The 225,545-nt window shown below is 65.8% G+C and carries 209 protein-coding genes and 4 pseudogenes (1 of these 213 running past the window's edge); 111 read left to right on the top strand and 102 right to left on the bottom strand.

What is annotated here, in order from left to right; genetic code table 11:
- From ACFXNW_RS07130 to ACFXNW_RS07110, 5 genes are all read right to left on the bottom strand, one after another.
- On the bottom strand, window positions 1-507 hold the 5' end (the start) of the coding sequence (locus ACFXNW_RS07130; protein ID WP_379416635.1) for an aldehyde dehydrogenase family protein. 1,005 nt of this gene lie to the left of the window's left edge; 507 of the gene's 1,512 nt are visible here — the first part of the coding sequence; the start codon lies at window positions 505-507; its stop codon lies beyond the left edge, outside the window.
- Window positions 504-2,684: a choline BCCT transporter BetT gene (gene betT, locus ACFXNW_RS07125; RefSeq protein ID WP_379416634.1), complete on the bottom strand. Its 2,181-nt coding sequence runs from the start codon at window positions 2,682-2,684 to the stop codon at window positions 504-506. The genes ACFXNW_RS07130 and betT overlap by 4 nt, the downstream gene beginning before the upstream one ends.
- Window positions 2,685-2,927: 243 nt before the next feature.
- Window positions 2,928-3,407 (bottom strand): hypothetical protein, encoded by a 480-nt coding sequence (locus ACFXNW_RS07120; protein ID WP_379416632.1) that lies wholly within the window; start codon window positions 3,405-3,407, stop codon window positions 2,928-2,930.
- Between the two features lie 162 nt (window positions 3,408-3,569).
- Window positions 3,570-3,998, bottom strand: a complete 429-nt coding sequence (locus ACFXNW_RS07115) for an SRPBCC family protein (protein ID WP_379416631.1) — start codon at window positions 3,996-3,998, stop codon at window positions 3,570-3,572.
- Window positions 3,999-4,040: 42 nt separating this feature from the next.
- Window positions 4,041-4,958: an NAD-dependent epimerase/dehydratase family protein gene (locus tag ACFXNW_RS07110; protein ID WP_379416630.1), complete on the bottom strand. Its 918-nt coding sequence runs from the start codon at window positions 4,956-4,958 to the stop codon at window positions 4,041-4,043.
- 171 nt (window positions 4,959-5,129) lie between these two features.
- On the opposite strand from ACFXNW_RS07110, the gene ACFXNW_RS07105 reads away from it, so the two are divergent.
- Both ACFXNW_RS07105 and rox read left to right on the top strand, forming a co-directional pair.
- Entirely contained in the window at window positions 5,130-5,582 is a 453-nt protein-coding gene (locus ACFXNW_RS07105) for a hypothetical protein (RefSeq protein WP_379416628.1), read from the top strand.
- A 203-nt stretch (window positions 5,583-5,785) separates the two neighbouring features.
- Window positions 5,786-7,225, top strand: coding sequence for a rifampin monooxygenase (gene rox, locus ACFXNW_RS07100; protein ID WP_379417335.1), 1,440 nt, complete (start codon window positions 5,786-5,788; stop codon window positions 7,223-7,225).
- Between the two features lie 747 nt (window positions 7,226-7,972).
- On the opposite strand, the gene ACFXNW_RS07095 is transcribed toward rox, so the two are convergent.
- From ACFXNW_RS07095 to ACFXNW_RS07085, 3 genes are all read right to left on the bottom strand, one after another.
- Window positions 7,973-8,713, bottom strand: coding sequence for a cation transporter (locus ACFXNW_RS07095; RefSeq protein ID WP_379416626.1), 741 nt, complete (start codon window positions 8,711-8,713; stop codon window positions 7,973-7,975).
- Window positions 8,713-9,042, bottom strand: a complete 330-nt coding sequence (locus tag ACFXNW_RS07090; protein WP_379416624.1) for an ArsR/SmtB family transcription factor — start codon at window positions 9,040-9,042, stop codon at window positions 8,713-8,715. Before ACFXNW_RS07090 ends, ACFXNW_RS07095 begins: the two co-directional genes overlap by 1 nt.
- An 88-nt stretch (window positions 9,043-9,130) precedes the next feature.
- Window positions 9,131-9,742 (bottom strand): methyltransferase family protein, encoded by a 612-nt coding sequence (locus ACFXNW_RS07085; RefSeq protein WP_379416623.1) that lies wholly within the window; start codon window positions 9,740-9,742, stop codon window positions 9,131-9,133.
- 244 nt (window positions 9,743-9,986) lie between these two features.
- Here ACFXNW_RS07085 and ACFXNW_RS07080 point away from each other — a divergent pair, with 244 nt between their 5' ends.
- From ACFXNW_RS07080 to ACFXNW_RS07070, 3 genes are read left to right on the top strand one after another with little or no spacing between them, the layout of a single operon-like run.
- The gene (locus ACFXNW_RS07080) at window positions 9,987-11,015 is read left to right on the top strand and encodes a multicopper oxidase domain-containing protein (protein ID WP_379416621.1); all 1,029 of its coding nucleotides are present in this window, start codon (window positions 9,987-9,989) and stop codon (window positions 11,013-11,015) included.
- On the top strand, window positions 11,015-12,202 hold the full coding sequence (locus ACFXNW_RS07075; RefSeq protein WP_379416619.1) for a ZIP family metal transporter: 1,188 nt from the start codon (window positions 11,015-11,017) through the stop codon (window positions 12,200-12,202). The genes ACFXNW_RS07080 and ACFXNW_RS07075 overlap by 1 nt, the downstream gene beginning before the upstream one ends.
- Window positions 12,199-12,609 (top strand): Rieske (2Fe-2S) protein, encoded by a 411-nt coding sequence (locus ACFXNW_RS07070; protein ID WP_379416617.1) that lies wholly within the window; start codon window positions 12,199-12,201, stop codon window positions 12,607-12,609. Before ACFXNW_RS07075 ends, ACFXNW_RS07070 begins: the two co-directional genes overlap by 4 nt.
- A gap of 167 nt (window positions 12,610-12,776) precedes the next feature.
- Here ACFXNW_RS07070 and ACFXNW_RS07065 read toward each other — a convergent pair whose 3' ends face one another.
- Complete coding sequence (locus ACFXNW_RS07065; RefSeq protein WP_379417334.1) at window positions 12,777-13,760, bottom strand: alpha/beta hydrolase; 984 nt, start codon at window positions 13,758-13,760, stop codon at window positions 12,777-12,779.
- A 325-nt stretch (window positions 13,761-14,085) separates the two neighbouring features.
- On the opposite strand from ACFXNW_RS07065, the gene ACFXNW_RS07060 reads away from it, so the two are divergent.
- From ACFXNW_RS07060 to ACFXNW_RS07040, 5 genes are read left to right on the top strand one after another with little or no spacing between them, the layout of a single operon-like run.
- Entirely contained in the window at window positions 14,086-15,504 is a 1,419-nt protein-coding gene (locus tag ACFXNW_RS07060) for a condensation domain-containing protein (protein ID WP_379416615.1), read from the top strand.
- Between the two features lie 2 nt (window positions 15,505-15,506).
- Entirely contained in the window at window positions 15,507-16,934 is a 1,428-nt protein-coding gene (locus tag ACFXNW_RS07055) for an MFS transporter (protein ID WP_379416614.1), read from the top strand.
- Complete coding sequence (locus ACFXNW_RS07050) at window positions 16,931-18,466, top strand: glycosyltransferase family 39 protein (protein ID WP_379416612.1); 1,536 nt, start codon at window positions 16,931-16,933, stop codon at window positions 18,464-18,466. Before ACFXNW_RS07055 ends, ACFXNW_RS07050 begins: the two co-directional genes overlap by 4 nt.
- Window positions 18,466-19,380 (top strand): glucosyl-3-phosphoglycerate synthase, encoded by a 915-nt coding sequence (locus tag ACFXNW_RS07045; protein WP_379416611.1) that lies wholly within the window; start codon window positions 18,466-18,468, stop codon window positions 19,378-19,380. The genes ACFXNW_RS07050 and ACFXNW_RS07045 overlap by 1 nt, the downstream gene beginning before the upstream one ends.
- Window positions 19,381-19,393: 13 nt before the next feature.
- Window positions 19,394-20,395, top strand: a complete 1,002-nt coding sequence (locus ACFXNW_RS07040; protein WP_379416609.1) for an alpha/beta hydrolase — start codon at window positions 19,394-19,396, stop codon at window positions 20,393-20,395.
- Window positions 20,396-20,598: 203 nt separating this feature from the next.
- Here the strand turns inward: ACFXNW_RS07040 and ACFXNW_RS07035 are convergent, their stop codons facing one another.
- The 4 genes from ACFXNW_RS07035 to ACFXNW_RS07020 are packed head-to-tail and all read right to left on the bottom strand — an operon-like array spanning window position 20,599 to window position 24,947.
- The gene (locus ACFXNW_RS07035; RefSeq protein WP_379416608.1) at window positions 20,599-22,119 is read right to left on the bottom strand and encodes a flavin-containing monooxygenase; all 1,521 of its coding nucleotides are present in this window, start codon (window positions 22,117-22,119) and stop codon (window positions 20,599-20,601) included.
- Complete coding sequence (locus ACFXNW_RS07030) at window positions 22,116-23,036, bottom strand: ferritin-like domain-containing protein (protein ID WP_379416606.1); 921 nt, start codon at window positions 23,034-23,036, stop codon at window positions 22,116-22,118. Before ACFXNW_RS07030 ends, ACFXNW_RS07035 begins: the two co-directional genes overlap by 4 nt.
- Before the next feature lies 1 nt (window position 23,037).
- The gene (locus ACFXNW_RS07025) at window positions 23,038-23,940 is read right to left on the bottom strand and encodes an SDR family NAD(P)-dependent oxidoreductase (protein WP_379416604.1); all 903 of its coding nucleotides are present in this window, start codon (window positions 23,938-23,940) and stop codon (window positions 23,038-23,040) included.
- A gap of 2 nt (window positions 23,941-23,942) precedes the next feature.
- Entirely contained in the window at window positions 23,943-24,947 is a 1,005-nt protein-coding gene (locus ACFXNW_RS07020; RefSeq protein ID WP_379416602.1) for an alpha/beta hydrolase, read from the bottom strand.
- Between the two features lie 960 nt (window positions 24,948-25,907).
- Here ACFXNW_RS07020 and ACFXNW_RS07015 point away from each other — a divergent pair.
- The 5 genes from ACFXNW_RS07015 (at window position 25,908) to ACFXNW_RS06995 (ending at window position 30,876) form a co-directional block, all read left to right on the top strand.
- Window positions 25,908-26,135, top strand: coding sequence for a hypothetical protein (locus ACFXNW_RS07015; protein ID WP_379416600.1), 228 nt, complete (start codon window positions 25,908-25,910; stop codon window positions 26,133-26,135).
- A complete protein-coding gene (locus ACFXNW_RS07010) occupies window positions 26,128-27,408 on the top strand; it encodes a hypothetical protein (protein WP_379416598.1) in 1,281 nt (426 codons plus the stop codon). Before ACFXNW_RS07015 ends, ACFXNW_RS07010 begins: the two co-directional genes overlap by 8 nt.
- A 65-nt stretch (window positions 27,409-27,473) precedes the next feature.
- Complete coding sequence (locus ACFXNW_RS07005) at window positions 27,474-27,986, top strand: hypothetical protein (protein WP_379416597.1); 513 nt, start codon at window positions 27,474-27,476, stop codon at window positions 27,984-27,986.
- Window positions 27,987-28,213: 227 nt separating this feature from the next.
- A complete protein-coding gene (locus tag ACFXNW_RS07000) occupies window positions 28,214-29,527 on the top strand; it encodes a lipase family protein (protein ID WP_379416595.1) in 1,314 nt (437 codons plus the stop codon).
- 131 nt (window positions 29,528-29,658) lie between these two features.
- Entirely contained in the window at window positions 29,659-30,876 is a 1,218-nt protein-coding gene (locus tag ACFXNW_RS06995; RefSeq protein WP_379416593.1) for an alkane 1-monooxygenase, read from the top strand.
- 66 nt (window positions 30,877-30,942) lie between these two features.
- Here the strand turns inward: ACFXNW_RS06995 and ACFXNW_RS06990 are convergent, their stop codons facing one another.
- Together ACFXNW_RS06990 and ACFXNW_RS06985 are read right to left on the bottom strand one after the other, a co-directional pair.
- Window positions 30,943-32,103 carry an NAD(P)/FAD-dependent oxidoreductase gene (locus tag ACFXNW_RS06990; RefSeq protein WP_379416591.1) on the bottom strand — a complete coding sequence of 387 codons (1,161 nt, stop codon included), beginning with the start codon at window positions 32,101-32,103 and terminating at the stop codon, window positions 30,943-30,945.
- Between the two features lie 89 nt (window positions 32,104-32,192).
- Window positions 32,193-33,512 carry a lipase family protein gene (locus ACFXNW_RS06985; protein ID WP_379416590.1) on the bottom strand — a complete coding sequence of 440 codons (1,320 nt, stop codon included), beginning with the start codon at window positions 33,510-33,512 and terminating at the stop codon, window positions 32,193-32,195.
- A 217-nt stretch (window positions 33,513-33,729) separates the two neighbouring features.
- Between ACFXNW_RS06985 and ACFXNW_RS06980 the strand changes: the two genes are divergently transcribed.
- Window positions 33,730-34,893 carry a zinc-binding dehydrogenase gene (locus tag ACFXNW_RS06980; protein ID WP_379416589.1) on the top strand — a complete coding sequence of 388 codons (1,164 nt, stop codon included), beginning with the start codon at window positions 33,730-33,732 and terminating at the stop codon, window positions 34,891-34,893.
- Between the two features lie 48 nt (window positions 34,894-34,941).
- Here the strand turns inward: ACFXNW_RS06980 and ACFXNW_RS06975 are convergent, their stop codons facing one another.
- The 10 genes from ACFXNW_RS06975 to ACFXNW_RS06930 all read right to left on the bottom strand — a co-directional run bounded on the left by ACFXNW_RS06975 (window position 34,942) and on the right by ACFXNW_RS06930 (window position 47,493).
- Window positions 34,942-36,171 carry a glycosyltransferase gene (locus ACFXNW_RS06975; protein ID WP_379416587.1) on the bottom strand — a complete coding sequence of 410 codons (1,230 nt, stop codon included), beginning with the start codon at window positions 36,169-36,171 and terminating at the stop codon, window positions 34,942-34,944.
- Between the two features lie 64 nt (window positions 36,172-36,235).
- Complete coding sequence (locus tag ACFXNW_RS06970) at window positions 36,236-37,600, bottom strand: glutamate-1-semialdehyde 2,1-aminomutase (protein WP_379416586.1); 1,365 nt, start codon at window positions 37,598-37,600, stop codon at window positions 36,236-36,238.
- Complete coding sequence (locus ACFXNW_RS06965) at window positions 37,578-38,903, bottom strand: GNAT family N-acetyltransferase (protein ID WP_379416584.1); 1,326 nt, start codon at window positions 38,901-38,903, stop codon at window positions 37,578-37,580. Before ACFXNW_RS06965 ends, ACFXNW_RS06970 begins: the two co-directional genes overlap by 23 nt.
- Window positions 38,900-40,243, bottom strand: a complete 1,344-nt coding sequence (locus ACFXNW_RS06960; protein ID WP_379416582.1) for a glycosyl hydrolase family 28-related protein — start codon at window positions 40,241-40,243, stop codon at window positions 38,900-38,902. The genes ACFXNW_RS06965 and ACFXNW_RS06960 overlap by 4 nt, the downstream gene beginning before the upstream one ends.
- Window positions 40,233-41,531: a Wzz/FepE/Etk N-terminal domain-containing protein gene (locus ACFXNW_RS06955; protein WP_379416581.1), complete on the bottom strand. Its 1,299-nt coding sequence runs from the start codon at window positions 41,529-41,531 to the stop codon at window positions 40,233-40,235. The genes ACFXNW_RS06960 and ACFXNW_RS06955 overlap by 11 nt, the downstream gene beginning before the upstream one ends.
- On the bottom strand, window positions 41,522-42,901 hold the full coding sequence (locus ACFXNW_RS06950; RefSeq protein WP_379416579.1) for a hypothetical protein: 1,380 nt from the start codon (window positions 42,899-42,901) through the stop codon (window positions 41,522-41,524). Before ACFXNW_RS06950 ends, ACFXNW_RS06955 begins: the two co-directional genes overlap by 10 nt.
- Window positions 42,902-42,931: 30 nt before the next feature.
- On the bottom strand, window positions 42,932-43,936 hold the full coding sequence (locus ACFXNW_RS06945) for a glycosyltransferase (protein WP_379416577.1): 1,005 nt from the start codon (window positions 43,934-43,936) through the stop codon (window positions 42,932-42,934).
- On the bottom strand, window positions 43,933-45,234 hold the full coding sequence (locus ACFXNW_RS06940; protein ID WP_379417333.1) for an oligosaccharide flippase family protein: 1,302 nt from the start codon (window positions 45,232-45,234) through the stop codon (window positions 43,933-43,935). Before ACFXNW_RS06940 ends, ACFXNW_RS06945 begins: the two co-directional genes overlap by 4 nt.
- A 43-nt stretch (window positions 45,235-45,277) precedes the next feature.
- Window positions 45,278-46,423, bottom strand: coding sequence for a glycosyltransferase family 4 protein (locus ACFXNW_RS06935; RefSeq protein ID WP_379416575.1), 1,146 nt, complete (start codon window positions 46,421-46,423; stop codon window positions 45,278-45,280).
- Complete coding sequence (locus ACFXNW_RS06930; protein WP_379416573.1) at window positions 46,420-47,493, bottom strand: glycosyltransferase family 4 protein; 1,074 nt, start codon at window positions 47,491-47,493, stop codon at window positions 46,420-46,422. The genes ACFXNW_RS06935 and ACFXNW_RS06930 overlap by 4 nt, the downstream gene beginning before the upstream one ends.
- 265 nt (window positions 47,494-47,758) lie before the next feature.
- Here ACFXNW_RS06930 and ACFXNW_RS06925 point away from each other — a divergent pair, with 265 nt between their 5' ends.
- Together ACFXNW_RS06925 and ACFXNW_RS06920 are read left to right on the top strand one after the other, a co-directional pair.
- Window positions 47,759-49,096, top strand: coding sequence for a polysaccharide pyruvyl transferase family protein (locus tag ACFXNW_RS06925; RefSeq protein ID WP_379416571.1), 1,338 nt, complete (start codon window positions 47,759-47,761; stop codon window positions 49,094-49,096).
- On the top strand, window positions 49,093-49,923 hold the full coding sequence (locus tag ACFXNW_RS06920; RefSeq protein ID WP_379416569.1) for a glycosyltransferase family 2 protein: 831 nt from the start codon (window positions 49,093-49,095) through the stop codon (window positions 49,921-49,923). The genes ACFXNW_RS06925 and ACFXNW_RS06920 overlap by 4 nt, the downstream gene beginning before the upstream one ends.
- A gap of 11 nt (window positions 49,924-49,934) precedes the next feature.
- Here ACFXNW_RS06920 and ACFXNW_RS06915 read toward each other — a convergent pair whose 3' ends face one another.
- Window positions 49,935-50,543 (bottom strand): MspA family porin, encoded by a 609-nt coding sequence (locus ACFXNW_RS06915; RefSeq protein WP_379417332.1) that lies wholly within the window; start codon window positions 50,541-50,543, stop codon window positions 49,935-49,937.
- Window positions 50,544-50,686: 143 nt separating this feature from the next.
- A complete protein-coding gene (locus tag ACFXNW_RS06910) occupies window positions 50,687-51,823 on the bottom strand; it encodes a transferase (protein ID WP_379416567.1) in 1,137 nt (378 codons plus the stop codon).
- 14 nt (window positions 51,824-51,837) lie between these two features.
- Between ACFXNW_RS06910 and rfbC the strand changes: the two genes are divergently transcribed.
- Window positions 51,838-52,401 carry a dTDP-4-dehydrorhamnose 3,5-epimerase gene (gene rfbC / locus ACFXNW_RS06905; RefSeq protein ID WP_379416565.1) on the top strand — a complete coding sequence of 188 codons (564 nt, stop codon included), beginning with the start codon at window positions 51,838-51,840 and terminating at the stop codon, window positions 52,399-52,401.
- Here rfbC and ACFXNW_RS06900 read toward each other — a convergent pair.
- The 4 genes from ACFXNW_RS06900 to ACFXNW_RS06885 are packed head-to-tail and all read right to left on the bottom strand — an operon-like array spanning window position 52,385 to window position 56,065.
- A complete protein-coding gene (locus ACFXNW_RS06900) occupies window positions 52,385-53,413 on the bottom strand; it encodes an NAD-dependent epimerase/dehydratase family protein (RefSeq protein ID WP_379417331.1) in 1,029 nt (342 codons plus the stop codon). The genes rfbC and ACFXNW_RS06900 overlap by 17 nt on opposite strands.
- Before the next feature lie 2 nt (window positions 53,414-53,415).
- Complete coding sequence (locus ACFXNW_RS06895; protein ID WP_379416563.1) at window positions 53,416-54,066, bottom strand: PIG-L deacetylase family protein; 651 nt, start codon at window positions 54,064-54,066, stop codon at window positions 53,416-53,418.
- Window positions 54,063-54,845, bottom strand: coding sequence for a sugar phosphate nucleotidyltransferase (locus tag ACFXNW_RS06890; RefSeq protein WP_379417330.1), 783 nt, complete (start codon window positions 54,843-54,845; stop codon window positions 54,063-54,065). Before ACFXNW_RS06890 ends, ACFXNW_RS06895 begins: the two co-directional genes overlap by 4 nt.
- A 2-nt stretch (window positions 54,846-54,847) precedes the next feature.
- Window positions 54,848-56,065 (bottom strand): methyltransferase domain-containing protein, encoded by a 1,218-nt coding sequence (locus ACFXNW_RS06885; RefSeq protein WP_379416561.1) that lies wholly within the window; start codon window positions 56,063-56,065, stop codon window positions 54,848-54,850.
- Between the two features lie 485 nt (window positions 56,066-56,550).
- On the opposite strand from ACFXNW_RS06885, the gene ACFXNW_RS06880 reads away from it, so the two are divergent.
- The 9 genes from ACFXNW_RS06880 (at window position 56,551) to ACFXNW_RS06840 (ending at window position 68,867) form a co-directional block, all read left to right on the top strand.
- Window positions 56,551-58,062 carry a sugar transferase gene (locus ACFXNW_RS06880; protein WP_379416559.1) on the top strand — a complete coding sequence of 504 codons (1,512 nt, stop codon included), beginning with the start codon at window positions 56,551-56,553 and terminating at the stop codon, window positions 58,060-58,062.
- Between the two features lie 402 nt (window positions 58,063-58,464).
- Complete coding sequence (locus tag ACFXNW_RS06875; protein WP_379416557.1) at window positions 58,465-58,689, top strand: hypothetical protein; 225 nt, start codon at window positions 58,465-58,467, stop codon at window positions 58,687-58,689.
- Window positions 58,679-61,336 (top strand): LuxR C-terminal-related transcriptional regulator, encoded by a 2,658-nt coding sequence (locus ACFXNW_RS06870; RefSeq protein ID WP_379416555.1) that lies wholly within the window; start codon window positions 58,679-58,681, stop codon window positions 61,334-61,336. The genes ACFXNW_RS06875 and ACFXNW_RS06870 overlap by 11 nt, the downstream gene beginning before the upstream one ends.
- A gap of 87 nt (window positions 61,337-61,423) precedes the next feature.
- Entirely contained in the window at window positions 61,424-62,410 is a 987-nt protein-coding gene (locus ACFXNW_RS06865; protein WP_379416553.1) for an NAD(P)H-quinone oxidoreductase, read from the top strand.
- 246 nt (window positions 62,411-62,656) lie between these two features.
- Window positions 62,657-63,370, top strand: a complete 714-nt coding sequence (locus tag ACFXNW_RS06860) for a type 1 glutamine amidotransferase domain-containing protein (protein WP_379416551.1) — start codon at window positions 62,657-62,659, stop codon at window positions 63,368-63,370.
- Window positions 63,371-63,502: 132 nt separating this feature from the next.
- Complete coding sequence (locus ACFXNW_RS06855; protein WP_379416549.1) at window positions 63,503-64,420, top strand: acetoacetate decarboxylase family protein; 918 nt, start codon at window positions 63,503-63,505, stop codon at window positions 64,418-64,420.
- Between the two features lie 59 nt (window positions 64,421-64,479).
- A complete protein-coding gene (locus ACFXNW_RS06850; protein ID WP_379416547.1) occupies window positions 64,480-65,433 on the top strand; it encodes an alpha/beta hydrolase in 954 nt (317 codons plus the stop codon).
- Window positions 65,434-65,576: 143 nt separating this feature from the next.
- The gene (locus ACFXNW_RS06845) at window positions 65,577-67,175 is read left to right on the top strand and encodes a succinic semialdehyde dehydrogenase (protein ID WP_379416545.1); all 1,599 of its coding nucleotides are present in this window, start codon (window positions 65,577-65,579) and stop codon (window positions 67,173-67,175) included.
- Between the two features lie 81 nt (window positions 67,176-67,256).
- Window positions 67,257-68,867 (top strand): GMC family oxidoreductase, encoded by a 1,611-nt coding sequence (locus ACFXNW_RS06840; RefSeq protein WP_379416544.1) that lies wholly within the window; start codon window positions 67,257-67,259, stop codon window positions 68,865-68,867.
- A 37-nt stretch (window positions 68,868-68,904) separates the two neighbouring features.
- Here the strand turns inward: ACFXNW_RS06840 and ACFXNW_RS06835 are convergent, their stop codons facing one another.
- Window positions 68,905-70,191 carry an NADH:flavin oxidoreductase/NADH oxidase family protein gene (locus ACFXNW_RS06835; RefSeq protein ID WP_379416543.1) on the bottom strand — a complete coding sequence of 429 codons (1,287 nt, stop codon included), beginning with the start codon at window positions 70,189-70,191 and terminating at the stop codon, window positions 68,905-68,907.
- A 105-nt stretch (window positions 70,192-70,296) separates the two neighbouring features.
- Here ACFXNW_RS06835 and ACFXNW_RS06830 point away from each other — a divergent pair, with 105 nt between their 5' ends.
- From ACFXNW_RS06830 to ACFXNW_RS06820, 3 genes are read left to right on the top strand one after another with little or no spacing between them, the layout of a single operon-like run.
- Window positions 70,297-70,899 (top strand): TetR/AcrR family transcriptional regulator, encoded by a 603-nt coding sequence (locus tag ACFXNW_RS06830; RefSeq protein ID WP_379416541.1) that lies wholly within the window; start codon window positions 70,297-70,299, stop codon window positions 70,897-70,899.
- Window positions 70,900-70,936: 37 nt separating this feature from the next.
- Entirely contained in the window at window positions 70,937-72,199 is a 1,263-nt protein-coding gene (locus ACFXNW_RS06825; protein ID WP_379416539.1) for an acyl-CoA dehydrogenase family protein, read from the top strand.
- Between the two features lie 53 nt (window positions 72,200-72,252).
- Entirely contained in the window at window positions 72,253-74,208 is a 1,956-nt protein-coding gene (locus tag ACFXNW_RS06820) for a GMC family oxidoreductase N-terminal domain-containing protein (protein WP_379416538.1), read from the top strand.
- Between the two features lie 3 nt (window positions 74,209-74,211).
- On the opposite strand, the gene ACFXNW_RS06815 is transcribed toward ACFXNW_RS06820, so the two are convergent.
- The gene (locus ACFXNW_RS06815; protein WP_379416536.1) at window positions 74,212-74,484 is read right to left on the bottom strand and encodes a MoaD/ThiS family protein; all 273 of its coding nucleotides are present in this window, start codon (window positions 74,482-74,484) and stop codon (window positions 74,212-74,214) included.
- Between the two features lie 4 nt (window positions 74,485-74,488).
- Window positions 74,489-75,586: a WD40/YVTN/BNR-like repeat-containing protein gene (locus ACFXNW_RS06810; protein ID WP_379416534.1), complete on the bottom strand. Its 1,098-nt coding sequence runs from the start codon at window positions 75,584-75,586 to the stop codon at window positions 74,489-74,491.
- Between the two features lie 184 nt (window positions 75,587-75,770).
- On the opposite strand from ACFXNW_RS06810, the gene ACFXNW_RS06805 reads away from it, so the two are divergent.
- A complete protein-coding gene (locus tag ACFXNW_RS06805; RefSeq protein ID WP_379416532.1) occupies window positions 75,771-76,406 on the top strand; it encodes a hypothetical protein in 636 nt (211 codons plus the stop codon).
- A gap of 74 nt (window positions 76,407-76,480) precedes the next feature.
- On the opposite strand, the gene ACFXNW_RS06800 is transcribed toward ACFXNW_RS06805, so the two are convergent.
- Window positions 76,481-77,914: a hypothetical protein gene (locus ACFXNW_RS06800; protein WP_379416531.1), complete on the bottom strand. Its 1,434-nt coding sequence runs from the start codon at window positions 77,912-77,914 to the stop codon at window positions 76,481-76,483.
- 132 nt (window positions 77,915-78,046) lie between these two features.
- Window positions 78,047-78,955: a helix-turn-helix domain-containing protein gene (locus tag ACFXNW_RS06795; RefSeq protein ID WP_379416529.1), complete on the bottom strand. Its 909-nt coding sequence runs from the start codon at window positions 78,953-78,955 to the stop codon at window positions 78,047-78,049.
- A 363-nt stretch (window positions 78,956-79,318) separates the two neighbouring features.
- Between ACFXNW_RS06795 and ACFXNW_RS06790 the strand changes: the two genes are divergently transcribed.
- The gene (locus ACFXNW_RS06790) at window positions 79,319-80,365 is read left to right on the top strand and encodes an FAD-dependent oxidoreductase (protein ID WP_379416528.1); all 1,047 of its coding nucleotides are present in this window, start codon (window positions 79,319-79,321) and stop codon (window positions 80,363-80,365) included.
- A 74-nt stretch (window positions 80,366-80,439) separates the two neighbouring features.
- Here ACFXNW_RS06790 and ACFXNW_RS06785 read toward each other — a convergent pair whose 3' ends face one another.
- The 12 genes from ACFXNW_RS06785 to ACFXNW_RS06730 form a co-directional block, all read right to left on the bottom strand.
- The gene (locus ACFXNW_RS06785) at window positions 80,440-81,477 is read right to left on the bottom strand and encodes a DUF3068 domain-containing protein (protein WP_379416526.1); all 1,038 of its coding nucleotides are present in this window, start codon (window positions 81,475-81,477) and stop codon (window positions 80,440-80,442) included.
- Entirely contained in the window at window positions 81,474-81,644 is a 171-nt protein-coding gene (locus tag ACFXNW_RS06780) for a DUF2613 domain-containing protein (protein ID WP_379416525.1), read from the bottom strand. Before ACFXNW_RS06780 ends, ACFXNW_RS06785 begins: the two co-directional genes overlap by 4 nt.
- A 31-nt stretch (window positions 81,645-81,675) precedes the next feature.
- A complete protein-coding gene (locus tag ACFXNW_RS06775; RefSeq protein WP_379416523.1) occupies window positions 81,676-82,455 on the bottom strand; it encodes a hypothetical protein in 780 nt (259 codons plus the stop codon).
- Window positions 82,456-82,718: 263 nt separating this feature from the next.
- Window positions 82,719-83,705 carry a glycine betaine ABC transporter substrate-binding protein gene (locus ACFXNW_RS06770; protein ID WP_379416521.1) on the bottom strand — a complete coding sequence of 329 codons (987 nt, stop codon included), beginning with the start codon at window positions 83,703-83,705 and terminating at the stop codon, window positions 82,719-82,721.
- Window positions 83,702-84,439: an ABC transporter permease gene (locus ACFXNW_RS06765; RefSeq protein WP_379416520.1), complete on the bottom strand. Its 738-nt coding sequence runs from the start codon at window positions 84,437-84,439 to the stop codon at window positions 83,702-83,704. Before ACFXNW_RS06765 ends, ACFXNW_RS06770 begins: the two co-directional genes overlap by 4 nt.
- 77 nt (window positions 84,440-84,516) lie before the next feature.
- A complete protein-coding gene (locus tag ACFXNW_RS06760) occupies window positions 84,517-85,794 on the bottom strand; it encodes an ATP-binding cassette domain-containing protein (protein ID WP_379416519.1) in 1,278 nt (425 codons plus the stop codon).
- Window positions 85,791-86,435 carry an ABC transporter permease gene (locus tag ACFXNW_RS06755; protein ID WP_379416517.1) on the bottom strand — a complete coding sequence of 215 codons (645 nt, stop codon included), beginning with the start codon at window positions 86,433-86,435 and terminating at the stop codon, window positions 85,791-85,793. The genes ACFXNW_RS06760 and ACFXNW_RS06755 overlap by 4 nt, the downstream gene beginning before the upstream one ends.
- Window positions 86,436-86,573: 138 nt before the next feature.
- Entirely contained in the window at window positions 86,574-87,503 is a 930-nt protein-coding gene (locus ACFXNW_RS06750; protein ID WP_379416515.1) for a TauD/TfdA dioxygenase family protein, read from the bottom strand.
- A 140-nt stretch (window positions 87,504-87,643) separates the two neighbouring features.
- Entirely contained in the window at window positions 87,644-88,699 is a 1,056-nt protein-coding gene (locus tag ACFXNW_RS06745; protein ID WP_379416514.1) for a 2,3-butanediol dehydrogenase, read from the bottom strand.
- Window positions 88,700-88,824: 125 nt separating this feature from the next.
- Complete coding sequence (locus tag ACFXNW_RS06740; protein WP_379416513.1) at window positions 88,825-89,352, bottom strand: VOC family protein; 528 nt, start codon at window positions 89,350-89,352, stop codon at window positions 88,825-88,827.
- A gap of 354 nt (window positions 89,353-89,706) precedes the next feature.
- Entirely contained in the window at window positions 89,707-90,807 is a 1,101-nt protein-coding gene (locus ACFXNW_RS06735; RefSeq protein WP_379416511.1) for a saccharopine dehydrogenase family protein, read from the bottom strand.
- A complete protein-coding gene (locus ACFXNW_RS06730; protein WP_379416509.1) occupies window positions 90,804-91,955 on the bottom strand; it encodes an SDR family NAD(P)-dependent oxidoreductase in 1,152 nt (383 codons plus the stop codon). The genes ACFXNW_RS06735 and ACFXNW_RS06730 overlap by 4 nt, the downstream gene beginning before the upstream one ends.
- A gap of 46 nt (window positions 91,956-92,001) precedes the next feature.
- Here ACFXNW_RS06730 and ACFXNW_RS06725 point away from each other — a divergent pair, with 46 nt between their 5' ends.
- Both ACFXNW_RS06725 and ACFXNW_RS06720 read left to right on the top strand, forming a co-directional pair.
- Window positions 92,002-92,442 carry a WHG domain-containing protein gene (locus ACFXNW_RS06725; RefSeq protein WP_379416507.1) on the top strand — a complete coding sequence of 147 codons (441 nt, stop codon included), beginning with the start codon at window positions 92,002-92,004 and terminating at the stop codon, window positions 92,440-92,442.
- A gap of 89 nt (window positions 92,443-92,531) precedes the next feature.
- Window positions 92,532-93,371: an alpha/beta fold hydrolase gene (locus ACFXNW_RS06720; protein WP_379416505.1), complete on the top strand. Its 840-nt coding sequence runs from the start codon at window positions 92,532-92,534 to the stop codon at window positions 93,369-93,371.
- Between the two features lie 134 nt (window positions 93,372-93,505).
- Here ACFXNW_RS06720 and ACFXNW_RS06715 read toward each other — a convergent pair whose 3' ends face one another.
- Window positions 93,506-94,507 (bottom strand): saccharopine dehydrogenase, encoded by a 1,002-nt coding sequence (locus tag ACFXNW_RS06715; protein ID WP_379416504.1) that lies wholly within the window; start codon window positions 94,505-94,507, stop codon window positions 93,506-93,508.
- Window positions 94,508-94,592: 85 nt separating this feature from the next.
- Between ACFXNW_RS06715 and ACFXNW_RS06710 the strand changes: the two genes are divergently transcribed.
- A complete protein-coding gene (locus ACFXNW_RS06710) occupies window positions 94,593-95,279 on the top strand; it encodes a TetR/AcrR family transcriptional regulator (protein ID WP_379416502.1) in 687 nt (228 codons plus the stop codon).
- Here ACFXNW_RS06710 and ACFXNW_RS06705 read toward each other — a convergent pair.
- The 4 genes from ACFXNW_RS06705 to ACFXNW_RS06690 all read right to left on the bottom strand — a co-directional run bounded on the left by ACFXNW_RS06705 (window position 95,160) and on the right by ACFXNW_RS06690 (window position 98,909).
- Window positions 95,160-95,933, bottom strand: coding sequence for a sulfite exporter TauE/SafE family protein (locus ACFXNW_RS06705; RefSeq protein ID WP_379416500.1), 774 nt, complete (start codon window positions 95,931-95,933; stop codon window positions 95,160-95,162). The two genes, ACFXNW_RS06710 and ACFXNW_RS06705, sit on opposite strands and share 120 nt — an antisense overlap.
- A gap of 91 nt (window positions 95,934-96,024) precedes the next feature.
- Complete coding sequence (locus ACFXNW_RS06700) at window positions 96,025-96,294, bottom strand: metal-sensitive transcriptional regulator (RefSeq protein WP_379416499.1); 270 nt, start codon at window positions 96,292-96,294, stop codon at window positions 96,025-96,027.
- A 255-nt stretch (window positions 96,295-96,549) separates the two neighbouring features.
- On the bottom strand, window positions 96,550-97,926 hold the full coding sequence (locus tag ACFXNW_RS06695; protein ID WP_379416497.1) for a rhodanese-like domain-containing protein: 1,377 nt from the start codon (window positions 97,924-97,926) through the stop codon (window positions 96,550-96,552).
- Window positions 97,927-98,045: 119 nt separating this feature from the next.
- Window positions 98,046-98,909, bottom strand: coding sequence for a GTP-binding protein (locus tag ACFXNW_RS06690; RefSeq protein WP_379416495.1), 864 nt, complete (start codon window positions 98,907-98,909; stop codon window positions 98,046-98,048).
- A 78-nt stretch (window positions 98,910-98,987) separates the two neighbouring features.
- Between ACFXNW_RS06690 and ACFXNW_RS06685 the strand changes: the two genes are divergently transcribed.
- From ACFXNW_RS06685 to ACFXNW_RS06670, 4 genes are all read left to right on the top strand, one after another.
- The gene (locus tag ACFXNW_RS06685) at window positions 98,988-99,410 is read left to right on the top strand and encodes a Zn-ribbon domain-containing OB-fold protein (RefSeq protein ID WP_379417329.1); all 423 of its coding nucleotides are present in this window, start codon (window positions 98,988-98,990) and stop codon (window positions 99,408-99,410) included.
- Window positions 99,403-100,602, top strand: a complete 1,200-nt coding sequence (locus ACFXNW_RS06680; RefSeq protein ID WP_379416493.1) for a lipid-transfer protein — start codon at window positions 99,403-99,405, stop codon at window positions 100,600-100,602. Before ACFXNW_RS06685 ends, ACFXNW_RS06680 begins: the two co-directional genes overlap by 8 nt.
- A 202-nt stretch (window positions 100,603-100,804) precedes the next feature.
- Window positions 100,805-101,341 carry a VOC family protein gene (locus tag ACFXNW_RS06675; RefSeq protein ID WP_379416491.1) on the top strand — a complete coding sequence of 179 codons (537 nt, stop codon included), beginning with the start codon at window positions 100,805-100,807 and terminating at the stop codon, window positions 101,339-101,341.
- A gap of 64 nt (window positions 101,342-101,405) precedes the next feature.
- Window positions 101,406-102,221, top strand: a complete 816-nt coding sequence (locus tag ACFXNW_RS06670) for a mycofactocin-coupled SDR family oxidoreductase (protein ID WP_379416490.1) — start codon at window positions 101,406-101,408, stop codon at window positions 102,219-102,221.
- A 96-nt stretch (window positions 102,222-102,317) separates the two neighbouring features.
- On the opposite strand, the gene ACFXNW_RS06665 is transcribed toward ACFXNW_RS06670, so the two are convergent.
- Window positions 102,318-102,596 (bottom strand): hypothetical protein, encoded by a 279-nt coding sequence (locus tag ACFXNW_RS06665; protein WP_379416488.1) that lies wholly within the window; start codon window positions 102,594-102,596, stop codon window positions 102,318-102,320.
- A gap of 434 nt (window positions 102,597-103,030) precedes the next feature.
- Here ACFXNW_RS06665 and ACFXNW_RS06660 point away from each other — a divergent pair, with 434 nt between their 5' ends.
- Both ACFXNW_RS06660 and ACFXNW_RS06655 read left to right on the top strand, forming a co-directional pair.
- Window positions 103,031-103,912, top strand: coding sequence for a helix-turn-helix domain-containing protein (locus ACFXNW_RS06660; protein WP_379416486.1), 882 nt, complete (start codon window positions 103,031-103,033; stop codon window positions 103,910-103,912).
- Complete coding sequence (locus ACFXNW_RS06655) at window positions 103,909-104,118, top strand: DUF397 domain-containing protein (RefSeq protein WP_379416485.1); 210 nt, start codon at window positions 103,909-103,911, stop codon at window positions 104,116-104,118. Before ACFXNW_RS06660 ends, ACFXNW_RS06655 begins: the two co-directional genes overlap by 4 nt.
- Before the next feature lie 66 nt (window positions 104,119-104,184).
- Here the strand turns inward: ACFXNW_RS06655 and ACFXNW_RS06650 are convergent, their stop codons facing one another.
- Window positions 104,185-104,874, bottom strand: coding sequence for a methyltransferase domain-containing protein (locus ACFXNW_RS06650; protein ID WP_379416483.1), 690 nt, complete (start codon window positions 104,872-104,874; stop codon window positions 104,185-104,187).
- A gap of 28 nt (window positions 104,875-104,902) precedes the next feature.
- Between ACFXNW_RS06650 and ACFXNW_RS06645 the strand changes: the two genes are divergently transcribed.
- A complete protein-coding gene (locus tag ACFXNW_RS06645) occupies window positions 104,903-105,283 on the top strand; it encodes a MerR family transcriptional regulator (protein WP_379416481.1) in 381 nt (126 codons plus the stop codon).
- Between the two features lie 151 nt (window positions 105,284-105,434).
- Here ACFXNW_RS06645 and ACFXNW_RS06640 read toward each other — a convergent pair whose 3' ends face one another.
- Window positions 105,435-106,337, bottom strand: a complete 903-nt coding sequence (locus ACFXNW_RS06640) for an aminoglycoside phosphotransferase family protein (protein WP_379416479.1) — start codon at window positions 106,335-106,337, stop codon at window positions 105,435-105,437.
- Window positions 106,338-106,808: 471 nt separating this feature from the next.
- Window positions 106,809-107,384 (bottom strand): hypothetical protein, encoded by a 576-nt coding sequence (locus ACFXNW_RS06635; protein WP_379416478.1) that lies wholly within the window; start codon window positions 107,382-107,384, stop codon window positions 106,809-106,811.
- A 124-nt stretch (window positions 107,385-107,508) separates the two neighbouring features.
- On the opposite strand from ACFXNW_RS06635, the gene ACFXNW_RS06630 reads away from it, so the two are divergent.
- On the top strand, window positions 107,509-109,137 hold the full coding sequence (locus ACFXNW_RS06630; RefSeq protein WP_379416476.1) for a LuxR C-terminal-related transcriptional regulator: 1,629 nt from the start codon (window positions 107,509-107,511) through the stop codon (window positions 109,135-109,137).
- On the opposite strand, the gene ACFXNW_RS06625 is transcribed toward ACFXNW_RS06630, so the two are convergent.
- Window positions 109,134-110,099, bottom strand: coding sequence for a GNAT family N-acetyltransferase (locus tag ACFXNW_RS06625; protein ID WP_379416474.1), 966 nt, complete (start codon window positions 110,097-110,099; stop codon window positions 109,134-109,136). The genes ACFXNW_RS06630 and ACFXNW_RS06625 overlap by 4 nt on opposite strands.
- Window positions 110,100-110,541: 442 nt before the next feature.
- Between ACFXNW_RS06625 and ACFXNW_RS06620 the strand changes: the two genes are divergently transcribed.
- The 3 genes from ACFXNW_RS06620 to ACFXNW_RS06610 all read left to right on the top strand — a co-directional run bounded on the left by ACFXNW_RS06620 (window position 110,542) and on the right by ACFXNW_RS06610 (window position 112,176).
- A complete protein-coding gene (locus ACFXNW_RS06620) occupies window positions 110,542-111,030 on the top strand; it encodes a nuclear transport factor 2 family protein (protein ID WP_379416472.1) in 489 nt (162 codons plus the stop codon).
- 24 nt (window positions 111,031-111,054) lie between these two features.
- Entirely contained in the window at window positions 111,055-111,543 is a 489-nt protein-coding gene (locus tag ACFXNW_RS06615) for a hypothetical protein (protein WP_379416470.1), read from the top strand.
- A 69-nt stretch (window positions 111,544-111,612) separates the two neighbouring features.
- Window positions 111,613-112,176 (top strand): YceI family protein, encoded by a 564-nt coding sequence (locus ACFXNW_RS06610; RefSeq protein WP_379416469.1) that lies wholly within the window; start codon window positions 111,613-111,615, stop codon window positions 112,174-112,176.
- A gap of 74 nt (window positions 112,177-112,250) precedes the next feature.
- Here ACFXNW_RS06610 and ACFXNW_RS06605 read toward each other — a convergent pair whose 3' ends face one another.
- Window positions 112,251-112,544 (bottom strand): RNHCP domain-containing protein, encoded by a 294-nt coding sequence (locus ACFXNW_RS06605; RefSeq protein WP_379417328.1) that lies wholly within the window; start codon window positions 112,542-112,544, stop codon window positions 112,251-112,253.
- Between ACFXNW_RS06605 and ACFXNW_RS06600 the strand changes: the two genes are divergently transcribed.
- Window positions 112,512-112,775 carry a hypothetical protein gene (locus ACFXNW_RS06600; protein WP_379417379.1) on the top strand — a complete coding sequence of 88 codons (264 nt, stop codon included), beginning with the start codon at window positions 112,512-112,514 and terminating at the stop codon, window positions 112,773-112,775. The two genes, ACFXNW_RS06605 and ACFXNW_RS06600, sit on opposite strands and share 33 nt — an antisense overlap.
- On the opposite strand, the gene ACFXNW_RS06595 is transcribed toward ACFXNW_RS06600, so the two are convergent.
- Complete coding sequence (locus ACFXNW_RS06595) at window positions 112,671-113,051, bottom strand: RNHCP domain-containing protein (protein ID WP_379416468.1); 381 nt, start codon at window positions 113,049-113,051, stop codon at window positions 112,671-112,673. The two genes, ACFXNW_RS06600 and ACFXNW_RS06595, sit on opposite strands and share 105 nt — an antisense overlap.
- 447 nt (window positions 113,052-113,498) lie before the next feature.
- On the opposite strand from ACFXNW_RS06595, the gene gntA reads away from it, so the two are divergent.
- The gene (gene gntA, locus ACFXNW_RS06590; RefSeq protein WP_379416467.1) at window positions 113,499-114,191 is read left to right on the top strand and encodes a guanitoxin biosynthesis heme-dependent pre-guanitoxin N-hydroxylase GntA; all 693 of its coding nucleotides are present in this window, start codon (window positions 113,499-113,501) and stop codon (window positions 114,189-114,191) included.
- Between the two features lie 130 nt (window positions 114,192-114,321).
- On the opposite strand, the gene ACFXNW_RS06585 is transcribed toward gntA, so the two are convergent.
- Both ACFXNW_RS06585 and ACFXNW_RS06580 read right to left on the bottom strand, forming a co-directional pair.
- The gene (locus ACFXNW_RS06585; RefSeq protein WP_379416466.1) at window positions 114,322-115,077 is read right to left on the bottom strand and encodes an SDR family NAD(P)-dependent oxidoreductase; all 756 of its coding nucleotides are present in this window, start codon (window positions 115,075-115,077) and stop codon (window positions 114,322-114,324) included.
- Window positions 115,078-115,237: 160 nt separating this feature from the next.
- Complete coding sequence (locus tag ACFXNW_RS06580) at window positions 115,238-116,092, bottom strand: helix-turn-helix transcriptional regulator (protein WP_379416465.1); 855 nt, start codon at window positions 116,090-116,092, stop codon at window positions 115,238-115,240.
- A gap of 206 nt (window positions 116,093-116,298) precedes the next feature.
- On the opposite strand from ACFXNW_RS06580, the gene ACFXNW_RS06575 reads away from it, so the two are divergent.
- Window positions 116,299-116,592, top strand: a complete 294-nt coding sequence (locus tag ACFXNW_RS06575; protein WP_379416464.1) for a hypothetical protein — start codon at window positions 116,299-116,301, stop codon at window positions 116,590-116,592.
- A gap of 106 nt (window positions 116,593-116,698) precedes the next feature.
- On the opposite strand, the gene ACFXNW_RS06570 is transcribed toward ACFXNW_RS06575, so the two are convergent.
- Window positions 116,699-117,628: a LysR family transcriptional regulator gene (locus ACFXNW_RS06570; RefSeq protein ID WP_379416462.1), complete on the bottom strand. Its 930-nt coding sequence runs from the start codon at window positions 117,626-117,628 to the stop codon at window positions 116,699-116,701.
- 15 nt (window positions 117,629-117,643) lie between these two features.
- Between ACFXNW_RS06570 and ACFXNW_RS06565 the strand changes: the two genes are divergently transcribed.
- Together ACFXNW_RS06565 and ACFXNW_RS06560 are read left to right on the top strand one after the other, a co-directional pair.
- Window positions 117,644-118,369, top strand: a complete 726-nt coding sequence (locus tag ACFXNW_RS06565; protein ID WP_379416460.1) for an SDR family oxidoreductase — start codon at window positions 117,644-117,646, stop codon at window positions 118,367-118,369.
- Between the two features lie 244 nt (window positions 118,370-118,613).
- Window positions 118,614-119,096 carry a DUF4265 domain-containing protein gene (locus ACFXNW_RS06560; RefSeq protein ID WP_379416458.1) on the top strand — a complete coding sequence of 161 codons (483 nt, stop codon included), beginning with the start codon at window positions 118,614-118,616 and terminating at the stop codon, window positions 119,094-119,096.
- 88 nt (window positions 119,097-119,184) lie between these two features.
- On the opposite strand, the gene ACFXNW_RS06555 is transcribed toward ACFXNW_RS06560, so the two are convergent.
- On the bottom strand, window positions 119,185-119,700 hold the full coding sequence (locus ACFXNW_RS06555; protein WP_379416457.1) for a GNAT family N-acetyltransferase: 516 nt from the start codon (window positions 119,698-119,700) through the stop codon (window positions 119,185-119,187).
- A 68-nt stretch (window positions 119,701-119,768) separates the two neighbouring features.
- Between ACFXNW_RS06555 and ACFXNW_RS06550 the strand changes: the two genes are divergently transcribed.
- Window positions 119,769-120,203: a hypothetical protein gene (locus ACFXNW_RS06550; protein WP_379416455.1), complete on the top strand. Its 435-nt coding sequence runs from the start codon at window positions 119,769-119,771 to the stop codon at window positions 120,201-120,203.
- A 131-nt stretch (window positions 120,204-120,334) separates the two neighbouring features.
- On the opposite strand, the gene ACFXNW_RS06545 is transcribed toward ACFXNW_RS06550, so the two are convergent.
- The gene (locus ACFXNW_RS06545) at window positions 120,335-121,672 is read right to left on the bottom strand and encodes a M20/M25/M40 family metallo-hydrolase (RefSeq protein ID WP_379416453.1); all 1,338 of its coding nucleotides are present in this window, start codon (window positions 121,670-121,672) and stop codon (window positions 120,335-120,337) included.
- Window positions 121,673-121,746: 74 nt separating this feature from the next.
- Window positions 121,747-122,115: a VOC family protein gene (locus tag ACFXNW_RS06540; RefSeq protein WP_379416452.1), complete on the bottom strand. Its 369-nt coding sequence runs from the start codon at window positions 122,113-122,115 to the stop codon at window positions 121,747-121,749.
- Between the two features lie 199 nt (window positions 122,116-122,314).
- On the opposite strand from ACFXNW_RS06540, the gene ACFXNW_RS06535 reads away from it, so the two are divergent.
- Window positions 122,315-122,725, top strand: a complete 411-nt coding sequence (locus tag ACFXNW_RS06535; protein WP_379416450.1) for a hypothetical protein — start codon at window positions 122,315-122,317, stop codon at window positions 122,723-122,725.
- A 52-nt stretch (window positions 122,726-122,777) separates the two neighbouring features.
- Here the strand turns inward: ACFXNW_RS06535 and ACFXNW_RS06530 are convergent, their stop codons facing one another.
- The 3 genes from ACFXNW_RS06530 to ACFXNW_RS06520 form a co-directional block, all read right to left on the bottom strand.
- Window positions 122,778-124,106, bottom strand: a complete 1,329-nt coding sequence (locus tag ACFXNW_RS06530; protein WP_379416448.1) for a hypothetical protein — start codon at window positions 124,104-124,106, stop codon at window positions 122,778-122,780.
- A 200-nt stretch (window positions 124,107-124,306) separates the two neighbouring features.
- Window positions 124,307-128,176 carry a hypothetical protein gene (locus ACFXNW_RS06525; RefSeq protein WP_379416447.1) on the bottom strand — a complete coding sequence of 1,290 codons (3,870 nt, stop codon included), beginning with the start codon at window positions 128,174-128,176 and terminating at the stop codon, window positions 124,307-124,309.
- Between the two features lie 209 nt (window positions 128,177-128,385).
- Window positions 128,386-129,225 (bottom strand): helix-turn-helix transcriptional regulator, encoded by an 840-nt coding sequence (locus tag ACFXNW_RS06520; protein WP_379416445.1) that lies wholly within the window; start codon window positions 129,223-129,225, stop codon window positions 128,386-128,388.
- A gap of 145 nt (window positions 129,226-129,370) precedes the next feature.
- On the opposite strand from ACFXNW_RS06520, the gene ACFXNW_RS06515 reads away from it, so the two are divergent.
- Entirely contained in the window at window positions 129,371-130,312 is a 942-nt protein-coding gene (locus tag ACFXNW_RS06515) for an SDR family oxidoreductase (RefSeq protein WP_379416444.1), read from the top strand.
- A gap of 122 nt (window positions 130,313-130,434) precedes the next feature.
- On the opposite strand, the gene ACFXNW_RS06510 is transcribed toward ACFXNW_RS06515, so the two are convergent.
- From ACFXNW_RS06510 to ACFXNW_RS06500, 3 genes are read right to left on the bottom strand one after another with little or no spacing between them, the layout of a single operon-like run.
- Window positions 130,435-131,352 carry an NAD-dependent epimerase/dehydratase family protein gene (locus ACFXNW_RS06510; RefSeq protein WP_379416442.1) on the bottom strand — a complete coding sequence of 306 codons (918 nt, stop codon included), beginning with the start codon at window positions 131,350-131,352 and terminating at the stop codon, window positions 130,435-130,437.
- Between the two features lie 10 nt (window positions 131,353-131,362).
- Complete coding sequence (locus tag ACFXNW_RS06505) at window positions 131,363-131,827, bottom strand: nuclear transport factor 2 family protein (RefSeq protein WP_379416440.1); 465 nt, start codon at window positions 131,825-131,827, stop codon at window positions 131,363-131,365.
- 14 nt (window positions 131,828-131,841) lie between these two features.
- On the bottom strand, window positions 131,842-132,657 hold the full coding sequence (locus ACFXNW_RS06500; protein ID WP_379416439.1) for an SDR family NAD(P)-dependent oxidoreductase: 816 nt from the start codon (window positions 132,655-132,657) through the stop codon (window positions 131,842-131,844).
- 210 nt (window positions 132,658-132,867) lie between these two features.
- Between ACFXNW_RS06500 and ACFXNW_RS06495 the strand changes: the two genes are divergently transcribed.
- A complete protein-coding gene (locus ACFXNW_RS06495; RefSeq protein ID WP_379416437.1) occupies window positions 132,868-134,289 on the top strand; it encodes an MFS transporter in 1,422 nt (473 codons plus the stop codon).
- An 82-nt stretch (window positions 134,290-134,371) separates the two neighbouring features.
- Here ACFXNW_RS06495 and ACFXNW_RS06490 read toward each other — a convergent pair whose 3' ends face one another.
- Window positions 134,372-134,854 carry a MarR family winged helix-turn-helix transcriptional regulator gene (locus ACFXNW_RS06490; RefSeq protein WP_379416435.1) on the bottom strand — a complete coding sequence of 161 codons (483 nt, stop codon included), beginning with the start codon at window positions 134,852-134,854 and terminating at the stop codon, window positions 134,372-134,374.
- 22 nt (window positions 134,855-134,876) lie between these two features.
- On the opposite strand from ACFXNW_RS06490, the gene ACFXNW_RS06485 reads away from it, so the two are divergent.
- A complete protein-coding gene (locus ACFXNW_RS06485; RefSeq protein WP_379416433.1) occupies window positions 134,877-135,743 on the top strand; it encodes an alpha/beta fold hydrolase in 867 nt (288 codons plus the stop codon).
- A gap of 143 nt (window positions 135,744-135,886) precedes the next feature.
- Complete coding sequence (locus ACFXNW_RS06480; RefSeq protein ID WP_379416431.1) at window positions 135,887-136,711, top strand: class I SAM-dependent methyltransferase; 825 nt, start codon at window positions 135,887-135,889, stop codon at window positions 136,709-136,711.
- 38 nt (window positions 136,712-136,749) lie between these two features.
- Here ACFXNW_RS06480 and ACFXNW_RS06475 read toward each other — a convergent pair whose 3' ends face one another.
- The 3 genes from ACFXNW_RS06475 to ACFXNW_RS06465 form a co-directional block, all read right to left on the bottom strand.
- Window positions 136,750-137,586, bottom strand: coding sequence for an alpha/beta fold hydrolase (locus ACFXNW_RS06475; protein WP_379416430.1), 837 nt, complete (start codon window positions 137,584-137,586; stop codon window positions 136,750-136,752).
- 477 nt (window positions 137,587-138,063) lie between these two features.
- Window positions 138,064-139,422 carry a flavin monoamine oxidase family protein gene (locus ACFXNW_RS06470; RefSeq protein ID WP_379416429.1) on the bottom strand — a complete coding sequence of 453 codons (1,359 nt, stop codon included), beginning with the start codon at window positions 139,420-139,422 and terminating at the stop codon, window positions 138,064-138,066.
- A gap of 161 nt (window positions 139,423-139,583) precedes the next feature.
- The gene (locus tag ACFXNW_RS06465) at window positions 139,584-140,567 is read right to left on the bottom strand and encodes a nitrilase-related carbon-nitrogen hydrolase (RefSeq protein ID WP_379416428.1); all 984 of its coding nucleotides are present in this window, start codon (window positions 140,565-140,567) and stop codon (window positions 139,584-139,586) included.
- Between the two features lie 122 nt (window positions 140,568-140,689).
- Here ACFXNW_RS06465 and ACFXNW_RS06460 point away from each other — a divergent pair, with 122 nt between their 5' ends.
- Window positions 140,690-141,307, top strand: coding sequence for a TetR/AcrR family transcriptional regulator (locus ACFXNW_RS06460; protein ID WP_379416426.1), 618 nt, complete (start codon window positions 140,690-140,692; stop codon window positions 141,305-141,307).
- A 3-nt stretch (window positions 141,308-141,310) separates the two neighbouring features.
- Here ACFXNW_RS06460 and ACFXNW_RS06455 read toward each other — a convergent pair whose 3' ends face one another.
- The 3 genes from ACFXNW_RS06455 to ACFXNW_RS06445 form a co-directional block, all read right to left on the bottom strand.
- A complete protein-coding gene (locus ACFXNW_RS06455; RefSeq protein ID WP_379416425.1) occupies window positions 141,311-142,768 on the bottom strand; it encodes an NAD-dependent succinate-semialdehyde dehydrogenase in 1,458 nt (485 codons plus the stop codon).
- 76 nt (window positions 142,769-142,844) lie between these two features.
- The gene (gabT, locus tag ACFXNW_RS06450; protein WP_379416423.1) at window positions 142,845-144,185 is read right to left on the bottom strand and encodes a 4-aminobutyrate--2-oxoglutarate transaminase; all 1,341 of its coding nucleotides are present in this window, start codon (window positions 144,183-144,185) and stop codon (window positions 142,845-142,847) included.
- Window positions 144,186-144,238: 53 nt separating this feature from the next.
- Complete coding sequence (locus ACFXNW_RS06445) at window positions 144,239-145,672, bottom strand: gamma-aminobutyraldehyde dehydrogenase (protein ID WP_379416421.1); 1,434 nt, start codon at window positions 145,670-145,672, stop codon at window positions 144,239-144,241.
- A gap of 213 nt (window positions 145,673-145,885) precedes the next feature.
- Between ACFXNW_RS06445 and ACFXNW_RS06440 the strand changes: the two genes are divergently transcribed.
- Window positions 145,886-147,412 (top strand): PucR family transcriptional regulator, encoded by a 1,527-nt coding sequence (locus tag ACFXNW_RS06440; protein ID WP_379416420.1) that lies wholly within the window; start codon window positions 145,886-145,888, stop codon window positions 147,410-147,412.
- Between the two features lie 3 nt (window positions 147,413-147,415).
- Here the strand turns inward: ACFXNW_RS06440 and ACFXNW_RS06435 are convergent, their stop codons facing one another.
- The 3 genes from ACFXNW_RS06435 to ACFXNW_RS06425 all read right to left on the bottom strand — a co-directional run bounded on the left by ACFXNW_RS06435 (window position 147,416) and on the right by ACFXNW_RS06425 (window position 152,530).
- Entirely contained in the window at window positions 147,416-150,583 is a 3,168-nt protein-coding gene (locus tag ACFXNW_RS06435; protein ID WP_379416418.1) for an NAD-glutamate dehydrogenase domain-containing protein, read from the bottom strand.
- 138 nt (window positions 150,584-150,721) lie between these two features.
- Window positions 150,722-151,306 (bottom strand): TetR/AcrR family transcriptional regulator, encoded by a 585-nt coding sequence (locus ACFXNW_RS06430; RefSeq protein ID WP_379416416.1) that lies wholly within the window; start codon window positions 151,304-151,306, stop codon window positions 150,722-150,724.
- A 99-nt stretch (window positions 151,307-151,405) separates the two neighbouring features.
- A complete protein-coding gene (locus ACFXNW_RS06425) occupies window positions 151,406-152,530 on the bottom strand; it encodes an agmatine/peptidylarginine deiminase (RefSeq protein ID WP_379416414.1) in 1,125 nt (374 codons plus the stop codon).
- Window positions 152,531-152,731: 201 nt separating this feature from the next.
- On the opposite strand from ACFXNW_RS06425, the gene ACFXNW_RS06420 reads away from it, so the two are divergent.
- The 9 genes from ACFXNW_RS06420 (at window position 152,732) to ACFXNW_RS06380 (ending at window position 162,223) form a co-directional block, all read left to right on the top strand.
- Window positions 152,732-153,805 (top strand): agmatine/peptidylarginine deiminase, encoded by a 1,074-nt coding sequence (locus ACFXNW_RS06420; protein WP_379416412.1) that lies wholly within the window; start codon window positions 152,732-152,734, stop codon window positions 153,803-153,805.
- A gap of 32 nt (window positions 153,806-153,837) precedes the next feature.
- Window positions 153,838-154,797, top strand: coding sequence for a nitrilase-related carbon-nitrogen hydrolase (locus tag ACFXNW_RS06415; RefSeq protein ID WP_379417327.1), 960 nt, complete (start codon window positions 153,838-153,840; stop codon window positions 154,795-154,797).
- Window positions 154,798-154,870: 73 nt separating this feature from the next.
- Window positions 154,871-156,511, top strand: a complete 1,641-nt coding sequence (locus tag ACFXNW_RS06410; protein WP_379416411.1) for an ABC transporter substrate-binding protein — start codon at window positions 154,871-154,873, stop codon at window positions 156,509-156,511.
- A gap of 1 nt (window position 156,512) precedes the next feature.
- Window positions 156,513-157,460, top strand: coding sequence for an ABC transporter permease (locus ACFXNW_RS06405; protein ID WP_379416409.1), 948 nt, complete (start codon window positions 156,513-156,515; stop codon window positions 157,458-157,460).
- Window positions 157,460-158,347, top strand: a complete 888-nt coding sequence (locus ACFXNW_RS06400) for an ABC transporter permease (protein ID WP_379417326.1) — start codon at window positions 157,460-157,462, stop codon at window positions 158,345-158,347. Before ACFXNW_RS06405 ends, ACFXNW_RS06400 begins: the two co-directional genes overlap by 1 nt.
- On the top strand, window positions 158,344-159,393 hold the full coding sequence (locus tag ACFXNW_RS06395; protein WP_379416407.1) for an ABC transporter ATP-binding protein: 1,050 nt from the start codon (window positions 158,344-158,346) through the stop codon (window positions 159,391-159,393). Before ACFXNW_RS06400 ends, ACFXNW_RS06395 begins: the two co-directional genes overlap by 4 nt.
- Complete coding sequence (locus ACFXNW_RS06390; protein WP_379416405.1) at window positions 159,390-160,205, top strand: ABC transporter ATP-binding protein; 816 nt, start codon at window positions 159,390-159,392, stop codon at window positions 160,203-160,205. Before ACFXNW_RS06395 ends, ACFXNW_RS06390 begins: the two co-directional genes overlap by 4 nt.
- 174 nt (window positions 160,206-160,379) lie before the next feature.
- Window positions 160,380-160,649, top strand: coding sequence for a Zn-ribbon domain-containing OB-fold protein (locus tag ACFXNW_RS06385; protein WP_379416404.1), 270 nt, complete (start codon window positions 160,380-160,382; stop codon window positions 160,647-160,649).
- A 257-nt stretch (window positions 160,650-160,906) separates the two neighbouring features.
- Window positions 160,907-162,223 (top strand): serine/threonine-protein kinase, encoded by a 1,317-nt coding sequence (locus ACFXNW_RS06380; RefSeq protein ID WP_379416402.1) that lies wholly within the window; start codon window positions 160,907-160,909, stop codon window positions 162,221-162,223.
- 100 nt (window positions 162,224-162,323) lie between these two features.
- Here ACFXNW_RS06380 and ACFXNW_RS06375 read toward each other — a convergent pair whose 3' ends face one another.
- Window positions 162,324-163,208: a DUF4436 family protein gene (locus tag ACFXNW_RS06375; RefSeq protein ID WP_379416400.1), complete on the bottom strand. Its 885-nt coding sequence runs from the start codon at window positions 163,206-163,208 to the stop codon at window positions 162,324-162,326.
- Window positions 163,209-163,522: 314 nt separating this feature from the next.
- Between ACFXNW_RS06375 and ACFXNW_RS06370 the strand changes: the two genes are divergently transcribed.
- On the top strand, window positions 163,523-164,575 hold the full coding sequence (locus ACFXNW_RS06370; RefSeq protein WP_379417325.1) for an agmatine/peptidylarginine deiminase: 1,053 nt from the start codon (window positions 163,523-163,525) through the stop codon (window positions 164,573-164,575).
- Between the two features lie 58 nt (window positions 164,576-164,633).
- Here the strand turns inward: ACFXNW_RS06370 and ACFXNW_RS06365 are convergent, their stop codons facing one another.
- The 3 genes from ACFXNW_RS06365 to ACFXNW_RS06355 all read right to left on the bottom strand — a co-directional run bounded on the left by ACFXNW_RS06365 (window position 164,634) and on the right by ACFXNW_RS06355 (window position 166,487).
- Window positions 164,634-165,098: a nitroreductase family deazaflavin-dependent oxidoreductase gene (locus tag ACFXNW_RS06365; protein WP_379416399.1), complete on the bottom strand. Its 465-nt coding sequence runs from the start codon at window positions 165,096-165,098 to the stop codon at window positions 164,634-164,636.
- Between the two features lie 80 nt (window positions 165,099-165,178).
- Window positions 165,179-165,793, bottom strand: a complete 615-nt coding sequence (locus ACFXNW_RS06360; RefSeq protein WP_379416398.1) for a TetR/AcrR family transcriptional regulator — start codon at window positions 165,791-165,793, stop codon at window positions 165,179-165,181.
- A 331-nt stretch (window positions 165,794-166,124) separates the two neighbouring features.
- Window positions 166,125-166,487: a nuclear transport factor 2 family protein gene (locus ACFXNW_RS06355; protein ID WP_379416397.1), complete on the bottom strand. Its 363-nt coding sequence runs from the start codon at window positions 166,485-166,487 to the stop codon at window positions 166,125-166,127.
- Between the two features lie 236 nt (window positions 166,488-166,723).
- On the opposite strand from ACFXNW_RS06355, the gene ACFXNW_RS06350 reads away from it, so the two are divergent.
- Together ACFXNW_RS06350 and ACFXNW_RS06345 are read left to right on the top strand one after the other, a co-directional pair.
- Complete coding sequence (locus tag ACFXNW_RS06350; protein WP_379416396.1) at window positions 166,724-167,875, top strand: Rieske 2Fe-2S domain-containing protein; 1,152 nt, start codon at window positions 166,724-166,726, stop codon at window positions 167,873-167,875.
- A 422-nt stretch (window positions 167,876-168,297) separates the two neighbouring features.
- Window positions 168,298-168,831, top strand: a complete 534-nt coding sequence (locus ACFXNW_RS06345; RefSeq protein WP_379416395.1) for a hypothetical protein — start codon at window positions 168,298-168,300, stop codon at window positions 168,829-168,831.
- Here the strand turns inward: ACFXNW_RS06345 and ACFXNW_RS06340 are convergent.
- Window positions 168,807-169,679: a helix-turn-helix domain-containing protein gene (locus ACFXNW_RS06340; protein ID WP_379416394.1), complete on the bottom strand. Its 873-nt coding sequence runs from the start codon at window positions 169,677-169,679 to the stop codon at window positions 168,807-168,809. The genes ACFXNW_RS06345 and ACFXNW_RS06340 overlap by 25 nt on opposite strands.
- 165 nt (window positions 169,680-169,844) lie before the next feature.
- Between ACFXNW_RS06340 and ACFXNW_RS06335 the strand changes: the two genes are divergently transcribed.
- A complete protein-coding gene (locus tag ACFXNW_RS06335; protein WP_379416393.1) occupies window positions 169,845-170,144 on the top strand; it encodes a putative quinol monooxygenase in 300 nt (99 codons plus the stop codon).
- A gap of 474 nt (window positions 170,145-170,618) precedes the next feature.
- Window positions 170,619-170,972: an Lsr2 family protein gene (locus ACFXNW_RS06330; protein ID WP_379416392.1), complete on the top strand. Its 354-nt coding sequence runs from the start codon at window positions 170,619-170,621 to the stop codon at window positions 170,970-170,972.
- A 152-nt stretch (window positions 170,973-171,124) separates the two neighbouring features.
- Here the strand turns inward: ACFXNW_RS06330 and ACFXNW_RS06325 are convergent, their stop codons facing one another.
- A complete protein-coding gene (locus ACFXNW_RS06325) occupies window positions 171,125-171,565 on the bottom strand; it encodes a DUF4189 domain-containing protein (protein ID WP_379416391.1) in 441 nt (146 codons plus the stop codon).
- Between the two features lie 515 nt (window positions 171,566-172,080).
- On the opposite strand from ACFXNW_RS06325, the gene ACFXNW_RS06320 reads away from it, so the two are divergent.
- The 3 genes from ACFXNW_RS06320 to ACFXNW_RS06310 all read left to right on the top strand — a co-directional run bounded on the left by ACFXNW_RS06320 (window position 172,081) and on the right by ACFXNW_RS06310 (window position 176,652).
- Window positions 172,081-174,177 carry an AAA family ATPase gene (locus ACFXNW_RS06320; protein ID WP_379416389.1) on the top strand — a complete coding sequence of 699 codons (2,097 nt, stop codon included), beginning with the start codon at window positions 172,081-172,083 and terminating at the stop codon, window positions 174,175-174,177.
- A 66-nt stretch (window positions 174,178-174,243) separates the two neighbouring features.
- Window positions 174,244-175,599 carry an FAD-dependent oxidoreductase gene (locus ACFXNW_RS06315; RefSeq protein WP_379416387.1) on the top strand — a complete coding sequence of 452 codons (1,356 nt, stop codon included), beginning with the start codon at window positions 174,244-174,246 and terminating at the stop codon, window positions 175,597-175,599.
- Between the two features lie 150 nt (window positions 175,600-175,749).
- Complete coding sequence (locus ACFXNW_RS06310) at window positions 175,750-176,652, top strand: alpha/beta hydrolase (RefSeq protein WP_379416385.1); 903 nt, start codon at window positions 175,750-175,752, stop codon at window positions 176,650-176,652.
- 245 nt (window positions 176,653-176,897) lie between these two features.
- Here ACFXNW_RS06310 and ACFXNW_RS06305 read toward each other — a convergent pair.
- Window positions 176,898-177,032: pseudogene (locus tag ACFXNW_RS06305) on the bottom strand (DNA-binding response regulator); the annotation flags it as partial.
- Between the two features lie 721 nt (window positions 177,033-177,753).
- On the opposite strand from ACFXNW_RS06305, the gene ACFXNW_RS06300 reads away from it, so the two are divergent.
- The 4 genes from ACFXNW_RS06300 (at window position 177,754) to ACFXNW_RS06285 (ending at window position 181,998) form a co-directional block, all read left to right on the top strand.
- Window positions 177,754-179,019: a hypothetical protein gene (locus ACFXNW_RS06300; RefSeq protein ID WP_379416384.1), complete on the top strand. Its 1,266-nt coding sequence runs from the start codon at window positions 177,754-177,756 to the stop codon at window positions 179,017-179,019.
- A 138-nt stretch (window positions 179,020-179,157) separates the two neighbouring features.
- A complete protein-coding gene (locus ACFXNW_RS06295; protein WP_379416382.1) occupies window positions 179,158-179,397 on the top strand; it encodes a hypothetical protein in 240 nt (79 codons plus the stop codon).
- 93 nt (window positions 179,398-179,490) lie between these two features.
- Window positions 179,491-181,296 carry an alkyl/aryl-sulfatase gene (locus ACFXNW_RS06290; protein ID WP_379416381.1) on the top strand — a complete coding sequence of 602 codons (1,806 nt, stop codon included), beginning with the start codon at window positions 179,491-179,493 and terminating at the stop codon, window positions 181,294-181,296.
- Window positions 181,297-181,620: 324 nt separating this feature from the next.
- Complete coding sequence (locus ACFXNW_RS06285) at window positions 181,621-181,998, top strand: hypothetical protein (protein ID WP_379416379.1); 378 nt, start codon at window positions 181,621-181,623, stop codon at window positions 181,996-181,998.
- A gap of 419 nt (window positions 181,999-182,417) precedes the next feature.
- Here the strand turns inward: ACFXNW_RS06285 and ACFXNW_RS06280 are convergent, their stop codons facing one another.
- Complete coding sequence (locus ACFXNW_RS06280; RefSeq protein ID WP_379416378.1) at window positions 182,418-185,096, bottom strand: AAA family ATPase; 2,679 nt, start codon at window positions 185,094-185,096, stop codon at window positions 182,418-182,420.
- A 127-nt stretch (window positions 185,097-185,223) separates the two neighbouring features.
- On the opposite strand from ACFXNW_RS06280, the gene ACFXNW_RS06275 reads away from it, so the two are divergent.
- From ACFXNW_RS06275 to ACFXNW_RS06240, 8 genes and pseudogenes are all read left to right on the top strand, one after another.
- Entirely contained in the window at window positions 185,224-186,660 is a 1,437-nt protein-coding gene (locus tag ACFXNW_RS06275) for an MFS transporter (protein WP_379416377.1), read from the top strand.
- 27 nt (window positions 186,661-186,687) lie between these two features.
- Window positions 186,688-187,569, top strand: a complete 882-nt coding sequence (locus tag ACFXNW_RS06270; protein ID WP_379416376.1) for an SDR family oxidoreductase — start codon at window positions 186,688-186,690, stop codon at window positions 187,567-187,569.
- Window positions 187,566-188,015 carry a Dabb family protein gene (locus ACFXNW_RS06265; protein WP_379416375.1) on the top strand — a complete coding sequence of 150 codons (450 nt, stop codon included), beginning with the start codon at window positions 187,566-187,568 and terminating at the stop codon, window positions 188,013-188,015. The genes ACFXNW_RS06270 and ACFXNW_RS06265 overlap by 4 nt, the downstream gene beginning before the upstream one ends.
- 171 nt (window positions 188,016-188,186) lie before the next feature.
- The gene (locus ACFXNW_RS06260; protein ID WP_379416373.1) at window positions 188,187-189,152 is read left to right on the top strand and encodes an alpha/beta hydrolase; all 966 of its coding nucleotides are present in this window, start codon (window positions 188,187-188,189) and stop codon (window positions 189,150-189,152) included.
- 148 nt (window positions 189,153-189,300) lie between these two features.
- Window positions 189,301-190,176, top strand: coding sequence for an enoyl-CoA hydratase/isomerase family protein (locus ACFXNW_RS06255; RefSeq protein WP_379416371.1), 876 nt, complete (start codon window positions 189,301-189,303; stop codon window positions 190,174-190,176).
- Window positions 190,177-190,280: 104 nt separating this feature from the next.
- Window positions 190,281-190,979 carry a type 1 glutamine amidotransferase domain-containing protein gene (locus tag ACFXNW_RS06250; protein ID WP_379416370.1) on the top strand — a complete coding sequence of 233 codons (699 nt, stop codon included), beginning with the start codon at window positions 190,281-190,283 and terminating at the stop codon, window positions 190,977-190,979.
- 96 nt (window positions 190,980-191,075) lie between these two features.
- Window positions 191,076-191,543, top strand: a pseudogene (locus ACFXNW_RS06245) (HIT domain-containing protein); the annotation flags it as partial.
- Window positions 191,544-191,592: 49 nt separating this feature from the next.
- Window positions 191,593-191,949, top strand: a complete 357-nt coding sequence (locus tag ACFXNW_RS06240; protein ID WP_379416369.1) for a M20/M25/M40 family metallo-hydrolase — start codon at window positions 191,593-191,595, stop codon at window positions 191,947-191,949.
- Window positions 191,950-192,340: 391 nt separating this feature from the next.
- Here the strand turns inward: ACFXNW_RS06240 and ACFXNW_RS06235 are convergent, their stop codons facing one another.
- Window positions 192,341-193,312 (bottom strand): zinc-binding dehydrogenase, encoded by a 972-nt coding sequence (locus ACFXNW_RS06235; RefSeq protein ID WP_379416368.1) that lies wholly within the window; start codon window positions 193,310-193,312, stop codon window positions 192,341-192,343.
- An 81-nt stretch (window positions 193,313-193,393) separates the two neighbouring features.
- Here ACFXNW_RS06235 and ACFXNW_RS06230 point away from each other — a divergent pair, with 81 nt between their 5' ends.
- Window positions 193,394-194,068, top strand: coding sequence for a TetR/AcrR family transcriptional regulator (locus tag ACFXNW_RS06230; protein ID WP_379416367.1), 675 nt, complete (start codon window positions 193,394-193,396; stop codon window positions 194,066-194,068).
- Between the two features lie 423 nt (window positions 194,069-194,491).
- Here ACFXNW_RS06230 and ACFXNW_RS06225 read toward each other — a convergent pair whose 3' ends face one another.
- Complete coding sequence (locus ACFXNW_RS06225) at window positions 194,492-195,427, bottom strand: fumarylacetoacetate hydrolase family protein (RefSeq protein WP_379416365.1); 936 nt, start codon at window positions 195,425-195,427, stop codon at window positions 194,492-194,494.
- 146 nt (window positions 195,428-195,573) lie between these two features.
- Between ACFXNW_RS06225 and ACFXNW_RS06220 the strand changes: the two genes are divergently transcribed.
- On the top strand, window positions 195,574-196,212 hold the full coding sequence (locus ACFXNW_RS06220) for a TetR/AcrR family transcriptional regulator (protein WP_379416364.1): 639 nt from the start codon (window positions 195,574-195,576) through the stop codon (window positions 196,210-196,212).
- On the opposite strand, the gene ACFXNW_RS06215 is transcribed toward ACFXNW_RS06220, so the two are convergent.
- Together ACFXNW_RS06215 and ACFXNW_RS06210 are read right to left on the bottom strand one after the other, a co-directional pair.
- Complete coding sequence (locus ACFXNW_RS06215) at window positions 196,176-196,412, bottom strand: hypothetical protein (RefSeq protein ID WP_379416363.1); 237 nt, start codon at window positions 196,410-196,412, stop codon at window positions 196,176-196,178. The genes ACFXNW_RS06220 and ACFXNW_RS06215 overlap by 37 nt on opposite strands.
- 83 nt (window positions 196,413-196,495) lie before the next feature.
- Window positions 196,496-197,656: an amidohydrolase family protein gene (locus tag ACFXNW_RS06210; protein WP_379416361.1), complete on the bottom strand. Its 1,161-nt coding sequence runs from the start codon at window positions 197,654-197,656 to the stop codon at window positions 196,496-196,498.
- 324 nt (window positions 197,657-197,980) lie between these two features.
- On the opposite strand from ACFXNW_RS06210, the gene ACFXNW_RS06205 reads away from it, so the two are divergent.
- Both ACFXNW_RS06205 and ACFXNW_RS06200 read left to right on the top strand, forming a co-directional pair.
- A complete protein-coding gene (locus tag ACFXNW_RS06205; protein ID WP_379416360.1) occupies window positions 197,981-198,715 on the top strand; it encodes a DUF2993 domain-containing protein in 735 nt (244 codons plus the stop codon).
- Between the two features lie 102 nt (window positions 198,716-198,817).
- Window positions 198,818-200,107, top strand: coding sequence for a YhgE/Pip domain-containing protein (locus ACFXNW_RS06200; RefSeq protein ID WP_379416358.1), 1,290 nt, complete (start codon window positions 198,818-198,820; stop codon window positions 200,105-200,107).
- A gap of 102 nt (window positions 200,108-200,209) precedes the next feature.
- Here the strand turns inward: ACFXNW_RS06200 and ACFXNW_RS06195 are convergent, their stop codons facing one another.
- Window positions 200,210-200,380, bottom strand: a complete 171-nt coding sequence (locus ACFXNW_RS06195) for an acyl-CoA dehydrogenase C-terminal domain-containing protein (RefSeq protein WP_379417324.1) — start codon at window positions 200,378-200,380, stop codon at window positions 200,210-200,212.
- A gap of 142 nt (window positions 200,381-200,522) precedes the next feature.
- Between ACFXNW_RS06195 and ACFXNW_RS06190 the strand changes: the two are divergent.
- Window positions 200,523-201,206 (top strand): annotated as a pseudogene (locus ACFXNW_RS06190) (RNA-guided endonuclease InsQ/TnpB family protein); the annotation flags it as partial.
- Here the strand turns inward: ACFXNW_RS06190 and ACFXNW_RS06185 are convergent.
- Complete coding sequence (locus ACFXNW_RS06185; RefSeq protein ID WP_379417323.1) at window positions 201,202-201,447, bottom strand: TetR/AcrR family transcriptional regulator; 246 nt, start codon at window positions 201,445-201,447, stop codon at window positions 201,202-201,204. The pseudogene ACFXNW_RS06190 and the gene ACFXNW_RS06185 sit on opposite strands and share 5 nt — an antisense overlap.
- A gap of 226 nt (window positions 201,448-201,673) precedes the next feature.
- Here ACFXNW_RS06185 and ACFXNW_RS06180 point away from each other — a divergent pair, with 226 nt between their 5' ends.
- The 8 genes from ACFXNW_RS06180 to dmpG all read left to right on the top strand — a co-directional run bounded on the left by ACFXNW_RS06180 (window position 201,674) and on the right by dmpG (window position 209,141).
- Complete coding sequence (locus ACFXNW_RS06180; RefSeq protein ID WP_379416356.1) at window positions 201,674-201,802, top strand: hypothetical protein; 129 nt, start codon at window positions 201,674-201,676, stop codon at window positions 201,800-201,802.
- A 156-nt stretch (window positions 201,803-201,958) separates the two neighbouring features.
- Window positions 201,959-202,639: a lysophospholipid acyltransferase family protein gene (locus tag ACFXNW_RS06175; protein WP_379416354.1), complete on the top strand. Its 681-nt coding sequence runs from the start codon at window positions 201,959-201,961 to the stop codon at window positions 202,637-202,639.
- A gap of 108 nt (window positions 202,640-202,747) precedes the next feature.
- On the top strand, window positions 202,748-203,608 hold the full coding sequence (locus ACFXNW_RS06170; RefSeq protein WP_379417322.1) for an alpha/beta fold hydrolase: 861 nt from the start codon (window positions 202,748-202,750) through the stop codon (window positions 203,606-203,608).
- Entirely contained in the window at window positions 203,605-204,627 is a 1,023-nt protein-coding gene (locus ACFXNW_RS06165) for a VOC family protein (RefSeq protein ID WP_379416352.1), read from the top strand. The genes ACFXNW_RS06170 and ACFXNW_RS06165 overlap by 4 nt, the downstream gene beginning before the upstream one ends.
- Window positions 204,624-206,378 (top strand): bifunctional 3-(3-hydroxy-phenyl)propionate/3-hydroxycinnamic acid hydroxylase, encoded by a 1,755-nt coding sequence (locus tag ACFXNW_RS06160; protein WP_379416351.1) that lies wholly within the window; start codon window positions 204,624-204,626, stop codon window positions 206,376-206,378. The genes ACFXNW_RS06165 and ACFXNW_RS06160 overlap by 4 nt, the downstream gene beginning before the upstream one ends.
- A complete protein-coding gene (locus tag ACFXNW_RS06155; RefSeq protein ID WP_379416350.1) occupies window positions 206,375-207,193 on the top strand; it encodes a 2-keto-4-pentenoate hydratase in 819 nt (272 codons plus the stop codon). Before ACFXNW_RS06160 ends, ACFXNW_RS06155 begins: the two co-directional genes overlap by 4 nt.
- Window positions 207,190-208,134 (top strand): acetaldehyde dehydrogenase (acetylating), encoded by a 945-nt coding sequence (locus tag ACFXNW_RS06150; RefSeq protein ID WP_379416349.1) that lies wholly within the window; start codon window positions 207,190-207,192, stop codon window positions 208,132-208,134. The genes ACFXNW_RS06155 and ACFXNW_RS06150 overlap by 4 nt, the downstream gene beginning before the upstream one ends.
- On the top strand, window positions 208,131-209,141 hold the full coding sequence (dmpG, locus tag ACFXNW_RS06145) for a 4-hydroxy-2-oxovalerate aldolase (protein ID WP_379416348.1): 1,011 nt from the start codon (window positions 208,131-208,133) through the stop codon (window positions 209,139-209,141). The genes ACFXNW_RS06150 and dmpG overlap by 4 nt, the downstream gene beginning before the upstream one ends.
- Before the next feature lie 393 nt (window positions 209,142-209,534).
- Here the strand turns inward: dmpG and ACFXNW_RS06140 are convergent, their stop codons facing one another.
- The 3 genes and pseudogenes from ACFXNW_RS06140 to ACFXNW_RS06130 all read right to left on the bottom strand — a co-directional run.
- A complete protein-coding gene (locus tag ACFXNW_RS06140; protein WP_379416346.1) occupies window positions 209,535-210,182 on the bottom strand; it encodes a TetR/AcrR family transcriptional regulator in 648 nt (215 codons plus the stop codon).
- 17 nt (window positions 210,183-210,199) lie between these two features.
- Window positions 210,200-211,243: an amidohydrolase family protein gene (locus tag ACFXNW_RS06135; protein ID WP_379416344.1), complete on the bottom strand. Its 1,044-nt coding sequence runs from the start codon at window positions 211,241-211,243 to the stop codon at window positions 210,200-210,202.
- Between the two features lie 164 nt (window positions 211,244-211,407).
- Window positions 211,408-211,542 (bottom strand): annotated as a pseudogene (locus tag ACFXNW_RS06130) (mammalian cell entry protein); the annotation flags it as partial.
- Between the two features lie 253 nt (window positions 211,543-211,795).
- Here ACFXNW_RS06130 and ACFXNW_RS06125 point away from each other — a divergent pair.
- Window positions 211,796-212,440, top strand: a complete 645-nt coding sequence (locus ACFXNW_RS06125) for a hypothetical protein (protein WP_379416343.1) — start codon at window positions 211,796-211,798, stop codon at window positions 212,438-212,440.
- Between the two features lie 63 nt (window positions 212,441-212,503).
- Window positions 212,504-212,761 carry a hypothetical protein gene (locus ACFXNW_RS06120; RefSeq protein WP_379416341.1) on the top strand — a complete coding sequence of 86 codons (258 nt, stop codon included), beginning with the start codon at window positions 212,504-212,506 and terminating at the stop codon, window positions 212,759-212,761.
- Between the two features lie 39 nt (window positions 212,762-212,800).
- Here the strand turns inward: ACFXNW_RS06120 and ACFXNW_RS06115 are convergent, their stop codons facing one another.
- Window positions 212,801-213,466, bottom strand: a complete 666-nt coding sequence (locus ACFXNW_RS06115; protein WP_379416339.1) for a TetR/AcrR family transcriptional regulator — start codon at window positions 213,464-213,466, stop codon at window positions 212,801-212,803.
- Between the two features lie 809 nt (window positions 213,467-214,275).
- Here ACFXNW_RS06115 and ACFXNW_RS06110 point away from each other — a divergent pair.
- The 6 genes from ACFXNW_RS06110 (at window position 214,276) to ACFXNW_RS06085 (ending at window position 222,737) form a co-directional block, all read left to right on the top strand.
- A complete protein-coding gene (locus tag ACFXNW_RS06110; RefSeq protein ID WP_379416338.1) occupies window positions 214,276-216,240 on the top strand; it encodes a nitrate- and nitrite sensing domain-containing protein in 1,965 nt (654 codons plus the stop codon).
- Between the two features lie 270 nt (window positions 216,241-216,510).
- Window positions 216,511-217,710: a PucR family transcriptional regulator gene (locus ACFXNW_RS06105; protein WP_379416336.1), complete on the top strand. Its 1,200-nt coding sequence runs from the start codon at window positions 216,511-216,513 to the stop codon at window positions 217,708-217,710.
- Between the two features lie 162 nt (window positions 217,711-217,872).
- A complete protein-coding gene (gene lpdA, locus ACFXNW_RS06100) occupies window positions 217,873-219,330 on the top strand; it encodes a dihydrolipoyl dehydrogenase (protein ID WP_379416334.1) in 1,458 nt (485 codons plus the stop codon).
- Between the two features lie 11 nt (window positions 219,331-219,341).
- Window positions 219,342-220,448 carry a pyruvate dehydrogenase (acetyl-transferring) E1 component subunit alpha gene (gene pdhA, locus ACFXNW_RS06095; RefSeq protein WP_379416332.1) on the top strand — a complete coding sequence of 369 codons (1,107 nt, stop codon included), beginning with the start codon at window positions 219,342-219,344 and terminating at the stop codon, window positions 220,446-220,448.
- A 20-nt stretch (window positions 220,449-220,468) separates the two neighbouring features.
- The gene (locus ACFXNW_RS06090) at window positions 220,469-221,461 is read left to right on the top strand and encodes an alpha-ketoacid dehydrogenase subunit beta (protein ID WP_379416330.1); all 993 of its coding nucleotides are present in this window, start codon (window positions 220,469-220,471) and stop codon (window positions 221,459-221,461) included.
- The gene (locus ACFXNW_RS06085) at window positions 221,454-222,737 is read left to right on the top strand and encodes a dihydrolipoamide acetyltransferase family protein (RefSeq protein WP_379416329.1); all 1,284 of its coding nucleotides are present in this window, start codon (window positions 221,454-221,456) and stop codon (window positions 222,735-222,737) included. Before ACFXNW_RS06090 ends, ACFXNW_RS06085 begins: the two co-directional genes overlap by 8 nt.
- Before the next feature lie 743 nt (window positions 222,738-223,480).
- On the opposite strand, the gene ACFXNW_RS06080 is transcribed toward ACFXNW_RS06085, so the two are convergent.
- Window positions 223,481-223,891 carry a DUF4189 domain-containing protein gene (locus tag ACFXNW_RS06080; RefSeq protein ID WP_379416327.1) on the bottom strand — a complete coding sequence of 137 codons (411 nt, stop codon included), beginning with the start codon at window positions 223,889-223,891 and terminating at the stop codon, window positions 223,481-223,483.
- 27 nt (window positions 223,892-223,918) lie between these two features.
- The gene (locus ACFXNW_RS06075) at window positions 223,919-224,194 is read right to left on the bottom strand and encodes a hypothetical protein (protein ID WP_379416326.1); all 276 of its coding nucleotides are present in this window, start codon (window positions 224,192-224,194) and stop codon (window positions 223,919-223,921) included.
- Window positions 224,195-224,528: 334 nt separating this feature from the next.
- On the opposite strand from ACFXNW_RS06075, the gene ACFXNW_RS06070 reads away from it, so the two are divergent.
- A complete protein-coding gene (locus ACFXNW_RS06070) occupies window positions 224,529-225,197 on the top strand; it encodes a hypothetical protein (protein WP_379416324.1) in 669 nt (222 codons plus the stop codon).
- The last annotated feature ends 348 nt before the right edge of the window (window positions 225,198-225,545 follow it).

The raw sequence follows: 225,545 nt of genomic DNA, 5'->3' as shown, positions 1-225,545 counted from the left end.
GTTGCCCGCGGCCAGCGCAGGCGCCACCTTCCACGCCACCTGGAGCAGTGGGTAATTCCACGGGGTGATCAGACCGCACACCCCGACCGGTTCGTAGACGATCCGGGAATCGACGTCGGGGGAGCCCGCATCGACGACGCGCCCGGCATCGTCGGCGGCCAGTTTCCCGAAGTACCGGAAGCAGTTCGCGATATCGGACATATCGATATCGGATTCGTAAGGCCGTTTACCGGTATCGAGGGTTTCGGCGCGGACGAATTCGTCGCGCCGAGCGTCGATCGCATCGGCGACCTTCAGCAAAAGGTCCCCGCGCTCGGCGGCCGAGGTCTGCCGCCACGGTCCGTCGTCGAAGGCGCGACGCGCGGCGGCGATGGCCGCCTCGGTATCGGCGGCTCCGGCTTCGGCGACCACGCCGACGAGGGAATTGTCTGCTGGACACCGTATTTCGCGTGTCTCACCGGATGCGGCGGCGGTCCAGGCGCCGTCGATATAGAGGGTGGCACTCATGCGGTGGTTCTCCCTTCCGGATCACTGTCGGTGTCGGCGCCGGGATTGGGCTCATGATGTTCGGTCGCCGAGCGCCGCAGATGCAGATAGCCGAGGTGGCGTTCGTACTGGTCGAGAATGTCGCCGATGATCTGTTCGCGGGTGTAGCCGTTGAGCGAATAGCCCTGCGAACCCTCCGCAAGGTAGACCTCGCAGCGGAAATATCGGTCCTGCGAACGTTGCGTGCGCACCGCGTAATTCGGTGTCGGCGACGACACCGGCCATACGCAATATTCGAAGCGGGGCTCGTTGGCTTGATCGACGACCAGCCGCGAGGTGGGCATGCCCTCGGTGCGCTCCGATTCGTCGAGAGTCGCGTGCACGCCCGCGCGGGTGAATTCGTCGCAGACCTCATGCATCGCGGGACTCACCGAATTGGTCATGAACCTGCGCGTTGCCGCTGGCCCTGGGTAGCTGATGGTGGCGAGCAGCCGACGGCGCCAGCTGCCGAGATCGGACGGCCCGCGCCCGGCGGCAATGGCGTTCGGCAGCGAGGTGCGGTAGCTGTCGAGCTTGTAGGACTCGTTGCGCACCGCGCGCAGCAACGCGATGCCGATGAGTGCCAGGATGAACGAGAACGGCAGTCCCATGATGATGGTGGCGTTCTGCAGCGTCGTAATGGATCCACCCGCGCCCGCGAACAGCATCGACAACGTGAGCAGGCCGATGGCCACCGCCCAGAAGATGCGGGTGCCGGTTGCGCAGTCGGCCATCGGGTTGGGCAGTTTCGAGGTGAAGTTGCCCATCACCAGCGCACCCGAATCGGCGCTGGTCGTATAGAACAGCAGGCCGGTGATGGTCGCGATCCCGAGCAGCAGAGGCGCGCCGGGGTATTGCTCGAGCAGCGAATAGAAACCGACCTCGGCTTTCTCGGCGGTCGTCGCCGCGAATTCGGGATCGTCGCGGGCGGCGTCGAGTGCGCTGTTGCCGAAGATCGAGATCCACAACAGGATGAAGCTGAACGGCACCACCAGGACACCGAAAGCGAACTGGCGCAGCGTGCGGCCGCGCGAAATGCGCGCGAGGAACAACCCGACGAACGGCGCCCACGCCACCCACCAGGCCCAGAAGAACAACGTCCAGGCATCCAGCCAGGCCGTCGGCTGGTTGTCGGTCTCCGGATTGCGTTCCCAGGCGAAGGTGTCCAGGGTCCGGTCCAGGAAGGTCGCGGCGTAATCACCGGTGTTCTGCGCGAGCCCGTTGAGCAGGAAGTCCGTGCGGCCTGCCACCAGGATGTAGATCAGCAGCGCGATCGCCATGATGACGTTGAGTTCCGACAGCCGCCGGATGCCGCGGTCCACGCCCGAGGTCGCCGAAATCGTCGCGACGATCACCGACAGCGCGATCAGCCCGATCTGCGCGGCCTTGCCCTGCGAAATGCCGAACATTTCGTTCAGGCCGTAATTGAGCTGCACGATGCCGATGCCGAGGGAAGTCGCGATGCCGAAGATGGTGCCGAGCACCGCGGCGACGTCGATGGCGTCGCCCCACCGGCCGTGCACCCGGTGGCCGAAAATGGGGTAGAGGGCGGCGCGGATGGTGAGCGGCAGATTGTGCCGGAACGCGAAGTAGGCGAGGGCGGCACCCATGAGCGCGTACATCGCCCAGCCGCTGACCCCGTAATGGAAGATCGTCCAGGTCGTCGCCGCGCGGGCCGCCTCGTTGGTCTCGGCGGGACCGAGCGGCGGGTAGAGGTAGTTGTAGACCGGTTCGGCGACCGAGAAGAACATCAGGTCGATACCGATGCCTGCGGCGAAGAGCATCGACGTCCAGGTGAACAGGCTGTACTCCGGCCGAGACTCTTCCGGCCCCAGCCGGTAGCGGCCGTATTTGCTGATGCCGAGGAAGGCGACGAGGCCGACGATGCCGGTCGCGAGGACGAAATACCACCAGCCGAACCAGGTGGAGATGAAGGTTTTGACCTCACCGACGACGGTCTCGGCACTACCGGGTGCGGCGAGCGCCCAGATCGCGAAGGCGAGCACCAAGCCGGCCGCGACGAGGAAAACCGGCTTGTTGACCGACCCGCGTCCCGCCTGCGGATGTTCGGGGTGAGCGGAGTGGTCGCCTGCGCCGGCGTCAACGGTCGGCTCGTATGGGGTGTTGTCGCTGCCTGGTGGATCGCTGACGCCACTCATGTGAAGGACGCTAGTCCGATATGCGCGAGGTAGAGGGCAACATCGGCGCCGTGTCCGATAACGGTGAATGTCGTGGTCGGGCGATCGCCTCGCCATCGAGGCGCGCAGCGTGGTGGTCGTAGATCCGGGATAACTGTCGGTTCGCTACCCACTCGGGTAGTGCGAATCGACGCGCAGGGCCTTCACCGGGCCGTTTCGGCCGGTGCTGCGGTAGATCCAGGGTTCCTGGACGCCGGTGTCAGCTCAGCGGATGTCGATGGTCCCGTCGAAGATCAACGGCGTCTGGCCCGGTTCGCAGCCGCGGAAGGAGTTCGTCGGCATCGGTACCCCGTAACCGATCCGGTTCGGCTCACCGGCCTGGCCCTTGGTGACGGTGATCTGGATGGCCATCGAATCCGGCGCGAACAGCATGACCGGTTCGGTGGTGGTGATGGGGTAGATCAGCGAGACGGTGTTGTCCTTGACCGTCATACAGCTGACCGGTCCGGTGACTCGGATCGGCAACGTCATATTCCCCAACTTGGCAGTCGCGACATACGTGCCGGTTGTGGGGTTGCCCGGTGCGCCCTGCGCGTCGACATGGAGCACATTCATGCCGAGGACCTGCATATTGCCGTTGATCGTCACACTGGTCGGTTGGGCGGCGGCCTGCCCTGCACTCGCGATGACCGCCGCGGACGCGATCGCCGCCGCCGCGCCGAGCCGGATGAGCTGACTAGCCATGAGTTGCCTCCTCGGGTCGTTGTTTCACGCTGCGCGAATACCCGGCTTTGTCATGTTCAAGCTGATCACTGCCGATTAGTTGATCGTGGATGGTGGTACACGGCGCACGTGGCCGCCGGGCGGGCGCCGATCTCACCCGCCCGTCGACCTTGTGAAAACGTCTCAGCTGCCGAACCGGACCCGAAGGACATCGATGCCCGCGGTGTAGACCTCACGGACCGCGGCGGCGGCGATCTCTTCAGCCACGCCCGCTGGTTCGAATCGGCCCGACCAGGTCAATGCGCAGCGGTTCCCACCCAGCGGTGCCAGGGTGATGGTGGCGAGGTAGCCGGCGATCGGAAAGGGGCCCGTGACCGGCATGGAATAGCTGGTGCGCCGGGCGCTGTCGTCGAGCTCTTCGAGTCGCTCCACGACCGTGTCCGCACCGAGGGTGACGGTGCGAAGCATGCCGATGCCTTCGCCACTCGGTTCGACGCGCGCACCATCTCGTGATTCGACGAGCATCTCGACGAAACCGGGGAAGTCCCGGATCTGTTTCCATACTGTGTCGGCGTCCGAACCCAGTTCACACTGCTCACGTACTTCGATCATTGCGTTTCTCCTCAAAGGATCGGACCTGTCGTTTCGGTTGGGTCAGCGATGGGTGATCGTCATGTCGCGCAGGATTTCGGTGAGCGAAGTCGGCCGTAGCCCGAACGTCTGCTCGGTGAGGGTGGAATCGAGGACGAACGGACGCTGGAGTTGGTACTGCACCTCGGGCAGTTCCCGGACGATCGGTGAGGCCAGGCCCGCTGCCCGCAGCATCCATCCCGGCATGCGGCGCAGCTTCGCCGCGGGAGCACCGGCGATCAGGGCCAGCCGCGTCGCGAGCTGACGCGGGGACACAGGCGGATTGGTGGGGACATGCCACGCTCGTCCCCATGCGCGCTCGTCCTCGCTGACCGCGATGAGGGCACGGGCCGCGTCACTGGTCCCGGTCCAACTGTGTTCGGCATCCAGGTCCGCTGGAAACAACGCTGCCTTTCCGGCAATGACCTTGGGCACCACCATGATCCCGAAGTTGGATTGCGCTCCTCGGCCGAGGAAATCACTGGCCCGGACTTCGGTGACACGCGCTCGGCCGGCCTCGTGTGCGGCCAGCGCTTCTTGCCAGGCTTGTGCCCGCAGACGGCCCTTGACCGAATTTGGTGCCATCGGCAGATCCTCGGTCATGGGCTTGCCGGGTGCGCCGTACCCGTACAAGTTGCCGAGCATGACGTAACCGGCGCCGGTCGCTTCGGCGGTCCGCAACAGTGCCCGGAACAGCGGCGGTAGTTCGGTCCGCCAACGGTGGTAGGGCGGGGCGGCGCAGTTGAACAGCGTCTGGGCGCCGGTCGTCAATTCGATCAGCCGCCCGGTATCGGTGGCGTCGGCGGCGATGCAGGCGATCTGTGTGTCCTGCGGACCGCTCCCGCTGCGGGTGATCAGGCGGACTTCATGCCCGGCGTCGGCGAGCAGCTGCGCGGTGATCGTGCCGACGCCTCCCGCGCCGACCACAACAGACAGTGTCATATCCCTCCTTCGATATCGCTGAGATGCTCGGGTCGGGCATGAGACGCCGCGCGAGTGCCTTTTGTGACAGCTCATGCGGGTGATCACCACTTCGGATCAGGCTCCGCCTCCGCCACGACCTCTGACCAGATTCTTCACTGAATCCCCATATCGCCGTGCTGTAGTCACCACATGAAATCGACAGAGGTATGGGCGAGGGCTCTTGCTGGGCTCGGCGGCGTAGTCGGCGCAGGGCTCGTCCTGGCCTACGGCTTTGCTTCGCAGGTCGGTGGGATGCCCGACGCGGAGGTTACGCCCGGTGTGGACGGGCTTCTGTTCGTCAAAGCGGTCGTCATCGGGATCGCGACCATCGCGCTTGTGGGTGGTGCGGTGGCCGCGCGGCCGACGATGATCATCCGTGGTTGCCAGCTGTACGTCGTGGATTTCGTCCTACTGCTCGTCTTGTATGGCGTGACCGGCGATCAACCACGCACCGACTCCATCGACCGTGGGTCGTCGTCTGTTCCGTCCGAAATAGCTTTGATCGTCCTGGTGGCCTGGATTGCGTTTCCTGCTCTGACCATATGGCTCGCGACCAGGGAGACAGCCGACGAAGCCGGATGGGTCGATCAGCGGTGGGGTTGAATCGCCGGTAACGCCGTCGCGACGCGCACAAAGGGGCGGACACCCTGCAGACATATTTCGCTTGCGGCAAGCCCTGAGTGCGCCGCACAATGGGCGGCCAATGCCAGGACCTGCGGAAATCTGGAGCCGGCGCGTGTGCACACGTGGCTGACGACGGGGCGTACGGCGACTGGGTGGTCGAGAATTTCGCGAATGGGTGGTTCATGTTCGATGTGATCATTGCCGGGTCCGGGCCGACCGGTGCGATGCTGGCCGCCGAACTGCGGCTGCACGATGTGCGGGTACTCGTGGTGGAGAAGGAACCCGCGCCCGCGTCGTCGATGGTCCGGGTGGTCAGTTTGCACATGCGCAGCCTCGAGCTGATGGCGATGCGCGGACTGCTGGATCGCCTGCTCGAACGCGGGCGACGGCGTCCGGTCGGCGGGATCTTCGCCGCCATCCCCGCGCCCGCGCCCGAAGGATTGGATTCCGCTTACGCGTATCTGCTGGGCATCCCGCAACCGATCATCGACCAGGTGCTCGAAGATCATGCGATCGCATTGGGTGCGCAGGTTCGGCGCGGTTGTGCGGTGACCGGTGTCGAGCAGGACGACGACGGTGTGACCGTCGATCTGGCTGGAGGGGAGCGGCTGCGTTCGCGCTACCTCGTCGGCTGTGACGGCGCCCGTAGTTCGGTGCGAAAACTACTCGGCGTCGGGTTCCCCGGCGAGCCGTCACGAAACGACACGCTGATGGGTGCGATGGAAGTGAGTGTGCCGCAGGAGGAGATCGCCGCCACCGTGGCCGAAATCGGCGCGACCGATAGGAGATTCAGTGTCCGGCGGTTCGGCGAAGGGGTCTACAGCGTCGTGGTCCCCGCCGTGGGAGTCGACGAGGACCGCACCGAACCTCCCACCATCGAAGATTTCCGGCAAGCGTTGCGCGCCATCGCCGGAACCGATTTCGGCATGCATTCCCCGCGTTGGTTGTCCCGCTTCGGTGATGCCACCCGGCTGGCCGAGCGTTATCGGGTCGGCCGAGTCCTGCTGGCCGGCGATGCGGCCCACATTCATCCACCCATCGGCGGCCAGGGCCTCAACCTTGGTGTTCAGGACGCTGTCAATCTCGGCTGGAAACTGGCCGGACAGATCCACGGCTGGGCGCCGGAGACATTGCTGGACACCTACCAGGCCGAACGCCACCCTGTCGCCGAAGCCGTCCTCGACAACACCCGCGCCCAGACACAACTGCTGTCCACGGAACCCGGCGCGCAGGCCGTGCGCAGGCTGCTCACCGAACTGATGGATTTCGAGGAGGTGAACCGCTATCTGATCGAGAAGATCACCGCAATCGGCGTCCGCTACGACCTAGGCGAAGGCCCCGATCTGCTCGGTCGCCGGCTGCACGATGTCGACCTGAAGCAGGGGCGCCTCTTCGACCGACTGCGTCAGGGTCGCGGACTGGTACTCGACCGCACCGAACGTTTGACCGTCGAGGGCTGGTCGGACCGCGTCGACCTCATCGCGGATCCTATTGCGGAACTGGATGTTTCGGCGATTCTGCTGCGGCCCGACGGTCACGTCGCCTGGATCGGCGAGAATCAGCAGGACCTGAACGACCACCTCGCCCGTTGGTTTGGCAAGCCCGCTGCTCGGGTTAGGTAGTCGTCATCCTCCTGGGGCCGGGCGCACCCTAACCCTGGACCCTGTTGATCCGTCCGGACCTGCCGGACGACACTCCGGTTTTCGCAGAAATGTTCCGCCACAACGTCTCCGTGGTCCGCCTCGGCGGCACCATCGCTCTGCCCAGTCCGACCGACCAGGGCGCCCGATTCCGTCGCTGGATCGAACCGCCCCGCTGCTCCTCTCGGCCCTCCGGCATGACGGTGGTCGACTCGATCCGCTCCTGCTGCGGAGGAACCCGTGTCTGAACCGAACGCCGAACCCTGGATCAAGTTGTCGCACTGCGGAACCGGGCGATTCGACTACGCCACCGACACCTTGTTCGCAGTGGCCTGCCCCTCGCGATTCTGCCTCAACTGGGTGCCACTGATCGACGGCAGACTGGGGCCTCACGAAGGCCTGCGGCCGGGCCCCTGCTCGTGGACGGGCATTCGGACCATCGACGACCACGCAGCCACTCCGGGCCGAATCCGCGACCGATCCGACACCTGCGTGACGTGGGAAGCCCGGCCGTAGTGCGACCGAACCCTGATCTGCTTCCGGGCCGGTCCGATCTCGCGGCAGCTTCCGGACGATCGAGCTCGGTGAGACGACCGGCCCCCGACCATGGCAACCGGGCCGCGCGTCACTGGTGGGCTGCTGCTGGATGGAGCAGGGCATCGAGGGCGGACTTCGCGGCCCGCCTTTCTTGGTGGTAGCGGGTACGGGCGGGTGCGGGGATACGCGACATCAGCGGTCCTTTCCGGTGTCGCAGCATCCGTCACCGCAGTCGTCTGCGGCGGGAACTGTGCTGAGGCTGATCGGCGGTGCCGGGCAGCAGGTGTCGCCCTTCCAGGCGTTGAGGCCCTCCTTGACCGCGATCACCGCGATCACCATGGCCGCGATCGGATCAGCCCATGACCAGCCGAACAGGCTGTTGAGCAGCAATCCGACCAGTAGCACGGCCGAAAGGTAGGTACACAGCAGGGTCTGCTTGGAATCGGCCACTGCTGACACGGATCCGAGCTCGCGCCCGGCCCGGCGTTGAGCGGCCGACAGGACCGGCATGATGACCAGGCTGACGGCGGCCAGGGCGATGCCGACCGTGGAGTGCTCGGCTTCGCCGACGCCGAGCAGCGCCCGGATCGAATCGACGGTGACATAGGTGGCCAGGGCGAAGAAGGAGAAAGCAATGATCCGCAGCGCGATCTTTTCGCGCTTTTCCCGTTTCTCCGGATCGCGTCCGGCGAATTGCCAGGCGACCGCGGCGGCGGAGGACACCTCGATCACCGAATCCAGACCGAATCCGATCAACGCGGTCGACGAAACCCGCGCGCCCTCGGTGAGGGCGATGATCGCCTCGATCACGTTGTAGGTGATGGTGGCGGCGACAAACCATTGAATCCTGCGCGCCAGCAACGCCTTACGGGTCGCGTCCGGCTCTGTCCGGATTGCGGAGGGAGGCGCCGACGGCATGCCGAGCGAGGCCATCAGCAGCACCCCTCGGTGTCGGAGTCCGGGCAGCAGGCGGGGTCGACCGCAAGTACCAGCCCGAGCAGATCACCCAGGGCGGCGGTGATCCGTGTGTCGGCGAGCTCGTAGCGGGAACGCCGACCCTCCGGGACCGCGACGACCAACCCGCATCCACGCAGACAGGCCAGGTGGTTGGACAGGATCTGGCGTGTTACTCCGATCTTGTCGGCCAGCTCCGCCGGGTACGCCGGGCCGTCGCGCAGTTCGAGCAGCACTCGGGTGCGGGTGGTGTCGGACAATGCGTGCCCGAAGCGGGCAAGCGCGTCGGTGTGCAGGACGGCCTCCATGGTTCGACAGTACAGCAAAATCTGTATTCAGGGAAAATTGGATTGTTGTGGAATTCGGCAAGGGCCCGGGCAGTGCCGCGGTGCGGGCTCAGGTCGTGATCCGGCCGATCCCCGGCGCGAAACGTCCGGTGGTGGCGAGGTAGGACCGGTAGTCGGTGCCGTGGACGCGGGTCAGGTAAGGCTCTTCGACGATGCGGACTTGTAGTTCGATCGTGGTGACCAGCAAGACGAATCCGGCGATGGCGACGGGGTTCGGGATGAGCAGGGTGATCCCGGCGGCGAAGACGAGCATGGCGGTGAAGATCGGGTTGCGGACCAGACCGAATGCCCCGGTGCGTACCAGAGCTGTGGTTTCGGTGTCGTCGACGCCGATGCGCCAGGAATCACCCATCTGGTTCTGTGCGTACAGGGTCGCCGCGATCCCGGCGACCGCCAATGCGGCGCCGAACACCTGAACTGGCGCGGCGGTCAAGGCTGCGACGGGTGCCAGTAGGCCGCTCACTTGCAGCACTGCCGCGGCCACGCCCACGACGATGGCGACGATGAAGCCGACTCCTGCGATCCACTCCAGTGAACCCGGTCGGCCGTTGATGCCACGGAAACCGGTGGAACCGGTGTCGCGGTACTGGCGCCGGCTGCGCCACCCGAAGCCCAGCGCTCCGAAGATCAGGTACAGGGCCAGTGCCCACCAAGCAGTCATGACATTCTTCCTCGATTCAGGCGGGGTCGTAGCGATCGTTGGTGCGTGTGCGGCGCCCACTGTCCGACCTCTCCGGCCGCCGTGAGTTCACCGTCGAGTCGTCTGTGCTCGAGACCATGAATCGTAACATGCGCATAGACGCATGTATTGCCGCTGTTTGTGCGAAGCCGGTTGCTTCCGCCCCGGTAGGGGGTGAGTTCGGCCCATTGAATCCTATTTTTCGGTGTGCCAAACTATCGGAACTATGAATGATCCGAGCCGCCGTTTCCTGTTGGGCGGTGCATTGGCGAGCACCGCCGGATTAGCGTTGGCGGGCCGCAATCTGCTCGACGCGTCCCCGGCCCAAGCCCCTTCCGGGCACGGTGGCGCCCACGGCGGCGGCGCCGACGGGCCGACCTTCCGTATCGGGCAGACCGTCGATCACGACGCCAATGGGTTCAACCCGACCCAGGTTCTGCGCGACTTCGACTACGGCACCACCACGCGGCTGCCCGACGGCCGGACATTGCGTGAGTGGGAGGTCTACGCCAGCGATGAGGACATCGAAGTCGCCCCCGGCGTCACCTTCCCCGCATGGACACTCAACGCCCGCATCCCCGGCCCGACCTTGCGCTGCCGCGAAGGAGACCTGCTGCGGGTACATTTCCACAACGGGTCCGAGCATCCGCACACTCTGCACTTCCACGGCATCCACCCCGCCGAGATGGACGGCATCGCGGGCCTCGGCGCCGGGATCATCCAACCCGGACAGTCCACGACCTACGAGTTCGACGCGACCCCGTTCGGGCTGCACTTGTTCCACTGCCACGTCGGGCCGTTGGCAGAGCACATCGCCCGCGGCATGTACGGCACATTCATCGTCGACCCACCAAGCCCGCGCCCACCCGCGGACGAGATGGTGATGGTGATGCACGGCTACAACACCACCTTCGACGGTGAAGGCAATCAGCTGTATGCGGTCAACGGAATCCCGTTCCACTACATGCACGAACCGGTGCGGGTGAAACGCAACGAACTCGTCCGCATCTATCTGGTCAACGTGCTCGAGTACGACCCGATCAACAGCTTCCACATCCACGGCAACTTCTTCGACTACTACCCGACCGGGACCCGGTTGCAGTCCTCGGAGTTCACCGACACCATCGTGCAGGGCCAAGGTCAGCGCGGGATCTGCGAGCTGCGGTTCCCACACCCCGGCAAGTTCATGTTCCACGCCCACAAGACCGAGTTCGCCGAACTCGGATGGATGGGGTTCTTCGAGGTGAGCGACTGATGAGCACCACCACGTCTGCCACCCGCCGGCCCTGGCTGTTGGGCTTGGCCACCCTGATCCTGTTGGTGCTTGCGTTGATCGGGATCGCGTTGTTCGGCGGGGCGAGCCTGCCCGATCGCGCCGGGCCACCGGTCGAGGAAGTCGGGGTCGAGCGAGTTGTCCTCGAGCCGGGCACGATCGAGTTGAACCTGCGCAACACCGGCCCCGACCCAGTCGCGGTCGCCCAGATCTTCGTCAACGACGCCTACGTCGACTTCACCGGTCCCACAGAACCGATCGGGCGGCTCGACTCGGCGCACCTGGTGTTGGATTATCCGTGGCAGAACGGGCAGCCCTACAAGATCTCGATGCTCACCTCCACCGGCCTGGTCATCGAACACGACATCGCCGCCGCGGTCGAAACCCCGAAGACCGGGGCGGCGTTCTTCGGGTTGATGGCGTTGCTCGGCACTTACGTCGGCATCATCCCAGTCGTCCTGGGAATGCTGTTCCTGCCGGTCCTGCGCTCGGTCGGCACCACTACCGTCCGCTTCCTGCTCGGCTTCACCATCGGGCTGCTGGCGTTCCTGGCGTGGGAAGGCACCCGTGAAGGTTTCGAGCTCGCCGACACTTCCGGCGGTCCCTTCGGCGGCGCCTCCTTGGTCGTCCTCGGTGCGGCCCTGGCGTTTCTGACGTTGACCGCGGTCGACCAGTGGCTGCGTGGGCGTCGCCACGCCGCCGCCGCGGAAGGCACTACCGGCGGTACTCGGCTGGCGTTGATGATCGCCATCGGGATCGGCCTACACAACCTCGGCGAAGGCCTGGCCATCGGATCCGCCTACGCCATCGGCGAACTCGCCCTCGGAACCTTCCTCGTCATCGGGTTCACCATCCAGAACACCACCGAAGGCCTCGCAATCGTTGCACCCCTGACCCGGCACCGCCCATCTTTGGTGGCCCTGCTCGGTCTGGGTTTGATCGCCGGAGCACCGGCGATCTTGGGTGCGGTCATCGGAGCGAGTGCCAACAATCCCGAGTTCTCGGCGTTGCTGCTCGGTATCGGTGTCGGCGCGATCATCCAGGTGATCGTGCAGATCATCCCCAGCATCCGCGAACCAGGCACCACCACGATCAGCGCCCGCACCTTCGCAGGTATCGCCGTCGGACTGGTCACCATGTGGGCGACCGGATTGCTGGTGGCCGCATGAGCGCCGACCCGATCACCACCACGTCCGTGACCCGTCGCACTGCCCTGACCGGCGCGTGCACGCTGTGCGCGGTCGCGGTCACCGGCTGCGCGGTTGGGCAGGCCTTCCGATCCGACAGCCGGCCGGTGCGTATTCCCCGCGCCGGCATCGACATCGGCGGCGCCGCAGTATTTCCCGAGCACCGGATCCTGGTCACCCAACCCAGCGACGGGGTCTACAAGGCGTTCTCCGCGGTCTGCACACACCAGGGGTGCGCGGTCACCGAGATCGCCGGTGACGTCGTCAAATGCCCGTGCCACGGCAGCCGATTCCGGCTGGCCGATGGATCTGTCGCGGATGGACCCGCCCAGGAGCCGCTGCCTGCACGCACAGTCGTTGTCGACAGTGACACGCTCACTGTCACCTGACCTGCTGCGTGCACCGACCGGTGTTCGGCGCTCCGCTCGAGATGCTCATGTGGCTTCGGTTCAGCTCCGGCAAGCCTGGGCGTGAGGTAAAACTGTTGCGGCCGCCGAGGCGGTCGTCCGATCGTCAAAACCATTGTATGAGAGGACTTTCAGAACATGGACTTCATTCAACGATTCAAGGCGGCGGAGATCATCGGCCACGAAGTGTGCAGATCCTGCTGCCAATAGCCCCAGGAATGAGTGCCCAGTGGACGTAGGTCGAACACTGCGGGGACGTTCACTGCGGCTAGTCGGTCGCGTAGGGCGATTGCGCAGGAGTGGGTGACGGCTTCGAGGATTCCGCCGTTGAACAGCTGGCCGAGCAGAGTGCCTGCGTTGCCGTCGATATGTGGACCGTTCAGCGTGTCGTGGGGGCCGGGGATGCCGGTTCCGGTGCTGACGTAGATGGCGGTGCCGTCGAGGCGGGCGGCGTGCAAAGCGGGGTCTTTCGCGGTCCAGGCGGGTCCGCCGGGTGGGCCCCACATGTTGGCGGGGTTGCCCGACCAGCGGGCCACCACAGCCGAGACGAATGCTTGGCCGAGTGGATCGCTGGTGCTGACGCATCCGCTGTAGGAGGCGATGGCGCGGTAGAGGCCGGGTGCCGATTCGGCGAGCTGGAATACCGAGGTTCCGGCCATCGAAATGCCGGCGATGGCATTGGCGCCGGTGCCTGAAAACGCCGAATCGATGACGGGTGGAAGTTCTTTCGTGAGGAATGTCGTCCACAATGGCCTGCCGAGGACCGGATCCGGGTTTTGCCAATCGGTGAAATAGCTGCCCGCTCCGCCCATGGGGACTACGACGGTGACTTGCTTGTCGGCAAAGAATTCTTCGATATCGGTCTTGTCGTTCCAGCTGCTTTCGTCGCGACCGCCATGCGCGCCGTTGAGCAAATACAGCACCGGGGCCGGTCGAGCAGGATCAGCAGCGCGCAGAACACGCACCGTCACGGTGGTGTTCATCGCGGCCGAATGGACCTGAAGGTCCAGCCGCCGTCCCGGTCCCTCGCGGAGGCCGGTCAGCCGTGACCCGTTCTCGGCGGGACGCGCCGCGGCCAAAATCTGCGTGACCACCGGCTCGACCACCGGGTCGGCCGCAGCCGGACCAGACATCGAGACGATCGCCGCGGCCAGTACGAGCGCGGTCGCACGCCCCGGCCCGAGCCGCCGAACGCGGGGTCGGGCCGGTGGCCGCGGATATCGGAGGGCGGCAAAGCGTGCTCGCATGCGGCGACGGTAGTGCTCCGGAGGAAGAATTCTCAATGCTCGCGGTATTCCCTTGGTGCACGACCCCACCAGGATGAGACGCCTTTGGTATCGGCCACATAGTTCTCGATTCGACATTGGAGACCCGGTGTCATTGTCGTTAACTCTCATTCGTGGTTGCGGACAAAGTTGTCCGTTCCAACAGCCACCTCGCAGGGAAATGAGGTCTGTCGTGGTCGATTTCGGTTTCTTCGACGATTGGCATCCACAACCGGGTGTGCTGACCGCCTGGACCCCGACGGAGGCGACCCGCGCCGCTGTGGCCGTCGCCCCATTGCACCCGAGCCCGCCGTCCTACACTCAGCGCGAGTACTTGCGCACCGCCCACCGCAGTTCCGGCGCACGTGCGCGCGCCTCGCGGTTGTGCATGGTTTCCTTCGATGTCCACGCGGCACCCGATATCGCTGCGCTGACTCGTGCGTTCACTGCGTTCGTGCGCCGCCACGACACCTTCTGGAGCCGGTTCGCTGTCGATGACGACCAGGTGGTGGCACGTCACGTCGTCGCACCCGAGGGCATCGAACTGACCGCGACCGACCACGGCCGATTCGACACAGCAGACTCGATCCGTGATTTCGTTCAGGAGCACATTCCGGACGCTCGCTCGTGGGACTGCTTCGGCTTCGGCGTCATCGACCGCGGAGACGCGTTCACCGTCTACGCCGCGGTCGATCATCTGCACACCGATGGCGTCGGCCAGGCCTTGACCTGCACAGACCTACTCACTCTGTATGGCTGCGAACTCTCAGAACAGGCGATCGGACCCGCCCAGGTGGGTGGGCACCTCGCCTACTGCACGCGCGAGGACGAACTCAACAGCGCGTTGACGGCGCAATCACCACAGATCCGGCGCTGGCTGGAGGTATTGCACCGCAACGGCGGTGATATGCCGAGTTTCCCGCTGCCGCTGGGTGCGAGTGCCGAACCAGGCTTCTCCCGCGGCGCCCAGATCACCCTTCCGCTGATGAACGGCGCCGAGGCGGAACGTTTCGAGCTGACCTGCGCACGCAACAACGGACGTTTTCTGGGTGGGCTGCTGGCCGCACTGGCCTTGACCGAGCACGAATTGACCGGAAGTGACCGATATTTCGTGCTATCACCGGCCAATACCCGCACCGCCGCGGAGGAGGTCGCATCTATCGGCTGGTACACCAACCTCGTGCCGCTCGCGACCGATCTGCCGGCGAACCCCCGCTTCTCGACACTGGTCGCACGCACCCAGCACGCTGTCGACGATGCCAAAGACCTCACCCATGTCTCACCGCACCGGGTCCTCGAACTGGCAGGTCCCGCCGACGGCATCCACACCGCACCGGGTTGGGCGGCGATGATGATGTCGTATATCGACGTCCGCAAGATCGCGGGTGTGGAGATGTTCGACCTGATCAACGGCGGCATGTTCGCCAATCGCGCCGCGCCCGGCCAGGTCTATGTGTGGTTCAACAGGTTTCCCGACGTCACCACCTTCAGCCTGCTGTTCCCCGACACTGTCGTGGCTCACGATTCAGTGGAGCGCTATATCAAGACCCTGTGCTCGATCATCGACGCGGTCGTCACCGAAGGCGATTTCGCCGGCGGTATCGAGGACTGAGGATGGCTACGCGGCACCGCAGCGGCACACCCGCGGAGGTTCGGCCCTCGGCCGTGCTCGCGGTGTGCTTGATGGCAGTGTTCATGCAGATGCTGGACCTGACGATCATGGCAACCGCATTGCCTGCACTGGCCCAGGATCTGTCGATCACCGGTTCGACGCAAGTACTGGTCTTCTCCGCCTACGGACTCGCCTTCGGATCAACGCTGCTTTCGGCTGCGCGGCTGCGGGACCGATACGGTTGCCGTCCCATGGTGCTCGCGGGACTGTCGGTGTTCACCCTCGCGTCGGCGTGGTGTGCGATGGCGCAAGGGGCTGTGGACCTCGCCTCGGCCCGTGCGCTACAGGGGCTCGGGGCCGCAGCGGTCGCCGCGCAGACGATCGTCGTCATTACCGCGACGTTCGAATCACGGGAGAGAATCAGGGCTTTCGGTCTGTACGGGGCGGTATCCGGGCTCGCGGGTCTGGCCGGGCCGCTGGTAGGCGGACTACTGCTCGGCCTCGGTTCGGACGGTGTCGGCTGGCGAATGATCTTTCTGCTCAACCTGCCGCTCGGCGCCGTGGCGTTGTTGCTCGCCTACCGCCACATCCGCATCGATGGCGGCCGGGCATCTGTGTCACTCGAGCTGCCGAGTGCGGTGCTGTCGGTGCTCGGCGCGGCGATCGTGCTGGGGTCACTCGCGGGTGTCACCGAGCAGGGGTGGTCTCCGGCGGTCGCTGTGTCGCTGACTGTCGGTGCCGCGGTCCTCGGGGCTTTCGGGTGGCGGCAGCGCGCCATAGCCCTATCTGGTGGCCGCCCGCTGATCGGCCCCGAAGTGTTCGCCGACTGCGCGTTCCGTGTCGGCTCGCTGCTGATGTTCGTGTTCTATGGCCTGTTCGCCGCGCTGTTGTTCTCGGTGTCGGTGACGACGCAAACCGGCCTCGGCTGGAGCGCCATGCGTACCGCGTTGACCTTGCTTCCGTTCGCGCTCGGGGCCGTGCTCGCGGCAGTGACGACGCCTCTGCTGATCGCCCGGTTTGGTGGGCGCTGCCTCACTGTCGGCTTGATGTTGTTCGCGGCGGCCGTGCTGGCTCTGGCGTTCGCACTCCATCCGCAGGAAGCGCTCGTCTACATCGATGCCCTGCCGATTCCGCTGTTCCTCGCGGGCGTCGGCATGGGCTGGGCCGTGGTGCCGTTGCCCGCGTTGATGGTCGCCGCGCTGGGGGAGCGGGCGACCGGTGACGCCTCGGGGATGGCGCCGACGGTGCAGCAGCTCGGCAGTGCGTTCGGTGCGGCGGTACTCGGTTCGCTGTTTCTGGCCCGCGCGGACGGCGGGGCTCAGACGTACCTGGCCGCCTGTCAGTCCCTGCTGTGGTCGGTAGCCGCTGTCGGTGGTGTGGCCACGCTCGTGAGTATTCGGATGCCGCGCACACTTGGTGGGGCATCGTGAGCAGTACGTCGCTCAGTGCCGCACCTGCGGCCGCCCGGTCGGCTCTCCCCGGGGTAACAGCGATCGCTGGTGTCACGGGGCTGATCTTGACGATGCGGGCCGGACGCTACGACTACTTCGGCGACGAACTGTACTTCCTGGCGGCAGGCCGGCACTTGGCTCCATCGTTCGTCGACCAGGGCCCGCTGGTACCACTGATTGCGCGTGCGATCGACCTGTTGCCGACGGAATCATTACTCGTGCTCCGCTTTCCGGCGATCGTGTGCGCCGTGGCCGCCATCGTGTGCACCGCGGCGATCGCGCGAGAACTCGGCGGGGACCGTCGGGCGCAGCTGTGGGCGGCCGCGGCGTATGCGAGCTGTCCCTTCCTCATCACCCAGTCCGCGACACTGTCGACCTTCGCCCTCGACAGCGTGTTGTGCGCGGTATTGATCTGGGCACTGATCCGCTGGACGCGGACGCGTCAGGACCGGTGGTTGCTGTGTGCGGCCGCAGTGCTCGCCGTCGATATCCAGGTGAAGCTGCTGGTCGGTGTCGTGGTCGTAGGCCTGTTCGCCGGGGTGATCACCACCGGCCCGCGCGAGCTGCTGAAACGCCCAGCGCTGTGGGTGGGCGGGATCGCCGTGGCCGTGACGGCGTTGCCGGGGTTGTGGTGGCAGTACCGCCATGGTTGGCCGCAGCTGGCCATGGGCGCGGTGATCCGAGCCGAGCAAGGCGCGGCGACCGGTGGCACGTCCGGGTTGCCGTTGCAGATCGGTCTGTCGGCGGGCGTGCTCGGCGCGATACTTGCCGGGTTCGGCCTATGGATGCTGGTCTCGGATAAAGCATTCGGTCAGTACAGATTTGTGGTGACGGGTGGGGCCTTTCTGCTGGCGTTCGTGGTCGTGGCGGGTGGGCGGCCGTATTACCTGGCCGGACTGTTCCCGGTGCTATTCGCCGCAGGTGCGGTCGCGATCACCCGGCTTCCCGCTGTGCTGGTGCGTCGAGCGTGCGCCGCTGCGCTGACGGTGTCGGTAGTGATCGCGGTGCTCGTCGTGACCGCGCTGCCGCGCCCCGCGTCATCACGGCAGGACCCGACCGAAACCAGTGCCGAGCTGTCTACGCGTTTGCGTATGTACGGGACCGAGGGCTGGCAGGAGTTGGCTTCCACTGTAGGTGAGGTATACCGAAGCTTGCCGGTCACCGACCGTGCTGCTGTTGCGATCATTGCGGAAAACTATTGGCAGGCAGCGGCATTGGAGGTCGTCGGGTCCGCAGAGCTCCCGCCGGTGTTCAGCCCCAACCGTGGCTACGCCGATTTCGGCATGCCGGGCGCCGAGGTGAGCACGGTCCTGTCGGCGACAACAGGCGCCACCGAGCCCGCGCTGCACCACGAGATGTCCACGTGCACGCCGATGACACATCGCAACGACGACGACGGATTTCCCGGAATCGACCGGCATCTCACGGTGTGGCGGTGCGACCACCCGCAACGGCCGTGGACCGATATCTGGCCACGCCTGACCACGCTGACCCTCGACCCAGGACTGTGATGCACACCCGTACTCGCCAGAAACCGCTCACCTGGTTCGAGAATATTCCGACGATTCCCGAGCTGGTGGAGCGCAAACAAGGCCGCCGAGTGTCGGTGGTGCTGCCTGCGCTCAACGAGGAGGCGACCGTCGCCGGGGTCGTCGCTTCGATCGGTCCCCTGCTCGGTGGGCTCGTCGATGAGCTGCTCGTCATCGATTCGGGGTCGACCGATCGCACCGTCGCGCGGGCACGGGCGGCAGGTGCGACGGTATTCACCCGCGAAGAGGCCTTGCCGGGGATAGACCCACGTCCGGGCAAGGGGGAGGTGCTGTGGCGGTCGCTGGCCGTGGCCGCCGGCGAGCTGATCGTGTTCGTCGACGCCGACCTGACCGATCCGGGCCCGATGTTCGTGCCGTCACTGCTGGCCCCGTTGCTGCTCGACGACGAGTGCACCCTGGTGAAGGGTTTCTACCGTCGCCCGCTGGCCGCCGAGCTCGACCGCGACGGTGGTGGCCGAGTCACCCAGCTCCTGGCCCGCCCGTTGCTGACCGCATTGGCTCCCGCCATCGCCGAGATCGTCCAACCACTGGGCGGCGAATATGCCGCCAGGCGTGAACTACTCACTTCCATACCGTTCGCCGCCGGGTACGGCGTGGAGATCGGCATCCTGCTCGACTGCTGGCAGCGCTACGGGCCCGAGTCGATCGCGCAGGTCGATCTCGGAGTACGTATCCACCGCAATCGGCCCACCCACGAGCTGGCGGTCATGTCGCGACAGGTGGTCGCCACCCTGCTCGACCGACTCGGTATCCGCGACTCCGGCATCGGACTCACCCAATACCTACCGGAAGGGGGCAGCTGGCGACGGGTGGACTCCGAAGTCAGCCTCGATGACCGCCCGCCGATGGCGCGACTCGGCATCGCCCGACAGTGAGGGGACAACCATCATGAACCGTGCGCCGAGGACCCTGAGGACCGTCCTCGCTGTTGCCGCCGTAGCCGGCTGTCTGTCGATATCGGCGGCTGATGCGGATGGGTCACCACCGCCCGCCCCGCAGGATTCCCGGATGACCGGAATCGAGTACCGCTCTGCCCGTGTGGCGGATGTCGTGGTGCACTCGGCATCGATGCACACACCGGTGCAGCTCCGTGTGCTGCGCGCGGCCGACCCGGCCCGCCCCGCGCCGGTGCTCTATCTGCTCAACGGCGCCAATGGCGGTGTCAATGGAAGCTGGTACGACGAAACCGATATCGCCCAGTTCTTCGCCGACAAACAGGTCACCGTCGTGATCCCGATCGGCGGCGCCGGGAGCTACTTCACCGACTGGCGATTCGACGACCCGATTCTGGGCAGGCAAAGATGGACGACATTCCTGACCGAAGAGCTACCGCCCGTGATCGATTCGGCCTTCTCGGGAACCGGTGCGAATGCGATCGCCGGTATCTCGATGGCAGGCACCTCGGTATTCCAGCTCGCCGAATCGGCACCCGGCTTCTACCGCGCCATCGCCTCCTACAGCGGATGTGTGAGCACCAGCGACCCACTCGGCCAAGCCACCGTGACCGCCGTGGTCACTCGATTCGCGGGCAATGTCGCCAATATGTGGGGTCCTCCTGGTGATCCGGCCTGGGCGGCCAACGACCCCGCCCTGCACGCGGACAAACTGAAGGGCACCGCCATCTACGTCAGCACCGGCACCGGCATCCCCGGACCCTTCGACACCCCGGCGGGAGTGAAAGGCGACCTGACGCGACTGACCTGGCAGCTGCTGTTCGGCTCGCCCCTCGAAGTCGCCGCCCACGCCTGCACCGTCCGCCTGCACGATCGGCTACGCCGCCTCGACATCCCGGCCACCTTCGACTTCCGCCCCACCGGCACCCACTCGTGGCGCTACTGGCAGGAGGACCTGCATAAATCGTGGCCGATGTTAGAAGAGGCGTTGCGGTAACCGATCTGCGCGGGCGGTCGGGGCGGGCAACTGGCGGCGGGTCGGCCCGCACATTGCCCGCCGTGGTCCCGGATGCGCCGGCGAAGTCGTCGGTGCATCACTCCGACAACCGATCTCGCTCGCGCCCAGACATCGGTATGGCAGCAGCCACGCGTCCATGCCCCCGATGCGACGGGACATGGACGCAGCGACAGGCGTCGGGACTAGCCCAGCGGAACCACAGCATGATCGGCGCCGGCGATCGCCGGTGTAGCCGCCGAGGAGGTGAGAATGTAGTCGTCGGTGTCGACGGCGGCCAGCTGCCGGACGTACTGGGTGCCGAAACCGGGGAACATGGTGGCGTTGAAACCGTCCTCGGTCAGATACCAGCTGCGGCACCCGGAGTTCCAGGTGGTCGCGGACAGGCGCTGCTGCAAACGGGCATTGTGCCGGTCCTGTTTGTCGCGGCGCACTTCGAGGGTGCGCAGGTTCTGCCGCAAGATCATGCCGATGGCGTCGGTCAGGTAGTCGATCTGCGCCTCCATGTACACCAGCGCCGAATTGTGTCCGGGCCCGGAGTTGGGTCCGAAGGTGAGGAACAGATTCGGATATCCGGCGACAGCGACACTCTTGTACGCGTACGCGCCCTTGCTCCATTCGTCGGCGAGTACCCGCCCGTCGCGCCCGGTCACCGGGATAGGACTGCCGGCCTTGGACACATCGAAACCGGTGGCGAACACGATGCAGTCGACGCGGTGCTCGATGCCCTCGGCGGTGCGGATACCGTGCTCGCTGATGCGGGCGATCGGCCAGGTCACCAAGGTGCAGTTCGCACGCTGCAACGCCGGGTAGAAGTCGCTGGTCATCAGCAGACGCTTGCATCCGGCCCGGAAGTCCGGCGTCAGCTGACGGCGCAACCACGGGTCGCGCACCTGGGTACGCAGGTGCAGCTTGGCCACCGATTCCACGACCCGGGTCAGCGGCGTGTTCCAGACGACCCCGAGCGCCACCGATTCATGGCCCCAGAACCATCCCTGGCGGGCAAGAGATTCGGTGACGGGCAGTCGGCGGTAGAGCTGTTTGGTGAGCTCGTTTGTCGGGCGGTTCACCCGAGGCAGCACCCAGCCGGGCGTGCGCTGAAAGACCTTCACCGTCTCGGCCTGCCGCACGAGTTCGGGAACGATCTGCACGGCACTGGCCCCGGTACCGACGACAGCGACCCGCTTGCCGGTGAAGTCGTAGTCGTGATCCCAGCGCGCGCTGTGGATCTTGTGGCCCTCGTAGTCCTCGATCCCGGGAATCGCGGGGAAGCTGGCGTTGGACAACGGTCCGGAGGCGATGACGACAGTGCGCGCTCGGACCGTGCGCCGACGCCCCGCGAAAGTGATGCTCCACAGCCCGGTCGCTTCGTCGAACGTCGTCCCGGTGACGGTGTGCCCGAACCGGATCCGGGGCCGGAGGCCGAATTCGTCGACCATCGACTCGATGTAGCCGAGGATCTCGGGACTGCCGGAGTAGGTGTGCGACCAATCAGGGTTGGGCGCGAAGCTGTAGGAGTACAGCCGCGACGGAATGTCACAGGCCGCGCCGGGATAGGTGTTGTCGCGCCAGGTGCCGCCGACCTTCGTATCGCGTTCGAAGATCGCGAAGTCGGTGATGCCCTTCTGCCGCAGCCGGATCGCCGTGCCGATACCCGCGAAACCCGCTCCGATGATCGCCACATCCAGTGGCTCGGTGGCGCTCATGCGACCGGCTCGTAGGTGAGTTCCTTGGACCAGGTCGGCTGTGCTGGAAGCAGACGGTCCGGGATGCGTGCGGTCACCTTGACCAACGCGTCGGCCACCAAGTGATAGGGGTGGTCCCGGTTGATCACCCAGTCGCTGTGCATCTTGACGATCCGGTACATGGGGACCCGGTTGGCGATCGGAGTGCGTTCACCGACGGCCTTGAAACGCCGCATGGCCGCGTACAGGCGCTCCTCGTCCACGCCCATCTCGACGATATTGTCGCGCATCTTGTTCAACAGCGGCACATAGCTGAGCAGCCCGATCATCAGCGACGGTTTGATCCAGCCGCCGACCAGGTCGATGAGCAGTTTGCGTGCGGTGGAGTGTCCGAGCAGCTCCATCACCGCGTAATCGGTGGCCAGATGACGGGATTCGTCGGCATTGATCTTCTTGAACACCTCCTGCGCGACCGGGTCGTCGATCTCGTCGGTGACGAACTTGATCAGCGCGCCGTCGAGGGCGACCTCCAGCATCGGGATGACCGTGCCGAGGAACGACAGCGACATGCCGTCGGCGTACTTGTCGAGGAAGTCGATCACCAGCTTGACGTTGATGTTGGGTTCCGGGATCTCCTCGCCGTCGAGCATGCCCCACCGGCGCATCAGCGCCAGTTCCGCATTGGCGTGCCGCTGCTCCTCGGCGTGGAAATAGCGGTAGATCTCCCGCAACGTCTCCGTGGGTGCCTTCTTCGCCATGGCGGCGAACCCGCGGGCGCCGACATTCTCGATCCACATCAGATCGGCCATGAACGGCGCGAGCTTGGCGTGCAGCTCGGCGTCGATGAGCTCGGCACCGGGGGCGTCCCAGTCGATATCGGCCAGCGCCCATTGCCGGGCCTTGATCTTGGCCAGCATGTCATCGAAGTTGAAAGCCATCTCAGACTCCAGTCTTTTCGGTGTCGGTGTTCACGGCGGCGCCGGTCGGCGAATCCTGCTGCGGGAGCAGGCGAGTGAGCGCGCCGAGGCCGCAGGTGTAGAGGGTGGGGAACTGTCGCTTGAGCAGCCAGATCAGTTGTGCGTCCAATTGGGGTAGCACGTAGAGCCGCCCGCGGTCGTGCGCATCGAGGGTCATCGTGGCGACGTGTTCGGGCGAGAAACCCGTCCAGCGCATGAGCGTTTCGGCCAGGCTCATCGACGCGGCGCCGATGCGACCGTCACGCGCCACATTGGTCTTGACGAAGGTCGGGCACAACACGGTGACCGCGACATCGCTTCCCGACATCTCGGCGGCCAACGTTTCCGACAGGGACATGACCGCCGCTTTGGAGACGTTGTAGGCGCCCATGGTCGGCGCGGCAGCGAAACCGGCCGCCGAGGCGACATTGATGATCCCGCCGCGCCCCGCCGCCCGCAGTTGCGGTGCGAACAACTCGCAGCCGTGCACCACACCCCACAGATTGATACCCAGCGCCCACTGCCAGTCGTCGAGACCGATCTCGCCCACCGGGCTACCACCGATGCCGACGCCGGCATTGTTGATCACCAGCGTGGGTGGCCCCTGGAAGAGCAGTTCGGTATGTAGCGCCAGGCTTTCCATATCGGCGCGGTCGGAGACATCGCAGAAGATCGCATGCGCCGTCCCGCCGTGGATACGTTCGATCAAACGCACCGTCTGGTCGGCGCGTTCCTTATCGATATCGGCACACACCACCTGACCGCCGCGCGCGGCCAGTTCCAGGGCGAAGGCGCGCCCGATGCCGCTGCCGGCCCCTGTCACCACGGCTTTCGCGCCGTAGGTTCGGCGACTTCCACCGCCGAGTAGATGATTCAATCCCCACATGGTCAGCTCACTCGCTCTCGGGTCGCGGCCTCGGATCTCGCCAGCGAGTCAGTGATGAAGCGCGCGGCCCTGCGCAGCGCGGGCGTGGCCTCGGGGACCATCACCGGCAGCGCCTGGAAGACGTGGACCTGCCCGGGCCACAGCTCGAGCTCGCAGGGGACACCGGCGGCTACCGCCATGTCCCGCAGCCGCAGGGCGTCACCGACCAGCATCTCCGCATCACTGGCCTGCACGAACAGCGGCGGCAGCGCCGCACCGGGCGGGACGGTCAACCGCAGCCGGGGCGAATCGGCCGCCGACCCCCCGATATACAGTTCGGCCGCCCTCCGGCCGACCCGTGCCGATGCCATGGCCTCGGTGCCGCGGCGCTGATGGTGTTCGGCCAGCTGGAACGACAGATCGATGAGCGGGGAGAACAGCACGGCACCGGCAGGCTGGGCGGTGCCGGTTCGGGCATTGTCGAGCAGCAGATCCATCGTCAGATGGCCGCCTGCGGAGTCGCCTCCGATCACCACGTCCTGCGCCCGGTAACCGTTCGCGAGCAGCCACCGGTATCCGGCTCCGACATCGTCGGCCGCCGCGGGGAAGGGATGCTCCGGCGCGAGCCGATAGTCGATGACGAACACCGGCAGTCCGGTTTCGCGCGACAACCGGGCAGCCAGTCCTCGGTGCGTGCGGGCCGAGCAGATCACATACCCGCTGCCGTGGACGAAGTAGATCGCCCGGTCGCCGAACTCGACGCCTGCGGCGCGAACCCACTCGCCCCGCACCGGCCCGGAGCGCACCTGCGTCACCCGAGTTCCCGGCGGTGTAGGCCCACCGGCGGCCATGATCGCGGCGACCAGCCCGCGAGCAGCGTGAATTCCCAGTCGATTGTGCGGCAGAGCGCAGTTGATGGGGCGGATGAGATAGCGCCCTGACGTAAGCGCAAGACGCGAACGCAGCGTTGGTGCCGTCGGTACCGCCGTCGCCAACTGTGAGGTCGCCGTTGACCTTGTTGTTGCCATGAAGGGAGTGTCACTGGCTTATGTGCCAGTTGTCAATGGCACATTTATTGCCCACCCTGTGGCCGGGGGAGCGCGCCGAGCCTCCCATCCGCTGGGTGGACTCGGTGCAGCCCGTCGAGCGCGCCGAGGATAGTACGACATTGCTGTGAAGTCGCAGCGTTGGACGATCCGAGGCGACGTGGTTGTCCTGGATGTCCTCTCGCCGACAGTGACCCGTACGCGAACCGCAGCGCCACGGCCGTCACGGGCTGTTGGGTATCCGACCGCCAGCAAACATTCGCGTGCGGCAGGTGCTCTGGCCTGCCCGATCGAGGGTGGCGTTCGGCCACGGCGACCATAAGCTCGGTCGTGGACACCGATGGCGGCGAAACAGAATTCCGACGGGGTGAATATGGCGGCAGCAATGATCGGATCAGACCACGCACTCCATGAGCGGATGAGGTTCGCGCCTGTCGTGGCCAGGTTGAATGATGGTGCGGCACCGGCGATCGCGGCCCTACGAAGGGCAATCGATTGCTGATCTCGCTGTGGGGCGACGACGACGCCGATTTCCCGCTCAACCACGACGCACCAAGGCCCGGTGACCGATTCGACTCCGATGAAGTCGCGAGCATCCTGCTGCTGCATATCGCTGCGTGTCCGCGAGCTGCCCACGGAAAACGGCGATGCACACCCTGCGGGCGATGTTCGACAACGGGGCGAGGGGTCGGATCTCGGTACCGGTCGTGGACGAAAGCGGCGGGGGAGAAAGCGATACGGATCCGGGAGCGTAGTCCCCGTCGCGATCCTCGGTAGCGCGCTGCCTCGCGGTGCCCGATGAGGTACCCCGCCTCGGGCGATCGAACACCAACGGCCGCACACAGTCGTGGGAATGCACAAAATTCGCGAAATCCCGAGACGAGCACCGCCTGAGACAGCATTGTCATGGATCTGAGCAATCGTTCGCCGCGAGGAGCACCCATGACCCCCCGACACGACCTCGCACGCGAACTCGGTGGGCCGCTGCCACCGCTGGACCTGCTGACCGACGCCGAAACCCGGGATCTGCTGATGCTGTTCCGGGATGCCAAGTCCCGTGAAGTCGTCGCCCTGAGCCGGTCGATCGACACGACGCTCAGCGCGCTGCCGCGTCCGCTGCGTGCCGTCACCAGAAAGATCATGTTCGGAAAACACGTAGACGATGCCTGAGACCGACCTGGTCACCCGAACCCAACTCGTCGTCCTGGCCCGCACCCTGCAGGTGCCGCCCCAGCATCTGGCACCGTTGGCCCGGCTCGGCGCCGACCAGCTGCATCAACTGCAGGACCGGATGATGCGGATCCTGTTCGACCAGCACACCGACACCTTCCGCCGTGTCAGCCTGCTCGTTCCCATCGTGCCGTTGAGCATCGGAATTCCGTTGGTACAGCGGCTGGTGCCGCCGATGGTGGCCGGACGCCTGGCAGGCGCGGTCGGCGTCGACCACCTGAAGAAGGCGGCCGAAGCGGTAGCCATGCTCGACGCCACCTACGCCGCCGACTGCGCCCCCTACCTCGATCCGAGGGTATTCGCCGAACTCGTCGACGTCGCGCCACCGGAACCGGCGATGCGCATCCTCAACGAGATCCTTCGCCGCGGTGACTATGTGACCGCGGCGGGATTCCTGGCCGCGGCAACCCCGCCGATGGTCTCGGCAGTGGAGGAGCTGGTAGACGACGACGCCGGGCTCATCTTCACCGCCGCCTTCGCGTACTCCGCGGACACCCTCAGCGCGATCGTGCGCCAACTGCTCGCCGGGCCGCGACAGCGGGTACCGCGGATGATGCAGACGGTCCTGGCCGGTCCGCCCGCGCTGCAGCACGCGATGCTTGCGGTGTTCTGCCGATGGGAGCGCGACGTGGTCGAGAACGTCGGCGACATCTTCTTCGGACACGGGCCGGCACCCGCGGTCGGCAGGTTCGTCCTCACCGCGCTTTCGGGGCGGGCCGTGCCGGAGCTGCTGACGGTGTTCGGACGGCTCACCCCGTTCGCGCACTGGGCATTAGCCGGGAACCCGGTATTCGCCGACCCGGATGTGCTGGCCACGTTGGTCCGGGCGCTGGACCGGCGCCACGACCCGGACAGCTGGCGCGGCCTGTTCGCGCTGTCCACCCGGCTGAACGAGCCCTCGCGGCGCTACCTCGCGGGGTTGCTGGCCGGGTTGTCCGAGGAGACGGTGGCGTCGCTGCCCGCCAGCGCCACTGATGCACGCTGCTGGCCGGCACTGCTGCAATTGATCGCCGAATCCTCCACCGATCAGCAGGACCGAATCGGCGCGATCTGGGCAACGCTGCCGCCCGAACGCCGCGGCGGATTGCACCGGCATATTCACGAGCATCGGTACGACACCCGGTTGGCGCGCATCACCGAGGTCCTCGCCCCGGTCTCGCTCGAAGAGGTCTTCTACCGCCGTCGGCGCAAGGTTCGCGACCGCGGCTGGTGAACCGGCCGGGGATCTGCCGGGGCGTCCTGGCCGGTTTCCGGGGCGGTGTGTTATAGGTTCTTCGCATGAAACCGATATCCATGGTTGTCGGTGGGATTCTCGCGGCGGGTATCGCCGCAAGTGCGCTCGGAGCGGGCGGCGCGGTCGCTGCACCGGCGAATGATCTATCGCCGAATTCGACGCCGGAAGCGGGGGTTTCGCTCCGTGGCACGGACTGGGCGCTGTATCGGATCGAGCCCGTCGGTGGGGCGGTTCGTGAGATCGCGGCGAGGACGATATTGCGGATTGATCCCGAGGGTGCCGCTGCGGCGAGCGGGTTCCATCTCGATGGTGAATGGGATGAGGGAACTGCGATCGTCTCGATAGGACAGGTTGCCGCACAACAGATTTTGCTCTTCTCGAACCGAAGGTGGGAGTGGGCGGACCGTGGGCCGAACGACGCGGCGGCGCCCTACCAGGACCATTCCGAGCTGTGGGCGTTGATGCAAGGCGCGGCCCGTGCCGATATCGATCGGGACGTGCTGACGTTGACCGATCTGGACACCGGCGCGGTGCTTCGATTCCGTGGCACGCGGTAATCGACGAACCGATCCGAGCGGACCGGGGAAAGCGAGATATCTGACGTGTCATCGACAGTGTTGCGTCAACCTCGGGGCGCACCAAGGCGCGGAAGGGAACGCGTGTTCGGTAAATGACCCCTGTTGTCCCCATCACACCGGAGATCTGCTATCTATAGTTGCTGATCTCGATGCTGTATCCGATTGTCTCGATGTGTGAACTTCCCCAGTTGACGGAAGGATCGATCGTGCGGAGCCGAGTACTCAAGTTCGCTGCGGCATTGACCGGACCCCTGATGGTGGCCGGAGGTGGGGTGATCGCGGCCCCGGCCGTCTCCGCCGATCCCACGCCTGCGGTCGCCGCTGATTTCTATGTGCCGCCCGCGCCGCTGCCGGGTGGCGCGGGCGCGATCGTCCGGGCCGAACACTCGAATCTCGCACTGTCGGTCCCGGGCGGGGGTGGCCCGATCCCGGCGAACGCGACGCGGATCATGCATGTGAGCTCGGATACCCACGGCAATCCTGCTGCCGCGGTGGCCACCTATCTGGAACCGTCCCTGCCGTGGACCGGGCCTGGGGAGCGCCCACTGATCGCCTACGCCGGCGGGTCGAAGGGGCAGGGCGATCAATGTGCGCCGTCGAAGGGCCTATCGAATCTCGTCCAGTTCCAACCACCTTTCGACGCGAGCGTCGAGTACGACGTGCTCGCCATCTATTCGCTGCTCGGACGGGGGATGGCGGTCGTCGTCACCGACTACCTCGGTTTGGGCACCCCGGCGGTGCACGACTTCCTCAACCGGAAGTCCCAGGCCCACGCGCTGCTGGACGCCGCACGTGCGGCGGTGCATCTGCCTGGAACGAGCCTGCACGGCGGCTCGCCGGTCGTGCTCTACGGGTACTCGCAAGGTGGCATGGCATCGGCCGCTGCGGCCGAGTTGCAGCCCAGCTATGCCCCCGAACTGAATGTGAAGGGCGCCTATGTCGGTGGCGCGGTGGTCGATGACGTGTCCGTGATCGCGCACAACGATGGGCGGCCGTCCTTCGCCCCCGCGTTCGCCTGGATTCTCAACGGTATCGCCGCCGATTATCCCGACACTCGGCCGGTGCTCGATGCGGAACTGAACGAGACCGGTAAGTCGATTCTGCGGGATTCGTCGGTCAAATGCGCCGTCGCCTTCGGTATCGCCCAGAATCACCCGCACACGTCCCAATGGACGACGAGTGGGCAACCGCTCACCGCGGTGATCGATCGGTCGCCGGCACTCAAAGCGGCGTTCGCCGAACAGCGCGTCGGCGGGCTGAGCCCGTCGGTACCGGTGCGAATTTCGCAGGCACGCAACGACGACGGCGCGCCATTCGGGCCGGTTCGCGCCACGGCGGCCGACTGGTGCGGTAGAGGGGCCATCGTGGAGCTGAACGCCGATCCCGCGACGTCGCCGCTGTCAGGGATCGCCGGAACCCATGTGCTGTCGTTCTTTCCGGCCTTGACCTCCTCGCACCAGTGGGTCATCGACCGGCTGGCGGGTGTCCCCGCCCCGAACAACTGCGGGAGCCTACCCTGACGCCTGGCCCGAGCTCGGGGAGCTGTTGCTGATAGCCATGTTCACGATGGGTAAGTCGTTTGTCTCCTGCTAGAAGAATTTTCACGAACACACGGTCGAGTGACCCGAAGCGATATCTGTGGCTACTCGGTTTGATCGCGCCAGGGTGCGCCGTGCTTCCGGTCGCGCTCGTGACGCTGACCGGCCTCAGGGTGTTCTGGTGGCTCGGTCCGATCATCGTGCTGGTGGTGATCCCGCTGCTGGATGTGGTGGTGGGAGACGACGGCAGTAATCCGCGCGAGGACGATTACGAAACGCTGTCGAACGATCGCTACTACCGATGGTGCACCTACCTGTTCCTGCCCATCCAGTTCTGTGGGCTGTTCATCGCCGGATATCTGTGGTCCGACAGCGGGCTCGGTATCGTCGACAAGCTGGGTCTTGCCTGCACATTGGGTTTGGTGTCCGGTATCGGGATCAATGCCGCCCACGAACTCGGCCATCGGGCCGAGCATCTCGAGCGGTGGCTGGCCAAAATCGCACTGGCCCAATCCGGATACGGGCATTTCTTCGTCGAACACAACCGTGGCCACCACGTCCGTGTCGCGACCCCGCAGGATCCGGCCAGCTCGAGATTCGGTGAATCGCTGTGGGAGTTTCTGCCGCGCAGCATGATCGGCGGATTTCGTTCGGCGGTCACCTTGGAAGGTGAGCGGCGGTCGCGCAAGGGGCAACGCTGGTTCGGTCCGGGCAATCATCTTGTGCAGGCCTGGCTGATGAGCCTCGTCCTGTTCGCCACGTCGGTCCTACTTTTCGGTCCACAGATCATTCCGTTTCTGATGCTTCAGGCGGTGATCGGAGCCGGATTGCTGGAAACAGTGAACTACATCGAGCATTATGGATTGCTCCGGGCGCGCCGCGAGGACGGCCGCTATGTCCGATGCTCGCCTCGCGACAGCTGGAACAGCGACCGTCTGGTCACCAATATCTTCCTGTTCCATCTACAACGCCACAGCGACCATCACGCGAATCCGGGACGCAGGTATCAAACGTTGCGCAGCTCGGATCTGGCGCCGCAATTACCCGCCGGATACGCGAGCATGATCCTGCTGGCGGCGGTGCCGCCCGTGTGGCGGGCGGTGATGGATCGGCGGGTGCTGGCGCACTACGGCGGTGACCTCCGCCTCGTCAATACGAAACATCCGGTCGGCCCGGCCCACACCGCCACGCCGGCGCTCAATCCGGTCTGCCGGCCCGAGGGGCAGCGCCTGATCCGCGGTCTGCGCAGAACCTATGGCCTCACCGCAGGTCCCGGGCGCGATGCGAAACGGCACCGCACCAACTCCCGGGAAGTCCGAAGTAGGCCTTGAATCGAGGTCTGGGCGGAAGCGGCCCACGGTCGGTCGGCAAAGGTCTGGATCTCGCAGGCCCGGCATTCATGGGGTGAACCATCGCTGGATCCGGGTCGTGGCGAACTCGGCCTTTTCGTGGGCAAATTCAGCGGAGGGTTGCTGGAACGGCGCGATCGGGGTAGCCCCGGAAAGGAAGTCGGCGTCGACTCTACCGACCAGGCCGTCCCCGAATTCGATGTAGCAGGCGCCTTGTCCGAGATACTTTCCGGGCGTCTGTGTTTCGTGCAAGGTCGCGGCAATGTGGGCTGCGACCGTGCGGGCGGCGTCCTCGGCGAATACTCCGGCCCGCGGAACCGGCGCGTCCGCGCAGTCTCCGATGGCGTAGACGCCCGGATACGGGGTGGCCAGCGTCCGTGGGTCGACATGGATCCAACCGTCGATGCCGCCGACGGTCAGCCCGGATGCTTCGACCACAGGCGGGACACAGTGGGTGGGGATGCCGATGAACAGGTCGTAACGGAGGTCACCGGTGCGGGTAGCTGCGACATGGTTGTCCGGGTCCAGCGCGTGGACGCGTCGGTTCGGCGAGTAGTCGATTCCACGGCGGCTGAGCGCTTCGACGAGTGCGGCAGAGGTGTCCGCGGAGACCGGGATCGGCGAGTCCATGGGAGTTATCACCTGAATGTGGGTGCGGTCGCGGATTCCACGCCGTGTCAATTGCTCATGCAGAAGCATCGCGCCCTCGTAGGGTGCGGGTGGGCATTTGAATGGCACACTCAAGACCGCGATCAACACGGTTCCGCCGTCAAAGGTGGCCAGGCGATCACGCAGTCGGCGAGCTCCTTGGATCGAGTAGTACTCATGGCCGTCCTCGACGAACCCCGGAGTGGCGGCCGGGTCGTAATCGGCGCCCAACCCGACAACGAGAAAGTCCGGGTCGTAGTGGGCGGTGTCGGTGACGACGTGACGGGTTCGCGGGTCGATCGACGTGACCTGTTCCTGCCGGAATTCCACGCCGGGACGAGTGAGATCGTCGTAGCTGATGCGGACGGAATCCGGCGCACGGTCACGAAACAGAATATCCAGTTTCGCAAAACCGAACGTGAACCCATCGTTGCGGTCGATGAGTATCACGCGGACCTCGCCGGGCAGTGACTCGGAGAGGGACGCCGCCAGTTCCAGTCCGCCGAATCCGGCCCCCAGAATGAGGACCGTCGGTGTTCGAAGTTTGTTGGCGGTGGACATCGCGCACTCCTTGATCTTCTGTCCATTGTGCGCGCCCAGATAGCCGGATGGAAGCTACGAACAGTGCTTCGGGTAGTCGGCTGCGGTGGCTAATTCCCGGGAAGTCCGAAGTCGGCCTTGAAACGAGGACCGGGTGGGAGCCCGCGCAGGACGGCACTCGTCCATGCGACCGCCGGCGGCCAGCCCGCGCCGGCGTTCACGATGTGTTCGGGCAGCGGCATGGTGTAGAAACGCAGGTCGGCGCCACGGTGCCAATAGTCGTTGACCACGGGGAGGACGGCGGCGGGTGGGATCAGTTCATCCCAGATTCCGTGCCACCAGAAGACCGGGGTGTCCGGGATATGTTTTCCGAGGCTCTGTGAAGTGAGTACCGCCTGGACTTCCGGGGACGTCTCGAGCGATTTCCCGGGGCGGAAGTAGTCGCTGATCGGCCGGTACATGCCGGTCAATGCGATCGTGTAGACGCAGCGGCTCTGGAATTCCCGCAGGATACGCTGACCGTCGTCGGTCAGCAGTTCCTCGGCGTCGAACGCGTCGGGAAACTCGCGGGACAGGGCGGCGAACCCGAGCCACATGGTGAAGTTGCTGATTCCGGTGAGCCCCGGCTGTTGCTCGACGGCATAGCGCGCCTGTGCTATCAGGTCGGCGGGCATGCCACCGACAGCAGTGCCCAGCAAACGCACATCGGGTGCATAGGTTTCGCGGAGTTCTGCCGCGCGCAGCGAGCCGGAGCCGCCACCGGAATAGCCGTACAGCGCAATTCCGGAATCGGTAAGGCCCAGTGTCGGTTCGCTTTTCATTGCACGGAGGCTGTCCAACACCATCTTGCCTTCATCGTAGGTGTTGAAGGTGTTGAACTTGCCGTCGAAGTCGGGCACGTTGATCGCGAAACCCTGTGCCAGCCAGAATTGCGCCAGCGCGGCCTCTTTCATCGTGCCGGTTTGCAAGGTATAGGACGGATTGCAGGCGGAGTCGGTGGAATCGATCGCCTCTTGGAACGAGATCACCGGGCGGGGGCTGCCGTGCCACGGAATACCGGGCGTGATGACCGAGGTGGCCGTCGCGATGGGGTTGTCGTGCACGTCGTTGGTGCGGTAGAGCAGCTGCCTGGTATCGACCGGGAAAGGGATACCGAGTAGTCGTGTCTGCACGGTGCGGGACCGGATGATCTCGCCGGGCGCGTAGTCCGCGAGGTTCGGCGGATCGTTGTACCAGGGGTCCTCGGCGGGTACCGGTATCGGCAGCGCGTCGTAGAGCTGCGGCTCAGTGGGCAGCGACGGCAACTGGTTCTGATCCGGCGGGAACGGAGGAAGCGGGTCCGCCGCGCCTGCCCCGGCCACGGCCGCCGAGACGCACAATGCCGCCAACGATACGGCGGTGAACCGGACCACCCTGGAAACCTCGAACATCCACCCTCGTTTCGACCAGCCGATCGCCGCTCCGCGATCACGCGTGATCAGTAGACAACGCGACCGGGCCCCTCCGATATCCGAAATACGACGAACTCGTGATCAGCAGATTGGTCACTTGCACAAATCAGCCGTTGCCCACTGTGCCGACCGGCCTGCGGGCGCCCGATCCGGTCTTTCCTCCTCGGCTGCGGCCGGATTTCCCTACGCTCAGCTCATGCGCGCCGTCACATGTCATGAAACGCAGCTGGAGGTTGCCGAGGTCCCCGACCCGGTGCCCGGACCGGGACAGGTGCTGCTGGATGTCGAGCGGTGCGGAATCTGCGGATCGGACCTGCATGCCCGGGTCCACGCCGATCAGACCGCCGACGATGTCGCGGCGGTCGGCTACCACGACTTCATGCGCAGCAGTCATACCGTGGTACTCGGCCACGAGTTCTGCGGCACGGTGGCCGGGTACGGGCCTGACTGTCGTAAGAAATGGCCGCTCGGCACCCGAGTGGTGTCGTTGCCGATCATCCGGCGTGACGGCGAGATCCAGCTGACCGGGCTCTCGGCGAAAGCGCCCGGTGGTTACGCACAGCAGGTGCTGGCGACCGAGTCGATGTCGATGCGCGTGCCCGCCGGGCTAGAGGCCGATGCCGCTGTGCTCACCGAGCCACTGGCGGTCGCCCTGCACGCAGTGCGACGGGGCGAGGTCGGCCCGAAGGATACCGCGGTGGTGATCGGCTGCGGCCCGATCGGACTGGGGGTGATCGCGATGCTGAAGGCGACCGGCGTGCGCACCGTGATCGCCAGCGACTTCTCGGCAGGGCGCCGTGCGCTCGCGCAGGCCTGCGGCGCCGACCTCGTGGTCGACCCCGCCACCGACTCGCCCTGGTCCTCGTTCGCACAGAGCAAGCGCTATCTCACTGAGTCGATCGGTCTGGCCGATCGCGGAATCACCGCGATGGACAAGCTGCGCCGGGTGCCGTATCTGCCGTGGTGGCACGTGCTACGCGCAGCGGACAAGCTCGGTGCGACCCCGCGCGGGCCGGTCGTCTTCGAGTGCGTCGGTGTGCCGGGCATGATCGAGCAGATCGTCACCGCGGCTCCGCTGCTGACCCGCGTCGTCGTGGTCGGCGTATGCATGGCGCCGGACACGTTCCGTCCATCGGTGGCGATCAACAAGGAGGTGGACCTGCGGTTCGTCTTCGGCTACGACCCCGCCGAGTTCCGGCAGACCCTGCACTGGATCGCCGAGGGCAAGATCAATGTCGCGCCGTTCGTCACCGGCACGGTGGGGCTCGAGGGTGTGGCCAACGCCTTCGACGCTCTCGGCGATCCCGAACGACACGCGAAGATCCTCATCGACCCATCGAGCGGCCGCACCCAGCCGTGAGCGATCGAAGCTGAGCCGAGCCGGGTTGCGTTCGTTTGGGGCCGCCGATCAGGATCCTGTTTCCGGCAATGGTCGTGACAGAAGGTCCTTCGCGGCTGGTTCGGAAAATTCGGGGCGATGGCCGGTGACCACCGCGGCAATCTGTGCGCGGAAGGTGGTGGGGGAGAAGGTCATCGCATGGGATCTGATCGCGGACGGGTCGTAACGTGCCGGGTCGAAATCGCGCATGGCCTCGGCCAGTCGGTCGACGACGGTGGGATCCGGGCCGAAATCCAGATGTTCGCCGGTGATTCCGGGCAGGACGGTGTCGAGGGCGCCACCCGCACCCACAGCGAGGACGGGGGTGCCGCAGGCCATTGCTTCCACGGGGACGATGCCGAAGTCTTCGACACCGGGCATGACGAGTGCCCGGCAGCGGCGGTACATGTCGAGGAGAACGTCGTCGGGTGCGGCGCCGAGGAATGTGGTCTCGGGGCCTGCGATGGTTTCGAGGTGGTGGCGCGCGCGGCCGTCGCCGAGGATGACGAGCCGACAGCCGGCATTCTGGGCGGCGCGGATGGCGAGGTCGGGGCGTTTGTAGGGAACCAGCCGGCCTGCGAAGAGAAAGAAGTCCTCGCGGGGGATGTCGGTGGCAGGGGAGAAACGGTCGAGCCGGACGGGTGGGTTGATGACCGTGACGGGCAGGCCCCACCAGTCTCGGATGCGGTCGCCCACGGCGCGCGAATTGGCGATGACCCGGGTCAGGCGCGGCGCGGCCCGCGTCTCCGCACGCCTGGCCAGCCTGCCGAGGGCGGCCAAGGCCACTTGGCCTACGCGGCCGCCCGCTTCCTGGGCGCGGAAGGTGCGGTCCCATGCCCAGCGAGCGGGGCTGTGCACGTAGGCGATCACGGGGGCGTCGGTCGCGAAGACCACTTGGGTGGCGAAGGCGTGATGGCTGACCAGCACTGCATCGTAGGCGTCGTGCAGTGGCAGTGTGCGCAGTACCCGGGGAACGAGAGGGAGCAGCGGCGCATGTGTTCGGCAGCCGGTCGCGGCGTAGACGCGGTCGAGCCAGGTGCCATGAATGGGACTGCGCGTGAGGTCATCCTCGGTGCTGTTACCGGCTTCGTGCGCGTGGTCCATGGCGGCACGACACACGGCTCGGGCGCCGTCGGGGGTGACGATGGGCGCGTACACCTGCGCGTCCGGCCATGTCTTCATGAACTCCGCGACCACTGCTTCGGACCCGCCGTATTCGGTGAATCGCTCGTGCACGATGGCGATTCTGGGATCGGTCATCATCATCACCCACCTATCTGGATTGAGCTGGGGGGCGTCGGATCCGGGCAACGCCGGATCCGGACTACACGGGAGGGCGCGGGATTCCGGCGCCCGCCCGATCAATGGACGGTGCGACCCGGCGAGGTGCCGCGCGACTGCGCAGGGCTGGTGCGACGGGACGACCTTCGAGCAGCCCCGCCACGCTGCCCTGCTCCAATGCCTTCCGGTACACCACCGCCGCGTGCATACACGCCTCGACCGTCTCGTCTACCGCGGCACCATCGTGTGCGGCGGAGACGACCAGCGATTGCCCGAGCACGCCGCGCCGCAGTAACTCCTGGAGAAACAGGGTGCGAAAGGCCTGCGATGGTGTGCCGTCCGGATCGGCGGTCTGGTAGATCAGGCACGACGGCCGTCCGAGGACTCGGAGATGGTCGGCAATGCCGAGGTCGGCGGCGACGGCGTTCACCGCCGCGGCCAGGCGCCGACCCGCGCGCTCCATCCGCCCGACCGGATCGGTGGTCGCATACGCACGCACCACGGCCCGGAAAGCCGCCAGCGAACCGGATTCGGGGCCGTGTGTGGTGGACAGCAGGAACACCCGGCTGCGGTCGGTGCGCAACCCGCCGAGTTCCATGAACTCCCGCTTGCCCGCAAGCGCTGAGATCGGGAAACCATTACCCATCGCCTTGCCCCAGCACGACAAGTCGGGGTGCACGCCGTAGATCTCTTGTGCGCCGCCCGCCGCCCACCGGAACCCGGTGATCATCTCGTCGAAGACGAGCAGCGTGCCGTACCGATCGCACAGTGCACGCACACCTTCCAGATATCCGGGGTCCGGTTCGGCGAGCGCCGTCGCCGCCTCCATCACCACGCAGGCGACCGGCTCTCCGGCGAGTACCTCGGCCAGCGAGCCGAGATCGTTGTAGCGGAAGCGCACCGTGGTCCGGGAGCCGGGAACACCGCTGTCCATCGCGGTGGTACCGATGAACCAGTCGTCGACGGAGAAGAAGGGCTGATCACACACCGCGACGATCTCGCGGCCGGTCGCTCCGCGCGCCAACCGCACGGCGGCCGTGGTGGTGTCGGAGCCGTTCTTGGCGAATTTCACCATGTCGGCGCCGGGCACCAGGGTCAGAAAGTCCTCGGCCGCACGCAGTTCCAGTTCGGTGGGCCTGGTGAAGTTCACCCCGTCCGCGATGGTGCGGCAGACGGCCTCGACCACCGGGCGGTAACCGTGTCCGAGGGTCACCGAGCGCAAACCCATACCGTATTCGATGTATTCGTTGCCGTCGCAATCCCATACGCGACATCCGTTGCCGCGCACCAGGACCGGCGCCATATGCTCGGGATACTGGTCCGGGCCGCGGGCATAGGTGTGTGCACCCCCCGGTACCAGGTCGTGCAGTCGCGCCTGCGCGGCGTTACTGCGGGTGAACTCGCGCATCGGCTACCTCCCGTTCAACGGTGATCGCCCACAGGGCATGGTCGGCACGGGTGCCACGTTGGCCGAGGTAGTCGCGCATGGTTCCCTCCTTCACCAATCCGGATCGGGTTGCGGCGAGGGCGGATTCGGTGTCGTCATCCTCGATGGCCATGGCGATTCGATACAGCCCGAGCTGCTCGAATCCGTATTCCAGCAGCCGCTGGGTGACGGTGATCCCCAGTCCGTCCTCGGCGTAGGCCGGGTCGATCCAGATGTGCATCCACGCGTTGCGGTCGAACATGTCCAGGCCGAACAACTTGGCCTCGCCCGCGTAGGACCCGTCTGCCACGATGGCGAAGACGATGCCATGGGTGGATCGCAGACCGGTTCTGCTGCGCCATAGCTCATGTGCCCAGCGAAGGCACAGCGATGCAGGCGGAATCGACGCGGCGGTGCGCGAGCGCATCCGCTCGTACCGTCGCCAGGCCGCGCCGTCGGACCATCGCAGGTTGCGGACCGTCACGCCCGGACGCACCGATAGCGACACTGTGCCCGGGTTACGCACGGGGTCGAACCGATGCCATATCCGACCGAGCCCATACCGCGCCGCAACGGCGAAGATCGTGATCGCCTCGGGGCTTTCGCCGGAGGGTGGAACTACAGTGGTGAGCACCCGCCGGGTCGGATGCCGGGCCTGCGCGCGCTGGATCCATTCTCCGGTGAAGCCCTGCGGCGGCACTTCCGCCTTGGTCAGTGCCCACAATTCGTGGTCGGAACGCGCGCCGCCGACGTCGAAATACCGCGCCATGCGCGCCTCCCGGACGAATCCGAGATCGGCGGCGCCGCGGCTAGCGGCGACATTGTCCGGCGCGACGGGCGCCACGATGCGCTCCAGCCCGATCCGGTCGAAGCCGAAATCGAGCACCAGCGAGGCGGCGACTCCACCGAACCCGTGCCGCGCCAGGGTCGCGTCCATCCAGATGCTCAGTTCGGCACTGCGGGTGCGTCGATCGACCGACACCAGATCGCACTGACCGGCGAGCCTGCCATCGATCTCGATGACGCAGGCGAGGCGGCGCCCGGTGCGCGCTTCGGTGCGCGCGGTGACGAGCTCGCGGACCCACTGCGCATCGGAGTGTCGCGCGGCCCAGTCCAGTTCGCTGGTGTACCAGAACGGTTCGATGAGGCGGCGATCGCGCAGCCGGATCCGGCGCCACTCGGCCGCATCGCCCATTCGTGGTGGTCGCAATAGAACTGCCGCACCGAACAGTCGCACCGGGCCCAATTCGATCGCGGACAGGTCGCCGCCCGGGTGGCGGTTCATGCGCGTGGTCGCTGTGAACCCAGCGATGCGGTCTGCACGGCGCCGTCGGTTCCCACCGACAGCCTCCAATAGGTGCCCCGTTCGTCTTTCAATACGACCCCACCGTCTGTCCGCTCGGACAGCCACGCACCGCTGGGCAGTACCGCGGCGAGCACTTCGTCCTGCGGATTCCTGGCCTGGAAGAAGTCGGCATCGTCGCCGCCCGCTTGTGCGACCACGGTCGTGGCGAACCGCGCGCCCGTCATCTGCCCACGGCCGATCACGTGCCAGCCGTCGGGGAAACTCCCCGGGTCGATGTCCTCGCGGCTGCCCGAGATCAGGTTCACCGCAGTGCCTTCAGGGCAACCGTCGTCGTCGATCCGCAGCTCGATCGGCGGCGTGTCGAGGTCGGCATTGAACTGTACGTTCGCCAGATAGGGCTGACGGCAGGACACGAGGTCGAGGCAGACGCTGCGCGCGGCCACCTTGCAGTTGACCATCCCGAACTGCGCGGGTCCGCCGCTGCGGGCGGCGCCGATCGACAGCGCGGTATCGGCACCTTCGAACCAGACGTTGGTGAACCACCAGTCGTTGGCGGCGCCGTCGACGACCACGTGCCGATCGGCGGTCCGCGGGTCCTGGTCGGCGACGAATTCGACGTTGGCCAAGGCCAATCCGGCATTGTGGTCACCGCCGGTGCCGAGCACCCCGATGCGATTGTCCGCGAACTTCGAGGCGGTCACGTAGTTCTGGATACACGAGGTGACCAGGCCGTAGCCGAAGTTGTTGATATCGCAGTCGATGAACGTCGTGCCGCCGGTGTTACGGTCGAGGACGACACCGCGCTGCTCGGTGTAGCGGGGATGATTCTCGCTCTGATGGTTGCCGCGCAGCAGTACCGACTCGAACGAGCACCGGAAGCATTCGGAGAGCGCGACCGCGGTCGAGCGAGGGCCGGTGACGAAGAACCCCATGCGCGCGAACCGCACGCGCTGTCGCCTTGTCAAGGCGATGAGGGTGCCATCGCCTTCGTAGACGATGGTGGTGGCATCGCCGCCGTCGCCGAGGACCGCGGTGTAGTCGGGTAGCTCCGGCCATGAGGTGACCAGATAATGCCCGGCGGGTAGATACAGCACCAGGGGCTCGTCGCCGACCGCGGCGGCTCTGGCCAGCGCCTCGGTATCGTCGGCGTGCCCGTCGCCGACCGCGCCGAAGTCAAGGACATTGCGTGCCGCGGGAGCGTCGGTGACCCGAGGTGATCGCGGTGTCGGTTCCGACGGCGCCGCACACGATGCCAGGGCGCCGGCCGCACCGAGCGACACCGCGAGGACCTGTCGGCGCGGTACCGCGTCATCGGTCATGCGAGCGCCTCCTCCACAGCGACGGCGCCGGTGTGGCCGCAGCGGAGAACACTACGACGCCGTCGAGCCCCGCGCCGCCGTTCCCGAGTGTGGCCAGCGCGCCGCGCACCTGTGTGGACGTTGTGTTTCTCAGCTCGATCACGCCGACCGTCGCCTCGGCGCGCCGGGTGAGCGCGATGGCGTCGGCGGCCTCGGCCACGGGCGCGGCGTCCAGGACGATGTGATCGTAATCGGCGCTGAGCTTGGCCATGATCTCGGCGAACCGCTCGGAGGCGAGCAGATCCGGGGTGCGCGAATCGGCCTCCCCGAGTGGAAGAAGATCGAACTGGGACTCCGGCCACGGCACCAGCGAGTCCGCCGGCGAGCCGCGGTGTCGCAGCAGTTCGGCCAGACCGGGCCGGGAGCCCGGCGGAAGCCGCGTCGAGCTGCCTCGTCCGGTGGTGTCGGCGTCCAGCAGCACGACCGAGCGTCCGGCATCGGCGAACGCACGCGCGAGGCCGATCGCCACGTCGGGGCATGAGCGTGGCGACAGACTCGCCAGGACCATCGTTTTCGGATCACCGTCGGCCCTGGCAAGGCGCGTCCGCACGCGCCGGAGCTCGCCAGGTGCGCCCGGTTTGCCGTCGTCGACGATGCCGAGAATCGGCACCGGAACCACGGCCTCGACATCGGCGGAGCTACGCAGCCGCCGGTCGAGGCGGTCGCGCAGGAACGCGGCGGCACAACCGAGCACCAGTCCGCCGAGTAGTCCGAGCCCGAGCAGCCGGGTCTGCTGAGGCCCCGACGGACCCGCGGGCAGTTGCGCCTTGTCGACGACCTCCGCACGCGCCGCAGGTGCGGCGTCGCGTTGGATCGTCTCCAACTCGCCGACGAGGCGGCGGAACTGGGACACCACCTGGTCAGCGAGCACGCGAGCCCCTTCTGCGCTGGAATCGCTGACGGTGATGAAGATGAGCGTGGTGGCGGGCGGCGCGTCGACGGAGATCTTGTTGCGCACCTCGTCGGCCGACATCGTCAGTCCCAGGTGATCTTTCACCCTCTGGGCAACGGTGACGCTGTCGGCGAGGTCGACATATGAGCGCACCCGCTGCTGGGCCGCCAGTCCGCCCTGGTAGGAATCGTTGACCGAGGTGCCGGTGGCCATGGAGACATACACGCTGCTCGTCGCCGTGTAGGTGACGGGTATGGACTTCGCGTAGGCGAATGACGCGGCCAGGCACAGCGCCGTCACGCCGAGCACGATCGGCCACTGCCGTCGCACGATATGCAAGAAATTGTTCAAAGCCATTGTGGTGCCCTCGTTTTTCCTGTGGCGGGACGTCGGTTCGGTGCCGACAGACTCCCGGTCCTTCGCCGGTATTCCCCGACCGCCAGGTAGATCAGCGCGACGAGCACTGCCGCTTGCAGATACTTGCCGAGCATCTCGACGCTGCCGAGCATGCCGCGCTCGTAGGCGACCGGAACCTCGATCACCGCCAGCGCGAGTACGACCGCGACGAGGTTGCGCGAGTAGATCGCCCGAGCCCACAGCACCACCAGCACGAAGGTCCATGTCACTGCGAGCGCCACCCCGGCATATCCGCCGAGGACATAGCCCTCGTTGACATTTCCCTCCGCGAGCGATACCTGAACCGTCGTCATGTCGAGCGAGGAGCCGCGCACGTCCTCGGCCCAGGCCGCACCCGCGCGGAACTTCTCCGTGCCGAGCAGCTGCGCGGGCACCAGGCTTTGCAGCATGTGCACGACCACCTCGTCGGGGGAGAGCCAGGAACTCGGTCCCGCGTAGTAGGCGTCGGTGGCGCCCTCGAGGAGATCGAAGCGGCGCAGCAAACTCAGGAACGGACGCACCGGCGCCGGGTAGACGGAAGCGGTGACGGCAGATTCGGATTCGGCGTCCGCGGTTGCCTTCAATGCCTGGAGCCTGCTGAACGCGGCCAGGCCGAGGGCCGAGAGCGCGCATACGGCGAGCACCTTGCGCCGTGACCAGCCGGTCAGTGCGAACCGTACGGCTACGGCGAGTGCGGCGCCGATGATCGGGGTCTTCGACTGGACCTGAATCGTCCAGAGCAGTTCCCCGAGCATCAGCAAACCGATGACCAGAAACGTGGTGCGGGCGTGTTTCGGCCGCAGGAAGACGATGAGTCCGACGGTGCCGAGGGTGGCGAGCAGTGTGACGAGGTTGATGATCGGGTTCGGGCTCTCCAGTTCCCCCGCGCGTCCGGTGCCCCCGGTGGCGACCGCGGCGAGACGGCCGAAGGTGCCGAATACGTAGAGCGCCCACAGGGTCGGGACAAGATTGGGATCCCGCGCGAAGAACGGTGTCGGCGGTGTGGTGGCGGGCCGATTACGTGCCCAGATCGCATAGCAGACGACCAGCGCGGCGTAGAGGCACAGACCGAACACCACATGCCGCAGCACCGCGGCGATGCCGTCGTCGTAGCCGAACTCGGCCAGCCGCGGATCGGGGATATTGTCGCCGAAGTGTGGCTGTGGATGGGTCAGCAGCAGCACCGTCGGGCGCGCGACATAGGACAGCGCCCAGTGTGCGGCCTGGACGATCAGGACGACGCGGATAACTCCGCGCAGATAGCAGGCCGCGACGACAATCGCCGCCAGCGCGCCCGCGGCGATGAGCACTTCCGTTGCCGCTTCGGTCATCTCGGTGTGCCTTCGTGCTCGCGCACAATCTCAGCCCAGTACATCGACGATTTCCCTCGCGCGATCGACGTAACGGTGCCTGCCTGCAACGATGCGGCGGTGCCCGGCCGCGGCGATCTTCGCCATGCGGTCGGGTTCGCTTTCGCAGCGATCCAGAATGTCGCACAGCTCGGCGCGGCCGGAGAACAGGAAGCATTCGGTGCCCTCGTCGAGCAGTTCGCTGTGTTCGGCGCTGCGTTCGCCGACGAACAAGCCACCCGCCGCTGGCACCTCGAAGGTGCGACACGTGTGAGTGTCGCGGTTGGCGGAATTGAGCAGCACGAGATTCGCGGTAACGGCGGCGACAGCGTGGGAGAAGTCCTCGCCATACGCTGGTCCGCTCACGGCGGCGCCGGTCAGCCACAGCGCGGGCACCCGCCGCCAGCCCGGTCCGCGGAGCTGGAAATCGCTGCCGTGCTCGCGGGCCAGCGTCAGCAGCAGATCATGTCGGTCGGGCCGGCGCGCGCCGATGAATCCGACCAGGAATCGGCGGGATCCGCGGTGTGCGCACGGATGGTGCCAGGCGGGATCGTAGGCGCTGCGGACGAAGCGCACCCGGCGCGCGCCGCGCTCACAGAGTTCACCCACGTTGTGTCGCTTGGTCGTCACGATCAGGTCCCAGTCTCGTTCGTAGGCGAGGTAGTCGGCGCTGACGTTGTCCGGGTTGGCGACGTCGTCGGGGCTGTAGTGGATGTGCACGGCTGCGGGCGTGCCGAGTAGTCGCTGTTGGTCGAGGTGGATGGCCTTGAACGCGAAGACAACCTGTGGGTCGAACTCCGCAGCGGCCCGATCGATCGCGCGGTGCACGGCGGCGATCCGGCGCGGGGATCGACGGTCGGACACCTTGGCGTGCCACCACGATGGCGACAGCCGTGCAGGCAGAGTCACAGCGGTGCTATCGACCACGATCACGTCGTGCCCGGCCTGCCGGAACCCTTCGGCGAGCGAGCGGGCATTGCTGCCCACCCAATCGTCGCCGATGAACAAGATCCTCACAGCGACTCCCCCTTCGTGACCAGGGCAGGGGCGGGCACCGTCGGACTGCGCGCGGCATCGCGATCGCGGATCACGAGCCAGCGCATACGGACCAGACACCACAGCGCAACGGCGAATTCCGCGGCGAGAGTGCCGAAGACGAGCGTCCACACCGAACGGGTCTGGATCGCGACGCCGAGCGCCACCGCCGCCACACAGGTGCCTATGACGGCGCCGACCAGTACCCCGACCGTGTCCTGCCGCACCGGAAGCACCGCCGTGGTCACGAAGGAAGTAACGGTGGTGGCGGGCAGGATGAACACCTCGACGCGCAACAGCGCGACCGCGCCGGTGAAATCGCCGCCGAAGACCACGTGGATGAGAAACGGGGCGAGCAGCCAGACACCCGTGGCCGCGAGCATCGCGGCCGAGACACAGGCGAGCAGTGACAGCACCGAACTGCGCCAGAACGAGTCGTGCGTGCTGTGGCGCGCCAACCGGGGTAGCAGCGCGAAACCGATAGGATCGAGCATGGATTGGATGGCGCGCACCAGCCGGTCGCCCGCCGAGAACAGGCCGAGCGAGACGGCGTCGAGCACCGCTGCGTAGATCGCGGCCGAGCCCTGCCCGTAGCTGGTCGCCAGCGCGCGGGAGGTGAGGATCGGGCCGCCGGTGCGCAGGACCGCCCGCACGTTCCGCGGGCGGGCTGGCGGCCCGAAGGTCCGCACCGAATCCCACCAGGTGAGGACGACTGTCAGCACGGAGGACGCCAATAGGCACAGCAGCACCGCGGAGGCGCTGGGGAAACGGGGGAGCACGAGGATCAGGAGCACCAGATAGCCGATGCGGCCGGCGCCCTGATACACAACCGATGTTCCGAACCTGCCCTGGCCGATCAGCAGCCAGTCTTCCGAGATGGACCAGAAACCGCCGGTGAACAAGCCGAGCAGGATCATGTACACCGGGGCAGGCACCTCGAGCGCCGTGCCCGCTGCCAGCGCGGTGGCCAGTACCCCGAGCGTCGTCGCGCGGATCGCGAGATAGGCCCCGCGCAGTTCGTCCAGATCGGCCCGCGTCGTTCGACTGTCGTGCACGCGCGCCGCGAGGAAGGCCGTGATTCCCAGGTCGACCAGCAGGCTGCCGATGAAGTACGAGGACAGCCCGATGGCCAGCAGCCCGACACCGTGCGCGCCGAGAACCCGCGCGATCAGCGGCAGTGTCACGATCGTGATGACGTACTGCCCGTACTTGCCGAAGCTGACGTAGCCGATGTCGCGCAAGATCGCGCCGAGCCCGTGCGAGACGGGCCGGGGGGCCACCGCGGTCTCCGGGTCGTTCGTGCGGCTGCCGACCGCGGCCGGATCAGGCACGACGGTCTCGCTTCCCAGGGGCGGACGCGAGGAAATCGGCAACCACGCGGGCGGATTCGGCGATATCGAAGCCGCGCGCGCGCACCCGCGCGGCGGCGGCGAGCCGCACGCGCAGTGCGCGATCCTCGATCAGGGTGTTCAGCGCGTCGGTCAGTTGCCCGCGATCGCCGCCGTCGACGAGCAGGCCGTCGACCCCCGGTTCCACGATCTCGGCCGGACCGCCGGGCCGAGTGGCGATGACCGCGCAGCCTGCGCGCATGCCCTCGACCACCACCTGCCCGAACGGCTCGGCGAGCAACGTGCAGTGCACCAGGACATCGGAGCGGTAGAGATAGATATCGGGTTCGTCGACGTGCCCGGTGAAGGTGACCGGCAGGTCGAATTCAGTGGCGAGCCGTTCGAGTTCCGCGCGGAAAGCTTCCTCGCCGAAGAGCGCTCCGCCGACCAGGAATACCCGTCGCGGGCGAGTCTGCACGTCGGCGAGCGCGCGCAGGAAAAGCTCCTGCCCCTTCCACGGCGCGAGCCTGCCCACGACGGTGACGATCGTGTCCGCGGGTGGCCGCTGGTCCTCGCGGCGGCCCGGCGGGCGCGCTTCGAGGCCCGGGTAGGCGACCACTGCGGGCCGCCGCCAGGTGATCAGCGACCCGAGCGTGGAACGGCTGTTGGCGATGTACCCGCGGGCGACGAGCCAGCCGAACGCCCTGATCGCGGGAGCCAATGTGCGGCCGAAGTATTCGGCCGAGATCCGATCGTGCACCTGCCAGACCAGCGGAATGCGCGCGCGCCCCGCCGCGACCGCGCCCATGACGAGTGCTTTCGCGCTCTCGGCGACCACGACCGATGCCTCGAGCTCCCGCATCAAGCGGCCGAGGGTCCAGCCGAGGCGGATCAGCCGGGTGAGACCGGCAGCCAGGCGCGGCACGCTCGCGTTCGCGATCGTCAGCGTGGCGCTGTCGGTGTCGTTCGCGACGAGGTGGGTTTCGATGGCGCGTGCCTTGGTCTTGGCGACCATGGGCCCGTCGGCGGTGTACACCACGGCGGTCTCGAGGTGTTCGGGCAGCGCGGTGACGAGCCTCAGGGTGGCGAGTTCAGCGCCCGAGGGCGCGGCAGTGTGGGTGAGGAAGACCGCTTTCATCATGAGGCCAATGCTTGGTAGAGCTCGAGGTGCCGCTGCGCGACGGTGTCCCAGGCGAACGTTTCGGCGTGCGCCCGGCACTGTCGTGACGTCGGCCGGGCGCCGTCGAGGGCGGCGACGATACGAGCGGCGAGTGCGTCCGCGTCGCCGGAGGGCACGATCAAGGTGTCGTCCAGTGCGCGAACGGTTTCGGGCAGGCCACCGCAGTCGGTGACGATCGGTGGGCGTCCGGCGGCCAGAGATTCCAATGCGGCCAGCCCGAATCCCTCCAGCGTTCGCGACGGCACCACGCTGAGTTCGGCTACGCAATGTAATCGGGTCAGTCGTGCCTCACCGACCGGGCCGAGAAAGGAGATCGAGTTCGAGCCGCCGGCGAGTTCCCGCAGTTCCCGCTCGGCGGCACCGGTTCCGACGATGGCAAGCCGGGCGTTCGGGTGCACCGCGACCACCGTCGGCCATGCGCGCAGGAGTACATCGATCCCCATTCTGCGTTCGAGCCGCCGCACGCAGAGCACGATGCGGGTTTCCGCTGACTTATGGTCGGTTTTTGCCCCCGAATCGACAAGGGAGAAACGGCTGGTGTCGACGCCGGGTGGGATTACCTGAATTCGATTCTCGGAAATATGGTAATCGGCTATGAGTATGTCGCGGAACTGCTTTGATAGTACAACTAATGTATCGGCACCGGCATAGCGAATGCGTTCGACCAGGTACTTCGTGTAGACGGTGATCTTGTTTTCTCCGGCGGCCCTGCTTTCCGCTGACCATGGGCCGTGGAAATGCACAACGAGCGGCGAATGCCCGGATCGTCCGAATGCCGAGGGTCCGTACAGTCCGAAATGCCTGTCCAGTACGGCGTCGCGAGCGAGATCGGCCCTGTCGAGGAACGCGACGCGGGCGCGGCGCAGGGTGGATCCGCCCGTAGGTCCCCAGGTGCGAGCCCCGATCGGCGGTTCGCCGAACGCGGCTGCGGCCACTCCGACGTCGGGGCGGCGCGCAAGGGCGGAATACAGCTCGGTGAAGTATCGATTCAATCCGCCGGGCGCCGAGGAGAACCACTCGGAGCCGGTCATATATATCCGCAGCTCGCCCGTCACAGCAACCCCAGGTCTAGCGTGTACTACTTTCGGGTGTGCAACGTCGAACACCTCGCAGCGCGAGCATATCTGAATATCTCTTGTCTTGTGGGCAATTGTGCCGCAAATGATCCCGTCTTCGGCGATAATTCTCTGGAGGTACGGTCCGGTGATCGTGTGCCGCCGATTCTCGATGGATTAGCCCGGAGTCGCCATCCGTTACCAGAATGTGCTGTCGGATGCTGATGGAAGGAAGCCGGGCGTGGGGAAATCCGAAGTCGGGGCGGGCCGCGAGCGGTTTCGTGTTCTGATCGACAACGGCGAGTACTGGCTGCGCAACCGCGGCGACATCGCCATGATGGCGGTGACGGTGGAGCGGCTGCGTCAGCATTGGCCGCGGGCGCGTATCGGGATGTTGACCTGCCAGCCCGCCATTCTGCGCACCATGGTGCCCGCGGCCGAACCGATCGACGCGGCCCGGCCGTGGGGCCGCCGCGGCAGGCTACCGGGGTGGGTGGGCAGCGATCTCGTCGGGCCCGCGGCACTTCGCTGGCGCGCGGCGACAGAGGCGCCGAAGTCACAGTTGCGCGCTGTGCGTGCGGCAATGGTCCACGGGCAGCAGGTTCCGCCGCCGGCGCCAGGGAACGGTCCGGGCTCACCCATTCCCGCCGCGGCGGACTCGGCCTCGCTCGTGCTCGCACTCGGCGGCGGCTACATGACCGATGTCGATCTGTACCAGGCGCATCGGACGCTGGATCTACTCGAATACGCGCAACGCCGTGGGGTACCGACCGCGATGATCGGGCAGGGGCTCGGTCCGATGCAGGATCAGCGGCTGTTCGACCGGGCCGCGGCCGTGTTGCCACTGGTCGATTTCATCGCACTGCGGGAGAGCAGGCGCGGCCCTGACCTGCTCCGTCGGCTCGGCGTCGCGCAAGAACGGGTGATGATCACCGGCGACGACGCGGTGGAGTTCGGCTATCGGATGCGCCGAGCCGATGTCGGCACCGACATCGGACTGTGCCTGCGCGTGGCGGACTATGCGCGGATCGGCGACCGGGCACGCGAGATCCTCGGTGCCGTGGTCCGTGCGCGAGCCGCGGACCTCGGCGCGGGTATCACGCCACTGATCATTTCGGAATACGACGATGAAGACCGCCGGTGGACACTGCCGCTGCTGCGCGGCGCCACCCGGGTGCGCGCTCCGATCGGACGCGCGGGCACCGCACAGGCCGTGGCCGAGCAGGTCGGGCGCTGCCGCATCCTGGTGACCAGCGTGTACCACCTCGCGGTCTTCGCGCTGGCACAGGGAATTCCCGCGGTCTGCGTCACCGCATCGCAGTACTACGACGACAAGTTCTACGGGTTGGCCGATATGTTCGGCGCCGGGACCAGGATCGTGCACCTCGACGACGAGGCACTCGCTGAGACGCTGACCGAGGCGATCGATGAACTGTGGCAGTCCGCGGTGCCGTCACGGGTGCGGTTGCGGTGCCGGGCATCGGAACAGATCGAAGCAAGTCGCGCCGGTCTTCGACGAGTATTCGCGCTGGTGGATGCGAGCGCACCCGAGGCGCGGCAGTCGAAGGAGTACCGATGAACGCATTGACCGTGTGCGTGCCCGCGTACAACGCGGGCCGCACCCTCGAGACCACAATGCGGTCGATCCTGAGCCAGGACGTCGATTTCGAACTCCTCGTCGTCGACAACGCCAGTACCGACGCGACGGGTGAGGTCGCGGCCTCGTTCGACGACAACCGGATTCGCCGCTTCCGCAATGACGAGACGTTGTCGATCGGTGACAACTGGAACAAGACCGTCGCGCTGTCCACGGGGAGATTGGTGAAAGTGGTATGCGCGGACGACGTTCTGCGTCCCGACGCGCTCGCATTCCAGCTCGAAGTCATGCGCAACGAGCAGGTCGCGATCTGTTCGGCCAGGTTCGACGTGATCGACGAGCAGGACGGGGTGGAGGAAAGCGGGCTCGGACTGCCCGGGCTGGATGGGATCCGTACGACGCGAGAGGTGATGCGGACCATCGTCCGGCACGGGCCCGCCGAATTCGGGCCCACCGCGGCGGCGATGTTCTACCGGGAGCATTTCGATCGGGTCGGCGGATTCCGCGGCGACCTCGTGTTCCCGATGGATGTCGACCTCTTCGCCAGGGTGTGCACCTTCGGTGTGTTCTTCGGGATGACCGATATCGTTGCCGCGTGGCGTAATTCGTCGTTCAACCTGTGCAGCAGGAGCTCGACGGTCAGCAAGCTGACCGAGATGGCGCGCTTTCATCACCGGTTGCGCGGAGAGTTCCCGGGGCGCGTCGCACGCGCGGACGTCGTCGCGGGCGACGCCCGCTTGGTGCGTGCCGCCCTCGAGCGGGTACGGGTCCGGGCGTCGATGACGATGCGACGCCCGGACCTGCCGTAGCCGCTTGCTGTTCAGTTCGTGATGATACTGCCGTAGGCGATCGCGGTGTCGCCGCTGGGGCCGATGACCGCTACATAGGGCCGGATGGTGGTGGGTCCGACCACGCCGGTGACGCTGCCGTGGCCGCCGGATACCTGAATACAACCGCCGGCACCCGATATCGAGCCAGTGGCGAGCTCCGCCACCTGGATGCCGGGGCCGAAGCCGACCTCGAGCTCCATGCCGAGCTTGGGGATGACATCGGTGAGGGCCGCCGCCAGGTCGGGGAACACTTCCACGTCGAGGCCGGGAGTCGACCAGCTGAACTTGATCCGTCCGGTGAGGGTGGCTGGGTAGCCGACCTGGTAGCCGATGGCGATGGCACCCTCCCAGCTGTCCACGTCCGGTCCGGTGACCCGGTAGCAGTACCGGCCGCTATGGAACCACTCGCGGGTCAACGGGTTTCCGTCCAGCGGCGGAACGAAATTGATGTTGGTCTCGTCTGACACGGCCTCGATCGTGCGGCCATGCCGATCGACAACGGAATTGCTGCTCTCTATCGCGCCTGCGGAGCCAGGGCCGAGGACTGCGCCGATGGCTAACCAGACCGTGAGTGCACCGATGGCTCCGGCGCGAAGCATGCGGCGTGTCGGCCGCAGAGCTGTACCTTTCATCAGATCCCCAAACTGGTCGGGCACGCGCGATCGCACGCATGCTGAACGGGATTCCCCCAGCGTTGTCCAGGTCGCAACGCCTGCCCCGAGCCCAGGCTGCTCGACCTTCGTCAGACAGTTGCACCTCCTTGTCGGTGTTCGGCATCGGTGTGCGTCACACCGTGTGCATTGATGTCGACGACCCACGCGCCGTCGAGTTCGGGACAGGACGCTGTGACCTCGGGCAGCAAGTCCGGCAGGGTGAGCAGCACCCGATCGGGTCGCATGGCGACGAGCTCGGCCGGAGTGATGATCGGAATTCCGGTGCCAGGCATTCGCCTGCCCTGCTTGGCTTGCGCCGCATCGGCGACGGCCCGCACCAGCCCACGGTCTGCACCTGCCAGGCTGAACAGCGCGACCGCGCGCGAGGCCGCGCCGTAGGCGCACACGGTCCTGCGCGCCGCGGATTCGGCCTCCAACCACCCGCGCAACGATCGGGCCTGGTGATCGGCCGCCTGTTGCAGATCGCCGACCCTGACCGCGCTGAGCATGTGTGCCTCGGCGGCGAGGACACGTCGCAGCGATTCCTGCGGTTTCGTGAAGCCGTGCACCGCTGCGACGAGGACGGTCCCGCCATACAGGTCGAACTCCCAGGCCGCGACCGGGCTCATGCCGACGGAATAGAGCAGCGTCCACAGCGCCGACATCGAGAAGTAGGCGAAATGGCCGTGCCGTAAGCAATTCCATTGACCGCCGGCGACGATCGCGCGCAGCGAATGGAACTGCACCAGCAATACGCCGCCGGGCCGGGTGGCATATGCCCGTCGCGCACACGCCGACCGCAGGTCGGGTTCGTGCATGAGTCCGAAGCAGTCCACGACGACGTCGGCGGCATCGTCGACCGGGGTGAACCCCCTCGCGGTGATCAGTGGGAGCCAACTGCCGCCGTGCGGGCTGCCGAACTCGCGGACAGTACCGCCGCGCAGCCATCCGGCGGCTGCGGCATGGGCGACCGCGTCGGCTGCCTGCTTGCGCAGCGCCAGCGACTCCACACCTTTCGGTTCTGCCGCGGTGGTGGCGTCCTCGGCCAATTGGGCAAGTCCGCACCGGCCGCACAGCTCCATCGCCAGCGGATACCCCACGTCGGCATCTACCGGCGTGGTGACCAGCGGAAAGTCATCGGCTGCGGGCATTGTGCCGAGGTCGAGCACCCGATGGAGTGGTCCGCGACCACAGCCCCGGCAGGCTCGCTTGGTGTAGGTATTCATGCGACGATGACTCGATGCTCATAGAACAGGCCGAGCTGGCCGACGTTCTGGTGCTGATCCCGCAGCCGCATCGCGACGAGCGGGGCTTGTTCACGCGGACCTTCGATGCCGCACAGTTCGATGAGCGCCTCGGTACTCCCGGCGCCGCGGCGTCGTTCGCGCAGGACTCCCAGTCGCGGTCGGTACGTGGTGTGATCCGTGGACTGCACGGACGATCCGGTCGCGGCGAGGCGAAGCTGGTCCGATGCGCGCACGGTGCGGTGCACGACGTACTCGTCGATATCCGGCCGCAGTCGCCGACTTTCGGGCGACACCAGGCATTCCGGCTCGACGATACCGACTTCTGGCACCTGTACGTGCCGCCCGGGTTCCTGCACGGCTTCCAGGCGCTCACCGAGATCGCGGACGTCTGCTACCGCATCGACCGGCCGCACGATCCGGGCGAGGACATCGCGGTCGCCTACAACGATCCCGAACTCGCCGTCGAGTGGCCGGAACCGGTCACGATCGTCTCCTCCCGCGATGCGGCCGCGGGCAGTTGGCGCGAATTGCTCACCCATCTCACGCGACCTGCCTGACTCGGCGTAACGCGCCGTCGAGCACTCCGGTGTCTCTGAGCATCCGCAGTCGGGCGAGCCGAGTGAACTTCTCGGTGAAATCGGCGCCGGTCAGCGCCCGCGCCGTGTACTCCGCGGACAGTTCGGCGGCGCCGTCGGCGACGCTCCACGCCGCGCGCAACCCCAGAACCGTTCTCGCCGCGGTGAAGTCGACTCGGTACGAGCGCGGATCCGGCCCGGTCTCGCCGGTGACGACCAGCGTCGAGCCGGGAACGGCGTCGACCACAGCGCGCGCGATCTCGGCGACGGTCAGATTGTTGTCCTCGGTGCCGATGTTGTAAGCCCGGCAGTGAACTGTGTCGATGGGAGCCACCAGACAGCGCGCGAACGCAGCGGCGATATCGCGGGCGTGTACCAGCGGCCGCCACGGCGTGCCGTCGGAGAGCACCTTCACCTCGCTCGTGAGCACCGCGAAGCCCACCAGGTTGTTCAGTACGATGTCGGCGCGCAGCCGGGGCGAGAAGCCGAAGGCCGTGGCATTGCGCAGGAACACCGGCGAGAAGCCGGAGTCGGCGAAGGCTGCGACATCGTCTTCCACCCGAACCTTGCTCTCCGCGTACGGCGTCAGCGGGCGCAGCGGCGCGTCCTCGGCGACCAGGCCCTCGCCCGCCGCGCCGTATACCGAGCAGGTCGAGGCATAGAGGAAGCGCCGCACCCCGGCGGCTTTGGCCAGACGCGCCAGCCGCACCGAGGCGTGATGGTTGATGTCGTAGGTGATTTCGGGCGCGAGCGCGCCGAGCGGATCGTTCGACAACGCCGCGAGATGGATGACGGCGTCGAAGCCGGCCAGCTGCGCTGCGGTCACATCGCGCACGTCGACGGCCAGCGTCGGTGGATCCTCAGGCGGGGAGCCGAGCACGCAGTCCGCGTAGTAGCCGATATCGAGGCCCGTCACCTCATGTCCAGCCGCGCACAGGATCGGCGTCAGCACCGAACCGAGATACCCCTGATGACCGGTCACCAGCACCCGCATGATCATCGACCTCCAACGGTGAAGACGGCCTTGTCGACGACGAATGCCTCGGCGTACTCGGCGTGGCACTGCACGCCGCGGACCTTGGCCAGACCGAGGAAGGCTCGTTCGTCATACCAGTCGTGGTGGTGCTGTGACGGGTAGTGCCGGGCCAGCAGTCGCGCCTTCCCTTCGGCGATGTCGGCGGTGAGCGGATGGAACAGGCTGGGACGGGGGAGGTCGGACTCCCATTTGAGGATTTCGTAGCCGAGGATCAAATGGTCGCGGAACTCGGTCGGCACCAGTTCGGCCAGTAGCCGATGGTCCTGGTGCGCGTCCTCGCGCTGCGGTGCGAACACCAGGTCGGGATCGGCGCGGCGACGAAATGCGCCGAGCCGCTGCTTGATCCGATCCCAGTGTGCGGGAGCGTGCCCGTCGGGCACATCGAGCACTTCTAGGTCCAGTTCGGCCCCCTGGCAGAATTCCCGTAGCGCGGCCGCCTCCTCCACGGCCCGCTCGGTTCCGTCGCCGGAAAGCACCAGGGCATGGACCCGAAGGGTGACAGCCGATTTCACCAGCGACAACAATGTGCCGCCCGCGCCGATGGCGATGTCGTCGCAGTGCGCGCCGAGCACCGCGATCTCGCGCACGTCCCCGGCGCCGAGGGCGATCATCGCAGCGCCTTCTCCCACACCATCCACGGCCGTTCGCCGCGGCTGTAGCTCTCATCGAGTTCCGCGCGTTCCTTGAATGTGTCGGCGGGTTTCCAGAAACCTCCGTGCTGGTAGCCGAACAGCCTGCCCTGCGCGGCGAGCGCACCGCAGGCGTCCTCGACCAGATCACCACCGGGCGGCAGCAATTCGAAGATCTCGGGCGTCAGGACGAAATAGCCGCCGTTCTCCCAGATCGGCAACCGTGACACCGGGATGATGTTCTTGACCTCACCGAGGGAATTGACGTCGACACAATGGAACGAGGACTGCGGCGGCACGATCATCATCGAGGCCGCAGCGCCGGAAGCGACGAACTGCTCCACCATCTCGTCCAGCGGCGCGTCGGTGAGGACGTCGGCATAATTCGCCAGGAAGTACCGCTCGCCCACGAGATGATCCCGCACCCGGCGCAACCGCTCGCCGATCGCCGATTCGGCGCCGGTATCGACGAAGGTGATCGTCCAGTCGCTGATATCGGAGTGCAGCAATTCCACTTTGCCGCCGTGGATCACGAAGTCGTTGGATACCGACTCCTGATAGGTCAGGAAGAAGTTCTTGATGTGGGCGGCGCCGTAGCCGAGACACAGGATGAAATCGTGATGGCCGAAATGGGCGTAGTAGCGCATGACGTGCCAGATCAGCGGTCGCGGACCGACCAGCTGCATCGGCTTGGGCAGGATGTCGTTGGTGCCATTGCGCATGCGCATGCCGTAACCACCACAGAACAGGACCACTTTCATCTTCACAGCTCCGCACGATGCAAGGTGGGTAAAGGAAAGTACAGTTGCCCGCCCCAGTCCGCGATATGACTCAGCTGGGCGGTGATCTCGGGTTCGAGATTCCAGGGCAGCACCAGCACGACATCGGGCCGGTCGGTATCGATCCGCTCGGGATCATGGATGGGTACGCGGGTGCCAGGGGTGAACCGGCCCTGCTTGTACGGGTTACGGTCCACGGTGTACTCGAGCAGATCCGCTCGGATACCGCAGTAGTTGAGCAGGGTGTTGCCCTTGCCCGGCGCGCCGTACCCGACGACGCGTTCGCCCTTGTCCCGGCAGTCCAGCAGGAAACGCAGCAGATCGTGCCGGATGGCTTCGGCTCGCGGACGCAGTTGCAGGTAGCCGCCGACGTCGTGGAGGTCGGACTCGGCCCGCAGTGCCTGCTCCACCCGCGGGCTCGGTGCCGCGACCGCGTCCGGCCGCGCCCACAGTCGCAGCGACCCACCGTGGGTGGGGAGGAACTCCACGTCGACCAGCGCCAACCCCGCGGTGGCGAGCGCGCGTTGTGCCGACGCCACCGTGTAGTACTGGAAGTGCTCGTGATAGATCGTGTCGAACTGGCCGAGCCGGACCAGGTTCAGCGCGTGGTGCACCTCGATCGAGAGCCAGCCGTCGTCATCGAGCAGTGCGCGCAGCGACCGGGTGAACCCGAGCAGGTCGGGGACGTGGGCGTAGACGTTGTTGGCGATCACCAGATCGGCGGGCCGGTACTCGGTGCGGATCCGCGTCGCCAGTTCCTCGTCGAGGAAGGCCGTCACCGTCGGCACCCCTTTGGCCTGCGCGGCGGCGCCGACGTTCACCGAGGGCTCGATGCCGAGGCACGTATAGCCGGCGGACACCGCGTGCTGGAGCAAGTAGCCGTCGTTGCTCGCCACCTCGACGACGAATGCGGAGCGATCCAGGCCCAGGCGCGGCATCGCCGTCGTGACAAAAGTTTTCGCGTGGCGCACCCAGCTGTCGGAGTACGAGGCGAAGTACGCGTACTCGGTGAAGGTCTCCTCCGGGGTGATGAGCGCGGGGATCTGCAGCAGCAGGCACTGCTCGCACAGCCGCAGGTGTAGTGGATATGTCGTTTCGGCATAATCGAGCTCGGTGGCGGAGAGGAATCGTTCACATGGGGGTGTCGCGCCGAGATCGAGAATGCTGATCATCCGATCGGATTCGCATAGTCGGCACAACATGCGGGCACCAGAACCTTCCATTGCGGACCGGTGTATCGAGAATCCCGGATGTGTCCGCAACGCGGCCTACGTTACAACAACTCTCGTCGTTCGACACCTGTTCCGAGACGAACTCGGAATTTCTTGACTCGGTAAAGTTGATCTTTAGTTAAAGAAAGTCGTCGGATCTTCCGAACCCCCTGATCATGGATTTATAGCCATCGTGCAACTGTTGAAGCTTCATATTTTCCTGCTCAACGCCGCCGATGGCCGGCGAGATATGGGGGAAAGTGCGTACCGAAGGTTTTTTTCCGCCCCAGTTATTGCTAGGGAGCCATGTAATGGTCCATACTTCGCAGACGTGAAAGTTGCCCGGTACTGCCGAACCGACTCAGGGTTGCGTCGAGTTGACAGTTCCAGTCACGGGTATTTCTTTCTATAAATCTTCGGAAAATTCGACCAACGACGTTCGAGTCGAAATTTCCTGTCGCAAAGTGTGTTTTCCCATGCATTTCACGATTCGTGCACGGCGAGATATACGCGCCGCGCGGATCTCGCGGCTGCTCATGTCGTCCGAACGGCAGCGGTGGCAAGTCGAGTACGCGCGACGACTGGCTCTCGCCGATCTGGCGGTGGTCTGCTTCGCGGTCGGCGCCGCGCAGTACATCCGCTTCGGTGGTCCGGTGGATCCGCCACTGGCCACCCAACTGTCCTATGCGGTCAGCTACAGCGTCGTCTCCGCGATCCTCGCCCTCGCGTGGACAGCCATCCTGGCCGGATCGCTGAGCCGATCGCTGCGAGTGATCGGCTGTGGCACAGAGGAATACCGGCGGCTTGTCTCGTCGACGGTGTGGCTGTTCGGGCTGATCGCCATCATGTCGCTGATCCTGCGGGTGGACATAGCGCGTGGCTATCTCGCCATCGCGCTGCCCGTCGGCCTGCTCGGCCTCATCGTGGAGCGCAGGTTATGGCGCGGCTGGATAGCCGCCCAGCGTGCTCGCGACCGCTACGGCACCGCGGTGCTTGTCGTCGGCAGCCGCAATGCCGCACGGGCGATGGTTGAGGCGTTCGGGCGCGACTTGACCTCCGGTTACAAGGTCGTCGGTGTGTGTATTCCGCGTGACGGCCGGATGGTCGCCGACCCTTGGATCGCGGTCGGAGACCGCCACGTTCCGGTGGTCAGCGACGACTCTTCGGTGGTCGACGCGGTGTGCAGAACGGGCGTGGATGCCGTCGCGGTGACCGCGACCGACAAGCTCGGCCCCGTCGACTTCCGTTGGATGGCATGGGAACTCGATGCGCTCGGCGTGGAGTTGATCGTCGCTCCCGGGCTGGTCGGCGTCGCCGGCGCCAGGCTGACCAACTGTCTCATCGCCGATATGCCGATGGTGCACGTGGAGAAGCCGCAATACGATCGTGCCAAGTGCGCGCGCAAGTCCCTGTTCGACTTCGGCTTCGCGCTGTTCGCGGTGCTGGCATTGGCGCCGGTACTCATCGCGGTAGCGGCTGCGGTGAAGTTGACCAGCGCGGGGCCGGTGTTCTACCTGTCGGAGCGGATCGGGCGCGATGGCCGTCCCTTCCGCATGATCAAGTTCCGCAGCATGTACGCCGACGCGGACGGTAAGGCCGACGCCCTCATCGCCGACAACGGCGGCAATCCACTGTTCTTCAAACTCGAGAACGACCCGCGGGTCACGCCGGTGGGCAAGGTGATCCGCAAGTACAGCCTCGACGAGCTGCCGCAATTCTTCAATGTGCTGCACGGCGAGATGAGTGTGGTCGGGCCGCGGCCACAGGTGCGCCGCGAAGTGGACAGCTACGACGGCGTGATGCGCAGGCGGTTGCTGGTCAAGCCTGGCGTGACCGGTTTGTGGCAGGTGAGCGGACGCTCGGATCTGTCTCTGGACGACGCCGTGCGGCTCGATCAGTCTTACGTGGAGAACTGGTCGATGGTGCTCGACCTGCTCTTGATCGCGAAAACCGTCAGCGTCGTCGCCCGCGGCGACGGGGCGTATTGAACGGCGTCGGCCTCGGTCGCAGCGGTATCTGTTCTTGTCTGACCTCATGTGTCAGCGGCCCGCACCGAACGTCGAATCGTTCGCGCACGGTGTCCAGAATGTGGCGCAGATGCTCGCGTTCGCGGCGGTGGGTGAGGGCGAACCACGATCGGGAGACACCGAGCGGACGCGCGTGCTGGCGAGCTCGAGCGGGTCGTTGGGGTGATGCGGAAGCCGTACGCCTTGATCAGTCGTTTCGTCTCGACCACCAGGGCTTGCCCTGCCTGTCCCGGTGCCGGCGAGCGTCGCGCAAACAGCGATCGAGTACCCGCTTACTCACACCACAGCCTGGCCACGCTGGTGCACTGAGGGGGTTCGGCCCCGTGATCATTCCCGTCGGTGGATGTACAGTCAGGAGGATGAATGGGCGGCGAAACGGCCCCGCGCCCGGTAGCTCGTTCCGGACTGGAGCAGGCTCTGAACCGACTACCTCAGGCATACTCGTTGGCCTTGCGCCTGCGCGAGACCGGTGTCTCCGATGAGCAACTCGCCATGTACCTCGATATCGCGCCCGAATCCGTAAGCGTTTTCCTCCGCATCGCCGAAGGAAAGCTGCGGGCGGCGCTGGCCGAGGACGATGCCGACTAGTGTTCCCGGTACCGGCGGCGCGTCACGAAACGGCGCGCTGTGGCCCCTGACCGGCCGCGCCGAGGAAATGCGCGCCGCCAAGGTCGCGGTGCGTGCGGGCGGTCTGGTCATTTCCGGTGCCGCGGGCGTCGGCAAGACCCGCCTCGCCGGGCGCCTGCTCGGTGAGGCCGGGCCACCGTGGCAGCCGGTGTGGTTCGCGGCCACCGATTCGTCCCGGTCGATCGCGCTCGGCGCCTTCGGCGCAGCGGCATCGGAAGCCGCGCTGGGTACCGATACCTTGGAACGAACCCAGCGGTTGGTTTCCGCGCTGGCGACCGCACCGCCGGGACGCCACGCGCTCATCGGCGTCGACGACGTCCATCTCCTCGACGAGGTCTCCGCATTCGTGGTGCACCAACTGGTGTCTCGCCACCTTGCGGCGGTCGTCCTGACGGCCCGCTCACATATGCCGTGCCCGGCGGCGATCACCGCATTGTGGAAAGACCGCCTGATCGAACGCATCGAACTACAACCGCTGTCCGAGGACGAAACTCGACGCCTGCTCGAGAACGCGCTCGGAGGTCAGATCGAGTCGACCAGCTTCCGCCGCTTATGGGACATCACGCGTGGCAACACCCTGTTCCTGCGCCAGCTCACCGCCGACGAGACAGCGGCCGGGCGACTCCATCCTGCGGGCCCGGTGTGGGTATGGGAAGGGCAGCCTGCCGTGTCACCCGGCCTGAGCGAGCTGATCGCCCACCGCATGGGGCGCCTCGATGCCGAGCTGCGCGATGTGGTCGACGTACTCGCACTCGCCGAGCCGCTCGACGCGAAGGTATTGACCCAGCTGGCCGACGAGTCCGCGCTCGAGCAGGCGGAGAGCCAGGAGCTCATCGAAATCGACACCACGACCGGCCGATGTCTGGTGCGTCTGGCCCATCCACTGTTCGGAGAAGCCCGCCGTGCCGCAGCCGGCGAGATGCGGCTGCGGACCTTGCGCAGCCGCCTCGCCGACGTCCTCGCGCACACCGATGACACCGACCCGCGGATCGTGGTGCAGCGTGCGATGCTCGAGCTGGAATCGGATCATCGTCCCGAACCCGTGCTGCTGACGGTCGCGGCCCGCGCGGCCATGCACCTGCTCGATCTCACCACCGCCGAAAAGCTCGCCCATGCCGCGAGCGCTGCGGGCGGCGATCCGGCGACACAGCTGACCTACGCGTTGGTATTGGTCCTGATCGGTCGCGGCGCCGACGCCGAAACAGTGCTGGCACGACTCGAATCGGCGCCGAACGTCAACGTGCGAGTGCATGCCGCAACGGTGCGGGCCGCCAATCTGGTCTGGCTGCTCGGCGACCCGGCCCGTGCCCACACCGTGCTGTCGGCCTGTGAACCCGACGCCGAGCTCAATGGACTGCACTCCGCGCATCAGGCGGTGTCGGCCTGTGTTCAGGTGGTTCAAGGACATCCGCGCCGAGGCGCAGACGCCGCCGCGGCTGCGTTGGCCGATCCCGGCCTCCCGCCGTTCCACGCGGTGATGGCCTCCGCGGCGTATGTTCAAGGGCTCGGTGCCATCGGAGACGTAGCAGGCATGGAAGATGCTGCCACCCAGGGCTTCTCGTTCGCAGCCCACAGTCCGGAGACGTCGCATCTGCGGTTCTGGTTCGGTGCGCTCCAGGCACGCGCCCACCGGCTGGCGGGCCATCTCGACCGGGACCGGGACAACGTCGGCCGACTGCGCGAGCAGGCCGAACACGCACCACCGGGTATCGCCAGCGCCCAGATCACTCTGCTGCTCGGCCATTCCGCACTCGCGCGTGGCCGGCTCGGCGAGGCGGTGCGATGGCTCGAGGACACCCGTGCGGCGATCGACCTCTATCCCGAATCCAGTGGTCTGCGCGCCGCCCTCATGCTGTGGTTGTCGGAGGCATACGCGGCGAGCGGACGCCATGAGGCCGCAGTCGAGGCGCTGCGGGAACTGGAGTCGGCGATGCCGCCCCAATATATGTTCATGCGCACTGCCGCTCGCGTGTCCGCGGCGTGGACACTTGCCGCCGAGGGGGCCATCACGGAGGCGGTCGCGGCGATGCGCGAGGCAGCCCGGTCGGCCCGTCATCGTGGTGAACACGCCAACGAGGTGCTGTGTTTGCAGACCGCAACCCAGTTCGGCGATCCGTCTGGTGCGCCACGATTGGCGACGCTCGCTGAGCTGGTGCAGGGCCCGCGCGCCTCGATCGCGGCCGAACACGCGGCAGCGCTCGCCGGACACGACGCTTCCGGACTGGAACAAGCCTCGGCGCGCTACCGCGACATGGGCGATACGGTCGCCGCCGCCGATGCCGCCGCCCAAGCCGGCGCCCTGTACGCCGCCGCCGGTCGCAACGGCCACGCCCAACTCGCCATCCGGCAAGCGCACCGGCTCGCCGCCGTATGCGATATCGCGGATACTCCGGCTTTGCGTATCGCCTCGCAGCCGGTTGCACTGACCAGCCGTGAGCGCGAGATCATCCATCTCGTCGCCGAGGGCCTGACCAGCCGCAAGATCGCCGAACGCCTGCACCTGTCGACCCGGACGGTGGAGGGGCATCTGTATCGAGCCGCCCAGAAGACCGGCGTCACCAATCGCGAGGAACTCGTCGCGTTTCTGTTCGGACGCTCCACCGAGTGATCGCCGGGCCGGCTACTATGTTGACACCGCTTACATAATGAGTAATGTTGACGGCGCGCACATGTTTGTGATCGAAAGGGGATCTGTATGTATGCGGTGACGCTCGACGGCTACGGTGGCCCCGAGGTCATGAGCTGGGCCCAGGTGGACGATTTACCCGCGCCCGGCCCGGGGGAGGTCGCCATCGAGGTGCTGGCGGCGGGGGTGAATCGCGCCGACGTGATGCAGCGGTACGGCTTCTATCCGCCGCCCGCGGGCGCCAGCGACATCCTCGGGCTCGAGGTGTCCGGTGTCGTCGACGAGGTGGGCGACGGTGTGCGGGACTTTCGGCCGGGTGACGTGGTCTGCGCACTCCTGGCCGGCGGCGGTTACGCCGAGCGCGTCAACGTGCCCGCCACCCAGGTGCTGCCAGTGCCGGACGGGGTGAGCCCGACCGCGGCGGCCGCACTGCCGGAAGCTGCCGCAACCGTCTGGTCGAATCTGGTGATGACCGCGGGGCTGCGTAGTGGGCAGACGCTGCTGATCCACGGCGGCGGTAGTGGAATCGGCACGCATGCCATTCAGGTGGGCCGTGCGCTGGGCGCACGCGTCGCGGTGACGGCCGGTTCGCAGTTCAAGCTGGATCGCTGCCGGGAACTCGGCGCGACGACGTTGATCAACTACCGCGAACAGGACTTCGTGACCGTCATGTCGAAGGAGTACTCCGGTGCGGACGTGATTCTCGACATCATGGGTGCCGGCTACCTGCGGCGGAATGTAGAAGCGCTGGCCGAGGGCGGTGACCTGACGATCATCGGCTTGCAGGATGGTGCGGTCGCCGAGATCAATCTCGGCGTGATGCTGAGCAAACGGGCCTCGGTGCACGTCACCAACCTGCGGCGCCGCCCGGAACAAGGGCGCGGATCGAAGGCCGAGATCATCACCGAACTGCGGCGGCACGTGTGGCCGTTGATCGCCGACGGATCCGTCGTTCCGGTCGTCGCTGCCGAGGTTCCGATCGCCGATGTTGCCCAGGCGCATCCACTGTTGGACTCTGCCGAGACCGTCGGCAAAGTGGTGCTCACGATGCCTTGACCGTCCGGCACGACCGGCTGTCGCGGCGAGCGGTGCTGTGGCGGTGGGTGGCGATGAAGGCCTGTGATGCGTGCGTCCGAAAGCCTGGTCTATTCGTCGGTTGTGTGGAAAGTTAGCAGTGTCATAGAAGGCTGCGAACAACGGCTCAGCAGTGCCTGATGTGGCGTTGAGTCGTGAGAACAGAGGTGGTGCGGATCGCACCACCGGTGCTCGATCCGTCCTTGCGCGAACGCCCCAGGAGGAAATATGACGAAGGTTCTCTATGTGATCACAGCGGCAGATCGCTGGACACTCACCGATGGCACGGTGCACCCGTCCGGCTACTGGGCGGAAGAGGTGGCGGTACCGCATCGGATCTTCTCCGAGGCCGGTTGGGACATCACCGTCGCGACCCCGGGTGGGAAGGCGCCGACCCTCGACGAACTCAGCCTCGGTATTGCCGGCGGCATGCCGTGGAAGCGCAATGACGTCAAGCGCTATCTCGACAGCATCGAGTCCGCGCTCGCGACTCCGGTGCCGCTGGACTCGGTGAACCCGGAGGAGTTCGACCTGGTGTTCTATCCCGGCGGGCACGGCCCGATGGAAGACCTCGCTTACGACGAGACCTCCGGCGCGCTGCTGAGCGAGCGTCTGGCGTCGGGTAGGCCGCTCGCCCTGCTGTGCCACGCGCCTGCGGCGATTCTGGCCGCGACCGAACCCGACGGGACGTCATCGTTTGCCGGCCGCCGGATGACCGGGCTGTCCAATCGGGAGGAGCTGTTCAATCGCTTCGCCAAGAAGGCGCCGTGGTTGCTCGAAGACAGGTTGAAGGAGGCGGGGGTCGACTACTCCAAGGGGCGAATTCCGTTGCGCCCCCACATTGTTGTCGATGGGAATCTGTACACCGGGCAGAATCCGCAGTCATCCGAACAGCTCGCTGAGCGGCTGGTCGCCGACATCGGCGATGCGTCCTCGACGTGAGTTTTCTTCGGGGTCGACCCCGTCGCGAGTCCTGATCGGCCGAACGACTCTCCGCGCATTGTTGACAGTGCTTACATGCACGGTTAGCCTCTATGTAAGCACTGAATACATTCTAGCGAGGGAGCTTTGCCGATGTCACCGACCCGTCAGGAGACAGTCGAGGTGGATCTGGGTGGCCGCACTGTCACGGTCCCGAAAGGCGGCCTGTACGACCGCTACCGGATGAACACCGATCTCGACGAGGTGGCTCGGGACCCGCGCGTCAGCAGCGTGGATTTCTTCCGGCAACTGCGCAAGACCAAGGTCGATTCACCGATCGGGGAGACCCTCACCCCGAACTTCTACTACCGCATCTCGACCGCGCGGCTCACGATGCTCGCCCGCTCCCGGGCGATCCGCAATCGCCTGCCTGAGCAGTTGGCGCCGCTGCAAGTCGCGCCCGGTATCGGTCTGGTGTCGGTCATGTTCTTCCGGTACGAGGTCTGCGATATCGACTTCTACACAGAAGCGGCCGTCGGCGTAGGCGTCCGGCCGGCGCGGCACGGCAAGCTCGGATTCTTCGACCTCGTCACCGGCCTCCAGAACGACCACCTCGATTCCTATGTGTTCTCCCTGCCGGTCAGCTCCGATATCGCGCAGGTTCGTGGCCACGACGGCTACGGATTCCCGAAATGGGTCACCGACGTCGATGTCGACATCGACAACAGTCGAACCACCGCACGGGTGGCCAATGACAACGGTGATACGGATCTGGCGCTCTCGGTGGCCACACCCGCGCAGACCACCCATCCCACCGGCGAGCGTGTCTCGTCACTGACCTCCTACACCTCGATCGACGGCGTGTGGCATTCGACCCTGAGTCAAATCAATGTGCTGTCGGCCGGAAGCGCGAGCCTTCCGCGCAATCTCGACCTTCAAATCGGACAGGGCCGCATGGCCGATGATCTCCGATCGCTCGAGCCGATCAAAGCCGTTCGCCTCGATGTCACCACCGAAGGCCAACTCGCCCTGCATATGCCGGTCCCGACCTCGGTCCCGAGCCGGGGCTAGGGCCAGAGAACAGAAAGAGACAGAAGGAACACCCGACGCACGAACAGAAGGAGAGCGCGATGACCGAAACCACGCCGGTGCTCGAAACCGAGGCAGCCGAATTCGCCAAAGCCACTGACACGCCGCCGTTCCTGTTTCAGATGCCACCGGCCGAGGGCCGCAAGACGGTCGATGAGGTCCAGTCGAGTGAGATCGATAAACCCGCTATAGACGAGGAGCGGATCACCGTCGAGGGCGGGCCGACCGGCTCGGTACGAGTCCGCATCGTCAAACCCGCGGGCGCCACCGGCACACTTCCGGTCATCTTCTTCATTCATGGCGCGGGGTGGGTGTTCGGCAACGCGCACACCCATGACCTGCTGGTCCGCAAGCTCGCGGTCGGGGCCGATGCGGCCGTGGTGTTTCCGGAGTACGACCTGTCGCCGGAAGCGAAGTATCCGACTGCCATCGAACAGAACTACGCGGCCGCGCAGTGGGTGTTCGCGCACGGCGCCGAGAGGGGGCTCGACGCGTCGCGGTTCGCGGCCGCCGGTGATTCGGTGGGCGGCAATATGACCGCCGTGCTCACGTTGATGGCCAAGGAGCGCGGTGATGTCGCGATCAAGCAGCAGGTGCTGTTCTATCCGGTCACCAATGCCGATTTCGACACTCCGTCCTATCGCCAGTTCGCCGAGCACTACTTCCTTGCCCGTGAAGGCATGCAGTGGTTCTGGGATCAGTACACCGACAACGATGGGCAACGCGAGGAGATCTACGCTTCGCCGCTGCGTGCCACGGTGGAGCAGCTCGCGGGTCTACCGCCGGCGCTGGTGATCACCGGTGAGGCCGATGTGCTGCGCGACGAAGGTGAGGCGTATGCGGCCAAGCTTCGCGAAGCCGGTGTACCGGTCACCCAGGTGCGCTTCGGTGGCATCATCCACGACTTCGTGATGCTGCACGCACTGGCCTCGACCCAGGCGGCGAACGCCGCGATCAAGCTCGCGCAGGACACCCTGCGCGCCGCACTGCACTGAGTCCGGTGGGCCGCGGATGGAGCGACACGACGTCCATCCGCGGCCCGCCGAATTCAGTGCACTGCATCCACCTTCGGTCGGCTATGGATCGACACCGAGCCACCTCGCTGTAGCCGCCGACCCGTCGATACCACGGAGCCCTCATGCCCAACGACAACGCGACCCTGTCCACCCTTGCTCGAGGCTCCGGCCTGCCCGCCTCGATCAGTTCGGCGCTGATCGAGCGTCTGGTCGCGCGCGTCGTGGCCGCCGCAGACGCTGAACGGGTCACCACAACCGTCCCGTATACCGGTGCGCCGCTGGCCGATCTGCCGGTCTCGATGCCCGCGGATGTCGAGACCGCGTTCGCCCGTGCCCGTGGCGCCCAGGCAGCCTGGGCCGAAAGGTCCATGCGCGAGCGCAAAGCGATCATGCTTCGCTTCCACGACCTCGTTTTGAACCGGCAGAACGAGGTGCTCGATCTGATGCAGGCCGAGAGCGGCAAGACCCGCCGGGACGCGTTTCTCGAAGTCAGCGATATCGCGATCACGGCAAGGTACTACGGACGCAATGCCGCGAAATTTCTCGCGCCGACCCGCCGCCGTGGGGCGATCCCGCTGCTGACCCACACCACGGAATTGCGGCACCCCAAGGGGGTCGTTGCCGTCATCTCGCCGTGGAATTACCCGTTGAGCATGGCCGCAGGCGATGCCATTCCGGCGCTCATGTCCGGCAACGCGGTCGTGCAGAAGCCCGATACGCAGACCGCCCTCACCGCGCTGTGGGCGCTCGATCTGATGCACGAGGCGGGTCTGCCGGTCGGGGTGTGGCAGATGGTGGTCGGCCGGGGTAGCTCCATCGGTAGTGCGCTGATGGACAACGCCGACTACATGATGTTCACCGGCTCCACCGCCAGTGGACGCAAGATTGCACGCGATGCAGGTGAGCGGCTGATCGGCTCATCGCTGGAACTCGGCGGCAAGAACGCCATGCTCGTCCTCGACGACGCCGATATCGCTCGCACAGCCGACGGCGCGATCAACGCGTGCTTTCCTTCGACCGGTCAGCTCTGCGTCTCGATCGAACGCATGTACGTCGCCGAGTCCATTCGCGACGAGTTCGTCTCCGAGTTCGTCTCCCGCACCAAGAAGCTCCGGATCGGTGCGGCCTACGACTACAGCCGTGACGTGGGCTGCCTGACCAACCAGGCTCAGCTGGACACGGTCACCGCCCATGTCGAGGACGCTGTTGCGAAAGGCGCGACCGTGCTCGCCGGTGGCAGGGCCCGACCGGATCTCGGGCCGCTGTTCTACGAGCCGACCATCCTCACCGACGTCACCCCCGAGATGACGCTCTATGACCACGAGACCTTCGGCCCCGTCGTCTCCATTTACCCGTATGACGACGTGGAGGACGCGATCGCGCGGGCGAACGCCACTCCCTACGGCCTCAACGCCAGCGTCTGGACCCGCAACGGCGCCAAGGGACGCGCTGTTGCCGCGCGCTTGCACGCAGGCACTGTCAACGTCAACGACGCTTACGCCGCGGCGTGGGGGAGTATCGATTCCCCGATGGGCGGTATGGGCGATTCAGGCCTCGGCCGCCGTCACGGCGCCGACGGCATCCTCAAATACACCGAGCCGCAAACGGTCGCCCAGCAGCGCCTCCAGGGATTCAACGCACCCGCAGGGGTTCCGCACCGGGCCTGGGCGTCCATCCTGACGATGGCACTGAGGGTTATGAAAGCAGTCGGCGCCCGCTGAACAGGCGCTGACTCCCAGACACTGGCTCGAAGTACACTTTCACCCAGGAAGTCTGCCGCTGCGGTGAACGGAGAAACGCAGATGGCCGAGGCCGATTACGTGGTGGTCGGAGCCGGCAGCGCCGGCTGCGCGGTTGCCCGCCGACTTGCCGAAAGCGGCGCGTCTGTCGTGCTGCTCGAGGCTGGGGGCGCAGACAACAAGGGCATCGCAAAGATGCTCTTCCAGATTCCCGGCGCTGTTTCGGTCATGCACTCCACGCCGCAGTTGAAGAAGCTCTTCGACTGGGGTTCCACGTCGACACCGCAGCGCAATGCGCTCGACCGCAGGATCCCGATGACGCGCGGCCGGGTCCTGGGTGGTTCGAGTTCGGTCAACGGCATGCTCTTCGTCCGGGGCAACAAGAAGAACTTCGACGACTGGGCTGCCGAGGGATGCGAGGGCTGGGGCTATGACGGCGTCCTTCCGTACTTCAAGCGGATGGAGGACTGGGAGGGCGGAGCCAGCGACCTCCGCGGCGCGGGTGGCCCGATCAAGGTCACCCGGAACAACGACCTCACAGAGGCGGCCCGCGCATTCATGAGAGCCGCGACCGAGCGCCTCGGCGTGCCCGCAATCGACGACTACAACGGTGAAAGTCAGGAAGGCGTCTCAGTCTTTCAGCAAAGCGCGGCGAATGGGTTGCGATACTCCACGGCACGGGGCTACCTCCATGCCGATCCACTCGAAAACCTGCGGGTTCTCACACATGCGACCGTCGCCAGAATCGTCATCAACGGCTCGCGGGCAACCGGCGTCGAAATCTTGGTCGAGGGCGGCAAGCAGGAAGTGACGGCATCGCGCGAGGTGATCGTCTCGGCGGGAGCATTCGGGTCACCCCAGATCCTCCAACTGTCCGGAATCGGTCCCGCCGAACACCTCGCGCAGCACGGTATCGCGGTGCACGCGGACTTACCTGTCGGCGACAACTTGCACGACCACCTTTTCGTCCCGCTCTCGTACAAGATGAAATCGGCGCTTCGCCGACCGACTCCGTCGTACTTCCTGCGCGGACTACTCGCCGAGATGCGTCGGCCGGGCAGTTCGTGGGCGGCCGGATCATCTTTCGAATCTGTGGCCTTCGTCCGCACGTCGTTCGCCAAGGAAATACCCGACCTGCAATTGCTCAGCCTCTACTGGGTCTATCCTTCGCCCAACCAAGACTCCGGCAAGCGAGTCGCACCGCCGACGAAGAAGCCGGGTCAGAGCATCTTCCCGACGCTGATCTACCCGGAGAGCCGCGGCACTGTCAGGCTGGCCTCGGCGGATCCGACCGCAGCCCCACTCATCGACCCCGGGTACCTGAGCGCGTCCAAGGATGCGGAAGTTCTGCTCGAAGGCATCGGGATGGTCCGCGAGGTCATGGCTGGAACCGGAGACAACGCAGGCGAGATCAACCCTGGAGCCGAATTTTCCGACCAGGCGTCATTACGCGCAGAGTTGCCGAACCGGATTCACACCGTCTACCACCCGGTGGGCTCGGTCCGGATGGGAGTCGACGAGCGGGCAGTCGTCGATCCCGAGTTGCGGGTATCGGGCATCGACGGTCTGCGGGTCGCGGACGCATCGATCATGCCGAGCATCATCGGTGGGAACACCAACGCGCCCTCGATCATGATCGGTGAGAAGTGCGCGGACCTGATCCTTCGATCCTGATCGGTTGCCTATCGGCCGCATCGGACACGCGTCGAGATCAATGCGCGGCGACGTTCGCCCTCCCGGCCATGTACCGATCCCTCGCTCCGAGCCAGCGCGAATAGCGGCGCAGCGCGCTACTTTGCACCAGCTGATCGGTGACAAGTGCGAATGCCGGCGCGGTACCGAGCGCGGGATTCTTTCCTGCGGCCATCCGGCGCATCTGGTAGCGGACCATCGCCATTTCGGTGAGCGAGGCCAGCGATTTGTCCGACCAGGTCACCGGCTTCAACGTTCCGGCGGCTTCCAGACCCTCGCGCCAACGGTTGGGAAGGTCGGGCGTGACCGCGAGTGCCGTCGCCATGCCGATCACTTCGACGTTGTTGGCAAGGACGTGTTCGGCGGTGTCGCGGCGGGAGATTCCGCCGGTCAACATGAGGGGGAGCGCGCTGGTTTCGGCCAGGTCGGCCGCGAGCTCCAGGAAGTAGGCCTCGCGGGCCGCGGTGCGTCCATCGGCGGGCCTGCCGTTCATAGCGGGACTTTCGTAGCTGCCGCCGGATACCTCGACCATGTCGACGCCGAGCGAGGCGAGCATCTCGATCACCTTGTGTGCGTCTTCGGCGTCGAAACCACCGCGCTGGAAATCCGCGGAGTTCAGTTTCACCGCAATGGCGAAACTCGGTGACACCGCAGCGCGGATGGCGCCGACGATCTCGAGCAGCATCCGTGCCCGGTTCTCGAGTGAACCTCCCCACCTGTCGGTGCGATTGTTGACCAGCGGAGACAGGAACTGTGACAGCAGGTAGCCGTGCGCGGCGTGGACTTCCACCCCGTCGAATCCGGCTTCCTCGGCGCGCTGCGCGGTGGTGACGAAGCGGGTGACGGTGTCGTCGATCTGCTCGGCGGTCATCGCCACCGGTTGACCGAAACGCTTGGAGTGACGGCCCACATCGACCGCGATATCCGAAGGCCCCCACACGACGCCGGGCATCCGAGCCTGAACCTGACGGCCCGGGTGACTGATCTGCATCCACATCGCCGCACCTGCGGCCTTGCCTGCCTCCGCCCATTCCACGAACGGGTCCAGCGGCGAGTCGGCGTCGAGGACGATGCCGCCGGGGCCGGTCAACGCTTCGGCGTGGACCATGACGTTTCCGGTGATCAGCAGGCCCGCGCCACCGGCGCCCCACCGCCGGTACAACGCGATGAGGCGCTTGTCCGGCAGCTGCGCCTTCGCGGCCATCCCCTCTTCCATGGCCGCTTTCGCAATCCTGTTGCGCAATACCTGGCCCGAGCGCAGCCGAAGGGGTGAGAACAGCCCGCCCGAGGCGGAATCGTTCGACATAGGGAATCTCCATCCGAATCGCGAGCATGTGCGGTAGCCCCCGCATGTGTACGTTGCTAACATTAGGAGGAAATGTAAGCGGCGTCAACTTGTTAGATTGGAACCATGCCAACGTCGACCACGTCGTATCACCACGGTGATCTACCCGGGGCGCTGGTGCGCGCGGCCGTGGAGTTGCTCGAGGAAGGTGGCGCGTCCGAGTTGTCGCTGCGTGCGGCGGCGCGGCGCGCCGGTGTCTCCACGGCTGCGCCGTACCGTCACTTCGCCGATCGCGACGCGCTGCTGTCTGCGGTGGCTGCGGTCGGTTACCGCGAGCTGGCCACGGATTTGGCAGCGGCGCACCCGGCTCCCACCACGGCCGACGACCTATCCGCCATCGCGATCGCCTACGTCCGGTTCGCGCTGGACCGTCCGGGATTGTTCCGGGTCATGTTCGCCGAGCCGTGTGACCCCACCAGCCCGGAGCGGTTGGCGGCGACCGAAGCGATCAAGGCTTACGTCACTTCCATCGCGCAGCAGGTCTTCCCGGAATCGGACCCGGAGGCGATGACGACCGCGCTGTGGGCGCTGGTCCACGGACTGGCCTTCCTGTACCTCGACGGAAAGTTCGACGCGTCGTCGGCCGAGGTCGTCGCCGAGCGGGTCCGGGCGGCGGTGTTCGCCTCACTCGCAGTCAGTGGCCGGGCAATGCCGACAGCCGACGCCTGAGGTGGGTGTGCGCTGACCAAAAGACTGAGGAGACACGATGCTGCTGTCGCCGTCGCCGCGCGGGGCCGAGTTGGTCGAGCGCGTACGGGAATTCATCGATACCGAGATCGCGCCTGTGGAGGCGACCTACCACTCCGAGCTGGCGCAGGCGCGCGCCGCGGGCACGGCGTGGGAGCCGCTGCCCAGGATGAAGCAGCTGCAAGCAAGGGCTCGTGCCGCCGGATTATGGAACCTCTTTCTCCCTGCCGAACACGGTGATTCCTACGCCGAGCGGTTCGGCACCGATGGGGGAGCGGGCCTGACGAACGTCGACTACGCGCCCATCGCCGAACTCACCGGCAGGTCGCTGATCGCGCCGTACGTGTTCAACTGCAACGCGCCTGACACAGGGAACGCCGAGGTGTTGTTGCGTTACGGGAGTCCCGAACAGCAGCGACAGTGGCTCGAACCGCTGCTGGAGGCGAAGATCCGCAGCGCCTTCCTGATGACCGAGCCCGGCGTGGCATCCTCCGACGCCACGAATATGGCGGCGACGGCGATCGTCGACGGCGACGAGATCGTGCTCAACGGCACCAAATGGTGGTCCACCGGAATCGGCCACGCCGACTGTGAACTGCTCATCTTCATGGGCCTCACCGACCCGGACGCACACCGGCACCGGCGGCATTCGATGGTCATCGTGCCGCGCAGCGCGCCTGGCGTCGAGGTCGTTCGGATGCTTCCCACGATGGGCTGGTACGACGAGCCGCACGGCCACGGCGAAATACGCCTCACCGATGTTCGAGTGCCGCTGTCCAATGTGATCGCCGGTCCCGGCCGGGCTTTCGAGATCGCCCAGGGCAGGCTCGGTCCCGGCCGAATCCATCACTGCATGCGGCTGATCGGGCTCGCCGAGCAGTCACTGGAACTGGCGTGCCGTCGTGCCCTGTCTCGCACCGCCTTCGGCAAGCCGCTGGCCAACCTGGGTGGCAACCGCGAACGCATCGCCGACGCCAGGATCGCCATCAACCAGGCGCGTCTGCTGGTACTGCACGCCGCGTGGTTGCTCGACACCGGCGACCTCGCCGCCTACGGCGCCGTCAGCGAGATCAAGGTGGCCGTCCCGAAAATGGCCCAGGACGTCATCGACATGGCGATGCAACTCCATGGCGGAGCCTCGCTGTCGGAGGATCTGCCCTTGGCGCCCGCATGGCTTCAGGCCCGGGCGATCAGGTTCGCCGACGGACCCGACGAAGTCCATCGCGGCGTCGTCGCCCGGATCGAGCTCGCGAAATACCGACAGGCGGACGCATTAAGTTAGCGAGAATTCTCGTCAGGTGGTAGAACTCACCCATCGTGACGAAGGGGATTCGCATGGAGCCGACAGCAACACAGCGCGCCGCGCTCGGCCTGATCTGCGATACGTTCGCACCCGGCGACGGGTCGGCACTGCCGTCGGCGACCGAGCTGGGTTCGATCGAGACGGTCTTTCGCATGCTCGAACGCAACCCTCGCGAAGCCGAGACCAAGCAGCTGGCCATGCTGCTGAACCTGTGGGACTCGCGGGTGTTCGGCCTGCTCTCGGGTAGCGGGCCGAGGCGGTTTTCCTCGCTGTCACAGGCCGAGCGTGAACAGGCGCTGCTGCGGCTGGGCGATTCCCGGTTCGCGGCCAAACGCACGCTCTTTCAGGCGCTGAAGTCCGCGGCGTTGCTCGCCTACAACGTCACTCCGGGACCGACCGGGGAGAATCCGCTGTGGAAGCAGATGGGGTATCCCGCGCCGCCAGGGCCCCTGCAATCCGCTCCGGATCCTGCGCTCGCTCCACTGCGGCCGACCGAACCGACGACGCTCACCTGCGATGTGGTCATTGTCGGCTCCGGCGCGGGCGGTGGCACCGCCGCCGCGGTGCTGGCCGAGGCAGGGCTGGATGTCGTGGTGCTCGAACGCGGCGACTATTACGACGACCGCGATTTCGGCACCGGCGAACTGGACGGGCTGCTGCGGCTCTATGCCCCCGGCCCCCAGGCCACGGCCGAAGGCCAACTGACGCTTGCGGCAGGCACCTGCCTGGGCGGCGGCACGGTCGTCAACTGGAGCACCTCACTACCTACCCCCGACGACGTTCGCGCGGAATGGGCCGACCTCGGTGTACCCCAGTTCATCGCACCAGAATTCGACCAAGCCCTGGCCGCGGTGCAAACGCGGCTCGGCGTGAACCGCGACCATTCACCCTTGTCGGCCCGCGATGCCGTCCTCGAGCGCGGCGCCGGCGCGCTGGGGTGGGAAATGGACACGTTGCCGCGCAATGTTTCCGATGCCTGTGATGCCGGTGCCGACTGTGGAAGTTGCGGGTACGGGTGCCGCTTGGGCGCCAAACGGTCGGTGACCAAGACCTGGCTCCACGATGCCGCCGGTCGTGGCGCACGACTGGTCGTCGATGCGAACGTCCGCCGGATCGAGGTGAGAAACGGTCACGCCGAAGGGGTTACCGCAGAGACCTCGCAGGGCGTGCGGATCGACGTCAGGGCCCGCGCGGTGGTGGTTTCCGCCGGTGCGGTCCAGACTCCGGCGCTGCTGCGACGGTCGGGTCTGCGTAACAAGAACATCGGACGGTATCTGCGCCTGCATCCGGCCGCCGCGGTGTACGGAGTGTTCGGCGAGGAGATCAGGCCGTGGGAAGGTGGGCTACAGGTACGCATCTGCCGCCGGCACCAGAACCTGGACGGTCTCGGGTACGGCGTCATCTACGAGACCGGACCGGTGCAGCCCGGACTCGCGGTCGGATTCATGAACTGGCGTGGTGCTCAGGCGCACCGCTCCACCATGCTCGAACTCGCGCACACCGGGGTGGTCGGCGTCATCACCCGTGACCGCGACCACGGCACCGTCACCGTCGACCGCAGCGGTGAACCTGTCGTCCGATACACGCTGTCAGCCCACGACAGCGCGCACCTGCGGACCGGAATCGGTGGCGCGGCACAGATTCTCGAGGCCGCCGGCGCCCGGCGGATATTCTCCGGCCACCAGGCGGGCGTGTCGTATGAGCCCGGGATGCGCGGTACGCATGCCGATTTCGTCGCCGCCGGTGACGCCGCAGGCTACGGTCCCGGTCAATGTGCGATGGCTGCGCTGCACATCATGGGTTCCGCCCGCATGGGTGGTTCCCGCGATACTTCCGCGACCGATCCCGAGGGTGTGACCTGGGAAGTGCCGAATATCGTTGTCGCCGACGCCTCCTGCTTCCCGACCTCATCGGGTGTCAATCCCATGGTGACGATCGAGGCCATCGCCTATATGAACGCCAAACGCCTTGCCGCTCGTTTGAATTGATCGCTATCCGCCCGCGACCGACGGGATGATCATGACCTCGGTACCGGCGTCGACAGGTGTGTCCAGCCCGTCGAGCATGCGGCATTCCTCGTCGCCGATGTAGAAGTTCACGTAGCGGCGCAATCGGCCGGTCTCGTCGCGGAGTCGGCGTTCCAGTGCGGGCGACCGATCGCGCAGGCCATCCAAAATATTGCGCAGAGTCGCCCCGTCGACATCCAGTTCTTTCTCGCCGCCGACGTACGGACGCAGCATCGACGGCAGGTGCACGCGGGCCATGGCGCTATCCGATGACGGCGGCGCGCACGCACAACACGTCCGGCAGCTCGCCGGCCACGAGCTGCCAATGCTCGCCCTCGTCGGGGCTGCAATAGACCTCGCCGTTGCGGGTACCGAAATAGATGCCCGTCGGGTCGGCGTTGTCGGCGCACATGGCATCGCGCATGACCGCCGCCCAGAACGGCACCTGCGGGAGCCCATCGGTCTTGGCCGACCAGCTCTGGCCGCCGTCCTGGCTGCGGTACACCGCGCAGGTGGCATCGGGCGGGAACCGGAACCGCTCCATATCCGCGACCAGCGGGAAGGTGTAGATCACGCCGGGCCGGCGCGGGTGCGCGACAATCGGGAAGCCGAAGTTGGATGGTGGCAGTCCGCCGTCGATGCTCTGCCAGCTCACGCCGGCGTCGGTGGTGCGGAAGACGCCACCGTGGTTCTGCAAATACATGGTGCTCGGTGTCTCGGCGTCGACCGCGACCTTGTGCACGCACTGTCCCCATTCCGGCAATTCGCCCGGCATGAAATCAGCCGTGACACCCTTGTTCGTCGGTGTCCACGACGCTCCGCCATCGGAGCTCTGATACACCCCGCCGGTGGATATGGCGACCGCGATCCGCTGAGTATCCGTCGGATGCGGAAGGATCGTGTGCAGTGCCAAACCGCCGCCGCCCGGCTGCCATTGCGGACGGTGCGGGTGGTCCCACAGCCCTCTGATCAGCTCGAACGTCCTGCCGCCATCGGTGGAACGGAACAGCGCCGAAGGTTCGACGCCCGCGTACACCACGTCCGGCTCGGCGTCGGTCGCGGGCGCGATCTGCCATACGCCTTCCAGGGCGGCTCCGGTGTCCTCGGGGAAGGCCAGCGGTGCGTCGTCCGGTTCGGTCCATGTCTCGCCGAGGTCGTCGCTGGCCACCATCGTCGGCCCGAAATGACTGTTCAGCACCCCCGCGAGCAGGCGCGGCGTCGCCCGGCGGGTGTCGATCGCCAATGCCTTCACGTCAGCAACCGCGAACTGCGGTGGGCTGACGTCCCAGCTCGACCGACCGTCGGTGCTGCGCGCCAGGAACAGCCCTTTGCGCGTCCCGATTCCGAGTAAAACCTCCATCGCCGACCTCCATACGGTCACCGCCACGCAGACGCGTGTGAGCGTACTCCCAGGTGGGACACGACCCGCCGGAAACGAACGAGGCTCTCCCTCGCGATCCAACAGGCGCGTCGGCGTGACATTTGCGCGACCATTTCGTAATGTATCCGTGATCTGTTCCCGAGAGTAGGCGGTGGTCGAGTTAATGCGTGGTCAACATCGCAAACCGACCGCAACCCGAAAGTTCGCTCCCTTGGTTGCGGGCAGCGCTGCGACGGCAGGCATGGCCGTCCTCTGGGTGACCATGGGGCCGACCCCTGGCACTCAGCAGGCCGGGGCGGTCGATGCGCAACCGGCGGCCGCCGTGGCCGCCAACCCCGCCCCGGCGACCGCGCCGCCGGTATCTCAGCCGCGGCCCGTGCTACCAGCGGCTGCCGCCGATCAACCGCCGCTGTTCGCCAAGGAAGCCAGACAGCACCTGGCTTGCTCGACGGAGCTGGTCGGCGCACGGCCCCACGTGGCGCAAGTGGGCAATCTGATCGGGAAGGCCTTCGCGGTCGCCGATATCGGCGGCGCCATCGGCCGCGGCAATGACGACCACGGTGCAGGCTTGGCGCTGGACTTCATGACCACCGATGCCGCGCACGGCGACGCGATCGCCGAATTCGTCCTGGCGAACCGCGAGCGATTCGGCGTGACCTACGTGATCTGGCAGCAGCGCTACAACGACGGCAACGGTTGGTCCTACATGGAAGACCGCGGCAGCGCGACGGCCAACCACTACGACCACGTCCACGTGTCCTTCGACGCGGCGGCCGCCGTGTCGAACTTGATCTGCTGATCGCACGCGATGGCCGATCCCTCACGGCTCCTGATGAGGCAGGGCGCGTCTGGTGAGATCCGGCCTCGCTGGGTTCAGCGCGGAGCGATGCGGAACAGCCCGGTCATGGTGCCCTGGTAGAGGGTTCGATCGGGTGAAATCGTGCCGACCATTTGCAGCGTGTCGTGGATGGGTGTCGCACCGATGAGTTCGTGGTGGTCGACTCGGCCGGTGACGGCGTCGATGACGGTGTGGTGGTAGCTGTCGCTGACGCCGGAGCCGTTGCCGGGCAGGGTCGGCCGCCGCGCGATCGTGTAGATCTTGCCGTCGGCGACCGACAGACGGGGGACCGCCGCGGACTTGGTGTCGTTGGTCCACACCACATGGCAGCCCAAACCCGACACGTCGACGCGCACCATCCCGCCGGTGAACTTCGCCTCGGCGGGCTGGCTCGGGCCCGCGCCCTCGGGGACCGCCGGGTACGGGTAGCCGTAGGTACTGGCGACGAACAGGCTGTTGCCCGAGCCGATCGGCGAGTTCTCGGTGCCGTCGACGGTGGGCACCGAGCACACCTGGTTGCCGGTGGCGGTGTCGAATACCAGCAGATTCTCCTTGGGTACAGCGTTGTCGGTGATCGCCAGGTATTCAGTGCCGCGGCCGGGACCGAAGAACGTTGGCGTGGCGCCGGTGCCCCAACTCAACTGACCGGGTTTCCGGGCGGGGCCGCGGTCGTAGGGCTTGCGCCACACCACTCGTGGATTGCCTGCGGCGTCGACGTCGACCAGATACAGCGCGTGCGTGGTGGCAATGGCCACGCCTTCGGGAGCGGTGGAGATGCTGTTGGCGACCTTTTCCCCTGGCCCGAGCACGATCGAACGCGCCGCACCGGTCGCCGGATCGGAGAATCCGGCCGCGGCGTTATCGGTGGCGAACCAGACCCGGCCGTCGAAATCGGGCATCACCGAGCTGACCGCGTCACAGTCGCCGCCACCGCAATGGCCGGTGACGGCCTGGGCGATATCGGTCCTCGATTCGACGAAAACCTTCCAGAACAGCCCCTCTTTACGATGCCCGATCCGTAACAGCTGACCGCTGCCGTCGACGGTGACCATGCGGTCGCGGTTGTCGAGGTAGGCGTAGACCCCGCCGAGCAGACTGCCCTTCTCCAGATCCAGCGACGCGAGCGGCTGGCCATTGTCCGGATTGAGCAAGAAGACCTTCGGTGAGCGGCCGAGGATTTTCGTGCACAGCGCCTGCGGCATGCCGTCGGCGCCCTGCAGGATCGTCGGGCAGGCGGCGGCGAGTTCGCGGAAGTCACTGTCGACTCGGCCTGTGCCCGGACCTGCGAACGGTGTGGCATCGGAAGATTCGGCGTCACCGTGCATGGTCGCCGTACCCAGTGGACCGAGGTGCGGGTTGGCGGGTGGTAGCGAACCGAACGCTGCGCCGGCCGATCCGGTGGAGATCGTGAGCAATGCCGTCATGGCGAGGGCGGCGGTCGCGGCGGCGCGGCCCAGTCTGTCGATCATGGGTACTCCCTGAGTGTCATTGCGTGGGTTCGCTATCCACGAACCCGCGCGAATGCGAATATTCGGATTCAATAATCCGATTAGTCGCATGGAGCTACACGGTAGAAGAACGGGTGGGCTGCGGGCAAGGCTTCATCGGGTGTGTCCGAAATGTGGTGGCCAGTCGCTGAGTGTGCGAGCCGTTGCGGTGAGTTCCTCGACGTAGCGGTGCCGCTCGATGGGGGAGACCGCAGTGCGCAATGGGCCGATCTGTATCTCCCACAATGGCTTTCCGTCGCGATCGCGCACGGGTGCGGCCATATAGCTGACCGGCAGATCGCGCTCGGAATGCCAGATATCGGTGGCGTAGAGGTGGCCGCCGGTCTCGGCCATCAAAGCGTGGACTTCTTCCCGCAACGGCTGGTTCGAGGCGTTTGTGGACAGATGAGCCACCACGCGACCGAGGACGTCGATGCGATGCAGGTCGGCGGCATCGGCGCCCCATGCGGCGAACCCGGTGTCCGCGATCTGGTCGAGCGCCGCTGCCAAGCCCTCTCGACGCCCGGGTGCCGTGGCGCCGAGCCACTGACGCTGAACGGTGCTGTCCGACAGTGCGACAACGGTGGCGCCCGCCGGTGCCTGCAACGGCAACCGCAGTCCGACTTCGACACCGGCCGGAATATGGCCGATTCCCCTGGTGACGGCGATGAAGGTCAGCTGACCTGCCTCGACGAGGCTCAGCGCCGCCCCGCAGCCGACGCGTGCGGCAAGCGCTTCGAGATGTCCGGCCATGCCGCTCGGCGCACTGAATCCCTCGCGGGCCTTGTCGGCCGCGGCGATGAGGGCCGGACCGGCGGTGTACCGGAGGTCGGGGAGCCTGCTGACCCAGCCGTGCTCACGAAGCGAGGTGAGGATCGCGCCCGCGGTCGATCTGCTCAGATGCAGCGTGTCGGCAATATCGGCGGAGGTCGCCGGGGAATCGAGTGACACCAGCAACTCGATGATTCCGACAACGCGATCGGTCGGCGGCGACGTCGCGGATCCGCCCTTGCCCTCGGTCACGAGACTCCTTCGGCTGCACCTGTGATGCGGATATGCGCGTCCGTGAGCCGAATATTCGCAACGCGAGCCTGGTCTGTCAACCAAGGAGCCGTAGCTGCCGCCGATTCACTGCCTACTCGCGCGATCGGCATGCGATGCGATGTCACCTCCGCCGACGATGTTGCGGCTCTGCTGGCGGCGGTCGGAGCCGCCGCCTGCGCGCAGAACGCGGTGTCGGCGACTGCCGATCCGCCGCAACCACTGCTCGGGCCCACTACTGTGGCTGCTACGTGCGAATCGACCTCGAGATCACGATGATTGAGCGCATTCGCCCACATGACTATCTCTTGGACGCTCGACCTCGACCCGAGTAGGAGATTTCGAATGGTCACCATCATCGGTGGCGGCATCGCCGGGACCGTCCTCGGCGGTGCCCTCGCCCGCAGCGGTACTCCGGTCACCGTGTACGAGCGGCGGTCACGCAACGCCATGGGCGGCGCGTTCCTGTTCATCGACGAACGCGGCCACTCGGTCCTGCACGACCTCGGAGTCGCCGACGACGCGGTGCAGAATGCCTCCGCCCCGGTCCATGCGCTCGAATACGTCGGTAGCGACGGCCGCCGTGCCGCCATGAGCCGCGGTCACCGATTCTGGCTGCGCAGCTCGCTGATGAAGGTGCTCAGCGAGTTCCTCGACACCTCGGGCGCCGATCTCCGGTACGAGCAATCGGTCACCGACGTTGCCGTCGACGGGTCCGGCGGATGCCTGATCCGGCACGGCGACGGCTCGACGAGCTCCGACGACATCGTCATCGCCGCCGACGGTATCGATTCCGTGGTCCGAGCCCGCCTCGAGCCCGACCGGCCCCCGGTCTATGCCGGAGACATCGTGCTGTACGGAATGACCACCAGCCCAATCGCATTGGACAGCGACCCCGACATCCTGCACTTTTTCGCCGAGCAAGACGCCACCGGTGCAGCTGCGAGCACGTTCGGCCACATCTGGCGGCCCGGGCACCCTGCTCATTGGTTCATCCGGATAGCGAGCGATCCGCTCGATGGCCCCGACGACCTCGGGATGCGACCCATCGGCGAGTGGGTCGACACGGTCGTGCGGGCCACGCCGTCGATCAACGAACTCGTCGGCACCCTGCTCGGGCAGACCGACGACGTCCACGTCAGCAACGCCCGCAACGTCCCCCTGGAGGACGCCGCGCAGCCGACGCTGCCGATCCTGCTCATCGGCGACGCCGACCACGCGATCACCCCCGCCGCCGGTGTCGGCGCCCGCGACGCTCTCGAAGACGCGGCCGCCGTCTACCAAGCGCTCACCACCGGAAGCAGCCCCGCCGAGGCCATGGCCCAGCGACGCAGCACAATTGTCGAGGACCGTCAGCGCGCATTGCGCGGCCGTGCGAGCGTATCCAGATAGGCCGGACCGCAGAAGGACCGGATCGATTTCGTCACGCGTGGCGAGATCGATCCGGTCGGCGTCGAAACCCTTCCTTACCGCACAGCGCGGCGACGGCGAGGCGAACCGCTGCGCACACCGAGAATGATGCCCGCGAGGAGTGCGGTGCCGCCCAGGACGGCCAAACCGATGGGAAGGGTTCGTCCGAACAGAGTGAGCCTGTCGAGGCTGTCCTGTGTGACTGCCATCTGGGCGTCGATGGTGTCCTCATCGAAGACGAGATGCGACTTCAATGCGGTCACGTCGACCTGCTCGGCGCTGCGACCGTAGTACAGATGGAGCTGCTCACCACCCTTGAGAATTGCGCCGGTCTTCGGCTCGACCCACACGTCACGGGTGTTGGTGTAGAAGCGGGTCATCGTGACCTGCCCGTCGCCCTCCAGCCCCCACTTGGCGGCAGGGAGAGTGAGCTTGTTGGTCGCCGCCGGAAAGACATCCCACATGTTCGTGACCGGGATGCTCTGGCGGAAATGGTAGACAGGTACGCCGTTGACCTCGGACTCGTCGATGTACTCGATGTCGTAGGTGGCGCGGGCATTGAGGTCGAAATACGGATAGGACTTCTTCTCGGTGCCGATCGGGAAGCGGTACTGCAGCCCGACGCGCTGTGATGGGTCGGCTACCGAGTCGCCCGACTTGTCGACAGTGAGGGCGATGGAACCGTTGGGGGACATCGGGATCGGCTCGCCCGTCTTGCGGTCGATCGTGACCCGGTCGACCGAGGCGGTCAGCAGGCCGGTGTCGCCCTCGCGATCGTCGCGGCGCAACGTCTGGCCCGCCTGCATGGTCATCTGATCGGCGCCGGACGGCTCCTCGACGGTGAGAAAACGTTGCGACACGATCGGCACGCCCGTGTCGATCCTGGCCGATCCGTCGGGCGAGGTGAGTGATTTCGCGTCCAGGACAAGGCTTTCCTCGCCGGGCACGCTCTTGGCGATTGTGGTGACCCGCAAATCCAGCGGCGTCTTGGCCACCTTGCCGACGGTGTAGGTCGGGACCATGACCGCTGCCGCGAGCAGGAGCGCGCCGAGGCCGATGAGCAGGCAGGCGATGGTCCTGCGCACGTTGCTCATCGGCTGCCGTAGGCGACGTCGCCCAGCTGCGACGAGCCAGGGTCAGCGGCAGTCTCCAGCGGCGGGATCGAATTCTGTTGCACGCCCGCGGTGATGCCGAACACGGCGATCACCCCGAGAGTCACGCCGGCCAGCCCGCTGAGCAGGCCGGGAAAAGCAAACTTCATGGATCGAACAACTCCAATGGATGGCGTCGGCTCAAGCGACGGAGAAGAACCCGAGGGTCGGGGCGAAGGTGCAGGTCCGGACGGTGGAATCGGCGGCCGTGGTGGTGAGCGAACCGGAGATCACCGCGGCGACCCGACCCGAACCGGTATCGGCGATGGTCGACAAGGTGGCGGGGCCCTCGGCATTGATCTCGGACGCGGTGGTCAGCGTCTGCACACCCGACCGACGGTTGTCGAGGTTGAGCCACTGTACGGTCAGCGGCGCATTCTGCACGGCTGTAGGGGCTTTGGTGCCGAGCGCGGTGAGGACGAATGCGGTCTGTCCTGCCCTGGGCCCCGGTGGCGGGAGTTCGGCCGGTCCGGGGACGGCGAGCGCGGTGCCGACAGAGTCGGAGGTGGGGCCGATGCAGCCTTTTCCGAGGGTCGGGTAGAGGAACTGCGCGATCCGTGGACCGTCCGACGGCGGGAGGTCGGGACCACCGCCACCGCTACCGTCGAGGAAGGTGATGACCTTCTCCAGAGTCGCCTTGACCTGCGCGGGGATGGCGGGAATGGCGAGCAGGGCCCGCACCTGGGCCAGGATTGCTGTGGATCCGCCGCCGGCGATATGGGCGGGAGCGGAAATGGCGCTGACGACAGTCGGTGCCAGTGCGGCAAGCATGTCGGAGGGAACATTCTCCGCGATCGACCCAACGACCGGCTGGTCCGCGGGCCGCGGCGCGGCCATGGTCGACGTCGGTGCGGCGAGTGAAAAACTCGCCGCCAATGCGAGTGCGGACAGAGCGGTCCGCGATCCTCGGGTGCGCAGCACTGTTGAGCCGTCCTTCTTTTCGTGGGTCAAGGTGGATCAACCCAGAAATGTCAGTGTGATCCCGGGTATCAGATATTGTTGATCTCCGGGTTCGGGACGGAAACGATAAGACCACGGCTCGAGGACTGCGGCTCACCATCGTGACGAATTTTGATTCCTCAACCGCGCGGCGCGAATTGATCGTAGGTTTCCACAATTCTCTTTTCGTGGATCTGGGCAATAATCGTGCCGAGATTGACCCCGCTCGGCCGATCCGAGCACAGCTACTCGATCAGGTTTTCGCCCTTCAGCCAGTCGTAGGCGACGTCGGCGGGGTCCTCGCCGTCGATGTCGACGCGGCCGTTGAGCTCCTGCATCAGCTCGTCGGTGAGACGCTCAGAAATGGTGGCGAGCAGTTCACGCAATTCCGGGTGCTGCTCGATGACGGCGCCGCGTACGACGGCCGTGCCGCTGTAGGGCAGGAAGAACTTCTTATCGTCGTCGAGGACCACCAGATTCAGGTTCTTCACCCGGCCGTCGGTGGTGTAGATCATCCCGAAGTTGCAGGGGGCGCCCTTGGCCGTCGCGGTGTAGACCACGCCCGCGTCCATCCGGGTGACGTTGGCGGACGGGACACCGTTCGGATCGTTGTAGGGGATACCGTATTTATCCAGCATCGGAAGGAAACCATCGGAGCGGCTGAAGAATTCGTCGTCGACGCAGAAGGTCCGGTCGGCGACGGGGAGTGCGGCCACATCGGACAATGACTTCACCCGCAGCCGTTCGGCATTCGTAGCCGATGTACCGAAAGCATAGGTGTCGTTGAAGTTGGCGGGCGGCAGCCACTCCAAGTTGTGTTCGCTCTTCTCGATGTCGTGAACGCGCTGCCAGAGTTCGGCGGGATCGGAGATCGTCTCGGTCTGGTTGTGGTAGGTGACCCAGCCCGTTCCGGTGTATTCCCAGAGGATGTCGGCGTCGCCGTTGAGCTGGGCCTGACGCGAGGACGCAGAACCCGGTGCTCCCGTCAGATCGGTGACGTCGGCGCCCGCCGCGGCCAGGTAGGTCGCGGTGATCTTGCCGAGCAACACGCCCTCGGTGAAGCTCTTGGAGGTGACGACGAGTGCCGCGCCGTCCAACGGCTGTGCGCCGTCGGGTAGCCGGGCGTCGTGGAAGGTGCCCGAGGAACTCACCAGGCCGCAACCCGCGAGCATCGACGCGGTGATGGCGAGTGCACACACCAGAGTGGCCAGACGTGCTCGTGGCGAACTCATGAGATACCTCGCGGGGTCGCGGCCAGCTCGACGAGTCTGCCGAGCCAATCGATGATCAATGCCAGCAGCCCGACCAGGATCGCGCCGGAGATGAGCAGTTTCGGCAGGAACAGGGTGACGCCGGTGGTGATCAGGGTGCCGAGGCTGGTCGCGCCGATGAAGGTGCTCAGCGTCGCGGTGCCGACCAGGATGACGAGTGCGGTGCGCACCCCGTTGAGGATCACCGGAACCGCGAGCGGCAACTCGACCAGAAACAGCGTCCTGGCCGCCGAGTAGCCGATGCCGCGCGAGGCCTCGATCGTTCGCTGATCCACCTGACGCAGCCCGACGATCGTGTTCTGCAGGATCGGCAGGATCGCGTACACGACGAGACCGACCACCGCCGTGCGGAATCCGGTGCCGAGCCAGAAGGTGAACAGCACGAGCAGACCCACAGCGGGCGCGGCCTGGCCGATATTGGCGAAATTGACGGCGATGGGCTCGAACCGCTTCAATGCCGGCCGGGTCAGCGCGATACCGAGCGGAATCGCGACCACGACGACGATCAGCGTGGCCACCACGGTCAACCTGATGTGTTCGAGGATCGTGGTCCGCAGGTTGTCCCAGCCGAGCGAGGCCTGTTCGGTCGGGGTCAGCGTCGTCGACCGGTACCACAGGAAATAGCCGATGCCGATGACCAGGATGATGAGCGGCTCGAACCACACGTCGAGGGGGACGCGGCGCAAGCGTTTCACGAATCCGCCTCGCTGACGCTCGGTTCCATCGTGCGCCGGGGCGGGCTGTGTCGATGAATCACTCGCCAACGCTCGGGTCATGACTGCCCGGCCGATCGGTGTTCATCGTCGGCGGCGACCACCGGCGTGGGCGCCGGGTCGGTACCGTCGACATAGGTTTCGTACGACAGGTCCGCTTCGTCGGCGCGTCCCTCGGCGAGCTTGGTCTGGATCACGTCCGTCACCGAGCCGATGCTGAGGGAGCCGATGACGGCGCCACGCCCGTCGGTGACGAGAGTGGCGCCCTGACTGGCGGCGAGCATGGCATCGAGTGCATCGTTGAGAGTGGAGGATTGGGCGACCACGGGCAGGCGCCGGTCGAGATAGTCGGAGACCTCCGGTTTACTCGCCACTTCCGTGAGGGTGGGCCACGAGCGCGGCCGCCCCGCGTTGTCGACGACCACGACCCAGGTATGTCCTGCCGCCTTCGCACGATCGATCACCTGCTGTGCCGGCTCGCCGATCCGCGCGGTGACCACTTGGTCGTGGTCGACATCGCGCACCCGGGACACGGTGAGATACGCCAACTTCGCACCGGATCCGACGAACTCCTCGACGAACGGCGTCGCGGGGTCGGTGAGGATCTCCTCCGGGGTCGCGTACTGCTCGACGCGACCGCCCTCGGACAGGATCAGCACCTTGTCACCGAGTTTGGTGGCCTCCTCGAAATCGTGAGTCACGATCACGATGGTCTTGCCGAGTTCGTGCTGGATCGCGATCAGACTGTCCTGCAAGCGCACCCGGGTGATCGGGTCGACCGCACCGAACGGCTCGTCCATGAGCAGCACCGGCGGATCTGCCGCCAGCGCGCGGGCCACGCCGACCCGCTGCTGTTGGCCGCCGGACATGTCCTTGGGCAGCCGGTCGGCGAAGGCGTCCGGGTCGAGACCGACCAGGTCGAGCAGGTATTCGGTGCGCTCAGCGATCCGCTTCTTGTCCCAGCCGAGCACCCGGGGGATCGCGCCGATATTCTTGGCGACCGACCAGTGTGGGAACAGCCCACCGGACTGGATGACGTAGCCGATCGACTGGCGCAGCTTGTCGGGGTCTTCCTTGGTGACATCGCGTCCGTCGATGTAGATCCGGCCTTCGGTGGGCTCGATCAGCCGGTTGATCATCTTGAGCGTTGTCGTCTTACCGCAGCCGGACGGGCCGACGAAGGCGACGATCTGGCCCGCCTCGATCTCGAGGTCGAGGCGCTGCACCGCGGGCTTGTCCTGGCCTTTGTAGCGCTTGACGACCGCGTCGAGCTTGATGGACGCACCGGTGATGTTGCGTTCGGGTGGTGCGGGTCGATCGGTCACAGCATCGGTCATGACAGTCCCTTTGCGATCGTGAGGCGTCCGAGCAGGACGAGTAGCGCGTCGAACACCAAGGCGATGAGGACGATGAGAAGCGTTCCGGTCAGCGCCATTTCGAGGGCGTTCGCGCCACCGAGGCGGGAAAGGCCGTTGAAGATCAGCGATCCGAGGCCCGGGCCGAGGACGTAGGCGACGATGGCGGCCACACCGACGATCATCTGCGTGGAGACCCTGATACCGGTGAGAATGACCGGCCACGCGATCGGCAATTCGACGGTCAGCAGAATCCGCCAGCGCGGAAGTCCGATGCCGCGGGCGGATTCGATCACCGAGGCAGGCACCGACCGTAGACCGACGATCGCGTTTCCGATCACGGGCAGCGCCGCGAAGAACGCCAGCATGAGAAACGACGGGACGACGCCGAGTCCGAAGGGGACCAGCAGCAGCGCGAGCAGCGCCAACGAGGGAATCGTCAACGCGACCCGGCTCGACGTCAGTGTCAGCGCGGACAACAACGGAAGCCGATACACCGCCACCGCGATGAGCACAGCGACGACCGTGCCGACCAGGACCGTTTGAAATGCCAGGGAGGCGTGCTGATAGGTGAGGAAGGTCAGGACTTCGCCCCGCCCTTGGATATAGCTCCACAAATTCACGCCGATTCCCATCATCAGCCGTAGCTCGGTCGGTACTTTGTCTGCGCGTTATGGCCGGACTCGTGAACCGTCACAGGCTAATCGATGTCGGGCGTTCGTTTCGGAATTCGCGTGGTGGGCGATTCGAGAAATGAAGCGTCACGCTGCCCGTGTCAGTGGGGCAGTCGAGGAATAGGTGTCGGAATTACCGCTGATCACGGTGCTCGGCCTGCCGTCGACGCCGACCGGGATGGTTCCAGCGAGGGTGATGCGGGTCAGTTTCCGGTGCTCGCTGCCGTCGTAGTCGTCGATGGCGTAATGCTGGGTGGCGCGGTTGTCCCAGATGGCGACATCACCCAGCGACCAATTCCAGCGGGTGGTGTGCTCGAGCCGTGTCACCCGGTCCTGAAACAGCCGCAACAGTGCGCGTGACTCGCTGCCCGGCAGGCCCGCGATCTCCTTCACGAATCCGCCGAGCAGCAGCGCACGTTCACCGGTCTCCGGATGCACTTCCACCACGGGATGCTCGGTCTCGAAATACGTGGACTCGAACTCGCGCCGGTAGGCCCTGCCCTGCTCGCCCTGGAATTCCTCGGTGGCGGTGGCGTAGTCGTACCGGTTGGTGTGGCGCGCGCGCAGGCTTTCGGCCAGGCGCCTGAGCGGTTCGGGCAGCGAGTTGTACGCGGCGACAGTGGAGGCCCAGGTGGTCGAGCCGCCATAGCTGGGCAGGGTGACCGCGCGCAGGATCGAGGCACGGGGGACGCGATCGACGAAGGTGACGTCGGTGTGCCAGACGTTGGAACGGCCGTGCTGGGAATCGATGGCCAGACTCTTCGAACCCGCGGAGGTGAGCGTCGGATGCGGGGTGGTCGGGCTGCCGAGCAGCTGCGCGAACTCGTATTGCCCGTCCTCGGTCAGGTGGTGCTGATTCCGGAAGAAGACAACCTTGTGCTCGAGCAGTGCTGTGCGGATGGCGGCCACCGTCTGCTCGTCGAGGTCGCCACCGAGCCGAACTCCGTCGAGCTGTGCGCCGATGTGGGTACCGAGCTTGACGACCTGCACGGTGGTCGCGGTGTCAGCGACGGACATAACGGCTCTCTCCTTCGAACTCGGCGAACGAGCAGAGACAACCACCTCCGGGGCAGTCGCGACCAGCGTTACGGTCATGAAGATCGAAACGGAGGACCGCGGGAGCAGCATCGGCTAGGTGCTACGACAACGGCTGGAGCTCACCGCGTGACGAGGATCTTCACCTCGGTGTCGCGTCCTTCGCCGCGGAGCAGTTCGATCCCCTTGTCCAGCACCTCGTCGAGTGAAATCCGTCTGGTGACCAGTCGAGTGGGATCGATGCGGCCTTCGGTGATCGCGTCGATGACCGCGCGGAAATCATCGCTGGTGTAGGCGAGACTGCCGGTGCAGGTCTTCTCGGTCACCATGAGCATTCCCGGATCGAGGTCGACGGCCTCGTGGTACATCGCCACGGCGACGGTGGTGCCGCCCTTCCTGAGCGCCTCGACGGCCGGGGCGAAGGTCGCGGTGCCGACACCCGCGGCGTCGAACGAGGCGTCGACGCCTCGGCCGCCGGTGACTTTGCGGGCATGCGCAACCGGGTCGAGACTTCTGGGGTCGATCACGTCGGCACCGAACGATTCGGCGAGCGCACGCCTGCTCGCACTCACCTCGCTGACGATGACCCGATCCACGCCGTGCGCTCTGAGACAGAGCAACAGACCCAGCCCGATCGGTCCACCGCCGATGATCAGCGCGGTCTGTCCCGCAGCGATGCCACTGCGCCGAACAGCGTGCAACGCAACGCTCAACGGTTCGATCAGCGCAGCGGTTTCCGGTCCGATCTCCGGTGGCATGAGGAAGACCTTCGCCGCCGGGGCCACCACATACTCGGCGAATCCGCCACCGCCGCCGTTCACTCCGAGGAACCCGCCTTGCTCGCACAGATTGGGTTCACCCCGTAGGCATGCGGGGCACTCTCCGTCGTCGAGATTCGGTTGAATCGCGACCAGCGCGTCGACCAGGATGCCTTCGACACCTTCTCCGACTTCGGCGACGTACCCCGAGATCTCATGTCCGAGCACATGCGGTCCGACCTCACCGATGAGCGGGTGCGGCCAGTCCACCGGGACCGGTGCCGTGTCATACAGCGACAGGTCGGACCCGCAGATGCCTGCGCAGGTCACCCGAACCTTGACCGTCCCCGGGCGAACGGCGGGCTCGGGAATCTCGTCCAAGCGGGCGTCTCGCGGCCCGTGTAACCGTAGCGCCAGCATGCTGTTCTCCTTGATTGTGCGGCAGTTGATCCGGGTCCGGGAAGTTGCATCGCATGCGATCGTGCAGTGGATGCCACCGCTGCGACCGTGGTCGAAGGTCCCCACCGCCTTTGACCTAGACGGTCCTACGGGGAGGGGTTGACCTCGCGAACGGGGTCGGCGCCATCCCATGTGCGCGCCTGCGCGATCCCGTAGGCAACCATCTCCCGCATCCCGTCGCTCTGGATGTACTCGTAGACCACCCCTTGCTGTGCCGGGGATTGGAGATAGGCGATCTTCGTACCCGGGCCGGTGGCCGCGAACAAGACGGTCAAGCCGCGCTCCCGCGCCTGCTCGACCGAAGCATCGAGATCATCGGTGGTCCAGGCGATGTGGTGCGGGCCGAGTTTCAGCGCGCCGGACTCGTCCGCGTAAGGCGACGGCGTCGCGGACGTGATCTGCATCAGCTCGATCTGGACCTCACCCGAATAGCCCATCGCCACGTCCATGGTCACGGTGGTGTCGGCTCCCTCATAACGGCCGTCGAGCCTCGCACCACGAAAAACCGTCCACGGACCGATCCCGGTGTTCTGCACCCACTCTTGGATACTGACGTCCAGATCGGCAACGACATAACCGACCTGCATGACAGGTTCGGCGGCCGGATGATGCATCGGGAACTCCTTCGGACAACCGAGCGAGATCAGGCGACACGGTGATCGACACCTCGTCGGATCGACGCTAAACCGGCCGCGGTCGACTCCTGCGCGTTGCCGCTCACTCAGTGGGAGGTTTGTCCTGGCCGGGCTCACTCGCAGGTGAGTCGACGTATCTTCGCCCGGCGCATCCAGATCACATCCGGCGAAGACCCCTAGGCGGTATCGGCCCCGCGACCACTTGGTGGTGACCTGTTGACCTGCGGAGTCGATCCGTGGTCGGCATCATGACGTCGGTGCGGCGGCTGTCGCCCAACCGGTCAGTCGCTGCGGGGAGAGCATCGCTGACGGTTCAGACGGTGCAGTTGGAGTTCACGCTGACGTCGGGCTGAGTCCGATTTCGGCGCAGCCCTCACGAAGGGTGTCGAAGCCGAACGCTTCGACCGGACCGACGACGCCCGGGGCGTGGGGCGCGGTGGTGCTGAGTTGCTGCGCCGCCCACGCCATGAGTTCTCCGGTGAGGCTGTAGGCGCTGGGGCCTTCGACGTGGACCTCGGAAAGCGGGCCCGCGTCAGAGGAAGCGGTGGCGACGACATAGCTGCGGGTGCGTGCGCGTTCAGCGGTGTCGGGGCCGCCGGGCGGGCCGACCATCGGGCGGGTGATGAGGTCGACCAGGTTGCGGCCGAGCGGGATTCGGTTGGCGGCGGTCGCGAACGCCGATATGGCGGCGGTGGGGCGGGCGAGGGAGGGGAACCAGCCGTTGTAGACGGTGACGTTGTCGAGGTTGGGGAACATCGCAGGCAGAACCATCACCTCGGTTCCGGAGACGAGGAAGGCGTTCCTGCGGCGTCCGCGTACCGCGAAGCTGTGGATCTTCGATGCGGTGCGTTCCTGGGTGAGCTGCCTGTCGCGCCAGCGCGGCGCGGGGAGAGTGAGTCCGTCGCGCATCGTGGTTCGGGTGCCCTGGCTGAGCCCACGCCAGAGCGGGCCGGTGGCGAAGTACCCGACGTCGATCGAGCGCACGGCTGCCCCGCCTTGCAGTGCGGCCATCGTCGCGGCCAGGATGCCGGGCACGTAGTCGTACCCGAACGCGGGCAGCATCACCGAGCCGGTCTCGCGGGCGCGTTCGTGCAGACGCTTGCGCAACTCGAGGACGAAACCGACCTCGCCGGTGGAATCGATGTAGTGCGCACCGGCTTCGGCGGCCGCGCGGGCGACGGGGTGGCCGAATCGTTCGAACGGGCCGACGGTGCTGATGAGGACGTCACCGCGCTGCACCAGATTCGTGCAGCTGTCAGCATCGGCGACATCGGCGATCGCGTATTCGAGGTCGCCGTGACGTGCGGCGAGCGCTGCCAGGGCGTCGCGGTTGCGTCCGGCGAGCATAGGTGCGATTCCGCGCCGCAGCAGGGCGTCGAGGACGAGCCCGCCGGTGTAGCCGGTGGCGCCGAACAGGACGATCCGTCCGGTCATCGAGTCAGTTCTCCTTCGTGAGTAATAGCCACCCGATCTGCCGATTCGGGGTGGTTCCAGCCGGTACCTGATGCCTGTGCGATGGCGTACGGAATGGTGTTGCCGCGGAAGCCGATCCGGTCGACGATCGGCCGGATGAGGCCGGGGATACGGGCGAACAGCGCGTTGCTGCGCGGAACCACGATCTGGGCGGCGCGGCGTTCGATTCCGGCGACGATCTCGCCGACGACCATCTCGAACGGGACCATCTTCCACAGCCCCTTCGAGTTGCCGCCCCACAGCGTGTTTCCGGCAGGGTCGGCGTGCACGTCGTCCATCATCGGCGTCCGGAAGAACGTCGGGTGCGCGCTGCCGACACCGACGCCGAGGTGGCGCACCTCGAGCCGGGTCGAGTCACACAGCGCCCACGCGCCGGCCTTGCTCGCGGTGTAGGGGCCCTGTAGCGGGGAATGCACGAATGCGGCCATCGAAGAGATCGCGAGCAGGTAGCCCCGCCGTGTACGGACGTGGGGGAGGGCCGCCCGGAAAGTCCGCCAGACGCCGTTGAGGTTGACGTCGATGATTCGTTCGAACGCCTCGGGCTCGAGGGTTTCCAGCGGTGCCATCACGGGGAGGCCGGCGTTGGCGATCACGATGTCGACGCGACCGAAATGCAAGGCGGCACTGTCGATCGCAGCGCGCAGACTGTCGAGGTCGCGAACATCTGCCACCCACCCACGTGCGGCGGTGTCCGGGCCGAGCGAGGCGGCTTGTTCGCGCACACGGTCGAGGTCGAGGTCGAGGTCGAGCAGGGCGAGGTTCGCGCCGCGGTGGCGCAGTTCCCGGGCCAGCGCGGCGATCTGTTTGGGAAAGCGGCGGCCTTCAGGGATGAGGGCAAGAGACCCGGGCTCGGCGTCGGGCGCGGTCATCAACGCGGTCGATCCGGGCGGCCCGTAGGCGGGGACCCGAACCGGCTCCCTGCCGAGCATGTCGCCGATCGTGTCGCGAAGCGCAAGCGCGGTCAGCTTCGCGGAGGTTAGCGGCGCTACGGCGGTCGAGGAGGCGATGCCGTCGGTGAAGGGACACTGCGAGATCGCGGCCGCGATGCGGGAGTCGCGCGCCGCGGTGACGATGGCGTGGCCGCCGCTGAACGAGGTGCCCCACACCACGACGCGGTCGGGATCGATGCCGTCGAGCGTGCGGGCGTAGTCAGCATTGCTGACCGCGGTCGCCGAACTGGCGATGGAGGAAAACCGCGTCTACATGGATGCGGCCTACGCTGCCGGCGGGAGCGTCGAAGAACGCGTCTTGCGCGCGGCCAGTGAGTATTTGCGTTTCGCGCGGGAACGTCCCGATGAATTCCGCATCTTGGCCAACCCGCCCGACGAGCCGGAAGCGCTCGAACGGGTGGCCGCGCTGACCCGCGAGCAGAACGCGACGCTCGCCGGCATCATGCGCGACGCCATCGAGGCCGGCACCGCGCGCCCCGACCTGGACCCCGACCGGGTGGCGACCACCCTCTGGGCCTCCCTGAACGGAGTGATCGCATTGGCCTGGCGCTCCGACAGTCTGCGTGTCGACGAGGAGGAACTGAACGCCATGTTCGCGACCTTCGCGGCGATGGTCGGCGATGGGGTTCGCGCCCGGCCTTCGTGATCGGAGACCGCACCTCGCGTGATCGCCCGCCGCCGGGTATCGACCCGATGTGGCGCAACGACCATCAGCCGAACCGGCCGGAGGAAACCGTGACAACGACCAGCGAACCGAACCCGCACAGGCAAGCAGGCAATGAGCCTCCGATCGTGCTGATCGCTCCGGCCATGGCGATCGGCTCCCGCTACTACACGAGCCTCGTCGACGCCTTCGCTGAATGTGGATGGAGCGCACGCGCATTACCACGGCGAGGGTTCGAACACGGCGAGGCCCGCGCATCGCGCCGGCACGACTGGTCGTATCAGGACGAGATCGATGACATCGCCAATGCCGTCGCTGAGGCCCGCGCGCAAGCGCCCGCCCGGCCGGTCATCCTCCTCGGACACAGCCTCGGCGCTCAGCTCGCCGCGGGATACGAGCTGAACCACGAGGGCGTCGACGGATTCGTCACCGTCGGCGGCTCCCTGCCGTACCACCGGAACTACCCGGGCTTCGGCCTGCCCATCGCCGCCATGGCCGGATTGGTCGTGCCGGTCCTGACCGCCGCCTACGGATACCTGCCCAAACCCGCCTTCGGCGGACCGGGTGCCCGCACACTGATGCGGGAGTGGGCTCGGATGGTGCTCACCGGCCGGACACCGTTCCCTTCATCGGGGCGGATCGGAATCCCTTCTCTCCTTGTGGCTCTCGAAGGCGACACTCTGATGCCCAAACGCGGTGTGGACGCGTTCGCGGAGCGTGTGTTCGAACCTTCGGCTGTCACCCGCTGGGACTACCTCGACAAGGATGTGCCCCCGGGAGGAAGCAATGACCACATCACCTGGGTGCGAACACCGGGACCGGTTGTCGATCGCGTGATCGGGTGGTGGGGGCGCGGCGCTCAGAAGCCCGATGCGCAGTCGGATCTGTTGAATATGACGGTGTCTACCTAGACGGCCCCGAGCATCGGCAGGCGGTTTCGGTGACCAGATGAGTGACCATCACCGGCCGTCGCTGGAAGGTTACGCCACCGCATCGGCCGGTCGACCGCAGCCGAAAGGGCGCTGCCATAGACGGTTTGCGTTCATCACGCGTCGACGAAGGTGGTCCCCGCATCGACCAGCTGCTCGACCACATAGGCCGGATCGAGCAGCACCTCGGGTGTGTAGATGCCAGGCGCCACCGCATCGCCGCGCAGTCCGAGCAATCGTTCGACACCGAGGGCAAGGCCGAGCGAGGTCAGAGGGCGCTGTCCGTCCTGGTGGACCACGTGCCGGTTGACACTGAGCGGCATGCCCGACGGGCCTACTCCTTCCAGATCGATTCGAACCTCAACTGACGGGCCCTCGCCACGGCGCGCGCCTGCGGATTGACCGACCGCGAAAGCGAATTCGACGTTCGGCGCGCCGGTCGCGGTCGCAAGACTGGTCACATCGAGGATCGGGATGATCTGGCCGATGACCGCGGTGCCGTCGAGGCTGCGCAACTCCACCTGGGCCTCGTCCGCGCCGACCCAGCCGAAAACGCCGTCGCGCCGCGCGTACCCGGCCGAAGTGACCTCTGCCCAGCGCTCCAGATCCGCGAGCCCCGCGGGCCCGCCCGCGTCGTTCTCGTCGAGAATCGCGCCGATCCGGATGGTGTCGACGCGGTCGAACTCCTTGGCAAACTCCAGCGTCGCCAGCGTGATGACCCCCGCGGCCCAGTGGCTGGCCATCAGCACCGGTGCGGCGGCCGGGCGCTGCATACCAGCGGTGATTTCGGGCGCGACGTCGATCATGCCGCTGGACAGGCTGACATACGGTGCACCGTGGTCCTGCGCGAATCGGAGCCCGTTCAGCCTGCTGTCCCACAGCGTCGCAATCACCGCCGTGTACTGCTGACCGGCGGGTAGTCCGAGATCACCGCGCGCCAGATCGACGGTCACCGCGGTGGCGCCGCCCAGTTCGTCGGCCACCCGTTGTGCGCGTTCCAGATTTCGGCCCGCGATTGTCAACGGCAGCTCAGGGTGCCACCGCCGCAAGTGAGCGGCGGTATCCGAGCCTGCTTGTCCTGACCCGCCCAGAAGTAACACCGATTTCCGCTGGTCCATGTGCATATCCTCTCGATCCCCATAAGCTACATTTTGTAACTTACAATTTGTAGCTAGAATGGCGCCACAACGCAAGAGGAGGACGATGGCCACCACGCCGACCCGCCTTTCCAAGCACGCTCGGCGCGAGCAGTTGTTCGACGCGGCGTTGGCGATCGTGCGCGCGAACGGCGCCGACGGGCTGACACTGGCCACCCTCGCCGAGGCGGCCGGAGTGAGCAGGCCCATCGTGTACGACCACTTCGGCACCCGCCCCGGACTGCTGCTCGCGCTCTATCGGCGACTCGACGAACGGCACCGGGCGGCCACCATGCAGGCGCTGGAGCAGGCCCCGCCGAACGCGGCGGGCATCGCGGGGGTCATCAGCGCCGCGTACTTCGCCTGCGCTACCGACATGCCGGAGTTGAACGCCATCTCCTCGGCGCTGAAAGGCGATCCGGACATGGAGGCCATCCAGCACGAAATGTACGACAGCTACACCGATCTGATCGTCGATGCGCTGGCGCCGTACTCCGGCATGAGCCCGACGGCATTGCGGCTGCACTGTGTCGGTGTGTTCGGCGCCGCCGAGGCCATTGCCGCCGAGTTGAACCGGGGAACCGCGATCGTCGACGACGCCATCACGGCCTTGACCGGCGTCATCCTCGCCTCGTCACCGAAGGAAGATCGTATCGACCACCACGTACGCGGCGACCCCGAACACCAGGAATGCGAACCACCGTTGCAGCCGGCCGGTGTCCATCCTGGTACCCAGATGCCCGGCGATCAATGATCCGATGATCGCCGCACCCGCGAACACGCCGGTGAGAGCCCAGTCGATGTCCCCGGCGCCCAGATGGGCGACCAGGCCGGAAGCAGTGTTCGCGACGATGATCGCCAGCGAGGTTCCGACCGCAACGGGCATGTGGACGCCGAGCATCAGCACCAAGGCAGGAACGATGAGGAATCCGCCGCCGACGCCGAACAGTCCGGTCAGCAACCCCACGCCGAACCCCGCCGGTATCGACCGTGAGACGCAACGGCGCCAGTCGATCCCCGAGTCCGTCCGCTTGCAGGCCATACCGATGCTTTCGGTATCGCGCAGCATGCGCACCGCGGCGAGGACCATGACGGAGGCGAAGCCGATCAGGAGCACCGACTGAGGTAGCAGCCGTCCGATGGCGCTTCCGGCGAAGGTGGCGGGAAGGCCTGCGGCGGCGAAGATGACGGCGAGCCGCCATTCGACCAGACGCGCCCTGATCTTCGGCAGCGCTCCGACCGCGGCGGAGGAACCGACCACGATCAGCGAGATCGGTATCGCCTGCTCGATATCGAGGCCGATGCCGTAGACGAGGGCGGGGACCGCCAGGATGGATCCGCCTCCGCCGAGCAGTCCGAGCAGGATCCCGATGATCGCGCCCAGCGCGAGAGCGACGGCCGTCGTCATCGCCTATCCGTTCTGTGTCCGGGCGGATCGCCTCTGGTCGGCGATGCGCTCAACGCGTCGATCGCCGCCTGATCGCGATCGGTTCGCCGGGTCAGGCCAGTGCCAGGAACAGCTTCTCGAGCTCCGCTTCGGTCAGCGGCTCGCCACCCTCGGTGGCTTCGCCGCTCAAGCATTCCCGCAGCCCGCTGGCGACGATCTTGAATCCAGCACGGTCGAGTGCGCGCGATACTGCGGCCAACTGGGTGACGACGTCCTTGCAGTCTCGGCCCTGCTCCACCATCGAGATGACTCCGGCGAGTTGACCGTGTGCGCGCCGGAGCCGATTCAGTACCTGGGCGATGTTTTCCTCGTTGCCGACCATGGGGTTTCCTTCCGTATGGATTCGTGGCAGATATCGCGCGACGCGTCAGCGGCCGAAAAGTGAAGAAAGGAAGCCCTTCTTCGTCGGGGAACTGTGATCGGCGCAAGTGCACCGCTGGGCGGCAGGCACGGATTTCATCACGCTGTCTGCGTGTTGTCCGCATCCGTCCCACGTGGTCTTGCGGCAGGTCGAACATGTCGTCTGATAGCACATGGTTATCTCCTTCGTCAGGTCCGAATAGTGGAGGTGTTCGCGTCATGCAACTGATCGAGCGGCCCATTCGTTGTATCCGCCGACCAGGTCGCTGACGCCCGGTATCCCGTGGGCGCGCAGCAGCGATGCCGCCACGCTCGATCGCCAACCGCCGGCGCAGTGCACCACCAGCGGCCGGTCGGTCGGTAGCTCGTCGATGCGAGTCCGTAACTGTGCCAGCGGGATCGGTAGCGCGCTGGGTATCGTCCCGAACTCGCGCTCGCTGGTGTTGCGGATGTCCACGACGGTGACCGAGTCCGCGGCGAGCAGGTGTTCGAGTTCGGTGGCGGTCGTCCGCGGCGCGACGTGGACCAGATCGATCAGGTCGGCAGGGAACGAGCCGTCGGCATCGACGTTGAAGAATCCGATCGTGTGGTCGGAACCGATTCGCGCGAGCCGCATGGCCGCGGTCTGCTCCTGTCCGGGCGAGGTGATCAGCACGATCCGGTCGCCGACCTCGGCGACCATTCCGCCGGTTTCGGCGAATCGGCCGTCGAATCCGACATTGATCGAGCCTGCGAGGTGACCGTTCGCGAAGTCCTCAGGGGCGCGGGTATCGAGGACGTGCGTTCCGGAGTCGAGTTCGGCCCGTAACTGTTCGGCGGCAATCGCGGGCACATGACGCTGCTCGTCGAAAAGCGGCCGGTTGGCCTTGTTCAAGGCCGCGTCCACGGCGAAATACGCCGGAGCCGCAGGCTGGCCATCGGTGATCAGTGCGACGAACTCGTCCTCGGTCATCGGCTGTACCGCGTAGTTGCTGCGGCGCTGTTCGCCGATGGTGGAGGAGAGTTCGCTCGACAGGTTTCTGCCACACGAGGAGCCCGCGCCGTGTGCCGGGAGCACCGTCACCGAATCAGGAAGGGGCAGCAGCGTCTGGTGGATGGTTCGGTACATCGCTCGGGCGAGGTCGGTGCTCGTGCCGTTGCCCAGGTTGACCAGATCAGGGCGACCGACGTCGCCGATGAACAGGGAATCGCCGGTCAGTACCGCGGTCGGCGCCGCTCCCGCATGTTCTCGTACCAGCAGGCTGATCGACTCCCAGGTGTGCCCAGGGGTGGCCAGTATCTCGATATCCACCGCCCCGAGTTCGAGGTGTTCGCCGTGGCGGAGTCGGCGAATCGGATAGTCGGTGTGCGCGGCCTCTCCGAAGCCGATCCAGGCTCCGGTTGCTTCGAAAAGCTCGAGATGGCCGGAGACGAAGTCGGCGTGGAAGTGGGTGTTGATGACCGCCTCGATGGTCAGGCCCCGGTCGCGCGCATCGGTGAGGTATTCGGCGACATCACGGCGCGGGTCGACCACGATGGCCCGACCGGTGCTTTCGTCGCCGATCAGGTACGAGGCATGCGATAGGCACTCGATGTAGTACTGCTCCAGAATCATGCGGATTCCTCCAGGTCCTGCCCGCTTATGTCACCAGGGTGGCAGATACCCCTAGGGGTATGCAAGTACCCCCGGGGGTATTGTGACCAGCAAGACTGGATGAGCCGGCGCAGCCTCCGTCAGTAGTCGAGGGCGTGTTCCGGTTGGCAGACGTGCATCGGCGAGGGGAGATATCGGACGATGGCATCCAGGAGTGGGGCGATGTGATTGCGTGGAGTCGCATCACACAGGACGGGCGCGGCGTCGCCTATGTGGGTGAGGCGACGGACGCGGTCATGCAACTGCTCGGGTGGGAGCTGTCGCGGGCCGAGGATATTCGGATCTGTGGCGTTCCGGTCCACTACCTGGTCCATGAGGACGCGGTACCGCTGCTCGGCAACTTTCCAATGGCTTCCGTAGGACGCGGCGGCCATCGGTTCGAGCGACCCCATCGGGATCAGGTCGATGGCGCCTTCGAACTCGGTGCCGATGCCGTGCGGGATATGCAGCGTCAGCGGTACCGCTCCGTGCGTGGCGGCGATCGTGCGGACGCAGCGGTCGAAGTCGGCGGCGCGATGATCGAGTCCGGTCACCAGGCACAGCCGTGCGACCTGGTGGTCGTCGGCGATCCGCAGTACCGCCTCGAGTCGTGCGGTGCTCGCCCGGGCGGCGTTCATGACCGCGATCACTCCATCGGCTACCCGGATGGACCGCTCCAGGGTCGCGATCGGTGCGTGGCTCGACAGCTCGGCGATGCGAATCGTGTGCTCGACGTGGTCGGTCACCCAGCGGACCGTGGCGCTCGTGCCGGTCCCGGTCGTGGTGAAACCGCGGAGCAGGCGGTGGACAACGCGCGCCGTATCGTCGGGGTCCCCGACGATCGTGACGTTTCGGATCGACTGCGGTTCAATGACTTCGGTGCCCATCGTATGGCGGTACTCCAGATCGACTCGCGGATGCCATCGCATCCCCAATCCGGCCTCACCGTACCTCCGCCCACGCATCGAAGAAGCGGATTCCGGTACCAAAATAGAACGTGTTCCTATAGCGTCGGGCTCGTGCAGAAAGAACAACGCCCCGCCGTGGCCGACTGGTTCACTGCGGACGACGGCACGGTGCGCCTGAAGGGAAGCCGCTGCACTACTTGCGGCACTCCGTACTTCCCGCGGAATACGCTGGCCTGCCGGAACCCGCAGTGTGCCGCGCCGAAAGATGGCTCCGAGCTGGCCGAATACCTGTTTTCCACCCGCGGCCGGATCTGGTCGTATGCGGATGCCAGGTACAAGCCGCCCCCGCCCTATGTCTCGCCCGAACCCTTCGAGCCCTACGTCGTCGCCGCGGTGGAGCTCGAGGTCGAGCAGATGGTGATCCTCGGGCAGGTGGTGCGTGGGCTCACCGTCGATGACCTGGCCGTCGGCATGCCGGTCGAACTGACCCTCGGCGTGCTCTACGAAGACGAGGAAGCGGAGCACACGGTGTGGATGTGGAGGCCGGTCGATGAGTGAGACCAACCGCGATATCGCCGTCCTCGGTGCGGGCATGCACCAGTGGGGTAAGTGGGGCCGTAACTTCGTCGAATACGGCCTGGTCGCGGCGCGTGCCGCACTGGCCGACGCCGGGGTGGACCACCGCGACGTCGGCTATATCGCCGGCGCGGACACGATCCGCAACGGATACCCCGGTTTCGTCTCGGGCGCGACGTTCGCCCAGGCACTGGGCTGGTCGGGCGCGCGGATCTCGAGCAGCTACGCCGCCTGCGCCTCCGGCGCCCAGGCCATCGCCAACGCGCGCGCCCAGATTCTGGCCGGGCTGTGCGACGTCGCGCTGGTGGTCGGCGCGGATACCACCCCGAAGGGCTTCTTCCAGCCCGTCGGTGGTGAACGCCGTGACGATCCGGACTGGTTGCGTTTCCACCTGCTCGGCGCGACGAACCCGATCTATTTCGCGCTGTATGCACGCCGCCGGATGGCGCTGCACGGTGCCACGCTCGACGACTTCGCCGCGGTCAAGGTGAAGAATGCCCGCCACGGCCTGAACAACCCGTATGCGCGCTACCGCAAGGAGGTGTCGGCCGAGGAGGTCGCCGCGTCGGCGATCGTGTCGGACCCGCTGCGGCTGCTCGACATCTGCGCGACCAGTGACGGCGGCGCCGCGGTGGTGCTGACATCGATGGAGTACGCGAAGCGCCACGGCATCACCGATCCGGTCCGCATCCGGGCGCTGTCCACGGTCACGCCGACTTTCCCGAAAACGGTGCTCGATCTCCCGGATTTCGCGACCGACTCCGCCGTGGCCGTCGAGCCTCCGTCGCGCGCGTTCCGTTCGGCCGTCGCGTACGCCGCGTACGAAGAGGCCGGGCTCGGCCCCGACGACATGTCCCTCGCCGAGGTGTATGACCTCTCCACCGCGCTGGAGTTGGACTGGTACGAGGACATCGGGCTCTGCGAGACCGGCGGCGCGGAAGAACTATTGCGCAGCGGTGCAACAACATTGGGTGGTCGTGTGCCGGTGAACCCCAGTGGTGGGTTGGCCTGTTTCGGTGAGGCGATCCCCGCGCAGGCCATCGCCCAGGTCTGCGAACTCACCTGGCAGTTGCGCGGCGATGCCGATGGCCGCCAAGTGGATGACGCTCGCGCGGGTATTGCGGTGAATCAAGGCCTCTTCGGTCACGGGTCGGCGATTATCGCGACCCGCTGAACCTGAAGGCTCACCCAGACGGCCGGGTGTAACGGTGGATCGCCCGGCCGGATGGGGGAGCGGCCGCACAATGCTCGTTCCCGATCATCGGGACGCACGGCACTACTGTGCGCGCGGTCAGGGGAGGATCGCGGTGGAACGACCTCCGCCCGTTGTCGGCGCGGCGGAATCGAGGAAGCTATCGGTCGAGGAGCAGCTGGGCATGCGGGGAATCAACCACGTCGTCCTGTACGTGTCGAACCTGGAGCGCAGTCTCGCCTTCTATGAAGGGGTGCTCGGTTTCGAGCGGTTGGCCGAAGGGTTTCCCGGTGGCGCATTCCTGCGGCATGCAGGATCGGCCAACGACCATGACCTGGGTTTGTTCCAATCCCGTAGGCCCGCGGTTCCGGCGCCCGGGTCGGTCGGTTTGTATCACGTGGCGTGGGAGGTCGACACCCTGGCCGAGCTCGCGCAGATGCGTGCAGCGCTGGCAGATGCCCGTGCGCTCACCGGCTCCGGAGACCACGGTTCGACCAAGGCGCTGTACGGGCGCGACCCCGACGGCATCGAGTTCGAGGTGTGCTGGTTGGTGCCCGACGAACATGTCGAAGCGGCACTGCGTCCGGGCACCCCACTGACGGGGCCGCTGGACATCGCCGCCTGCATCGAGCGGTACGGCGCGGACACCCCCGGCGGGCCGCGCACCGACCCGGCAGTGTGGGCCCGGGTGGCCACGCAGAATTCCGCGCATCGGGAATGACCCCGGACGACCATTCGGCCCAGTAGCCACTCGAGCTGAACAACACCATATTTCGGAGGTACTCATGAGTGTGACTGGTCGATTCGAAGATCGGGTCGTCTTCATCACCGGCGCCGCGCGTGGACAGGGCCGCGCCGAAGCGATCCGCTTCGCGCAGGAAGGCGCCGACATCATCGCCGTCGACGCCTGTACCCAGTTCGAGACGACTCCGTACGCCGGGGCGACTCGTGAGGACCTGGACGAAACGGTCCGCCTGGTCGAGAAGACCGGCCGCCGCATCGTGGCCCGCACCGCGGACGTGCGCGATCTCGATGCGCTGTCACAGGCCCTCACCGCGGGCACCGAAGAGTTCGGCCGCCTCGATGTCGTGGTCGCGAACGCGGGGATCTGCTCGGTCGGGCTCTCGTGGGAGATCTCCGCCGAACAGTGGCGCGAAACCGTCGATGTGAACCTGACCGGCGTGTTCCATACCGCGAAAGCGACGGTGCCGTACCTGATCGAACAGGGCACCGGCGGCGCGATCGTGTTCACCAGTTCGGTTGCCGGCCTCAAGGGCGTACCGTTCACCGGGCATTATGTCGCCACCAAACACGGCATCACCGGGCTCGCCAAAACCATGGCGAACGAACTGGGCGCGCACCGCATCCGAGTGAACACCGTGCACCCCGCAGGTGTGAAGACCGGTATGGAACTGCGCGCCATGGGCCCACTGCTGGACGAGTACGCAACCACGCTGTCCCCGATCTACATGAACACCCTGCCCGACACCATCAGCGAGCCTGAGGACATCGCCGGCACCGTCGCCTGGCTCTGCTCCGACGACGCACGCCATGTCACCGGCGCGCAGATCCGGGTCGATATGGGAAATCTGAACCGCTGAAAAGGCATCCACATTGCGAGGAGCTCGCTGTGACGTCCGACTAGGTTCTGCACCTGACGATCGCGTGCCCGAACCCGGTTCGGGCGGCGGATGTGGCTAGTTGAGCGTATGCAGATCCACCAGTGTGGCGAATATGGTGGCGCCATGTTCGGTTCCCTCCGCCCCCGATAGGATCGAATCGAGCAAAGGTGCGTTGGCGAGCATCCCGGCGCCATAGTGGCCGGTATCCCTGGCACTCGATATGACCGCGTAGATGACCGAGGCGTACACCTTCGATCGCGGAACCGTCAGGTTCGCGAGGGTGTCGAGCCGGGCATCGACCGCCTCGATGACCTCGCGAAGCACATCGATTTCGATATCGCGCAGTCGGTCCACGGCTCAGTACCCGAACTTCACACGAGTCGCCGGTGCCAAGCGTTTATGTTGCACCAGTACAGTTTTCGCCTGTGATTTGATCGCGCACACCGTAATCGGACAGTCGATGTGTTCTTGCATGACCCGGTGCGCAAGCTCCACCGGCATGGTGCGAAGAGCATGGTGGCGAAAAGGGGGAACGGCATTCATAATTGCGGGCACCTCCGGTCGTCGATATCGGTTGGTGTGCCCCGAGCGCCAGGGGTCCGGTGGGGTCGGACCTCGCCCGGCGCTCGGAGCTGAGATCAGTAGACCGTCCCCGCAAGGGTTTTGGAATGTGCGTCGTCGCGATTCTTCGGTCGCGACACCAAGATTCTGCGGCGGGCCACGCGCGACCACATGTTCCACCACGAAGCGTTCCATAATTCGAGCAATCCGATAGCGAGGCTAACTACATGGCAGCGGGGTCGACACTCCCTCAACGGGCGGCCGGGCGGGAACTGCGCAGGTTGCGGATGCGGGCAGGCAAGAGTCAAACAGCGGCGGGCAAGGTGATCGAGGTGTCGCCGCAGACGATCGGGCGGATGGAGGATGGGCTACCGACCAAGTTGTCGCGGGTCTACGTCAACGCCTTGTGTGATGAGTATGTGGCGAGTCCGGCCGAGCGGGATCGGCTGCTGACGCTGGCCGGTGAGGTCGAGGAGGCGAAAAAGGCGGGGAATGGGTGGTGGAGAAGCTATCCGGTCGAGCCGAAGTTCGATCACTATCTCGGATTGGAAGACGCCGCGCAGAAGCTGACAACCTTTCAGCTCACGCTCTTGCCCGGCCTGCTGCAAACCAGCGAGTATCGCCGGGACATGATCTGGGTAGACAACCCGGCAATTCCAACCGCAGAAGCGGAGCAAAAGGTCGAGCTGGCTATGCGGCGGCAGGCCAAGCTGGATGAGGTCGGGTTCCAGATGGAAGTGATCCTGTCAGAGGCGGTGCTGCGTCACCGAGTGGGTGGACCCGCAGTAATGGCAAGGCAGCTTCGGCATCTGACCGAGGTCGGAGACCGGGACAACGTCTCGATCCGGGTGATTCCGCTGCGCGCCGATGGGCACATCGGGCTCCAAGTCGGCTCATTCGTGCTGTTCGAGTTTCCGCCGCTTCCATCGTCGCGGATGATCGAGCCGCCAGTGGTTTTTGTCGAGGAGTATGCGGGGCATCTCTATCTGGAGCAAGAGACGGAGATCCAGCGCTATCACGACGCGTTGGACAGGCTGAGGCGTGTAGCGTTGGACGAACAAGACACCAGGTCGCTGATCCTGGAAATAGCAAAGGAGTTCGAGGCGTGAGCAGCGTTGACCTGTCCGGGGCGAACTGGTTCAAGAGCACCCGATCCGCAAACGCGGATGCCTGCGTGGAGATCGCCCATCTCGACGCAGGCATGGTCGGCGTCCGGGACTCGAAGAACCCGACCGGCCCGGCCCTTGTCTTCACCCCGGCGGAGTGGGATGCCTTCCTGGGCGGTGCCGTCGACGGCGAGTTCGATCGCCCCTGAGACGCAGAGCGTCACGGCCCCTCATTCGATTCTCGGATGAGAGGCCGACTCACCGAACTGCTTCATTCAATCGGCGCGAGTCCCGGAGGCGAGAAAGACCGGGAAGGCCAGGAACAGCCGATCGTTGCGTGCCCTGGCGGCTTGCTCGTCGAGCCAGGCGCCTTCTCCGCCGAGGTTGGCGAGCAGCGGCAGGCACGCGTCGTCCGTCCACACGATCGTATGGACCTCGACGGTGACGTCGACGAACCCGTTGTCCAGCAGCAGGTTCCGGTACCGGCGGGCGACGCGCGGGTTCGGGATGCGGTCAGCGCGAGCGTGGACGAGCGTGCGGGTTGGTTCGGGATCGTCGGAGTCGATCACGAACGTGTCCCAGTCCTGGCCGACTAGCACCGCGCGGCCGTTTCCGGCCAGGACCCGGCGGGCTTCGATGACGGCTGGCTCGGGCTCGGCGAGGGCGTGCAGGACCTTGTCGGCGCGGTAGCCGGTGACCGAGCCGTCCTCGAGAGGCAGCGCGGTGGCGTCACCGACGTGGAACTCACTCGCGGGCCAGCGGTCGATGGCGAACTCGATCATTGCGGGGTCCATGTCGATGCCGATGGCTCTCGCCCCACGGGCAGCCAACTCACCGACGGCGCGCCCGCCCCCGCAGCCGACGTCGACCACGGTGTCGCCGAGCCCTTCATACGTGTGTTCCCGCAGGTTACGAGCCTGGGGGAGATCATCAAAGGCGTCGAGGAGGGTAAGCAATGTGGACATGACCGCCATTGTGCGACTTAATGTCGACATGAAGTCAATCGGTGAGGTGGCGGCTCAGTTCGGGTTGCCGACACACGTGCTGCGACATTGGGAGGCGGAAGGACTGCTGACACCGGCCCGCGCAGGCGACCGTCGCCGCTACTCCGACACGGACCTGTACCGGGTGGCGGCGATCCTGATCTCCAAAGAGGCGGGCCTCGGACTCGCCGATATCAGGACGATGCTGGCCACCCGGTCCGCACCGGCGCGCCATGAGGTGATGGAGGACCACCGCGAGAGGTTGCGCGCCCGGATCGCCCGCGCGCAAGCCGCACTCGACATGCTCGAGGGGGGCCTGGAATGCCACCACGACGACATCATGACGTGCCCGCATTTCCAAGGATTGCTGGCCGACCGACTGCAACCCTAGCGCTCGGTCATATCCTGCGCGAGACACTCACCGCGGCCGGACAGTTCACTCCTGCGCGCCATGCCTGGGATAGAAAGACGTTCTGCGCCTCGGGTGTCTGGAGGTGGGAACGTCCTCCTGATGCGGCTGGTTCTGGCAGTGCGGGACACTGCTAGTTCGAACGCTCACCGAGGACACGATCGAGTGCTGCCCGGCCTGCGGGTCCCCAGGTCGGCTTGCCGCCAGGATGGCCCCGGTCTCCGTTCTGGCCCATCAGCATGAGGAACAGGCTTTTCATAGCAGCCAGCCCGCGGGCGCGCCGGATCGTGGCTTCGTCCACCTGACCGTATTCGTCGAAGAAGCGTGCGGCGCCGCCCGCAGGCAGGATCACCCATGCGGCAGCGAGGTCCCACGCCGGATCACCGGCGAACATGTCGCCGAAATCGACCACGCCCGAGACCGTTCCATCCGAGACGACGACGTTCGCGGGATGGAGGTCGCCGTGCACCCACACCGGTGGGCCCTCCCAGGCGGGCGCCGCGACAGCGTCGTCCCAGACGGCCCGGACCTCGTCGGCGAGAGCGTCGGGGACGACGGCGTGGAAGAAGTGGTCGAATCCGTCCGTGTACTTCTCGAGGTGGTCGCCGCGATCCGCACTGACCGGTGCGTCGTCGGGCGCCTCCACATGGAGTGCCTGGAGGAAACCCGCGAGAGTGTCGGCCGCATGGGCGCCGCGGCTGATCGTGCCGAGGTCAAGCGGCTCGCCCGGAACCCACGTCATCACGGTCCAGTACTTGGGGAAGCGCTCGGACGGCTCGCCGAACCGCACCGGGGTCGGCACTGCGAGCGGCAGGCGCGGAGCCAACACGGGAAGCCACCGCCGCTCTTTGAGCTGGAGCTCGGGGGTGGGATCCATGCGCTGCATGCGTACGGCCAAATCGTCCCCGAGGCGCCACATTTGGTTGCCCCAGCCACCGGCCACCTCGCGGATGGTCAGCCCTGCAAGGTCAGGGTGCTGCTCCTGCAGCAGGTCGTGGACGAGGTCTGCGGTGATTTCGATCTCGGGGCTTCCCATATGACGCGACAGTACGGGGCACGCCTGCGCCAGGGCTAGTTGAACGAACCGGTAACCGATAGCGGCGAACGTGCACCGCTTCCGGGGAGCCGGCCCGAAAACCATCGTGTCGGCACGGTCGATAACCACAATGCGACAGTGAGCACCCGCGACCCCAAAGACCCAGTGCGACAGGGCTACAACGCTCTTCGAGCACTACAGCACTTATCGCACCTTCGCCCGGCCACCGCGTGACACAAACCAGAAATGGCCACCCCGGCCTGGTCGCACGCCGCGATATCTGCACGAGTGGTACCTGACTGCGGGGCGCTCACGTGAAATGCCGCAGCCAGGTACCACTCGTCGCGGCTGATGCATCGCGAGTTACGCCGAACGCGAGCTTTGCGTCGATGGTGCAGATTCCGGCGCGGCCAATTGATCCGACAGGGCACGCCTACTTTTGTCGCCGCAACTCCGTGCCCGCCCGCCGCCCTATGACAGATCCGGCCCCTTCGCGCGGAGATCGTCGACTGTAGTCATCGCGTCCCGCAGCTCGTTCAGCCAGCTCTCCGCATGTTCGCCGACCAGGCGCACCGCCCATGCCAGTGCGTCGGCCCGGGAGCGCGCCACGCCCGCGTCGACGAGGGTGTCGAGGACGAGGCGTTCGGGTTGCCGTAGGCGGGTCATCACCGGCGCGGACAGGGTGGTGAACAGTTCCACGCTGTCGCCGATGCGTGCGCCCCACGCGACTTTGCGCTGGTAGCGGTGCTCGGCTTGCCGGGCGATCTCGATGCGTTGTTCGCGCGTCTCTTCGCGGAATCGGCTGATCCTGCCGGATTCGGCGGCCGCACGCGCGGCTTCGTCTGCGAATTCGCCCTCCGGAGCAGGAAGCTCACCGACGATGACGATCTCGTCGCGGTCCACCGACACTGTGGGGGTTCCGGTGAACCAGCCTTCCGGCAATCTTCCTGTGAACCAGCCGGCCGCGTCCTGCGCATTGGGGACTTCCGATGCCTGCCAGCCACCTTTGCCGTGCCATCCACGGCCGCCGTGCCAATTACGTCCCATGATGTCTCACCGCCAATGATTACATGATTACTTCCATACTCATGTTACTCCGAAATTCGAGCTGAGACGTGACTCGTCGACGATCAACCTTGCGGGCGCGCGCGACAAGGTGGACTGTTTGTGTGTGGCCGATGACGTCGAGTTGGGCCGTACCGCGTTCCAGAAATCTGCATGGGACGAGGCCTATGCACTGCTGGGCCGCGCGGCCGCGGCGGCAGACCTCGACGTTGCTGATCGGGAGACACTGGCGGAGTGTGCCCACCTGCTGGGGCACACCGATGAGAGCGTCGAAATTCGTGGCCGCCTATACACGGGACACCTGCACGACGGCGCGAACCCCGCCGCCGCACTATGTGCGTACCGAATCCATTTCGTACTGATGCTTCGCGGCGATACCGCTGCGGCCATGGGCTGGCTGGCGCGCGCACAGCGCCTGCTGGCCGCGGAGCCCGAGTGCCGGGCACATGGCTATCTGTGCCTGGCCGAGGCCGAGGGAAACTACTTCGCGGGCAACTTCGACGTTTCGCTCGAACTTGCCCGCCGGGTCACGGCGATCGGCGACCGGTGCGGTGATCGCGATCTGGTCGATTACGGGTTACATCAACAAGGGCGTGCCCTCGCGGCCCTCGGCGACATACCGCCCGCGCTGGCATTGCTCGACGAAGCGATGCTCGCCGTCGTCGCGGGTGAGGTGCAGAGTCCGCTGGTCCGCGTGGGGATATATTGCAGCTCGATCAGCGTGTGCGAGGCCATTTCCGACGTTGGCCGAGCGCAGGCGTGGACGTCGGCGTTCGAGCAGTGGGTCTGTTCGCAACCGGGTGGAACACCCATTTCAGGGTCGTGCCGAATGCACCGGTCGGTGATCCTGCGGCTGCACGGGTCGTGGACGGAGGCCGAGCGCGAGGCACGGCGGGCGTGCCAGGAGCAGAACGGCACCGTCGCGATGGATGCCGGGCAAGCCTGGTATCAGGTCGGCGAGATCCGGCGATTGGTCGGCGACCTCGCTGCGGCCGAGGAGGCGTTCTCGCACGCCGGTCGCTACGGCTACGAGGTGCAACCCGGTATGGCTCTGCTACGTGCGGCGCAGGGGCGCACCGATGCGGCTTCGACGGGTCTGACGCGGGCGCTGGCGGAACGGCCCGCCGACAGGCTCGCACGAGCGAAGTTGCTGCCCGCATTGGCGGAATTGGCTACGGCCGAGGGCGATTCGGTACTGGCCCACAGTGCGGCGAGCGAGCTGGACGCGCTGTCCGACATCGGCTCCGCGGTTCGGGGCAATGCCGCCTACGCGAACGGTGCGCTGCGCCTTGCCGAGGGGGATCCGGCAGGAGCACTCCCCGAACTGCGCGTCGCAGAACAGATCTGGTCGGAGCTCGACATTCCGTATGAGCTCGCGCGCAGCCGCCGGTTGATCGGTCTGGCCTGCCGATCAATCGGTGACGTCGATGCCGCACGCCTGGAATGGGACACCTGCCGTGCGATCTTCACCCGACTGGGAGCGGTGCCGGATGTGGTTGCCACCGACGCACTGCTCGCGGATCGGCAACCGTCGCGTCTACCGGCAGGTTTGACCGCTCGGGAGGTCGAGGTGCTTCGTCTCGTTTCGGGCGGAATGACGAATCAAGCTATTGCGCAGATGCTGTCGATCAGCGAGAAGACCGTCTCCCGTCACCTCGGCAATATCTTCACCAAAATCAGCGTCTCCTCCCGATCTGCTGCCACCGCCTACGCATACCGGCAGGGTCTCACTTAGCGCCAGTCGTCGATCACATACGCGTCAGGATGGCTGTACCCACGGTCGTCGGCTCGGTGCATCGCGACACCTTGCAGTTGGGTACGGAATCCGCGCGCGATCATGGTGCTGTAGGCGTGCGTGCGAGCCAGGTTCGTTCCGGCCTCCACGGTGCCGAGCCCGCGTTCGGCGGCGAGATCCTCGCACGCGTCGAGTAGTCGTTCGAATCGCTCGCCGGCGCCAGGGCCCGGGCGGACTGCGCCGAACTTCACCAGGCACACATCATCGCCGGCTTCGGTGCCCGCGCCGAGATGGCACACCGCCAACCCGGACACCGACCAGCCGTCCATGACCAGCACAGTTTCCCCACAGGTCCGGGTGCGGGCGATTTCACCCGACAGATCCAACCCCTCGTACACCTGCTCTGTCAGGGAACGGCACATCGACAGCACCGTCGGGTCTTCGGCGCCGGATAGTTCGGAGTAGGCCATCCACCCCGGTGCCGGTTGCGAACGCTGCACCGGTTTACGCATGATCGCGGTGAGATGACGCGGCCAGAAACCGAACTTTCGGTAGAGCTCGATGTGCTTGGGGCTCTGGGCGAAGGTGAACAGTCCCAGATGAGTGCTGCCCCATGCGGCGAAGCGCTCCATCACCGGTTCCATCAACAGTGATCCCAGATGCCGGTCCCAATGATCGGGGTGGACGGTCAACGGCCCGACGACCGCGACGCTGCCCCAGTTCGTCGCGAAGTTCGATCCTGCCAGGCGGCCGTCGACCTCACCGGCGAAAGCAGCACTCGGATCTGCTGCCCACCGGGTGCCGACGCAGTCGACGCCATGGGCGAACATCATCGGGTCGGGAAGGCCGATAAACGTTCCGAATGCGAGACGGAATATCGAATCCGCCTCCGCCAATTCCGATTCCTTCAATAGCCGGTAGGCGGTATCGGCCGCGTACCGGTTCGTTGTCACAGTGCTCATCCCCGAACACTACGACCGGCCCATGGCTCGCCACATCGGGCGAACAGCCCATCGGTTCTGCGGCCGGGTAATGGGGCGAACGACCCATGCGGGCCGAAAAACCGAGCCTGAGTAGTCAGGCCGGACGGTATGGCTCGATGGTCCCCGCCGCGTCGGTACCGCAGATCAGGTCACCCTCGGCGAGTCGATCAGCATGGCCCTTCTCGTCGTGCTGGAGACCGTGACGCCGGCCGAGTAGGCGGTCGTCCGCCGTGGACCTGACATTTCCGCCTGTCGTGTCGTCGTTATCGGTGAGGACGTTCGAATCACCGATTGGCAATGAGATCTTCCCTCGGCCGCTGAAGATGGCCGAACCGCCGAGGTGTCGGAGTCGTCCTTACCCAGATTGGGCAGCGCGGCGTGCTGACCGTGCCGCGTAGCCGACATCAACCGAGGAGAACTGATGGCAGACCTGCAAACAATCGCCGACCGCGTCGAAATCGAAGCGCTGCGAGCCGAATTCAGCGATGCGGCGATGATGAGTGATACCGATCGGCTCGCGTCGCTGTATACCGAGGACGGCGTGTATCGAATACCGGCGGTGAATATCGAGCAGTCCGGCCGCGAGGAGATCCGCCGCGGAACCGAGTTGCATGCCGGTGAATGGGAGTACTTCGTCCAGACTACCCATCCGGGGTCGGTCGAGCTGGACGGTGACACCGCGACCGGCCGGGCCTACATCTGTGAGCTCGGACGCTTGAACGACGGCCGGTCGGTATTCAACTACGCGCTCTTCCACGACCGCTACCGGCGCACTGCTGACGGCTGGAAATTCGCCGAACGCTCCTACGAGGTCCGCTACTTCGACACCACTCCGCTGACCGGTTCACCGGAGGTCGTCTGGGATACCGAACCCGAGCCGGGTCGGGCCACGGCAATCGAGACGTCCTGATTCGAGGACGGGAACATGCGACATATGAAGAAGCGGGTCTCCGGGATTGCGCTTGCCGCTGTCGGCACGCTACTCGTAGGCGGCGTACTCGCCGGCTGCGGCGATGAGGCTGATGCGGCAGACGAGCAGGTCGACATCATCGAGGTCACGGTCGACACCGATCAATATGTCTCCCTGGATCTCGGACAACCTGATCCGAACGTAGGTGACCGCTACGTCTACTCGGGCATTCTGCGCGAGAACGGGCGTGAGGTCGGGCACGGCGGTGGCTCTTGCGAATTCGTCCGGATCGTCGACGACCAGACCACCATGCAATGCGTACTCTCGGCCGACTTCGAGCACGGATCGGTAACCATGCAAGCGCTATGGGTCGAAGGTACGAGTCCACTCGACATGGCCATCACCGGCGGTACCGGCGCCTACCGCGACGCACGCGGCATCTTCCGCTTCTGGGACATCGCGACGCCACAGGAGCGCGCACGAGGCGAGATCACCCATCGGACGCCGGAATGACTCACCGCGCGGATCCGCCAACCATGACCCCGGCGGCTCCATGATCCGCACACATCCACGGAGGGAAAAATGAACCCCACCCCGGCAACTATTTCGATTCTGGGCTATCCGGCCGGTACTTGGAAGGCCGACCCGAGACGTTCCACCATCACCTTCTCCACCCGATTTCTCACAGTGAGCGTCGTCCGCGGACGGTTCACCGGCTTCGACGCCACGCTCTTCACCGCCGCTGACCACAACGGACCGACCGTGACGGCGACGATCGACACCGCATCCCTCGACACCGGCAACGACAAGCGCGACCACCACCTTCGCTCGGCCGACTATCTCGACGTCGAAACGTTTCCCACGATCACCTACCGCTCCACCGGGGCCCGAAGCAGCGACAACGGTTGGGTCGTCGACGGGGAGCTGACACTGTTCGGCGTCACCCGGCAGGTACCGATCGAGGTCGAGCTGACCGAGTCCGGCCCGAATCCGTCCGGCGAGCAGCGTGCGGTGTTCACCGCGACCGCGCGGATCGACCGGCGCGATTTCGGTATGCACGTCGCGATGGACGGCGGCGGCGCCGCGGTGGGCCGGAAAGTGACGATCAGCCTGCACATCGACACCGTCCTCCAGAGAGGCGACTGAGCCGGCGAGCTGAGATCTGCTCGTCCAAGACGTCCGCTGCGGCCCTGTCCGTGGACAGGGCCGCAGCGGGGCGATTACAGGGCGAGCAGGGTGCGTCGGCCGACGTGGGAGTCGGCCAATGGCCGCACCGCGATACGCATCAACGATAGGGCGTTGTCGTCGCCCGCGATGCGGTTCGAACGCAGGACGCCGCACGCGAGGCAGTGGTGGATGAGTGCCCACTCACCACCGTCGCGCACCGACACACTGATCGCCACCATGCGTCCCCGGCAGGACTCCGCTCGATCACCCGGTCGTCGACGGTCGACATGCCGGCTGGTCAGACAGTGCGGGCAATGGTTGCGGTGGGCGGTGCCCGGCGCGATCATCGGCACGTCGAACCTGCACTGCAGGCAGCGGAACGTGCCCGCCGGGGGCCCACTCGTTGCGTGCAGGACATCCTTGACCCTTTGCTGACGTCGCTGCGTGGTGTTCTTTCGTGGCATCGCAAGTCCCTACAGCTCGCCGAAGACTTCGAGCGGGAAGGGCGGCTCTGCGAGCGGACGAACAGCGAGCCGCATCAAGATCAGCTGATTGTCATCAGCGGCGACCTGATGTAGCGACAGCTCGGTGCATCGTGTGCATCGATGCACTACGGCCCATCGTCCGGTGCGTAGTACTGCGATCGAGAGGGGAGTCATGCGGCCGCCGCAATCGGAGAGCCCTCCTTCCCGGTGGTCGACGGTATGCCTGGACTCGAGGCAGCTCGGGCAGTGGTTGCGCCTGCTGTCGTCCGGCGCGAGGTCCGCGACGACGAGCCCACACCTGAGGCAGGTGAAGGTCCCGGTTCGTTGTGCTGGGCTCGGGCCGTGGTGGGTTGTGGTGTTCTCGGACACCCGGAAGCTCCTTACTGAACGATGACTGAATCAGCGAGAGCCGGCCGAGTGCGCCGCGACGGATGGGCGTCGTTACCGAGCAGGTAGATGTTGCCCGGTGCGCAACGGGTTCATTCGATCAGGCGCGCTCGGCGCCATCCGGGCCGTCAACATACAACTCCTCCACAAGTCGGTACGGCATGAATGCCGAAAGACAACGGTAGGCGTGGGCGTCAGCGATCGGAAATGAATTTCTTCGACCACCCGATGGTGTGATCCGCAACATGCTCGCGTGAGGTTTCCGGCCCCGTAGCTGGGCAACCGTCTGCGGTGCCGATCCGCCCGATTCGCGCAGCCTGCCCGTCGACTGGCAGGATCTGCGGCGCAGCGCGGTCGAGGTGGGTGCGCCACGTGAATCGATGATCTCCCCCTCGGTCGAGTACACGTGGTTGGAAAGGAAAACCTGGATTGACGACAGACGCGCGAGCTGAACTGGAGACCTTCCTCCTCGGAGACCGGTTCGCTTGTCTGGCGGGCCGCTCCGCCTGGCGCCAGGGCGGCATCACCCATCGCCACTACGAAGTGATGGGCGGCGGGGAGTCGGCTCGGTTGATGGCATTGGATCTTGCGGAGTTCGTCGGCGCGACCGACTGGAACCCACGCAAGTTCACCAGCTTCGTCGCGACCTTCGAGCAGCCCCGCGGCGTGGACGAGCTGCGTTTCGAAGAGTTGCTGTGGCAGCACCTACAACTGCTGCATGAGGCGGACGCGGACAAGTACGCGTGGGCGCCCGGCTACTCGTCGGATGCGCAGTCCGGTGAGTTCGGGTACAGCGTGGCAGGTCATCCGTTCTTCGTCATCGGACTGCACGAGACGCACCGGCGGTTCGGCCGTCGCCCACCGTTCCCGATGCTGGCGTTCAACTCCCACGAGCAGTTCGGCCTGATCAAGGCCGCAGGCATGTGGGACCGCCTGGCGGAGAAGATCCGCAAGCAGGACATCGTGTTGCAGGGCGATATCAACCCGAACCTGCTCGAGTACGAGAAGCTCTCCGAAGCACGCCGCTACTCCGGGCGACCCAAGCCTGCCGAGTGGCAGTGCCCGTTCAGTGCGCGTCCGGCGGTGGAGGAACGAGAACTGGCGGGCGTTCCGGGAATCTGACCCGCCCCGGCTGTGTTTCTGCGGTGTCGACCGATGTCGGAGCGTTGCCGGGGTGCAGATACTGAGCCCACCGGCCGCCGGGAGCGAACCCGATCGGGAAACTTTCCTGACCGTGGAGTGCCTGGACCGATCATCGATTGGGGAACGAGCCGACCAGGCCTCCGTCGATGATCAGGTCTTGTCCGGTGATGTACGAAGCGTCGTCTGAGGCGAGGAAAGCGACTGCTGCGGCGACCTCCGCGGCGTGGCCGATCGTGCCCAGCGGTACCTGTGCCGCATTGCGTGCGTCGGCGGCCGGGTCGGTGGTGGCGTCGCGGTACATATCGGTGTCGATGTAGCCGGGACTGACCGAATTTACGCGGATACCTCGCGGGGCCAGGTCCGAGCCGAGGGTGCGGGCCAGATTGTGCACTGCGGCCTTGGTTGCTGAGTAGATGGAGGCGACCGGCAAGCCGCGGTGCAGCGTCCAGGAGGCGTTGAGGACGATCGCGCTGCCCTCCTTCAGCAGCGGCAGTGCCTTTTGGACGGTGAAGAACACTCCCTTGAAGTTGACGTCGATGGACTGGTTGACGTCGGCCTCGGTGAGCTCTGTGCTTGGTTTGAAGATTCCGGTGCCCGCGTTGGCGAATACCGCATAGAGGTCACCGCGCCAGGTCTCGATGCGGCGCATCAGGGCATCCAGGTCGTCTGGGTTGGCGGCGTCTGCGCGCACGGTCAGCACGCGCGGCCCGGAATCGAGTTCAGCGGCAGCCCGCTGCAGCCGGGCGTCGTCGCGTCCGGTGATGACTACGTAGGCACCCTCGTCGAGCAGGCGACGAGCGGTGGCCAGGCCCATGCCCGAGGTGCCGCCGGTGATCAGGACAGTTCGGTTGGTGAATCGCTCCATGTCAGCGATCCTGCGCGCAGTGGCGGCGGTTGGGCAGTGCGCGATGAACCTGGGTCTGACAACACCAGCCTCGCGACCGAACTAACTGATGTCGGTTCGCCGCAAGGTCAGCTCCTGCACCGTTCGAACCTCCCCGGGCGGTCCGCGGTCACCCTCCGGGCTATCCGACGGTCGCGCCCAACAGGTCCACCACCCGCTGCTCGGTCTGCGTGCCCGTGGCCGGGCTGTGCAGCAGCAGACGATGGCCGGGGAGCTCGGGAAGCGTCAGGGCGGTGTAGTCGAAGACGAGTTCACCGGCCTGGGCGTGGGCGACGGTCTTGGTGCCGGTCGCCGTATGCCGAATGTCGTGCTCGGCCCAGATCTCGGCGAATTCCGCACTGACCGAACACATATCCGTCGCCAGCTGACCGAACTCCGGATCATCCGGATAGCGCGCGGCGTCCGCCCGGAACTGGGCGACGATGTCCCGGGCGGCATCGTGCCAGTGGCACAGCGACGATCGATACCGACTGCTGGTGAAGAAGGTGACCAAACAGTTGTGGTCCGCCTCCTGGTACCCGAACACCAGCTCGGCGGCGCGGTTGACCGCCACCAGATTCCAATGCACGTCCAGCATGTATGCCGGGCGCGGCAGCCAGGAGTCGATGACGCGGCGCAACTCTTCCGGAACCCGACGCGCGGCCGGGATGGGTTGCGGCGGGTTCAGCCCGGCCAACAGGTAGAGATGCTCACGCTCGGCCATATCCAACCGCAGCACCCGCGCGATCGCGTCCAGCACGTCGCCCGACACGTTGATCTCCCGCCCCTGCTCCAGCCAGGTGTACCAGGAGACCCCAACCCCGGCGAGTACTGCGACCTCTTCCCGCCGAAGCCCCGGCGTGCGGCGACCACGGGTATCACCGACGGCCATGCCCGCATCGGCCGGGGACACCCGGGCCCGCCGAGACCGGAGAAACTCCTTCATCTCGGTACTACGTCGGGCCCGCGCGTCGGCGGGGAGTGTGGTCAGCCGCATGCAGAAGATCGTAAGGCCGGATCGGGTGCATCCGGATCGCCTCAGCCGCAAGAGACAGTAGATCCTGCCTGTCTCACGTCCGTCGCGCATCGTGCGCGCAGCAAGGTTTCAGTCCGAGGGCAAGGCGCGGGTGGCGTTCATAGCTGACGAAAGGCCGGTTCGTCAGCGCATGCAAGTAGGTGGCATCCGCTGATAGGTTGCGTGCCATGTCAGCCTCCGACGCCCCTGAACCTGTCGAAGACCTCGGGCAGCCGCGCCGTACCGCGCAGCGCATGATCGGTGGCATCGCCCTCATCATTGTGGCGATAGTCCTGCTGGTCAGCGGAATCCAGGCGATTGTCGATCCGGCCGCCGTGGTTGCCGGGTCCTCGCGCTCCGGGCGCAGTCCGGACACCGATACCGAGGCGAAGATCGGCGGGTTGCTCCTGTGCTTCTTCGGGATCACGGTGCTCGGCTTCGGAATAGGTCTGTTCGCCAGCAAGAAGGTGTCAAAGGGTTAGCAGTTTCGAGATCACCTCGAGGCCCGCCGGTGCGGATCCGCCGCTCACCGCCCAGGCGCTGACCGGTTCGATCAGCGCGAGAAGCGGCATGTGCGCATGCCCTCGGCTAGAGGCGTATCGCCGTACGGACGAGGTCGGCGACGGCTTTGGATCTGCTGTGTGGTGGCCAGGCGATGACGGTCGTGACGGACGGTGCGTCCGGCACCGGCACGATGGCGTGATCGTCGCGTAGCTGGGCGCGCAGCGACTCGGGCACGACCGCGCAGGCCCGTCCGAGGGTGATCAGCTGGGTCAACTGGGTGTGGTCGCGAACCTGCGGGCCGGGGCCGTCTGGATAGCTTCCATCCCGTCGGGGCCAGCGCGGCAGGGGCAGGTCGGTCAGGGCGTTGACCTCGGCCATCGATATGTGGGGTCGGTCGGCGAGGGGATGGCCTGGGGGCAGGACCACGATCTGGTGTTCGGTGTGCAGGTCCTCGGTGTCGAATCCGGTCGTCGTGTCGTAGGGGCGGTGGAGCAGAGCAACGTCGGCACGCCCGTTGCGTAGCAGTCTTTCTGGTTCGCCGGGTCCGCATAACATCACCTCGACTGCGACAGCGCCCGGTTCGGCGGCGTAGGCGTCCAGCAGCTTCGACAACAGTTCGCTGGAGGCTCCCGCCTTGGTGGCCAGCACGACACCGGGCCGGTCGGCGGCGGCGCGGCGAGTGCGGCGCTCGGCAGCTTCGACCGCTTCGAGGGCGAGCCGGGCCTCCCGCAGCAGCACCGACCCGGCCTCGGTCAACCTGATCGCGCGAGCATTTCGGTGCAGCAGAACGACTCCGAGTCGCCGTTCGAGCTGCTGGATCGCACGCGACAGCGGTGGTTGCGCCATCTCGAGCCGTTGTGCCGCCCGCCCGAAGTGCAACTCCTCAGCGACCGCGACGAAGTATCGCAACTCCCGCGTCTCCACCAAGTGATCGTATCCGGCGCTCACCACGACCAATACCCGTGCGGTATCGCCGCCCACCCAATCGGTCTTGGACGCACCACCCGAGTCCACAACATGATCAACCGCATGAGTGAACCGACGATCGCGCTGGTGACCGGCGCGAACAAAGGAATCGGATACGAGATCGCGGAGGGCCTTGGCGCCCTTGGCTGGCGAATCGGTGTGGGCGCGAGGGATCGACAACGCCGCGACACGGCGGTGGAGAAACTGCGCGCGTCCGGGACCGACGCGTTCGGCGTGCCGCTCGACGTGGACGACGACGCGAGTGTCGTCGCCGCGGCCCAGCTGATCGCCGACCATGCCGGAGGGCTCGACGTCCTGATCAACAATGCCGCGATCACCGGCGGTATGCCACAGACACCCACGACCGTCGATCCCGCGACAGTGCGAGCTGTCGTGGAAACCAACGTGATCGGCGTCATCCGAGTCACCAACGCGATGCTGCCCATGCTGCGCGCCTCGGCGTCACCACGAATCGTCAACATGTCCAGCAGCGTGGGCTCGCTCGCCCTGCAGACCACGCCCGGAAGCGAATTGGGCCCGGTTCCAGCTGCGTACTCGGCATCGAAGACCTTCCTGAACGCCGTCACCATCCAATACGCCAAGGAACTGAGCGACACCAACATCCTGATCAACTCCGGCTGCCCCGGTTTCACCGCCACCGACCTCAACGGCTTCCGCGGCGTCCGTACACCAACCCAGGGGGCGGCGATCGCGATCCACCTCGCGACCCTGCCCGATGACGGACCGACCGGCAGATTCTTCGACGACGCCGGAACAGTGCCCTGGTGACGGGCACCGATGTGAACCATTCGCGGCCTCGACCTCAGCCGCGAGTCACATGCGGAAATGGCACTTCGAGTGGCGGATGTGCAGTACTCGGCCTTGTAGTATTCGGCCACTGCGAGACCTTCTGTACTGCAACAGGATCTTGCCGATCAGGACACGTCAGATGTTTGGCCACTGTTGGATGCCGATGCCGCTACGGAGTGGCCGGTTCGGTCAGCGGCATGTGCGGGTGTTGGATGATAGGCCGGTGACCGAGATCCGTGACGACCACGTGAAAGTCCACTTTCACATGGACATCGATGAGCAAGGCTGGCCGCCGGCAAGCGTCGAAAGCCTGTGGGCGATAGACCTCGGTGACGGTACCGTGCGGTTGGACAACACACCCTGGTTCGTCCGAGGAGTCGCCAGCGGGGACATCATCACCGTGGAGCCGGATAACGAGGGTGTCCTCTGGGCCGGCGATACGGTCCGGCCCTCGCAAAACTGCACCATCCGCTTGATCGTGCTGAAAGACGATGGCTCGGCTGCCGCTCGGGAGAGCGTATTGAAGGCCTTTCACCGCCTCGGCACGACAGGCGAAGGCATCGAGCGCTACCGGATGGTGGCCTTGGATGTACCGCCGGAGGCGGATCTGCCGAAGATCCGCAAGCTGTTGGAACACGGTGCGGAGCAGGGTTGGTGGCACTGGGAGCAAGGGTGTGTCACCGAAGCGTGGAAGGCCACTGCTTAGGCGACGTCACTGCCGGGCACCGGAGTGCTCTGGATGCCGACGCCGGCACGAGTGCCACCGACTAGACCTCGGTGACTGTGTCAGTGGTTCAGGCCTTGAACGAGTGCAAGCTGGATAGCCAGAGGCGCTGCTCGACGTCGAACCATTCGAAGGTGGTTGCTGGCCGGAAGCCGAGGCGGGCCGCGAGTTTGAGCGAGCGCTTGTTGGCTGACTGGGTCGCGATGAGGACCGGTTGGTCATCGAGCTCATCGGCGGCGGCGCGCACCGCGGCAGTGGCAGCCTCGAACGCCAGACCTGCGCCCCACGCACGACTCAGCATCAGGTAACCCAGTTCCAGTTCTTCACCGTCGTCGGTGACGTGGCCGGGAAAGTCGGCGGGGCGCCGTTTGAGCTCGAAGGTCCCCAGGAGGCTGTCGGTGCCCTTGTCGGCGATGATGAAATGGCCGGGAGCGGTTGTCGCATTGACGGGGCCGCCGATCGCGTCGAGGCGCTGCTCGGCGTCTTCCCGCAGCCGCGGACCTCCGAGGTAAGCCCAGACCTCCGGGTCGGTCTGCAGCTCGATCAGTCCTTCTCGATCAGCGTCGTGAGCCTTCCGCAACAACACCCGCTCTGCTCTGATCCGATCGGCACGTGCTCTGATGTGGAGTCATGAGCAGATTCGCGGAGGTCATCGTGTTGGCGTTGGACGCCGGCGAGGTCATGGATCCGCTGACACGTGACGATGAGAGCCGCAGCTGGAGAGGCCGTTTCATTCCGATCGATAGCCAGTGGCCTGGTTCCTTCGGCAATGGGTGGGCGACCGAATTCGAGCGGATGCGGCCCCGGACAGGACTTTTCGCATACCTCGAGGCGCTGCCCTGGCCCCGCCCGGAGAGCGTTCAAGTCTTGATCCACGACGAGGAGGACAGTTGTTTCGGCCTGTGGATGCTCGAGGACGGGAAGCTTGTCGAAGTTGCGCTTCCGCATACGCGGCGCTATCACATGCCGGCCCCGCCGACCGACGAATTCCCACCCTGCCCAGGCATTCTGGTGCGGACTGACCGTATCGGCCACGACCAGATCGAGCAGACTCCGGAAGCTGAGCGCGATCAGCGGCGAGCTTGGTAACAGACGTGTATTGCGCACGCGGCACTCCGTCGATGAAACCCACTCGTCGGCAATACAGTGCGTCTCCGTGTAAGGCGACCTAGGCTGCCGACTGGCCGTGCGTGGAGAACAGTGTCGCGCCTGTAGACCGGTCAGTGTGTTCCGCGCAGTACGGCCTCGTAGAAGTGGATCCCACCGACGAGGGCGTCGACGGTGAGGCGTTCGTCGGTGGAGTGGATGAGACCGCGTGCCTCGGAGTCGAGCTCGAAGGGGTAGAAGCGGTAGACGAAGCTGCTGATCTGGGCGAGGTGGCGGGCGTCGCTGGCGCCGACGACGAGGAACGGGGAGGTCACTACGCCGGGGAATGTTCGGGTGACGGCCTTCTCGACGCGTTCGAATGCGGGTCCGGTGGTAGGGGAGGTCGGTGTGGGTTCGGAGGCGGTGAGGATGTCGAGTCGGATTTCGGGGTCGTGGATGACTTTTCGGATTCGCTCAACGGTTTCGGTGACGGTTTCGCCGGTGAGGATGCGGATGTTGACGACGGCGCGGGCGGTTTCGGCCATGACGTTGGTGCCCTTGCTGCCTTCGAGCATGGTGGGCACGGCGGTGGTGCGGATCATCGCGTTCATCAGCGGCCCGGAGCGAGGCATGAGTGTGGTGATCAGCCATTGCAGCCGTTCTGCGCGGGACAGGACCGCGCCGAGAGGGCCGCTGGCGTGGGTGCCGATGATGTTGAGCATTTCCATGATCGGCGGGGTGATGGTCGGTGGGAAGTCGAAGTTGCCGAGCTTCACCAGGGCGCGAGCGATCCGGGTGGTGGCCGGGTTCTTGCCCGGCATGGAAGCGTGGCCGCCGGGATCGACCGCGGTCAATTGCAGGTCGAGGATGCCCTTTTCGGCGGTGCCGATCGCGGCGATCTTCTGCTCGAGCGGGAACAGGTCCCCGGCGACAGCGCCGCCCTCGTCGATGACGAGGCCGGGAACGATTCCCTGTTGACGGAAGTACTCGACGACAGTCGGCACGCCGTCGCCGGCGACCTCCTCGTTGTGCCCGAATAGCAGGTAAACGTCACGGTCAGGAGTGAATCCTTGCGCCAGCAGGTGTTCGACGGCTTCGAGGATGCAGACGAGTGGGCCCTTGTCGTCGATGGCGCCGCGACCCCAGATCACGCCGTCGGCGACAGCCCCGGAGAACGGTGGGTGGGTCCAGCCATCGGGGTCGCCGACGGAGACGACGTCTTGATGGGCCATGAGCACGATCGGTTCGTCGGGGGAGCCGGTGTCCCAGTGGTAGACGACGGTGTGTCCGGCGAAGATCTGCTTCTGTAACTTCGCTGCTACCAGCGGGTACAGTGCGTCGAGCGTCTCGCGGAACTTCTCGAATTGGGCCCAGTCGGTGTCGTTCTCGTCCTGGGTGGTGACGGTGGGGATTTGCAGCAGGCTCGAGAATCTCTGAACCGCAAGGTCGATGTCGATCACGCTGTCCGGCATTCCGATTCCTCCCACGAGAAGACGCAATGGTGCGAGCCGAGCTCGTTTCACAGCGTATACGTCACTTCGGCCTGTCAGGCGCGGTCGTGGAGAGTGATCTGGTAGCCGTCAGGGTCGGCGAAGGTGAATGTCCGACCGAAGGGACCGTCGATCGGTGCGGCGACGATGGTGTGATCGTCGGCGACCAGCGCATCGTGAATGGCCTGGACGTTTGTGGCGTGGAGCCAGATCGCGGCGCCGATGCCGGGCTGAGCGACAGATGCGAGATCGGTGCCGGGAACGATGTCGCGGAGTGCGAATGCGATCGGCTTCGTCTCGAAGACGACGGCGTGCGGAGGTCCGGCCTGCGAGCGGACGAGGCCGAGGTACTGCTCGTAGAACGCCTGCGAGGCGTCGAGGTCGCGCGCTTGGAGTGAGATGAAGTCGGGGCCGGTGACGGGCATGATGATGCTCCTTGTCTTCGTGTCAGCTTTCTGACACAGACGAAACTATGTCAGCACGCTGACATAAGTCAAGGCGGTGTCGGCGTCGACCTGGCGGGTCGCCGCGTGAGCGATCAGGCGCAATTGGGCCGTGTCGGGTCGCGGTATTCGGTCGGCGGCACCATCATCATCGACCGCCGCCCCACCGGCTGCCGCCACGATGACCGAATTCCCGTACCCGCTGCTGACTCTCCACGAAATCGACGCATCGGTTTTCGTGTCCGAAGCCGAGCTGCCCGATGCGCCGGCCAACACCTACCGCAACAGCCGCCGCCAAGTGCTGAAAGAATTCATCGCCGTCATCGACGACGGGATCCGCTCCGGCCAGTTCTATTTCGCCGATTCCCGAACCGCGGCGCTCGGCATCATCGGCATGCTGAACTGGATCGCCTTCTGGCACCATCCCGGACAGGACGACGGTCCCAGCGCTGCGACGCAACTGGCCGATATGGCGGTCCGCACCGTCATCGACCCCGCGGCAGACACCAACGGGGGAACGGGTCCCCGGCGGATCCTGGAAAGGTTGCGGCAGAACCTGGATTCGCTCGAGCGGGCCATCGACGCGATCTGAATACGCACGTGGCGCATCGAGTCGGCTGGTTCGGCCCGGACCGCAAGCCGGCTCACCAGTAAAGACTCTTTGATGCGGCGTCCGTCAGGCAGAGAGCGAAAATCACATGGTGCACGAACTCGAAATTACTAACCGCCAGCCGAGAGCCCGGTATGAATTCTTGGAGAGTTCGCTGCCAAATATCACCCCGCTTGTCTATCGGGAGATAAGTCAGCGATGTTCGCTTATCCGGTGATTCCCAATTTGCGCTGGTCCCTTCGATGAAAGAACTAGATGGGCCGGACAATCCCGCGAACTCCTTGAGGAAGGAATGAGAGTAGAATCTCAGGCACTTACCCTTACTCGAGCTTCTCGTGCTTCGAAGGCTGCGCCATCTGATGGCCGGCGCTACTATTGCAGATCCCGCCTTGGCCTCGGGTGGATCCAGTACGAAGAGCTCATTGAGCTCGTTAACCATGAACTCACGGATATTGGCATTGTCCAGCCGCAGGAGATTGGACGACAAGAAGTGTGACACTACGCCGCATCCACTGCTGTTTGTTGAGATGGCAACGTGGCCTAGTTGGCCTTCATCAAAGCTGACGACACCTTTGAACAATTCTTTCTGAATCGCGAGTAATACGCTCCTCAGCGTTTCTGCGGAGTGTAGCTGGTATTTCTTCAATTGCTTCGTTGCCGGATCGAACTCGCGAATGATCTGAGGTAGTACAAGCACATACTGTCGGGATTGCCGGAGCTGATAGGCAAACCCGAACGACCGTGGCTGAGGCGCAAGGAACGGCATATCTACCTTCCAGTCGCCCGGACGTACCGCGTCGGGGAACACATTGAAGACGAGCCAATTCCATATTTCATTCGAAAGCCAATCATAGCCCTCGGGATCGAAAAACCTGAAGAGATTGAAACCCTCTTCGCCCTGTTTGGCCTGCCCTGGGATATGTTTGAAATGGACGAGAAATTTTGGCGGGGCCCCGATGTCGATATCTAGCGGGTAGGCGACGGCGATGACGGCAGGAGGGAGGATGGCGCCCGTACCGTAGCGCACTCGAAATATCTTGACCCTGTATCCCGCAGGAGGCTTGTTCACGAATGAGAGGTTGAGAATATCTTGGCCCTTGGAAGACTTCCTGAATGTTGGCGGCTTCAAGAAGGGCCACGATATGGGACGCCGGATGTCAGGCAGAGGAAGTGGATCCCAGTCCTTGTTCCGCTCATAGTGTTTCAGGTCATCGAGCCGAAACGGGACAGCGGTTCCCTTGAGGCACGCCGGCTTATCCAGCAGGCATAACCCGCTGGGGTGCGCCGGCATCACCAGGCCATCCGGCGGATTCGTCAAGGTCGCAAACGCCGCGGCGGTGATGTCGGTCAGGGCTACGTCCATGGCCCACTCCTCTGGAGTAGAGGGTTGAACAGGCGCCGCAGACAGCGGCCACCGCTACCTCGTGTCGACGACCATCGCCGGCGGGATGCAACGAAGCGCGATCTCGTTGAATCCGGGCTCATGCGTCTGGTGCAGAAAGCAACGGCAGTGTTTCGTGCGGGAGGCGACGAAACGACTGACCGATGACGGACTGGGGAATCCTAGTAGACGGTTGCAAGGTTGGATGTAATTGCAATATCGATGCCAGAGCTCGGGGTGTATTCATTCCACTCTGCGATGAGCGCACCTTTGTCTCCCTGCTGTAGGACAGCAAAGGGTGTCTGCGTGCCATCGTGGTCCTTCGCCGTTTTGTCGACACCGAGCTCTTTGTCGTTGAGAATTGCCGTGATTCGCACGGTCTCCTGGGCTTTGCGGTTATCGTATGCGTCGAGGATCACCGGCAGTCCGACAACAAACCCTTTTGTGCTCTCCACCGGAACCTTCGTCGCGCCCTGAGAGATCTTTGTCGAGCATGTCGAGAACACGGCATCCTGCAAACGTGTCGCAGATTTACCCGGATTAGCGGGCGGTATGCCCGGATAGTTCCGATCGTCATACGCAGCGATTTCTTGTGCAATCGTCAAATACGGGGCATCGGCTATCTCGGCATCTGTCTTGATCTCACCGGTCTCGACGAAGTGAGTCCAACGCCGCTCCCATCCCTTCCTTACTGTGAGCACCACGCGGGCGGCTCCGGCGCGGAGGAAGGCCTGCCGGGTGGGGTCGGGGTGGCGCAGTTGGCGGATAAAGCCCCAGCTCGGTGGAATGTCCCAGAAGTATGAATAAAGAAAGCTGACGACGTTTTCCCACTCGATTGCTCGGTTGATGAAGCCAATGGTGTCCTCATGTTTAGTGACAAGCTCCCAGTGAGCTTCGCTGAGACCGAGGGCATGGGTGTCGAACACGGCACCGTGCTCAGGGTCGGCGTTCGGCACCGTGTTGAGGGCATCGATCACGTCTTTGGGCATGTAATTGAACTCGCGGCCGAGCACGAACTGCAAGACGTTCTTCATGATCTCGTCGTTCTCTTCGCGCCGCAGCGTCAGCGTGTCCACGCTGATAAGTTTCTCTGTGAGCGCAGCGATCTCGGTGGCTATGTCCTGCTGCTCCTCGAGATATCTCTGGTATGCCGCATCACGGACCGCCGTCCACGCCTCGTTTCTCCAGTGATGCTTGGCCTCTTCTGTTACCTCCGTGTAGATGTCGAGTTCTATCTGGACTCGCCAGGCATGAAGAGAGAAGTACGCCACGGACTGTTTGCCGGTCTGGCCCGCAAGAAACTTTCCACCCGGCGGGTTGCCAAATGACTCGAGCAGAAGGTTGTTTTCGTTTATTGCGCCCCCCGACATCGTCCAGGCTGGTTGTTTCGCGCCGACGACCTCAAAAGATAGGGCACCTCCCGTCCTGGTGATGTTGGCGAAGAGGCGTACCTCCGTGACTCTCGAGCCCGGCTTCACCTCGAAGTCATGCTTATAGGTGTGGAATGATCCGTCGTGCTCGTATACGGCGTGTTCCTTTTGTATCGCCGGAATTGGATATGGCTTGACTGATGTCCCGTACTTGTCGGCCAGCCATTCGGCCTTCAGCATCGTTCCCGCATGGTCGTGTTGCCACTCCCCGCCAACGACCTTGCCTTTCTCTTCTAGTACAGAATGGCTGTACTTGAATTCGAACGGCCCTTGCTGAGCGCGGAGCCGTTCTAGATGAGCATACGAGCGACGCATCGCGGACCCCGGCTCAGGGATGACGACGTCGTAGGTCTGGCGGAGCCCGTAGCGGTACAGGCGAACGCGCCACTCTCTCATCATGTTGAAATAGTCGATCCGGACGGCGTGCTTTTCGAGGTTCTTCACGAGCCGCGTCGATGTTTCTTCAGTACCCGTCTCGGTCTTCGTCGAGATGGTGGTCTTATGCTCCAATTTCGAACGCGAAGACGCCTTTTGCGTAAGTGTTTGCGCATGTTTGGCGCTTTCCGTGGCCGATTTTGATGTGCTGTCCTGGGCGCCGAAGCCGGCTGTGCTCGATCCAGAAATAATCGGTATGCCGCCTTGAACAGTTCCGGTGATGTTGAACTGATTGGCGTGGTTGGTCTGCGATGACGTCGATTGCGCTAGGTCAGTGTTGTCGGTTACCCCCCGCTCGCTGACCTCTTCCAGTTCGTCGGTGACAATGGTTGTGAATTCCTTCGAAGTAACCGACCACTCCTTGTGCGTCACCGCTGTCTCTTCCCCCGGCGCGAGCGGGATTGTAGCAACCAGCTCACCCCGCTGAATTCCGGCAGGAACCACTTCGATTCTCTCCAGGTTGAGCATCCCCACAGGGTGGACCCCGCCGGACAGCGCGCGGGCGGCAACAATGGCGCTGTTGAGCGAAAGCATCGACTTGCCGATCATTTCGCCTGGCTCCGTCGTGCGTCGCTCTTGCACCTTGCGGAGCTGTTCGGTCCTCAGTTCCACCAGTGCCGCGGCGAATGCCGCGAGTTCGTCCCCGGGAGCATGCGCGGCTGCTGCGATATCTGGCTGCAGCATCGAACTAGATGGCTGCTCAAAGGAAGACAGTAGCCTGTAGGTCGCGTCCGACAGACGAGGTGGCGACCCGCCTTCCATCGGAGACTTCGTGGAAGTCAGTCGAGCGAGGATTGCCTCGGTATCCCCTTGGTTGAGCGCGAACTGGTTGATCGCCGCGAACTTGGCGAGTCCGCCCGTCGCGCCTTGCGCGCCTCTTTCCCGGATTGCCGGGGTGTCGCTCTTGATGGTTACGAGCGTCCCTTTCAAAACTTCCCGAGTCGAGCTGTCCAGTACTTTCTGCGCCGGGGGTGCGGGCAACGCTGCATCTAGCGACCATGCGCCCTGCACCGAGCCTTGCAGCCCGATCCACCACACCTCCATGTGGTCGCCGCTGCGTGAGAGCGCCGCAATGCCTCCCGTCGTCGAGACGCCCTGCGAGCCGGGTATCAGATAAGGCTTTTCAACCCAGGACCCGTCGCGGGTCCACGAAGAACCTTGAATACTGCCGCTCTTGTCGATCCACCACACGTCCATGTGGGTTGTACTGCGCGAAAGGGCGGCGATATCGCCGTTCGTCGAGGCGTTTGTCGCGCTGGGTACCAATTGCGGCTGTTGCGTCCAGCCTTCACCTTTGGTCCACCAGGAGTGCTTGACGCTGCCGCTGGTGTCAACCCACCACACCTCCATGTGGTCGTCGCTACGCGACAATGCGGCGATGCCGGTCGTTGTGGATACACCGGTCGCGTTGTGTACCGGCGCGGGTGTCTGGTCCCACCCCAGTTGATCAGTTTCGGTAAACCCGGAGTGCCGGACGGTGCCGTTCTTGGCGACCCAAAAGACCTCGATGTCGTTCTCACTGCGTGACACCACCGCAACGTCGCCCGTCGATGAGGCATCGTTCGCCCCAGGGACTTTGACGGGTTGCTCGATCCACTTCTTGCCCGTGGGGCGGGAATCGTCGAACCAGGAGTGCCACAACCAGCCGCTCTTATCGATCCACCACACCTCCATGTGGTCGGGCCGACGCGACAATGCTGCGATACCGGCCTTCTTGGAAGCGTCCTTACTCCCCGGTACAGTGAAGCGCGCCCACTCTGTCGCGCCCTCGTACCAGAACGCACCCTGTATCGAACCATCAGCCTCGGCGACCCACCACACTTCCCGATGGTCGCGACGGCGCGACAATGCCGCGATACCAGCATTCTTGGCGGCACCGCCCGCGTCGGTCACGCGTTCGGCTCGTTTCCACGGCGAGCCCTCAGCCCAAGATGAGACGTACACCCAGCCGTCATCACCCACCCAAAACACGTCCATATGCCTGGAGTCACGCGACACTGCGGCGATTCCACTATCGATGGCAGCCTTCGCCGGTTCCGACGGCTCGGTCAACTGAAGGATGTGCCATTCCCGCACTTGGTCTTTCGCGAAAGCCTTCGTGTCGTCGTGTGGAACTTCGCGGTCAATTCGTCGAACCTGACCGTTGCCTTGCAGAACACGGGACATTTTTTGCAGCAAGCTGGTCATCACTGCCTCCGTCTTATGATCGAGGCTGAGCCCACGGCGTGGTGAAAGAGCGGCGGTCGACGCGTGTTCTTCCTTAGGAATGTTAGGCGCTGATGACGGGGGTGTCGAGGCCTCCTGATCGCGGTAGCTAGTGGTCACGCGGGCGCTGATGGATGGCACGAGGGCCTGCACAGCGGAGGTGCGGACAACGCGTAACCCGCGCGAGGGTTTCAGCGGAGCATTTCGGTGCTGACCACGGAAAGCAACTGCAACCGCTCGTAGCTCTCACTACCGGGTGTCGCTGTGTAGACCAACAACAGATGCGACTGCTCAGGGTCGAGCAACGTCTGGCAGTTGAGGTCCATGGCTCCGACCTCGGGGTGGATGAAGCGTTTCACCTCGCGTGGGCGAATTCCGACCTCGTGGGTGGCCCACAGTTCCCGAAACTCCTCGCTCCGGTCGAGGAGGAGGTCCGCGTACCACGTGGCTCGCGAGTTGGGGCCGCGCCGAGTGGTGGCTTCACGGAGTCCGGAGACGAACATCCGTGACATGAACGGATGGTCCTCGGGTGCGTACAGGTCGCGTTCGGTGGGAGAGGTGAACCAGCGGTAGCCGATGCTGCGCGCAGGCCCGGTATAGCGGGTGGTGTCGCCGGTCAGCGCGAATCCGAGCGGTGATTGCCGCAGTGTCTCACCGAGTTCGGTGACGATCTCGGCAGGCGTGTCGTGGAGGCGATCGAGGATGCGCAGCAGGCCCGGACCGATGTGGTCGCTGACCGCGCCTCGCGGTGGTGGGTGGTGGCCCGCGAGGCGGAAAAGGTGGTCGCGCTCGTCGAGGGACAGGTGCAGGCCCTGCGCGATCGAGGCGATCATCTGCTCCGACGGCTGCGGGCCGCGCTCCTGCTCCAACCGTGCGTAATAGTCGGTCGACATGTGACACAGGACGGCGACCTCCTCCCGCCGCAGCCCGCCGGTCCGTCGACGCTGTCCGCGCGGCAGACCGACATCCTCGGGCTGCAACGACTCCCGGCGCCGCCGCAGGAATTCTGCAAGCCCGGCGCGATCTATCACGACAGGTCTCCTTCCACCGGATGGGACACCCTTCCTACCAACCGAGTGTCGAGGTATCCATGGATCGACAGTCCCTGGATGCGGCACCGCGGCACGACGATCGTGGGCTTACCCGCCATCAGCCGCAGCACACAGGAGCAGTCACATGTCACGGACAGAGCCTGACATCAGCGTCCCGGATCTCACCGGTAGGCGCGCGGTGGTCACCGGAGCCAGCGACGGCATGGGAGTCGGCATCGCTGCGCGCCTGGCAGCTGCCGGCGCCGAGGTAATCCTTCCCGTACGCAACCAACGCAAAGGCGAGACAGCGATCGCCGCGATCAGGCAGGCGAGTCCCGAGGCGAACGTGTCGCTGCGTGAACTCGACTTGTCGTCGTTGGCGTCAGTGGCGGCTCTCGGCAAGATCCTGCGAGAGGAGGATCGGCCGATCCACCTCCTCGTCAACAATGCCGGTGTGATGACTCCACCGGATCGGCAGGTCACCGCCGACGGGTTCGAGTTGCAGTTCGGCACCAACTACCTCGGCCATTTCGCGCTGGTCGGCCACCTGATGCCACTACTGCGCGCCGGAAGCGCTCGGGTGACCTCCCAGATCAGCGTCGCCGCCAACCAGAATCGGATCAACTGGGACGACCTGAACTGGGAGCAGTCGTATAACGGCATGCGCGCCTACAGCCAATCCAAGATCGCGTTCGGACTGTTCGGCCTCGAACTCGGCAGGCGCAGCCGTGCACATCGGTGGGGCATCATCAGCAACTTATCCCACCCGGGAGTCGCCCCGACGAATCTGCTTGCCGCCCGACCCGAGGTCGGACGAACAGCGGACACCACAGGCGTGAAACTCATCCGGTGGCTGTCTGGTCGCGGCATTCTCGTCGGCACGATCCAGTCCGCGAAACTCCCCGCCCTCTACGCCGCCACTTCTCCCGACGCCCACACCGAACGCTTCTACGGACCCAGCGGCCCCGGCCACCTGGGCGGGCCGCCCGCGGAGCAGAAACTCTACAGTCGGCTTCGCAGCATTGAGGACGCCCAACGCATCTGGCAGATATCCGAGGACCTCACCGACATCCGGTCGTGGACTTGACCCGAGCAGCTACACGTGAGAAGGCCCGTCCTGAGGAACGAGCTCGGGGCCGAATATCTGGTCAGCGTCGCATCGCCTGGGTTCGCAGTACGGCGATCTCGCAGCCAGATATCGCCGTTCGATCAAGCAGCTGATTCTGCCCGCACCGTTTCGTACATCTCGGCGAGTGCACGCACACCGTCGTTGCGGTCGTACCCGAGTAGCGCGGTCTCGGCCGGGTCCGGCTGGTAGCTGATCACATTCCCGCGGCCCTGCACGATGAATCCGTCGGGCAGAAGCGGGTGTTCCTCGTCGCGCTCCTCGATCACGCGGTTCCCGCCTGCGGCGTCGACGAGCATCTGGAAGTACTTCTGGAAGGTGAGGTTCTCATCGCCGATCAGATAAGCCTTGCCCGGCTCGGCATGCTGTAGCGCGCCCCACATCGCTTGGGCGAGCGAATGGGCGGACATGTAGTTCGTTCCGCCGGGTGGTGCGAAATCGGGGATCTGCGGTTCGTTGCCTGCCGCCCATGAGAACAGCTTGCGGTAGCGCTTGGCGGAAACGCCGCTGATGGCGCCGAGGATGTTCGGCGGATTCAGTGTCGAGACGTTGAAGGAATCGTCGGCGAGAGCCCTAGCGCCCTCGTCGGCGGCTCGGCGGGCCGCGACGTAGGGGAGTGCGTCGGCGAGATCCGGCCGCAGATGATGGTAGTAGCTGCCGATCTGGACGAATCGGCGCACGCCCGCCTCTTTGGCGAGTGCCGCGAATCGGGGGACACCGAGGGATTGCGTCTTCTCCCAGAACTGTGACTCGTCGACCCCGCGACCCATATGACGGAAGTCCTGGCCTGCGGCGAAGACGATGGCGTCGAACGGCGCGAGCTGTGCCGCGGTGAACGTCTGTTCGGCGTAATCGCCGAGAAGAACCGGGAACTGATGAACCGGTGAACGGCCATCGAGCGGGTTGCGTGCCGCCACCGTGACGTCATTGCCTTGCGCACGCAGATGCAGCGCCGCGTGAGCGCCGATCATGCCGGTACCGCCGACGATCAGAATCTTCATGAAAACCCTTTCAGGAGTGGAAATCACCAAGTGCGAGAACCGGCCGTCGCTCGGTCCAACCCAGGTGCAGGACCCTGCGCGCGATCAACCAGCGCCCGTCGACCCGTCGATAGCGGTCTCGGTAGCGCAGATGCCACACGACATCGACGGCATTGCCCGGCTTGCCGCTGAGATGGTGCGCGATACACGCGATATCGCCGGTGGCCTCATCGGATGCCGCGCCGATGTCGAATACGTTTCCCACTACGGCATGCAGGGTGGCGTGGGTGCGACCGAGTGTTCGGCAGGTCTCGATGATCGCGTCGCGGCCTCGCGCTTCGTGCGTTGGGCGCATGGTGCGCGGCGGATCCGGCACTGCGAGCACGGCGTCTTCGGTGAACAATCGGGCGAGCAGGTCCAGCTCCCGACCGTCGGCACAGCTCGCGTAGCGGTGGACGAGATCGGACAACTCGGCGCGGTCCTCATGCGTGATCACGGCGGCCTCCTCGGTCATGGATTGCGGGGACGGTTCGTCCAGCCGCCTGAAGCTCGCGGAAACCACCCGCCGCTGCCGTGTGTGCCCCCATCGACGTGGATCGTGCTCCCCGTGACGAAGCGGGCGAGGTCAGAAGCTAGGAACAGCGCCGCCCCGGCCACATCCTCGGGGCTGCCCGGCCCACCGAGCGGAGACCAGCTCGGCCACAGTGCGCGGTCTTCCTCGGGCACGATGTCGGCATACGGCACCTGCACCGTTTCGATGAGATCCGGTGCGATGGCATTCACCCGAATTCCCGACGGGCCCACTTCAGCGGCCAATGATCGGGTGAACTGCATCAACGCGGCCTTGTGCGCCGAGTACACGGTATGCCCGGGGATCGCCCGATGAGCTTCGACGGTGGTCAGGTTGATGATCGATCCGCGCCGCCGATCGGTCATGCCGGGCAGCAAGGCGTGAGTCAGCGAGAGCACATGCCCGAAGTTGATGTCATGCAAATCGGCCCACATCTGCGGCGGGTCATCGGTGAATGGGCGTGGTGCACGCAGATAGTGGCCGACATTGTTGACCAGGATGTCGGGACGGTGATCGACCAGTTCGGTGGCGACGGGACGAGTCGTTACGTCCCATTCGAGCGTGTCGATCGATCCGCCGGCCGACCGGTCGAAGGTCAGCGGCTGCCCGAACTCGACGTCGGCGACGAGGACATCTGCTCCGTGGGTGGCCAGCGATACGGCCACAGCCGCACCGATCCCGGCGGCGCCACCGGTGACGACTGCGCGCCTATCGGTCAGTAACGGACCGGGAGTCGAGACCGCTGGATGTGGCATATGGCCATCTCACCCAGCGGCCCGGTTCAGCGCGAGCCCTGTTCCCGGTGGGCGGGAATGCGTGCCAGGTGCGCATTCCGCTCAGCGGGCCTCGGCATTGCGCGCGGTGCGCCCCTGTTGGGAGCCTTGCCCGGTGTCCGCGTTGCCGACGGCAGCATCGACCATTCCGGTTTGCGCAGCGCACCGCCGCGCAGAACTAAGGAGTTTCCGTTGAGTACGCTGCCACCCGAGGGTACAGATCCTGTTGTTCTGCAAGGTGATACATCGACGGCCACCCGACTACGCCGTCGCGCGGCGTTCTCGAGCATGCTGGGCACGACGATCGAATACTACGATTTCATCCTGTACGGCACGATGGCCGCAGTGGTGTTCGGACCGCTGTTCTTCCCGGCCTCGAACACGGCGCTGAGCACGATCGCGTCGTTCGGCACCCTGGCCGCGGGATATATCGCTCGCCCGCTCGGCGGCGTGATATTCGGGCACTTCGGGGACCGGCTCGGCCGCAAATCGATGCTGATGATCACCATGATCATGATGGGCGTCGCGAGCGCGGCGATCGGGCTGCTCCCGACCTATCACACGATCGGTGTGGCTGCGCCCATAGTGCTGGTGCTGCTGCGGATCGTGCAGGGAGTCGCGGTCGGAGGGGAGTGGGGTGGTGCCGCGCTCATGGTCGTCGAGCATGCGGACGCAGGCAACCGCGGGCGCTGGGCCGGAATCATGCAACTGGGCACACCTTTCGGGTTTCTGCTGTCCACGGCGGCCGTGGCAGTCGTCACGCAGCTTCCCGAACCCGAGTTCACAACATGGGGATGGCGACTGCCGTTCCTGTTCAGCGCGGCCCTTCTGGTGCTCGGCATGTACGTGCGCCTACGCGTGGTGGAAAGCCCCGTCTTCGCCGCGGCCGACCGGCAGGAACCGTCGACGCCCGCGCTGCAGGTGCTGCGGCGTCCACGCCCGATCATCCTCGGTGTGGCCGCCGGCGTCGCGCCCTTCGCTCTGACCGCCCTGACGAGTTCGCACATCATCGCCTACGCCACCGGAATCGGTTACGAGGTGGGCGATGTCATGCGCTGCCTGCTCGCGGTGGTGTTCGTATCGATCATCGCCATTCCGGTCTGCGCGGCGTTGTCGGACTTCTTCGGCAGGCGGCGCGTGATGATGGTGGGCGCGGTCGGCGCGATCCTGTACGCATTCCCCCTTTACGCCCTGATCAATTCCCACTCACTGTGGATCATGACGGCCGCCCTGATGTTCGCCCAACTGCTCCAGAACGCCATGTACGCCCCGCTGACCCCGCTGCTGTCGGAAATGTTCCCGACCCACATCCGGTACACCGGAGTATCCATCGCCTACCAGACCGCAGCACTCATCGGCGCAGGCTTCACCCCGCTGATCGCCAGCACCATGCTGGCCGCATTCGACGGGTCGAGCGTGCCGCTCAGCGTGATCGTGGCCGGCACCGCGGCCCTCACCTTGGGAGCGCTCGTTGTCACGGCAGAGACCAAGGGGCGCGATCTGTACCGGGACGTTCACCCATTGATCGGCCACGAGCTGCTGGGTCGCGGGGCTGTCGCCGAGACCATGAGCGGTGATCGGCAGAGATTGGCACCGAGCCCGAAAGAGAGATGACCGCTGAGCGAGAGAGTCGCTGGGACTGTCTTCTCCGGACGGCACGGGCGGAGATCAAGCCGGCAATCCCGGACGGAAACGCTCAGTGCTGTGTGGGGCGATCGTCCATATCGACCTGGTCGAACGGTTCGCGCAGACGGCGCAGGACGCGGAGGCAGGTATCGATGTCGGCGTCGGTGAGGTTGCCTCCGACCGCTCGCAGCAAGGCGTGTTCACGGGCGGTCGTCATCGCCATTGCTGCCCGTCCCTTCTCGGTCGACACCACCAACGCCGAGCGCTTGTGCTCCGGGTTGTGATGGGTCTCGACCAGTTCACTCCCGATAGCGTCGTTGACCATCCTCTGGACGAACTGACGACTCAACGCCTGAGCGCGGCCCAGCTGCGGGACGGTCATAGGCCCATGCTCCACAAGGAGTGCGAGTATGGCGCGAACGCCCACCGAAAGACCTGATGGCAGGGCATCTTGCTCGATTTTGCGGTACACGCGCCGGTGGAGGATGCCCACCTCGGAGAAGACTTCCATCAGTCGGTGTGCGAGTTCATCGGGGGTCAGCTGATCGGCCACAGCACCCAGTATGACACCTGGGTTGTCAAATATCAGCGAATATGACACCTTGGTTGTCATGAGTGGGGCCGCTGATACGTTCACGTTCGAGTCTGCCGACGGCGTCCTCGCCTATCGGGATACCGGTGGTACGGGCCGTTCAGTGGTACTGCTGCATGCGGGTTTTCTGGACTCGAGCATGTTTGATGCCCAGTTGCCGGTGCTCCGCCGGCGCTACCGAGTGATCGCACCCGATGCCCGTGGTCATGGCGAATCCGACAATGCGACACAACCTTTCCGGCAGTCCGACGATTTGGCCGCACTCTTACGGCACATCTCCATTGAACCCGCTTTTCTGGTGGGTGTGTCGATGGGTGCGATGATCGCGGTCGACACCGCGATAGATCACCCGGAGCTGGTGAGCGGCCTGGTCATTGGTGGCCGCGGCATCGGGGAACCGGAATACCGCGATGGGTGGTCACAGCAACTCGCCGATACCCAGGCCGATGCGCTGGCGTGCGGGGACATCGCGTCCTGGCTGGACTCGTTCCTGTTGTGGGCCGCCGGTCCGTACCGTCCAATGGCCGACGTCGACCCCACCGTCACCGAGAGTCTGCGGCACATGGCCAGTAGGACCTTAGCCAAACACACGACTCCGCAGCCTGACTTCCACCTTCCCATCGCCGATGGCGAAGCTCGCGCAGAGACTATCGCCGTCCCGGTGCTCGCTGTCGACGGTGCTCTCGATTCGCCGGACCTGACCGCGACAGTGGACCGTCTCCTGAGCGCGGTCCCGGATGCTCGCCGCACGACGATCGACGGGGCAGGGCACTTTCCCAATATGGAGCAGCCGGCGGTCTACAACAGGCTCATCGAGGAGTTCGTCGAGCAGACCACCTCGCCCGGCTGAGTTCCGCCTCGGGTCGCGGCCGCCGAATCCTGCTTATTGGTCGCCCGGTCCGGCGCGATCCGACTGCAGGTGAGGCTCAGCAGCAGCACCACGACGACCGATGCGCACATCAGCGTGTGTACAGCGGGCAAAGGAGCCGAGATATGACACCGCAGGCACTCGTATCCCACACGGTCGACACTGCGCGATGGGTTGCAGCGCATCGCGCGGTGGAATCCGCGCGCCCCGACGCGCTGTTCCGTGACCCGCTTGCGAAACGGTTGGTCGGCGCGCGCGGGCGCGTGATCGACGAAGCGGCAGACCAGGAAATCGCTGACGACTGGTTTCTGATCACCCGCACCAAACTCATCGACGACCATATCGCCACCGCTGTAGCCGCTGGCTGCGAGCTCGTCATCAACCTCGGCGCCGGGCTCGATACGCGGCCCTATCGAATGAAGCTACCCGCGGATGTGAGGTGGATCGAAGCAGACGTGCCCGGCCTGGTTGCCGACAAGGATGCTCTGCTCGCGGATGAGGCAGCCCGCTGCGAGTTGACGCGAACCGGGCTCGACCTCACCGATTCCGTTACTGTGACAGGGTTTTTCGACACCGCTCTGGCCGATGCGCGGAAGGCCCTGGTGGTGACCGAGGGCCTGGACAGATACTTCGACAAGTCGAAGATCATCGACCTTTCCAGGGCATTGCGCCGATCTGAGGTCGTCGAATGGTGCCTCGACTTCAATGCCGTCGGCGTGGCTCAAATCGTGGCGGATCGCAGACTCGCTCTGCTGGCACACGCGCCCTTGGCCTGCCTGCCGATCGATGGTGTCGCGTGCTTCGAAAACCACGGCTGGAGCGTCGCCGGACTCGAACCCATCGTGACCGCCGCCGACCGATTCGACCGCCTGCCACCTCTGATCCGCCTTGCCCCTGGCGGGTCGCGATCGGGCGTCTCGCCCTACCGTGCTGTTATCCGATTGATCTGACCGTTGGTCTGTTGCCGACAATTCCCGCTTTCGTCACGCTATTCGAATGCGTGCCTTTCGGTGATGAAGGCGTGGAGGTCGGCGTTGAGCTGATCCATATGCGTGAGGTGCAGACCGTGCGGGCCGTCCTTATAGATTCTCAATTGGGAGAAGGGAATCAGGTCTGCGCTGCCGCGTCCGCACAAATCTACGGGGTTGAAGGCGTCGGCCCCGCCGTGGATGATCAATGCCGGTACCGAGACCTTCTCGAGCTCGGTGCGGAAATCGGTTTCCGACATGGTGTGGCTCAGCTCGAGCATCGAACGGACTGCTACCGGGCGAGTATCGTTTTTCGACCACTCGATGAGAGAGGGTGATATCGATGCGCCGGTGGCGTCGGATCCGAAGAACGGTCCGGACACCTCGTCCACCCAGCCGGGTAGATCCACTCGAATCTTCTCACGCATTCCGTCGAAGAATGCGCCATCGATCCCCTGGGGGTAGTCGTCGGCCGCGCGGAGCATCGGCGTCAGCGTAGACACCAGCACGATCCGCGACACCTTTTCAGGTCCGTATTGACTGAGGTACCGAATCACTTCCCCTGTTCCGGTGGAGTGTCCGACGAGAGTGAGATCGCGCAGATCGAGGTGTTCGATCACCGCCGCCATGTCGTCGGCAAGCGTGTCGAAGTTGTAGCCTTCCCAGGTTTGCTCGGAACGGCCGTGGCCGCGCCGGTCATAGGCAATGCAGCGCAGGCCCCGCTCGGCGAGGTAGGTCATCTGGTAAACCCACATCGCCGAGCTGAGCGACCAGCTGTGAGTAAACAGCACTGGCGAGCCGCCACCCCAATCATTGTAGAAGAGTTCAACATTGTCTTGCGTTGTTACAGAAGGCATATTCTGCTCCGTACTTCGTGAGAATCCGGTCGATTCGGCTATCGCACTGACTCATCGTTTATCAGCGACATCGATGCCGCGTCATCCTTTGGATGGACCTCGGATCTTTCCGGGGAGCTGCTGTTGCCGCCGCCCAGGGTGGGTGCACCGCATCGGTGCAGTACGCGACCCCGGCGACCGAAACACCCTCAGATTTCTCTCACCCGAACGGAGGACGACAGTAGGTGCGCGGCGTCAGAAGACCGTGCTGGCTGCCAAGCTCTCTCATCCGACGAGCGCGGCGCGTCACTACGGACTCGGCGGGATCTCACGGACGCCACTGAACGGTGGCATACTCGGCGGCGTTTCTACGCAAAGAACAGGCAGGTGCCGTCGGCCGCGGTACCTCAGGGCATTCGGCCGCCACACTGGGTCAACACCGGAAAACCAGCGCAGCGTATGAGAAGTTGTGCGCCGAGACCGGGGAGGACCCGACCACTAGTGAAGTGCTGCGACGATATCCCCGGCGGTCCGCTGCCCCATTCGGATGGCGCCGTCCACGTGCTGGTAGCCGGCACTCGCGATGTCGGAGCAGGAGAAGTGGATCGCGCCGACGGGGCTGCGCTGGTCGCGTCCGTACCGGTGCAGGCCGCCGAGGTCGAAGCTCGCCGCGTAGGCACCGCGGGTCCATTCCTCGGAGCCCCAGTCGGATTCGTAGTACACCACCGGCTCGGTTGCCTTCGGGCCGAGGAAGCGGCCGATGGACTCGAGGATCCGCGTCTTGCGTTCGACGGGAGGCAATTCGAACATTGCGTCGGCCTTCGCGTCGGAGACGAACCCGACCAGAGTGCCTCGGGTGTCGCCGTGGTTGGTGTTGTCGTAGACCTCCTGCACCACTTCGGCTGCGCTGAACCCGGTTCCGGACAACCCCTCCTCACGCCAGAACGGTGTCTCGTACACCGCGTGCACTTTGATGACCAGGCCGAGGGACTGGTGCTGGTGCATCTGGTGCTGGCGGCGGGGCAGCGGTGGGTCGAACGACACGCGCGTGTACAGGTTGGGCGGTACCGCCAGCACGACGCGTCGGGCATCGACCCGCAGGTCTCCGTCGGCGAGGACGGTGACCCCGTCGGCGCCCCATCGCACGGTTCGGACCGGCGAGTTGAGGAAGACGTCATCGCCCAACGCTTCCGCGAGGCCGTGTGAGACCTGTTGCATGCCACCGATCACTCGCCGGTCGAGGATGAAATCCTCGTTGACCAGGTTGCTGAACGAGCCCGCCGATGCTGCCATGAGCACCGCCTGTAGCACGGAGAAGGCATGCGCGGGCTTGGTCAGCATGCCGCCGGCGACGAACAGGCTGATGTTGTCGCGCGCCTCCTCGTCGTCGCTCAGTCCGGCCAGCCACTGGCGGAACGAAACGGTGTCGAGTTCCTGGGCCCGCGGGTGTGCCCAGGGCTCCTCGGCGCCGATCTCGGTGGTGAGTTGGTCGAGTATCGCGATCAGTCGGTCCATTTCGGTGCGGGTGTGCTCGCTGACCGGGAACGTGTCGCCCGAGTAGACGGTGCGCGTGCCGTCGGGTGCGATGTACACCGAGTCGCCGGTGCGGTAGCGCTCGTATGTCTTCAGGCCCAGTGCGTCGAGGGTGGCGTAGAGGGCTGACTGGTCGGGCGAGACCCACTGGCCGCCGATCTCCAGCATTGCGCCGTCGACGGTGCCGGTCCAGGTGCGGCCGCCGACGCGGTCGCGGGCTTCCAGCACCGCCACCGACAGACCGGCCTTCGCCAGTTCGGTGGCGGCGGTCAGGCCGGACGGTCCGGCCCCGACGATCACGACATCACGGGTGAGTGTGGGCATGGGAATTCCTTCATCAGGGGTGTTGTGCAGTGAGTTCTGTGTCTCGGACACAAGTTGGCTGGAGCCGGTACGGCGGACCTGTGACTAGTCTGCGCGGCGCTACGGCGCGGCAGGTCTGGTTGCAGGTGTTGCGGTGGATTCCGCCGTCGTACGACGGCCCATTACGACCTGCCCAAGGGATACAGCGGTTCGACGGGGGCCGTCAGCTGCGCGTAGGTGTCGGGTCGACGGGTGGTCAGGAACGGGAACAGAGTCAGCCAGTCACGGCGCTGGTCCAGATCGAGATCGGCGACCAGGACCGCGGATTCGTCCCGCGGGGCCTGTACCAGGATCCGCCCGTAGGGGTCGGAAATGAACGATGAGCCGTAGAAGGTGATCAGGCCTTCGTTGCCGTACCGGTTGGGGGCGATCATGAAGGTGCCGCTGGCGATGCCGTTGCCGACGATCACCTGCTGCCACAGCGGTTGGGTGTCGAAATCCGGGTGGTAAGGCTCGGAACCGATGGCGGTGGGGTAGACGATGATCTCGGCGCCGCGCAGCGAGTACATCCTGGCGACTTCGGGGAACCATTCGTCCCAGCACGTCGGCATACCGATGCGGACGCCGCCGAGATTCTCGGGAGTGTGCACCGTGTACGCCTCGTCGGTGGCCTGCCCGCCGCGAAAGTAGGTGTCCTCGTAGTAGCCGGCGGTCACCGGGATGTGGAGTTTGCGGGTGCGGCCGACGAGTTTGCCTGTGGGCGAAACGAGTATCGCGGTGTTGAAGCCCAACCCATCGGTGTAGCTGGTGCCGTTCTCCGCACTGTTTCGTTCGTAGAGCGAGGCGTGTACGAACACTCCGTGTTGGACGGCGGCCTCGGCGGCGAAGGTGAACGTTGGGCCGATCAGCAGATCTTCGGCGCGTGCACCGGGATTGTCGCCGGCCGGGGCGGACGCCGGGTACCGGCTGAGGGTCAACTCGGGCAGGAACACGATCGCGGCGCCGAGCCCGGCGGCCGTCGCGATGCCCTCGCCCAGTTCGGCTCGCACAGCGTCGGGATCGTCTTGCCACCGGTGCTGCACGAGGGCAACGCGAAGAGGTGCGCGGGAGGGTTCATACACCCGGGCCGGCGAGAGCGGGGGTACGAGCGAGGTGATTGTCAACATCGGGCGTCCTGGTGTGGTCCGGGAAGAATAAAACGAATGTGATTCGTTAAGTATGCTGGTTTCCGGCCCAGGTGACAAGGGGCCTGTGTGATCGGGCCCGCAGCGGCCGGGAAGGAGAACGGATGCCGCGGCCCTCGCGTCCCAAGCTGTCGCCGCAGATCATCGTCGATGCGGCGCTCCACATGGTCGATACCGCAGGCGATTTCACGATGCCGGGGCTCGCCGAGCGGCTGAACGTGCGGCCCTCGTCGTTGTACAACCACGTCGCAGGCCGGGCCGAGATCGTCGAGCTGATGCGGGCTCGGGTGATGGACGATATCCATGTCGAGGGTGTCGGTGCCGAGGACGGTGATTGGGTCGAGACGGTGGCTGTGCTCGCTCGCGAGTACCGGCTCAGCTATTCGAAGCATCCCCGGCTGATCCCACTACTGACCGCGCACACGGTGCAGACCGATGTCGCGTTCGGGATGTACAACGCGCTGGCGACCGCCTTTGCCGCAGGTGGGTTCGCCCCGGCGCAGGTGCTGCACGCCATCACCACGCTCGACAGTTTCGTGCTCGGTTCGGCGCTGGATCTGGCCGCGCCGCAAGAGGTGTGGGCGAACACCCCGCGAGCGAACGAGCCGATGCGGGCGGCGCTCGCCGCAGCGGGGACCGCTCCGCATCGTGCCGACGACGCCTTCGAGTTCGGGCTCGGAACGCTCATCAGCGGCTGGCAGGCACGGTCCCGCGCGGTGTAGGGGTCAGGCGGGCAGCGCGACGTATTTGGTGGTGAGGTACTCGTCGATGCCCTCGGTGCCGCCCTCACTGCCGAGTCCGGACTGCTTGACCCCTCCGAAGGGGGCGGCGGGATCAGAAATCACCCCGCGGTTCACGCCGACCATGCCGGATTCGAGGGCCTTTGCGACGCGCAGCGCACGATCGAGATTCGTGGTGTAGAAGTAGGCGGCGAGACCGTACTCGGTGTCGTTGGCGGTGGCGATCGCCTCTGCCTCGCTGTCGAACCCGATGATCGCGGCGACGGGGCCGAAGATCTCCTCGCGCACGATCCGGGCGTCGGACGGGATGTTGTCGAGGACAGTGGGTTCGAAGAAGTAGCCGGGGCCTTCGACGCGTCGACCGCCCGTCCGGATCCGTGCGCCGGCGTCGACAGCGTCGTCGACGAGTCCGGCTACCGCCGAGCGTTGCCGCTCGTTGATCAGCGGGCCGAGGTCGGTGCCGTCCTGATACCCGGCTCCGATGCGCATCGCGGAGATCTTCTCGGTGAGTTGGGCGGTGAACTCTTCACGGATCGCGTTGTGCACGAGGATCCGGTTGGCCGCTGTGCAGGCCTCGCCACCATTGCGCATCTTGGCTGTCATGGCGCCCGCGACCGCGGCGTCGATATCGGCATCGTCGAACACGACGAACGGGGCGTTGCCGCCGAGTTCCATCGAGGTACGCAGCACCTGCTGGGCGGACTGCTCGAGGAGCAGCTTGCCGACGCGGGTTGAGCCGGTGAAGGTGACCTTGCGTAGCCGCGGGTCCGCGATGAGCGGACCGGTGACGGCGGCGGCATCGGAGGTCGGTAGCACCGACAGCACACCGGCGGGTAGCCCTGCCTCCGCGAAGATCTCCGCCAGCAGCAGCATCGTCAGCGGGGTATCTTCGGCCGGCTTGACGATCATGGTGCAGCCGGCGGCGAGGGCGGGCCCGATCTTGCGGGTGCCCATGGCGAGGGGGAAGTTCCATGGCGTGATCGCCAGGCAGGGCCCGAGCGGTTCCTTGGTGACGAGGATTCGCCCGTTGCCCGACGGCGCTTCGGTGTAGCGGCCGCCGATTCGGACGGCTTCCTCGCTGAACCAGCGCAGGAACTCCGCGCCGTAGGCGACCTCGCCGCAGCTCTCGGCGATCGTCTTGCCCATCTCGAGTGTCATCAGCAGGGCCAAGTCCTCGGTGCGCGCGATGACGAGCTCCCACGCCTTCCGCAGGATCCGTGAACGCTCTCGTGGTGCGGTGGCCGCCCACTCATCCTGCACGCGGGACGCGGCGTCGAGGGCTCGCAGTGCGTCCTTGCCGCCCGCGTCGGCGACCTCGGCGATCGTCTCACCCGTTGCCGGGTCGATGACGGGGAAGCTCGCTCCCTCGAGGGGGTCGGCCCCCGCACCGTCGATCCAGAGGCGGGTGGGTACAGCGGTGAGAAGGCGGTCGATGTTGGTCATGTCTTTCCTCGTGTTGCCTGTGATGGGTGCCTTCGGCAGGTCGGACCGAAGGTCCCTTCACCGTTGGTGGATGGGATCAAGCGGCGTCGCGGATGGACTGCTCGAGGACCGTGAGTGCGTCGTCGAGCAGGTCGTCGCCGATCACCAGCGGCGGCAGTAGCCGGATGACGTTTCCGTAGGTGCCGCAGGTGAGCACGATGACGCCCTGCTCGAGGGCTCGGGCGGCGATCGCCTTGGTCAAGTCGGCATCCGGTTCCCGGGTGCCGGGCTTGACGAGTTCGATGGCGATCATGGCGCCGCGCCCGCGGACGTCGCCGATAACGGGGACTTGCTCGGCGAGAGCGCGCAGGCGGGCCGTCGCGACCTCCCCGATACGGCGAGCGCGGGCGGGCAGATCCAGTTCACGCATGGTTTCGAGAGCGGAGAGAGCCGCGGCGCAAGCGATCGGGTTGCCACCATAGGTGCCGCCGAGTCCGCCGGGGTGGACCTTGTCGAGCAGGTCGGCGCGCCCGGTGATCGCCGACAGGGGGAGCCCCCCGGCGATGCCCTTGGCCATGGTGATGATGTCGGGCACGATCGCCTCGTCCTCGCACGCGAACCATGAGCCGGTACGGGCAAACCCCGTCTGTACCTCGTCGGCGATGAACACGATCCCCTTCTCGCGAGCCCATGCGGTCAGGGTCGGCAGGAATCCCGGTGCGGGAACGATGAATCCACCCTCACCCTGGATCGGTTCGAGGATGATCGCGGCGACAGCGTCGGCGCCGATCTGCTTCTCGATCGCGGTGATGGCGCGACGGGCGGCCTGCTCGCCGGTCAGTCCCGCCTCGTCTCGGAACGGATACGACGCCGGCATCCGATAGACCTCCGGTGCGAACGGACCGAAGTTGGTCTTGTAGGGCATCGTCTTGGCGGTCAGCGCCATGGTGAGGTTGGTGCGGCCGTGGTAGGCGTGGTCGAACGCGACGACCGCCATCCGTCCGGTGGCCAGGCGGGCGACCTTGATCGCGTTCTCCACTGCCTCGGCGCCGGAGTTGAACAGTACGGTGCGCTTGTCGTGGTCGCCGGGCGTCAGGGCCGCCAGTTCCTCGGCCACCCGGATGTAGCTCTCGTACGGGGTGACCATGAAGCAGGTGTGGGTGAAGTGGGCCGCCTGCTCGGAAACCGCCTGAGCGACACCGGGATCGGAAGCACCGACGCTGGTCACCGCGATACCGGAACCGAGGTCGATCAGCGAGTTGCCGTCGACGTCGACGATCACGCCGCCATCCGCGTCCGCGGCGTACACCGGCACGGACGAGCCGACTCCTGCGGCGACGGCGGCGCGCCGGCGTGCCGTGAGCTCGGCCGACCGCGGGCCGGGCAGCGCGGTGACCAGAGCGCGCTTCTGGGGGAGACGATGGGAAATGGTGCTCATGCCTGTGAGTCCTTCGAATGGGGGAGTGCGGTCGGAGACGTGGGGAGAGCCGGTCAGTCGTGGGCGCTCATCACGTGCTTGATGCGGGTGTAGTCCTCGACGCCGTAGGCGGACAGGTCCTTGCCGTAGCCGGACTGCTTGAATCCGCCGTGCGGCATCTCCGCGACCAGCGGGATATGGCAGTTGACCCAGACCGCGCCGGCGTCGAGGGCCGCGGTGATCCGCTGCACCCGCCCGTGGTCCTTCGTCCACACGCTCGCGGCGAGCCCGAAGTCGACCCCGTTGGCGAGTTCGACGGCCTGCTCCTCGTCGCGGAAGGACTGCACGGTCAGGACCGGGCCGAATGTCTCCTCTTGGACGATCGCATCCTGCTGGTCGACCCCCGTGATCACCGTGGGTGCGAAGAAGTATCCGGTGTCGCCGACTCGTGCGCCGCCGGTGCGGATCTTCGCCGCGGCGGGTAGAGCTGCGATCTTCTCGGTGACGCGGGCGAAGTGGGCGGCGTTGTTGAGCGGGCCGTAGAAGGTCTCCGGGTCGTCCGGAAGGCCGGTCTTGATGGTCTCGGCCTTGGCGACGAGGGCGTCGACCAGGGCATCGTGGATCGACTCGTGCACAAGTACACGGGTGGCGGCAGTGCAGTCCTGGCCGCCGTTGAAGAAGGCGGCTTCAGCGATGCCGCTCGCGGTCTTGTCGATGTCCGTGTCGTCGAAGACGACAGCCGGTGCTTTGCCGCCCAGCTCCAAATGAGCGCGCTTGAGCTGCTTTGCCGCCGATACCGCGACCTCGATTCCGGCCCGGACCGATCCCGTGATCGACACCAGGCCCAGCGCCGGGTGCCCGACAAGGGCCGCGCCGGTGTGCGCGCTGCCGAGGACCACATTCAGCACCCCGTCCGGCAAGATCCCCTTCGAGAGCCGGGCCAGCACCAGCGTGCTTTCTGGAGTCGTGTCGCTCGGCTTGAGCACGATGGTGTTGCCTGCCGCCAGCGCCGGGCCGATCTTCCAGATCGCCATCATGAACGGGTAGTTCCACGGGGTGACTTGGCCGACGACACCGATCGGTTCCCGGCGAACGTAGGAGGTGAACCCTTCCATGTACTCGCCCGCCGACTTGCCCTCGAGTAGCCGGGCGGCACCGGCGAAGAACCGGAGCTGGTCGGCCCCGACCTTCACTTCCTCGGCGGCAATGACCGCTTTCGGCTGCCCGGTGTTGCGGCACTGCGCCTCGACGAGTTCATCGCTGTGTGCCTCGATCGCGTCCGCCAGTGCCAGCAGCGCGGACTGCCGCTGCCCGGGGGTGGACTTCCCCCACGTGCGGAACGCGCGCCGAGCTGCGGACACCGCCGCCTCGACATCCGCCTCGGTGGACACCGGGGCCCTTCCGACGACCGTTTCGTCCACGGGGTTTACCAGGTCGATCACCTCGTCGGAAGTGGAATCGACGAAAGCGCCGTCGATGTAGTTCTTCAGAGGCTCGGGCGTCGTCATGGTGTTCGGTCCTCTCGCTCGGTTGCGTCCGGCCGATCCGGCCTCGCATTCCAACACTGACCAATGTGCTCCGGCACACACGCCTAGTCATCTGCCAAAATGGCGGATACGAGGGTCATATATTCGACGGATCGGCGTGGTGCGCCTAGTGCGGTGGGTGCGGCAGGATCCAGTGGTTGCTCGGCCGGAACACGACAGGTGCTGGGGTGTCTGATGAGTCTTCCCATTCGCTGGCTGCTGACCCAGCCGGATCTGGACCTCGAGCTCCGAGGTGGTGGCGCCGGCCTGAGTCGCGAGGTCACCTCCGCACTGACTACCGAGCTGAGTGATCCGTCGCCGTGGCTTTCCGGTGGCGAATTGGTTCTGACCACGGGCATCGGACTGCCCCTTGCTCCGGCCGATCGCCGCCGGTATGTCGGCGCTCTGTACGAATCAGGTGTGGCCGCAATCGGTTTCGGCACCGGGCTGTCGTATCCTGCCGTACCCGATGAGCTGATCGCTGCGGCGGAGGAGCTCGGCCTTCCGTTGCTCGAGGTACCACTGCCGACACCGTTCGCGGCGGTGGTCAAGCGGGTCATGGGCAGGCTCGCCGAGCAGGAGTACGAGGGCGTGCTGCGTGCGTCGCGGGCGCAGCCTCGGATGACGCGGGCCGCGATCCAGGGCGGGCCCGCGGCAACGATCCGGGAGCTGGCGGTCGCGTCGTCGGCAACGGTGTTGCTCCTCGATCCGGCCGCACGGGTGATCGACGCCTATCCGGCTGAAGTCGACGCCGGGATTCTGGCGGAGGTCGCGGCACTGGTGGCGAGCGGAACAGCGTCCGCGGTCAGCATCGTCGCCCAAGGAGCGGGCGGAGCAACGGTCACCGTGCAGACGATCAGCGCAGGCACCGTCGTGCACGGCTACGTCGCGGCGGTGACCTCGACCGCCCTCAGCCACGTCGACCAAGTACTGCTCGGCCACGCGAACTCGTTGCTCGCGTTGGATTTCGAGAAGCCCCGACGGCTGCGGTCCACACAGAACAAGCTCAACAGCGAGGCTCTGGGGCTGTTGTTGTCCGCTGACGTCGATCTGGGGCCGGCCCGCGCCCAGGTCACCCACGCCGCCGACGACCAGGGCCTGTTGCGTGCGATGACCCTGCTGTGCGAGTCCGACGACGCCGTCACCCGGGCCGAATCGGTTGTCGACGAGCAGATGAACCGCGCTGCCCGTCAGATGTTCGCCCGCCGGGACGGTACTCGGCTGACCGTCCTGCTCCGGGGTGGCGACGACGCCGGTTTCGTGCGTCGGGTGCTCGGCGGTATGGGCCCCGCCGAGTTGAAAGTGCTGCGCGTGGGTCTGAGCACGCCGCACGCCGTTGGCGAGGTCTCAGCGGCTGTCGAGCAATCCCGACTGACCGCATCGGCAGCCGAATTCGGTGGCCGCCCGGTGGAATTCGCAGCCCTCGCGGGAAGCGCGCTACTGACCTTCCCCGAATCGCGGCGTGTGCTCGACGCGGTCGCGGACACTATGGTCACGCCCCTACTCGACCACGACACCCGGCACGGCACCGAGCTGCTCGCCTCCCTTCGCGCGTACCTCGAGGCCAACGGGCACTGGGAATCCGCGGCCGCCACGCTCGGCGTGCACCGCCACACGCTGCGCAGCCGGATAGCGCGAATCGAGACCATCCTCGGCTGCGATATGGACGTGGCACGGGTACGCGCCGAGCTGCTGCTGGCCATCATCTCCCGGCAGCGCTGACCCTCATGCGCGCACGGCAAGCGCCAGCTCGGCGTTGGCGACGCAGCCGCGCGCACTGTCGACGTGCCCGGTCCGGCGCAGGTCGCCGATGATCGCGGCGAGGCGTTCGGAGCCGGTCGGGTGCACGGCCCGCCACGCCTCGACGGCCTCACCTGCGGATGCGTCCGGGTCGGCAGCGCGCAGTACCGCTGCTACCAGCGAGTGCCACGATTCGTGCAGGTCGTCATCGATCACAGCGCCTGCCATGGTCTCCCAATATCCTGCAGTGGGCCCGGCGAGGGCGGCCGAAGCCAGCCAGTCGAGGCCGAACTCGCGCCCTACCTCCCGGTACGCCTGCCCGACCTGGTCAACCGTCCTGCCCACCGCGTGCGCCGTCTCGCCGAGCGCGGGCGACTGAGCGAGCAGCCGTAGTGTCTGGAGGTCGTGATCGAGCCGGCCGGTCAGTCGGGGCAACGAGTCGGCGAGCGCAGTCACCATGGGCGCGAGGCGGGCGATCTCGGCGCCGGGATCGGCAGCCGGATCGCGGTGCCGGAGCAGCCAGCAGGTGGCGCGTTCGATCAGGTCGTGCACGCCGAAGAGCAGGCCGAGTCTCGTTCGCTGAGTGATATCCGGCAGCAACAGCGCCTCGTCCCATATCCGGTCGATGTCGAAGGCCGCGCGCACCACCGAGTACGCGACGACGATCTCCGGCGTGCCCACGCCGAGCCGCTCCTCGAGCCGGTGGATGAACCCGGGCCCGACCCGGTCGATGATCTCGTTGGCCAGCACGACCGCGACGATCTCGCGCGCCACCCGGTGCCCGTGCAGCTCGGCGCCGAGGCGCTCCCGGATCCGCGCCGGGAAGTACTCCACCAGGACGTCGGCGAACAAGGGGGCGTCGATGGCCGACGAGGCGAGCAGTTCGTCGCGAACCAGGTTCTTCGACATCGCCAGCAGGACCGCGATCTCGGGTCGTACGAGTCCGACGCCTGCGCGTTGCCGGGCGGCGAGTTCGCCCGGCGACGGCAACACCTCGGCGGCACGGTTCATCCCGGTCGCCTCCTCGAGGTTCTCGATCAGCCGTTCGTGGCGACTGAGCAGGAACGGTGCGTGGACCTCGGCGAGGCTGATGGCGAGGGTCTGCCGGTCACAGTCGGCGAGAACCGCCGACGCCACCTCGCCCTCGGCAGCGGCGAGCAGCCGATCTCGATCGCCGCCGGGCAGGCCACCGGCAGCGATAGCGGCATCGAGGGCGATCTTGAGATTGACTTCGCGGTCGGAGGTGGCCACGCCGGCCGCGTTGTCGATGAAGTCGGCGTTGACCCGGCCGCCCGCGAGGGCGAACTCGACTCGGGCTCGCTGGGTGAGTCCGAGGTTGCCGCCCTCGCCGATTGCAGTGCAGCGCAATGTGTCGGCGTCGACGCGGACGTTGTCGTTGACCGGATCTGCCGCGGCGGAATGGGAGTCGGTGGAGGCCTTGACGTAGGTGCCGATTCCGCCATTCCACAGCAGGTCGGCGTCTGCGCGGAGGATGGCCTTGATGACCTCGTGTGGCGGCAGTTCGGTGGCGTCGAGACCGAGCCGCCGCTGGACCTGCGGGGATAGCGGTACCGACTTGGCGGTCCGGGGCCATACGCCGCCGCCGGGCGAGATCACCGAGCGGTCGTAATCGTCCCAGCTGCTGTGGGGGAGGGTGGCAAGGCGTTCGCGTTCGCGGTAGGACAGGCGCGGGTCCGGGTCCGGGTCGAGGAAGATGTGGCGGTGGTCGAAGGCGCCGATGAGGCGGATCTGCCGCGACAGCAGCATCCCGTTGCCGAACACATCGCCGGACATGTCGCCGACGCCGACGACGGTGAAGGGGTCGGTGTCCACCGCGATGCCTGTCTCGGCCAGGTGCCTGCGCACCGAACCCCATGCGCCGCGCGCGGTGATCCCCATCGCCTTGTGGTCGTACCCGGCCGATCCGCCGGAGGCGAACGCGTCTGCGAGCCAGAACCCCCGGTCGTTCGCGATGGCGTTGGCGAGGTCGGAGTACCGGGCGGTGCCCTTATCGGCTGCGACCACGAGGTAGGGATCGGCCCCGTCGTAGATCACGGCGTCCACCGGGTGCACGATTTCACCCTCGACGATGTTGTCCGTCACGTCGAGCAAAGCGCCGATGAAGTCCGAGTAGGCATGGCGGACTTGGTCCGGGGTCGGATCCGCTGTGCCGCGGACGACGAAGGCGCCCTTGGCGCCCATCGGCACGATCAGCGAATTCTTCACGATCTGGGTCTTCATCAGACCCAGCACCTCGGTCCGGAAGTCATCTCGGCGGTCGGACCAGCGCAGCCCGCCACGGGAGATCGGTCCGCCCCGCAGGTGAGTGCCCTCGACGCTCGGTCCGTGTACGAAGATCTCGCGATAGGGCACGACTGCGGGCTGCGGGCTCACCAGAGCTGGGTCGATCTTGAACGAGAGCGGACCGCGTAGATGAGTACCTCGCTGAAACCAGTTCGTGCGAAGGATTGCCGCGACGAATGACCACAACGACCGCAACAGCCGGTCCTCGTCGAGGGACGACGTGGCAGCGACGTTGCGGTCGATATCTGCCACCGCTGTCTCGATGCATTCGTCGCGAGCCGGCAGGTCAGGGGTGAAGCGGGCCCGGAACAGTGCGACGAGCCCGCGTACGAACCCTGGCTGGGTGAGGAGTATGTCGGCCATCGTGGCTTCGGAAAGCTCGAGGCCGACCTGGCGCAAGTAGCGTGCGGCGACGCGCATGAGCACCACATCGGTCCAGTGCACTCGGGCAGATGCCACGAGCAGCAGGAAACGGTCGGCTTCGACCGCTTGGGTGGCGACAGCGGTGAATGCCTCCGAGACCAAGTCGGCGGTGGTGCGATCCCACGGAAAATCAGTGGGGCAGAAGACGAATCGATGCTCACTGGTATCGGGATCATGGAGGGTGTCGCTTCGGTGCGCCAGTTCATGTGTGGCGACACACAGACCCAGGTGTGCGAACGTCTCGACGAGGTCTGCAAGCAGTGGGGCACCGTGCGGCCAGGTGAGGGTGGCGGAAATGGCGTCATCACCGGTGCCGGCGTCGAACCGCAGTGTCGGGTGCACGTTCGTCCGGGACGGGCCTGAGCCGGCACATTGGATATCCAGGACGGAGCCCTCCGAACCAGCGGCCGCGGCGATGTGCCTCATCGATACTCCCTACGTCTTTGTAACCGGGTGACGAGAACGAGTCTGTCCGTGTGAGACGTGGGGCACATCAGCCAAAACGGTGTATCGGCGGCTGCTGGGCACGCCCAATTGGAATGGGCGGACGAAAGGTTCGAGCGTTCAGTTCATCGCAGGGCGGCGGCCGAGCTCGGCGTTGATTGCGCCCGACAGGAGATTCCGCGCCCGATTCAGGGTGATCGACCCGCTGAGCCAGCGTTCGCTCAGCCCTTCGACGAGGGCGGTGAGTCGACCGGCGGCGTCGGCGGGTTCGGCCTCCGCGTGCACGAGACCGTCGGTCTGTGCCTGCCGGATAAGGGCTTCGACTTCGTCGGCCCACGCTTGCGTGGCGTTACGCAGTTGCTCGCGAAGATCCTCGGAGAACACTGCCGTCGCTCGCAGCTCGCCCCAGGCGATGCTGTTCTCACGAACTGCTGGTGTGCTCTGGATCTCCAGCAGGAGAGCCTGTTCGAGCTGCTCGCGGGCGTCCCCCGAGAGGCGGGCGTCCTCGGTGTATCGCTCGGCGCGGTCGTTGATGTGCTCGAGGGCGCGCCGAAGCACGCCCGCGCGGTCTTGAAAGTGGTAGTAGATCAGTGCGGTCGAGATGCCCGCCTCCTTGGCGAGGTTCTCGACGCGCAGCCCACGTACGCCGGATCGGGCGATGACTCGTACGGCGGCTTCCAGAATCTGGGTTTGACGGTCCGACACGACACCTCACTCTACGGAAACCCGGCCTGCGGGCCCTGCCCGACGGGTGAACGTCGAGCAGGGAGGCCGGGGGAGAGAACCAGGGCCACAGCGATGGGCCTAGTCGGCGGGCTCTTGCTGGGTGGTGCAGTGGATTCCGCCACCGCCGGCGGCAATACCGTCGATATTGATCTGCACGACTCGGCGATCAGGGAAGAGGCGTTCCAGCTCGTCTTTTGCGGCCTGGTCGGTCTCGGGGTCACCGAACTCGGGGGCGATCACCGCACCGTTGCACACGTAGAAGTTGATGTAGCCGCCCGCGAAGTCGTCGGATGCGAACTCCGGCCGGACCGTGCCCGGCGCGTCGAGTACCACGACCTCGAGCGCGCGCCCCTGGGCGTCGGTCGCCGTCTCGAGGATCTCGAGGTGGCGGGTGGTGACGTCGTGGTCGAACGATTCCGGGTCGGGATCGTATCCGGCGACGACGACTCCCGGGCGTGCGAACCGGGCGTAGAAATCGGTGTGGCCGTCGGTGATGTCCTTGCCCTTGATGCCGGGCAGCCAGATGATCTTGTCGAGCCCCAGCAGCGGCATGAGTTCGGCCTCGACGTCGGCCTTCGACCATCCGGGGTTGCGATTGTCGTTGAGGACGCAGCTCTCGGTGATGAGGGCGGTTCCTTCGCCGTCGACCTCGATGCCGCCGCCCTCGAGAACGAGATCGGTAGGCAGCAATTCGACCTCGGCGCGGCTGGCGACGAAGGCGGCCACTCCCGCGTCGTTGTCGAAGTCCTGCTTCTCGCCCCAGCCGTTGAAGTTGAAGTCGACCGCGGCCTTGGTGCCGTTCCCGTGCACGAACACCGGCCCGGTGTCTCGCATCCAGAGGTCGTCGAGCGGAGCGACGACGAGTTCGACCGTCGGGCCGACGAGGTCCCGGGCGAGGTCGAGGTCCTCGGCGTTCACCAGCATCGTGACCGGCTCGAACTGGGCGATTGTCTGCGCGATCGTTGCCAGGTTGCGCTGAACCTCGGGGACCAACGCGGCGCCCCAGATCTCTTCGCTCGCGGCGAAGGCCATCCAGGTTCGCTTGTGCTGGTCACCCTCTTCTGGCATCTGCCACGCGCGGTCGTCGGCGACGTCCCCGGTGCCGTCCCCGTCCGTGGTAGGGGACCCGCTGTCCGAGCACGCCACAACCAACAACCCGCCGGCCGCTGCCAAGCTCGACTGCAGGAATTGCCGTCTGAGCATCGTTGATCTCCTTAGTTCCCGCGCAAGCCGACACGTGTGCGCGAGGGGTTCGCGCATCTCCTTGCCGTCCACACATCCTAATCTGACCAAAGATTCAGTCAAGGCGCCACGCCTGGTAGAAGCGAGATTTGCGAGAGCCGACCGGCGGATTGCGCCATTTCAGGTATTGACTAATTTTTCAGTCAGTGTGAGGATCGCCTCATGACAGATTCGTCACACCAGCACCCGGTTGCCGACCGCGCCACGGCCTCCACCTGGCGTATGCCGGCCGAATGGGCCCGCCATGAGCGGTGCCTGATGGCATGGCCAACCCGCGAAAGTCTGTGGGGCCCGTACTTCGAGGAGGCGAAGGCCGAGTACGCCGCGACCGCGAACGCGATCAGCGCGTTCGAGCCTGTTCTCATGATCGCCAACCCCGGCCAGGCCGATGAGGTTCGCGCCGCATGCACGGGCGCGGTCGAGGTTGTGGAGCTGGCGATCGACGATTCCTGGATCCGGGATTCGGGCCCGCTGGTCGTGCTCGACCAGATGGGGCGGCGTGCGGCCGTCGACTTCGGTTTCAACTCGTGGGGTGAGCGTTTCCTGCCGTTCGACAAGGACGCAACCATTGCCGAGCGGGCTCTGGAAACCCTTGGCATCGCGCGTATCCCCTCGGAAATGATCCTCGAGGGCGGCGCGATCACAGTTGATGGTGAAGGCACCCTCATCACGACCGAGCAGTGTCTGCTGAACCCGAACCGCAACCCGTCGATGTCGAGGCAGGACATCGAGAACGAGCTCGAGGCGCGACTCGGTGTCTCGAAGGTGATCTGGCTCCCGTACGGCGGCTACGACGACGCCCATACCGACGGCCACGTCGACGGCATCTGCACCTACGTGCGACCCGGCGTCGTGATTGCGCAGACCTGCGAGAATCCCGAGCTGCCCGACTTCGAGCGGATGGCCGCGAACCTGAAGGTCCTGCGCGAATCGACCGACGCGGCGGGGCGGCCCTTCGAGATCCTCGAGTTGCCCCAGTTCCCCTACCAGACCCTCCCCGACGGTACGCAGACGATGGTGGCCTACCCCAACTTCTACGTCGCCAACGGCGGCGTGATCGTGCCCATCGCCGGGCACGAACTCGACGACCAGGCGCTGGCAACGCTGCGGCTCGCCTTTCCCGACCGGGAAGTGGTCGGAGTTCCCGGCAACATCGTCGCCTACGGCGGCGGCGGCCCGCACTGCATCACCCAGCAGATCCCGGCGGCCGACCTCACCTCGGAGGAAAGTCTGTGAATACCCATGATGCTGCCGCTCCCACCGGCGTGATCGGTCAGAAGTTCGTCGACGACGGCGAGTTTCTGGTGATCACCGCAGTCGACTCCGTGCTGCCCTCACCGGCCCGCGAACGGCCCTCCCACCGGGCGCCGGTTCGCGTCGGCGCGGTGCAGACCTCCTGGCACTCTGACCCAGCCGAGCACCGCGCCACTCTGGCAGCGGGTGTGGCACGTGCAGCCGAGCACGGGGCGCAGGTGGTGTGCTTGCAGGAGCTGACCCTGAGCCCGTACTTCGCGACGGTGCCCGACAACGCCGACGCCGCGAACCACAGCGAGTCGATCCCCGACGGGCCGACGACCGCGTTCGCGCGGGAACTCGCTGCCCGGCACGGGATCTGCGTGCACGCCTCGCTGTATGAACACAGCGACAGCGGAAAGGGGTTCAACACTGCGATCTTGGTCGCACCCGACGGCGAAGTGCTCGCGCGGACCCGCAAGCTGCACATTCCCGCGTTTCCCGGATACCACGAGGACCACTACTTCGACTCCGATGACAGTGGTTTCCCGGTGATCGAGGCCGCGGGTACCGCGTTCGGGTTCCCGACGTGCTGGGATCAGTGGTTTCCCGAACTGGCGCGTGTCTACTCGATGCGCGGCGCCGAAATCCTTGTCTACCCGACGGCGATCGGCAGCGACCCGGATCTGACGGAATTCGACACCCAGCCGATGTGGCATCAGATGATCGCGGGCAACGGCCTCGCCAACGCCACCTTCATGGTTGCCGTCAACCGGATCGGCCACGAGGACGGGATCACCTTCTATGGTTCCTCGTTCATCTCCGATCCTTACGGTCGCACGATCGTGCAGGCTCCGCGCGACCGGGACAGTGTCCTCGTCGCAGATCTCGATCTGGACCAGCGGCGGGACTGGCTCACGTTCGGCCTCTTCGACACCCGCCAACCCGCCAGCTACGGCGATCTGACCGATAAGTCGCCTGCAGCCTCGGCCTGAGGCCGTCGCCCCGCCCGTGACCGGCGGCCGCCCGCGGCACCGAGACACGCCCAGCACTTTCGAGGAGTCGAGGATGCGCATCAACAAAGTACAGATCGCGGCGGCCGCCGTATGCACGACAATCGTCCTGGCGGGATGTGGGGGACGGCCGGACACCCTGCCCGCTCCCATCGCCGACTCGGAGTTCCTGAGTCTTCCCACGATGACGAACACAGCCACCGGGCCCGCCGACAGCGTGACCTGGGCGTTGTATCGCGATCCCACGTCGGTGGATCCGGCGACCGCGATCGACTACCCCGAGAACACGGTCATCTCGACAATGTGTGAGTCGCTGCTCCGGCAGCAGCCGGACGGCACCATCACACCGGGCTTGGCCAGTGACTACCGCTATACCTCGCCGACGACGCTGGTACTGACATTGCGTCCCGGAGTGCGCTTCTGGGACGGACAGCCCCTCACTGCTGCCGATGTCGCATTCAGCCTGCGGCGCACCATGGATCCGCAAACCGGGGGACTCTACGGCGACGTCCTCAAACGAATCAGCTCGATCACCATCGACGGGCCCGGAACCCTCACTCTCAATCTGAGCAGCCCCGACTACTGGCTCCCGGGTGAACTCTCGGCGATGCCAGGTGTCGTCATCCAGGAAAAGTATGCCCGCGACCGCGGAAACAGCTACGGAACGCCCGATGGTGGTGCCATGTGCACCGGACCGTACGAGCTCGCGGAATGGACTGCGGGCAAAACTCTGCGGGTCGCGGCGAACCCCGACTACTGGGACGCGTCGCTGACGCCGATGACCGGTGAGATCGAATTCCGCGGAGTGTCCGACGCCGCCACGCTGACCAGGGGTCTGTCGACCGGTGAGATCAACGGCACCTGGATCAACGACACGTCGACTTTGGCGCAGCTGCAACGCATGAGCGATGTCACCGTGCACGTCGGGCCGTCGTTCGAGACCGAGTTCTTCATCCCAGCCAACCTCGCCGGCGTTCTCGGTGATCCCCGTGTGCGCCAAGCATTGTCGCTCGCGTTCGACCGCACCAGCTTCGACGGCGCAGTCTACCGGGGCAGCGCGGCCGCACCGCGCATGTCCGCCAATCCGGGAACGTGGGGGTACGCCAGAGACACCTTTGCCGCGGCATGGAACGCCGCTCCGGAACCGGCACAGGACCTCGACCGGGCCAAGCAACTCGTCGCCGAGGCAGGCGCGGCAGGTAAACCACTGGTCATCGGCACCTCCACCGGCATCACCACGGTGAACACCGCGGCGAACGCCTGGCTGAAGGCGGCCAACGCGATCGGCCTCGACGCAAGCTTGCACAACGTGTCTCCGCAGAATTACATCAACTTCTTCACCGATCCTGCGGCCCGCGCCGATGTCGATGCGTTCAGCACCACGACCTACGGCGACTACGCCGATCCCGCGGCGATGATCGCCCTCTACACCGAACCGAACGCGTCCCAGAACTTCTCCGGATACAGCAATCCGGCGTTGTCGGCCGCGCTGAACCGAGCCCGCACGGAGCCGGATCCGGTACGCCGGGCTCAGGCGACGATCGAAGCCGACAAGCTGGTGATGCAGGACCTACCCTGGATTCCCATCTCGCACCCCGCCTCGTTCCTCGTTCTCGACAACACACTGACCGGCGCTCCATCGTCCTTCTCGTACATGCAGGCGCCGTGGCTGGCCAAGCTCGGACGGGTGAACTGACATGGGTAGATTCATCCTTCGGCGCGGCGCCCTCCTGCTGGCCACCCTGTTCGTCGCCAGCGTCGCCATCTACGTCGCGATGTATTTGGCGCCGGGCGACCCGATTGCGGTACTGACCGGCGGACGGCAGGTCACACCGGAGGTGCGGGCGCTGCTGACCGAGCGCTATCACCTCGACGACCCGCTGCCCGTGCGTTACTGGCACTGGCTGAGCTCCGCATTCCATGGAGATTTCGGGTATTCCCTCGCGAGCAGGGAAGACGTGTCGACCCTGATCGCGCAGCGGGCGCCGACGACGATCGCACTGGTTGCCTATACGTCGGTCATCATCGCCGTGATCGGAATCGGGATCGGCATCCTCAGCGCACTCAAGCCCGGTGTCGTCGACACCACGGCCCTGCTGGTGACCACGGTCCTCGCCGCGATGCCGTCGTTCGTCACCGCGCTCGTGCTGATCAGCGTCTTCGCGGTGGGGCTCGGCTGGTTCCCGGCGCTGGGAGAAGGGGAGGGATTCGCCGGCCAGCTCGTGCATCTCACCCTCCCTGCCATCGCGCTGGCGTGTTCGTCGCTTGCGCTCGTCGCTCGGATCACCCGTGCGTCTGTGCGGGAGGAGTCCAAGCGCGAGCACGTCCAGACCGCGATCAGTCGTGGGTTGCCGGCCAGGGTCGTGTTGCGCCGTCACATTCTGCGTAACGCCGCCATCCCCATCACGACCGTCACCGGTCTCACGATCGCCTCGCTCATCGTGCTGGTGTCGATCGTGGAACAGGCATTCAACCTCAACGGATTGGGTGCCACGTTGGTCAAATCCGCACAGAACAAGGATTTCGCAGTGGTCCAGGCAATCGCGCTTCTCATGGTGGTGGCGTTCGTAGTCATCAACAGCATCGTCGACTTCCTCTACGCGCTGCTCGACCCGCGCGTGAGCCTCGGCACGGCGGCGGCGTGATGGCGACCGCAGCCGGGCACGCCCCCGTCACCGGCGCCATGGACACACCCACCCGCAATCGGAATATGAGGGGATTGCGGGGAGTGGGGTGGCTCGGTGCCGCCAGTGCGGCGATCATCGCGCTGGCGGCACTGATCGCGGTGTTCGGTCCGCTACTCGCGCCGTACCCGCCGAACCAGAGCGATCTCGCCCACGCATTCGTCGGCGCGAGCCCCGGCCATCCACTGGGCTACGACTCCCAGGGCCGCGACCTGCTGTCGCGACTGCTGGTCGGCGCGCGCTCATCCATGCTCGGAGCGCTCGTAGTCACTGCGCTGGCGATGACCGCCGGGACAGTGCTCGCCGTGCTCGCGGCTTGGCGAAAGGGATGGGTCGACAGCGTCATCTCCTCCGGCTCGGACTTGGTTTTCGCTTTCCCCGGCCTGCTCATGGCGGTGCTCGCCGCGGCGGTGTTCGGACCGAGTCAGTGGTCGGCTGCGCTGGCGCTCGCTGTTGCATATACCCCCTATATCGCCAGAATCATCCGAGGTGCGGCGCTTCGCGAACGATCGATGGGCTACATCGAGGCACTCGAGGTCCAGGGCAGTGCGGCCTGGTCGATCTGCACCCGCCACATCGTCCCGAACATCGCGCCCGTTCTGGTCGCGCAGGCGACCATTCTCTTCGGTTGGGCTGCACTGGATCTGGCCGCGATCTCCTTCCTCGGCCTCGGTGTCCAGCCACCGCAGGCGGACTGGGGCGTGATGGCTGCCGAAGGCCAAACCGGAGTGCTGCAAGGATTCCCCGCCGAATCCATGGCCGCAGGCACGGCGCTCGTGCTCGTCATCGTCGCGTTCAACGTCCTCGGTGAGCGACTCAACGACCGACAGGCAAAGGGGCACTCATGACGAAATCGGCACCACTGACCGCGACGAAGTCGACGACCTCGACGCCATCGGCGTCCGGCGCGCCGCTGGTGGCCGTGCGGGATCTGAGCCTCACTCTCGATGTCGCCGGCCAGAAGCGACTCGTGCTCCGCGACGTCTCGCTGACGATCCAGCGCGGGGAGGCGCTGGCGCTCGTCGGTGAATCCGGTGCGGGAAAGTCCATGACGGCGCGGGCGATCGCCCGGCTGCAGCCGGACCGGGCGACCACGACGGGTTCGGTCCACTTCGACGGCCGCGAAATGCTCGGGCTCCGTGGTGAACAGCTGCGACAGGCCCGCAGCGGCATGTCCGTCATCTTCCAGGACCCTCGGGCCTACATCAATCCCGTCCGGCGTATTGGAGACTTCCTGACCGAACAGCTCCGAACCGTCGCCCATGTCGATCGCCATGAGGCGACCCGGCGCGCCCAGCAGATGCTGTCGGAGGTCGGCATCACCGACACCGCCCGCAGGCTGCACCAGTATCCCGGCGACCTGTCCGGAGGCATGCTGCAGCGGGTCATGATCGCCTCGGCTCTACTGAGCGAACCGAAGCTGATCCTCGCCGACGAGCCGACCACCGCGCTGGATGTCACCACCCAGTCGGAGGTGATGGCAATCCTCGATGAGCTGCGCCACGACGCCGGCGTCGCCCTGCTGTTCATCACCCACGACCTGGACCTCGCCGCCGCCGTCTGCGACCGCACCGCGGTCATGTACGCCGGTCAGATAGTGGAGGCCCAGGAGTCCACAGGGCTGCACCACCATCCGCGACACCCCTACACCGCAGCCCTCGCCGCCGCACGCCCAGACCTGGAGCGGCCAACGTCCCGGCTCGCCTCGATCCCGGGCCGCCCCGTCGGCGCGTGGGAGGCCGCGCAGACCTGTGCCTTCTCGGATCGATGCCCGCACCGGCAGCCGCGCTGCACCGAATCGGGGCCGCTGCCCCTGACCCACGAATCCGGCCACTCCGTGCGTTGCATACGCGCCGACGAACTCGGGCCACTGCTGCAAGGGGAATCCGAATGACAGATCCGGTCCTGACGGTGACGCACCTGCGCAAGACCTTCGGCACGTTCACGGCCATCGACGATGTCTCATTCGAATTGGCAGCCGGGTCTTCGCTCGGCATAGTCGGCGAATCGGGATCCGGCAAGACGACTGTCGCACGCATGATCATCGGCCTCGAGCAGCCGAGCTCCGGCACCATCGTCTGCTGCGGCAACGACCGCTCACGGCCGTCGCGCGCGACCGGCGCCAGACGCGCACGTGCGCGCGAGGCCCAAATCGTGTTCCAGGATCCGTATACCAGTCTCGATCCGCACCAGACGGTGCAGCAGACGCTCACCGAGGCGGTGCGGTTGCACAACGCGGAATCGGGCGCCCCCTATCGCGAACGGGTGCAGTTCTTCGCCGACATGGTCTCGCTCGACACGCGTCTGCTCGCCTCCATGCCAGGCCACCTGTCGGGCGGCCAGCGGCAACGCGTCGCCATCGCCCGCGCGCTCGCTGCCGACCCCAGGGTCCTCGTGCTCGACGAAGCCGTTGCGGCGCTGGATGTGTCGATCCAGGCTCAGATTCTCAACCTGTTGGCCGACATCCGGGACGCGACCGGTATCTCGTACGTGTTCATCACGCACGATCTGGCCGTCGTCCGGCAGGTCACCGAACACAGCATCGTGATGCAGGGTGGGCGGATCGTCGAGACCGGCCGGACCGACGACCTGCTGCGTGACCCCCAGCATCCGTACACGCGGGCGCTGCTCGACAGCGTCCCCCGTCCCGGATGGACGCCACAACGGCGGGCTGTTCCTGCCGAGAAACCGGCTACGCAGCGGTAGCGAAACGGGTGTCGGACGACTGGTCGGCCCTGGGCCTCTCGCCCGGCTAGTCGAGTCGAGGCACGAATCGAAACAACGGAATTACCACCATATTTGACAAAGAAGGAGTCTCCCCAATTGGTTCGGATCCGGCGCTGCGATCAGTGCGCGACTTTGTTCGGCCCGGACACAGAGATGTGTTCTGCCTGCGGACGATCCCTGTCCGCAGTGCCATCCTCCGGTGCGGGATGGATCGTCTCATGCAGCGTCGTGGACTGCGCGCCTCCGGGGTGTGCCCATCTCGTCCCGCGCATGATGGCGATCGTGCAACTCGACGACGGGCCGTGGATGTACGCGTGGATCGATGCCGCGCCCACGGACAGATGGAGCGATCCGATCCGGGTGCGGTTCGATCATGACGAACGCGGGGAGCGGTATCCCGTCTTCGTCCGGTGCGCGGCTTGACCGGTGTTACCGACCGATGGTCACGGCGTCTCGGCTGGTCAAGGCTCCGGTCGGGAGTGGGTGCCACGCGGCCCCGTGCATCAGCCGACCCATCCTGTATTCTGACTGGAAATTCAGTCAGTCACTGAGGGCCGGCTGAGTAAGGGTCATCGTGCTCACCGAAGGCCTTGGGTCCGCGGCGAAGAGTCGATGATCACGACCAGGCGGCGGGCTCGGACGTCTCCACACCTGCCGGGTTCTTCAGGAGGGAGCCCCATATGGACGACACGTCGTTTGGACGCTATCGGCTCCAACACCTGATCGGTGAAGGCGGGATGGGGCAGGTCTACAAGGCCTACGACACCGTCACCGACCGGATCGTGGCGCTGAAGGTACTGCCCGAGCATCTGGCTGCGAACCATGGATTTCGGGAGCGATTCCGCCGCGAAGCGCGCGTCACCGCCGGACTACGTGAGCCCCACGTGGTTCCGATCCACGATTTCGGGGAGATCGACGGCCGCCTCTACTTGGACATGCGGTTGATCGAGGGCAGCGACCTGAAGTCGCACCTGCACGCCCATGGGCCGATGCAGCCCGCGCAGGCTGTCTCGATCATCGACCAGGTCGCCGCGGCCCTCGACGCCGCACACGCCGGCGGACTCGTGCACCGCGACGTCAAGCCGTCCAACATATTGATCAGTGCCCGGAATTTCGCCTATCTCATCGATTTCGGGATCGCCCGCACCGCAGGCGACGTGGGGTTGACCAGCGCGGGCGCGACGATGGGCACCCTCGCCTATCTGGCCCCCGAACGGCTCACGACGGGGCAGGTAGACGCGCGTTCGGATGTCTATGCGCTGGCGTGTGTGCTCCACGAATGCTTGATCGGGACGCCGCCATTCACAGGAACCAGCCCCGAGCAGCAAATCGCCGCGCATCTGTCCGGTCGGCCACCGCGACCCAGTGCCGCCGCTGTCGGGGTCCCCGCCGGATTCGACGACGTTGTCGCACAAGGAATGGCGAAGAATCCCGATCACCGCTACTCCTCGGCCGGGCGTCTCGCCATTGCCGCCCGAGATGCCCTGGCCACGGCCCCGGAGGCTCGCACATCGCAGACGGGCACGATGGTTCTCGCCGACCGCACCGTCGATCTGAACTGGACCACCAGCAAGGGCGGACCACCGAGCGCGACGCGGCAGTGGACGGCCGGGCCTACCCCGTTCGCGGCGACCGGTCCGACTGCGGCAACGCGGGCCGCTCGGCCGGAGGGTGGCTCGAAGAATGCGCGCCCCGTGCGCACGAAGAGGCTGCTCTGGGGGTTATCTGCTGCGCTTGCCGCTGTCACTGTCGCGCTCGGGGTATTGCTGTTGTCGGAGCCCCTGGAATCAGACATCGGAGATCCGGGCTATCCGACACGGCCGGCTACTTTCCCGCCGACGCCGTCGATCCCGCCGGCGACCATCACGCCAGGTCCTACACCGGGTGGCCCACTCCCATCGAGGGCGCCCGATGTGCCCACTCCCACGACGGTAGAAGACTTCCCGCCTTACGACGACTACCCGCCGTATGACGAGGACTACGGATACGGCCCGTGAGCAGCCGTCGAATTGTTCCGTTTCTCTGGTGGATCGACTCTCCGGCGATCAGCTCATTACCCACGCCATCGATGCGTGGCATCCCGCCGAAATGCGGGTGTCATCGGTTAGTGGCGTCACTGTCGATGTGAGGGTCGGCCGACGTCTGTTCGGGGTGGGCTTCTGCTCTGGCACCCGCGACGGCTGTGGTGATCAGGCAGATCGCGATGATTGCTTCGGCCCACAGAAACGCGACATAGTCGAGCAGGGAACCGATGGGTGGGGACCCCGGTGCTGTGTTGCGGAATGCGGCGAGGGCGAACAAAGTCGCGGCCATCCAGCCCAATGCTGCCCAGACGAGGCCGGCTCGCTGAGATGTCAGGAATCGGGTTCCGATCAGCACGGCGATTGCGAGCGCCCACATGGCCGCCATCATGAAGATCGCGAAGATCAGGACACTGTTCGAGCGGCTCACGCTCATCTCGAAGATTGCGGCGTCGTCGGTCCCTTCTCCCTCGACGGTGGGATGAAACAGGGCGTCGCTGTTGGACAGGCTCACCCTGACCGGCACCGGTTGCCCGCCCTGCTGTGCCGCGAATTCGAGGTTGGAGCTGTACTTGTCGAATGGGTAGTCGGTGATGGAGCCGCCGGTCAGGGCGACGGGAACGTCTATCGTGGTGATTCGCGCATCGGCCTCGAATACCAAGTCCTGCCGGATATCCGGCGACGTCAGCAAGATCAGCTCGGCGGTGGGGGAGAGCCCGCCGTCGTCGGTGAGCCTTCCTCTTGGAGTGACCCGAAGCCGCAGCGTGAGCTCGCGGGCCGCGGCATCGACGCGCTGGATAGCGGTGTCGATATCGATCCGGTCGGCGCGATCGGATGCGCCCGCGACGTGGGTGGTTTCGAGATCGAGTCGCTCGCCGACCTGTATCCACACTCCGACGCCGATCGCCGCGGCAGCGGCCGCCGCCGCGATCGGAAGGACCAGTCGTTTACGTCGTGTCATCCCATCCTCCCGCGTCCTGACCCGCAACTGATGTCCTGCGGTGCACCCGAGTATGGCCGTGGGCTGACCGTGAATGTGTGACATCGGGCGGTGCGCCGGGCTCGTCGCTGATCGCCCGGCCCCGCGGCCACACGTCATGGCGGCAGTCCGGCTGTGAGGGTGATCCTAGTGCATTGACTGAAAGTTTAGTCAGAATTATGGTTGGGACTGGATGGTCGGCGCGAAGCCGACTCATTATGCGCTCTCGACCAGCGTATTCACCGGACGCGCAGACGCGCCAGGAGGGCAATATGGGTGAAGGCAGACTCTCGCGAATGACCGAGGCGCTCAGCTCACTGCTGCTGGGCGACGCCGACGATGGCCGCCGGTGGTCGATGCCGGACGAAGGTGAACCCCACAAACGGACCTGGATGGCGTTCGGGGCGAGCAAGGACGTGTGGGGGCGTCGCCTTCTTCCGCAGGTGCGCCACGACCTGGCGCTGATCGCGACGACGATCTCGCGTTTCGAACCAGTTTCCATGCTGGTGCGGCCGGACGAACTCGACATAGCCCGGCATTTGATCGGTGGCGCGAATGTCGAACTGGTCGTAGCGCAGCTGGACGACCTGTGGATTCGCGATACCGGTCCGGTGTTTGTGAAGGGCGATCATGGTAGGGCTGGCGTCGACTTCAACTTCAACGGTTGGGGAAAGAAGCAGCGACACCGTTACGACCGCAAGGTGGCCGAAGTCGTGGCCCGCCGCGCGGGCATCGAGCCATTGCCGACCGAACTCACACTGGAGGGCGGTGGTATCGAGGTCGACGGCGAGGGCACGGCCATCATTACCGAGAGCTGTGTGCTGAACAATAATCGCAACCGCGGCTGGAAGAAGGAGGATGTCGAGGCGGAGCTGCGATACCTACTGGGGCTCGAGAAGATCATCTGGTTGCCCGGGATCGCCGGATTCGACATCACCGATGGCCATACGGACTTCTACGCTCGCTTTGCCGGCCCAGGTGTAGTGGTAGCTGGACTCGACAACGATCCGGATTCCTTCGACTACGAGGTCACCCGCGCTCACCTCGATATTCTGCAGTCGCAGACCGACGCTCGAGGGCGCGAGCTGCGGGTTGAAGTGATCGAGGGTCCGACAGAGGTACGGCCCCAATTCGACAGCGAGGACTTCGCGGCCGGGTACATCAACTTCTACGTCTGTAACGGGGCGGTGATCGCGCCCGGATTCGGCGACTTCGCCGCGGATTCCGCCGCTCGCGCGACGCTGCAGCGCCTGTTCCCCGACCGGCAGGTCGTCCAGATCCCCATCGACGGCATCGCGGCCGGTGGGGGAGGGATCCATTGCACCACCCAGCAAGAGCCCGTGGGATGAAACGCGCGGCGCGAGTCCGAAGGGCCATGATGGCGTCGAACGACAGAGCCCTACGGCCCTAGTTCACGCGAACACGGACCATGGGCAGAGTGCCGACGGGGGCGCCGGTGGCGTGTTCGATGGAGGCGCGCAGGTTCTTCCAGGCCCCGGGATGGTTCTCGGCGTAACGGTCCAGTGCCGCGGCGGATTCGGCGTCGGTCATGGGCGTGGCGGTGGCCGAAGCCGCGCGACGCAGGCCGCACCAAACCCGGACGCCGGAGTGCGCTTGGATGTTGCGGTACCACTGTGCGCGATCGCCGAAGCCGGATACGATCACGAACTCGCCGCTCGTGGGCCGTTCGACGACCTCGAGCACGACATAGCGACGGACTCCGCTGCGGCGGCCGAGATGTTCGAGCATCAGCAGCCGGGTGCCGAACAGGAAGCCGAGGCCGACCCGGTACAGGGTGATCGGCGCGCGGACGAACCATCTTGTCCGCAAGGCGCGGCCACCGAGTCGGGCGATGTTGTCGGACAAGGTCATTGGGAATCCTTCCGTTTGTCGGCTCTGCTGCGGTGTCGATATCGACGGGCAGGCTGCCGATTGAGGGTGGCTCGGCGTGGTTACGCGGAGCGATTGGCTGTGCCGCCCAACCCGTCGCGGTAAATGGTCAGGACTTCTCCGGCCCAACGACCGACTCCGTCGGCGGATAGTGGGTCGACGCCGAGCACGTCGGTGATTCGGGTTCGCAACATCAGCACGGCCAGGTCGTTGGCGAGGAGGAATGCGGCGCGCACCGCTGGGTCGGCGCCGTCGTCGGCGTGTCCGGCCTCGTGCAGGGCTGTCAGCGCGTCCGTCGCGGCGAGGTAGAGCCGGCGGAACAGCACCGCCCCCGGCTCGCCGCCGGACAGCAACATGTGCCCGAGGTAGGCCGGGATCGGTGAGCCCGGAGGCAGTGCTACCGCAACCAGTTCCACGACCGAGGCCGGGGCGAACGGGTCGGCCCGGCCTGTCGCCTGGCCGAGAATTTGCTCGAAGACCTCGGCCACATGCTCGTCGACCACACTCCGCAGCGCCTCTTTGGTTCCGTAGTGCCGCATGATCAGCGCTGGCGAAACGTCAGCGGCCGCGGCGATCTCACGCACGGTCACCGCGTCGGCCCCCCGTTCGGCGAACAACCGTAGAGCCTCGTCCCGGATCCTCGCGCGTGCTGTCCGATCTTCGGAAGGTGAACGCATGTTTACAATAGTAAACAGATGTTCACCATTGTCAATCGGCCGCGCCACTTCGTGACGCCCTTCGACGAGATTGGCCTGGGCTGTGTCATCCCACCGGACGGGTTCATCATCGGCGGGGTACGCAACGTGCCTTGTATGCCACTGACGATCTCGGGAAGTCTGTACAGACGAATGACGTTATCGCCCGCTCGCGATGGTGATAGGTTGCGGCGCAACATCATTTGTGTCATGGATCGCAGAACCCGAGCCTGTTGGTCGGAGATCCGTTGTCGTCGCGCCACTTCCCGACTCGGTTCGGACGACCTCAGTCGGCGTGGGTGAACTCTTCGAGTTACTCGACCGCCGAGGCATGAGCGGCAACGACCCGCCAGCCACGCGAGTCGTCGTGCGCCCAGGCGCGGGTATAGCGCATTCTGGCTGCGAATGGTGATCCATGAACGCTGCCCTCGACGACGCCGAGGAACCAAGTGACCCCGGTCGTCCCTTCCACCAGTATCGTCAGCTGTTCTTCCTCGAGCTTGCTCACGATCTGAGCCTTAGTGCGGTGCAGCTCGAGGTCATCGGCCTTGGTGAATGTGTCCGAGCCGAAAGTGAAGATCAGCCGGTCATCGAGCAACTCGTCCAGCGCCCGGACGTCCCCGGCCAGCTGCGCAGCCTGGAGTCGCCGCTCAGCCTCCCGCAAGTCATTCTCCATGGCACTCAGCATGCCAGATGACAGCTGAGTGCCGGTCCGGCCATCGTGGCCGTCATCTGGCGGTGACCGGTTCCGCTGGACGACGTTTCGGATGCGGTAGGCGATCGAACCTCCCGATCAGTGAACGCTGACCGGTCTCGGTGCACGCGAACCGTGTTAGAACGTGTTCTCGCCTTTCGAGATGCGGCAGAAATCAGCCTGCTGCAGCCTTGAACACTTCCTCCGAGGAGGGTGCAATGACAGCTCTGCAATCAGACCCAGAAATCCGCGAAATCGAGGCCGAATCCGCACCGACCCGCTTCGCGCGCGGGTGGCACTGCCTGGGACTACTCCGCGATTTCGCCGACGGGAACCCGCATACCGTCGAAGCATTCGGCACCAAACTCGTCGTCTTCCGCGGCGAAAGCGGCGGAAGGATCAACATCCTCGACGCCTACTGTCGCCACATGGGCGGTGATCTGTCCGAAGGCGAGATCAAGGGAGATGACATCGCCTGCCCCTTCCACGACTGGCGCTGGGGTGGCGACGGTCGCTGCAAGCAAATCCCCTACGCGCGTCGTGTCCCTCCCCTCGCGCGCACACGGGCGTGGACCAGCCTGGAACAAGACGGAATGTTGTTCGTCTGGCACGATCCGGAAGGCAAACCACCCACGGCCGAGGAAACCATCCCGCGTGTCGAGGGCGCCGAGAGCGACGAGTGGACCGACTGGCACTGGTACACCACAGTCGTCGACAACAACTGCCGCGAGATCATCGACAACGTCGTCGACATGGCGCACTTCTATTACGTGCACGGCTCCCTGCCGTCGTACTTCAAAAACGTCTTCGAGGGTCATATCGCCACCCAGTACTTCAAGAGCGAGGCCCGTGAGGACTTCGCGGCGCCGGAAGGACAGCCGAAGCTGCTCGGTTCCACCTCGGTCGCCTCGTATTACGGGCCGTCGTTCATGATCGACGACCTGACCTACCACTACGAGACCGGCGATCAGCGGACTGTGCTGCTGAACTGCCACTACCCGGTCAGCTCCGGCAAATTCGTGCTGATGTACGGCATCATCGGCAAGAAGATGCCGGGTGTGCCGGAGGACGTGGCAGTGCAGGCTGCGGTCGCGCTCGGAGATTACATCCGGCTCGGATTCGAGCAGGATGTCGAGATCTGGCGGCACAAGGCCCGCATCGACAATCCATTGCTGTGCGAGGAGGACGGGCCGGTCTACCAGCTGCGCCGCTGGTACAACCAGTTCTATCTGGACCGCGCCGACGTCACCCCGGAGATGGTGGACCGATTCGAACACGAACTCGACCTCTCCAGGGCTCAGGCGGTATGGCGCAAGGAGGTAGCCGACAACATGGCTGACCAGGCGAAGTCGACCGGAACAACGACGTGACCTCGAACCGTACCGACAACCGACTCGACGACGTCCCCCTGCAACCCCTGCGCTGCCACCAATGCATAGCCCAAGTGCTGGTCCGCAAGAGCAGCCGGGCCCAGACAAGCCTGCAATGGAACGCCGAAGCCCGCTCCGCGTGTCATGAACTAGGGGCATCACCCTTGCCGGGCCCGGCTCTGGCAGGGTGTTCACGGATCCGGCAAACCATTGACGCGGCGGTTGCCTCCGGGGAACTGCACATCGTCGAAACACGCACAACGTAGAAGCTCGCGGGCTCGCTGGTCGGCGAGCCCGCGAGCCCAACAGGGCACCAAACGAACACACGCATCCACAACGCCGGCGTCCTCGCACCGGCGCTGCCCAGGGTCCGCACGAATTGCCATGTGTGGCTCGTTCTCGGCCACGGTCGACATCTGGTCATGGTTGATTCGATCGACATCCGTGCGACGATCGGACAGCGTGAAGTCTCGCGAGCACAGGTGCTGAAGTGGGAGTCGCGACGCGGCGATGCCGTGCTCGCCGAGTTCGCCGCTCGCCTCGGCGCACTCGGGGCGGGCGAGGTCCTGCCCGATCTCACGATCGGCCAATTGAGCGGCGCCGCACTGGATCAGCGCCGATCAGCGCTGACCTCGCTGAGATCGCATTCGTGTTCGGCCGCTGGTCCGACGACTTCGGCCGCCGCCCGCTGCTGCTCGCGGGGGATCGCCTTCTCCGCAGCCGGCGCCGTGGTGTTCCTGAGCGCGGGACCAGTCTGGCAGTTGATGGCCGCGCGACTGCTGTCGGGAGCCTCGGCCGATAATTATGCCGGAGCCGGCACCGCCGCAGTCATCGAAACCGCTCCGGCGTCCTGTCGCCACCGCACCGCCGCGGTGGCGACAGCCGCCAATGTCGGTGGCTGGCAGTCATCCCCGCTGATGGCCAGGTGTGGTCAGAAAGTGGTTTCGGCGGGATGATCGGCCGACCCGGGTGCCGGCGCGATGAGCGCTGCCAACAGCTGTAGGTCGGCGGTGGTATCGGATCCAGTGGGCGCGCTGTAGATCATCATGGTCATGTCTGGGTCGTCGGGCGCGCGCATGGCGACGTAGTCAAGTGCGATCTCCCCGATCTGAGGGTGGCGGAACCGCTTACGGCCACGAGTCTTGGCGTGGACGTTGTGGGCTGCCCACAGGTGCTGGAAGTCGCTGCTGGCCAAAGAGAGTTCACCGACGAGGCTCGCCAGTTGCGGATCGTCGGGATGGCGGCCGGCGTCGTAGCGCAGATTGGCAACGGTATCGCGTGCCTTGGTCTCCCAGTCGGGGTAAAGATCTCGGGACGCTTCGTCCAGAAACACCAGCCGAGCCATATTGCGTTCTGCGGCGGGAAGTGCGGGGAAATCGGAGATGAGCAGTCGAGCCAGGTCGTTCCAGGCGAGGATGTCCAGGCGCCGTCCGATGATGTAGGCAGGGACCCCGGCAAGGGCCTCGAGGGCTTGCCGCATTTCGGGCCCGACCTGCTGAGGTCGGCGTGGGCGTTTGCGAGACGCGGCGGGTTTGGCGAGGTTGTGCAGGTACATGCGCTCGTCAGCGTCGAGTTGTAAGGCGCGGGCCACAGCATCGAGCACATCCGGGGACACATTTCGGGCGCGCCCCTGTTCGAGGCGGGTGTAGTAGTCGACGCTGACCCCGGCCAGCAGAGCCAGTTCCTCGCGGCGCAGTCCGGGCACTCGGCGCCGGCCACCGAAGTCGACGGCACCGGCGTCGTCAGGTCGCAGGCGAGCACGGCGGGTCTTGAGGAACTCGCTGAGCTGTCGGGCACGATCCATGTCCTCCAGTGTCCATGACGTCTGGTCTGTTCTGCCTGGTTCTGCCAGGCCCAGGCGGGACCGACCCCGGTTGATCGGAGCACTGGGTGGAACCGTTGCATGCCGACACGATGGACACCGTTCGCTCAGCGGACAGGACAACCACCGACGCATGAGGAGATACTTATGTCGAACACCCTGGCCATCATCGCCAGCTTCGTCGCCAAGCCGGGACAGGAGCAGCGGCTGCGTGACGAGTTGACCGCGATGATCGCCCCCTCGCTGGCGGAGGAGGGGTGCCTGGGCTACCACCCATATTCCGACCCCACGCGCGCCGATCGGATGATTATCGTCGAGGAGTGGACCGACGCTGAGGCGTTGGACCACCACTTCAGCCTGCCGCACTTCAAGCAGGTGGCCGCAGCGCTGGACGAGATCCTTGCCGAACCGTTCACGCTGCGGCGCCTGACCGACGTCCCCGCCTGAATTCACGCGCACATACCGAGCGTTTCGAGGTCGTCGCTCACCTGCTCGGTGTGCAGGGCACACGGAGCTCGTTTTGCTAGGGACGTTCGCGCCTCGTCTGGTCGGGATCGATCTCGTCGGCGCGCTCGGACTGCTGGTTCAGCTCGTCGCGAGAGGCTGCTGCCTCACTGCGATGTGTGGCGGCCGTTGCTGTCGGCCGGCCGCTTGGGCCTTCTTGGCGTCGGCGTCGGCTGCCGCCTCGCGGGCCTTAGCCGCGGTCTCGTCGGTGATCGCTTCGCGCTCTCCGACCTGGCGTGCCTCAACTAAGTGACAAGTCAAACCCTGGCAGAATCTTGACTCGAGACACTGTCGACAAGCGCGACGTGCCCAGCCCGAAAGGTTGTGGTGCACCGGCACACGATCACTGCAGCCAGCTGGCATAACCGGTCGGTCCATGGGCGATGTTCGGGTTCGGCCGGGTGCTAGCCTGTCGCGGTGGCGAAACGGGTGCATGTGACTCTGACCGACGACCTTTCCGGCGACGATATCGATCTCGATATTGTCTCGCAGCCGACGGTGACCTTCGCCGTCGATGGCGTCGAGTACGAGATCGATCTGGGGCAGAAGAATCAAGACAAGTTCCGGAAGGCGCTGGACCCGTTTATCGCTAGCTCCCGCCGGGTCGGCGGCCGCAAGAAGCCGGTGAACAAGGCTGCGGGAGTGAATGGGTCGGCGATTGCTGATTCGGCGAAGGCCCGCGCGTGGGCGTTGGAGAACGGTCTGGATGTTCCTTCCCGCGGGCGGGTGTCGCAGGCACTGATCGACAAGTGGAGGACGGCGACGGCGTAAGTCAGATCCGTGGGGGACGGTGTCGGATGGCCGAGGGAAGCAGTGGTGGGGTCGGCGACGCTGCCGGTACAGGCGGTATCGTGGTGACCCTTCACGACTGCTGTTGTGACGCTTGGACAATTGCCGCAGTACGCGGGTGTGCGCCCACGGGTTCACCAGTGCGGGTTGAATGCGCACTCGATCACTGTGCGGTAGTTGCCGTTGCCCAGCAAACTACCTGCGCGGGTGCGATAGTCATTCAAGGCTGCCCCAAATGCTTCGTCTCTGCTCATGCGAGCGCCTGCGCCCCATACCGAGGGCCGCTCAGCGTTGATGAGTAGCGAAGCGCACCCTCCCTCGATGATGGCCGCCAGCGTGCAATCGGTGCCGCCGCTATTGAAGCAATGGGCAAACGCCCCGTTCACGGCCTCATCGTAGCTGTAGACCTCGTTGTGCCACCCGAACGCACCCGTCGCCGGGGAATAAGCGATAGCAACAAACTTCGGTGGATCGACGCCCGGTGCAGCGTTCGCCGGCGCGGCAGTCAGCGCGGCCACCGATGCGGCGGCCACCATGCCGGCGCCGATGGATCCTGCAAGACGCTTGATAGACATTTCAGTCTCCTCTCGAAGCGGGGCGGGTTCGTGTCCGGACGCCACATTCCGCATCGGATATACGAAGTTCCATCCAGTGTCGACTCTGGATCGTCGAGTTCCATCCCCCATAGGGCCTAAAGAACTCACCCCCTAATCGACGTCGTGGATGCCGAAGAAGAACGTCGGAATATTGCCAAGATCTGTGTATCGGAGTTTCTCAGCCCACCTCCGATCCGACGTTTGTCCGCCCTGGTGGGTGGTCGCTCGCGTGTGACGCCCACGGGCCGTTCGAGGAGCTGCCCTTGTGGAACGCCGTTGGCCTTGGGCGACGGTGACGAGGTGTAACGCTCGGACACCGCGTAGGACGCTCGCCCCCTCGACCACGGCGCTGACGCCCCGACGATCGGCGCAGCGGCGATGATTGCAACCGCGCCTGCTCAACACGCGCTGCAACCAGGGATTTGTCTGGTCGCAATATAGCGCCGTGCTGATCGCCCGCGTCTATGTCCAGGTCGCCAGTAGAATCGGCTCGTATGGCAGCGGCGCCCGCCGGGCGGGCCTTGGGGGATCTTCTCGCCGAGCGGCGGCGGCGTCGCTTTGTGGGCAGGGCTGCGGAGTTGGCGCTGGTGGCGGAGGCGCTCGAGTGTGATGAGCCGCTGTTTTCGGTGCTGTATCTGTATGGGCCGGGTGGGATCGGAAAGTCGAGCCTGCTGGAGGTCATTGCCGATTCGGCGTCGGCGACTGGGGCGATTGTGGTCCGTCTCGATGGTCGTGAGCTGGCCCCGAACCCGGCTGAGCTGCTCGATGCGCTTGCCAGGGTCGTGGAGGTTCCAGTGGATGGGCCGATCAGTGCACCGGGGCGGCTGGTGATGCTTGTCGATACCTATGAGCGCTTGGCTCCGCTCGATGACTGGCTGCGGCGTCGGTTGTTGCCTCGTCTGCCCGCATCCGCGGTGACGGTGATTGCGGGGCGGATGCCGCCGGATCCGGCGTGGCGGGCCGAGGTGGGGCTGGGTGAGTTGTTGCGGGTGGTGGCTTTGCGGAATCTGAGTCCGGTCGAGTCCCGTGAGTTTCTGCGGGTGAATGGGGTGGATCCGAAACGTCATGATCAGATCGTGACGGTCAGTCACGGGCATCCCCTTGGGCTTGCGCTGGTCACCGACTTGTATGCGCGAGATGGTGATGTCCCTGATGATCCGTTGTCGCCGGATTTGGTGGCGGCCTTGTTGCATCGTTTTGTCGATGTGGTGCCGTCTGATCGGCATCGGCAGGCGCTCGAGGTGTGTGCTCTGGCCAGGGTGACGACGGAGCCGTTGCTTCGGGATGTGCTCGGTGTGGAGGATGCGAACGATTTGTTCGGGTGGCTGCGTGATCTGTCGTTCGTCTATCCGGGTAGTGATGGTCTGCATCCGCATGATCTGGCCCGCGACGCGTTGGACGCCGATCTGCGTTGGCGTGATATCGACAGCTATCGGCGCGTCTTCCACGGAGTGTGGACCCATATCCGTCGCGTGCTGCATGACGTGACCGGCCAGGCTCAACAGCAGTCGATCTACGACCTGAAGTTCGTATTTCGGAACCTTCCGGGTGTGCTGTCGCCGGTGGACTGGGAATCCTGGGGCGGCGCCTACCCACAACCGGCAATGTCGACAGACCGCGAGACCATCGTCGAGCTGGTCGGGGCGATGGAGGGCAGTGAATCGGCGGCCATCGCGGCGCGCTGGTTCGACCGCCAACCGGGCGGCTTCTACGTGTTGCGCGACCACGACGGCCGAGTGCGCGGGTTCCTGGCCATCCTCGACCTCACCCGCGCCGATCCCGGTGATATCGCCGCCGATCCGGGTGCCCGAGCGGCGTGGGCGTTCGCCACTCGCGATCGGCAGATGTGTGCTGGGGAGGTGGTGACTCAGACCAGGTTCATCATCGACCTTGCGGCGTATCAGGATCCCTCGCCCACCCTCAACGCCGTGCCGGTGCTCACCATGCAGCAGTATCTGCGCACACCGAATCTGGCATGGGACTTCCTCACCCTGGCCGATCCCGACCGGTGGAACGACTATTTCGCGGTCGCGGACCTGCCCCGTGCCGACGGTGCCGACTTCGTGGTGAACGGCCGCGGATATGGTCTGTTCGCGCATGACTTCCGGCGGGTCCCGGTGGACAGCTGGCTCGAACTCGTCACGGAACGCGCCCTGGCCCGCGACTTCAGCCCCATCGCCCCGACCGCCCCGCAACTGCTAGTGCTGTCCCAGCCCGAATTCGCGCGAGCGGTCAAACAAGCACTACAAGATTTCCGTGCTCCCAATGCACTTGCCCGAAACCCGTTGCTACGCACCCGGCTACTGCACGATTACGGACACGGGCAACCGGATGCGGGCGCATTGGAGCAGCTGATCCGCGACGCGGTGGCAGCTCTGGGTGAGGACCCGCGTGGGGACAAACCATTGCGTGCGATCGATCGCACCTATCTTCGTCCGGCCGCGACCCAGGAGTCCGCGGCGGCGCTGCTGGGTCTGCCGTTCAGCACCTATCGGCGGCACTTGGCACAGGGACTGACCTGGCTGACCGGGTGGTTGTGGGAACGCGACGTGCACGGTTTCACCGACGCCGACGGTCGTGAGCACAAGTGAGCAGTTTTCGGGCTGTCGGCTGAGCAATTACCGGGCGCACACTCCTCGCACATCGAGGAGGCTGCCATGAATGACATGTACACCCATGACCGCGCGGTGGTGCTCGGTGCGAGCATGGCGGGGCTACTCGCCGCGCGGGTGTTGTCGGAAACATTTCGCGAGGTGATCGTCATCGAACGGGATGAACTGCCGACCGGCTCTGCCCACCGCCGCGGTGTGCCCCAGGGCCGCCATATCCACGGGCTGATGGGACGCGGTCAGCAGATCCTCGACGAACTATTCCCTGGTTTCGGTGCCGACCTCGTCGCCCGCGGAGCGCCTGCACTGGACCAGTCCGGCGATGCGCGATTGTATCTGGGCGGGCATCGGTTACAGCAGGCGTCTGGCGGGTCGACGGTGATCAGTGCTTCGCGGCCATTGATCGAAAGCTATGTGCGCGAACGTATCCGGCAGCTATCCGGTGTCGAGCTCGTCGACCGACATGACGCGGTCGGGTTCACGACCGCGCACGGACGGGTCACCGGGGTCGAGGTTATCGGGCGAGCCGACGGCAGTGCCGCGGAAACCATCGCCGCCGACCTGGTCGTGGACGCCACCGGCCGTGGTTCCCGGACCCCGCGCTGGCTCGCCGCCCTCGGATATCCGTTACCTGCGGTGGACCGGATCAGTGCCGATATCGCCTACACGACCGTGGTGCTGCGCTTGCGCCACGATGCCCTCGGCCACGACCGAGCGATCATCGCACCACCGGCGCCAGGGCAGACTCGCGGCGGCGGCCTGGCCGAGATCGAAAATGGCTGCCACATCCTGACCCTGATGGGAATACTGGGGGACCGGCCGCCAGCCACCGTGAACGACATCCTCGACTACGCGAAATCTCTACCGGTGCCCGACATCTACGAGTCCGTATACGACGCCGAACCGATGACCGATCCGGTCCGAATCCGATTCCCGTCCAGTGAGCGACACCGCTATGAGCAGCTTGCCCGCTACCCCGACCGACTGATCGTCCTCGGCGACGCGCTGTGCAGCTTCAACCCTATCTACGGCCAAGGTATGAGCGTCGCGGCCATGGAAGCCCTCGCTCTACGCGAAGCCCTGGCCGGGGGCCGCATCCCGTCCGCCCGCCAGGTGATGCGTGCGTTGGCGACCGCGGTCGACGTGCCGTGGCAGTTGGCCGCCGGCGGTGATCTCGCCTTCGACGGCGTGGCAGGCAAACGCACCACCACGGTGCGGCTGGCGAACGCCTATATCCGGCGGCTGCATGCGGCGGCCGTGGAGGACGGCAGGCTCACCGTTGCGTTCATGCGCGTCGCGGGGCTGGTCGATCCACCGACGGCGTTGTTCCGACCCGCGATCGCAGCGCGGGCGTTTCGTCAACATCGGGGTATGCCCAGCAGCAAGTCTCGATCCACCGCTTGACACGGACCTTGCTGAGAGTCGAACGACTCGTCATACGAAGTGATACGGCAGCAGGACGGACCATTCGGAAGCTGGTGGATCCCAACAACACGGCCACCGTCGTGTACCCGATCCGATAGCTGCCACCGACGGAAAGTCAGGAGAAACGCAATGTCGATGTCGGTGGAACACGAAGAACTCACTTTTCGTTCCGACGATCAAGAGTGCGCGGCAACGTTATACCTGCCGAAGCAACGCACGCCGGAACAGCGGCTCCCGTGCGTGGTGATGTGCAATGGATTCAGCCTCACCCGCGAAGACGGGCTGCCTCTGTTCGCCGAACGGTTTGCCGCAGCCGGGCTTGCAGCGCTGACGTTCGACTTCCGTCAACTCGGCGGCAGCAGCGGCGAACCCCGCCAATTCGTCGACCACCGGCGGCAACGAACCGACCTCACTGCCGCAGTTTCGTTCGCTCGCACGATCGACGGAATCGATTCCGGCCGAATAGCGGCATGGGGATTCTCGACCGGCGGCGGACTGGCCGTCCAAGTCGCCGCCGCCGACCGTCACCTTGCTGCGGCGGTGGCGTTGTTCCCGATGGTCGATGGCCTGGCGTTCGCGGCAGCCGCCAAACCGCTGATGGGCGCGCGCCTCATGGCGTACGCCGTGCGCGACCGACTGGGGCGTGCAAACGTGCGGGTACCCGTTGTCGGGCCGCCCGGGACGGTCGCGGTGTTCAATCAGCCCGCAGCGAAGTCAGGGATCGAACGTGCTCTCACAGAAGACTCGCTGTGGCGAAACGAAGTGTGCGCGAGCACATTTCTCCGTGCGGGCTTCTTCCGTCCGGTCCGAGCAGCCCACAGGGTCCACTGCCCGTTGATGGTCTGCGTTGCAGATAACGACTCGCTTGTCCCCATACCACCGATCCTCCGGCTCGCCCAACGGGCACCCCGGGCGACATTGCACCACTACCCGCTCGATCATCTCGACGCCTTCGAGGCCGGAGAAGGCTTCGACTCCGTTGTGGCCGAACAGATCGAGTTCCTCACTGCCAACCTCGGTAGTCCGGCATGACGGGCACCACCAGCCGTCATAATCTCGGCGAACGGCGCACCCGAGTCGGGCTTATCGCTCGCGCGGTGTCGCCGTCGCTACTGGTAGCGAACCGATGATTCGCAAGCTCCCTCGGGCGTGCTCGACCATACGCCGCATAAATCTAGCGCCGCGCAGAGTTGCGTAACTGCGTCGAGATCGCGTGCGCGGTGATCACCCTGGTCAGCTCCCAGGTCTCCAAGCAGCGTGCGGGGACGGCCTGTGGTTCAGAGTTCGTCAGCATTGATGAGCCCGTCCTGGATGGCGCGGGCGACCAGGGAGGCTTTAGTGGATGCAGGCCGCCCGGCTTGTGCGTACTTCGTTCGAATTCCTTCGAGGTGGGTGTTGACGGTACCGGTGGTCCTCTGCCGCTGCATCGGCGACCCGGGGCCGAGGAAATCGCGACGGAATCCGGCCGCAGGGGTCCCGACGATGGCGCCGTCTGTCGCGGTAGTCCTGGCGACCTCGATTTCGTTGGTCGAGTAGGACACGACACGGAGGGCTCGGTGCTTGTCCAGATTGACCATGGAGTTCACGATCGCCTCAACCTGCTTGATCAGCCGCTCGAGGTGGGCAGCCCGGGCCTCGAACTTGCTCATGCTGCCGATCCTCCCCTGCCGCGCTTCGCGTTGTCGGCGGCGCGGCATGCTTTGATACCGCGGCGGTGTCGGCGGGTTCGACGACGTTGGTCAAGCCGATTCCATCCGATGGGCAAGCCCAGTACCGGCCGGCCTCAGACGGACGGCGGGCGGCGGGTCGCGGATGTGCTGGGCGTACGGTGGCGCGGATTCTGGAAGCCCAGCGGCGGTGTGGTAGTCGGTGAGCGCGGTATGTGAGATCTTGGTCGGGACGCGGCCGCGGCTAGGGGCTTCGACGAAGTCGGTTACACGAATTCCTGCCGGATCCAATTGAAGAGAGCCGCATTCGGGTGCGGTGGGTGCGGTCGGCTGGCAGGATCGCGGGGTGGGGACAGTGTCGGTATTGGCGGTCTCGGCGATCACGTCAGGCGCGGTAATGGGATGCCGGAAACCGCGATGCAGATGTCGACAGCGGCGCGCATGCCGACGAGACAGGAGGGCTTTTGTGAACTTGGATGTAGGAACGTCGCTCACGATTGCTGGGCTCCTGATCGCCGCGCTGGCAGCTTGGTGGGCGCGCAAGGCGCTGGCTCCGCAGAAGCAGTCTCAGACGCAGGACCTTTGGGTTTCTGAACGTCAGAATCTCAACACATCCCGTGCGGACCTCTCGAAGTACGCTGCGCACCTTCACATCGCGGCCAGTTCGAAGGTCCGGGCAATCGGGGGAACATCAATGCTTGCGATAGAGGGCTGGACTCACCTGCCTATTCCTCTGCAGGCACTACAAGTGACCTTCACGAATGGTCCCGCGCCTGATCAGGCTTCTTTTCTTGACGTAGCCAGAGGCATTCTACCTATGGGTCGACACGGCCGGAGGTATGCCCTCTACAGTGAGGCGATGGGGGATTTCGCCCGTCCGGCATTGTTCGACAATCGAGTCTCGTACCGCCTTGTCAACCTCGAGATGGGCAGTGATGGACGCACCAAAATGCAGTTCACTACTTGTCGCTACTTTGAAATGCTCAATATCGCCGAACCACTGGCGCATGAGCTTTCGAATGCAGTTGCGTCCATCGGCACAGTTCAGCACGCGCGAATTTGGAGGCAGTTGCCGCTGAGGAAGATGCTACGCCATGATCCATTTCGCATAAGCGATCGCGTGATACTTCCGTCAATCGGAACGCTGCTACTCCGTGTCGCGGATGACGGGAGTGCTCGATTTCTGCTCCACAAACGCGATACTAGTGCGGTCGCGATCGCTGGCGGCCACTATTCTCTGGTGCCGGCCGGAGTGTTCCAGCCATCGTCGGCTTCGCCCGCGTCCATCGACGAAGATCTCGATCTGTGGCGCTCGATTCAAAGGGAAGTTGCTGAGGAGTTACTCGGTATCGAAGAAGCTATCGGTGAGACTGGGGTGCCTATCGATTATGAGAACGATGAGCCGTTTGCTTCGTTCGAACGCGCACGGGCGGAGGGTGACCTGGCGGTATGGTCGCTCGGCTGGGGCATTGATCCCTTGACCCTGACCCTTGAACTGTTGACGGTGTTGACCGTTAAAGCAGCGGCTTACGACGTACTCGGAATTGTGGAGCGAAATCCTGAGGGCAAAATTGTGGCCGCAGGGAGGACTGGCTCGGGACTTAAGGGGTTTGCGTTTACAGCGGAAACCATCGAAGGATTGTCTGCAAAGGGCGAGCTGTCGCCGGTTGCTGATGCCTGCCTCGAGGTTGCGTTGCGTCACAAGGCCGTTTTGCTCCCTGAGTCGCGGTAAACCGCGGACACGCCGGAACGATGGTGTCAGTGGGTCCCGGACCTGAAGTCTGGATCCGAGCGGTTCGGAAGTCGCGATGCGCACTTAACCCTAGGGGGTCAGAGTATTAGGCTGTCCTGATGCGTTCAGAGCCTGACAGTGGCCAGCGCCAAGAGCACCGTCAGTTCGGCGCTGGCCGGCGAAGTCGCGCTGCTGATCGCTGCGACCATCGACTTCGTTGTGCCGATCGGTATCTACCTGGTCCTGGGGGAGCGCGCCAAGGCGGGGCTGGGGGCAGCCAAACAATGGATGCTGCGCAACAACCGAGCGCTGTCGATCGGTGTGTTGTTCGCCTTCGGTGCGCTGTTCACAATACGTGGCATCGCCAACCTGACATGACCGCAATTCACCCGTAGCGGGTGATGCGCCGTCCCGACGCCGAGGCGAGCATCGGGAAGACGATGGCGAGCCGAGCTGAGGAGCTGGTATCCGATGGCGTTGGATTACGAGGATCGCACCGATTTCGAGAACGCGGACCGCGGGTTCATCGAGACCATGACGCCGATGCGGATCACCAAGGCTGACGGCACCGTCGTCTTCGACACCTCCGGTTACAGCTTCCTCGACGGCCCCTGCCCCGAGACGGTGAACCCGAGCCTGTTCCGCCAGGCGCAGCTGTGCGTGAAGAACGGCCTGTACCAGGTGACCGACGGGATCTACCAAATCCGCGGCTTCGACATCTCCAACATGACGATCGTCGAGGGCGACAAAGGGGTCATCATCATCGACCCACTCATCTCGGCGGAATGTTCCTCGGCGGGGCTGAAGCTCTATCGCGCGCACCGCGGCGACCGGCCGGTCACCGGCGTGATCTACACCCACTCCCACGGCGACCACTTCGGTGGCGTCGAGGGCGTGCTGCCGGACGGTCGCGGCGACGTGCCGATTCTCGCGCCGGAAGGGTTCATGGAGGAGGCGGTGTCGGAGAACGTCTACGCGGGCGTGGCGATGACCCGTCGTGCCACCTACATGTACGGCGTCGGCATGATCCCCGAGCCGGAAGGCCAGTGCAGTACCGGCCTCGGAATCCAGACCTCGCAGGGGACCTTCGGCCTGATCCCGCCGACAATCGATATCACCCACACCGGTCAGCAGGAAACTGTCGACGGTGTGCCGATCGTGTTCCAGATGACGCCGGGGACCGAGGCACCCGCGGAGATGAACTTCTATTTCCCGCGTCACCGTGCACTCTGTGTGGCGGAGAACGCGACGCACAATCTGCACAATCTGCTGACATTGCGTGGTGCGCAGGTCCGCGATCCGCGGATCTGGTCGCACTACATCGACGAGACGATCGAGATGTTCGTCGTCGATTCCGACGTCGCCTTCGCCTCGCACCACTGGCCGACCTGGGGCGTCGACAACATCAGGTCGTTCCTATCGGTGCAGCGCGACCTCTACATGTACCTGCACGATCAGACGCTGCGCATGCTGAACGAAGGGCTCACGGGCGTCGAGATCGCCGAGGCGATCGAACTGCCGCCCGGCTTGGACGCCGCGTGGAGCGCACGCGGCTACTACGGCTCGGTCAGCCACAACGTCAAGGCGATCTTTCAACGCTACCTCGGCTGGTTCGACGGCAATCCGAGTTCATTGTGGCAGCGGCCGCCGCAGGAGCAGGCGGTGCGCTATGTCGAGACGATCGGCGGCATCGACGCGGTGATCGCCAAGGGCAAGGAATACGCGGACAAGGGGGATCTACGCTTCGCCGCCGAACTGCTCAAGCACGCCGTGTTCGCCGAGCCGGACAACGCACAGGCCAAAGAGGCGCTGGCGCAGACCTATCAGAATCTCGGCTTCGGTTCCGAGAACGCCACCTGGCGCTGTTACTACCTCACCGGCGCACACGAACTGCGCCGCGGGATCGAGGTGGTCCCGATGGACCTGGGTGGCGGCATGGCGGCCGCCCTGACGATCGAACAGCTCTTCGACACCATCGCCATCCGAGTGAACGGCCCACGCGCGGCGAAGGATTCCTTCGTCATCGAATGGCACTTCACCGACCTGGACACAGTCATGCGACTGACCCTGTCCAACGGTGTGCTGATCCGCACCGTCGACCCGCGCTCGAAGGCCGATATCGACCTCACCCTCAACCTCACCAAAGCCCAACTCCTCAGGGTCATGGAAGGCAAGGGCATCGACGGCATCGACCACACCGGTGAACCGGGGGTCCTCCAGCGCCTGTTCGGCTTGCTGGATACCCCCGACCCGAACTTCGCGGTCGCCACCCCCTGAGTCACTCGGCGAGGCGGCCGCACCCGGACCAGGGGCGGCCGCATCGCCATGTGAGGCGTGCCGGTTCTGCGGCGCGGCGACCCTTCCGCGTGATGGCGAGAACAAGAACCCGACTTCACAGAGTCGACAGCAATTGTCGAGCTAACATGTGCGCAGGCACGCCAGTTGCGATAGCGCACCTCACCGATCATCTCGACTCTCTCGGGCTCGACCAGGTGCGAACCGGGATCGCCGGGCACGGCGTCGTCGGCGTGCTCAAAGGCGGGCTCCCCGGCGACCGTGTCATCGCATTGCGCGCCGATATGGACGCACTCCCGGTCCCCGATGAATGCGGTGTGGCGTTCGCGTCGAGTGTCGTCGACGACGACCACCCGGGCGGGCCGTTTCAATATCGTCGGCCAGACCGTCACCCTGTGGGGCACCATCCGTTGTGCTGTCGAATCGGACATGTCCGCCGTCCAGACGCGCCTGCGAACGCTGGCCACCCACACCGCGCAGGCCTACAACTGCACCGCGACTGTGGAATACATGCAAGAAGTCCCCGCCGTACACAATCTGGCGCCCTGGGTCGACGCGGGACTTCCCACCCTGCGTAAGGTCGTCGGCGACGACCGCGTCGTGCAGACCTCGCCGCCTATGACCACTTACACGGAGATCTCCTTCCGAAGTAGCGCTCCAAGAGCGCCGGCCTCGCTCCCGTGAGACCTCGCGGGTCAGTGCGCATGCAGTGGCGACGACTTCGCTGACGAGGTGGCCGGTGGTGATGCGGTCATGGGTCGAGATGCCTGCGGCTCGATCCGGTAATACACCCAACATCCGCGCCGTTCACTCGGACCGCAGTGTGGGGGTCAGGGATTCGAGTCCCTTAGGTCCACCTCCGGGCGCACAAAGCGCGCCAGGTCAGGGCCCGATTCGGGAGCAGCATTCGGCGATCCGGAAGGGTTCTGGTCGGAACTGCCGGTGCGCGTTGCCATGCTCGCCTGTGCATGGCTCGCGCGGTGCATTCCGGTCGTGTTCGGCGGCTTCGCCGCGCATGTACTGGTTACAGCCGGTCGGCTTCAGTCGGATGCGTACGCCTGGGTTGCGATGAGTCGGGGCGGCGGACTGCCGTGATCCGCACTTCACCCGAGATCGGGGATGTCTTTGAGCTGCCTGCGCGAGGTGATACCGAGCTTGCGGAAGATGTTGCGCAGATGGGCCTCCACGGTCCGCGGGCTGAGGAACAGGCTTCTGGCTACCTCCTTGGTCGTCGCACCGGTCGCGACCTGACGTGCGATGTGCATCTCCTGCATGGTCAGGTGGTCGTATGTGTGCTCGGAACGGCTGCGGGCAACCTCCCCGGTCGCCCGCAGCTCGGCCGCTGCCCGTTGGGTGAACGCCTCCAACCCGATCTCCGACATCTGTTCGTACGCGATACGCAGGTGTTTCCGAGCGTCTCGGCGGCGCCCGGCCCGGCGTAACCATTCCCCGTACCTCAGGTGCGCCCGCGCGAGGTGCAACGGCAGCGAACTGTCCGTGAGGTGGTCGAGCGCCTCCAGGTAGTGGTCTTCCGTGTCGTCGACCAGCGCCCGCGCGCCGGCCGCCACGCCGAGGGCCATGGTGGTTTCAGCGGCTTCCGTGCGCTCGAGGAGGGACTCCAGCGCCGACCGCGCGATCGCGTTCTCATCGCACCGGACGGCGGACTCCACCAGCTCGGGCAGTGCGAAGCCGGCGAGGAAGAGGTCACCGCTCGCCACGGCTTGCTGCGCTGCGTCCAGCGCGACCGGATAGTCCGCCAGGCCGTTGTACAGCACAGCCTTCGCCCAGTTGAGGTTCGCCGTCAGTAAGCCGGTGCCCCGGCTCGTTCCCTCCGCGACAAGGTCGAGTACCTCCTGGCGTCGGCCACGCATCGCTGCCAAGTGGACTCTCGGATACAGCTGGGGCAGGTCACCGACGGCGTCGGCGAACGCTTCCTCCTCGGCGATCGCAGCCACTGCCTGCCCGAAGTTCCCGGTGAGCACCGCGTGCAGCGCCGCTTGGGCCAGGCCGAGTCGGACGATCACCGGTGCCCCCGTATCGCGTCCGGTGCGCACCAGCCAGTCGACGATCGTTGCGTGCAGGTCCAGGTCCCACAGTTCGCCCGCGAGCACCGTGGCCAGAGCCGGCGTCTGCGTCCAGCCGGCGTCCTCGCCGGTGAGGGCCTGCCGAACCATGGGCAGAGCGGCGCGGTGCCCGTCGCCGTTCAACCGCACCAGCGCGTCTAGGAGGTCCGGCCCGCGCGCCGCCGACGGCGCCGAACGAGCCGCCTCGAGTACCCGGTCCATCACCCCGGCTGCACGTCCGACGGAGAGCCCCATATCCAGGGCTGCCACCAGGTATTCGCGGGAGCGTTCCGGATCCCCGGTCGCGAGACGCTGTGCCGCCTGCACGATGAGCTCCGGCCCGCGAACCACCCCGTCGGCACCTTGGACGAATGCGATCTGCCCGCGCAGCATGTCGACGGCCGCGTGCTGCGGGTCATCCAGCATCCCGGTATCTATGCAGTTCAACAAGTCCGCGGCCGCGTCCGCCGCGCCCGTTTCGAGCGTCGCCTGCGCGGCGGCGAGCGTGCGCTCGATCTGCTTGCCGGGATCGAGTGACAACGCCGCAGCATGGCGGAGGTATGCGGCGGCGGCAACGACACCCCCGCGTGCCTGCACCCGTGATGCCGAGGACGCCAGCTGCGCCGCAACCTGTTCGTCCGGGCCGGTGGTGGCCTGGGCCCGGTGCCAGGCCTGCCGGTCCGGGGCAGCAACCGGGTCGGTGGAATCGGCCAGCGCTCGATGCGCTGTCCGGCGCAGCGTCGGTTCCGCCGCGCGGTAGACGGCCGAACGCGCCAGCGGGTGGCAGAAGCGCGGGCGTATGTCGAACACCACGAGCCCGGACGCTTCGGCGGCGGCACTCGCGGCCGGCACGTCGATGTCCAGACGTTGCGCGGCCGCCCAGACCAACGCCGGGTCTTCGGTGGGGTCGGCGCTCGCGAGGATCAGCAGCAACCGCGCTTCCGGCGACAGCGCCGCCATCCGGATCTGGAAGCTCCGCTCGATCCGGCCCGTGACCGGCGATGGCGTCGGCAGATCGAACAGACCGGATTTCGGCAGCTCGATCAGGGCGAGTGGGTTCCCGCGGGCCTCGGCCAGGAGGCGATCACGCATCCGTTCGTCGAGCGGGATGGTCTTGTCGCGGGCCAGCAACGCCCGCGCATCCGTGTCGCTCAAGCCACCGACCGTCAACCCGGGCAACTCCTCCAGTCCACGGACGGGTTCTTGATCGCGGGCCGCGAACACGATCGCGATCGGCTCCGCCGCGATGCGCCTAGCCAGGAACGTCAAGGCCCGGGCCGATGCGCTATCCAACCAGTGGGCATCGTCGACGAGGCACAGCAGCGGCCGTTGCGCCGCAGCGGCCGCGAGCAGTTCGAGCGCGGCGAGGCCGACGCGGAACGGTTCCGGCGTGCCGTCGGTCAGCCCGAACGCGATCATGAGGGAGTCGCGGTAGGGAGCCGACAGCGTGTCGAGGTGTGCCAGTGCCGGAACGCACAGCTGGTGAAGTCCGGCGAACGGCAGGTCGGCCTCGAATTCCGAGCCGGACGCGCGGATGATCTGGAACTGTTCCTGGCTCGCGCGCTGGACGTGGTCGAGCAGCGCGCTCTTGCCGATACCCGGCTCTCCCCGCAGCACGAGCACACCACCGTCGCTGTGCTTCGCCGCGCCGACGAGCTCGAGGAGATCAGTGATCACTTCTTCTCGGCCGATGAGCGGGTAAACGCACGTCGTGGGCATGGTCGCACCCTATCTGCGTACGGGGGATGCCGCTGCGCACGTAGTCCGCCGTGCAGGCGAGTAGGTAGTCACGAGTAGGTGATTGTCACCGACGCGAACGGCGGTGTGCGTACCGGATCGTGGTGGCATGAGAAAGGAGGCCGCGTTGCGCACCGAGGCCATACCCACCGACGTGAATGCCCACTCGCCGATACCCCGTGGCGTGGCGATGGCCGGTCTGGCCACCGCTATGTTCCTGGTCATTCTCGACGCCGCGATGGTGAACCTCGCCGCCTCGACGATCCGTGCGGGCCTCGGTCTCACAGCCGCGGAGCTCACCCTCGTTGTGGACAGCTATCTGGTGGCGTTCGCCGGACTACTCCTGCTCGGAGGTCGCCTCGCCGACGTGCTCGAGGCCCGGAAGGTATTCCTCAGCGGGATGACGATCTACCTGGTGGCTACGACCCTGTGTGCACTGGCCACCGACGCAACGACGCTGATCGCCGCGCGGATCGCGCAGGGGATAGGCGCGGCGGCCGTGGTACCGGCCGCACTCGCGCTCGTTCTCGGCATCTACTCGACTCCCGCAGAGCGCACTCGTGCAGTGGGCATCTGGGGCGCTGTCGCGGGTGCGGGCAGTCTCATCGGAGTCTTCCTCGGCGGCACGCTGACTGAGCTGCTGGGCTGGCAGGCGGTGTTCGTGGCCCCGGTGCCGTTCGGCATCGCCGGAGCGGCCATAGTGTGGCGCTCGGTGCGGCCGGTTCCTGGCCGACCCGGCCGGTTCGACGCGCTCGGCGCCATCACGATCACCCTCGGGATCTCCGGGCTCGCGCTGGGCATGGTCTCCGCCTCCGACGCCGGGTGGACCGCGATCGGTACCGTCCTCGGCCTCGTGCTCGGCCTCGCATCCCTGGTGGCCTTCGTCATCGTCGAGGCGCGCTCGCCCCACCCGCTGGTCCCGCTCGGTGTCTTCCGCAGGACGCCGGTAGTCACTGCGAACGTTGTGATGCTGCTGATCGGCGGCACGCTGGTGAGCCTGTTCTTCTTCCTGCCCCAGTACCAGCAGGACGTACTCGGAATGAGCCCGCTCGCGGCCGGGATAGCTCAGCTGCCGCTCGCGGGCATGATCATTGTGGGCAGCGTCGCGTCGCCAGTGCTGGCGAAGCGCATCGGACTGACCCGCGCGCAGCCGGTCGCGCTGGCCGTGCTGCTCGTCGGCTTCCTGTGGCTGGCGTTGGATCCGACCACCTCGGGCTTCTCCGGCAGCCTGGCTGCCGCGTTCGTGCTGATCGGCACAGGTCTCGGGCTCGGCGCCGTCAGCGCCACCGCGATGGCCGTGCGCGACAGTGCAGACGGGGAATCGGGCCTGCTCAGCGGGCTGGTGAGCGCCGCGCAGCAACTGGGCGGCGCGGTCGGGCTCGCGGCACTGGCCGGGATCGCGATCGGTGCCTCGGGAAAGACCGGCGACATCTCGTTCACGGCCGCGTTCTTCGGCCAAGCCGCGCTCGTTCTGATCGCCCTCGTGGTGTCACTCGTCTCCATCGCCATGACGCCGGCGGCGTCGGCCACTGCAAGCACCCGCTGACCGCCTTCACAGAAGGGACTACCAACGATGAGCCCATCCACCGTGCTCGTGACCGGCGCGACCGGGACGGTCGGATCCGCACTCGTGACCGCCCTGCAAGGCCGCGGCGTCACCGTCCGCGCGATGACCCGCAACCCCGACCGCACCGTCCCTGGCGCCGATACCGTTGTCGCCGACCTGCGGGATCCGGCATCGATCGCCGCTGCATTGGACGGCGTCGACGCGGCCTTCCTCAACAGCCCTTCTGCCGAGGACGCCGCGGCGCTCCAGATCCGGTTCGCCGATATCGCCCACGACGCCGGCGTACGTAGGCTCGTGCTGCTCTCGCAGTACGCGGCACACGCTGACTCACCGGTGCGGTTCCTACGCTGGCACGCCGAAGTCGAAGCCCACGTACAAGAACTCGACTTCGACCACACCGTGCTGCGCCCCAACCTCTATCTGCAGAGTCTGCTCGGATTCGCCGGCACCATCGCACAAGGCTGGTTCGCCGCGCCGATCGGCGACACCGCCGTCAGCGCCATCGACAGCAGAGACATCGCAGACACCGCCGCCGTCGCGCTGACCAGTACCGGACACACAGGCCGTACCTACACACTGACCGGACCCCGCGCCGTGACCCACGAGCAGATCGCCCGCGCCCTCGCCGACGCGACCGGGCAGGACATCACCTTCCAGGACTCGTCGGCCGACCAATTCACCGCCGCGCTGACCGGCTTGGTCTCGCCGTGGCAGCTCGCCGGTCTCGTCGAGGACTACGCCCACTACGCCCGGGGCGAAGCTGCCGACGTGCACACCTCCGTCGCCGACATCACCGGGCACCCGGGCCGCGATATCACCGATTTCGCCCGCGATTACGCCCCCGCGTTCATGTCGATGCGTATACCCGCCGAGAGGAAGAATCGATGATCTACCACTGCATTCGGTTCACGGTCAGGCCCCACGTCACCGAGCACGAGAAGGAAGCCGCGCTCGCGCAGATGCGTGAGCACATCAACGCCATCCCAGCCATCACAGCACGCATCGTCGGGCCCGATTTCGGCGGGGAGTTCGAGTACGGTGCGGTATCCGTCCTCGCCGACCTCGACAGTTACGAGGAGTACATGAACCACCCGGCGCACCTGGCCATGGACCGAGTCGGGTTACCGCTGGTCGACAAGTTCGTGTCATACGACATCGCCGACGATCCGGACCCGGAAGTGGGAAACCGGATCGCCGACATCCACCGCCGCAGGTTCGAGAACGTGCCCGATATCACCGAACTCGTCACCGGCGTGGGCGAGTACAGCGGCAGCGCTGCACCCGGCAAACACCGACGGCAGCCCCGACATACCAGCACGCCGGACCCCGCCTGACCTGCACGGTTCGCGAGCCACCACACCGTATCCACCGCACGACAGTTCAGCCCTTTCAGATCTCTGCACTCTGGGACCTGGGTCGTGCACGATCAGCACATCCAGGTCTCCACGGCCTATGCCACGCTGCCCACGCCGGCGATCATCCACTCACCAGAAGGAGCCGCAATCATGCCCGAATACGTTCCGACACCTCCGGTACTCGAGCCCGCAGCCGCCGAGTTCGCGGCGGCGACCGCGCAGCCGCCGTTCCTGTTCGATCTGGGCCCGATCGAGGGCCGCAAGGCCGTCGACGAGGTCCAGTCCGGCGACATTGCCAAGCCCGCAGTCGATGATGAGTGGGTCTCCGTCGCCGGTGGGCCCACGGGTTCGGTGAATGTCCGTATAGTCAAGCCCGCCGGGGCCACAGACACGCTTCCCGTGATCATCTACATCCATGGCGCCGGCTGGGTGTTCGGCAACGCCGGCACACACGATCGCCTGGTCCGTGAGCTCGCTGTCGGCACCGGGGCCGCAGTGGTCTTCCCCGAATACGACCTGTCGCCGGAGGCCCGATACCCCGTCGCCATCGAGCAGAGCTATGCGACTGCCGCATGGGTGGCGCGGCAAGGCGCGGAGCGCGGGCTGGACAGCACGCGCATCGCGATCGCGGGTGACTCGGTGGGCGGCAACATGTCCGCCGCGGTCACCCTGCTCGCCAAGCAACGCGGCGATGTCGAGTTCTGTCAGCAGGTGCTGTTCTACCCGGTGACCGACGCCGCCTTCGACACCGGCTCGTACCACGAGTTCGCCGAGGGCTACTTCCTGCGCCGCGACGCCATGCCTTGGTTCTGGGACCAGTACACCAGCGACCCCACAGAGCGCGCGGAGATCACCGCGAGTCCGCTGCGCGCGAGTATCGACGAGCTCGCCGGGCTGCCGCCCGCACTGGTCATCACCGCCGAGGCCGACGTGCTGCGCGACGAGGGCGAAGCCTATGCCAACAAGCTGCGCCGCGCCGGTGTGCCCGTAGTCGCCACCCGCTACCAGGGCGTCATCCACGACTTCGTCATGCTCAACGCCCTGCGCGATACCCACGCGGCCGAAGCCGCGATCGGACAGGCCATCGCCACGCTGAAGAACGCACTGACGGCCTGAGCACGCGGTAGACCGGTGGCCGGCTGTCGGCCCGACCCAGTTGCCTGCCGCGGCTGCGCCATGCCCGGCCACCGGTCAGCCCACCCCGAATCCCGACGACAACGGTCGGGCATCGACCCGCCTCGCCCCGACCGAATGGAGAACATCAATGAAGTACAGCGGCTATCAGACCCTCGTGGTCCGTGCGGAAGACCGGGTCGCCTGGGTGACAATCGACAACCCGCCCGTCAACACCCTCGACGCCGCGCTGGCCGGCGATCTCAAAGCATTCGCCACCGAGGCGCGTTCCGACGACGATATCGCCGTAATCATCTTCCAATCGGCCAATCCTGAGTTCTTCTCCGCCCACGCGGACTTCGAGTGGTCCTTCGACCCGAGCACGCTCACGGCCCTGACCGACCCCGATTCTGACTCAGCGCTCAACCCGTTACAGCAGCTCAACGAGCGAATCCGCGCACTTCCCCAGGTGACGATCGCGAAGCTGCGTGGCTACGCCCGCGCCGGCGGCATCGAACTGGCGATGGCCGCGGATATGCGATTCGCCGCTGCGGACCAGACCTGGCTGTCGCAGCCGGAGTCGCTGATGGGCATCTTCCCCGGCGGCGGCGGCACCCAGTACCTCAACCGCCTGGTCGGACGGGCCCGCGCGCTGGAGATCGTGCTCGGCGCGGAACTGTTCGAGACCTCGCTCGCCGAACGTTACGGATGGATCAACCGCGCAGTGCCCGACAACCACCTCGACGCCTTCGTCGACTCACTTGCACGGCGCATCGCAGCTCTTCCCCCCGGAGTGGCCGCCGCAGCGAAAGAGGCACTGGACGCGGCCGAAGCGAGCGGAGCCGTCCCGAACCTCACGGAGGAGGCGGCCGCCCACGCGAAGGTGTACCCGTCCCCTGACGACGTCGTCGACCGGCTCCGTGTAGTGATGAGCCATGGCGGGCAAACCCGTGACGGCGAGGTCCGTCTCGAACAGCTGCTCGAGGCCGTGCCCTGGGCTCACCGCTCCTCGACAACGCACCGCTGACCTTCGAGTTCGGTCATGAATCGCCTTTTCCTGCGCCACACGAATGCCTACTCGCCCGCGTCGTCTCATCAGAGTCGACCGCCCCAACAGTAAGGAGCCACACCATGAAAGTTGCCCTCGTTCTGACCTCGCACGACGAACTCGGGACCACAGGCCGCAAGACCGGCTTCTGGCTGGAGGAGCTGGCCGCCCCGTACTACCTGTTCAAGAACGCCGACGTCGACGTCGTGCTCGTCTCGCCCAAGGGCGGGAAACCGCCGCTGGACCCCAAGAGCAACGAGCCCGGCTTCCAGACCGACCTGACCCGGCGCTTCGAGGCCGACCCCGAGGCAATGGCCGCGCTGGCGAATACGGTGCGCCTCGACTCGATCTCGGCCGCCGACTTCGACACGGTCTTCTACGCCGGCGGGCACGGCCCGTTATGGGACCTGGCAGAGGACGAGCACTCCGCTCGGCTCATCGAAACCATCCTGCGCGCGGGCAAACCGCTCGCTCTGGTCTGCCACGCGCCCGGTGTGCTGCGCCACACCACCAATCCCGACGGCACCCCGCTGGTCCAGGGCAAAAAGGTCACCGGGTTCACCAACTCGGAGGAGGCCGCCGTCGGGCTGACTGATGTGGTCCCGTTCCTGGTCGAGGACGAGCTGATCAAGCTCGGCGGCATCTACTCCAAGGTCGGCGACTGGGAGCCCTACGTCCTCCAGGACGGCCTGCTGATCACCGGGCAGAACCCCGCTTCCTCGGGGCCGGCGGCTGAGCAACTGCTCAAACTGGTCGACGAGGTCGACAGGACGCACGCATGAGCGCCTATACCGTGATGCCGCTCGCGCAGCACTGGAAGGACGAGTGACAATCCGGCACCCAAGAGAAGGGCCTACGGACATGACAGGACTCCATCTATGACAACTCTGTTCTCTCGCATCATTGCTGGTGAGCTGCCGGGACACTTTGTCTGGCAAGATCCCGAAATCACTGCGTTTCTCAGCATCGCTCCGTTGCGGCCTGGCCACACTCTTGTTGTGCCTCGGCGTGAGGTCGACCGATGGACGGATGCCGACGGTGCCCTCCTTATGCGCTGCATCGAGGTGGCCCAGGCCATCGGTCAAGGGGTACAACGGGCTTGGAACGCTCCGCGAGCCGGCCTCGTCATCGCGGGGTTCGAGGTACCGCACCTACATGTACACGTCGCCCCTGTCTGGGATATCTACTCCACCGGACCGCTCGGCGCAGTACTGTCACGCGCCGACGAACTGCCGTGGCTGATCACGAGGGTCATGCCCCGCTCGGGGCCGTTGATGAACGCCATGATCCGCACCACCGCGGTGCCGACGGTGCTCGAAGGCAGTAAAGGCAACAACGTCATGGCCGAGTCCGCGCGAGCGGTGATCAACATCCGCATCCTCACCGGCGAGACCGTTGCCCGGCACCGTCGAACTTCTCCGGAAAGTCAACGGCGACAGCCATATCGCGCTCGATACTCTCAACGCCTCCGAACCGACACCGGTGTCTCCGACCGACGGTCCCGCGTTCGATCGGATCAGAAAGGCCGTCGCTCACACCTTTCCCGACGCATTCACCTCCCGTTCCTCGTCGTCGGCGGCAGCGACGCCCGCCACCTCGACCAGATCAGCCAGTTCGTGTACCGCTCCTAGTCCTTTCGAACTCGATGCCCGGACGCGCGGGCTGATCCACTCCACCGACGAACGCCTATCCGTCGATGCCCTCGAACAGGGCATCCGCTTCTACACCGCGGTCTTACGCGGCGACCGCTGACGCCCGGCGGTTCGCTTCCCGGTCAGCGACGGTAGGGCATCACACGGGCTCGAGGTGGAGGAAGCGGGTGCGGTGAACATCATGGCAAGTTCGTGCGACCAACGAGCACAGCTCTGGGTCATCGTCGCAATGTCGCTGGCATTCGTGGCTTTCGGTTTCCTTGTCGACTCACCACGGCAGGTGCTGCGCGGGGTCGGCGACATCATGTTCGCGCGGGACCTGGTGATCACCGACTTCGCCGGTGTCGGGAGCTTCACCCCCCGCTGGTGTCGATCACGCGCAGTTCTCAGGCATTCTTGGCGGCCACGTAGATGATCTGCCCCGATCAGTGCCTGGACGCACAGGTCGCAGCATATGCGGGCATTGATGTTGCAATGAGATGCGGCGCCGTCTATTTCCCCGATGGTGTGAGCACGATTCTACCGAACACCTCGCCTGCTTCTATCTTCTGATGGGCCAGGACGGCCTGTTCCAAGGAAAGCACCTCGTGCACAACCGCTTTCAGCTCGCCGCGACCCGCGGCGGCGAACAACTCGGCGGTCGCGGCGCTTCTGTCAGGCGCGGGGACGGTGTCGGCACTGAAGGTCGCGAACGACAGCGATTTCCTGAATGCCGCGACCATCTCCCTGCCGAAGTCCGCCGGTGGCATGCCTGCCATCGCGCCCACGGCCACCATACGACCGTTCGGCTCCAGCCTGGCAAAGAACGACGGCAGATCCGCGCCTGCGGCGATGTCGATGATGACGTCATAGCTTGTGAGAGCGTTCTCCGCACCCCGGCCGGCGCGGTCCAGCACCTGGGTCGCGCCGAGCTGGCGCAGGCGATCGCCACGCTCGGCCGACGATGTCGTGACCGCTACCGCACTGGCACCGCCACGGGCGGCGAGCTGGACTGCCATGACGCCGATACCGCCGGCCGCGCCACGCACCAACACCGACTCACCACGAGCGAAATGTGCATGACGCAATGCGAAGTGGGCCACCATCGCTGAGATGCCGAGCGTCACCGCATCAACAGCCGACAGGGCCGCCGGGACAGGGATGATCGTCGCGGCCGGGGCGACGGCGCGCTCGACATAGCCGCCGCCTTCACCGGTGAACGCCCACACGCGCCGACCGACCCATGCGGAGTCGACACCATCGCCGACTTCGGCCACGGTGCCCACGACCTCTTGGCCGGGAATGCGACCGGGCGTGGCTCCGTATGCGGCCAGCGCGCCACTTCGGATCAGGACGTCGATGCCGCCCACACCGATCGCTTCGGTCGTGATCAACACCTGCCCGGCGGCCGGATTCGGGTCGGGGAGCTCGACCACCGCGAGGACCTCGGGACCTCCGAACGCTTGGACCATCACTGCCTTCACCGCTGTCTCCGTGTTCTCTCGTTCTGGACCCACCAACGGACCGTAACGGACACCCCCGTCCGTTTAGCTAAAGTGAGAGCGGTGACCACTCATTTGACTCACACCCTGCGCTCCGATGCCCGGGACAACCGCGAACGCATCCTCGACGCGGCTCGCGCGGTGTTCGTCACCGACGGCCTGGACGTGCCGATCCGGGAGATCGCCCGCCGCGCCGAGGTCGGCCCCGCCACCCTCTACCGCCATTTCCCGACCAAGGAGATGCTGGTCGCCGAGGCGTTCACCGACCAGATGCTCGCCTGCCGGTCCCTCGTGGACGAAGGTCTCGCCGACTCGGACCCCTGGCACGGCTTCTGCCTCGCCGTCGAGAAGCTGTGCGAGCTGCAAGCACGCGACCACGGCTTCACTGCGGCCTTCATGTCCGCCTTCCCCCGCGCGATGGACTTCACCGCGATCCGCACTTCCTCGCTCACCGGCGCTGCCGAACTGATCCGCCGCGCCAAGGACACCGGCCGGCTGCGCCCCGACATCGTCCTGGACGACCTCATCCTCATGATCATGGCCAACAACGGCATCCACGCGGATACCCCGGCAGCACGAATCGCGGCCTCCCGCCGCTTTGCCGCCCTCATGATCCAGGCGTTCCAGACCCCACCCGAGCCCTCACCGCTGCCGCCAGTGCCACGACTGGTGCCTGCGGTGTCGGTACATGGATTCACCACACCGGAAGGGTCTGGCCGCTGCTGTAGCGGCGGGTGAGGTCGAGGTCGTCTTCCCTGACGTCGTAGTGCGTGAGACTGGACGCCATATTCATCGCGATGAGAAGACCGCTCGCAAGGCGGTGCAAGAGGCGATCCGGGAGGCTGGCTCGCATCTCGAGGCATCCGGCCTCGCAGCCGATTGTCTCGCGCTGGCTGAGCACCGACCGTCAGAGAACTTCGCTCGACCACACCACCCGATGACGAGCACGCCCGCGACCGAGGTGTCCACCGAGATCACGCCCGGACCGGGGGTGTATCGAGATTCATGCATGAACTGTTGTCGAGGTTTTCGATCGAGACCACTCGCTGTCCGTGGCGTGCGCTGCGGTGGAATGAAGCGTTCGATCCCCGCACGCGCGGGGATCGAACGTAGAGTAGCCATCCGGGGCTGTCTCGAAGATGTTTGCCGCCAAGGCAATCGCTACGCGTACCGCACGGTCGTACGTTGCCTTCCGAGATCGATCGCGCCGTCATCGGTGGCGACCGTCGCTTCGATGACGTCACCGTCGCGCAGGTACTTCGGGTTCTTGGCCTGGCGGTCGAAGAACAGCTTCCACTTGATCTTGGGTGGCAGCATCGCGCCGATGATCTCCACCGGCTTGGGTGGAGCGCTGATCGCGGTTCCCACCGGAGTTCCGGTGAGCAGCAGATCGCCGGCCTCCATCCGCTGAAACCGGGACAGCGCCCGCACAGTCTCGAGCGGTTGGTAGATCATGTCTGCCACGGTCATGTCCTGGCGCTTCTCGCCGTTGACCCACAGCCGTAGCCGCAAGTCGACGAACCGGTCGAGCTCGCCTGCTTCCAGGAGAACCAGTGCCGGTCCCGTCGGGGTGAATGTCGGATACGACTTACCCTCGTAGTACTGGGTCTGCGGCAATTGCACATCGCGCGCCGAGATGTCGTTGGTGACGACGAGTCCCGCGATGTAATCGCCGAGATTGTCGGAGTCGATCTCGGTACCGACGGGCATTTCCCTGCCGAACACCAACCCGATTTCGACTTCGTAGTCCAGGAGTCGCACATGGCTCGGACGGATGACCTCGTCGTGGGGGCCACTGATCGATCCCGATGCCTTCCTGAAGAAGGTGAGTGGGACCGATCCTGGATCTCCGCCGGAATCCTTCACGTGGGAAGCGAAGTTCGTCATCTGGGCGACCACCCGGCACGGGGCCGTGACAGGGGAGACCAACGAGAGTTCGTGCATCGGTACCAGATCGGTGTTTCGCGCCGCCTGGGCTATCGCGGAGCGGTCGGCGAGAAGTGCGGCGGTCGTGGTGGCGTCGGTGGCGATCCGGGCCGCGCCCGCGGCGGTCAGCAGCCACCAGCCGTCGATCGCGCGGAGAACGGTGTGTGCCATGAACGCTACTTTCTTCAGGTCGATCGGCTGCTCATATGCTGACGATATCGTCACTAGAGACGTATATATCAGTTCAGGTCAACTGGATGATAACATCAGCTATGAGATTGTCGTCATTTGTGCGATCGGGAATCGACTGACTCGGTATGGAGGGCACGATGGATGACACTGGCGGCACCAATCGGCTGGAGCGGCGGAAAGCCCGGACTCGGGCAGCGCTCGTCTCGGCGGCGCAGGTCTTCATCGCGCAGGGCCGGCTCAATGTGCCCATTTTGGAGATCACCCAGGCCGCGGACGTCGGCATGGGGTCGTTCTACAACCATTTCTCCAGCCGGGAGCAACTCCTGCAGGTGGCCGTCGGGGAGGTGCTCGACCGGCTCGGTGGTGCGCTGGACGAACTGACGGCGGACATCGATGACCCGGCGCACGTCTTCGCGCAGAGCTTCCGTTTGGTGGGCAGGGTGCATCGGCGTGAACCCACCGCCAGCAAGGTTCTGCTCGCGGAGGGACTGGTCTACGCCGGGTCGGACAGGGGCGTGGCCGCACGAGCGCGCCGGGATATCGAGATAGGTATGCGCGCAGGTCGGTTCCGGGTGCGCGATGTCGAACTCGCGCTGGTGATCGTGTCGGGCGCCGCGTTGCGCCTCGGTCAGTTGTTACACGAACAGACGAACCGCGACGACGCCGCGGCCGTCGACCAGGTGACCGAAGACCTCCTGCGCATGCTCGGACTCGGCGCGGAAGAGGCTCACGACATCAGTCGACGTGCCTTGCCGGAGATCTGAGTTCCGGCGGCACGCGTGAGTGCCTTCCGCCTCCGCCGCTCCACGAGCTCGGTGATGGCATGGATATCGCGCGGGAAATCGGTGACGGGCGTATCGAAGAAGAAGTTCGGTGCGCTCGACTCCGGGGCGTAGGTCAGACCAAGGAACACCAAGACCGGCTCGGGGCCCTCGTCGCGCGCGGCTGACGCGATGTGTCCCACCCCTTTTCCGATGGGCCTTGATCGGTCCAGCTGGGCCGGGCGCGCGGGACGAGTCACCGCGCGCCCGGCCCAGCGTCGAGATGTCAGCCTCCGTTGATCGCCGCGGCCAGGCGGGGAAGCTGGCGCAGCGGGGCGTGGTGCTCGACTTCCATGCGCTGCTCGGCGTCGAAGATCTCGCTGAGTCCCGGAGCGGGGTCGTGGGTGCCGGACTGCGGCAGAGTGGTCGCGCTGAAGGGCCAGTCTGAGCCGAAGACGATGTGGTCTCGACTCGTCACGGCCGACACCGCCGACATCGCGGCACTGGATCCGCTCAACGCGGTGTCGTAGAAGAAGCGCGAAATCTGCGTCTTCGCGTCGAGCAGGGAAGGCTTGTCCAGACCCGCGGGCCAGTTCTCGCCGACTGTGGTCTCGGAGGCGACGCCGACGCGCCAGGACAGGAACGGCAGCGTGCCGCCCGCGTGGGAGAGCTGGAACCGGATGTTGGGGTAGCGCTTGGTGACACCGGTCAGCATCATCATCGTCGCGGCCCGGGTCGTGTCGAAGGTGTACTCGATGAGGAAGTCGGGCAGGGGCAGGCTGGGCTTGGCGTCGTCCGCGATCGCGGCGGGGTGCACGAACACGTAGGCGTTGCGCTGGTTGAGCGCCATCATCAAGGGCTCGTAGCGCGGGTCGCCCAGGTAGACGCCCTGGTAGGCGGACAGCAGCACGATGCCGTCGGCATGCAGGACGTCGAGGGCGTAGATCGCCTCGGCGACCGAGGCGGCGATGTCGGGCATGGGCAGCACCGCGAACGAGCCGAAGCGCGTGGGGTACTGCCTGGTGAGTCCGGCGACGTACTCGTTGCAGTAGCGAGCCATGTCGTTGGCTTCCTTGCCCGGGGCCAGGAACCCGACGCCGGGGTCGGAGACCGACAGGGCCTGGGCCTGGATGCCGTAGTAGTCCATGAATTCCATCGCGGACTCCGGCGACCATTGGGGCGTGGGGTAGCCGCCGACGGTCAGGTGCCCGTGCGACAGCAGCGCCGCGCGGTAGTCCGGCGGCAGCACGTGCGTGTGCAGGTCGATGCGGTAGGTGCCGGTGGGCGCGGCGTACTGGGCGCGGGCGGTTCCGGCCGCGCCGAACCGGGTCGACGTACCGAGGGGGAGAGCCGTGGCCGCGGCGACACCGAGCGTGCCTGCGACAGCTCCTCCCAGCATGCGGCGGCGGCTCACACCGGCGCGCGACGGAGTATCGGATTCGTTCACGAGAATGTCCTTTCCTTCGGTTGTTTCAGTCGCATCGCGAAGTCCCGCTCGGCGCGGTCGGAGTCCGCCCGAACGGGGATGGGCTGCGGGGTGGAGAGTGCTCGATCGAGCTGATCGGGCGAAGCGATGCGCGCGTCGCTGATGAAAGTATCAGATGCGATCCGATTGGTGGCTGAACCGGTCTTCTTGCAGAAAACGCGTGGGCGACATCACGCTGAATTGAGTTTTGCGTCAGATATGATGATTGCATCATCGTAATGTGAGTGCGGCATCGTGCCCGGGGTCATCTCCCCGGTCCGCCAGGGGGCATCTGGAGGAGAACGTATGAAGCTTCGAGAGCTGGATCCCGTCGACAACGGCAACGTGCCCGGTAGGAGTGTGCGGCGACGAATCGCGCGCGGCATGACTTTCGGCCTGGTCGTCTCGCTCGTGCTGGCGACGATCGGGATCGTGTCCGTCGAGCTGTATCTGCGGAACCGGATCGAGGGCTGCCTGGCGGCCGGCCTGCGAGACGACCTCGGCTCCTCGGTGGACGTGGATCTCGGTCCGCGACCCGTCGTGCTCAGTCTGATCGACCGGCGGATTCCCGAGCTGACCGTGGTCGGCGACGATGCGCAGTTCGGTCCGGCGGTCGGGATGGCGGTCCATGCCACACTGCATCAGGTCTCGATGGCGCAGGGCGGGGCTTCGGCCACCGTGGGCAGCTCCGAGGCGCGCGTCGACTGGAGCGCCGAGGCGATCCAGCGCACGCTGCACGGTCTGGCCGGTGAGGTGAGGATGTCCGCCGCCGACGGCACGGTCGATGTCACCGGGGTCATCGGCGTGGTGTCGGTGCGGCTGCGCCCCTACATCGAAGACGGGGTGATCCGCGTCGAGATCGTCTCTTCTCGCGGGGTCCCGCCGCAACTGGCGAACGAGATCGCCGACCTGCTCACGGAGAGCCTCCGCGACTATCCGCTGGGGCTCCGGCCGGAGTCCGTGACCGTGGCCGACTCGGGAATCCGGGTCGAACTCCGTGGCGGCGGTATCGAGCTCCCGGTATCCGGCGACACGTGCTGATTGTTTCATCAGAAATAGCTTGACCTGCCAAGAGTCGGTGCTCGATGATCGACGTGGTGGGTAGCGACGAAGTTGCCGAGCTGGCGTTGAAGGAGTGGTTCCATGGCGATCACGGGTAGGAATCCGGCGAGGTGGCTGCGCCCCGGTGCTGTTGTCGCGGTGCTCGCGGCACTGCTGGCGACCATGTATCTGGGATACATCGTCGACCCGGAGAAGAACATGCACGACTTCCCGATCGGATTGGTCAACCTTGATGTCGGCGACACCGTCGGAGGTGAGCAGGTCAATGTGGGCGATCAGATCGCTGCCTCGATGGTTCAGCAGATCCCCGCCGACAAGGTCGAGCTGCGTGAGATGGGCCTGCCGAAGCTGCATCGGGCCATGCTCAACGGCGAGATCTACGGGGCGATCGTCATCCCGAGTGACTTCACCAAGCGTGTGTCGATCCTGGGCGCGGCCGGTGTCGTGCCCGGCGATGTCGATTGGCCCGTCATCACCGTCGAAACGAATCCGGCGGCGGGTGCCTACGCCACGCAGATCATGCTGCGCATCACCACCCAGGCGACGGACGCGGCGAACAAGGCGGTGGGCGAGCAACTGCTCGAGCGGGTCCAGAACCAGCTCCAACCGACATCGGACGCACCTGCTACCCAGCTCTCCGGCGTGAGCCGCCTCGCCCTGGCCGAGCCCGTCTCGGTGGTGGTCGTGCCGTTCCGTGAGCTCCCCGACGGCGCCGGTGGGGGACTGTCGGCGTTCTTCTACACACTGCTGTTGCTGCTGGCCGGGTTCACCGGCGCGATGGTCATCCACGCGATGGTGGATTCGTCACTGGGCTTCGCGCCCACCGAATACGGGCCCTGGTACGTCCACTACCCGGCGACACCGATCTCGCGTGTGCGGACGTTGCTGCTCAAATGGGGCATTCTGGTGGTCGTCGCGCCGGTGGTGTCCGGGATCTACCTGGCCGTCGCGACACTGCTGGGGATGTCGATCGAGCGTGCTCCGATGCTGTTCCTCTACGGGGTGCTCGCGATCGTGGCGGTCGGGGTCACCGCGCTGTCCATCCTGGCGATCTTCGGTGCGGCCGGGTTGCTCGTGAATCTCATCGTGTTCATCGTCCTCGGCCTGCCCTCCGCGGGCGGAACCGTGCCGATCGAGGCGACACCGCAGGCCATGGCGTGGCTGTCGACCTTCGAACCGATGCACCAGATCTTCATCGCGGTGCGGGCGATCCTCTACTACGACGCCCGGGCGAGTTCGGGCCTGGCGCACGGGGTCGGGATGGCCCTGCTCGGTCTGCTGATCGGCCTGGTCATCGGCCTGGCCGCGACGATCTTCTACGACCGGAAGGGGCTGGAACGCCGAGCTGTCCCAGCGGTCGAAAAGCAATGAGTTCTGCGCTTTTCGCGCGACGAAGTCACGTATCGGCGGACCCCGTCGACGGGTGGACGCGGACCGGCGCCGACCGGGACATGGTGGGCGCCGGTCCGGCGGTCAGAAGGCGGCCTCGCAGAGATCCATGATCGCGGGATCGATATCCGCGATCACGGCTCGGTCGGCACCGAGCCGGGGCAGCACGGTTCGGAGGAAGAAGGACGCCACCGCGATCTTGCCCGCGTAGAAGTCGCGGTCCGAGCCGGCGGACGGCAGTGCGGCCGAGGCGATTTCCGCGGCTACCGGGTGTGGCCAGTGCGCCGCCCTTCAGGGCGGCGGTGAAGGCCCACGCGGGAGGGCCGTCAAGGCCCGAGCGTGTCCTAGACCGGACGGTCTTGCTGTTCGATGTACTGCCGCACGATCGAAAGGTGAATTGTCGAAGCGGCTCACCGAATCCAAGGCCACCTCGGAACGTGCGTGGCTGGGTGAGGTTTCGTCGGTGGTGTTGCAGCAAGCCCTGGCTGATCTGAATACCGCTTACCGCAACTTCTTTCAGTCGGTGACAGGCAAGCGCAAGGGCGCGAAGGTCTCGCCACCACGTTGGCGGTCTCGCAAAGACCATCGCCAGGCGATCCGGTTTACGCGCAACGCGCGGTTCACGGTCACTGTTGGGCGAAAGCTGCGCCTGCCGAAGATCGGCGACGTCGCGGTTCGATGGTCGCGGGAGCTGCCATCGGGGGCGTCTAGCGTGACAATCGTGAAGGACGCGGCAGGGAGGTATTTCGCGTCGTTCGTGGTCGAGGTCGACACGCGGTCGTTGCCGCCGGTCGACACCGAGGTCGGTATCGATCTGGGTTTGACCACGTTCGCGGTCCTGTCCGATGGTGAGACGATCACTTCGCCGAGGTTCCTGCGGCAGGTCGAACGCCGGTTGCGGAAAGCGCAGAAGTCGTTGTCCCGCAAGGAGAAAGAGTCGAAGAACCGGGCGAAAGCCCGCGTGAAGGGCGCGCGGGCTCATGCGAGAGTGGCTGACACGCGCCGGGATTGGGCGCACAAACAGTCCACGACGATCATTCGCGACAACCAAGCGGTGTATGTCGAGGACCTGTGCGTCAAAGGGTTGGCTCGGACCCGGTTGGCGAAGTCGGTACACGACGCCGGGTGGGGCATGTTTCGATGGCGACGAGTTCCTCGAAGACCCGATGCCCGCTCGCGTCCTGGACCGCGGCGGCCTCCAGCCGGGACACCGTCGCGTCCGTGCCGGACATCAGACAGTGGCCGAGCAACTCCTGCTTGTTGTGGAAATGGCGGTACAACGCCGCCGAGGAGATCCCGACGGCGGTGGCGATCTCGGCCATGGACGTGCCGTGGTAGCCCGCGCGCGCGAAGGCGTCGGCGGCCGCGGTGAGGATGGTGGCGCGGCGGTCACGTGGACGTCGGCGAATCGCGTGGTCGCGCGGGGTGCTGGTGCTCATCGTCCCCCAGTCTGGCGTACCGGGGGCTGTGCTGTCGGGGGTGGCCACTGCACGGCCTCGTCGTCCGATGGCGTGCGCGACCGGCCCCAGTGGGTGAACTCACAGTCATATGAAAGCGGCGATCAAATATGATCAAAGTATCACTGTTGCGATCATTGATACGGGTGCTGTGCGGCTCGGGGAGTGGGCGGAAGAAGAAGTGTTCGTGTCACAGCGCGGCGACAAGCGCGGGAAGTGAGAAGTAGTGCCTGACAGTGGTGTTCAGCCGCTTCACGATGAGCCGTTCGACGACGCGCCGCAGGGTGGGAAAGGGGTCGAATCCGCGCGGGCACCGGTTGCCGTGAGGATTCTGCTCGGGGCGTTCCGGTGGTATCACCGCCACGAAGTGGGGGGCGTGCTCGAACCGGCACCGGGGCCGTCGTTGTTCGTGGCCAACCACGGCTTCGGCGGTGTCTTCGACCTGAATGTACTGGCCGCGCGATCGGCCTATGTCCGCATCGGGGATCCGCGACGGACGGTCGTCCTGACGCATCACATGGCCTGGGCGATAGGGCTCGGCCCGTTGCTCGCCAAGATGGGGGCCGAGCCCGCGACCGGTGAGAACGCCCTGGCGGCCCTCGCGCGTGGCGAGCATGTCCTCGTGTTTCCCGGGGGTGATGTCGACGCGTTCAAGTCGTGGGGCGAGCGCAACAGGATCATCTTCGACGGGCGGACCGGCTTCGCGCGGCTGGCGATCCAGGCGGGGGTGCCGATCGTCCCGGTGGTCACCTCGGGGGCGGGAGAGTCGCTGATCTGTCTGTCCGATGGTCGTGCGCTGGCGCGCTTGTTTCGCCTCGACAAGGCGCTGCGGCTCAAGCGGCTCCCGATCACGCTGTCGTTGCCATGGGGGCTCACCGTCGGAATCGCGGGGTTGTTCCCCTACATCCCGCTGCCGACCAAGGTCCGGACCACGGTGCTGCCTGCGATGCGGCCGAAGGGTGGGGAGTCGCCGGGGGAGTTCGCCGATCGGGTGCGTCGGGTCATGCAGGACGAGATGGATCGCCAGACCGCGAACCGTGTCCTGCTGCTCGGATGAGAACCGGTCAAACCACCAGTTCTGAGTATTTCATCAGAAACACTTGACGTGGAATCAATCGAAGGTGATGATATTATCAACTTCACTGGGAGGTACATCGTGACAAGCATCGACAAGGGAGTCGACACCGGGCGCACGGTCCAGGTCGGCAACCGCGAGATCTACTTCACCGAGTTCGGATCAGGACCCGCGGTCGTGCTGCTGCACGGCGGCGGCCCCGGCGCGACCGGGCTGTCGAACTACTCGCGCAATATCGAGGCGCTGGCGCAGCACTTCCGGGTGCTCGTGCTCGACATGCCGGGCTACGGACGGTCGTCGAAGTACGTCGACCAGTCCGATCCCTTCGGTTACCTGGCGCGTGTGCTCGGCGAGTTCCTCGACGCCTTGCAGATCGACTCGGCGCACCTGATCGGCAACTCCTACGGCGGGGCGGCGGCGCTGCGGCTGGCGATGGACCGCCCCGACAAGGTCGGCCGCCTGATCCTGATGGGCCCCGGCGGCGTCGGTTCCACGCGTGCCCTGCCGACCAAGGGTCTGCAGGAGCTTCTCGCGTACTACCCCGGCAGTGGCCCGAGCCGCGAGAAGATCATCCGCTTCATCCGTGAGTTCCTGGTGTACGACGGTGCAACGGTGCCGGACGAAGTGATCGAGGAGCGCTACCGGGCCAGCATCGACCCCGAGGTCGTCGCCAACCCGCCGCTGCGCCGGCCCTCGGGCCTGTTCGCCCTGCGCACGCTCTGGCGGATGGACTTCACCCGGGATTCGCGCCTGAGCGAGGTGGCGCACCCCACGCTGGTGGTGTGGGGCGAGGACGACAAGGTCAACCGGCCGTCCGGGGGCAGGATGCTCGCCGAGACCATGCCCAACTGCGATCTGTACCTGGTCGCGCGCACCGGGCACTGGGCGCAGTGGGAGCGGGCCGAGCTGTTCAACACCCTCGCGATCGCGTACCTGAAGGCGGAGCGATGAGCGGCCTCGTACCCGGCGACGGGTCGGTCTTCGGGGCGGTGCACCTGGGCTACGTCGTCGTGGAGTCGGCGCGGCTGGGCGAGTGGCGTCGCTTCGGCGCCGACGCGATCGGCATGCACGCCGACGACGTCGACAGCTCCACGCTGCGGTTCCGCCTCGATGAGCACGCGTGCCGTTTCCTGGTGGAGCAGGGCCCGCAGGAGGACGTGACGGCCGTCGGCTGGCAGGTCGACGATCACGAGACCTTCGACCGGATCATCGCGCGGGTGTCCGATCGCGGCGTGCCGATCTCCGAAGGCAGTGCCGAGGACGCGGCCCGCCGCGGTGTGGAGCGTCTGTGGCGGTTCCCCGGCCCCAAGGGGATCCGGCAGGAGATCTTCACCGTCCCGGTGACCACGCCCGAGCCGCTGCGCATGCTCAGCTCCGGGTGGGTGACCGGCGAAGCCGGCATGGGACATGTCGCGATCGTATCGAGGGAACCGGAATCACTGCGGGGCTACTACGAGACGGTCTTCGACTCCCGGCTCAGCGACTACATCGACGAGAACGTCTCCGGCCTCACGCTCAAGATCAGGTTCCTGCGGGTGAACGAGCGGCACCACTCGATCGCGATCGCGAACATCCGCGGTGTGAAGATCGACCCGATCCGAACCCGGGTGCAGCACATCAACATTCAGTCGGGCTCGCTCGACGACGTGCTGGCGGCCTACGGGCGTGTCACCGATCTCGGCTTCCGGATGGCCTGGTCGGTCGGCCAGCACACCAATGATCGTGAGCTGTCCTTCTACTGCGTCACCCCTTCCGGATTCGAACTCGAGGTCGGCTGGAATCCGATCGTGTTCGGTCCGGAACGCGAATCGACGTGGGAGCCGACCACCTACCAGGGCATCAGCATCTGGGGTCACACGCCGGTCGGCGAGACCGTGCTGGACAAGTTCGCTCAATTCCGGCAGGTCGTTCGCACGCTACGGACACCCGAGATCACAGTTCCCGCACTCAGTGGAGGCATGGCGCGATGACATCGTTCGACTACGACGTGGTAGTCGTCGGGCTGGGGCCCACCGGGCTGACCCTGGCGAACCTGCTCGGCCGTCGCGGCGTGCGGGTCCTGGTACTCGAGCGCGAGCCGGAGTTCTACGGCTTGGCGCGTGCGGTGTACACCGACGACGAAGGCATGCGGATCTTCCAGACCGCCGGTGTCGCCGACGAGGCCTCGGCGCAGATGAACCTCGACTGCACCGTGCAGTGGGTGCGCAGCGACGGCTCGGTGCTCGCCCAGTTCAACCAGGCCTCGCGCCCGCTGGGCTGGCCGGTGGCCAACTTCTTGTACCAGCCCTACCTGGAGAACACGCTGGAGAACGCCCTCGAGCGCTATCCACACGTCACGGTTCGCCGCGGGCGTGAGGTCCTCGGCTTCGACCAGGACGTCGACGGCGTGCTCGTGCGGCATGCCGAATGCCGCGGCACCGGGTACGGCAAGCACGACGCCGACACCGACCCGGCCACCGCCGAGGAGGTGCGCGCGAAGTTCCTCGTCGGTTGCGACGGCGGTCGCAGTGTGGTCCGCACGCAGCTGGGCATCGATATGGCCGGCACGAGCTTCCCCGAACGCTGGCTCGTGGTCGATCTGCTCGCCGCCGACGGTGTCGACGCGTTCCGGCATCTGCCGTATTTCAACTTCGTCTGTGATCCCGAGCTGCCGACGGTGTCGTGTCCGCAGCCTGGTGGGCATCACCGATTCGAGTTCATGCTCAACGATGAACAGAGCAAAGAGGAGATGGAGGACCCCGAACAGGTCCGCAGTCTCATCGGACAGTACGTCGATCCCGACGAAGTGCAGGTCCTGCGCAAACTGGTCTACACCTTCAACGCCGTGGTCGCCGACCGGTGGCGGGACGGACGCGTCCTGCTCGCCGGCGACGCCGCGCACATGACGCCCCAATTCATCGGCCAGGGAATGAACTCCGGTGTCCGTGACGCCGACAACCTCTCCTGGAAGCTCGGCGCCATAATCCAGCACGGTGCCGGCCTCGATCTCCTCGACACCTACGAAACGGAGAGGCGGCCACACGCCAAGGCGATGATCGACCTGTCGGTGCTGAACAAGAGCATCGTCTCGGTCAACAACAGGCTCGCCGCCGGCGCCCGCGATGTCGCCCTGGCCACCGCGCTGAAGGTCCCCGGGCTCAACACGTGGATCCGGGAGGCGAAGATGAAGCCGTCCCCGCGGTTCCGTCGCGGCGCCTACTTCGGACTCCCACGCAAGTTGACGCGCGGCGTCGAGGGCACGCTGGCGCCACAGCCGGAAGTCCGCACCTTCGACGGACGGCACCAGCGCCTCGACGACTCGCTCGGCCTCGGCTTCGCCGTCGTCGGCTACGGTGTCGATCCGCGCGAGGGACTCAGTGTCGCCCAGCGCAATGCCTTGCAGATTCTCGGCACACAGTTCGTGACCGTGTACGCGACCGGTGGCCGTCCGCAGGGCGAGCCGGGCGACGCCCGGGTCGCCGCCACCGACTACGCCGACGTCGAGGACCACACCGGGGACATGGCCCGGTGGTTCGCCAAAGCCGGTGTCGCCCAGGGCGGCACGGTCCTGCTCCGCCCGGACCGATACGTGTTCGGAATCAGTGCGAAATCCGACGCCACCGAACTGGTCACCTCACTGCTGGCCCGCCTCGCCGTCACCCCCGCGATGCTGACCGCGAATCACAGCCCCCTGCGCATCGTGGCGTCCGCAACGCCGAGCCCCCTGGAGGAAGCCCGATGACCACGACCACCAGCGAACTGCCCGCCGTACTCGCCGCCGCCGAACGACTGGCGACCGCGACGGAGCTGGGCGTGCCCGTGGCCGCGGTGCGCGATCTGATCGGGGACGACGACGTAGCCCTGGCCTATGCGGTGCAGAGCCTGGGCACTCGCCGACGGATCGACGAGGGCGCCCGCGTCGTCGGGCACAAGATCGGATTGACCTCCACGGCGGTGCAACGTCAGCTCGGTGTCGACCAGCCCGACTTCGGCGTGCTCTTCCACGACATGGACGCGGGCACGACGCCACTGTCGGAGCGGCCGAGGCTGCTGCAGCCCAAGATCGAGGCCGAGCTCGCCTTCGTCCTCGGCACCGACCTGACCGGTGACGACCTCGATCCCATCTCGGTGCGCGGCGCCATCGACTACGCCGCACCCGCACTCGAGATCGTGGACAGCCGGATCGCAGGCTGGGACATCACCTTCGGTGACACGGTGGCCGACAACGCCTCGAGTGGCTGGTTCGTGCTGGGTGAACAGCGGCTCTCGCTCGACGATTTCGAGCCGCGCGAGATCACGATGGCCATGCGCGTCGATGGCGAGATCGTCTCGCGCGGAATGGGTTCGGACTGCCTCGGCGACCCACTGCTGGCGTTGGCCTGGCTCGCCCGCACCGCCAAGGCGCTGGGAGATCCGCTGCGCGCGGGAGAGATCGTGCTCTCCGGCGCGCTCGGTCCGATGGCGCCGCTGGTGCCCGGCGCGCGGGTCCACGCCGAACTGACACAGCGTTCGGGGCCGCTCGGCACCGTCGACTTCACCCTGGAGGAACAGCGATGAGCCGCACCAAAGTCGCCGTCATCGGATCAGGCAATATCGGCACCGACCTGATGATCAAGGTCTTGCGCCTGTCCGACACACTCGAGATGGCCGCCATGGTCGGCATCGACCCGGATTCCGACGGGCTCGCCCGCGCCGGCCGGTTGGGCGTGCAGATCACCTCCGATGGTGTCGAAGGTCTGATCGGGCTACCCGATTTCGATGACATCGAGATCGTTTTCGACGCCACCTCGGCGGGCGCGCACAAGGCCAACGCCGCCGCCCTCGCCCCCTTCGGCAAACGCTTGATCGATCTGACGCCCGCCGCGATCGGCCCGTTCGTCGTTCCGGCGGTGAACCTCGATGAGCACGTGGCGGCCGACAACGTCAACATGGTCACCTGCGGTGGTCAGGCGACCATTCCGGTGGTCGCGGCCATCGCCCGCGTCACCGCGGTGCCCTACGCCGAGATCGTCGCCTCGATCGCGTCGAAGTCCGCCGGCCCCGGTACCCGAGCCAATATCGATGAGTTCACCGAGACCACCTCGACCGCGATCGCCGCGGTGGGCGGCGCCCACCGCGGACGCGCGATCATCGTGCTCAACCCCGCGGAACCGCCGCTGATCATGCGCGACACCGTGTTCGCGCTCATCGACACCGCCGACACCGAGGTCCACACGCGGATCAAGGAGTCGATCCTGGCCATGGTGGCCGACGTCGCCGCGTATGTGCCGGGCTACCGGCTGAAGCAGGACGTGCAGATCACGCCCGTCGAAGCCGGAGCTCCGCTACGTACCCTCGTCGGCGACACTCCGGTCACCCACCAGGTCAGCGTCTTCCTCGAGGTCGAGGGCGCCGCGCACTACCTGCCCGCCTATGCAGGCAATCTCGACATCATGACCTCCGCTGCCGTGCGGGTCGCAGAGCGGATCGCGGCATCCACGAAGGAGAGTGTCCGATGAGCGCCGAAATCTTCCTGCAGGACGTCACCCTGCGTGATGGGATGCACGCACTGCGGCACCGCATCGATCCCGCCATGGTGGCCCGGATCGCCGCCGCGCTCGATGCCGCGGGCGTGGACGCGATCGAGGTCGCCCACGGTGACGGGCTGCACGGCGGCAGCCTCAACTCCGGGCCGGGTAGCCACACCGACTGGGAATGGCTCGAAGCCGCCGCGGGCGCCGTGCAGTTCGCCCGGCTGACGACCCTGCTGCTACCCGGCATCGGCACCATCGAGGACCTGCGTCGCGCGTTCGATCTCGGCGTGCGCTCGGTCCGGGTGGCCACCCACTGCACCGAGGCGGACATCTCCGCCCAGCACATCGCCTACGCGCGCGAACTCGGCATGGACGTGTCCGGCTTCTTGATGATGAGCCATATGAACAGCCCGGAAGGTTTGGCCGACCAGGCGAAACTCATGGAAACCTATGGCGCGCACTGCGTCTACGTCACCGACTCCGGCGGCCGGCTCACCATGGACGGTGTCCGTCAACGCGTCCGCGCCTATCGGCATGTACTCGAACCCGGCACCGAGATCGGTATCCACGCCCACCAGAACCTCTCGCTGTCGGTGGCGAACAGCGTCGTCGCGGTGGAGGAGGGGGTGACCCGCGTCGACGCGTCCCTGGCCGGACTCGGCGCCGGTGCGGGAAACACTCCGCTCGAAGCGTTCGTCGCGGTCGCCGACCTGACCGGCTGGGAACACAGCGCGAACCTCGACCAGCTGACCGACGCGGCCGACGACCTGGTGCGTCCGCTGATGGATCGGCCCGTCCAGGTCGACCGCGAGACGCTGACGCTCGGCTACGCCGGCGTCTACTCGAGCTTCCTGCGCCACGCGGAGAACGCCTCGGCGACCTACGGCGTGGACGTGCGCACGCTGCTCACCGTCGCCGGTCGGCGAGGGCTTGTGGGCGGACAGGAAGACATGATCGCCGATATCGCGCTCGACCTGGTCGGCGATCACTGAGACTTCCGGCTCGCGCGGACCGGAAGGTGCCGCGGTCCCGGCCTTTGTCACAGGAGGCCGGGACCGCCGTCCTCACGAATCGGAAGACGGGTGTGCCATGACCGCCGCCGATGTCAGGCGGTACGGCAGCCGGACCGTCGCGAAACGCAAGCCGCGACGACGGCGTCAGTTCCTGGACGCGGCCACCCGCATCTGCGCGGAGCGCGGCTGTTTCGGCTGCTCGCTCAGCGATATCTGTGAGTCGGCGTCGCTGTCGAAGCGGCAGTTCTACGAGGAATTCCACACTCTCGACCGCGACGGTCAACGCTGTCGCGCGCGAAGGCCTGTCGTGCGTCCCCGAGCTGCCGCCGTCGAGCCTGGTCGAGCTCCTGACGAACATGGCGATGCTGGTGATTACGCGAGGGGCTTCGGCAGATCACGGGGCAGCGGATTCGTAGCCAGCCTCTCGGCGGCCTCCTTGGACATCCCGAACATGCGCAGCACCCGGCTGGTCACCTGATCGGTCAGCTCCCCGGAATCGGCGCCGGGCGTGCGATCCAGTAGCTGGAGCAGCCCGAGCAGCGCCCCACCGGCAGCCATCATGGCCATCTCGATATCCATCGGGTCGAACCTGCCCGCCTGCTGCGCGGCCGCGATATCGCGGCGCGCACGGGGAGCGAGGCCCTCGTCGCGAACGAGGATCGATGTGCCCGAGTGCAGGATCACGCGGACGCCTTCGGGAAAGTCGCGCTGCATGCGGCCCGTCATCCGGAAACTCACCGCGAACACCTCCGCCGGGTCCTCGTATGCCGCGACCACGTCATCGCGCAGCACGCCGTAGGTATTCAGCACCGCGCGGACGGCTTCCTCGAACAGCTCGTCCTTCGAGGAGAAATGGTTGTAGAACGACCCGAATCCAACATCGGCGGCATCGGTGATCTCCTGGATGCTGACCGCGGTCCGCCCTTCGGCCAGCAGTGCTGTCGCCGCGGCCAGCAGCGCGTTGCGCGTGCGTGCCCGTCGCCGGTCCACCCGATTCCGTGTAATGGGTTCGGCTGTCATCGAACCTTCCTCCCGGCCTACGCTCGTGGACCGATCGCCCGCGCGATGCCACGGAAGGCCTGGCGCCGAATCGTGCTCCGAACCCGGTCCAGAACCGATGTCGCCGAGGTGACGGCGGGGGCGGCCCCGAAACGGGGGAACAGGGTGAGTGCGTTGACGCGCTCGACGGCACGGCGCTGGGCGTCGTCGAGACCCGCGTAGGTGGCGAGGCCGCCGCCGAAGTAGAGCACCGCCGGATCGGGGGCGAACGGCCAGTCGCTGCCGTAGAGGACGTGGTCGGGCCGGGCGAACGACAGCAGGCTCGGCAGCGCCGACGCGCTCGAGGACAGCGCGGTGTCGAAGTAGAACCCGGCAAACTCGTCGATCAGGTCGGCCGGGCTCACTCCGGTTTCGCTGAAGATGGTGAGCGCCAGCCGGTGGGCCGCGTAGGGAACGAAGCCACCACCGTGCGACAGGATGAACTTGATGTTCGGATACCGACGTCGAATCCCGTTGCGCACCAACAGGTAGGCGGCCCGGGTCGTGTCGAGGAGGAAGTCCGCGGCGAAGGGCAGGATTCCGGGAACCGACTCGCCGGGAAGATCCGCCGGGTGTACCAGAACGACCGCGCAACGGTCGTCGAGCGCGCGGAAGAGTTCGTCCTGGCCCTCGGCGCCGAGATAGTGTCCCGCGGAGTTCCCGAGCAGCACTACCCCGTCGGCGCCGAGGGTATCGAGGGCTCGCTCGGCTTCCAGCCTGGACGCTCGCAGGTCGGGCATGGGCAAGGTGGCCATGAATCCGAGCTGCCCCGGGTGGGCGGCCGAGATCTCGGCGGAGTAGTCGTTGAGGGCCTGGGCGAGTGTCGTGGCCTCGGCGGGATCGGTCAGGAAGGTGGTCCCGGGTGTCGACACCGACAGAATCGCCGAGCCGATCCCCGCAGTCGTCATCAGGCTCAGAGCCGACTCCGGCGACCACTCCGGCAGGTCCCGGCCACCCGGGGCGGTGATGCCGTGGCGGCGCAGCGCGTCGCGATAGACCGGCGGGATCATGTGCTGATGCACGTCGATACGGTCCGCGTTCATCGGGTCCTCCCGTTCATGGTGGCCACGGTGGGCGGAAGTCGGAGGCTGGTGCCCCCGGAGAGATCTGCGACCACGCCATCGGCATGTATATGATGATAGTATCAGAAATGACGTGTAGCTATCTATAGCGATGAAAATGTCAGCATCCTGGCGCCGGGCACCGGCTACTTCGTCAGTCCGGGCAGGGCGGCCGTGAGTCCGTAGTCGGGATCGAATTCCTGCATGTTGCCGGCGCGGCAACCGTCCGCGCGCATCTGGATCCGCTCGCAGAAGACGCGGATGATCTCGCCCGACAGTGCCTGAGTGACCACCAGGTTCTTGCAGAAGTAGCGTCCGTCTTTGTCCATGGTTCGGGGTCCTGGTGCGCGCCTTGGGCAGGTGGTCACCGGACTTCAGGGCGTCAGACCTGGATCGGGATGACTCCCGTCACCTTCGGCGCGCCATCGTTGCGGTTGCTGAAACTTACCATCATGATTGATGAAACAGTCAAAAACTATCGCACGGTCGGCGCGCTGTTCTACGCCCAGCACCGGCGGAAGGGATCGGGTCGAGATGTCGAACCTGCGGCGCGTAGTCGCCCTGCCCGCGGTCGGAGTCGTGTGCTCCGCGTCGCTGTTGATCTCCGGGTGTGGAATCGGCGTTCCGGGTGGATCCCAGGAGGGCAGTGGAGGATCCACGGTCGCGACGTCATCCCGGACGACGAGTCCCGTCGCGGCGGAAGTTGTCGCCCCGGAAGACGCCGGTCATCGGTGGGCGGCCGCCGGTTCGGCTGCCCTGACCCCCGGGATTCAAGCGAACACGCATGGAGGCGGGCAGTGCACGACGAACTACGTGTTCGTCGACGACAGCGGCCGGGTCTACCTCGGCCAGTCCGCGCACTGCGCCGGGACGGGCGGATCCACCGAAACCGACGGATGTACGGCCACCAGTCAGCCGCTCGACACCACGGTCGATTTCACTCGCCGTGGCTCACTCCTGTCCGACGGCACCACCATCGGTACCGGTCGGCTGGCCTACAGCAGCTGGCTGACGATGCGGCAACTCGGCGAATCGGACCCGAATGCCTGCGCGTACAACGACTTCGCGCTGATCGAGATCGACCCCGGCCTCGCTGATCAGGTCAATCCAAGCGTGCCGTACTGGGGCGGTCCCACCGGTATCAACACCACCGGCACACCCGAGGGGGAGCACGTCTAAAGCTACGGCAACTCGAGACTGCGCGGTGGCCTCCCCGGCCTGTCACCGCAGCGAGGTGAGAGCTTGGCCGATGACGGCTCACTCGGTGGTTGGACTCACGCCCTGAAATCGCCGACCCCCGGCATCCCGGGAGACAGCGGAAGTGCCTTCCTCGACGGTGCGGGACGGGCGGTGGGAACACTCTCGACATTGGGGCTCGGGCTGCCCATCGTCAACCACGTCGGCGACATCAGCCGCGAGCTCGCTTATGCGCGAGCGCATTCCGGGATTTCCGGCCTGCGCCTCGTGCTCGGAACCGAAGAGTTCGATCCGAACCGGTGACACCTGTCCGCATCTGTCCCGGCCGGACCAGGTGTGGGTCTACTCGCCGACCCCGAGGGGTAGATCGGGGTCGGCGGGCAGCTGGGGGAGTGGGCCGGAGCTGAGGCGCTGCGCGGTTCGCTTGTTCACGCCGAACATGCGCAGGGCCCGATACGTCATGTCGTCGGCGAGCGTCGCCGCGTCCGCATTCGGATCGGCGTCGAGCAGTTGCAGCAGTCCCAGCAGCGTTCCGCCCGCCGCCATGACGGCCAGATCGGGATCCATCGGTTCGAAGCGCCCTGCCTCCTGCGCGGCCACGATGTCCTGACGTGCACGGGGCGCGAGCCCCTCGTCGCGCAACATGACCCCCATGCCGGAATGCAGGACGACGCGCACCATCTCGGGAAGTCGGCGCTGTAGCCGTCCGGTCAGCCGGAAGCTGACCGCGAAGACCTCGGCCGGGTCGTCGTAGCGAGCCACGACCTGGTCGCGCATCGTGCTGTAGACGTTCAGCGCGGACCGCACGGCCTCGTCGAAGAGCTGTTCTTTGGAATCGAAGTGGTTGTAGAAGGAGCCGAAACCGACGTCCGCGGCGTCGGTGATCTCCTTGATGCTGACCGATGACTTGCCCTCGGACAAGAACTTTCGCGCAGCGCCGAGCAGCGCATTGCGCGTGCGTTCCCGGCGACGATCGGTACGCGTGGGTGTGGTCTGCTCGGCTGTCATCTGCCCTCCACCTCGAGTTGTCGCAGCAATCATAGTTGATCGGATATTCAGTACCGATTCTTGTGCGGCTCGTGGCGTGGTCGAAGCCGTCGAAGCAGCCACGAAGCTCGCGCCGGACGTCATGTTGATGGACGTCCGGATCAGACCAGCAGGTCGAGCTCGTCCACGGACCGGCTCGACGGCCGCCCGCAGCCGCCGGCAAGTCCATCCTGCTCCACGCGCGCGGCAAGAAACTCATCATGCGCTCGCGCGCGGGCACCCCGGCGCCGGTGGAACGGCGCCGGACCTCCGGGTTCGGCGAGAATCTGGTGGACGGGCAGTTGGCCGGGCTCGGATCGGCCGGCAGCCTCAGCTGACAGTCCGGGCCGAGGTGATGAATCAAGTACGCCGCGGAGGGACGTTGGCATGAAGAACGCGCATCCAGCAGTTCAATTTCGTCCTCCAAGGCCCCAAGAGCGAACCGCACGCCGTCGACGATCGCGGTAGGTCACAGGTCCGTGGGTAGTCGCACCGCACACCAATGGCAACCCGCACGAGAGCGCGATCCGTCGCGCTGGCTTGCGACCCAGGAGGCAGGCATGGCACTCTCGCGGCATCACTTGACTGATGCTTGCATCGCATGTGATTCTCTCATCAATTGATGGGAGTGGGCAATGAAAGACCAGCTTGAACGGCAGGAATCGAACGTGCGACGAGCCCGTGCCGCCCGCAGCCGGCGCACACGGGGTGGTCAGACACACACTCCGATCCGTCACGACCCTCCCGCGCGCCCAGTCGAATCGAATCCGCTGACAGGAATTCGCGCACGGATGATGGCTATCGTTCTCATCCCGAGCATCGTGTTCGCTACCGCGGTGATCGCGGTAGGCCTGCGCCTCGTCGAGGAGAACCGACAGAACCGGGCGTGGGCCGAACTCATCCTCCGAGTGGCGCCGCATGCGGTGGACTTCAGCGAGGCCATGCTGCAGGAGCGTCGATTCGCGATGGCTCGCGTCGCACACCCGGAACTCGGCCCCGACGAGCTCACCGCGCAGCGCCTCCGCGTCGACGCCGCCGGCACGGCATTGCTGGAGGCCGCGTCGTCACTCAGCGAACTCACCACTGGAGCGTTCGACGAATCCGCTCACCAGCTGCGTGACACGGTCCGCCGACTCGGCGCCGTGCGCGCGCGTACTGACAGCGGTACCCCGACAGTCGACGAGGTGTACCGGGCATACAGCCTGCTCACCGCGACCGGGACGATCGCGGTCGAGGCGTTGGTGCCTAGAGCTCCCGACGTGGACAGCACTATCGCTTTGACCACGACCGCGACATTGCTGCGCACGGCCGATGCCATCTCCGCGGTGCACGCACTCGTCGCGGCCGCCGGCGCCGAGACATCACTCGATCGGGCCGGCTTGCAAGCGTTCGCTTCCAGGGTCGGCGCCTACCACGCCGACCTGGACTCCCTAGCACACAAGGACGATCCCACCATCCGGCAGAGGCTCGTGCAACTGACCTCCAGCCCGCAGTGGAGACAATTGGTCGAGTTCGAGAACGCCGTAGTGGCCAGAGGCGCTGCCCCCACCCCGACAGATCTCACCTCGGACACCTATCGCTCGGACCGCGACGACCCTACCCGGCCGTTGCCCACCGATCCCGTGGCGGCACAGCAGATTCTGGGGCTGATGGTGAACGGCCTGTTGACGCTGTGGCGCACCAACTTCGTCGGTGTCCAACAGCGAGTGACCGACATCGCGGACAACGCCGTGCGCACCTCCGCACTGACCGTGCTCGCAGCGTTGATCATCGCCGCCGTGACCTTCGTTCTGACCTCATGGTTGGCGAGCGGGATCATTCGACGACTCCGACGCCTTCAACTGCACACGTTGGCCGTGGCGGACACCGAGCTGCCCGCGATCATGGCCCGGATCAGTGCTGGTGAGGCGATCGATCTGACCTCGGCTCTGCCTCTGTCCGACTTCGGTGACGATGAAATCGGACAGTTGGCAGAGGCTTTCGACACCGCACAGCGCGCAGCGGTGTCCGCGGCGATGGCCGAAGCCAGGACCCGCGGCGCGGTCAACGCGATCTTCTTGAACCTCGCACACCGCAGCCAAGCCATGGCGAATCGCCAGCTGGAAGTTCTGGACGCCGCAGAAGCTCACGAGGAGGACCCGGACAAGATGGAGCTGCTGTTCAAACTCGACCATCTGGCCACTCGTGAACGCCGCAACGCCGAGAATCTGATCATCCTCGGCGGTGAACGTCCGGGACGGCAATGGCGATATCCGGTGCCGCTCGGCGACGTCGTGCAGGGGGCGATCACCGAGTCCAAGGACTACACGCGCGTCTCACTCAACCGTTTCCCTGATGTCTCGGTCAACGGCGACGTCATCGCCGACATCATCCACTTGCTGGCCGAGCTGGTCGAGAACGCCACCCACTTCTCATCCACGACCGCACCCGTCACGGTCTCGGGCGGCCTTGTCGAGGGTGGCGCCGTCGTCGAGGTCGCCGATCGAGGGCGGGGACTGTCCCGGCAGGAACTGAACCGAATCAATCGAATTCTCGACAGCGCACCGGATTTCGGCATCATGCACCTTTCGAGTGATGCGCGCATGGGGTTGATCGTGGTCTCGATCCTCGTCGGCCGCAACGAGATCAAAGTTCGACTCACCGAGTCGGACCACGGTGGAGTCACAGCGATCGTGTTCTTACCTCTCACCTTGCTCGATGACAGATCGCCTTCGGAGCCCGTCGGTGCCGGTGGTGCACGCCCGCTGCTCCGGTAGGCGTCACAGGCGCGCACGCGCGAGATGCGCCGACGGCTTGGGTCATGCTCGGGTCCGGGACACGCGGGCCTCAGCTCTCGCGGCGCGGGGAAGAGCGCTTCACTGCCTTCCGATACCGGGGTGGGTGAGCGATAAGCTTCGGCCAGACTCGACTATCGGTCCTCGGCAGCACGCGTACGACACGAATCAGGGTGACCGGTTGCATCCCTGTGGGTGCAGGCCCACACGCCGTCCCGGGCGTCGTGGGTCACCTCGCGTAGCGTGAACAGGGTGGCAGGGACACCCAAAGACACCGGGCCATCGGCGGGTGCCCGGCAGCTGGCAGTCGAATGTCGCGCTGAAGTGCCTGCGTTGACCCGGCGTCTGATGTCGGCGATCTTCACTGATATTCCCGAGTGGACCGATTACTCGCCGGTGAGCCGGGACGATTTACGCGCTGGATGTCACAGCTATCTGGCCAGGGTGCTCGACCTGCTGGCGGGCGACGTGGTCGCGGCGGATCGCGACGATGTCGCCACCGCGATCGGTCGAAATCGCGCGGCCCAGGGCGTGCCGTTGGAAGTCATGTTGCGGACATTCCGGCTTGGGGGGCAAGTCGTATGGGAGGCACTCCTGGACCGGGCCGGCGAACTGTCATCTGTCGAAGTCCGGACAATCGGTGCAGCGACCTGGGCGGCGATCGACGGCATGTCGTCGGCGCTGGTCACCTCCTATCGAAGTACCGAATTGGAGCAGGTGCGGCGCGACGAGCGTCATCGTCACGGGTTGATCGAAGATCTGCTCGCGGGCAGTGCGCAGGACGCGAACTTCGCTGCGCGGGCGGCGCGCGAGCTGAATCTGCCCACCCACGGTGGCTATCTGGTGGTCGCGGTGCGTGGCGAACGGCCGAATATCGAGCTGGGTACCGAGATGGCGTTGGCGGCGGTGAGTATACGTTCGGTGTGGCACGATCGGGTCGACATCATGGTCGGACTCGTTTCGATGGAGCAGCGTGAGAGCTCTGTGGTGCTCGATCAGGTCAGGAAGAGGGTTCGGGGGCGGGCCGGGGCCTCGCCCGTGGTCGCCGGTCTGTCTCAGATCGGTACCGCACATGCGTTGGCCGTCCTCGCGCTAGAGACCCTACCCACATCAGCGCGGGGTCTGGTGTCGCTGGAAGATCGTTTTCCGGAGGCGCTGTTACTGCGTTCGCCTGATCTGACCGAGCTGATGATCGCTCGCACGCTCGGTCCGGTGCTCGAACTGTCCGCCAAGGAGCGCGAGATCCTGTTGTCCACGTTGGCTATCTGGCTGGCGGAGAACTGCTCGGCGGCGCACGCCGCACCGCGGCTGCACTGCCATCGAAATACGGTGATCAATCGGTTGCAGCGGATCTCCACTCTGTTGGGGCGACAGTTGGAGGGGCAGCGGTCCTACCTGGAGCTTTCGATGGCATTGGCGGCATTGGAGATAGGCCCCACCACCACTGACTGAACGGTCGATCACGCTCTTCGAATTGGGCTCTGCGCCCACTTTCTGGCCACAAAATCTGGGCTGCCTGTCCGTTGATTGGGCAATCCTGGACCGTGAGACTCGATGAACAGCCCGCACTGCGACCGCGGATGGGTTGAACCTTCGAGCTGAGGAGCACCACGAGTGCTGGAATTCGATCTACTGGTCATTGGTGGTGGACCGGGTGGATACGTGGCCGCCATCCGTGCCGCGCAACGCGGCCTGCGGGTCTGTGTTGTGGAAAAGGAGCGCCCTGGCGGAGTGTGCCTGAACTGGGGTTGCATTCCCACCAAAGCGATGCTCCGCTCCGCGGAGGTCTTCCACACCCTCACCACCGCAGCCGAATTCGGAGTCCTCGCCGACAATGTGCGGTACGACTTCGCCGCGGTGCGGCAACGCAAGGACGCGATCGTCAAAGAGCTGACCGACGGTGTCGCGGGCCTGCTGAAGGCCAACGGGGTCACGCTGATCGAAGGTCATGCCCGGTTCGTCGAGCCGACCGTGGTCGAGGTCCATGAGGTCGGCGCCTCACCGATCTTCGACGGCGGCCCCCGCTACGCCGCCGCGGCTGGTCCTGCGGTTCGCCGAGTGCGAGCTCGCGACGTGATCGTCGCGACCGGTTCGGTGCCCGCGCGGCTGCCGATTCCGGGCGCGGAACTGCCTGGCGTCGTCACCTCTGACGGTGCATTCGGGCTTACCGAGGTGCCGCGACGGTTGGTGATCATCGGTGGCAGCGCGGTCGGCGCCGAATGGGCGAGCCTGTTCGCGACTTTCGGTGCCGAGGTCACCGTTGTGGAGATGCAGGATCGCCTGGTTCCTCTAGAGGACAAAGAGATCGGCGAAGCGCTCGGCCGTTCGTTCCGTAAGCGAGGCATCACAGTCCTCACCGGCGCCACCGTTACCGCGATCACCGAGGGCGACGGCGACGCGCTGCGGGTATCGGTCGGCGGTCCGGCAGCGCACGAATTCGACGCCGACGCCGTGCTCGTCGGTGTCGGACGGCGCCCCAACACCGCTCAACTCGGCCTCGAAGTCCCTGGAATCAAAACGGATGCACGCGGTTTCATCGAAGTCGACGATCGACTGCGGACCAGCGTCGAGCACGTCTACGCCATCGGCGACGTGACCGGGCGGGCCCTGCTTGCTCACGTCGCTTCCCACCAGGGCATTGCCGCGGCCGAGGTGATCGCCGGGCACGGCACTCACGTCGACTATTCGGTGATCCCGGCCGCGACATTCACCCACCCGGAGATCGCGAGCGTCGGTCTCACCGAAGATGCCGCCCGTGCAGCCGGTCACGAGGTGATCACCGCCAAGTTCCCGTTCGCGGCACTCGGCCGGGCCAAGACCTTCGGCGAGACCGAGGGATTCGTCAAGATCATTGCGGGGCGAGCGCATCAGGAAGTGCTCGGCGTGCACGTCATCGGTCCGTCCGCCAGCGACCTGATCGCCGAGGGCGCACTCGCGATGTCGCTGGAAGCCACGCTCGACGAGCTGGCCGACACCATCCACGCCCACCCCACTCTCGGCGAGATCGGCATGGAGGCGGCCATGGCCGGTCTCGGACTGCCGGTACACATCGCGCCACGCAAGAAGCGTTGAGGAGCCCCGACATGACCACGACCACCGCGCGGCGAAAGCCCGTCCGCAAGCCGACGAAAGCCGACCCTGTACCTGCGGTCCCGCCGGACGTCGAAGCCGTTGTCGCAGACGAAGATCCGGAGACCCTGCGCGGTCTCTACCGCGACATGCTGTTCATCCGCCGCTTCGAAGAGCGCACCGCGCAGAGCTACCAGCAGGCCAAGATCGGCGGCTACTGCCACCTCAATCTCGGCGAAGAAGCCACGGTTGTCGGCCTGGGCGCCGCGATGCGCCCCACGGACTACCTGTTCACCAATTATCGCGAACACGGCTACGCGCTGGCCAAGGGCATCGAGCCGGGTCGCGTGATGGCCGAGCTCTACGGCCGCTCCACCGGCACCTCCAAGGGGTGGGGTGGCTCGATGCACATGTATGACACCGCGAGCCGGCTGCTGGGCGGCTACGCCATCGTGGGCGGACAGGTTCCGCTGGCCATCGGCGCGGCGCTGGCCGTCGATTACAACGACGGCGACGACGTCGTGGTGTGCCAGATGGGGGAGGGCACCACCAACATCGGCGCATTCCACGAGTCTCTCAACATCGCCGCACTGTGGCGGCTTCCGGTGGTGTTCCTGGTGATCAACAACCAGACCGGCATGGGCACCACAGTCGAGAAGTCCTCGGCCGAACCGGATCTGTGGAAGCGCGCCGCCGCCTATCGCATGCGCGGCGAGCGGGTGGACGGCACCGATGTGCTCGCCGTGCGCGACCTGGCGAGTGAGCTCATCGAAGGCGCCCGCAGAGACGGCGAACCCGCACTGCTCGAAGCGGTGAGCTACCGACTCAAGGGCCACTCGGTGGTCGACCCGGCCAAATACCGCAGCACCGAAACCGTCGCCACGGCGCGTGAGCACGATCCGATCGTGTTGTGGCAGCAGCGTTTGCTTGCCGCCGGTGTGCTCACCGAAGCGTCGGTGGCCGATCTCGACCGCGAGGTGGCCGACGGTGTCGCCGCCGCCGTCGAATTCGCCGATTCGAGCCCGCATCCGGAGCCGTCGAGCCTGTTCGACTACACCTACGCCACCCCGGTGCCAGGCGATTCCCGCCGTCTGCCTGCCGATCCGCTCTTCACCCACTGAGGACTCCCACTGTGCCTGTCATGACCTATCGCGAAGCGCTGCGCGAAACCCTGCGTGAGGAGATGCGACGTGACGACGACGTTTTCCTGATCGGGGAGGAGATCGGCATCTTCGAAGGCTCCTACAAGATCACCGCCGGGCTACTCGAAGAGTTCGGTGAGAAGCGAGTGCGAGACACGCCCATCGCGGAGGAAGGATTCGTCGGTGCGGCGATCGGCGCGGCCATGCTCGGCCTGCGTCCGGTCGTGGAAATCATGACCATCAACTTCTCGCTGCTGGCGCTGGATCAGATCGTCAACCATGCCGCGAAGATCTACGGCATGTTCGGCGGCCAAACCAGCGTGCCCCTCGTTATCCGGACTCCCGGTGGCGGCGGCCAGCAACTCGGGGCGACACATTCGCAGAACATCGAGCTGTACTACGCCTTCGTGCCTGGCCTGAAGGTCGTGGCGCCGAGCACTCCCGCCGACGCGCGGGCCCTGCTCAGGGCCGCGATCGAGGACGACGATCCGGTGCTGTTCCTGGAAAATCTGTCGCTCTACAACACCAAGGGCGAAGTGCCCGAGGATCTCCCACCAGCCCAGATCGGGAAGGCCGCGGTCACCCGCGAAGGTTCCGACATCACCCTGATCGGTTACTCCCGCATGGCCACGGTCGCCACCCAGGTCGCTGAACGTCTCGCCGGCGAGGGTATTTCGGTGGAGGTGATCGACCTGCGCAGTCTGCGCCCGCTGGACCGAGACACCATCGTGGCGTCGGTCCGCAAGACCGGCTGCGCGGTCATCGGCGAGGACGACTGGCTCACCTACGGCATCGGAGCGGAAATCGCGGCATCGATCTCCGACGGCGCGTTCGATTACCTCGACGCTCCCGTTCGCCGTGTCGCTATGGCGGAGGTTCCGCTGCCCTATGCCAAACCACTCGAAAAGCTCGCCCTGCCGTCCGCGGAGTCGCTGTACTCCGCGGTGACGGAAACCCTGGCGGCCGTAGGTAAGGACACACGCAATGCCTGACATCGTCATGCCCCGGCTCTCGGACACCATGGAAGACGGCGTCGTCTCGGCTTGGCTCAAGAACGTCGGTGACAAGATCACCCGCGGCGAAGTCCTCGCCGAAATCGAGACCGACAAAGCCCTGATGGAACTGGAAGCCTACGACGACGGCATCCTCGAAAAGATCCTCGCCGAGCCTGGTGATCGGGTTCCGATCGGCGAGCCGATTGCGGTAGTCGGCGATGGCACCGCATCGAGGGAGGTATCGGCTGTACACGGTACTGCGGCCAGGGCGACGCGATCCAGTGAAGCGCCACCCGGCGTCGGATCGGCCGCCCGAGACGATGCGCCGCAGCGTGCTTCACGCAGTGAGACTTTCTCGACCTCGCGCCGGGCCGATGTGGTGAAATCGTCACCACTCGCTCGCAAGATCGCGCGCGAGTTGCGGGTCGACATGGACGCTGTGGTGGGAACCGGCCCGGGCGGACGGGTGACGAAACGAGACGTGGAGGCTGCCTACAACGCCGCCGAGCCCGCTGCGCCCACTGCCATCGCAACAGTCCCTGACGCGAGTGTCGTTGTAGTGCAGGAGAGTCCGGCGTCAGAAGAGTTCGAGGAAGTCGCACTGACCACCGTTCAGCGCGTCTCCGCGGCGAGGCTCACCGAGAGCAAGCAGCAGGCGCCGCACTTCTACCTGACCAGCGCGATCGACGTGACCGAGTTGTTCGCCTTCCGCGCTCGTGTCAACGCGACGCAGGACGCGGCGGGCGACAGCAAGGTCAGCGTGAACGACCTACTCGTCAAGGCGGTGGCTGTCGCTCTGCGCAAGGACAGCTCGGTCAATGTCAGTTATGCGGGGGATAAGCTGCTGCGGCACAGGGGGATCCACATCGGAGTGGCAGTCGCGACCCCGGCCGGGCTGCTCGTTCCGGTCATTCGTGACGCCGACCGCAAGCGGGTTTCCGAGATCGCGACCGAGAGCCGTGACAAGGCGGCCCGCGCCCGCGACCGCAAGCTTCGTGCGGAGGATATGACAGGTGGCACCTTCACGATCTCGAACCTGGGCATGTTCGGCATCGAGCAATTCACCGCGGTCATCAACTCACCGGAGTCCGCCATCCTCGCGGTAGGCGCAGCAGCCGACGAACTACGCCTCGAGAACGACAAAGTAGTTGCCCGCAAGATCCTTCGCGTGACCCTGTCGGCAGACCATCGAGCCATCGACGGTGCCGTCGCAGCCCAGTTCATGGCAACCCTCAAAGAAGTGATCGAGAACCCGCTGCGGATCGTGACATAACGGGTTCATGGGCATGTTCGGCCATCTGCGGAAAGCCTGCAGCCATTCCACGGCCTCTCCGCGATCACAATTCCATGCGTGTCCTGACGACTGTCAGCGGGCGGCCAATTGGGCACCTCGGACGGAAGCCCGTGCCCAGTTGCCGCCCGGCTGGTGAGGCTGTATCAGGGCTTGCGTCCCATTTCCGCATCGCGGAGCTGGGTGCGGGGCACGCGGGCGGCGAGGGCGGCATGCAGACCGCAGCACAGACCGAACCCACGGCTGCTGTACCCCTTCAAGCTGAAGCCCAGAAGCGGCCTCGGCGGCTTGACGCAAGAGCAGATACTGGCCATTCACGTCAAGGCCGCATGGCGAAGGCTCAGCAACTCGATGAGAAAGAATCCGGTGTTGCGTCAAGCGGTCCAGCAGTCGACGGCGCAGGGCCAGTGGGTATAGCACCATGCTCCGGAGCGCGGTGTGATGGAACTTGTTCCTGCGGTGCAGCATCAATCGGGGCTTCTCAGAAGTCTGTTTCATCCGTTCAAGTCGGCCACTGGTCGCGCCGCCCGCGGTTACTACAAGTGGGGCCGCTCCTTCGGTAAGGGGTCGAGTAACAATCGCGCGGAATGTTCGATGACGATCTGGACGCCGGGGCCGAACGGCTGGAACAGAGTGCGTCCAAAGTGAGGCCAAACGCGGGATTCAAGGCGCCGGCCAGCGCGTAAAAAAGGCTCTGACCAGGGTCAGAGCCTTTCGGAATTAGATCAAGGCCGGGTGCAGGCGTGTTCGCGATTGAACGAGCCGGCGCTTCCGGTGCCAGTGGGGAGGTTGCGGGTGGCGTCTGCGTATGCCTCCCCTGAGGTCGCCCCTTTACCGAAGCCCACGATCGGGAACCCTGCGACGATCGCGAGCGGACTCGTCACGACTGCACCGCAGCCGTTCGCGAACGTCACCATCATCCGGCAGTCGATGATGCCTTGACCCTTGCACGCTCGGTCGGCGGCTCGAATGGCGTCGGCTTCCGTCGGGTGGTTGACCGAAAACGCGTAGACGTTGCCCCACACGCTGAGGGAAACGGCGCCCCAGTTGACCGGGTCGGCGGCGGCGGGCGGTGCCGCGAGGGCGGCGGCGGCGCTCACCGAGAGCGCGGCGGCCGCAAAGGATTTGTTGAACATGTGGTGTGTGCTTCCTCTGCGCGCCGACTAGGGTGCGGCGATCGCATGGAAGATACCGCAGCGCATGGACGCGAGGTCGCCCCAAGTCTTGGGGTCACGGCAAAGAGCGCCCTCGTCGGCGGCCATCGCCTCGCGCAGCGACTTCGGACGCATGTCTGTCCAGTTCTTCTCGACGCACTCGACGCGCGTGGCGCCGCTGTCTTCACCGAAGACGATCTCCGGCCGAGATCGTTGGGGTTCGCGCGCCACTGATGGCCCGTGCCGGCCGCGGCCGCCACGCTGACCCTGCTTCGAGCGCGCCATTCGCGAGCGTGGAGCCCTGTCCGAATTGAACTCACGGGTCGATCCAGGCAGACGACACTTTTGTGTCCCGACCTGCGGAAATACCTCAATCGTCGTCAATTCATATCAACCGGTCTCAGCCATTCGCGTTCCACCCAGGACTCGTAGCCGACGTGCGAATCCGTCGTCGCCGAGATCCTCGACGTATTCGCGTCCGCACCATCACACCCGGCACCCCCATCCTTCTCGGCGTGCACGCCACCGCGACAGCCGGCCACAGCCTCGGCCACCTCGCCTACACAATCACCGGACAGTGGCCCTTCTGTAGGGGCAATACCACTCCGGCTGGGTCGTGGTGCCCGCCGAATCACCCCACGACAACCAACCCCTCGCACTCCTGTTACCACGCAACAACTTCGAGATCGCCGAAACCTGGAACATGACCGGCCTCGTCGCCACCGGCTCCAACCCACTCAGCCTCGACAACACCTTCGTCCCAAACCATCACGCGGCCACATTCCAAAACATCCTCAACGCGACCAGCCGCGACGACCGCACCGACGACGACGCCTACTACACCCAACTTCTCGTCCCCGTCATCTGCGCCCAGTCCACCGGCCCCGCCGTCGGCATCGCCACCGCCGCCTACCAATACTTCACCAACCTCATCGGGCACCGGACAATGGCCTACTCCCCGCACAAACGGCAAATCGACGCACCCCAAACGCCCTTCCAGCTCGCCGAAACATGCGCGCTGATCGACACCGCCGACTACTTCGGCACCCGCCTCGCCCGCAGCGTCGACCACCACGTCGCGACCGGCGAACCATGGACAGTCGCCGAACGAGTGCAAAGCCGCTTCGACGCCGCCCGCGCGGTCCGACTTTGCCGCCAAGCATGTGACATCATCGACTGGGCCCGCGCGAGATTCGGGCATCCGCGGCAGCGTCATGTCGTCGACGCCGCGCCGGTCTTCGGGATTGTATTGCGGCACGACACATTCAATGCGGTACATGGGTGCTGATGCTCAGCCGCACTGCGCCACACCCCGCTTGCCACGACCTGCCTGCGCCAGGCCGACACCGACCTCGACCAAGCCATCGACCACGCCGAACACGCCCTGGACCTGCTAGAATCCGACATTTCCTCTCAACGCTGCAACGACCACCTCGCCACTATCAGTCGTCACTTCGCACCCTACGGTGGACACACCACAGTCCAGCACCTCACCGACCGAGTCAAATACCTGGCCAGCCGAACCTGACCGGCCCTCTGGCGGGCAGCGCACCGAACGGTTCAAGACCTCCCGGCAAGCCGGGATGCGATATGGGCCCTCGTCTACGGTCGGTCGACACCCTCGCCCGGGCGAGGG

This window comes from Nocardia sp. NPDC059180 (assembly GCF_042754945.1).
GTDB lineage: Bacteria > Actinomycetota > Actinomycetes > Mycobacteriales > Mycobacteriaceae > Nocardia.
Note: the sequence above shows the minus strand (reverse complement) of the source record. Positions and strands in the feature narration are given on the sequence as shown.

Bases quoted from the DNA above. Each gene is read 5' to 3' on its own strand.
- ACFXNW_RS06980 (WP_379416589.1), top strand. From the start codon at position 33,730: ATGCGCGCCGTCACATGTCATGAAACGCAGCTGGAGGTTGCCGAGGTC.
- ACFXNW_RS06370 (WP_379417325.1), top strand. From the start codon at position 163,523: ATGACCGAGGCGCTCAGCTCACTGCTGCTGGGCGACGCCGACGATGGC.
- ACFXNW_RS06615 (WP_379416470.1), top strand. From the start codon at position 111,055: ATGAAGAAGCGGGTCTCCGGGATTGCGCTTGCCGCTGTCGGCACGCTA.
- ACFXNW_RS06425 (WP_379416414.1), bottom strand. From the start codon at position 152,530: ATGCTCAGACGGCAATTCCTGCAGTCGAGCTTGGCAGCGGCCGGCGGG.
- ACFXNW_RS06545 (WP_379416453.1), bottom strand. From the start codon at position 121,672: ATGCCGGACAGCGTGATCGACATCGACCTTGCGGTTCAGAGATTCTCG.
- ACFXNW_RS06255 (WP_379416371.1), top strand. From the start codon at position 189,301: ATGAAGTACAGCGGCTATCAGACCCTCGTGGTCCGTGCGGAAGACCGG.
- ACFXNW_RS06880 (WP_379416559.1), top strand. From the start codon at position 56,551: ATGCATTTCACGATTCGTGCACGGCGAGATATACGCGCCGCGCGGATC.
- ACFXNW_RS06155 (WP_379416350.1), top strand. From the start codon at position 206,375: ATGACCACGACCACCAGCGAACTGCCCGCCGTACTCGCCGCCGCCGAA.
- ACFXNW_RS06770 (WP_379416521.1), bottom strand. From the start codon at position 83,705: ATGAGTTCGCCACGAGCACGTCTGGCCACTCTGGTGTGTGCACTCGCC.
- ACFXNW_RS06620 (WP_379416472.1), top strand. From the start codon at position 110,542: ATGGCAGACCTGCAAACAATCGCCGACCGCGTCGAAATCGAAGCGCTG.
- ACFXNW_RS06875 (WP_379416557.1), top strand. From the start codon at position 58,465: ATGGGCGGCGAAACGGCCCCGCGCCCGGTAGCTCGTTCCGGACTGGAG.
- ACFXNW_RS06320 (WP_379416389.1), top strand. From the start codon at position 172,081: ATGGCAGCGGCGCCCGCCGGGCGGGCCTTGGGGGATCTTCTCGCCGAG.
- ACFXNW_RS06740 (WP_379416513.1), bottom strand. From the start codon at position 89,352: ATGCATCATCCGGCCGCCGAACCTGTCATGCAGGTCGGTTATGTCGTT.
- ACFXNW_RS06895 (WP_379416563.1), bottom strand. From the start codon at position 54,066: ATGATCGCCCTCGGCGCCGGGGACGTGCGCGAGATCGCGGTGCTCGGC.
- ACFXNW_RS06825 (WP_379416539.1), top strand. From the start codon at position 70,937: ATGCTGCTGTCGCCGTCGCCGCGCGGGGCCGAGTTGGTCGAGCGCGTA.
- ACFXNW_RS07120 (WP_379416632.1), bottom strand. From the start codon at position 3,407: ATGGCTAGTCAGCTCATCCGGCTCGGCGCGGCGGCGGCGATCGCGTCC.
- ACFXNW_RS06355 (WP_379416397.1), bottom strand. From the start codon at position 166,487: ATGGAGAATGACTTGCGGGAGGCTGAGCGGCGACTCCAGGCTGCGCAG.
- ACFXNW_RS07025 (WP_379416604.1), bottom strand. From the start codon at position 23,940: ATGTGGGGATTGAATCATCTACTCGGCGGTGGAAGTCGCCGAACCTAC.
- ACFXNW_RS06080 (WP_379416327.1), bottom strand. From the start codon at position 223,891: ATGTTCAACAAATCCTTTGCGGCCGCCGCGCTCTCGGTGAGCGCCGCC.
- ACFXNW_RS06275 (WP_379416377.1), top strand. From the start codon at position 185,224: ATGAGAAAGGAGGCCGCGTTGCGCACCGAGGCCATACCCACCGACGTG.
- ACFXNW_RS06375 (WP_379416400.1), bottom strand. From the start codon at position 163,208: ATGACACGACGTAAACGACTGGTCCTTCCGATCGCGGCGGCGGCCGCT.
- ACFXNW_RS06635 (WP_379416478.1), bottom strand. From the start codon at position 107,384: ATGGGACGTAATTGGCACGGCGGCCGTGGATGGCACGGCAAAGGTGGC.
- ACFXNW_RS06405 (WP_379416409.1), top strand. From the start codon at position 156,513: ATGGGTAGATTCATCCTTCGGCGCGGCGCCCTCCTGCTGGCCACCCTG.
- ACFXNW_RS06865 (WP_379416553.1), top strand. From the start codon at position 61,424: ATGTATGCGGTGACGCTCGACGGCTACGGTGGCCCCGAGGTCATGAGC.
- ACFXNW_RS06465 (WP_379416428.1), bottom strand. From the start codon at position 140,567: ATGTTGACAATCACCTCGCTCGTACCCCCGCTCTCGCCGGCCCGGGTG.
- ACFXNW_RS06075 (WP_379416326.1), bottom strand. From the start codon at position 224,194: ATGGCGCGCTCGAAGCAGGGTCAGCGTGGCGGCCGCGGCCGGCACGGG.
- ACFXNW_RS06500 (WP_379416439.1), bottom strand. From the start codon at position 132,657: ATGCCACATCCAGCGGTCTCGACTCCCGGTCCGTTACTGACCGATAGG.
- ACFXNW_RS06780 (WP_379416525.1), bottom strand. From the start codon at position 81,644: ATGAAGTTTGCTTTTCCCGGCCTGCTCAGCGGGCTGGCCGGCGTGACT.
- ACFXNW_RS06580 (WP_379416465.1), bottom strand. From the start codon at position 116,092: ATGCGGCTGACCACACTCCCCGCCGACGCGCGGGCCCGACGTAGTACC.
- ACFXNW_RS06645 (WP_379416481.1), top strand. From the start codon at position 104,903: ATGAAGTCAATCGGTGAGGTGGCGGCTCAGTTCGGGTTGCCGACACAC.
- ACFXNW_RS06585 (WP_379416466.1), bottom strand. From the start codon at position 115,077: ATGGAGCGATTCACCAACCGAACTGTCCTGATCACCGGCGGCACCTCG.
- ACFXNW_RS06850 (WP_379416547.1), top strand. From the start codon at position 64,480: ATGACCGAAACCACGCCGGTGCTCGAAACCGAGGCAGCCGAATTCGCC.
- ACFXNW_RS06470 (WP_379416429.1), bottom strand. From the start codon at position 139,422: ATGCCCACACTCACCCGTGATGTCGTGATCGTCGGGGCCGGACCGTCC.
- ACFXNW_RS07010 (WP_379416598.1), top strand. From the start codon at position 26,128: ATGCCTGAGACCGACCTGGTCACCCGAACCCAACTCGTCGTCCTGGCC.
- ACFXNW_RS06400 (WP_379417326.1), top strand. From the start codon at position 157,460: ATGGCGACCGCAGCCGGGCACGCCCCCGTCACCGGCGCCATGGACACA.
- ACFXNW_RS06420 (WP_379416412.1), top strand. From the start codon at position 152,732: ATGACAGATTCGTCACACCAGCACCCGGTTGCCGACCGCGCCACGGCC.
- ACFXNW_RS07015 (WP_379416600.1), top strand. From the start codon at position 25,908: ATGACCCCCCGACACGACCTCGCACGCGAACTCGGTGGGCCGCTGCCA.
- ACFXNW_RS07040 (WP_379416609.1), top strand. From the start codon at position 19,394: ATGAACCGTGCGCCGAGGACCCTGAGGACCGTCCTCGCTGTTGCCGCC.
- ACFXNW_RS06535 (WP_379416450.1), top strand. From the start codon at position 122,315: ATGACCGAATTCCCGTACCCGCTGCTGACTCTCCACGAAATCGACGCA.
- ACFXNW_RS07095 (WP_379416626.1), bottom strand. From the start codon at position 8,713: ATGGCCTCGCTCGGCATGCCGTCGGCGCCTCCCTCCGCAATCCGGACA.
- ACFXNW_RS07080 (WP_379416621.1), top strand. From the start codon at position 9,987: ATGAATGATCCGAGCCGCCGTTTCCTGTTGGGCGGTGCATTGGCGAGC.
- ACFXNW_RS06525 (WP_379416447.1), bottom strand. From the start codon at position 128,176: ATGACCAGCTTGCTGCAAAAAATGTCCCGTGTTCTGCAAGGCAACGGT.
- ACFXNW_RS06360 (WP_379416398.1), bottom strand. From the start codon at position 165,793: ATGCGTTCACCTTCCGAAGATCGGACAGCACGCGCGAGGATCCGGGAC.
- ACFXNW_RS06890 (WP_379417330.1), bottom strand. From the start codon at position 54,845: ATGAAAGTGGTCCTGTTCTGTGGTGGTTACGGCATGCGCATGCGCAAT.
- ACFXNW_RS06110 (WP_379416338.1), top strand. From the start codon at position 214,276: ATGATGGCTATCGTTCTCATCCCGAGCATCGTGTTCGCTACCGCGGTG.
- ACFXNW_RS06220 (WP_379416364.1), top strand. From the start codon at position 195,574: ATGGAGGGCACGATGGATGACACTGGCGGCACCAATCGGCTGGAGCGG.
- ACFXNW_RS06855 (WP_379416549.1), top strand. From the start codon at position 63,503: ATGTCACCGACCCGTCAGGAGACAGTCGAGGTGGATCTGGGTGGCCGC.
- ACFXNW_RS06365 (WP_379416399.1), bottom strand. From the start codon at position 165,098: ATGACCTTGTCCGACAACATCGCCCGACTCGGTGGCCGCGCCTTGCGG.
- ACFXNW_RS06650 (WP_379416483.1), bottom strand. From the start codon at position 104,874: ATGTCCACATTGCTTACCCTCCTCGACGCCTTTGATGATCTCCCCCAG.
- ACFXNW_RS06600 (WP_379417379.1), top strand. From the start codon at position 112,512: ATGGTTGCGGTGGGCGGTGCCCGGCGCGATCATCGGCACGTCGAACCT.
- ACFXNW_RS06260 (WP_379416373.1), top strand. From the start codon at position 188,187: ATGCCCGAATACGTTCCGACACCTCCGGTACTCGAGCCCGCAGCCGCC.
- ACFXNW_RS06805 (WP_379416532.1), top strand. From the start codon at position 75,771: ATGCGTGGTCAACATCGCAAACCGACCGCAACCCGAAAGTTCGCTCCC.
- ACFXNW_RS06745 (WP_379416514.1), bottom strand. From the start codon at position 88,699: ATGCTGGCGCTACGGTTACACGGGCCGCGAGACGCCCGCTTGGACGAG.
- ACFXNW_RS06455 (WP_379416425.1), bottom strand. From the start codon at position 142,768: ATGACCAACATCGACCGCCTTCTCACCGCTGTACCCACCCGCCTCTGG.
- ACFXNW_RS06385 (WP_379416404.1), top strand. From the start codon at position 160,380: ATGTGTTCTGCCTGCGGACGATCCCTGTCCGCAGTGCCATCCTCCGGT.
- ACFXNW_RS06810 (WP_379416534.1), bottom strand. From the start codon at position 75,586: ATGGAGGTTTTACTCGGAATCGGGACGCGCAAAGGGCTGTTCCTGGCG.
- ACFXNW_RS07090 (WP_379416624.1), bottom strand. From the start codon at position 9,042: ATGGAGGCCGTCCTGCACACCGACGCGCTTGCCCGCTTCGGGCACGCA.
- ACFXNW_RS06680 (WP_379416493.1), top strand. From the start codon at position 99,403: ATGAGTGAGACCAACCGCGATATCGCCGTCCTCGGTGCGGGCATGCAC.
- ACFXNW_RS06920 (WP_379416569.1), top strand. From the start codon at position 49,093: ATGAACGCATTGACCGTGTGCGTGCCCGCGTACAACGCGGGCCGCACC.
- ACFXNW_RS06900 (WP_379417331.1), bottom strand. From the start codon at position 53,413: ATGCGGGTGCTGGTGACCGGTCATCAGGGGTATCTCGGTTCGGTGCTG.
- ACFXNW_RS06335 (WP_379416393.1), top strand. From the start codon at position 169,845: ATGTCGAACACCCTGGCCATCATCGCCAGCTTCGTCGCCAAGCCGGGA.
- ACFXNW_RS06280 (WP_379416378.1), bottom strand. From the start codon at position 185,096: ATGCCCACGACGTGCGTTTACCCGCTCATCGGCCGAGAAGAAGTGATC.
- rfbC (WP_379416565.1), top strand. From the start codon at position 51,838: ATGCTCATAGAACAGGCCGAGCTGGCCGACGTTCTGGTGCTGATCCCG.
- ACFXNW_RS06860 (WP_379416551.1), top strand. From the start codon at position 62,657: ATGACGAAGGTTCTCTATGTGATCACAGCGGCAGATCGCTGGACACTC.
- ACFXNW_RS06660 (WP_379416486.1), top strand. From the start codon at position 103,031: ATGGCAGCGGGGTCGACACTCCCTCAACGGGCGGCCGGGCGGGAACTG.
- ACFXNW_RS06565 (WP_379416460.1), top strand. From the start codon at position 117,644: ATGAGTGAACCGACGATCGCGCTGGTGACCGGCGCGAACAAAGGAATC.
- ACFXNW_RS06975 (WP_379416587.1), bottom strand. From the start codon at position 36,171: ATGACCGATCCCAGAATCGCCATCGTGCACGAGCGATTCACCGAATAC.
- ACFXNW_RS06990 (WP_379416591.1), bottom strand. From the start codon at position 32,103: ATGTCCACCGCCAACAAACTTCGAACACCGACGGTCCTCATTCTGGGG.
- ACFXNW_RS07075 (WP_379416619.1), top strand. From the start codon at position 11,015: ATGAGCACCACCACGTCTGCCACCCGCCGGCCCTGGCTGTTGGGCTTG.
- ACFXNW_RS06270 (WP_379416376.1), top strand. From the start codon at position 186,688: ATGAGCCCATCCACCGTGCTCGTGACCGGCGCGACCGGGACGGTCGGA.
- ACFXNW_RS06530 (WP_379416448.1), bottom strand. From the start codon at position 124,106: ATGGACGTAGCCCTGACCGACATCACCGCCGCGGCGTTTGCGACCTTG.
- ACFXNW_RS07035 (WP_379416608.1), bottom strand. From the start codon at position 22,119: ATGAGCGCCACCGAGCCACTGGATGTGGCGATCATCGGAGCGGGTTTC.
- ACFXNW_RS06265 (WP_379416375.1), top strand. From the start codon at position 187,566: ATGATCTACCACTGCATTCGGTTCACGGTCAGGCCCCACGTCACCGAG.
- ACFXNW_RS06285 (WP_379416379.1), top strand. From the start codon at position 181,621: ATGAATGCGGTGTGGCGTTCGCGTCGAGTGTCGTCGACGACGACCACC.
- rox (WP_379417335.1), top strand. From the start codon at position 5,786: ATGTTCGATGTGATCATTGCCGGGTCCGGGCCGACCGGTGCGATGCTG.
- ACFXNW_RS06340 (WP_379416394.1), bottom strand. From the start codon at position 169,679: ATGGATCGTGCCCGACAGCTCAGCGAGTTCCTCAAGACCCGCCGTGCT.
- ACFXNW_RS06185 (WP_379417323.1), bottom strand. From the start codon at position 201,447: ATGGCCGAGATCGCCACCGCCGTCGGGATCTCCTCGGCGGCGTTGTAC.
- dmpG (WP_379416348.1), top strand. From the start codon at position 208,131: ATGAGCGCCGAAATCTTCCTGCAGGACGTCACCCTGCGTGATGGGATG.
- ACFXNW_RS06870 (WP_379416555.1), top strand. From the start codon at position 58,679: ATGCCGACTAGTGTTCCCGGTACCGGCGGCGCGTCACGAAACGGCGCG.
- ACFXNW_RS06115 (WP_379416339.1), bottom strand. From the start codon at position 213,466: ATGACAGCCGAGCAGACCACACCCACGCGTACCGATCGTCGCCGGGAA.
- ACFXNW_RS06640 (WP_379416479.1), bottom strand. From the start codon at position 106,337: ATGGGAAGCCCCGAGATCGAAATCACCGCAGACCTCGTCCACGACCTG.
- ACFXNW_RS06815 (WP_379416536.1), bottom strand. From the start codon at position 74,484: ATGGCCCGCGTGCACCTGCCGTCGATGCTGCGTCCGTACGTCGGCGGC.
- ACFXNW_RS06985 (WP_379416590.1), bottom strand. From the start codon at position 33,512: ATGTTCGAGGTTTCCAGGGTGGTCCGGTTCACCGCCGTATCGTTGGCG.
- ACFXNW_RS06125 (WP_379416343.1), top strand. From the start codon at position 211,796: ATGTCGAACCTGCGGCGCGTAGTCGCCCTGCCCGCGGTCGGAGTCGTG.
- ACFXNW_RS06790 (WP_379416528.1), top strand. From the start codon at position 79,319: ATGGTCACCATCATCGGTGGCGGCATCGCCGGGACCGTCCTCGGCGGT.
- ACFXNW_RS06690 (WP_379416495.1), bottom strand. From the start codon at position 98,909: ATGCGTGGGCGGAGGTACGGTGAGGCCGGATTGGGGATGCGATGGCAT.
- ACFXNW_RS06410 (WP_379416411.1), top strand. From the start codon at position 154,871: ATGCGCATCAACAAAGTACAGATCGCGGCGGCCGCCGTATGCACGACA.
- ACFXNW_RS06675 (WP_379416491.1), top strand. From the start codon at position 100,805: ATGCGGGGAATCAACCACGTCGTCCTGTACGTGTCGAACCTGGAGCGC.
- ACFXNW_RS06085 (WP_379416329.1), top strand. From the start codon at position 221,454: ATGCCTGACATCGTCATGCCCCGGCTCTCGGACACCATGGAAGACGGC.
- ACFXNW_RS06150 (WP_379416349.1), top strand. From the start codon at position 207,190: ATGAGCCGCACCAAAGTCGCCGTCATCGGATCAGGCAATATCGGCACC.
- ACFXNW_RS06950 (WP_379416579.1), bottom strand. From the start codon at position 42,901: ATGACCGAAGCGGCAACGGAAGTGCTCATCGCCGCGGGCGCGCTGGCG.
- ACFXNW_RS06440 (WP_379416420.1), top strand. From the start codon at position 145,886: ATGAGTCTTCCCATTCGCTGGCTGCTGACCCAGCCGGATCTGGACCTC.
- ACFXNW_RS06135 (WP_379416344.1), bottom strand. From the start codon at position 211,243: ATGAACGCGGACCGTATCGACGTGCATCAGCACATGATCCCGCCGGTC.
- ACFXNW_RS06710 (WP_379416502.1), top strand. From the start codon at position 94,593: ATGGCCACCACGCCGACCCGCCTTTCCAAGCACGCTCGGCGCGAGCAG.
- ACFXNW_RS06475 (WP_379416430.1), bottom strand. From the start codon at position 137,586: ATGCCTTCTGTAACAACGCAAGACAATGTTGAACTCTTCTACAATGAT.
- ACFXNW_RS06965 (WP_379416584.1), bottom strand. From the start codon at position 38,903: ATGAACCGCCACCCGGGCGGCGACCTGTCCGCGATCGAATTGGGCCCG.
- ACFXNW_RS06180 (WP_379416356.1), top strand. From the start codon at position 201,674: ATGAAAGCGGCGATCAAATATGATCAAAGTATCACTGTTGCGATCATT.
- ACFXNW_RS06605 (WP_379417328.1), bottom strand. From the start codon at position 112,544: ATGATCGCGCCGGGCACCGCCCACCGCAACCATTGCCCGCACTGTCTG.
- ACFXNW_RS06845 (WP_379416545.1), top strand. From the start codon at position 65,577: ATGCCCAACGACAACGCGACCCTGTCCACCCTTGCTCGAGGCTCCGGC.
- ACFXNW_RS06960 (WP_379416582.1), bottom strand. From the start codon at position 40,243: ATGACCGATGACGCGGTACCGCGCCGACAGGTCCTCGCGGTGTCGCTC.
- ACFXNW_RS06935 (WP_379416575.1), bottom strand. From the start codon at position 46,423: ATGATGAAAGCGGTCTTCCTCACCCACACTGCCGCGCCCTCGGGCGCT.
- ACFXNW_RS06915 (WP_379417332.1), bottom strand. From the start codon at position 50,543: ATGCTTCGCGCCGGAGCCATCGGTGCACTCACGGTCTGGTTAGCCATC.
- ACFXNW_RS06350 (WP_379416396.1), top strand. From the start codon at position 166,724: ATGACAGCTCTGCAATCAGACCCAGAAATCCGCGAAATCGAGGCCGAA.
- ACFXNW_RS07055 (WP_379416614.1), top strand. From the start codon at position 15,507: ATGGCTACGCGGCACCGCAGCGGCACACCCGCGGAGGTTCGGCCCTCG.
- ACFXNW_RS06670 (WP_379416490.1), top strand. From the start codon at position 101,406: ATGAGTGTGACTGGTCGATTCGAAGATCGGGTCGTCTTCATCACCGGC.
- ACFXNW_RS06315 (WP_379416387.1), top strand. From the start codon at position 174,244: ATGAATGACATGTACACCCATGACCGCGCGGTGGTGCTCGGTGCGAGC.
- ACFXNW_RS06625 (WP_379416474.1), bottom strand. From the start codon at position 110,099: ATGAGCACTGTGACAACGAACCGGTACGCGGCCGATACCGCCTACCGG.
- ACFXNW_RS06610 (WP_379416469.1), top strand. From the start codon at position 111,613: ATGAACCCCACCCCGGCAACTATTTCGATTCTGGGCTATCCGGCCGGT.
- ACFXNW_RS06715 (WP_379416504.1), bottom strand. From the start codon at position 94,507: ATGGACCAGCGGAAATCGGTGTTACTTCTGGGCGGGTCAGGACAAGCA.
- ACFXNW_RS06200 (WP_379416358.1), top strand. From the start codon at position 198,818: ATGGCGATCACGGGTAGGAATCCGGCGAGGTGGCTGCGCCCCGGTGCT.
- ACFXNW_RS07005 (WP_379416597.1), top strand. From the start codon at position 27,474: ATGAAACCGATATCCATGGTTGTCGGTGGGATTCTCGCGGCGGGTATC.
- ACFXNW_RS06970 (WP_379416586.1), bottom strand. From the start codon at position 37,600: ATGCGCGAGTTCACCCGCAGTAACGCCGCGCAGGCGCGACTGCACGAC.
- gabT (WP_379416423.1), bottom strand. From the start codon at position 144,185: ATGAGCACCATTTCCCATCGTCTCCCCCAGAAGCGCGCTCTGGTCACC.
- ACFXNW_RS06435 (WP_379416418.1), bottom strand. From the start codon at position 150,583: ATGAGGCACATCGCCGCGGCCGCTGGTTCGGAGGGCTCCGTCCTGGAT.
- ACFXNW_RS06540 (WP_379416452.1), bottom strand. From the start codon at position 122,115: ATGCCCGTCACCGGCCCCGACTTCATCTCACTCCAAGCGCGCGACCTC.
- ACFXNW_RS06395 (WP_379416407.1), top strand. From the start codon at position 158,344: ATGACGAAATCGGCACCACTGACCGCGACGAAGTCGACGACCTCGACG.
- ACFXNW_RS06290 (WP_379416381.1), top strand. From the start codon at position 179,491: ATGGCGTTGGATTACGAGGATCGCACCGATTTCGAGAACGCGGACCGC.
- ACFXNW_RS06885 (WP_379416561.1), bottom strand. From the start codon at position 56,065: ATGTTGTGCCGACTATGCGAATCCGATCGGATGATCAGCATTCTCGAT.
- ACFXNW_RS06445 (WP_379416421.1), bottom strand. From the start codon at position 145,672: ATGACGACGCCCGAGCCTCTGAAGAACTACATCGACGGCGCTTTCGTC.
- ACFXNW_RS06345 (WP_379416395.1), top strand. From the start codon at position 168,298: ATGGTTGATTCGATCGACATCCGTGCGACGATCGGACAGCGTGAAGTC.
- ACFXNW_RS06910 (WP_379416567.1), bottom strand. From the start codon at position 51,823: ATGAATACCTACACCAAGCGAGCCTGCCGGGGCTGTGGTCGCGGACCA.
- ACFXNW_RS07085 (WP_379416623.1), bottom strand. From the start codon at position 9,742: ATGACTGCTTGGTGGGCACTGGCCCTGTACCTGATCTTCGGAGCGCTG.
- ACFXNW_RS06090 (WP_379416330.1), top strand. From the start codon at position 220,469: ATGACCTATCGCGAAGCGCTGCGCGAAACCCTGCGTGAGGAGATGCGA.
- ACFXNW_RS06380 (WP_379416402.1), top strand. From the start codon at position 160,907: ATGGACGACACGTCGTTTGGACGCTATCGGCTCCAACACCTGATCGGT.
- ACFXNW_RS06820 (WP_379416538.1), top strand. From the start codon at position 72,253: ATGGAGCCGACAGCAACACAGCGCGCCGCGCTCGGCCTGATCTGCGAT.
- ACFXNW_RS06250 (WP_379416370.1), top strand. From the start codon at position 190,281: ATGAAAGTTGCCCTCGTTCTGACCTCGCACGACGAACTCGGGACCACA.
- ACFXNW_RS06735 (WP_379416511.1), bottom strand. From the start codon at position 90,807: ATGACCGGACGGATCGTCCTGTTCGGCGCCACCGGCTACACCGGCGGG.
- ACFXNW_RS06800 (WP_379416531.1), bottom strand. From the start codon at position 77,914: ATGATCGACAGACTGGGCCGCGCCGCCGCGACCGCCGCCCTCGCCATG.
- ACFXNW_RS06205 (WP_379416360.1), top strand. From the start codon at position 197,981: ATGAAGCTTCGAGAGCTGGATCCCGTCGACAACGGCAACGTGCCCGGT.
- ACFXNW_RS07030 (WP_379416606.1), bottom strand. From the start codon at position 23,036: ATGGCTTTCAACTTCGATGACATGCTGGCCAAGATCAAGGCCCGGCAA.
- ACFXNW_RS06510 (WP_379416442.1), bottom strand. From the start codon at position 131,352: ATGAAGATTCTGATCGTCGGCGGTACCGGCATGATCGGCGCTCACGCG.
- ACFXNW_RS07115 (WP_379416631.1), bottom strand. From the start codon at position 3,998: ATGATCGAAGTACGTGAGCAGTGTGAACTGGGTTCGGACGCCGACACA.
- ACFXNW_RS07020 (WP_379416602.1), bottom strand. From the start codon at position 24,947: ATGGCAACAACAAGGTCAACGGCGACCTCACAGTTGGCGACGGCGGTA.
- ACFXNW_RS06785 (WP_379416526.1), bottom strand. From the start codon at position 81,477: ATGAGCAACGTGCGCAGGACCATCGCCTGCCTGCTCATCGGCCTCGGC.
- ACFXNW_RS06830 (WP_379416541.1), top strand. From the start codon at position 70,297: ATGCCAACGTCGACCACGTCGTATCACCACGGTGATCTACCCGGGGCG.
- ACFXNW_RS06695 (WP_379416497.1), bottom strand. From the start codon at position 97,926: ATGATTCTGGAGCAGTACTACATCGAGTGCCTATCGCATGCCTCGTAC.
- ACFXNW_RS06390 (WP_379416405.1), top strand. From the start codon at position 159,390: ATGACAGATCCGGTCCTGACGGTGACGCACCTGCGCAAGACCTTCGGC.
- betT (WP_379416634.1), bottom strand. From the start codon at position 2,684: ATGAGTGGCGTCAGCGATCCACCAGGCAGCGACAACACCCCATACGAG.
- ACFXNW_RS06460 (WP_379416426.1), top strand. From the start codon at position 140,690: ATGCCGCGGCCCTCGCGTCCCAAGCTGTCGCCGCAGATCATCGTCGAT.
- ACFXNW_RS06225 (WP_379416365.1), bottom strand. From the start codon at position 195,427: ATGGCACACACCGTTCTCCGCGCGATCGACGGCTGGTGGCTGCTGACC.
- ACFXNW_RS06160 (WP_379416351.1), top strand. From the start codon at position 204,624: ATGACATCGTTCGACTACGACGTGGTAGTCGTCGGGCTGGGGCCCACC.
- ACFXNW_RS07045 (WP_379416611.1), top strand. From the start codon at position 18,466: ATGCACACCCGTACTCGCCAGAAACCGCTCACCTGGTTCGAGAATATT.
- ACFXNW_RS06325 (WP_379416391.1), bottom strand. From the start codon at position 171,565: ATGTCTATCAAGCGTCTTGCAGGATCCATCGGCGCCGGCATGGTGGCC.
- ACFXNW_RS06515 (WP_379416444.1), top strand. From the start codon at position 129,371: ATGTCACGGACAGAGCCTGACATCAGCGTCCCGGATCTCACCGGTAGG.
- ACFXNW_RS06840 (WP_379416544.1), top strand. From the start codon at position 67,257: ATGGCCGAGGCCGATTACGTGGTGGTCGGAGCCGGCAGCGCCGGCTGC.
- ACFXNW_RS06760 (WP_379416519.1), bottom strand. From the start codon at position 85,794: ATGACCGATGCTGTGACCGATCGACCCGCACCACCCGAACGCAACATC.
- ACFXNW_RS06835 (WP_379416543.1), bottom strand. From the start codon at position 70,191: ATGTCGAACGATTCCGCCTCGGGCGGGCTGTTCTCACCCCTTCGGCTG.
- ACFXNW_RS06705 (WP_379416500.1), bottom strand. From the start codon at position 95,933: ATGACGACGGCCGTCGCTCTCGCGCTGGGCGCGATCATCGGGATCCTG.
- ACFXNW_RS06700 (WP_379416499.1), bottom strand. From the start codon at position 96,294: ATGGTCGGCAACGAGGAAAACATCGCCCAGGTACTGAATCGGCTCCGG.
- ACFXNW_RS07105 (WP_379416628.1), top strand. From the start codon at position 5,130: ATGAAATCGACAGAGGTATGGGCGAGGGCTCTTGCTGGGCTCGGCGGC.
- ACFXNW_RS06955 (WP_379416581.1), bottom strand. From the start codon at position 41,531: ATGGCTTTGAACAATTTCTTGCATATCGTGCGACGGCAGTGGCCGATC.
- ACFXNW_RS06750 (WP_379416515.1), bottom strand. From the start codon at position 87,503: ATGTCCGTCGCTGACACCGCGACCACCGTGCAGGTCGTCAAGCTCGGT.
- ACFXNW_RS06310 (WP_379416385.1), top strand. From the start codon at position 175,750: ATGTCGATGTCGGTGGAACACGAAGAACTCACTTTTCGTTCCGACGAT.
- ACFXNW_RS07110 (WP_379416630.1), bottom strand. From the start codon at position 4,958: ATGACACTGTCTGTTGTGGTCGGCGCGGGAGGCGTCGGCACGATCACC.
- pdhA (WP_379416332.1), top strand. From the start codon at position 219,342: ATGACCACGACCACCGCGCGGCGAAAGCCCGTCCGCAAGCCGACGAAA.
- ACFXNW_RS07070 (WP_379416617.1), top strand. From the start codon at position 12,199: ATGAGCGCCGACCCGATCACCACCACGTCCGTGACCCGTCGCACTGCC.
- ACFXNW_RS06575 (WP_379416464.1), top strand. From the start codon at position 116,299: ATGTCAGCCTCCGACGCCCCTGAACCTGTCGAAGACCTCGGGCAGCCG.
- ACFXNW_RS06140 (WP_379416346.1), bottom strand. From the start codon at position 210,182: ATGACAGCCGAACCCATTACACGGAATCGGGTGGACCGGCGACGGGCA.
- ACFXNW_RS06480 (WP_379416431.1), top strand. From the start codon at position 135,887: ATGACACCGCAGGCACTCGTATCCCACACGGTCGACACTGCGCGATGG.
- ACFXNW_RS07065 (WP_379417334.1), bottom strand. From the start codon at position 13,760: ATGTCTGGTCCGGCTGCGGCCGACCCGGTGGTCGAGCCGGTGGTCACG.
- ACFXNW_RS06930 (WP_379416573.1), bottom strand. From the start codon at position 47,493: ATGACCGGCTCCGAGTGGTTCTCCTCGGCGCCCGGCGGATTGAATCGA.
- ACFXNW_RS06165 (WP_379416352.1), top strand. From the start codon at position 203,605: ATGAGCGGCCTCGTACCCGGCGACGGGTCGGTCTTCGGGGCGGTGCAC.